This is a genomic window from Paenarthrobacter nitroguajacolicus (genome assembly GCF_051027655.1).
GTDB lineage: Bacteria > Actinomycetota > Actinomycetes > Actinomycetales > Micrococcaceae > Arthrobacter > Arthrobacter nitroguajacolicus.
In genome coordinates this window covers 1,010,049-1,238,578 of record NZ_CP073234.1, presented here as the reverse complement: position 1 = coordinate 1,238,578, position 228,530 = coordinate 1,010,049, and the positions used below count along the sequence as shown (strand labels likewise).

General features: G+C 62.2%; 220 protein-coding genes, 1 tRNA gene, 1 pseudogene and 4 riboswitches (2 of these 226 cut by a window edge). Of the genes and pseudogenes, 107 read left to right on the top strand and 115 right to left on the bottom strand.

Features of this window, described 5'->3' with window-relative positions; all coding sequences use genetic code 11:
• A protein-coding gene (locus tag KCX59_RS06215) for a GNAT family N-acetyltransferase (protein WP_179019380.1) crosses the window boundary here: on the top strand, positions 1-248 show its 3' portion. It extends 253 nt beyond the left edge of the window; 248 of the gene's 501 nt are visible here — the last part of the coding sequence; its start codon lies beyond the left edge, outside the window; the stop codon is at positions 246-248.
• Positions 249-363: 115 nt separating this feature from the next.
• Here the strand turns inward: KCX59_RS06215 and KCX59_RS06210 are convergent, their stop codons facing one another.
• Entirely contained in the window at positions 364-1,053 is a 690-nt protein-coding gene (locus KCX59_RS06210; RefSeq protein WP_091465892.1) for a hypothetical protein, read from the bottom strand.
• 55 nt (positions 1,054-1,108) lie between these two features.
• Entirely contained in the window at positions 1,109-1,600 is a 492-nt protein-coding gene (locus KCX59_RS06205) for a hypothetical protein (RefSeq protein ID WP_256870871.1), read from the bottom strand.
• Positions 1,601-1,743: 143 nt separating this feature from the next.
• Here KCX59_RS06205 and KCX59_RS06200 point away from each other — a divergent pair, with 143 nt between their 5' ends.
• Genes KCX59_RS06200 through KCX59_RS06185 form a run of 4 tightly spaced genes read left to right on the top strand, consistent with a single transcriptional unit; the run spans position 1,744 to position 5,465 of the window.
• A complete protein-coding gene (locus KCX59_RS06200) occupies positions 1,744-2,175 on the top strand; it encodes a VOC family protein (RefSeq protein ID WP_178997683.1) in 432 nt (143 codons plus the stop codon).
• The gene (locus KCX59_RS06195; RefSeq protein ID WP_178997681.1) at positions 2,172-2,666 is read left to right on the top strand and encodes a DinB family protein; all 495 of its coding nucleotides are present in this window, start codon (positions 2,172-2,174) and stop codon (positions 2,664-2,666) included. The genes KCX59_RS06200 and KCX59_RS06195 overlap by 4 nt, the downstream gene beginning before the upstream one ends.
• A 44-nt stretch (positions 2,667-2,710) precedes the next feature.
• Positions 2,711-4,657: a DUF222 domain-containing protein gene (locus KCX59_RS06190; protein WP_434122633.1), complete on the top strand. Its 1,947-nt coding sequence runs from the start codon at positions 2,711-2,713 to the stop codon at positions 4,655-4,657.
• 55 nt (positions 4,658-4,712) lie between these two features.
• Positions 4,713-5,465 carry an ArsR/SmtB family transcription factor gene (locus KCX59_RS06185; protein ID WP_179018181.1) on the top strand — a complete coding sequence of 251 codons (753 nt, stop codon included), beginning with the start codon at positions 4,713-4,715 and terminating at the stop codon, positions 5,463-5,465.
• An 82-nt stretch (positions 5,466-5,547) separates the two neighbouring features.
• Here the strand turns inward: KCX59_RS06185 and KCX59_RS06180 are convergent, their stop codons facing one another.
• Positions 5,548-6,540 (bottom strand): nucleoside hydrolase, encoded by a 993-nt coding sequence (locus tag KCX59_RS06180; RefSeq protein ID WP_179018180.1) that lies wholly within the window; start codon positions 6,538-6,540, stop codon positions 5,548-5,550.
• Between the two features lie 97 nt (positions 6,541-6,637).
• Positions 6,638-8,110 (bottom strand): MFS transporter, encoded by a 1,473-nt coding sequence (locus tag KCX59_RS06175; protein WP_179018179.1) that lies wholly within the window; start codon positions 8,108-8,110, stop codon positions 6,638-6,640.
• 134 nt (positions 8,111-8,244) lie between these two features.
• On the opposite strand from KCX59_RS06175, the gene KCX59_RS06170 reads away from it, so the two are divergent.
• The 4 genes from KCX59_RS06170 to KCX59_RS06155 are packed head-to-tail and all read left to right on the top strand — an operon-like array spanning position 8,245 to position 10,659.
• The gene (locus tag KCX59_RS06170) at positions 8,245-9,018 is read left to right on the top strand and encodes a GntR family transcriptional regulator (protein WP_179018178.1); all 774 of its coding nucleotides are present in this window, start codon (positions 8,245-8,247) and stop codon (positions 9,016-9,018) included.
• Between the two features lie 37 nt (positions 9,019-9,055).
• A complete protein-coding gene (locus KCX59_RS06165; protein WP_179018177.1) occupies positions 9,056-9,949 on the top strand; it encodes a ribokinase in 894 nt (297 codons plus the stop codon).
• A 54-nt stretch (positions 9,950-10,003) separates the two neighbouring features.
• Positions 10,004-10,270, top strand: coding sequence for a type II toxin-antitoxin system Phd/YefM family antitoxin (locus tag KCX59_RS06160; RefSeq protein WP_179018176.1), 267 nt, complete (start codon positions 10,004-10,006; stop codon positions 10,268-10,270).
• A 26-nt stretch (positions 10,271-10,296) separates the two neighbouring features.
• Positions 10,297-10,659, top strand: coding sequence for a VapC toxin family PIN domain ribonuclease (locus KCX59_RS06155; RefSeq protein WP_218649488.1), 363 nt, complete (start codon positions 10,297-10,299; stop codon positions 10,657-10,659).
• 7 nt (positions 10,660-10,666) lie between these two features.
• Here the strand turns inward: KCX59_RS06155 and KCX59_RS06150 are convergent, their stop codons facing one another.
• From KCX59_RS06150 to KCX59_RS06140, 3 genes are all read right to left on the bottom strand, one after another.
• Complete coding sequence (locus KCX59_RS06150) at positions 10,667-10,951, bottom strand: acylphosphatase (RefSeq protein WP_091465875.1); 285 nt, start codon at positions 10,949-10,951, stop codon at positions 10,667-10,669.
• A gap of 94 nt (positions 10,952-11,045) precedes the next feature.
• Positions 11,046-11,972, bottom strand: a complete 927-nt coding sequence (locus KCX59_RS06145) for a pullulanase X25 domain-containing protein (protein WP_179018174.1) — start codon at positions 11,970-11,972, stop codon at positions 11,046-11,048.
• A 145-nt stretch (positions 11,973-12,117) separates the two neighbouring features.
• Entirely contained in the window at positions 12,118-13,149 is a 1,032-nt protein-coding gene (locus KCX59_RS06140; protein ID WP_178994401.1) for an adenosine deaminase, read from the bottom strand.
• Positions 13,150-13,232: 83 nt separating this feature from the next.
• Between KCX59_RS06140 and KCX59_RS06135 the strand changes: the two genes are divergently transcribed.
• The 3 genes from KCX59_RS06135 (at position 13,233) to KCX59_RS06125 (ending at position 15,672) form a co-directional block, all read left to right on the top strand.
• Positions 13,233-14,147, top strand: coding sequence for an MSMEG_6728 family protein (locus KCX59_RS06135; protein ID WP_091465870.1), 915 nt, complete (start codon positions 13,233-13,235; stop codon positions 14,145-14,147).
• A gap of 134 nt (positions 14,148-14,281) precedes the next feature.
• On the top strand, positions 14,282-14,644 hold the full coding sequence (locus KCX59_RS06130; protein WP_178994399.1) for a DUF1622 domain-containing protein: 363 nt from the start codon (positions 14,282-14,284) through the stop codon (positions 14,642-14,644).
• The gene (locus tag KCX59_RS06125) at positions 14,641-15,672 is read left to right on the top strand and encodes an alpha/beta hydrolase (RefSeq protein WP_179018173.1); all 1,032 of its coding nucleotides are present in this window, start codon (positions 14,641-14,643) and stop codon (positions 15,670-15,672) included. Before KCX59_RS06130 ends, KCX59_RS06125 begins: the two co-directional genes overlap by 4 nt.
• A 91-nt stretch (positions 15,673-15,763) precedes the next feature.
• Here KCX59_RS06125 and KCX59_RS06120 read toward each other — a convergent pair whose 3' ends face one another.
• On the bottom strand, positions 15,764-18,253 hold the full coding sequence (locus KCX59_RS06120; RefSeq protein ID WP_179018172.1) for a Tex family protein: 2,490 nt from the start codon (positions 18,251-18,253) through the stop codon (positions 15,764-15,766).
• 88 nt (positions 18,254-18,341) lie between these two features.
• Between KCX59_RS06120 and KCX59_RS06115 the strand changes: the two genes are divergently transcribed.
• Positions 18,342-18,638, top strand: a complete 297-nt coding sequence (locus tag KCX59_RS06115) for a hypothetical protein (protein ID WP_091465863.1) — start codon at positions 18,342-18,344, stop codon at positions 18,636-18,638.
• A 47-nt stretch (positions 18,639-18,685) separates the two neighbouring features.
• On the opposite strand, the gene KCX59_RS06110 is transcribed toward KCX59_RS06115, so the two are convergent.
• Positions 18,686-19,120 (bottom strand): CBS domain-containing protein, encoded by a 435-nt coding sequence (locus tag KCX59_RS06110; RefSeq protein WP_178994393.1) that lies wholly within the window; start codon positions 19,118-19,120, stop codon positions 18,686-18,688.
• A gap of 132 nt (positions 19,121-19,252) precedes the next feature.
• Positions 19,253-19,705: a nucleoside deaminase gene (locus tag KCX59_RS06105; RefSeq protein ID WP_178994391.1), complete on the bottom strand. Its 453-nt coding sequence runs from the start codon at positions 19,703-19,705 to the stop codon at positions 19,253-19,255.
• 98 nt (positions 19,706-19,803) lie between these two features.
• On the opposite strand from KCX59_RS06105, the gene KCX59_RS06100 reads away from it, so the two are divergent.
• On the top strand, positions 19,804-23,388 hold the full coding sequence (locus KCX59_RS06100; RefSeq protein ID WP_179018171.1) for a TM0106 family RecB-like putative nuclease: 3,585 nt from the start codon (positions 19,804-19,806) through the stop codon (positions 23,386-23,388).
• A 73-nt stretch (positions 23,389-23,461) separates the two neighbouring features.
• Here the strand turns inward: KCX59_RS06100 and KCX59_RS06095 are convergent, their stop codons facing one another.
• The 13 genes from KCX59_RS06095 to KCX59_RS06035 all read right to left on the bottom strand — a co-directional run bounded on the left by KCX59_RS06095 (position 23,462) and on the right by KCX59_RS06035 (position 34,876).
• Entirely contained in the window at positions 23,462-24,229 is a 768-nt protein-coding gene (locus KCX59_RS06095; protein ID WP_178994387.1) for a triose-phosphate isomerase family protein, read from the bottom strand.
• Between the two features lie 6 nt (positions 24,230-24,235).
• A complete protein-coding gene (locus tag KCX59_RS06090) occupies positions 24,236-25,585 on the bottom strand; it encodes an MFS transporter (protein ID WP_178994385.1) in 1,350 nt (449 codons plus the stop codon).
• Positions 25,586-25,732: 147 nt separating this feature from the next.
• The gene (locus KCX59_RS06085) at positions 25,733-26,497 is read right to left on the bottom strand and encodes an SDR family NAD(P)-dependent oxidoreductase (RefSeq protein WP_178994383.1); all 765 of its coding nucleotides are present in this window, start codon (positions 26,495-26,497) and stop codon (positions 25,733-25,735) included.
• Positions 26,498-26,517: 20 nt separating this feature from the next.
• On the bottom strand, positions 26,518-27,507 hold the full coding sequence (locus KCX59_RS06080; protein WP_091465854.1) for a 3-hydroxyacyl-CoA dehydrogenase family protein: 990 nt from the start codon (positions 27,505-27,507) through the stop codon (positions 26,518-26,520).
• Positions 27,508-27,509: 2 nt separating this feature from the next.
• Complete coding sequence (locus KCX59_RS06075) at positions 27,510-27,992, bottom strand: ribose-5-phosphate isomerase (protein WP_179018170.1); 483 nt, start codon at positions 27,990-27,992, stop codon at positions 27,510-27,512.
• Positions 27,989-29,743 (bottom strand): dihydroxyacetone kinase subunit DhaL, encoded by a 1,755-nt coding sequence (gene dhaL / locus KCX59_RS06070; RefSeq protein WP_179018169.1) that lies wholly within the window; start codon positions 29,741-29,743, stop codon positions 27,989-27,991. Before dhaL ends, KCX59_RS06075 begins: the two co-directional genes overlap by 4 nt.
• A 3-nt stretch (positions 29,744-29,746) precedes the next feature.
• Positions 29,747-30,748: a sugar phosphate isomerase/epimerase family protein gene (locus tag KCX59_RS06065; protein WP_179018168.1), complete on the bottom strand. Its 1,002-nt coding sequence runs from the start codon at positions 30,746-30,748 to the stop codon at positions 29,747-29,749.
• 159 nt (positions 30,749-30,907) lie between these two features.
• Complete coding sequence (locus KCX59_RS06060; protein WP_178994377.1) at positions 30,908-31,606, bottom strand: GntR family transcriptional regulator; 699 nt, start codon at positions 31,604-31,606, stop codon at positions 30,908-30,910.
• Positions 31,607-31,676: 70 nt separating this feature from the next.
• On the bottom strand, positions 31,677-32,747 hold the full coding sequence (locus tag KCX59_RS06055; protein ID WP_179018167.1) for an alkene reductase: 1,071 nt from the start codon (positions 32,745-32,747) through the stop codon (positions 31,677-31,679).
• A 121-nt stretch (positions 32,748-32,868) separates the two neighbouring features.
• Positions 32,869-33,492: an SIS domain-containing protein gene (locus KCX59_RS06050; protein WP_370629208.1), complete on the bottom strand. Its 624-nt coding sequence runs from the start codon at positions 33,490-33,492 to the stop codon at positions 32,869-32,871.
• 26 nt (positions 33,493-33,518) lie between these two features.
• Positions 33,519-34,049: a hypothetical protein gene (locus KCX59_RS06045; RefSeq protein WP_178994373.1), complete on the bottom strand. Its 531-nt coding sequence runs from the start codon at positions 34,047-34,049 to the stop codon at positions 33,519-33,521.
• A 110-nt stretch (positions 34,050-34,159) separates the two neighbouring features.
• Positions 34,160-34,582, bottom strand: a complete 423-nt coding sequence (locus tag KCX59_RS06040) for a hypothetical protein (protein ID WP_218649503.1) — start codon at positions 34,580-34,582, stop codon at positions 34,160-34,162.
• 90 nt (positions 34,583-34,672) lie between these two features.
• Positions 34,673-34,876: a hypothetical protein gene (locus KCX59_RS06035; protein ID WP_178994369.1), complete on the bottom strand. Its 204-nt coding sequence runs from the start codon at positions 34,874-34,876 to the stop codon at positions 34,673-34,675.
• A 131-nt stretch (positions 34,877-35,007) separates the two neighbouring features.
• Here KCX59_RS06035 and KCX59_RS06030 point away from each other — a divergent pair, with 131 nt between their 5' ends.
• Positions 35,008-36,183: a zinc-dependent alcohol dehydrogenase gene (locus KCX59_RS06030; RefSeq protein ID WP_179018166.1), complete on the top strand. Its 1,176-nt coding sequence runs from the start codon at positions 35,008-35,010 to the stop codon at positions 36,181-36,183.
• Between the two features lie 112 nt (positions 36,184-36,295).
• Positions 36,296-36,481, top strand: coding sequence for a CsbD family protein (locus tag KCX59_RS06025; protein WP_026005342.1), 186 nt, complete (start codon positions 36,296-36,298; stop codon positions 36,479-36,481).
• A gap of 143 nt (positions 36,482-36,624) precedes the next feature.
• Here the strand turns inward: KCX59_RS06025 and KCX59_RS06020 are convergent, their stop codons facing one another.
• Positions 36,625-38,352, bottom strand: coding sequence for a purine-cytosine permease family protein (locus KCX59_RS06020; RefSeq protein WP_179018165.1), 1,728 nt, complete (start codon positions 38,350-38,352; stop codon positions 36,625-36,627).
• Between the two features lie 194 nt (positions 38,353-38,546).
• Between KCX59_RS06020 and bioB the strand changes: the two genes are divergently transcribed.
• From bioB to KCX59_RS05985, 7 genes are read left to right on the top strand one after another with little or no spacing between them, the layout of a single operon-like run.
• Complete coding sequence (gene bioB / locus KCX59_RS06015; RefSeq protein ID WP_179018164.1) at positions 38,547-39,581, top strand: biotin synthase BioB; 1,035 nt, start codon at positions 38,547-38,549, stop codon at positions 39,579-39,581.
• Positions 39,578-39,811, top strand: coding sequence for a hypothetical protein (locus tag KCX59_RS06010; RefSeq protein ID WP_179018163.1), 234 nt, complete (start codon positions 39,578-39,580; stop codon positions 39,809-39,811). The genes bioB and KCX59_RS06010 overlap by 4 nt, the downstream gene beginning before the upstream one ends.
• Positions 39,808-41,133, top strand: coding sequence for an adenosylmethionine--8-amino-7-oxononanoate transaminase (locus tag KCX59_RS06005; protein ID WP_179018162.1), 1,326 nt, complete (start codon positions 39,808-39,810; stop codon positions 41,131-41,133). The genes KCX59_RS06010 and KCX59_RS06005 overlap by 4 nt, the downstream gene beginning before the upstream one ends.
• An 8-nt stretch (positions 41,134-41,141) precedes the next feature.
• Entirely contained in the window at positions 41,142-42,299 is a 1,158-nt protein-coding gene (locus tag KCX59_RS06000) for an 8-amino-7-oxononanoate synthase (protein ID WP_179018187.1), read from the top strand.
• Positions 42,296-42,979: a dethiobiotin synthase gene (bioD, locus tag KCX59_RS05995; protein ID WP_179018161.1), complete on the top strand. Its 684-nt coding sequence runs from the start codon at positions 42,296-42,298 to the stop codon at positions 42,977-42,979. Before KCX59_RS06000 ends, bioD begins: the two co-directional genes overlap by 4 nt.
• Positions 42,976-44,172 carry a cytochrome P450 gene (locus KCX59_RS05990; protein WP_179018160.1) on the top strand — a complete coding sequence of 399 codons (1,197 nt, stop codon included), beginning with the start codon at positions 42,976-42,978 and terminating at the stop codon, positions 44,170-44,172. Before bioD ends, KCX59_RS05990 begins: the two co-directional genes overlap by 4 nt.
• A gap of 9 nt (positions 44,173-44,181) precedes the next feature.
• The gene (locus KCX59_RS05985) at positions 44,182-44,622 is read left to right on the top strand and encodes a very short patch repair endonuclease (RefSeq protein ID WP_179018159.1); all 441 of its coding nucleotides are present in this window, start codon (positions 44,182-44,184) and stop codon (positions 44,620-44,622) included.
• Here KCX59_RS05985 and KCX59_RS05980 read toward each other — a convergent pair.
• On the bottom strand, positions 44,619-44,807 hold the full coding sequence (locus tag KCX59_RS05980) for a hypothetical protein (RefSeq protein ID WP_178994235.1): 189 nt from the start codon (positions 44,805-44,807) through the stop codon (positions 44,619-44,621). The genes KCX59_RS05985 and KCX59_RS05980 overlap by 4 nt on opposite strands.
• Before the next feature lie 191 nt (positions 44,808-44,998).
• Between KCX59_RS05980 and KCX59_RS05975 the strand changes: the two genes are divergently transcribed.
• On the top strand, positions 44,999-45,379 hold the full coding sequence (locus KCX59_RS05975) for an Hpt domain-containing protein (RefSeq protein ID WP_179018158.1): 381 nt from the start codon (positions 44,999-45,001) through the stop codon (positions 45,377-45,379).
• A gap of 111 nt (positions 45,380-45,490) precedes the next feature.
• On the opposite strand, the gene KCX59_RS05970 is transcribed toward KCX59_RS05975, so the two are convergent.
• A complete protein-coding gene (locus KCX59_RS05970; RefSeq protein WP_179018157.1) occupies positions 45,491-46,231 on the bottom strand; it encodes a response regulator transcription factor in 741 nt (246 codons plus the stop codon).
• Between the two features lie 99 nt (positions 46,232-46,330).
• Between KCX59_RS05970 and KCX59_RS05965 the strand changes: the two genes are divergently transcribed.
• Positions 46,331-48,001 carry a sensor histidine kinase gene (locus tag KCX59_RS05965; RefSeq protein WP_178994347.1) on the top strand — a complete coding sequence of 557 codons (1,671 nt, stop codon included), beginning with the start codon at positions 46,331-46,333 and terminating at the stop codon, positions 47,999-48,001.
• 3 nt (positions 48,002-48,004) lie between these two features.
• On the opposite strand, the gene KCX59_RS05960 is transcribed toward KCX59_RS05965, so the two are convergent.
• From KCX59_RS05960 to speB, 14 genes are all read right to left on the bottom strand, one after another.
• On the bottom strand, positions 48,005-48,265 hold the full coding sequence (locus KCX59_RS05960; protein ID WP_178994346.1) for a PLDc N-terminal domain-containing protein: 261 nt from the start codon (positions 48,263-48,265) through the stop codon (positions 48,005-48,007).
• Positions 48,266-48,298: 33 nt separating this feature from the next.
• On the bottom strand, positions 48,299-49,507 hold the full coding sequence (locus KCX59_RS05955; RefSeq protein ID WP_178994344.1) for a 5-methylcytosine restriction system specificity protein McrC: 1,209 nt from the start codon (positions 49,505-49,507) through the stop codon (positions 48,299-48,301).
• 94 nt (positions 49,508-49,601) lie between these two features.
• A complete protein-coding gene (locus KCX59_RS05950) occupies positions 49,602-51,836 on the bottom strand; it encodes an McrB family protein (RefSeq protein WP_178994342.1) in 2,235 nt (744 codons plus the stop codon).
• A 96-nt stretch (positions 51,837-51,932) separates the two neighbouring features.
• Positions 51,933-52,535, bottom strand: coding sequence for a DUF1349 domain-containing protein (locus KCX59_RS05945; RefSeq protein WP_179018156.1), 603 nt, complete (start codon positions 52,533-52,535; stop codon positions 51,933-51,935).
• A 101-nt stretch (positions 52,536-52,636) separates the two neighbouring features.
• Positions 52,637-54,574 (bottom strand): DUF5107 domain-containing protein, encoded by a 1,938-nt coding sequence (locus KCX59_RS05940; RefSeq protein ID WP_370629207.1) that lies wholly within the window; start codon positions 54,572-54,574, stop codon positions 52,637-52,639.
• Position 54,575: 1 nt separating this feature from the next.
• Positions 54,576-57,647, bottom strand: coding sequence for a glycoside hydrolase domain-containing protein (locus KCX59_RS05935; protein ID WP_179018155.1), 3,072 nt, complete (start codon positions 57,645-57,647; stop codon positions 54,576-54,578).
• A 144-nt stretch (positions 57,648-57,791) separates the two neighbouring features.
• Positions 57,792-58,556: a copper homeostasis protein CutC gene (locus KCX59_RS05930; protein ID WP_179018154.1), complete on the bottom strand. Its 765-nt coding sequence runs from the start codon at positions 58,554-58,556 to the stop codon at positions 57,792-57,794.
• Between the two features lie 25 nt (positions 58,557-58,581).
• Positions 58,582-58,998, bottom strand: coding sequence for an acyl-CoA thioesterase (locus KCX59_RS05925; protein ID WP_178994430.1), 417 nt, complete (start codon positions 58,996-58,998; stop codon positions 58,582-58,584).
• Between the two features lie 56 nt (positions 58,999-59,054).
• On the bottom strand, positions 59,055-61,133 hold the full coding sequence (locus KCX59_RS05920) for an ABC transporter ATP-binding protein (protein ID WP_306294691.1): 2,079 nt from the start codon (positions 61,131-61,133) through the stop codon (positions 59,055-59,057).
• A complete protein-coding gene (locus tag KCX59_RS05915; protein WP_179018153.1) occupies positions 61,130-62,863 on the bottom strand; it encodes an ABC transporter ATP-binding protein in 1,734 nt (577 codons plus the stop codon). Before KCX59_RS05915 ends, KCX59_RS05920 begins: the two co-directional genes overlap by 4 nt.
• 307 nt (positions 62,864-63,170) lie before the next feature.
• Positions 63,171-65,240, bottom strand: a complete 2,070-nt coding sequence (locus KCX59_RS05910; RefSeq protein WP_179018152.1) for an MDR family MFS transporter — start codon at positions 65,238-65,240, stop codon at positions 63,171-63,173.
• Between the two features lie 10 nt (positions 65,241-65,250).
• Entirely contained in the window at positions 65,251-65,733 is a 483-nt protein-coding gene (locus tag KCX59_RS05905; protein ID WP_017197676.1) for a MarR family winged helix-turn-helix transcriptional regulator, read from the bottom strand.
• Positions 65,734-65,940: 207 nt separating this feature from the next.
• On the bottom strand, positions 65,941-67,644 hold the full coding sequence (locus KCX59_RS05900) for a thiamine pyrophosphate-binding protein (RefSeq protein WP_179018151.1): 1,704 nt from the start codon (positions 67,642-67,644) through the stop codon (positions 65,941-65,943).
• Entirely contained in the window at positions 67,641-68,711 is a 1,071-nt protein-coding gene (speB, locus tag KCX59_RS05895; protein ID WP_179018150.1) for an agmatinase, read from the bottom strand. The genes KCX59_RS05900 and speB overlap by 4 nt, the downstream gene beginning before the upstream one ends.
• A gap of 218 nt (positions 68,712-68,929) precedes the next feature.
• Here speB and KCX59_RS05890 point away from each other — a divergent pair, with 218 nt between their 5' ends.
• Complete coding sequence (locus tag KCX59_RS05890) at positions 68,930-70,903, top strand: APC family permease (protein ID WP_179018149.1); 1,974 nt, start codon at positions 68,930-68,932, stop codon at positions 70,901-70,903.
• 87 nt (positions 70,904-70,990) lie between these two features.
• On the opposite strand, the gene KCX59_RS05885 is transcribed toward KCX59_RS05890, so the two are convergent.
• Positions 70,991-71,566 carry a helix-turn-helix domain-containing protein gene (locus KCX59_RS05885; RefSeq protein ID WP_024819844.1) on the bottom strand — a complete coding sequence of 192 codons (576 nt, stop codon included), beginning with the start codon at positions 71,564-71,566 and terminating at the stop codon, positions 70,991-70,993.
• A gap of 267 nt (positions 71,567-71,833) precedes the next feature.
• Between KCX59_RS05885 and KCX59_RS05880 the strand changes: the two genes are divergently transcribed.
• Entirely contained in the window at positions 71,834-73,351 is a 1,518-nt protein-coding gene (locus tag KCX59_RS05880; protein WP_178994318.1) for a sodium:solute symporter, read from the top strand.
• Between the two features lie 322 nt (positions 73,352-73,673).
• Positions 73,674-73,793: riboswitch (SAM riboswitch) on the top strand.
• Positions 73,794-73,809: 16 nt separating this feature from the next.
• Positions 73,810-74,109: a hypothetical protein gene (locus KCX59_RS05875; protein WP_178994316.1), complete on the top strand. Its 300-nt coding sequence runs from the start codon at positions 73,810-73,812 to the stop codon at positions 74,107-74,109.
• Positions 74,110-74,133: 24 nt separating this feature from the next.
• Here KCX59_RS05875 and KCX59_RS05870 read toward each other — a convergent pair whose 3' ends face one another.
• Positions 74,134-74,325 carry a hypothetical protein gene (locus KCX59_RS05870; protein ID WP_179018148.1) on the bottom strand — a complete coding sequence of 64 codons (192 nt, stop codon included), beginning with the start codon at positions 74,323-74,325 and terminating at the stop codon, positions 74,134-74,136.
• Between the two features lie 255 nt (positions 74,326-74,580).
• Here KCX59_RS05870 and KCX59_RS05865 point away from each other — a divergent pair, with 255 nt between their 5' ends.
• From KCX59_RS05865 to KCX59_RS05855, 3 genes are all read left to right on the top strand, one after another.
• Positions 74,581-75,747 carry a VIT1/CCC1 transporter family protein gene (locus KCX59_RS05865; RefSeq protein WP_091465762.1) on the top strand — a complete coding sequence of 389 codons (1,167 nt, stop codon included), beginning with the start codon at positions 74,581-74,583 and terminating at the stop codon, positions 75,745-75,747.
• A gap of 142 nt (positions 75,748-75,889) precedes the next feature.
• Entirely contained in the window at positions 75,890-76,726 is an 837-nt protein-coding gene (locus KCX59_RS05860; protein ID WP_179018184.1) for a matrixin family metalloprotease, read from the top strand.
• Between the two features lie 52 nt (positions 76,727-76,778).
• Entirely contained in the window at positions 76,779-77,780 is a 1,002-nt protein-coding gene (locus tag KCX59_RS05855; protein ID WP_179018147.1) for a matrixin family metalloprotease, read from the top strand.
• Positions 77,781-77,784: 4 nt separating this feature from the next.
• Here the strand turns inward: KCX59_RS05855 and KCX59_RS05850 are convergent, their stop codons facing one another.
• Positions 77,785-78,918 (bottom strand): LOG family protein, encoded by a 1,134-nt coding sequence (locus tag KCX59_RS05850; RefSeq protein ID WP_179018146.1) that lies wholly within the window; start codon positions 78,916-78,918, stop codon positions 77,785-77,787.
• A 76-nt stretch (positions 78,919-78,994) separates the two neighbouring features.
• Between KCX59_RS05850 and KCX59_RS05845 the strand changes: the two genes are divergently transcribed.
• Together KCX59_RS05845 and KCX59_RS05840 are read left to right on the top strand one after the other, a co-directional pair.
• Positions 78,995-79,786, top strand: coding sequence for a gamma-glutamyl-gamma-aminobutyrate hydrolase family protein (locus tag KCX59_RS05845; protein ID WP_178994308.1), 792 nt, complete (start codon positions 78,995-78,997; stop codon positions 79,784-79,786).
• A gap of 121 nt (positions 79,787-79,907) precedes the next feature.
• A complete protein-coding gene (locus KCX59_RS05840; protein ID WP_179018145.1) occupies positions 79,908-82,841 on the top strand; it encodes a chitobiase/beta-hexosaminidase C-terminal domain-containing protein in 2,934 nt (977 codons plus the stop codon).
• A gap of 138 nt (positions 82,842-82,979) precedes the next feature.
• Here KCX59_RS05840 and sucD read toward each other — a convergent pair whose 3' ends face one another.
• From sucD to KCX59_RS05815, 5 genes are all read right to left on the bottom strand, one after another.
• The gene (sucD, locus tag KCX59_RS05835) at positions 82,980-83,882 is read right to left on the bottom strand and encodes a succinate--CoA ligase subunit alpha (RefSeq protein WP_091465756.1); all 903 of its coding nucleotides are present in this window, start codon (positions 83,880-83,882) and stop codon (positions 82,980-82,982) included.
• Positions 83,883-83,894: 12 nt separating this feature from the next.
• Positions 83,895-85,064 carry an ADP-forming succinate--CoA ligase subunit beta gene (sucC, locus tag KCX59_RS05830; protein WP_011773779.1) on the bottom strand — a complete coding sequence of 390 codons (1,170 nt, stop codon included), beginning with the start codon at positions 85,062-85,064 and terminating at the stop codon, positions 83,895-83,897.
• Positions 85,065-85,328: 264 nt separating this feature from the next.
• The gene (locus tag KCX59_RS05825) at positions 85,329-86,027 is read right to left on the bottom strand and encodes a hypothetical protein (protein ID WP_178994426.1); all 699 of its coding nucleotides are present in this window, start codon (positions 86,025-86,027) and stop codon (positions 85,329-85,331) included.
• Positions 86,028-86,041: 14 nt separating this feature from the next.
• Positions 86,042-88,588, bottom strand: coding sequence for a DNA helicase PcrA (gene pcrA / locus KCX59_RS05820; protein ID WP_179018144.1), 2,547 nt, complete (start codon positions 88,586-88,588; stop codon positions 86,042-86,044).
• A gap of 64 nt (positions 88,589-88,652) precedes the next feature.
• Complete coding sequence (locus KCX59_RS05815) at positions 88,653-89,498, bottom strand: inositol monophosphatase family protein (protein ID WP_178994301.1); 846 nt, start codon at positions 89,496-89,498, stop codon at positions 88,653-88,655.
• Between the two features lie 33 nt (positions 89,499-89,531).
• On the opposite strand from KCX59_RS05815, the gene KCX59_RS05810 reads away from it, so the two are divergent.
• Together KCX59_RS05810 and KCX59_RS05805 are read left to right on the top strand one after the other, a co-directional pair.
• Positions 89,532-90,155, top strand: a complete 624-nt coding sequence (locus tag KCX59_RS05810) for a hypothetical protein (RefSeq protein ID WP_179018143.1) — start codon at positions 89,532-89,534, stop codon at positions 90,153-90,155.
• Positions 90,156-90,196: 41 nt separating this feature from the next.
• The gene (locus KCX59_RS05805) at positions 90,197-90,577 is read left to right on the top strand and encodes a hypothetical protein (RefSeq protein WP_218649485.1); all 381 of its coding nucleotides are present in this window, start codon (positions 90,197-90,199) and stop codon (positions 90,575-90,577) included.
• Here KCX59_RS05805 and KCX59_RS05800 read toward each other — a convergent pair.
• Entirely contained in the window at positions 90,564-91,349 is a 786-nt protein-coding gene (locus tag KCX59_RS05800; RefSeq protein ID WP_178994295.1) for a DUF998 domain-containing protein, read from the bottom strand. The two genes, KCX59_RS05805 and KCX59_RS05800, sit on opposite strands and share 14 nt — an antisense overlap.
• A gap of 108 nt (positions 91,350-91,457) precedes the next feature.
• Between KCX59_RS05800 and KCX59_RS05795 the strand changes: the two genes are divergently transcribed.
• The 3 genes from KCX59_RS05795 to KCX59_RS05785 all read left to right on the top strand — a co-directional run bounded on the left by KCX59_RS05795 (position 91,458) and on the right by KCX59_RS05785 (position 92,400).
• A tRNA-Arg gene (locus KCX59_RS05795) sits at positions 91,458-91,530 on the top strand.
• A 1-nt stretch (position 91,531) separates the two neighbouring features.
• Positions 91,532-91,990: a DUF6314 family protein gene (locus tag KCX59_RS05790; RefSeq protein ID WP_179018142.1), complete on the top strand. Its 459-nt coding sequence runs from the start codon at positions 91,532-91,534 to the stop codon at positions 91,988-91,990.
• Positions 91,987-92,400, top strand: a complete 414-nt coding sequence (locus KCX59_RS05785; protein ID WP_179018141.1) for an NUDIX hydrolase — start codon at positions 91,987-91,989, stop codon at positions 92,398-92,400. Before KCX59_RS05790 ends, KCX59_RS05785 begins: the two co-directional genes overlap by 4 nt.
• A gap of 57 nt (positions 92,401-92,457) precedes the next feature.
• On the opposite strand, the gene KCX59_RS05780 is transcribed toward KCX59_RS05785, so the two are convergent.
• Together KCX59_RS05780 and KCX59_RS05775 are read right to left on the bottom strand one after the other, a co-directional pair.
• Positions 92,458-94,371: an ABC transporter ATP-binding protein gene (locus tag KCX59_RS05780; protein WP_178994290.1), complete on the bottom strand. Its 1,914-nt coding sequence runs from the start codon at positions 94,369-94,371 to the stop codon at positions 92,458-92,460.
• A 3-nt stretch (positions 94,372-94,374) separates the two neighbouring features.
• Positions 94,375-96,036 carry an ABC-F family ATP-binding cassette domain-containing protein gene (locus KCX59_RS05775; protein WP_179018140.1) on the bottom strand — a complete coding sequence of 554 codons (1,662 nt, stop codon included), beginning with the start codon at positions 96,034-96,036 and terminating at the stop codon, positions 94,375-94,377.
• Between the two features lie 208 nt (positions 96,037-96,244).
• Here KCX59_RS05775 and KCX59_RS05770 point away from each other — a divergent pair, with 208 nt between their 5' ends.
• From KCX59_RS05770 to KCX59_RS05740, 7 genes are all read left to right on the top strand, one after another.
• On the top strand, positions 96,245-96,967 hold the full coding sequence (locus tag KCX59_RS05770; RefSeq protein ID WP_179018139.1) for a hypothetical protein: 723 nt from the start codon (positions 96,245-96,247) through the stop codon (positions 96,965-96,967).
• Entirely contained in the window at positions 96,964-97,671 is a 708-nt protein-coding gene (locus tag KCX59_RS05765) for a hypothetical protein (protein WP_091465741.1), read from the top strand. The genes KCX59_RS05770 and KCX59_RS05765 overlap by 4 nt, the downstream gene beginning before the upstream one ends.
• Positions 97,672-97,901: 230 nt before the next feature.
• Entirely contained in the window at positions 97,902-98,717 is an 816-nt protein-coding gene (locus tag KCX59_RS05760; protein WP_179018138.1) for an amino acid ABC transporter substrate-binding protein, read from the top strand.
• Positions 98,718-99,377, top strand: coding sequence for an amino acid ABC transporter permease (locus KCX59_RS05755; RefSeq protein WP_011773765.1), 660 nt, complete (start codon positions 98,718-98,720; stop codon positions 99,375-99,377).
• A complete protein-coding gene (locus KCX59_RS05750) occupies positions 99,364-100,170 on the top strand; it encodes an amino acid ABC transporter ATP-binding protein (RefSeq protein WP_179018137.1) in 807 nt (268 codons plus the stop codon). Before KCX59_RS05755 ends, KCX59_RS05750 begins: the two co-directional genes overlap by 14 nt.
• A gap of 43 nt (positions 100,171-100,213) precedes the next feature.
• Positions 100,214-101,110, top strand: coding sequence for a hypothetical protein (locus KCX59_RS05745; protein WP_256871511.1), 897 nt, complete (start codon positions 100,214-100,216; stop codon positions 101,108-101,110).
• A 2-nt stretch (positions 101,111-101,112) separates the two neighbouring features.
• Positions 101,113-102,120 (top strand): hypothetical protein, encoded by a 1,008-nt coding sequence (locus KCX59_RS05740; protein WP_179018135.1) that lies wholly within the window; start codon positions 101,113-101,115, stop codon positions 102,118-102,120.
• A 27-nt stretch (positions 102,121-102,147) separates the two neighbouring features.
• On the opposite strand, the gene KCX59_RS05735 is transcribed toward KCX59_RS05740, so the two are convergent.
• From KCX59_RS05735 to KCX59_RS05690, 10 genes are all read right to left on the bottom strand, one after another.
• Positions 102,148-105,177 carry an alpha-mannosidase gene (locus KCX59_RS05735; protein WP_179018134.1) on the bottom strand — a complete coding sequence of 1,010 codons (3,030 nt, stop codon included), beginning with the start codon at positions 105,175-105,177 and terminating at the stop codon, positions 102,148-102,150.
• Positions 105,178-105,304: 127 nt separating this feature from the next.
• Positions 105,305-106,216, bottom strand: coding sequence for a formate dehydrogenase accessory sulfurtransferase FdhD (gene fdhD, locus KCX59_RS05730; RefSeq protein WP_179018133.1), 912 nt, complete (start codon positions 106,214-106,216; stop codon positions 105,305-105,307).
• A gap of 1 nt (position 106,217) precedes the next feature.
• Positions 106,218-108,524 carry an FdhF/YdeP family oxidoreductase gene (locus KCX59_RS05725; protein ID WP_179018132.1) on the bottom strand — a complete coding sequence of 769 codons (2,307 nt, stop codon included), beginning with the start codon at positions 108,522-108,524 and terminating at the stop codon, positions 106,218-106,220.
• Between the two features lie 51 nt (positions 108,525-108,575).
• Positions 108,576-109,934 carry a molybdopterin molybdotransferase MoeA gene (locus KCX59_RS05720; RefSeq protein WP_179018131.1) on the bottom strand — a complete coding sequence of 453 codons (1,359 nt, stop codon included), beginning with the start codon at positions 109,932-109,934 and terminating at the stop codon, positions 108,576-108,578.
• A complete protein-coding gene (locus tag KCX59_RS05715; protein WP_178994276.1) occupies positions 109,931-110,836 on the bottom strand; it encodes an NTP transferase domain-containing protein in 906 nt (301 codons plus the stop codon). The genes KCX59_RS05720 and KCX59_RS05715 overlap by 4 nt, the downstream gene beginning before the upstream one ends.
• 43 nt (positions 110,837-110,879) lie before the next feature.
• The gene (locus KCX59_RS05710) at positions 110,880-111,380 is read right to left on the bottom strand and encodes an HNH endonuclease (RefSeq protein ID WP_091465723.1); all 501 of its coding nucleotides are present in this window, start codon (positions 111,378-111,380) and stop codon (positions 110,880-110,882) included.
• Positions 111,381-111,768: 388 nt separating this feature from the next.
• Positions 111,769-112,566 (bottom strand): NlpC/P60 family protein, encoded by a 798-nt coding sequence (locus tag KCX59_RS05705; protein WP_179018130.1) that lies wholly within the window; start codon positions 112,564-112,566, stop codon positions 111,769-111,771.
• Positions 112,567-112,663: 97 nt separating this feature from the next.
• Positions 112,664-113,404, bottom strand: a complete 741-nt coding sequence (locus KCX59_RS05700) for a C40 family peptidase (RefSeq protein WP_370629206.1) — start codon at positions 113,402-113,404, stop codon at positions 112,664-112,666.
• A gap of 4 nt (positions 113,405-113,408) precedes the next feature.
• Positions 113,409-113,571: riboswitch (cyclic di-AMP (ydaO/yuaA leader) on the bottom strand.
• A gap of 145 nt (positions 113,572-113,716) precedes the next feature.
• Entirely contained in the window at positions 113,717-114,553 is an 837-nt protein-coding gene (locus KCX59_RS05695; RefSeq protein ID WP_178994274.1) for a M23 family metallopeptidase, read from the bottom strand.
• 4 nt (positions 114,554-114,557) lie between these two features.
• Positions 114,558-114,772, bottom strand: a riboswitch (cyclic di-AMP (ydaO/yuaA leader).
• Positions 114,773-114,982: 210 nt separating this feature from the next.
• The gene (locus KCX59_RS05690; protein ID WP_091465717.1) at positions 114,983-115,678 is read right to left on the bottom strand and encodes a metal-dependent transcriptional regulator; all 696 of its coding nucleotides are present in this window, start codon (positions 115,676-115,678) and stop codon (positions 114,983-114,985) included.
• Positions 115,679-115,971: 293 nt separating this feature from the next.
• Between KCX59_RS05690 and serC the strand changes: the two genes are divergently transcribed.
• Complete coding sequence (serC, locus tag KCX59_RS05685) at positions 115,972-117,102, top strand: phosphoserine transaminase (protein WP_178994272.1); 1,131 nt, start codon at positions 115,972-115,974, stop codon at positions 117,100-117,102.
• Between the two features lie 66 nt (positions 117,103-117,168).
• Here the strand turns inward: serC and KCX59_RS05680 are convergent, their stop codons facing one another.
• Genes KCX59_RS05680 through KCX59_RS05670 form a run of 3 tightly spaced genes read right to left on the bottom strand, consistent with a single transcriptional unit; the run spans position 117,169 to position 119,505 of the window.
• Positions 117,169-118,476, bottom strand: a complete 1,308-nt coding sequence (locus KCX59_RS05680; RefSeq protein WP_179018128.1) for an MFS transporter — start codon at positions 118,474-118,476, stop codon at positions 117,169-117,171.
• A 43-nt stretch (positions 118,477-118,519) separates the two neighbouring features.
• Positions 118,520-119,113, bottom strand: coding sequence for a DUF3027 domain-containing protein (locus KCX59_RS05675; RefSeq protein ID WP_179018127.1), 594 nt, complete (start codon positions 119,111-119,113; stop codon positions 118,520-118,522).
• A gap of 8 nt (positions 119,114-119,121) precedes the next feature.
• Complete coding sequence (locus tag KCX59_RS05670) at positions 119,122-119,505, bottom strand: cold-shock protein (protein WP_011773749.1); 384 nt, start codon at positions 119,503-119,505, stop codon at positions 119,122-119,124.
• Between the two features lie 226 nt (positions 119,506-119,731).
• On the opposite strand from KCX59_RS05670, the gene KCX59_RS05665 reads away from it, so the two are divergent.
• The 5 genes from KCX59_RS05665 (at position 119,732) to KCX59_RS05645 (ending at position 126,939) form a co-directional block, all read left to right on the top strand.
• Positions 119,732-119,947, top strand: a complete 216-nt coding sequence (locus tag KCX59_RS05665) for a hypothetical protein (protein WP_091467555.1) — start codon at positions 119,732-119,734, stop codon at positions 119,945-119,947.
• A gap of 53 nt (positions 119,948-120,000) precedes the next feature.
• Complete coding sequence (locus KCX59_RS05660; protein ID WP_179018126.1) at positions 120,001-122,466, top strand: helicase-associated domain-containing protein; 2,466 nt, start codon at positions 120,001-120,003, stop codon at positions 122,464-122,466.
• A 13-nt stretch (positions 122,467-122,479) separates the two neighbouring features.
• Positions 122,480-124,138 (top strand): DNA repair helicase XPB, encoded by a 1,659-nt coding sequence (locus KCX59_RS05655; RefSeq protein ID WP_178994265.1) that lies wholly within the window; start codon positions 122,480-122,482, stop codon positions 124,136-124,138.
• Between the two features lie 209 nt (positions 124,139-124,347).
• On the top strand, positions 124,348-124,821 hold the full coding sequence (locus KCX59_RS05650) for a hypothetical protein (RefSeq protein ID WP_178994263.1): 474 nt from the start codon (positions 124,348-124,350) through the stop codon (positions 124,819-124,821).
• Between the two features lie 12 nt (positions 124,822-124,833).
• A complete protein-coding gene (locus KCX59_RS05645; protein WP_179018125.1) occupies positions 124,834-126,939 on the top strand; it encodes a multicopper oxidase family protein in 2,106 nt (701 codons plus the stop codon).
• A 39-nt stretch (positions 126,940-126,978) separates the two neighbouring features.
• On the opposite strand, the gene KCX59_RS05640 is transcribed toward KCX59_RS05645, so the two are convergent.
• Both KCX59_RS05640 and KCX59_RS05635 read right to left on the bottom strand, forming a co-directional pair.
• Complete coding sequence (locus KCX59_RS05640) at positions 126,979-127,200, bottom strand: hypothetical protein (protein ID WP_091465705.1); 222 nt, start codon at positions 127,198-127,200, stop codon at positions 126,979-126,981.
• 102 nt (positions 127,201-127,302) lie between these two features.
• Positions 127,303-128,244 (bottom strand): LysR family transcriptional regulator ArgP, encoded by a 942-nt coding sequence (locus tag KCX59_RS05635; RefSeq protein ID WP_179018124.1) that lies wholly within the window; start codon positions 128,242-128,244, stop codon positions 127,303-127,305.
• Positions 128,245-128,312: 68 nt separating this feature from the next.
• On the opposite strand from KCX59_RS05635, the gene KCX59_RS05630 reads away from it, so the two are divergent.
• From KCX59_RS05630 to KCX59_RS05615, 4 genes are all read left to right on the top strand, one after another.
• Entirely contained in the window at positions 128,313-128,942 is a 630-nt protein-coding gene (locus tag KCX59_RS05630) for a LysE/ArgO family amino acid transporter (RefSeq protein ID WP_179018123.1), read from the top strand.
• 89 nt (positions 128,943-129,031) lie between these two features.
• Entirely contained in the window at positions 129,032-129,742 is a 711-nt protein-coding gene (locus KCX59_RS05625) for a response regulator transcription factor (RefSeq protein ID WP_024819794.1), read from the top strand.
• Positions 129,743-129,745: 3 nt separating this feature from the next.
• On the top strand, positions 129,746-131,242 hold the full coding sequence (locus KCX59_RS05620; RefSeq protein ID WP_179018122.1) for a sensor histidine kinase: 1,497 nt from the start codon (positions 129,746-129,748) through the stop codon (positions 131,240-131,242).
• A 157-nt stretch (positions 131,243-131,399) separates the two neighbouring features.
• A complete protein-coding gene (locus KCX59_RS05615) occupies positions 131,400-131,690 on the top strand; it encodes a WXG100 family type VII secretion target (protein ID WP_091465698.1) in 291 nt (96 codons plus the stop codon).
• 143 nt (positions 131,691-131,833) lie between these two features.
• Here KCX59_RS05615 and KCX59_RS05610 read toward each other — a convergent pair whose 3' ends face one another.
• The 5 genes from KCX59_RS05610 to KCX59_RS05590 all read right to left on the bottom strand — a co-directional run bounded on the left by KCX59_RS05610 (position 131,834) and on the right by KCX59_RS05590 (position 136,449).
• Positions 131,834-132,880 carry a ribonuclease HI family protein gene (locus KCX59_RS05610; protein ID WP_091465697.1) on the bottom strand — a complete coding sequence of 349 codons (1,047 nt, stop codon included), beginning with the start codon at positions 132,878-132,880 and terminating at the stop codon, positions 131,834-131,836.
• Between the two features lie 237 nt (positions 132,881-133,117).
• Positions 133,118-134,743: a chaperonin GroEL gene (groL, locus tag KCX59_RS05605; protein ID WP_089593895.1), complete on the bottom strand. Its 1,626-nt coding sequence runs from the start codon at positions 134,741-134,743 to the stop codon at positions 133,118-133,120.
• A gap of 324 nt (positions 134,744-135,067) precedes the next feature.
• Positions 135,068-135,271: a cold-shock protein gene (locus tag KCX59_RS05600; protein WP_179018121.1), complete on the bottom strand. Its 204-nt coding sequence runs from the start codon at positions 135,269-135,271 to the stop codon at positions 135,068-135,070.
• A 172-nt stretch (positions 135,272-135,443) separates the two neighbouring features.
• Positions 135,444-136,064 carry a LytR C-terminal domain-containing protein gene (locus KCX59_RS05595; protein WP_179018120.1) on the bottom strand — a complete coding sequence of 207 codons (621 nt, stop codon included), beginning with the start codon at positions 136,062-136,064 and terminating at the stop codon, positions 135,444-135,446.
• Positions 136,065-136,113: 49 nt separating this feature from the next.
• Entirely contained in the window at positions 136,114-136,449 is a 336-nt protein-coding gene (locus tag KCX59_RS05590) for a DUF3263 domain-containing protein (RefSeq protein WP_024819788.1), read from the bottom strand.
• Positions 136,450-136,555: 106 nt separating this feature from the next.
• Between KCX59_RS05590 and KCX59_RS05585 the strand changes: the two genes are divergently transcribed.
• Both KCX59_RS05585 and KCX59_RS05580 read left to right on the top strand, forming a co-directional pair.
• Complete coding sequence (locus tag KCX59_RS05585; RefSeq protein WP_179018183.1) at positions 136,556-137,326, top strand: uracil-DNA glycosylase; 771 nt, start codon at positions 136,556-136,558, stop codon at positions 137,324-137,326.
• Between the two features lie 184 nt (positions 137,327-137,510).
• Positions 137,511-138,350, top strand: a complete 840-nt coding sequence (locus KCX59_RS05580; RefSeq protein WP_179018119.1) for a siderophore-interacting protein — start codon at positions 137,511-137,513, stop codon at positions 138,348-138,350.
• Positions 138,351-138,408: 58 nt separating this feature from the next.
• Here KCX59_RS05580 and KCX59_RS05575 read toward each other — a convergent pair whose 3' ends face one another.
• The 10 genes from KCX59_RS05575 to KCX59_RS05530 form a co-directional block, all read right to left on the bottom strand.
• Positions 138,409-139,896, bottom strand: a complete 1,488-nt coding sequence (locus KCX59_RS05575) for a threonine/serine ThrE exporter family protein (protein ID WP_179018118.1) — start codon at positions 139,894-139,896, stop codon at positions 138,409-138,411.
• Positions 139,897-139,923: 27 nt separating this feature from the next.
• A complete protein-coding gene (locus KCX59_RS05570; protein ID WP_179018117.1) occupies positions 139,924-141,240 on the bottom strand; it encodes a peptidoglycan bridge formation glycyltransferase FemA/FemB family protein in 1,317 nt (438 codons plus the stop codon).
• Between the two features lie 111 nt (positions 141,241-141,351).
• On the bottom strand, positions 141,352-142,440 hold the full coding sequence (locus tag KCX59_RS05565) for a lipid II:glycine glycyltransferase FemX (protein ID WP_179018116.1): 1,089 nt from the start codon (positions 142,438-142,440) through the stop codon (positions 141,352-141,354).
• 109 nt (positions 142,441-142,549) lie between these two features.
• A complete protein-coding gene (locus KCX59_RS05560; RefSeq protein WP_179018115.1) occupies positions 142,550-143,371 on the bottom strand; it encodes a DNA/RNA non-specific endonuclease in 822 nt (273 codons plus the stop codon).
• 15 nt (positions 143,372-143,386) lie between these two features.
• Positions 143,387-143,638 (bottom strand): hypothetical protein, encoded by a 252-nt coding sequence (locus tag KCX59_RS05555; protein ID WP_179018114.1) that lies wholly within the window; start codon positions 143,636-143,638, stop codon positions 143,387-143,389.
• Between the two features lie 41 nt (positions 143,639-143,679).
• Positions 143,680-145,092, bottom strand: coding sequence for an L-serine ammonia-lyase (locus tag KCX59_RS05550; RefSeq protein ID WP_434122632.1), 1,413 nt, complete (start codon positions 145,090-145,092; stop codon positions 143,680-143,682).
• Positions 145,093-145,482: 390 nt separating this feature from the next.
• The gene (gene gcvH / locus KCX59_RS05545) at positions 145,483-145,869 is read right to left on the bottom strand and encodes a glycine cleavage system protein GcvH (protein ID WP_090820475.1); all 387 of its coding nucleotides are present in this window, start codon (positions 145,867-145,869) and stop codon (positions 145,483-145,485) included.
• Positions 145,870-146,143: 274 nt separating this feature from the next.
• Positions 146,144-147,292: a glycine cleavage system aminomethyltransferase GcvT gene (gene gcvT, locus KCX59_RS05540; RefSeq protein ID WP_179019983.1), complete on the bottom strand. Its 1,149-nt coding sequence runs from the start codon at positions 147,290-147,292 to the stop codon at positions 146,144-146,146.
• 9 nt (positions 147,293-147,301) lie between these two features.
• Positions 147,302-150,148 (bottom strand): aminomethyl-transferring glycine dehydrogenase, encoded by a 2,847-nt coding sequence (gcvP, locus tag KCX59_RS05535; protein ID WP_179019981.1) that lies wholly within the window; start codon positions 150,146-150,148, stop codon positions 147,302-147,304.
• Between the two features lie 180 nt (positions 150,149-150,328).
• Positions 150,329-150,426, bottom strand: a riboswitch (glycine riboswitch).
• 94 nt (positions 150,427-150,520) lie between these two features.
• Positions 150,521-151,060, bottom strand: a complete 540-nt coding sequence (locus KCX59_RS05530; RefSeq protein ID WP_026542543.1) for a TetR/AcrR family transcriptional regulator — start codon at positions 151,058-151,060, stop codon at positions 150,521-150,523.
• 72 nt (positions 151,061-151,132) lie between these two features.
• Here KCX59_RS05530 and KCX59_RS05525 point away from each other — a divergent pair, with 72 nt between their 5' ends.
• Entirely contained in the window at positions 151,133-152,683 is a 1,551-nt protein-coding gene (locus tag KCX59_RS05525; RefSeq protein ID WP_179019979.1) for an MFS transporter, read from the top strand.
• A gap of 55 nt (positions 152,684-152,738) precedes the next feature.
• Here the strand turns inward: KCX59_RS05525 and KCX59_RS05520 are convergent, their stop codons facing one another.
• Positions 152,739-153,398, bottom strand: coding sequence for a cyclodeaminase/cyclohydrolase family protein (locus KCX59_RS05520; protein ID WP_179019977.1), 660 nt, complete (start codon positions 153,396-153,398; stop codon positions 152,739-152,741).
• 90 nt (positions 153,399-153,488) lie between these two features.
• Between KCX59_RS05520 and KCX59_RS05515 the strand changes: the two are divergent.
• Positions 153,489-154,712, top strand: a pseudogene (locus KCX59_RS05515) (amidohydrolase).
• 110 nt (positions 154,713-154,822) lie between these two features.
• Here the strand turns inward: KCX59_RS05515 and KCX59_RS05510 are convergent.
• Both KCX59_RS05510 and KCX59_RS05505 read right to left on the bottom strand, forming a co-directional pair.
• Positions 154,823-155,035, bottom strand: a complete 213-nt coding sequence (locus KCX59_RS05510; RefSeq protein ID WP_091465671.1) for a hypothetical protein — start codon at positions 155,033-155,035, stop codon at positions 154,823-154,825.
• A gap of 85 nt (positions 155,036-155,120) precedes the next feature.
• Entirely contained in the window at positions 155,121-156,158 is a 1,038-nt protein-coding gene (locus tag KCX59_RS05505; protein ID WP_179019975.1) for an NAD(P)/FAD-dependent oxidoreductase, read from the bottom strand.
• A gap of 73 nt (positions 156,159-156,231) precedes the next feature.
• Here KCX59_RS05505 and KCX59_RS05500 point away from each other — a divergent pair, with 73 nt between their 5' ends.
• The gene (locus KCX59_RS05500) at positions 156,232-156,813 is read left to right on the top strand and encodes a helix-turn-helix domain-containing protein (RefSeq protein ID WP_178996192.1); all 582 of its coding nucleotides are present in this window, start codon (positions 156,232-156,234) and stop codon (positions 156,811-156,813) included.
• 2 nt (positions 156,814-156,815) lie between these two features.
• Here the strand turns inward: KCX59_RS05500 and KCX59_RS05495 are convergent, their stop codons facing one another.
• Positions 156,816-157,118 carry a helix-turn-helix domain-containing protein gene (locus tag KCX59_RS05495; RefSeq protein ID WP_091465668.1) on the bottom strand — a complete coding sequence of 101 codons (303 nt, stop codon included), beginning with the start codon at positions 157,116-157,118 and terminating at the stop codon, positions 156,816-156,818.
• Between the two features lie 67 nt (positions 157,119-157,185).
• Between KCX59_RS05495 and map the strand changes: the two genes are divergently transcribed.
• On the top strand, positions 157,186-157,965 hold the full coding sequence (gene map, locus KCX59_RS05490) for a type I methionyl aminopeptidase (protein WP_178996190.1): 780 nt from the start codon (positions 157,186-157,188) through the stop codon (positions 157,963-157,965).
• On the opposite strand, the gene KCX59_RS05485 is transcribed toward map, so the two are convergent.
• Positions 157,958-159,436, bottom strand: a complete 1,479-nt coding sequence (locus KCX59_RS05485) for an HNH endonuclease (RefSeq protein ID WP_179019973.1) — start codon at positions 159,434-159,436, stop codon at positions 157,958-157,960. The genes map and KCX59_RS05485 overlap by 8 nt on opposite strands.
• A 308-nt stretch (positions 159,437-159,744) precedes the next feature.
• On the opposite strand from KCX59_RS05485, the gene KCX59_RS05480 reads away from it, so the two are divergent.
• Genes KCX59_RS05480 through KCX59_RS05470 form a run of 3 tightly spaced genes read left to right on the top strand, consistent with a single transcriptional unit; the run spans position 159,745 to position 162,449 of the window.
• Positions 159,745-159,876: a hypothetical protein gene (locus KCX59_RS05480; RefSeq protein WP_256871774.1), complete on the top strand. Its 132-nt coding sequence runs from the start codon at positions 159,745-159,747 to the stop codon at positions 159,874-159,876.
• Complete coding sequence (locus KCX59_RS05475; protein ID WP_370629260.1) at positions 159,873-160,898, top strand: agmatine deiminase family protein; 1,026 nt, start codon at positions 159,873-159,875, stop codon at positions 160,896-160,898. The genes KCX59_RS05480 and KCX59_RS05475 overlap by 4 nt, the downstream gene beginning before the upstream one ends.
• A gap of 12 nt (positions 160,899-160,910) precedes the next feature.
• Entirely contained in the window at positions 160,911-162,449 is a 1,539-nt protein-coding gene (locus KCX59_RS05470) for an APC family permease (RefSeq protein WP_178996186.1), read from the top strand.
• A 112-nt stretch (positions 162,450-162,561) separates the two neighbouring features.
• Here the strand turns inward: KCX59_RS05470 and KCX59_RS05465 are convergent, their stop codons facing one another.
• From KCX59_RS05465 to KCX59_RS05410, 12 genes are all read right to left on the bottom strand, one after another.
• Positions 162,562-163,107 carry an AMIN-like domain-containing (lipo)protein gene (locus KCX59_RS05465; RefSeq protein WP_091465661.1) on the bottom strand — a complete coding sequence of 182 codons (546 nt, stop codon included), beginning with the start codon at positions 163,105-163,107 and terminating at the stop codon, positions 162,562-162,564.
• A 216-nt stretch (positions 163,108-163,323) separates the two neighbouring features.
• Positions 163,324-163,626: a DUF4193 domain-containing protein gene (locus tag KCX59_RS05460; RefSeq protein WP_017199882.1), complete on the bottom strand. Its 303-nt coding sequence runs from the start codon at positions 163,624-163,626 to the stop codon at positions 163,324-163,326.
• 126 nt (positions 163,627-163,752) lie between these two features.
• The gene (locus tag KCX59_RS05455; protein ID WP_178996184.1) at positions 163,753-163,968 is read right to left on the bottom strand and encodes a hypothetical protein; all 216 of its coding nucleotides are present in this window, start codon (positions 163,966-163,968) and stop codon (positions 163,753-163,755) included.
• 77 nt (positions 163,969-164,045) lie between these two features.
• Positions 164,046-165,266, bottom strand: coding sequence for an L-2-hydroxyglutarate oxidase (lhgO, locus tag KCX59_RS05450; protein WP_179019971.1), 1,221 nt, complete (start codon positions 165,264-165,266; stop codon positions 164,046-164,048).
• 129 nt (positions 165,267-165,395) lie between these two features.
• A complete protein-coding gene (locus KCX59_RS05445; protein ID WP_091465656.1) occupies positions 165,396-165,893 on the bottom strand; it encodes a DUF805 domain-containing protein in 498 nt (165 codons plus the stop codon).
• Between the two features lie 169 nt (positions 165,894-166,062).
• Positions 166,063-166,533, bottom strand: a complete 471-nt coding sequence (locus KCX59_RS05440) for a DUF3237 domain-containing protein (protein WP_179019969.1) — start codon at positions 166,531-166,533, stop codon at positions 166,063-166,065.
• Entirely contained in the window at positions 166,530-168,080 is a 1,551-nt protein-coding gene (gene menE / locus KCX59_RS05435; RefSeq protein WP_179019967.1) for an o-succinylbenzoate--CoA ligase, read from the bottom strand. Before menE ends, KCX59_RS05440 begins: the two co-directional genes overlap by 4 nt.
• Positions 168,081-168,092: 12 nt before the next feature.
• Entirely contained in the window at positions 168,093-169,418 is a 1,326-nt protein-coding gene (locus KCX59_RS05430; RefSeq protein WP_091465651.1) for an MFS transporter, read from the bottom strand.
• Positions 169,419-169,473: 55 nt separating this feature from the next.
• Positions 169,474-169,929, bottom strand: a complete 456-nt coding sequence (locus tag KCX59_RS05425) for a MaoC family dehydratase (RefSeq protein ID WP_178996173.1) — start codon at positions 169,927-169,929, stop codon at positions 169,474-169,476.
• Between the two features lie 38 nt (positions 169,930-169,967).
• Entirely contained in the window at positions 169,968-171,191 is a 1,224-nt protein-coding gene (locus tag KCX59_RS05420) for an acyl-CoA dehydrogenase family protein (protein WP_179019965.1), read from the bottom strand.
• A 1-nt stretch (position 171,192) separates the two neighbouring features.
• Complete coding sequence (locus KCX59_RS05415) at positions 171,193-172,083, bottom strand: amidohydrolase family protein (RefSeq protein ID WP_179019963.1); 891 nt, start codon at positions 172,081-172,083, stop codon at positions 171,193-171,195.
• A gap of 2 nt (positions 172,084-172,085) precedes the next feature.
• Entirely contained in the window at positions 172,086-173,054 is a 969-nt protein-coding gene (locus tag KCX59_RS05410) for an SDR family NAD(P)-dependent oxidoreductase (protein WP_179019962.1), read from the bottom strand.
• A 139-nt stretch (positions 173,055-173,193) separates the two neighbouring features.
• On the opposite strand from KCX59_RS05410, the gene KCX59_RS05405 reads away from it, so the two are divergent.
• The 4 genes from KCX59_RS05405 to KCX59_RS05390 all read left to right on the top strand — a co-directional run bounded on the left by KCX59_RS05405 (position 173,194) and on the right by KCX59_RS05390 (position 176,237).
• A complete protein-coding gene (locus tag KCX59_RS05405; protein ID WP_178996166.1) occupies positions 173,194-173,652 on the top strand; it encodes a MarR family winged helix-turn-helix transcriptional regulator in 459 nt (152 codons plus the stop codon).
• 117 nt (positions 173,653-173,769) lie between these two features.
• On the top strand, positions 173,770-173,988 hold the full coding sequence (locus tag KCX59_RS05400; RefSeq protein ID WP_091465642.1) for a hypothetical protein: 219 nt from the start codon (positions 173,770-173,772) through the stop codon (positions 173,986-173,988).
• An 83-nt stretch (positions 173,989-174,071) separates the two neighbouring features.
• Positions 174,072-174,836: a DUF6882 domain-containing protein gene (locus KCX59_RS05395; protein WP_179019961.1), complete on the top strand. Its 765-nt coding sequence runs from the start codon at positions 174,072-174,074 to the stop codon at positions 174,834-174,836.
• Positions 174,837-174,950: 114 nt separating this feature from the next.
• Positions 174,951-176,237 (top strand): MinD/ParA family ATP-binding protein, encoded by a 1,287-nt coding sequence (locus KCX59_RS05390; protein ID WP_256871773.1) that lies wholly within the window; start codon positions 174,951-174,953, stop codon positions 176,235-176,237.
• A gap of 5 nt (positions 176,238-176,242) precedes the next feature.
• Here KCX59_RS05390 and KCX59_RS05385 read toward each other — a convergent pair whose 3' ends face one another.
• The 6 genes from KCX59_RS05385 to KCX59_RS05360 form a co-directional block, all read right to left on the bottom strand.
• Complete coding sequence (locus tag KCX59_RS05385) at positions 176,243-177,067, bottom strand: DUF6177 family protein (protein ID WP_179019960.1); 825 nt, start codon at positions 177,065-177,067, stop codon at positions 176,243-176,245.
• Positions 177,068-177,159: 92 nt separating this feature from the next.
• Positions 177,160-177,540 carry a hypothetical protein gene (locus tag KCX59_RS05380; protein ID WP_179019959.1) on the bottom strand — a complete coding sequence of 127 codons (381 nt, stop codon included), beginning with the start codon at positions 177,538-177,540 and terminating at the stop codon, positions 177,160-177,162.
• Positions 177,530-181,507, bottom strand: coding sequence for a type VII secretion protein EccCa (eccCa, locus tag KCX59_RS05375; protein WP_179019958.1), 3,978 nt, complete (start codon positions 181,505-181,507; stop codon positions 177,530-177,532). The genes KCX59_RS05380 and eccCa overlap by 11 nt, the downstream gene beginning before the upstream one ends.
• A 4-nt stretch (positions 181,508-181,511) precedes the next feature.
• Positions 181,512-182,507 carry a MinD/ParA family ATP-binding protein gene (locus KCX59_RS05370; RefSeq protein ID WP_179019957.1) on the bottom strand — a complete coding sequence of 332 codons (996 nt, stop codon included), beginning with the start codon at positions 182,505-182,507 and terminating at the stop codon, positions 181,512-181,514.
• Positions 182,500-183,852: a type VII secretion integral membrane protein EccD gene (gene eccD, locus KCX59_RS05365; RefSeq protein ID WP_179019956.1), complete on the bottom strand. Its 1,353-nt coding sequence runs from the start codon at positions 183,850-183,852 to the stop codon at positions 182,500-182,502. Before eccD ends, KCX59_RS05370 begins: the two co-directional genes overlap by 8 nt.
• Positions 183,849-184,112: a hypothetical protein gene (locus KCX59_RS05360; protein ID WP_179019955.1), complete on the bottom strand. Its 264-nt coding sequence runs from the start codon at positions 184,110-184,112 to the stop codon at positions 183,849-183,851. Before KCX59_RS05360 ends, eccD begins: the two co-directional genes overlap by 4 nt.
• Before the next feature lie 238 nt (positions 184,113-184,350).
• On the opposite strand from KCX59_RS05360, the gene KCX59_RS05355 reads away from it, so the two are divergent.
• From KCX59_RS05355 to KCX59_RS05335, 5 genes are read left to right on the top strand one after another with little or no spacing between them, the layout of a single operon-like run.
• The gene (locus KCX59_RS05355) at positions 184,351-184,689 is read left to right on the top strand and encodes a hypothetical protein (protein ID WP_091465631.1); all 339 of its coding nucleotides are present in this window, start codon (positions 184,351-184,353) and stop codon (positions 184,687-184,689) included.
• Positions 184,690-184,691: 2 nt separating this feature from the next.
• Entirely contained in the window at positions 184,692-184,997 is a 306-nt protein-coding gene (locus KCX59_RS05350; protein ID WP_054808765.1) for a pore-forming ESAT-6 family protein, read from the top strand.
• An 18-nt stretch (positions 184,998-185,015) separates the two neighbouring features.
• A complete protein-coding gene (locus KCX59_RS05345; protein WP_178996151.1) occupies positions 185,016-185,387 on the top strand; it encodes a DUF6507 family protein in 372 nt (123 codons plus the stop codon).
• A 4-nt stretch (positions 185,388-185,391) separates the two neighbouring features.
• Entirely contained in the window at positions 185,392-187,785 is a 2,394-nt protein-coding gene (locus KCX59_RS05340; protein ID WP_256871769.1) for a DNA/RNA non-specific endonuclease, read from the top strand.
• A gap of 11 nt (positions 187,786-187,796) precedes the next feature.
• A complete protein-coding gene (locus KCX59_RS05335) occupies positions 187,797-188,447 on the top strand; it encodes a hypothetical protein (RefSeq protein WP_256870770.1) in 651 nt (216 codons plus the stop codon).
• 102 nt (positions 188,448-188,549) lie between these two features.
• On the opposite strand, the gene KCX59_RS05330 is transcribed toward KCX59_RS05335, so the two are convergent.
• Positions 188,550-188,708 (bottom strand): hypothetical protein, encoded by a 159-nt coding sequence (locus KCX59_RS05330; RefSeq protein ID WP_178996149.1) that lies wholly within the window; start codon positions 188,706-188,708, stop codon positions 188,550-188,552.
• 153 nt (positions 188,709-188,861) lie between these two features.
• Here KCX59_RS05330 and KCX59_RS05325 point away from each other — a divergent pair, with 153 nt between their 5' ends.
• The 9 genes from KCX59_RS05325 to KCX59_RS05285 all read left to right on the top strand — a co-directional run bounded on the left by KCX59_RS05325 (position 188,862) and on the right by KCX59_RS05285 (position 195,006).
• A complete protein-coding gene (locus KCX59_RS05325) occupies positions 188,862-189,518 on the top strand; it encodes a hypothetical protein (protein WP_256870769.1) in 657 nt (218 codons plus the stop codon).
• 141 nt (positions 189,519-189,659) lie between these two features.
• Positions 189,660-189,926 carry a hypothetical protein gene (locus tag KCX59_RS05320; protein WP_256871767.1) on the top strand — a complete coding sequence of 89 codons (267 nt, stop codon included), beginning with the start codon at positions 189,660-189,662 and terminating at the stop codon, positions 189,924-189,926.
• Between the two features lie 152 nt (positions 189,927-190,078).
• Positions 190,079-190,744, top strand: a complete 666-nt coding sequence (locus tag KCX59_RS05315) for a hypothetical protein (RefSeq protein ID WP_256871764.1) — start codon at positions 190,079-190,081, stop codon at positions 190,742-190,744.
• 135 nt (positions 190,745-190,879) lie between these two features.
• Positions 190,880-191,965 carry a hypothetical protein gene (locus KCX59_RS05310; protein WP_256871762.1) on the top strand — a complete coding sequence of 362 codons (1,086 nt, stop codon included), beginning with the start codon at positions 190,880-190,882 and terminating at the stop codon, positions 191,963-191,965.
• Between the two features lie 238 nt (positions 191,966-192,203).
• The gene (locus KCX59_RS05305; protein WP_179019953.1) at positions 192,204-192,416 is read left to right on the top strand and encodes a hypothetical protein; all 213 of its coding nucleotides are present in this window, start codon (positions 192,204-192,206) and stop codon (positions 192,414-192,416) included.
• A gap of 3 nt (positions 192,417-192,419) precedes the next feature.
• Positions 192,420-193,070: a hypothetical protein gene (locus KCX59_RS05300; RefSeq protein ID WP_256871755.1), complete on the top strand. Its 651-nt coding sequence runs from the start codon at positions 192,420-192,422 to the stop codon at positions 193,068-193,070.
• A 45-nt stretch (positions 193,071-193,115) separates the two neighbouring features.
• Positions 193,116-193,454 carry a hypothetical protein gene (locus tag KCX59_RS05295; RefSeq protein WP_179019889.1) on the top strand — a complete coding sequence of 113 codons (339 nt, stop codon included), beginning with the start codon at positions 193,116-193,118 and terminating at the stop codon, positions 193,452-193,454.
• A gap of 361 nt (positions 193,455-193,815) precedes the next feature.
• Entirely contained in the window at positions 193,816-194,115 is a 300-nt protein-coding gene (locus KCX59_RS05290; protein WP_434122631.1) for a hypothetical protein, read from the top strand.
• A gap of 159 nt (positions 194,116-194,274) precedes the next feature.
• Positions 194,275-195,006 (top strand): DUF72 domain-containing protein, encoded by a 732-nt coding sequence (locus KCX59_RS05285; RefSeq protein WP_179019951.1) that lies wholly within the window; start codon positions 194,275-194,277, stop codon positions 195,004-195,006.
• A 5-nt stretch (positions 195,007-195,011) separates the two neighbouring features.
• Here KCX59_RS05285 and KCX59_RS05280 read toward each other — a convergent pair whose 3' ends face one another.
• Positions 195,012-195,473 (bottom strand): GatB/YqeY domain-containing protein, encoded by a 462-nt coding sequence (locus KCX59_RS05280; RefSeq protein WP_054809390.1) that lies wholly within the window; start codon positions 195,471-195,473, stop codon positions 195,012-195,014.
• 208 nt (positions 195,474-195,681) lie between these two features.
• Between KCX59_RS05280 and KCX59_RS05275 the strand changes: the two genes are divergently transcribed.
• Positions 195,682-195,966 carry a DUF3040 domain-containing protein gene (locus tag KCX59_RS05275; RefSeq protein ID WP_179019949.1) on the top strand — a complete coding sequence of 95 codons (285 nt, stop codon included), beginning with the start codon at positions 195,682-195,684 and terminating at the stop codon, positions 195,964-195,966.
• Here KCX59_RS05275 and KCX59_RS05270 read toward each other — a convergent pair.
• Complete coding sequence (locus tag KCX59_RS05270) at positions 195,952-197,247, bottom strand: NAD(P)/FAD-dependent oxidoreductase (RefSeq protein ID WP_179019947.1); 1,296 nt, start codon at positions 197,245-197,247, stop codon at positions 195,952-195,954. The genes KCX59_RS05275 and KCX59_RS05270 overlap by 15 nt on opposite strands.
• Before the next feature lie 124 nt (positions 197,248-197,371).
• Between KCX59_RS05270 and KCX59_RS05265 the strand changes: the two genes are divergently transcribed.
• The 3 genes from KCX59_RS05265 to KCX59_RS05255 are packed head-to-tail and all read left to right on the top strand — an operon-like array spanning position 197,372 to position 199,583.
• Positions 197,372-198,157 carry a histidine phosphatase family protein gene (locus KCX59_RS05265; protein ID WP_179019945.1) on the top strand — a complete coding sequence of 262 codons (786 nt, stop codon included), beginning with the start codon at positions 197,372-197,374 and terminating at the stop codon, positions 198,155-198,157.
• Positions 198,135-199,058 carry an NAD(P)H-hydrate dehydratase gene (locus KCX59_RS05260; protein ID WP_179019943.1) on the top strand — a complete coding sequence of 308 codons (924 nt, stop codon included), beginning with the start codon at positions 198,135-198,137 and terminating at the stop codon, positions 199,056-199,058. The genes KCX59_RS05265 and KCX59_RS05260 overlap by 23 nt, the downstream gene beginning before the upstream one ends.
• An 18-nt stretch (positions 199,059-199,076) precedes the next feature.
• The gene (locus KCX59_RS05255) at positions 199,077-199,583 is read left to right on the top strand and encodes a hypothetical protein (protein ID WP_256871749.1); all 507 of its coding nucleotides are present in this window, start codon (positions 199,077-199,079) and stop codon (positions 199,581-199,583) included.
• Here the strand turns inward: KCX59_RS05255 and KCX59_RS05250 are convergent.
• Positions 199,580-201,244 (bottom strand): RecQ family ATP-dependent DNA helicase, encoded by a 1,665-nt coding sequence (locus tag KCX59_RS05250; RefSeq protein WP_179019941.1) that lies wholly within the window; start codon positions 201,242-201,244, stop codon positions 199,580-199,582. The genes KCX59_RS05255 and KCX59_RS05250 overlap by 4 nt on opposite strands.
• A gap of 127 nt (positions 201,245-201,371) precedes the next feature.
• Positions 201,372-201,992, bottom strand: coding sequence for a dihydrofolate reductase family protein (locus KCX59_RS05245; protein WP_179019940.1), 621 nt, complete (start codon positions 201,990-201,992; stop codon positions 201,372-201,374).
• Between the two features lie 103 nt (positions 201,993-202,095).
• Here KCX59_RS05245 and KCX59_RS05240 point away from each other — a divergent pair, with 103 nt between their 5' ends.
• Positions 202,096-202,329 (top strand): hypothetical protein, encoded by a 234-nt coding sequence (locus tag KCX59_RS05240; RefSeq protein ID WP_139025136.1) that lies wholly within the window; start codon positions 202,096-202,098, stop codon positions 202,327-202,329.
• A gap of 26 nt (positions 202,330-202,355) precedes the next feature.
• Here the strand turns inward: KCX59_RS05240 and KCX59_RS05235 are convergent, their stop codons facing one another.
• Positions 202,356-203,915 carry a glycoside hydrolase family 32 protein gene (locus tag KCX59_RS05235; RefSeq protein ID WP_179019938.1) on the bottom strand — a complete coding sequence of 520 codons (1,560 nt, stop codon included), beginning with the start codon at positions 203,913-203,915 and terminating at the stop codon, positions 202,356-202,358.
• Between the two features lie 227 nt (positions 203,916-204,142).
• Between KCX59_RS05235 and KCX59_RS05230 the strand changes: the two genes are divergently transcribed.
• From KCX59_RS05230 to KCX59_RS05185, 10 genes are all read left to right on the top strand, one after another.
• Complete coding sequence (locus tag KCX59_RS05230) at positions 204,143-205,579, top strand: family 43 glycosylhydrolase (RefSeq protein ID WP_179019936.1); 1,437 nt, start codon at positions 204,143-204,145, stop codon at positions 205,577-205,579.
• Positions 205,580-205,626: 47 nt separating this feature from the next.
• Positions 205,627-206,964: an ABC transporter substrate-binding protein gene (locus KCX59_RS05225; protein ID WP_179019934.1), complete on the top strand. Its 1,338-nt coding sequence runs from the start codon at positions 205,627-205,629 to the stop codon at positions 206,962-206,964.
• Between the two features lie 46 nt (positions 206,965-207,010).
• Complete coding sequence (locus KCX59_RS05220) at positions 207,011-207,889, top strand: carbohydrate ABC transporter permease (RefSeq protein ID WP_091465608.1); 879 nt, start codon at positions 207,011-207,013, stop codon at positions 207,887-207,889.
• Positions 207,889-208,791, top strand: coding sequence for a carbohydrate ABC transporter permease (locus KCX59_RS05215; RefSeq protein WP_179019932.1), 903 nt, complete (start codon positions 207,889-207,891; stop codon positions 208,789-208,791). Before KCX59_RS05220 ends, KCX59_RS05215 begins: the two co-directional genes overlap by 1 nt.
• A gap of 38 nt (positions 208,792-208,829) precedes the next feature.
• A complete protein-coding gene (locus tag KCX59_RS05210) occupies positions 208,830-209,909 on the top strand; it encodes a LacI family DNA-binding transcriptional regulator (RefSeq protein WP_179019930.1) in 1,080 nt (359 codons plus the stop codon).
• A 64-nt stretch (positions 209,910-209,973) separates the two neighbouring features.
• Positions 209,974-210,714, top strand: coding sequence for a DedA family protein (locus KCX59_RS05205; RefSeq protein WP_179019928.1), 741 nt, complete (start codon positions 209,974-209,976; stop codon positions 210,712-210,714).
• A gap of 53 nt (positions 210,715-210,767) precedes the next feature.
• A complete protein-coding gene (locus KCX59_RS05200) occupies positions 210,768-211,262 on the top strand; it encodes a DUF2306 domain-containing protein (RefSeq protein WP_017199908.1) in 495 nt (164 codons plus the stop codon).
• Between the two features lie 267 nt (positions 211,263-211,529).
• Positions 211,530-212,576, top strand: a complete 1,047-nt coding sequence (locus KCX59_RS05195) for a homoserine dehydrogenase (protein ID WP_179019926.1) — start codon at positions 211,530-211,532, stop codon at positions 212,574-212,576.
• On the top strand, positions 212,569-213,984 hold the full coding sequence (locus KCX59_RS05190; RefSeq protein ID WP_178996115.1) for an aldehyde dehydrogenase family protein: 1,416 nt from the start codon (positions 212,569-212,571) through the stop codon (positions 213,982-213,984). Before KCX59_RS05195 ends, KCX59_RS05190 begins: the two co-directional genes overlap by 8 nt.
• A gap of 8 nt (positions 213,985-213,992) precedes the next feature.
• On the top strand, positions 213,993-215,465 hold the full coding sequence (locus KCX59_RS05185; protein WP_370629259.1) for an aspartate ammonia-lyase: 1,473 nt from the start codon (positions 213,993-213,995) through the stop codon (positions 215,463-215,465).
• Here KCX59_RS05185 and KCX59_RS05180 read toward each other — a convergent pair.
• Positions 215,388-215,843, bottom strand: a complete 456-nt coding sequence (locus KCX59_RS05180; protein WP_179019924.1) for an Lrp/AsnC family transcriptional regulator — start codon at positions 215,841-215,843, stop codon at positions 215,388-215,390. The genes KCX59_RS05185 and KCX59_RS05180 overlap by 78 nt on opposite strands.
• Positions 215,821-216,768, bottom strand: a complete 948-nt coding sequence (locus KCX59_RS05175) for a LysR family transcriptional regulator (RefSeq protein ID WP_179019922.1) — start codon at positions 216,766-216,768, stop codon at positions 215,821-215,823. Before KCX59_RS05175 ends, KCX59_RS05180 begins: the two co-directional genes overlap by 23 nt.
• A gap of 151 nt (positions 216,769-216,919) precedes the next feature.
• Between KCX59_RS05175 and KCX59_RS05170 the strand changes: the two genes are divergently transcribed.
• From KCX59_RS05170 to KCX59_RS05160, 3 genes are read left to right on the top strand one after another with little or no spacing between them, the layout of a single operon-like run.
• A complete protein-coding gene (locus KCX59_RS05170; RefSeq protein WP_091467530.1) occupies positions 216,920-217,522 on the top strand; it encodes a helix-turn-helix domain-containing protein in 603 nt (200 codons plus the stop codon).
• Complete coding sequence (locus tag KCX59_RS05165; protein WP_179019920.1) at positions 217,515-218,258, top strand: B3/B4 domain-containing protein; 744 nt, start codon at positions 217,515-217,517, stop codon at positions 218,256-218,258. Before KCX59_RS05170 ends, KCX59_RS05165 begins: the two co-directional genes overlap by 8 nt.
• Before the next feature lie 33 nt (positions 218,259-218,291).
• Positions 218,292-219,509, top strand: coding sequence for a trans-sulfuration enzyme family protein (locus tag KCX59_RS05160; protein ID WP_179019918.1), 1,218 nt, complete (start codon positions 218,292-218,294; stop codon positions 219,507-219,509).
• Between the two features lie 107 nt (positions 219,510-219,616).
• On the opposite strand, the gene KCX59_RS05155 is transcribed toward KCX59_RS05160, so the two are convergent.
• Positions 219,617-220,840, bottom strand: coding sequence for an MFS transporter (locus tag KCX59_RS05155; RefSeq protein WP_370629258.1), 1,224 nt, complete (start codon positions 220,838-220,840; stop codon positions 219,617-219,619).
• Positions 220,841-221,728: a dihydrodipicolinate synthase family protein gene (locus KCX59_RS05150; RefSeq protein WP_179019916.1), complete on the bottom strand. Its 888-nt coding sequence runs from the start codon at positions 221,726-221,728 to the stop codon at positions 220,841-220,843.
• Between the two features lie 115 nt (positions 221,729-221,843).
• Here KCX59_RS05150 and KCX59_RS05145 point away from each other — a divergent pair, with 115 nt between their 5' ends.
• The 3 genes from KCX59_RS05145 to KCX59_RS05135 all read left to right on the top strand — a co-directional run bounded on the left by KCX59_RS05145 (position 221,844) and on the right by KCX59_RS05135 (position 224,048).
• Complete coding sequence (locus tag KCX59_RS05145; protein WP_179019914.1) at positions 221,844-223,268, top strand: PLP-dependent aminotransferase family protein; 1,425 nt, start codon at positions 221,844-221,846, stop codon at positions 223,266-223,268.
• Positions 223,269-223,383: 115 nt separating this feature from the next.
• Entirely contained in the window at positions 223,384-223,698 is a 315-nt protein-coding gene (locus KCX59_RS05140) for a DMT family transporter (RefSeq protein WP_178996103.1), read from the top strand.
• Entirely contained in the window at positions 223,698-224,048 is a 351-nt protein-coding gene (locus KCX59_RS05135; RefSeq protein WP_178996101.1) for a DMT family transporter, read from the top strand. The genes KCX59_RS05140 and KCX59_RS05135 overlap by 1 nt, the downstream gene beginning before the upstream one ends.
• A gap of 238 nt (positions 224,049-224,286) precedes the next feature.
• Here KCX59_RS05135 and KCX59_RS05130 read toward each other — a convergent pair whose 3' ends face one another.
• Positions 224,287-224,598 (bottom strand): pyrimidine/purine nucleoside phosphorylase, encoded by a 312-nt coding sequence (locus KCX59_RS05130; RefSeq protein WP_091465575.1) that lies wholly within the window; start codon positions 224,596-224,598, stop codon positions 224,287-224,289.
• Between the two features lie 168 nt (positions 224,599-224,766).
• On the opposite strand from KCX59_RS05130, the gene KCX59_RS05125 reads away from it, so the two are divergent.
• The 4 genes from KCX59_RS05125 to KCX59_RS05110 form a co-directional block, all read left to right on the top strand.
• Positions 224,767-226,329 (top strand): helix-turn-helix domain-containing protein, encoded by a 1,563-nt coding sequence (locus KCX59_RS05125; RefSeq protein ID WP_179019912.1) that lies wholly within the window; start codon positions 224,767-224,769, stop codon positions 226,327-226,329.
• A 117-nt stretch (positions 226,330-226,446) separates the two neighbouring features.
• The gene (locus tag KCX59_RS05120; RefSeq protein WP_179019910.1) at positions 226,447-227,814 is read left to right on the top strand and encodes an MFS transporter; all 1,368 of its coding nucleotides are present in this window, start codon (positions 226,447-226,449) and stop codon (positions 227,812-227,814) included.
• Positions 227,815-228,022: 208 nt separating this feature from the next.
• Positions 228,023-228,181 (top strand): hypothetical protein, encoded by a 159-nt coding sequence (locus KCX59_RS05115; RefSeq protein WP_178996095.1) that lies wholly within the window; start codon positions 228,023-228,025, stop codon positions 228,179-228,181.
• A 216-nt stretch (positions 228,182-228,397) separates the two neighbouring features.
• A protein-coding gene (locus KCX59_RS05110) for a Fic family protein (RefSeq protein ID WP_179019908.1) crosses the window boundary here: on the top strand, positions 228,398-228,530 show its start. The gene runs 1,142 nt beyond the window's last position; 133 of the gene's 1,275 nt are visible here — the first part of the coding sequence; it begins with the start codon at positions 228,398-228,400; its stop codon lies off the right edge, out of view.

Here is a 228,530-nt window from a genome sequence, read left to right as displayed (position 1 = left end):
GACGGTCCGAGCTCGAAGTCGGTTACCACGTTCGCCGGGACCTCCAGGGGCACGGTTACGGCACGGAGGCGGCTTTGGCCTGCCTGGAACTTGCTCGGGATGTTCTTAGGGTCGGTCGCCTGGTGGCGATTATCCACCCGGACAACGTAGCCTCGCGTCGGGTGGCTGAGCGGCTGGGAATGCGGCAGCTCGAGGACGATCAGGGCGGGGCGTTGGTGCGGACCGTGATGGGTGTCGAGTTTGGTTAGCTGCTGTGCCGTCCCGATCCACTTTGGATCCCGAGATATTAGAAAGCACCCTATTCCGGTTGAATGGCCCGGGTCGCGAGTTCAAACAGGGTCGGGAAGCCACACCACCGGAGTCTCAAGCGAACCGGACGTCCGTGTCGGGGTCCTTGCGGGTGTCCAGCATGCTAATGATCTTGCTTTCAAGTGCGGCGACCGTTGCCTCAGGCAGGACGATCAGGCCATCGAGTTCTTTGCGGGCACGTTTGTACGCCGTTTGACGTTCGGCTGGGGTGGCTGCGGTGTCTTCAGCAATGCGGAGCAGCTTCCTTGCCGTAGCCAATCGCTGCCGTTCCGGGCCGCTGAAGTTGCCGTCCTTGATGCGCCGGGCTTCCCTTTCGGCAACGTCGAAAGCGAGTTCAAAGCTGTGGACAGCTGTCCGGTACTCAGCCAACCGGGCCGGCGTCGAAATGTCCTCAGGTGCAGCTGGGCGTAAGCCGTCGGCTTCCTTTTTGGCTCGTAGGAACGCGACCGTAAGGGGTTCGCGGACGTCCGTCATAAGCGGGAAATCAATAAGGTTGCCTACGTCGAGCTCGTACTCCAGCCACCGGTGGTTCACTGAATCATGTGCGGCAATCAGCGAAACAACCTCGGCTTGATTGGCTTCCTCGTGGACCGCCAGTTGGTTCCGTAACTTCAGCAACTCAACCTTGCGCCGGTGGCGCTCCTCGCTGGCCTTCGACCACGACCTTGCCCAGCCACCAGCCATCCCGCCGATAGGAAAAATGAGCCACCAGTAACTGCCAAGGAAGTCGAAGAGGGGTTCCACTGCTCCATCCTCCCACCAGCTTTGACCGGGCCTCAACAAGACCCGGCAAGTCGGCCTACTTGGTGATGTTGAGGGGCTTCGTGGGGAGGACGCAGGATGCCCTCTCGAGTGGAAGCTCGCCCTGGCTTACCCGGTTGTTCTTGCCGGTGTCGTCACACCAATCGACGCCATGGGGCATGGCATTCACAGCCATGACGCCTGGGGCGGAGTTCAAAGGGACTTCCGCGGTGAAGTTGAACCCGCCGGCGTCGGCCATGGGTGCTGTCGTGTTGAGCACCTCAACCCCGGCCGCATCAATGAAGACGATACTGATCAGGGCGTCTTCGCCATATCGGGGATCGCACTTGGCATCCGGCGCAGAAACAGTGACTGACTCACCCGGTTTCGCCGAGGAAGGGCTGACGGTATGTTCCGGCGGCAAACAAGGTGGCGCCCCGCCTATCGAGGCACCGCAACCTGCAGAAGCCAAGCTCACCAGCATCACCGCTGATATCGGCAGGGCCGCACGTTGAAGCCGACGCCGGGCCAGGCGTGCAGAAGAACTCATGTCCTCATTGTTGCCGCGGTGGACGGCCGGGGGTTCCTGATTCCCACGAATGACCACCGGATCGTTGCAGAAGCACCTACGCGGGTCTGCCGCCGCAACGATAGTCGGCTACCGCCGTCGTACCTTCCCGCTACGATTCCCGTATGGACCAGCGACTGCATTTCCTCACGTTCGCCACAAAGGACCTCGACGCCGCCCGCGCCTTCTACAAGGACGGGCTCGGCTGGGATCCGGCTATGGATGTTCCCGGCGAGATCCTTTTCTTCCAGGTTGCGCCGGGACTAATGCTCGGCCTGTTTGACGCCGAAAAGTTCGATCAGGACCTCGGCACCACTACTCCTACTTCAGGAGTCAGTGGCGTGACGCTCTCACACAACGTCGGCAGCCCGGCTGAGGTGTCCAGCACCATCGACTCCCTGGCGTCGGCCGGGGCAACTGTGGTGAAACCCGCCCAGTCCGGTGCGTTTGGCGGCATCTTCCACGGTCACGTCAAGGACCCGAATGGGATCGTTTGGGAAATCGCGCACAACCCAGGCTGGAGCATTAACGACGACGGCACGGTGGTTTTCGGATGAGTGCCACACCGCAGACCTTGGCTGATGATGTGTTCAAATCCGATGCCCGGACGCAGTTCGATGCCTTCCTGGACGAGCACCGCCGAGCCCTCAACGAGTGCCTGGATGGACTCACGGAGGAGCAGGCACGCCGATCCTTGGTGTCTTCCCGAACAACACTTCTGGGCCTGGTTAAGCACGTGACGTTCGTGGAGAAAGTCTGGTTCGACGAAGCCATCACCTCTCGGCCGCGGAGCGAGATTGGAATCCCGGCCACGCCTGACGAGTCGTTCATTCTGGACGACCAAGACACCATCGCCAGTATCCAGGCAGCGCATCGAGAGGCGTGCGAAGCCTCCAGACGGGCGGCCGCTCCCCTTGGACTCGATGACCTGGTGCTGGGTAACCGACGCGGCCCGCTGCCACTCAGATGGGTTTACCTGCACATGCTCCGCGAGCTCGCACAGCACTGCGGTCATGCCGACATCCTGCGCGAACAGATCACCCGGTAACCGTTCGCGCTAATAATGTCAGAGCCCCATGACAGGGTTGGTTCATGGGAGCAATCGGGCAGGTGGTGGCACGGCGGGCGGGTTCGCCGGGTGCCGATGCCCTGCTGCGTCAGCGGTCCCTAGGGTCCGCGAGTGTCCCTGTCCGGACGGCCACGTTAAGGGGTTCGACGGCGGCCGACACTCTCGCGGGTAGCCCTCGAGGCGCTGGGCTGCTTCCCGGATTGGAGTCATTGAGCGGCTTACCGGAGTTCAGCACCGGTGACGGCGTGAAATCCTTGGATGCTGTGCCTGGTTTGCCTTTAGTCTTGGCGGCCGACATCAAGCGCAGAGCAAGTCTGATCGAAGGCGGCCGGCCTTCACCAGGTGCTGTGGGCGAGCCGCTTGAGCAGGCGAGCGAAGCCTTGGGGTCGCTTCGTGAATCCGTAGTCGATGAGGCGCGGTTGTTTGGTTTTGTTGAGGCTGCCGACTTTGCGGGCAGGGTCGAGGAGATCTCCCGGTCGTTGGAGTACTTGCAGGTCGTCGCGGCGCAGGCGGTGGAACGGACCCGGAAAGAAGCACAGCAAGCGTCGCCGGGGGCGTCCGCGTTCGGGGCCGGGCCGGGATGGCGGACTGGGTGGACTGAACCAGAGACAGCATCCGACGTCGGGCCAGGATCCGACGTGGGGCCAGGATCCGTTGGTGAACCACGCTCCATTAGCGCAGGAGCTTCCGTGCGCGGGGCCGGTTCCGTGATCGGTCCAGGGCCAGTAACTGAGGCCGCCGGCTCAGTGAGCCCTTTGGATGACGGGTACCGGACTGCCGCGGAGTTCCTTCGGGCCCGGTTGCGGATCAGCATCGGGGAAGCCCGGCGCAGGCTCGCCCTCGCGGCCGATGTCCTGCCCCAGACGGGAATGGCCGGGCAACAGATCCCGGCCCGACGCGAAGTGCTGGCCGACGCCCTCTCCTCAGCCCTGGTACCGTCCCGGTCCGCGACGATCATCAGCACCGCCCTGGACACCGTCCGGCAACTCACCGATGAGGACACCATCACCCGGATGGAACACGCCCTCACCACCACCGCGATGGAATCCGACCCGGACTTCGTCACCAAAATGACCAAACGCTGGACCGACGTCATCGACCAGGACGGTGCCGAACCATCCGAGGAAGTTCTCCGCCAACTCCAAGGCGCGTTCCTCCGCCGCCGACGCCGCCACGGACTCCACCACCTCGAAATCTTCGCCACCGCCGAACAATACGAAACCCTCACCACCGCCATGAACACCGCCACCAACCCACGACTCACCACCGGCAACAATCCCACCGACGACAAGCCCAGCGGACCGGACCTGGACCGCCGCAGCCGGGCCCAGAAACTCCTCAACGGCCTCGTCGGAGCCTGCGCCCTGGCGATGACCACCGGGAAACTGCCCTCCAACGGCGGACTCCGACCCCAACTCACCGTCACCATCGACCACCGCGACCTCTTCGAACAACTCACCCACAACACACGACCTAGCAACCACAGCAACACCGGCACCCACGGCGACCACGGCAACACCGGAGCGGCCCTGAATCCACTCAGCACCGGCACAGCAACCTTCACCGGCCCCATCCACCCGAACACCATCCGCAAAATCGCCTGCGACGCCGACATCATCCCCGTCCTCCTCGGAACCGACTCCCGCGTCCTGGACATCGGCCGCACCACCCGGATCTTCCCACCCCACATCCGCAAAGCCATCACCGCCCGCGATGGCGGCTGCGCCTTCCCCGACTGCACCATCCCCGCACCCTGGTGCGAAGCCCACCACACCACCTACTGGTCCCACGGCGGCACCACATCAACCAACAACGGCACCCTGCTCTGCAGCCACCACCACCACCTCATCCACAAAGAACAATGGCGCATCGACATCACAACCGGGGTCCCCTGGTTCATCCCCCCACCCCACCTCGACCCCCAACAAACACCACGACGCAACCACCACCACACACCCCAGAGAACATAGAGGCCCAACAGAAAATCCATTGACATGTGACCAATTGGTCACCTATTCTGAGCCCATGGACGTAGTGTTCAAGGCCTTGGCAGACTCGACCCGCAGGGAACTGCTGGATGAGCTGTTCCGCGAGGACGGTCAGTCTGCCTCCGCCTTGGGGGCCCGGTTCGAGATGACCCGCTTCGGTATCGCCAAGCACCTCAAGTTGTTGGAGGATGCGGGCTTGGTGGTCACCCGCCGTCGGGGGCGCGAAAAGCTGCACTTCCTGAATCCGGTTCCCATCCGCCTCATCCACGATCGATGGGTGAGCAAATACGCAGAACCATGGGCCGCTGCCCTCAGCGACCTCAAATCCAGATTGGAAAGTCCCATGGAAAAGATCTTCGAAATTTACATCAAGACCACCCCGGAGCGGCTCTGGGAAGCCATAACCAACAGCGAGATCCGCAGCAAATACCAGTTCGGAAACACCTTCACCTCGGACTGGACCCCGGGCAGCCGCTTCGAGATGCACAACGTCAAGGCGGACTCGCCACTCGGCGAGGGCGAAAACATCGAAGTGGATCCCCCACGTCGGCTCGTCCAAACCATGCGTGCGCTCTGGGGCGAGGATGTGAAGGCCGAGGGAACGTCGCGGATCACCTGGGAAATCGAGCCCGTCGGCGACTCATGCCACCTCACTTTGACGCACGATCAGCTCCGCGAAGGCGCGAACGACCAACTGTACGGCGGCTGGCCCATGATCCTCTCGGGCCTCAAAACCTGGCTGGAAACCGGCGAAACCCTTACCACGCCCGGCTCGCTCATGTACGCGTAATCGCCAGAGAACTACAGCTTAAAGAGGGCGACGACGGCGGGCCGCTGCCGCCGTCGTCGCCGATACCTCAGTCTTCCGCCAGTCAGGCGACCGGTGCCACCGCTTGTGCCTCAGTAAGCCAGGCCGCCTGCATGGTACCCAGCAGGTGTGGCGCGAAGTCCTCGCCGATCTCCAGCACCACTCGGCAATGTGCGCCGCGCTGCGCCGGGAATCCCGCGTACTGGCCACGGAGATCGCAGACCGTCTGGCCGCGGCCAGGTCCGTCGGTGGTATCCACCTGGACCCGGACGGTCGGTGCCAGTGCGAGTTCCACACCCCTGACAGCGATGGCCGCAGCAAGGGGATCGTGCATCGCCGAGCAAGCCCGACCGAAGATGTCGACGTAGAAGCCGAAGTAGTAACCAAGCATTTCGCCGAGTGCCTGCGAGACCGGGTGCTCGGTGGCGAGCAATTCCTGGCGGTGGTTTTCCTCCAGGACGTTAGTCATGGTGACATCCAACGGCACCAGCGTCACGTTCCAGTCGGCGGCCAGGACTTCGGCGGCAGCCTCAGGATCGTTGGCGATGTTGGCCTCGGCAACAGGCGTGATGTTTCCCGGGGCCAACGCTGCGCCGCCCATGATGGTGACCTCGGCGATCAGCTCAGGCAGTTTCGGTTCCAGGCGCAGGGCTTCGGCGATGTTGGTCAACGGGCCAATGGCCACAAGGCGAAGCTCCCCCGCATATTTGTGCGCCAATTGAACCAGCAGCTCCGCGGCCGTGGCGTTGACGGGCTCACGGTCCGACGGGACCAGATCTACCCCGCCGATGCCGTTATCACCGTGGACGTGCGGAGCGCCGCCGTGAAAAGTGCCAACCTGAGGATCGTGGGCGCCGATAGCCACGGGAATGTCCGGGTGGCCGGCCAAGTTCAGCAGGTCCAGGGTATTCCGTGCCCCGCCTGCCGCGCTGACGTTGCCGCTCACGGTGCCAATGCCCACGAGGTCCGCCCGAGGGGAGGCGAGGAGGTAGGCCAAGGCGAGGGCGTCGTCGATGCCGGTATCGCAGTCAAGGAAGAAGGGGGCGGGCTGGGTCATTTTGGTCTCTCGTTTCAGGTGAAGCGGACTGCTTGTTGTGCGGAGTGGGCTGAAGCTGCGGTGAGTTGCAAGCGCAGCCGCGTGTCGGCGTCGTACGTTAGATCTTTTCGCCCTTGGGGGCCGCGATGAACAGGCTGACGATGAAGGCAAGCGCCGTGATGGACACCGAAATCCAGAGGGCCGCCGAGTATCCGGCTGCGGTGCCCTGGCCTGCGAACGGTGCAACGACCACGACGCCAAGGCTCGCCCCGATGCCGAAGGAAGCACCGTTGATGCCCGGCAGCGCGGCCGGCGCTTCCTTTGGCGAGAGCAGCACGGACAGGCCGTTGATGGCAGTGAGGAAGAAGCCGTTGTAGAAGATGCCCAGAGCGGCGATGGCGATGAGCACTGCTACCTGGTTGTGGGCGAATAGCGCCGCGACGATTGCGCAGGCGAGGCTGGTTGCCGTGCCGACGCGGACGGTCTTGATCCAGCCGCGGCGGTCGGCGATCCACCCGGCGAGCGGAGCCGCGAACACTCCAATGAGTGCCGCGGGTGTGAGGAACAGCAAGGCAGCGACCGAAGCCGACAATCCGAAGCCGTTTTCCTTGTCCTGGCTCAGCAACACCACAGTGAAGTTGATGATGGCGAAGATGCCCGCGAGCGTCAGCACGGTGGTGGCGATGACGGGCCACACCTGACGTGAACGGAGGTGGTGAACGGCCACAAGAGGGGTTTCGCGCTTCTTCTCGATGAGCCAGAAGGCCGTGAAGGACGCGATGCTGCCGGCAAGCAGGCCAAGGGCTGCCGGTGAGGTCCAACCCGCCGAAGAGCCCGTGGACACGAAATAGGTGATGAACACCAGGAACACGGACAGCGAGCCTGCGCCCCACCAGTCCATCCGGCCGGGAGCAACGGCGGACCTGCCACTCGGGACCACTTTAATGACACACACGACGGCGATTGCGGCCAGTACCAGGACGGCGACGAAGATCGACTGGAAGCCAAGGGTCTCAGCCATGAGTCCGCCGAAGTAGCCATCCACGCCGCCAACCCCACCGTTGATGGCAGCGATGATGCCGATGGATGTTCCGAAGAGTCGGGCAGGCAGGTACTCGTTCAGGACGATGTAGGAGAGCGCAAAGATGGCGCTGGAAACACCCTGCATGAAGCGGCCGGTGACCAGCAACGGCAGGGTGGGTGCGAAGATGCAGAGCACGGTTCCCGCGCCCATGATGGCCAGCACCAGGAGGAGTGCGTTACGGCGTCCGATGAAATCGCTCCAGCGGCCGATCACGGGCCCAGCGATGGCGCCGGCGAGGAAGAACATCGACTGCACTTGGGCCACGGCTTCGGGCGTTTCGCCGAAGAAGGAGCCGATGTGTGGCAGTGCCGGGGTGATCATGCTGGCGTTGAGCTGGAATGCCAGCACCGCCAGGACCAGCGTAGTGATGAGCAGCGCGGCTGCCTTGCCGTGGAAGCGGCCTTCGTCTGCGGCTGCTTCAGTTGATGTCACCTGTGATGGAGACTGCCGGTCAACAGGTTGGGGATCTACAGACCGCGGGTCAACCGCGGTATTGGGGATGTTCACATCAAACTCCTTTGTCCGAGGGCGCGGGCAGCGCCACGAGATGTGAGTTGTTATACAAGCATGTATTACGAGCTTGTGCAACCTATCACATTCATCCGGTACAGTATCCGTAACCCATCTCAAGTGAGGCACCCTTGACCGACAACGCCGTCCAGTTCCTGTCGCGACCCATCGCCGCCCAACCCGGGCAACCTTTGCGCGTCGCGGCCTACTCCCGCATCGCCGAAGCGATCCGGACCAAAATCCTGCCGCCGGGTTCCCTGCTCCCCACGGAGACGGAGCTGGGCAGCATGATGGACGTCAGCCGTACCGTGATCCGGGAAGCGCTGATGCTGCTGGAAGAAGATGGCCTCACCCGGGCACGACGCGGAGTTGGCCGGTTTGTTGCCGATTCGCTCCCCCGCATCGGCATTGAACACATTCGACCGTTCGATCAGCTTCTTGGCGGGCCGGACCAGGACATCCAGGTCAAACGGGTAGCCGCAATCAAGCAACCGGCATCGGAATTCGTGGCGCCAGGCATTGGTGTCCAGCCTGACGAGGACGTGTGGTTCTGGGAAAGTGTGCTCATCCGGAACGGTGAGCCCCTGGCGCATCTCCAGGAGAACGTCGCCCAGGAAATCCCCGAAGCCGAGGCCCTGGCCGAAGCTGCAGAAGCTCCCACGCTTTCCGCGTCAACGCTCTTGGAAGTCCTCAGCGGGCTGCCCGGCACGACCCTTGGCCCCGGCGAATGCCAGATCAGCCTGAGCACCGCCGGCCTTAGCCGCGCGAAGTTGCTGGGCCTCCGCCCCTCCGATCCCGTGCTGGTCCTCACCCAATACGTCCGCCGGAATGGTTCTCCGTTCTATCTCGCCAAATGCCTGGTGGCCGCCAAGGCCGGGCACCTCTCCGTCATCCAGTCCTCCTGAAATCTCCCCTCCGCCAGCATCCCGAAAGGGTTCTCCCATGAGCACGTCCTTGCAGTCCCCTGCGCCCAAATTGGCCCCCACGCTCACGGTGGTGGGCAGCATTAACCTCGACATCACGGCGACAGCCAACCGACTCCCTTCGCCCGGTGAAACCGTTGGCGGAGGCGTTCTCCGCCAACAACCCGGCGGGAAGGGCGCCAACCAGGCTGTTGCTGCGGCCCGACTCACCGGACACTCCCGCATGGTGGGGGCCGTAGGCCAGGACGACGCCGGCGCCAGCCTTCTCAGCGCGATGTCGGCCGCCGGTGTCGACGTTCAGGACGTATCCCGGGCGGATGCTGCCACTGGAACCGCCCTGGTGCTGGTAGACGGTGGGGGCGAGAACCAGATAGTGGTGTGCCCCGGCGCCAACGCTTCGGTGAGCCTGGAGGGTGTTAAGTTCGCTGACGACGAGGCCATCCTGTGCCAACTCGAAGTGGACCAGGAGGTTGTGCTGGAAGCCGCACGCCAGACCAAGGGGTTCTTTGTCCTGAACGCTGCCCCTGCTGCACCGATCATTCCCGAGCTCTTGGAACGTTGCGACCTGGTGATCGTGAACGAGACAGAGTACCAACTGATCCCGGCCCTCCGCGACGCTCCGCTGGTTGCAGTGACCTACGGGGGCGAGGGTTCGGCGATCTTCGTCGACGGCGAACGGGTGGCCGGGGCTCCAGCGGTGAGAGTCACCGACATTGCCAACACCATCGGTGCCGGGGACGCCTTCTGCGCCGCGCTGGTCCTGGCGCTCCAGTCCGGACTTGAGTACACGCATGCCTTGTCAGTAGCCAACGCCGTTGGTGCCGACGCTGTCAGGGACAGCTCCTCGCAGCCTGCGCTGCAGCCGCTGGAGCACTACGTCGAGGCGACGCGGACCGCAGCTCAGCCTGCCTGACCAGCGGAAACGCTGCGGGCGCGCAGGATGCTACGATTGCTACGGAGGCCGATCATGACAACTATTCCGCACCGGGAACTGCGTAATCAGAGCAGTAAGATTCTGGAACGCGTCAAAAATGGGGAAGTCATCGACGTCACCAACAACGGCGAGGTGGCGGCAACCCTCATTCCACCGTCGGCTTCGCCCTTTGAGCGTCTACTCCAAGCAGGTAGCGTCCGGCCGGCAAGCGAGACACCTGTGGACTTCACAATCCTGCCTCGCATCAGCAGCGACATGACTACAGCCGATATCCTGGCCGATCTGCGCGGCGACAGGTGATCGTTTACGTTGACACTTCCGCCGCCATGAAGTTGGTAGTCGGCGAACGGGAGTCAGCCGCCGCTGCTGCCTACTTGGTGGAGATAGCAGCCTCCGGAGCACACCTCGTGGCTTCCATGCTCCTCTACACGGAACTGCACTGCGCAGCTCGTCGGAGGAATTTGCCGTTCGACGTCGTCAACGCCGTTTTGGCCGGAATCAACTTGGTTGACGTGGCCCGCTCAGACCTCATGTACGCAGCGGCACTCCCGAGACAGTTGAGGAGTGCGGACGCTACTCACTTGGCGGCAGCCATTCGACTGCAGACCGACAGGCTGGTCGCTTACGACCACGAGCTGCTCCTCGCCGCTACCGAATCAGGGCTCACCACAGCATCGCCCGGGGCCTAGCAAGGGCTTAGCCCACAATGCGGAAGTCGTCGAACTCCCCGGTTGCTTCGGAAACCTCAAAGTCAACGTTGTCCACGCGCCCAGGTGCCCGGGTGGAGTGGAGCCATGAGGTGAGCTGACTGACCTCGGATGGCTCCCCCTCAGCGACCAACAGCACCGAGCCGTCGTGGTCGTTTCGGACTGTTCCCTTCAACATGAGCTCGTCAGCTTTACGGGCCGTCCAGTAGCGGAACCCGACCCCTTGGACCACTCCGGTGATGCGGGCTGTGAGGCGAAGGGTTTCGTCAGTCATGGAACCACCTTAACGAGACCTGCCCTCATTCGTGCCACTCACCGTACAACGGGACGTGGGACGAACAAGGGCAGGTTTCGAGCCGGAAATAGACCTAGCCGACCACAATGTCCCGCGTCGCGTGGCTGTACGTGATGGTGACCGGACCGCCGTCGTGGTTCAACTCGTGGTTCGCGCCATCACGGGCGCCGAACGCACCGTAGTTCTCGTCCCATGAACGGTTCAGCGCGATCTTGTAGGTGTAAAAGGCGGCAGGCAGCTCAGCCGTCAGCGTCCACACCTGGACCAGCGGGTTGAAATCCATCTGGGCTTCGTCGTACTGCGGCGCCCAATCCTCGGGTGCTCCCAGGATTTTATTGAAGTCCCCGGCGATCGCCACGGCGTCAGGCTGTGGCAGGGTCTCGACGGCGGAGGCGGCTGCTGCTTTCGCCGGCGCCTTGCGCGTGGACTTCTTCGCGGTGGACTTCGTCGCGGACGGTGCAGCCGCGGCGGAGGAAGCCTTGGCTGTTGCAGCTTTGGCCTTCGGCGCGGAGACCTTGGCGGCAGCGACCTTCGGCTCAGCTACATCAGCGGCCGCGACTTTAGGCTCCGTGGCCTTCTTCGCAGCGGCGCGCTTGGTTGCAGCTGTCTTCTTGGCTTGCGGCTTCACAGGCGGGGCCGTCGGAACGGCAACGTCGGCCGGTACCGGAGTGCCGGCGTCGAGCGCTGCTCCAAATGCCTGCGCGTCCGGGAAGGCCACTGTCGCACGCAGGCCGTCCTCCGGAATGGTCCAACCCGAGCGGCCCTTGACCAGCCAGCCAGCCTTGACCAGCTTCGCCGAGGCGGACGTCAGGGTCTTGTGGCCGCGAGGAATGCCGCCACTGAGAAGTTCAGCCTCGTGGTCATTGAAAGGTACTCGGACGATCGCTTCGGCCAGCACCTCGCCGGCGTTCAACGTGGCCCCGGACCATACGCTCTCAGCGAGGATGTCCAGTACGGCCTTCAGACGAAGGTTGGTGTTCTCGGCGGTATTCGCGCCCATGCTTCTCCTTCAACGGTGGATACTCCCTAGAAGTTTGCCAATGAATTGTTAATTCCCGCGACTGCGGAAGGTAAACACCGTGTGTCGTGACTGAGTGTGACATCACAGACGCCGCAAGTGATCCACGGGTCTCGGCTGCCGTGCCTTAAGCGGGTGTCACGGATGCCTTGACCCACTCCGTGACCTCGTCCAACAGCACCGCCTTGCGGGCGTCACTGGCAAAGGAGGACCGGATGGAGTTGGCAGCCAAGGTGGCCTGCTCCGGAACCGAGAACTCCAGGACCTTGACCAGTTGCTCGAAGTTGTCGTCCACGTAACCGCCAAAGTAAGCGGGGTCGTCCGAATTCACGCAAACGTTCAGCCCAATCGCCAACATCTCGGGCAAGGGGTGGTCAGCCAGCTTATCCACGGCGCGGAGCCGGACATTGGAGAGCGGGCAGACGGTCAAAGGAACCTGCTCAGCGACGAGTCGTTGCACTACATCCGTGTCTTCCATGCAGCGGATGCCGTGATCGATCCGTTCCACGTGAAGTACGTCCAAGGCCTCGGTGATGTAGGAGGCAGGTCCTTCCTCGCCCGCGTGCGCGATCCTCCGCAAACCGGCCTCGCTGGCGCGCTGGTACAGGCGCTCGAATTTCGACGGCGGATTGCCCACCTCCGCGGAGTCCAAACCGATCCCGGCGATCGGAGCGTGCATTGCCAGGAGCTGGTCCAGCACCTCAAGAGCCGAGTCCTCCGACATGTCGCGCAGGAACGCAGCGATGAGGAGGGTGGAGACACCAAAATCTTCCACGGAGGTGGCCAGTGCGTTGGCCACACCATTGACGCAGGTTTCCAGGGCCACGCCCCGGGAGGTGTGGGCCTGGGGGTCCATCATGATTTCCGCGTGGCGCACTCCCCCGGCCGCAGCCCGCTTCAGGTAGGCGCGCGTCATGTCAGTGAAGTCCTGCTCGGTCTGCAGGACGGCCATGTTGGCGTAGTAGAGGTCCAGGAAAGACTGCAGGTCAGTGAACTCGTACTTTTCCCGGAGTTCCTCGATGTCTTCGTATGGCAGTTCGATGCCGTTTCGTTCGGCCAGGGCAAAGATCAGCTCTGGCTGGAGAGTCCCTTCGATGTGCAGGTGCAGTTCGGCAACCGGAGGCGCCGTGGTCGTAGTTTTCTCGCCAAAAGTTTCCACCCGACAACTCTAGGCCCCAACACCGGCACGTGTCCCGGAGCACTCAACTTGGTTCTTACGCCCGGCACCCTCAAACTGAAAGGATGCAGACTTTCCTCCCTTTCGCCGATTTCCGTGAGAGTGCCGCGGCGCTCGACACTTCAAGGCTCGGCAAACAGCGCGTCGAAGCCCTTCAGGTTCTCCGCGCGTTGGTGATCCCGGAGTACGGTTGGCAGTCCCACCCCGCCGTGCGCATGTGGATGGGCCACGTCCCCGCGCTCACCATGTACGGCCTGGCCATGGCCGACGAGTGGATTGCGCGCGGCCACCCGGACAACACGCGCACCAACATCACGGAGTTCGCGCCACAGGCGGCCCACCCTGACTACGCCTCCAGGATCGTCATGCCGCCGTGGCTCGGACACGAGGACCTGCACCTCAGCCACCGCTCCAAGCTGATTTCCAAGGATCCCAAGCACTACTCCCTGATCTTCCCCGGCACCGAGGAAAAGCTCGAGTACGTGTGGCCGGAACCCAAGCACGAGTTCCACCCGGAGGACCCGGAAGAGGATCGCCTGCTGATCCTGCGCGCCAACGTGGAGGACCTCCGTCCGGAGCAGCTCACCACCGTCGCCATGCCGCCGCACGGCAAGGCCCGTGCCGCTGCCCCGGCAGACCCCGACGAGTACCAGTTCGTGTACGCGGAGGAAAAGTCCCGCCGTCAGGTTAAGGGCCCGAAGAAGCGGCCCGTCAAGCAGCAAGAGAAGAAGCCCACGCGCAAGCGCCAAGCCCAGGAACAGGCGTTCAACACCCTGCCCGGCAAGACCGAACTTGCTGTTCCCTTCGACGGTGGCCAAACCTTCGCTGTTGGCCTGATCCAGGGCCGACCCATCACTGTTGACGGCCGGTTCGCGCGCAACTTCGAGGTCACCAAGGTTATCAAGCGCACCGACTTCGACTACCCCGCACTGCTTCAGGATCCCCGGGTGTTCTTCCCGGTCCCGGCGCCGGCGCTGTAGCGGCACCTTTCACCAACGCCCGACGGCGGCAGCCAGGTTCTTCTGAACGGAACCCGGCTGCCGCCGTCGTTGTTTGCTGCGTGCGGCGATGGCTCTATGAGACGGTGGAGGCACGCACCTAGGCAGGGAGGGCCATGGATTTCCAGCACGTCATCGAAGAAGTCGGCCGGTACATGGACTTCGCGGGGGTGGCAGTCATGGTGATCGGGGCCTTGGTGTCCGTCCCTTTGGCCCTGCGAGGGTATCAACCAAAACGCGCCCAAGGCCTCGCCCCCTTCTCTCCGTACCGCTCATACCGGCAGCTGCTGGGCAGGTCCATCCTGCTGGGGCTCGAACTCCTGGTGGCCGCCGATATCATCCGGACCGTCGCCGTGACCCCTACCTTTGAGAGCGTCGGCGTCCTGGCCATCATTGTGCTGATCCGTACCTTCCTCAGCTTCTCCCTCGAGCTCGAAATAACGGGCCGCTGGCCGTGGCAGAAGGAAAAAAACTCATGACGCAGCCGTGGACCCCGGACATTCTTGGCGAGGGATTTGAGCAACAAACGCTAAAGCTCGACGGCGGCGCTACCGCCACCTTGGTGCGGTACCTCGGGGTCGCCCCGGAGTGGCTCGCGGTCTCCGGCGAAATTCCCGACGACGCTGGAATCGACGCCGACGTCCTGTACGTCCACGGCTGGTCCGACTACTTCTTTCAAAAGCATGTGGCCGAGTTCTGGCATCGGGCAGGCGCTCGCTTCTACGCCCTGGACCTGCATAATTATGGTCGCAGCCTAAGCCCTGGAATGGTGCCGGGCTTCGTCACCAACCTCGCGGACTACGACGCCGACATCGAAGCAGCGCTTTCAGCCATGGGCCGCTCTGGTGTTTCGGGCGTGGACCGGCCGCTCATCCTGTTGGGACACTCCACCGGTGGGCTCACCCTCAGCCTGTGGGCCGCCCGCCATCCCGGCATCGCGTCGGCTGTGATCCTCAACAGCCCTTGGCTGGAATTCCAGGCGACCGAACTCGGGAGGCGGGCGATCGCACCCCTCGTGGGACTCCACGCCCGTCTTCACCCCTTGACGCCGCTGCCACCAGTAGATCCGGGCATCTACACCCGGGCCGTATCAGCCACTCTTGACGGCGAATGGGACTACAACCTCGAGTGGCGGCCTGACCGCGGATTCCCTATCACTCCGGCCTTCCTCGACGCCGTGTTTCGTGGCCAGGCAACCGTCGCAGCAGGTTTGGGCATCGAAGTTCCGGTACTCGTGTTGCTCTCGGACAAGAGCTATCTCCAACCAAAGTGGTCCGCCGACGCGCTCACCGCTGACGTGGCACTCAACGTCGACGCCGTGGCCCACCGCGCGTTGTCCCTGGCGGACACCGTCACGGTGAGCCGGCTGCCGAACGCGTTCCACGACATTTTCCTGTCGCCGGAACCGGTCAGGCGCCAGGCGTTCGAACGTATCGGGCGCTGGCTACCGATGGCTCTGCAAGCTTCGAACGCAGAGGCGTGGGAGGCCCGGACCGCGGGTTTGTAGGCGTCCGCTCACGAATCCGGCCCGTGTTCGTCCGACTCACCGTAGAACGGGACGGCACTCGAACAAGGGCGGGATTCGTTGGCAGCGGGACTTACTTACCCAGTCCGGCCCTTCGCAATGCTTCAGCCATTGCCGTGTTGGCAGGAGCGGCCGGAGCCTGCTGGGGTTTGCCTTGGCGCGCGCCGCCCTGACGCCGATCACTCTGGCTCTGCCGTTGTGAACCCTGGCCAGGTTGGCCCGAACGCTGCCCGGCTTGGCCGCCGCCGCGCTGGGCACCTTGGCCGCCGCCGCGCTGGGCAGCACCCTGACCGCCGCCGCGCTGACCACCAGCACGTTCGCCGCCTGAGGCACGTCCACCCGAGGTGCGCCCACCAGCAGTGCCGGGTTCGTCGTCGAGCCTCAGGGTGAGGGAGATCCGCTTGCGCTCGGGATCGGCCTCCAACACCTTGACCCGCACCACCTGGCCGGACTTCACGACCTCGCGTGGATCCGAGACGAACTTGTTGGACAGTGCCGAGACGTGGACCAGCCCGTCCTGGTGCACTCCGACGTCCACGAAGGCGCCGAACGCAGCCACGTTGGTGACAGTGCCCTCCAGGATCATGCCGGACTTGAGGTCGGAGATCTTCTCGATGCCTTCAGAGAAGGAGGCCGCCTTGAACGCGGGACGGGGGTCGCGGCCGGGCTTCTCCAGCTCGGACATGATGTCCTTGACGGTCGGGAGGCCGAATGTGCCATCGACGAATGCCTGCGGATCCAACGCCGTGGCGGGACCGCCACCGGCCGCTACGAGGATCTTCCGAGCCACGGAATATGCTTCCGGGTGCACGCTGGAGGCATCCAATGGCTCCGCTCCCCCGGTGATCCGGAGGAAGCCCGCGCATTGCTCGAACGCCTTGGCACCCAGCCGGGGCACCTTCTTGAGGTCGCTGCGCTTGGCGAACGGCCCATTCTCGTTCCGATAGGCCACGATGTTCTCGCTCAGCAGCGGCCCGACGCCGGCCACACGGCTAAGCAGCGCGGGCGATGCTGTGTTCACGTCCACGCCCACGGCGTTCACGCAGTCTTCCACCACGGCATCCAGCGAGCGGTCGAGCTTGGCGGCGGTGACATCGTGCTGGTACTGCCCCACGCCGATGGACTTGGGTTCGATCTTGACCAACTCGGCCAAGGGATCCTGAAGCCGCCGGGCGATGGAAACAGCACCCCGAAGCGAGACGTCCATGCCAGGGAGTTCGGAAGCCGCGAGGGCGGAGGCTGAGTACACCGAAGCCCCGGCCTCGGACACCACCAGCTTCTGGATCCCCTTGGAGCCTGAAGCTTCGAGTGACTTGATGAGTTCCGTGGCCAATTTGTCCGTTTCGCGGGAAGCCGTTCCGTTGCCGATCGCCACCAACTCCACGTTGTACTGCTTCGCGAGCCGTCCGAGCGTGGCCAACGCCTCGTCCCACTTTTTCGCCGGTGCGTGCGGGTAGATGGTGTCCGTGGTGACAACCTTGCCGGTGCCGTCCACGACAGCGACTTTCACGCCGGTCCGGAGTCCGGGATCGAGGCCAAGCGTTGCCCGGTTGCCGGCAGGTGCGGCAAGCAGGACATCGCGCAAGTTGGCGGCGAACACGCGAACAGCTTCATCTTCTGCGTCGGCGAACATGCGTCCGCGAAGGTCCGTGGTCAGCCGGTCCAGGATGCGTCCCCGCCAAGCCAGCTGCGCTGTTTGCGTCAACCAGGCATCCGCGGGCCGCCCGTTATTGGCGACCCCAAGGCACTTGGCCACAGCGTTTTCATAGCGGCCGCGGGCGGCGGCCAGGGCGTCGTCGTCGGCTGGGTCTGCTTCGGCGAGATCCAACTCAAGGACGCCGTCCTTCTCACCGCGCAACAGGGCAAGAACACGGTGCGATGGCATGCCGGAAGGCACTTGCGTGAATTCGAAGTAGTCCTTGAATTTCTGGCCTTCAGCCTCCATGCCTTTCTTGACGCGCGACACCATGCGTCCCTGCTTCCAGAGGCGTTCACGGAGGTCCTCCGCGAGGTCTGCGTCCTGCCCGACGCGCTCCACCAGGATGGCGCGGGCTCCTGCGAGCGCTGTGGCGGCGTCGTCGATGGAGTGCTCGGCGTTCAAGTACTTTGCGGCTTCGGTGGCGGGGTCCAGTTGCGGGTTGGCCAGCAGGACATCGGCCAGCGGCTCCAGCCCGGCTTCGCGCGCGATCTGGGCCTTGGTGCGGCGCTTGGATTTGAACGGGAGGTAAATGTCCTCGAGGCGCGCCTTGGTATCGGCCCCGACGACGGCGGCTTCCAGTTCCGGGGTCAGCTTGCCTTGGGCGGCGATCGCTTCCAGGACGGACTTACGTCGTTCTTCCAGCTCACGCAGATATCTGAGGCGTTCCTCGAGGTCGCGGAGCTGGGTGTCATCGAGCGTCCCGGTGACTTCCTTGCGGTAGCGGGCGATGAAGGGGACGGTGGATCCGGCGTCGAGCAGTTCCACCGCGGCTTTGACTTGCCAGGTCTTGACGCCGAGTTCTTCGGCAATCATGGCGTGGATGGCGGAGTCAGCTGACTGGTGTTGGAGATTTGAAGTCACCATGACAGTTTGCCTCACATGGCCGACAGTTTCCGAAGGCAGGTATCGCTAAGACCTATCCGGGCGGCCGTGTTAGTGCTGTAGTTGGACCATGCAGGAACTGCTCATCATTCTTCAGGACGGGTTTGCTTCCGATGACGTGACAGTGACCGTCAACGGCAAGGAAGCTGTGTCTGAGAGGGATGTGTCCACCAAGACGCTGTTGGGGATGGCCGACGAATTGACAGTGGAGCTGCCGGCGAAGGGTGCCACCGTGGGCGTCGAGGTCAGCAGCCGAAGGCTTAGCGCCACGAAGAAGCTCGCGGGGAAACCCAAGAGCCTGCTCGTCTCGATTGAAGACGGCGAACTCGTGTTGCGTGAGGGAACGGGCCGCGAGGCGTTCCTGTAAAGGGATGCCTCGCGGCGGCTGGGTTGGCTTATCAGTTGGCTTTGGTATCAGTGCGACATGCGCTCCTTGGCTGAAATGTGCTCCACCATCTCGCCGAGGCGCTGTTCTGCATAGTGGTTGCGCGCGATATCGCCCTGGCTGATGATGCCTACCAACTTGTGGTCGCTGATGACGGGCAAGCGGCGCACCTGATGTTCTTCCATCATGGTGACTGCCTCGTCAACATTGGCATCGGCGTCCACCCAGAAGGGCTTGCCGGTGGCGAGTTCGCCTGCGCGTACTTCCCGGGCGTCCTTGCCTTCTGCCAAACACTTGACCACGATGTCGCGGTCGGTGATGAAGCCGGTGAGCTTGCCGTCGTGGCCGCAGATGGGAAGTGAACCGCAGTCCATGTCCCGCATCAGCCTGGCGGCTTCCTGAAGAGTTTTGTCCTCTTCGATGCACTGAGCATTGGTTGTCATGAATTCACGTACGACACTCATGGATCCTCCTTCATCGATTGGGGTCATCGACGCGGGGCCTCTCGGCACCGACGCCGATGATGTCAGCCTACGCTCGGTGGCTAGCCGTGACTAGGCGAATTCTGCACCCTTTGTAGAGTCCACTTTCCACTGCTACTCGGCGATATCCTCAGCCCACAATTCGGGGTGTTCCTCCTGGAATGTGCGCATCATGTCCACACACCGGGGGTCGTCCAGCACCACGACTTCCACGCCGCGTGAACGCAGGAGGTCGAATTCACCAGCGAACGTTTCGGCCTCACCTACCACCACTCGGGGGATTTTGAACTGGATGATGGTTCCCGTGCACATCGCGCATGGTGCCAAGGTGGTGTAGAGGGTGGTGTCGCGGTAGCTCTTCTGACGCCCGGCCGCCCTCAGCGCGGACATCTCGCCGTGCGCGATCGGGTCGCCGTGCTGGACGCGTTCGTTGTGGCCGCTGGCAATGACTTCCCCACCACGGGCCAACGCGGCTCCGATGGGGATGCCGCCCTCGCTGAGGCTCTTTTGTGCGGCTTGGTAGGCGGCTTCGAACGAAGGGTCCGGGGTCGGGGCTGTTTCAGTCATGCGTGCAGTCTAAAGTGGCTGCGCTCTATATTGTCAGGGCCCGCTGATAGCTTGGCTGCAAGGGTTTATTCACGGCATGGAAAGGCAGGTGGGTCGCTTTGTTCTTTCTCGATCCTCAGATCGCGGGCGCCCCGCAGGACTTGGTGTTCTCGGCCAGCGACCTCGTTATCGCCGCCACCTGCGAGTACCAGTTGCTCCGGAAACTCGACGAAAAACTGGGCCGCACGCCTAAGCCGGACTTCGCAACTGACGCCATGTTGGAGCGCACAGCCAAGCTGGGCGACGTCCACGAGCACCGGGTCCTGGATGATTTCGTTGCTGAGTTCGGGCCATGGGATGCGGCCGCAGGAAAAGGCGTTTACGACGTCGCCCCCGCCACAGCGATGGACCGCGCCACCCTTTCGGCCAAGCATGCGGAATCCATCGACGCCCTGCGCTCCGGCGCGGACGTCGTCTTCCAGGCCGCCTTCTTCGATGGCCAATTCCATGGCCGCTCCGACTTCCTGGTGAAGCGCCCCGGCGGGCAGTACGCCGTCTTCGACACCAAGCTCGCACGGCACGCCAAGGTCACAGCCCTCCTGCAGCTGGCAGCCTATGGAGATCAACTCATCCAGGCCGGGATCACACCGCATCCCACTGTCACCCTGGTGCTGGGCAACCGCGTCCACAGCGACCACCCCCTTGCCCAGGTCCTTCCCGTCTTCCGGGAACGGCGGCAACGCTTCCTTGACATGACCGAGGCGCACGTTTCGGAAAACGGGCCTGTGGAATGGGGTGACGACCGCTATTCCGCCTGTGGCCGGTGTGATTACTGCGCTGAGCAAGTACAACTTCATCGGGATCTCCTCATGGTGGCCGGCATGCGGATCAGTCGGCGCAAGAAGCTGATCGAGGCCGGCGTTACCAGCATTGACGGACTGGCAGCCATGCCCGAGGCGGGCGACCCCACGTTGCTGCGGCTCCGTGAGCAGGCGCGGCTGCAGACCGGAACAGGTACCCCTGATGGCACAGTCAAGTACACGGCCAAGTCCGGTGAAGCCAAAGCCATCAGTTACAACGTCCTGCCGGACCACACATTGGGCAGGCTACCCGCACCGGATCCGGGCGACATCTTCTTCGACTTCGAAGGCGATCCCCTGTGGCAGGACCCCGTCACCGAAAAGTGGGGGTTGGAGTACCTGTTCGGGGTCATTGAGAACCCTGTAGAACCCGGTACCGAGCCGGTGTTCAGGCCCTTCTGGGCGCACTCACGGGCTGAAGAAGGCAAGGCCTTTGTGGACTTCCTTGAGTACGTGGCCAAGCGGCGGGCACAATATCCGGGCATGCACATCTACCACTACGCTGCCTACGAAAAGACGGCCCTGCGCAACCTGTCTTTGACGCACGTGGTGGGCGAATCCGCCGTTGACGACCTCCTGCGCCAAGGCGTCCTGGTGGACCTCTACGACACCGTCCGGCACAGCATCCGGATCTCAGAGAACTCTTACAGCATCAAAAAGCTCGAGCCTCTGTACATGGGCCAACACCTGCGCTCGGGTGACGTGACCGACGCCGGCGCCTCAGTTGTTGCCTACGCGGACTACTGCATGGGCAGAGATACCGGAAACCCTGAAGAAGCAGCAGTGATCCTCGAAGGCATCCGGGACTACAACGAATACGACTGCCTTTCGACTCTGGAACTGCGCAACTGGTTGCTTGCCCGTGCTGCGGAGCGTTCCATCGTGCCAGGGGGTGCGGACGAAGCGCCCCCCGCAGATACCGAACCGGCTAAGACCGAACCGGATCAGTATGAGGCGGCTCCGGAAGAGAAAGCACTCTTCGACTACCTCGCCGGGTTGCCCGAGGACGAGAGAGCCACTCCCGATTCCCGAGCTATCGGCATCGTCGCCGCTGGCGTCGGGTATCACCGTCGCGAGGATAAGCAGCACTGGTGGGGACACTTCGACCGTTTGGAAAAACCAACCTCCCAGTGGCCTGACGAGCGCGACCTCTTCGTTGTCGACCACGCCGAACTGCTGCAGGACTGGGCAAAGCCGACACCTCGGAGCAACCCTGCGCGGCTCATGAAACTCTATGGCCGGTCCGGTGACGGCGCCGGGCTGGAACCCGGTAAGAAATATTTCCGCATGTACGGCCCTCCTCTGCCGGACTCGCTCCAAGGGAAGGAATCCGCCGCGCTTGGCCGTGCAGGCTGGAACGGAACTTTGGTCACAGAGGTGGGAGACGACGAGGACTTCGAAACAGTCACCATCGCCGAAGGCCTTCGCAAGGACTCCATGGAGTTCAGCCAACTGCCCATGGCGCTTACCCCGGATCCGCCCATTGCCACCAACGGTCAGCGGGCAGCACTCGCGGCTCTGGCCACAAAACTCAGTGCTGCCCTGCCGCAGTGGCCGCGGGATTGTTCCTTGGATCTTGTGCGGAGGCAGCCTCCTAAGCTTCGTACGCTGCCAACTCTGCCAGCCGTCGCGGCCGGAGCGGACGGCTACGTTGACGCGATCACAACTGCGGTCGAGGACCTGGACAACTCCTATCTGGCCGTACAGGGACCTCCTGGCAGCGGCAAAACGTATGTCGGATCGCACGTCATCGCCCGGCTCGTGGCTGCTGGCTGGAAAGTGGGCGTCGTGGCCCAGTCGCATGCCGTCGTAGAGAACATGCTCTGCGCTGCCGTGGAGAAGGCCGGTTTGGATCCCCAGCGGGTGGCGAAGGAAGTCAAACACGACGACCCCGTGCCGTGGACACAGTGCGCCAAAGGCGACGTGGAAGAACTGTTGTCCAAGCCGGGCGGGGCCTTGATTGGTGGAACAGCCTGGACCATGGTGGGCAGTTCGGTTCCGGCGGGCTCGCTGGATCTCCTGGTCATCGACGAAGCCGGACAGTTCTCATTGGCAAACACCATGGCCGTTAGCCGGGCTGCAAAACGGCTTCTGCTTTTAGGCGACCCTCAGCAGCTTCCGCAGGTCACCCAAGGGAAGCATCCGGAACCTGTTGATGAATCAGCACTCGGCTGGCTGTCAGACGGGTACAACACGTTGCCGCCTGAACTCGGCTACTTTTTGGCGCTGTCATGGCGCATGCATCCAGAGCTTTGCTGCGCAGTTTCCGAGCTTTCCTACGACAACCGACTTGAGGCAGCACCCGCGGCCAAGGAACGGCACCTGGACGGTGTTGCTCCGGGTATTTCCTGCGTCACCGTCCCGCATACCGGTAACTCAACGTCCTCACCTGAGGAAGCGGCGGAGGTGGTTCGGCAGGTCCAGGCCCACCTCCGCCTGACTTGGCTCGACCCTTCGGAATCGCCGGTGCCCCGTCCCCTCGAGGAAACCGACGTCCTGGTGGTCGCCGCGTACAACGCCCAGGTCCAGCTGATCAAGCACCATCTCCGGGTCGCCGGACTTGGCAAGGTGCGGGTGGGTACCGTTGACAAGTTCCAAGGTCAGCAAGCTCCGGTAGTGATCGTTTCCATGGCCGCGTCAGCTGCCGGAGAAGTCCCGCGGGGCATGGAGTTCCTGCTGTCCAGGAACCGGATCAACGTGGCGGTGTCGCGCGGTCAGTGGCGTGCCGTCGTCGTCCGTTCACCCGAACTGACTAACTACCTGCCGACGCATCCCGAGGGACTTGAGAACCTCGGCGGCTTCGTTGCCCTCTGCCAGCGGGCAGTGGCCCCGGCGCGTCCCTGACCACCCGTCTCCCCCACCCAACTGGGTAGCACTTCAGGCCGTTATGAGCCCTCAGAACGGCCTGAAGTGCTACCTAGTTGGTGAGGGCAAGGGCTTCGTCCAGCACCCTGCCGAAGTTGGTGGCGTCGTGGGCAAAACGGCCGAGGAAGAGCCCGGACACCTCGTTCAGCTGCGGAAGGAGACCTGGTTTAGCCGAACCCCCGTAGATGATGGGCAATCGGGCCAGGTCATGCTGGGCCAGTGAATCCCGCAGTGCGTCCACCACTTGGGAAACGTACCCTGCCGAAGCCGGCTCGGCAGCGCCGATCGCCCATACAGGCTCGTAGGCAATGACCAGCCCAGAGGCAACTGACCAGTCGCCGGACACAGCTGCCTTGATCTGCCGGTAAACCGTGTCAGCTGCTGCCGCCGGGGCCAGGGTTTCAGGCTCCCCCACGCACAGCAGTGGCGTCAGTCCGGCGTCGACGGCGGCACTCACCTTAAGCGCAATCATCGACTCATCCTCAGCGAAGTACCGGCGACGCTCTGCATGGCCGATCTCTACGAGACCGACACCGAGTTCCCCCAGCATCGACGGCGAAACCTCGCCCGTCCAAGGACCATCGGACCAGCCACAGTTTTGGGCGCCCAGGACCAATGGCGTGCCTTCAAGCAACCGCGCCGCCTCGGGCAGCACCGGAAACGACGGGATCACAAACGGGACCACCCGCCCGGCCACGAGAGCCGGACGGGCGTCCACTTCAGCTACCAGCTGTCCCAGCCATTCCAGGCTCTGCGCGTAGCCCATGTACATCTTGGTGCTCACACCGATGAACAGTGCTTCAGTAGCAGGCAGCTTCACGGACGACTACTTACCCAGCAGTTCGTCGGCTTTGTTGCTGAAGCGCTTGGTGCCGAACATCAGGACAGCCGCCACGAAGGGCAGCACACCCAGCGCGTAGACACCCATGGTGCCGGTGTCCGAGGCGGTGACCTGGTTGACCGTGGTGCGCAGGATCGGGGCAACGAACCCACCCAGGTTTCCAAGGGAGTTGATCAGCCCGATGCCCGCAGCCGCAGCAGTTCCGGTGAGGAACGCCGTCGGGTATGACCAGCAGATGGGGCCCGTCGACAGGAAGCTGCACACCGCGAGGGTGATGAAGATGATGCCGACGGCCGGCATCTGGTTCGCACCCGCCCATGCGGAGCCGAAGATGCAGAGGCCTGTGGAGATGAACAATGCGGTGCCCCAACGGCGGCGGCGTTCCACAGTGTTGGCAGCTTTGCCGATGAAGTAGCAAGCGAAGATGCCGAAGAACCACGGGATCGCGGCCAGGAGTCCGACGGCGATACCCACCTTCTGACCGGTCAACTGCGCCACCTGCTGTGGCAGGTAGAACGTCACGCCGTAGACCGCAACCTGCAGGCAGAAGTAGATGACGGTGAAGTACCAGACCCGGCCGTTGCGCATGGATGCCAGGACGCCGCGTGGACCCGTTTCTTCTTTCACGGTGTCCTCCAATGCCATGACATCGGACAGGGCCCGTTTCTCTTCCTTGGTAAGGAACTTGGCGTCCTGGGGGCTGTTAATGAGGAAGAAGTAGGCGGCGATACCGGCCACGACGGCGAGCATGCCTTCTACGAAGAACATGACCTGCCAGCCAGCTACGCCCGGAACCTGGTCGCCGATGTTGATGAGCCACCCCGACAGCGGTGCGCCCATCATCTGGGAGAACGGCTGGGCCAGGTAGAAGATGGCGAACATCTTCACGCGGACCTTGTTGGGGAACCACGCGGCCAGGAACATGATGACGCCCGGGAAGAGGCCTGCCTCGGTGACGCCCAACAGGAACCGAAGAATGATGAAGGACGTCTCACCCTGGACGAAAGCGAAGCACGCCGAAACGATGCCCCACGTAATGGCGATGCGGGCGAGCCACACCTTCGCTCCGAACTTGGTGAGCAGCAGGTTGCTGGGGATCTCGAACAGGGCATAGCCGATGAAGAAGATACCGGCGCCCAGCGCGTAAGCACCTGCGGTAATACCCCTATCCACTTCCAGCGCGGCTTCGGCGAAGCCAACGTTGGTGCGGTCCAGGAAGGCCACCACGTACAGGATGACGAGCATTGGCATGAGCCGCCGCGAGGCTTTGGAAATCGCCGACTTCAAGACCGGCGTATCCAGCAACTCCTTAGTGGAATTGGTGGCAACAGACATTGAAACTCCTCTTTGAGTGACAGGAAATGACTAGAGCAGCGCGATCAGCGCGGGAAGAAAATGAGCACCATGCCCACTGCGCAGGCGAGGACGCCCACGGCAAGGTAGATCTTGCGTTCTCGTGTCCAGGTCTTCACGGCACGGGCCCTAGTGCATGTACAGTCCGCCATCCACATTCAGCGTCTGGCCGGAGATGTATCCGGAGTCCTCGCTGATGAGGAAGGCGATGGCGGCGGCGATGTCCCGGGTGGAGCCCACACGGTTCACTACCAAGTCCTTGGTGAGCTCATCCTTGCGTTCCTGGCTCAGGGTTCCGCCCATGATGTCGGTGTCGATGGGGCCTGGAGAGATAGCGTTGACGGTGATGTCGTACTCGCCAAGTTCACGGGCGGTAGCGCGGGTCAAACCGATGACTCCGGCTTTGGCCACAGAGTACGGGGTCTTGGAGAACGTGCCGCCGCCGCGCTGGGCGGAGACCGATGAGATGTTCACGATGCGACCGATCCGGTTCTTGACCATGGATTCGGCCACGCGGCGGGTGGCGTAGTGGACGCCGTTGAGGTTGATGTTCAGGACGCGGTCCCACTCAGCGGCTTCGAGCTCAAGGTAGCCCACTGGCGAGCTGACACCGGCAACGTTGGCCAGTGCGACGATCTGCGGCAGTTCGGCCTCAAGTTCGTCAATGGCCGCACGGACCTCAGCTTCACTTGCCACATTTGCGCCAACGCCGTGGGCCTGCACGCCATACTCAGCGGCGATTTCCTTGGCTGCGATCTTGCAGGCGGCGTCATCAAGATCGATGATGCCGATGTTCCAGCCTTGGGCGGCCAGGTAGTTGACGGTAGCGCGGCCAATACCGCGTTCAGAAACGGCGCCGGTGACGATTGCGGTGCGTTCAGCGGGGAAAGTCATGTTTTTTCTCCTAGGAAGAGTTAGTTGATGGGGGCCGGGCCGAGCTCTTCAATGAGCTTCTGCATGGCGACGTAGGCCTTGTTGCGGTAGGCGATGAGTTCCGGAGTGCGCTCGGCGGGCACGTTGAGGAAGCCTGCGCCGGTCTTGGTGCCGAGCTTGCCCGCTTCCACAAGGTCGGAGAGGATCTTCGGCGTCGCGAAGCGTTCCGGGAAACCGGTCTGCAGTGACTTGTAGCAGAAGTTGTAGACGTCCAAGCCAGCCATGTCCGCGATGGCGAACGGACCAAAGAAGGGCAAGCGGAAGCCGAACGTCGTACGCACCAGGGTGTCGACGTCGTCCGCCGTTGCGATTCCCTGCTCCACCAGCTGGGCTGCCTCGTGGAACAGCGCGTACTGCAGGCGGTTCAGCACGAAGCCCGTGACGTCCTTGACGACGGCGGTCTGCTTACCGGCCGCATGGACCAGCTCGCGCGATGCGGCCACCGTTGCGGCAGAAGTCTCAGCGTGGGGGATGATCTCGACACCGGGAATGAACGGCGACGGGTTGGAGAAGTGCACCCCCAGGAAGCGCTCGGGATGGGTCACGGCTTCAGCGAGGGCAGCGATGGAAATGGTGGACGTGTTGGAACCGATCACGGCATCGGGGCGGGCTGCAGCGCTGATCCGGGCCAAGGACTGGTGCTTGATTTCCAGTACCTCGGGAACGCACTCCTCGATGAAGTCGGCGTCGGCTACAGCTTCCTCGATGTCCTTGGCTGCCCACAGGTTCTGCTTGAGGATCTCTGTGGATCCTGCCGGGAAGAGTCCGTCGGCGATGAACTGGTCCGACTCCACCAGCAGGCGATCGTAGTTCTTCTGCGCGATCTCGGCAGACACATCGGCAAGGGCAACGCGCGCGCCACCGAGCGCCAGCACTTGGGCGATGCCGCCGCCCATGTAGCCGGAGCCGACGACGGCGATCTTCCGGGCTGCGTTGTTGGCGGTGGGTTCGGTTGCTTCAGGAGTGGTCATGTTCAAACTGCCTTCGTGTAATCGGGCTCGTACGAGCAGATGGCGTCCACCTTGGCGGCGGAGGACGAGGTTTGGTCGAAGCGGTGGTCGAGCCACTCCCCTACGAGCTTTTTGGCCAGCTCCAAGCCAATCACCCGCTGTCCGAGCGTCAGGACCTGGGCGTTGTTGCTCAGCACTGACCGTTCAATGGAGTAGCTGTCGTGGGCTGTGACGGCGCGGATGCCGGGGACCTTGTTCGCCGCAATGGCCACTCCAAGTCCGGTGCCGCAGATCAAGAGTGCGCGGTCAGCTTCCCCGTCGGCCACCTTGCGGGCGGCATCGACGGCGACGTGCGGGTAGGCGGTGGAGTCATTGAATCCGACGCCGACATCCGTCACCGAGGCCACGCGCGGGTCTGCTTCCAGCAAGGCAACGAGTGCCTGCTTGTACTCGACACCGGCCTCATCGTTGCCGACGATGATGCGCCAGCCTTGGGTGTTGCTCATGTTTGGGCTCCGTTTCCTGCTGCTGCCGCTGAAGACGCGGTGGCCAGTTGTGAATCGATGAAGTGGGAAATCCTGGCGGCAATCAAGCCAAAGGACACTGCGCCTGGATCAGGGTGGCCGACGCTCTTTTCCGCGAGGGGACGCGCCCGGCCCTTGAGCGGCCGGAGTTCAGCTGTCTTCGCGGCAGCCGACTCAGCTGCCGCAGCGGCAACTGCCAAGGCCCGGTCAACCGGAGTCCCGCCGTCGAGCTCCGTGAGGAAGGTGTCCCGGAAGGGCAGGAGCGCGTCCACCATGGTTTTGTCCCCGGGATCGGCTTTGCCGAGTTCGGTAATGGCGCGGACGAAGTCCCTCACAGCGGCCGCCGCGTCCTCCGAGGTATACGTTTCACGGTTGCCCAGCGACAGCCCGGCAGCGATCACTGCGGAACCCCAGAGCGCCCCGGACGTCCCGCCGGCACGTTCGCTCCAGGCTTCCCCGGCTGCTGTCAGAACGCGCGCAACCGAAGCCCCTTCGGCGCCTTCGCTTGCGGCGGCTGCAGCATCGACGCCGCGCCGCATGCCGATACCGTGGTCACCGTCGCCGGCGATCGCGTCCAGCTTGCCGAGGTCCTCTTCATGCTCGACGACGACGTCACGCACCTGGGCGAGGATGGCCGCTGCCTGCCGCCCGAGTGCAGCGGCTGCCGGGGTGGGCTGCTCGACGTCGGCGGTTTCGGCGTCGTCGATTGCTGCCTCAGTGCGAGGGGCGCGAGGCGACATGCTGCCTTTGCGGAACGCCGGTGTGTCGGCTGGCGCAGCCCAGTACTGCTCAAGTTCATCGTCCAACCACAGCAACGTCAGGGAGAGCCCGGACATGTCCAGGCTGGTCACCAGCTCACCGCACTCGGGCTCCACCACGGTGAGGCCCGCAGCGCTGAGAAGCTTCTCGATCTTGCCGAACAGGAGGAAGAGTTCGTCATACTTCACCGTGCCAAGGCCGTTGACGATAGCCACAACCCGGTCCCCGGCGTCCTCAGGTTTGTCCGCGAGCAGCTTGGTCACCAGCAGCTCCGCCAGCTCGGAGGCAGTGGGCATCGGGTGTTCCGAGATTCCGGGCTCGCCATGGATTCCGAGGCCCAGCGACATCTGCCCGGCAGGAACGTGGAACAGCGGATCCTTGGCGCCGGGGAGCGTGCAACCGTCAAAAGCCACGCCCAGCGACCGCGTCCGGTAGTTGGTCTTGATGGCCAACCGCTCGACGTCGTCAAGGTTCAGTCCCGCTTCTGCGGCGGCGCCGGCAATCTTGAAAACTGTCAGGTCGCCGGCGATTCCGCGGCGCCTCTCCAGTTGCTCGATTGGCGCGCTGGCAATGTCATCTGTAACGGTGACGGTTCGGGTTTCGATGCCCTCGGCGTTGAGCCGGAGCTGTGCCTGGCCGAAGTGCAGGACGTCGCCGGCGTAGTTGCCGTAGCTGAGCAGGACTCCGCCGCCGGCGTTGGCCGCCCTGGCTACCCGGTACACCTGGCCCGCTGCTGGTGAGGCGAACATGTTGCCGCAGGCTGAGCCCGTCGCAAGTCCGGGGCCTACCAGTCCAGCGAAAGCCGGGTAGTGTCCCGAACCGCCGCCGACTACCAGGGCCACCTGGCCGGAGGGAACCTCCGTGGAGCGGACTACACCGCCGTCCACTCGCGCAACGTAGCCGCGGTTGGCGGCTACAAAGCCGTCCAGCGCTTCATCGGCAAAGTCTGCCGGGTTGTCGAAAATCTGTGTCATTTCCTAGACTCCCGCGAGCTGGGTTGCCGGTACCTGGCGTCCTTGGGCTACCTGGCTGGTGCCGAGTTCGTAGCCTTCGGCCTTCGGCAGGACATGGCGGCGGAGGTAGTCCTGGTTGCTGGCCGTGACGCTCAAGCCATCGCCGCCGTAGTGCTCTGTGCAGAGGATGCCTTGGAAGCCGACGGAAAGCGCAAACTTGAAGGCCTCGCGGTAGTTGATGAGCCCGCTTTCCATGGGGGCCGGCATGGTGATGTAGCTGTCGCGGGCCACATCTTCGTCGCGGATGTAGTTCTTCATGTGCCAGTAGTTGGAGTACGGCAGGGTCTTCGCCACCATCTCGTGCCAGTCCTCGATAGGCCGGTGCAGGCGGATCAGGTTGCCGAGGTCCGGGTTCAGGCCAACGTTGTCCAAGCCGATGTCCTGGACCAGTTGCACGGAGGAATCAGCGGTGCCGAGGTAGGTGTCCTCGTACATTTCCAAGGAGATGAGGATGCCGGCTTCCGCTGCGTGCTTTCCGAGTTCACGGATCCGGGAAACTGCGTTGCCCCACGCTTCCTTGTCTCCCACGGGATCCTTGTAACCCTCGACGGTCCAGAACCACAGCTGCTTCTGCTGTTCGGGGGTGATTGCCTGGTGGAGGCCGAAGGAGACTACTTCGCAGCCAAGCTCTGCAGCGGCGTCGATGGTGCGGTGGCTGTAGGCGAGGTTGTCGGCCCAATCCGTGGCGTGGATGACGCTGCGGCGAATGGCGGAGATGACGGGGACGCCGATTCCCACTTCGTCGGCCGTCTGCTTGAACTCCACGAGGCGTTCCTTGCTGAGGTCGCCCGGGCGGACCCAGCTGTCCGTGAGGTCTGCGTTCGCGAACCCAGCCTCTTTCACTTCCTGGAGGACGGACGCCCAGACCGAAGCGTCGGCGTCGTTGACGTGCTGTCCTGCGGCATCGGTGCCGGGGAACTGCAGGAGGGCCGCGGTGATGGGCCAAGTCTCGGCGGTGTACGCCATGATGATCACTCCTTCGTGGAATCCTGTTTCCTATAGGATTTACGAACCGAGTGAAGCTGTCAACCCTTTTGCGAAACTTCCTAGATCCTATATGTCATACATATGCGTGTGAAGGGGGTCACGGATTGCGCTTTGTGGTTGCAGGCGAGGGCGCCGGAATTAGTCCTCCGGAGCGTCCGCCATCGCCCGGCCGCGTACTTTTTCGACGTGATCCACCATCATGGCCGCGGCCTTCTCCGAATCGCCGCTGGTCATGGCATCGAGCACTGCCTGATGCTCGGCAATTGCTTGTTCGGCGTCAGTGATACCCACTCCCCCAAACAATCGGAAGCGCTGAATCTGGCCGCCCAAGGTGTTGTAGGCCGCGAGCAGGAATTGATTGTTGGCCTGCGCGGCGATGAGCTGATGGAAGCGTTCATCTGCCTCGAGGTAACTGCGATACTCAGCGAAGGTACCGCCCCGCGGAGCCGTCTTGAGGTCCTCCACGGCTTGCTTCAATGCGTCGAGGCCATCGGGCGTCATACGCGAACAGGCCAACCGCGCGTTCACCGGCTCAATGGACAAACGCGCTTCCATGAGCTCAGCGAAGTCCTCTCGCGTGAAGACCGGAGCCACCCGATAGCCCTTCAGGGCAACACGCCGCACCATGCCTGTGTGCTCCAAACGGGCCAACGCCTCCCGTACAGGAGTCGGCGAAACGTCGAGTTCCCTCGCCATTCCGTCAATGCTGACTGCTGCTCCTGGCTCCAGCCGACCATCCATGAGCCACTCCAAGAGGGCCTCGTAAACATGGTCGGCCAGCACTTGCCGGCTGACAGGAAAGCCGGCGCGGGCAACAGTCGAGGAAGGATCAGCCATGCCACAAATCCTATAGGAACGCACGACGTCGGCACTCAGGCGAGTGCCGACGTCGGAATTTTGTATAGCTTTAGTTCGCGTAGAACGGGTAGTCGGTGTAACCCTCGGCGCCGTCGGCGTAGAAGGTGGAAGCATCCGGCTCGTTGAGCGGCAGGCTTTCACGCCAGCGGCGGGCGAGATCCGGGTTGGCGATGGCAGGGCGACCAACCACCACGGCGTCGGCGAGGCCGTCTTCGATGATCGCGAATGCTTCATCGCGGGTAGTGATTTCGCTGAAGCCGGTGTTCACCAGGAACGTGCCGTTGAAACGCTCGCGGAGGTCCTGCACCAACTCGCTCTTGGGGTCGTGGTGAAGGATGCTCAGGTAGGCCAGGTTCAGTGGAGCGATGGTTTCCACCAAAACCTCGTAGGTTGCGCGGACGTCGGCGGGATCAATTTCGGCAATGCCCTGGACGTTGTGCTCCGGGGAGATGCGGATGCCCACGCGGTTGGCGCCGAGTGCCTCGACTACTGCGTTAACGGTCTCGATGACGAAGCGCGCACGGTTTTCCGGTGAGCCGCCGTAGCTGTCCGTACGGACGTTGGAATTCGGGGCCAGGAATTCGTGCAGGAGGTAACCGTTGGCGGAGTGGAGCTCTACGCCGTCGAAACCTGCCTCAATCGCGTTCTTGGAGGCGGTGACGATCTCCTGGATGACTGCCGGGAGTTCGTCGGTGCGGAGTTCACGCGGTACCGGGTAGGGCTGCTTACCGTTGGGGGTGCGGACCTCGCCGTCAATCGCGACAGCGCTGGGGCCAACGATCTCGTGTCCGCCGGTGATGTCTGCGTGCGAGACCCGGCCACCGTGCATGATCTGCGCGAAGATGCGGCCGCCCTCAGCGTGAACAGCGTCGGTGGCCTTCTTCCAGCCAGCGATTTGCTCCTCTGTTACGAGGCCCGGCTGTCCCGGGTACGACTGGCCTGCAAGCGTCGGGTACGTTCCTTCGCTGACGATCAGGCCGAGGGAGGCCCGCTGGCGGTAATGTTCGGCGATCAATGAACCTGGCACGCCGTTCTGACCCGCGCGGAGCCGGGTCAAAGGGGCCATCACCAGTCGGTTGGAAAGTTCAAGTTCGCCGAGGGCCAGTGGGGAAAACAGCATGCGCAGTTCCTTTCAGAATGAAACAGGTTCATCCTGCCCAACTGCATGGCGTCTGCAACTATTCCTGATGAGCCGGACATCACACTGGATGCTAATCGCGGGCCTCCTCCAGCGTCCCGTATCACTCCGGCTTGATGTGCTTGAGGGCGTCCTCGAAGCACTCGCAAAGCGCCAGCACCGCCACGAGGTGTGCTTCCTCGGCATGTGGCGGATCGGTGTCGATGCAAATGGCTTCATTCACCGACTGGGCCAGGTCCTTGGACTCCTTGCCAGTCAGCGCCCACACACGCGCACCCCGCGACTTAGCGGCGGCGGCAGCTTCCCGGAGTTCGTCGGTGATACCTTTCGCGGCGAGCAAGACCACGATGTCACCCTGGCGAACCTGTTTGGAAACCTGGTCGCCCATGCTTCCGGAAGAGCCGTTGGAACCGGCCGCGCCCTTGGTGATGGAGATGGCTTTGAACCCAGACCCGCTCACAGGATCGTGGGCGTTCAATTCTGAAGTGAACCTCTGCGCTTCGTGTGAGGATCCGTCGCTTCCTGCCGCGAAAACACTCCCACCACGCAACCTGACACGGGCCAGTTCTTCGCCCCACTCTGCAAGCCTCGAGGATTCGCGGCGCAGGGCTGCCACAGCCGGCCCGATTTCGCCCAAGTGCCCCAATACCACGTCAACTGCATGCCTGTGGGCATTCGTCTCAGTGGCCCGCATCGCCTGACCTGTTCGCCTCACCACGATACTCACTTCCTGCCTCCGCTTCTCCGTTGAAACTATAGGTTCCTGTCACCATCGCGTGTTGAGCCCTCGCGCCCGCTGCGGTCCCGGGTGAGACGCTCTCCCTCGGCGACATGGGAGCGATCGCGGTCCGCGTCCTGCGAGCGGTCTACTTCGCGTGAGCGATCTGCGTCCGCCGGACGATCGCGGTCCATCTCCCCACCCCTGCTCCTGTCGGCAGCATTTGACCGGTCCGGATTCGCATTCGGGTCAAGTTTGTCGGCATGGCGAAGGTGTTCCTCGACGCGTCCGTGGGCTTCGTTGGCCTTCTCGGCGTGGCGTTCCGCGTCCTTACGGAGTCGATTCGCCTCGACTTCTGCCTGCAGCGCGGCCGCCTCCGCCTGTGCTGATTCAGCTTTCGCCTGGTGTGCACCGATGGCTTCTTCAGCCGCCTTCTCACGCAGCTCCTCGGCACGGTGACGGTTGACCTCGGCCTTTTTGCGGCGCCCAACAACAACAGCCACAATCACAGCGGCTATGACGATGACGGCCAGCACAATAATAAGTACCAGTTGTCCTGTATCCATGTGGATTACCTCCCTGGTGAGCGGCTTCTGTGGGCGCCGCTCGTGGCCCACGCTGTGGTTGGTACCTCAGGTGTACCCCGATGGGGCCACCTCGAAACGATTCCGTATTCTCAGGCGGGCAGCTCCATCCTGAAGCCACACCGGCATTGAATAACGCGGGTCTTCAGGTAGACATCCAGCAGGCCATCATCCACGTCCTCGGTTGTCATGGGGGCGTATACGCTCCGCGCCGACGATTGGGCGAAGGCCATGGGCTCGCCGCAGTGAAAGTACATCCCCCCGAATTGGAGCAACCCGGACACGCTTCCGTTGCGATTGAGAACCGTGGCAACGTCACGGAACGCCGCCCTGTGGGCACGTGAAGCCTCGCAGGCCAGGCAAGTGTACGAAACCCAGACCATCAATTCACCCGCGTGCGGCTCGATTGATTCGATGGTTTCCAAGTTCAGGCGATCGCTGGACTGGCACTTGGTGCAACTGAGCGCTTCCGCCTGGAGACGCGACGCATCTCCGGGAACCAGCGGATTCTTCATGATGGACAATGCGATCACTCCTCGGTCAGCTCTGCCCGAAAACTCTCCCTCCAACCATGTTAACACTCATAGTCAGGCTACTTACTAGTTTCAGCTTCCGGTGGCTTCCGGATGCTCCCTGGCGCGCTTCTCTTCCGGCGTCTCAGCACTTTCGTCCGGGATGAAGGTTGGGTCCAGCCCGGTGGTGAAGTCACCCGTGCCCGCGGCATCGTTGTCATTCTCGACGGCGGCAGGCACCTCGGGTTCCGAGGCTTTGGAGGGCGTCTGTTCAGTTTCGCTCAGTTCTTCGCTCATAGCCTCAATCTAAGCCTGCCCCCTGGTGGTGTCGAGGCTGGCAGCCTTGTGCACCTCTACCATCTCTGCTTCGCTGGGAGGGTCTCCAGCAGGGAGGGACCCACCCAGCCGAAACGCAGGGAGAATCAATCGTGAAAGCAGTGACATGGCAAGGCCGGCGCTCCGTCAGCGTCGAAGACGTACCCGATCCCGCCATCCAGGAACCCACGGACGCGATCGTCCGGATCACGTCCACGGCCATTTGCGGCTCAGACCTTCACCTTTACGAAGTGCTGGGCCCGTACATGCACAAGGGCGATGTCATCGGGCACGAGCCCATGGGAATCGTGGAAGAAGTAGGCTCCGGAGTCCACCGGCTCAAAAAGGGCGACCGCGTGGTGGTGCCGTTCAACATCTCCTGCGGTCATTGCTACATGTGCAACCTAGGCCTTCAATCGCAATGCGAAACCACACAAGTGACAGCAAAAGGATCAGGGGCGGCACTTTTCGGCTATTCAGAACTGTACGGCTCCGTTCCGGGCGGACAGGCGCAATACCTGCGCGTTCCCTTCGCGGATTACGGACCCGTCAAAATCGACTCGGACGCACCGGACGAGCGCTACTTGTTTCTCTCAGACATCCTGCCCACAGCATGGCAGGCAGTGGAGTACGCGAATGTGCCGGCCGGTGGCACGCTTGCCGTGCTCGGGCTGGGCCCGGTGGGCCAGTTCGTCGCAAGGATCGGGGCCCACAAGGGTTTCCGGGTGATCGGCGTGGATCCCGTTCCCGAACGTCGAGCAATGGCGGAGACCCATGGCATAGAGACCATGGACTACAGCTCCCACGTGGCCGACGAGATCCGCGAGCAGACACTCGGCCGCGGCCCCGACTCCGTGGTGGACGCTGTGGGCATGGAAGCTCACGGATCCCCCGTGGCATCCTTCCTTCACCGGGCCGTCTCGTTGTTGCCGGACAAACCTGCACAGGTGGCCATGGAAACCATGAGCGTTGACCGGCTTGCGGCGCTCCACACAGCCGTGGACCTGGTGCGACGCGGTGGGACGGTTTCCTTAAGCGGCGTCTACGGCGGCCAAGCCGATCCCATGCCGCTCATGACCATGTTCGACAAGCAAATCCAGCTCCGCATGGGCCAATGCAATGTGCGCAGCTGGACCGACGATCTGCTCCCCTTGGTAGAGGACGACGCCGATCCGCTGGGGGTCATGCATCTGGTCACCCACACGGGAGGACTGGATGACGCCCCCGCGCTCTACGAGAAGTTCCAGAAGAAGCAGGACGGCTGCATCAAAGTAGTGCTCAAGCCCTGACCCCCCGGGATGATGTAGACGGCTCCCTTGCTGGGCGGGCCGTTCAGGAAGTATCCAGAATCGCTCGTTAGCGTAGCAATCGTCAGTGTTGGATTACATCGAAGGAGGGCCCATGGGACTCGGAGACAAGATCAGCAACAAGGCACAGGAAGTCACCGGCAAGGCGAAGGAAGCCTTGGGTGACGCCACCAATAACGAGAAACTGCAGGCCGAAGGTGTCGCTGACCAGGCGGCTGCCAAGACCAAGCAGGCGGGCGAGAACGTGAAGGACACCGCGAAGGACGCCTTCGACAAGTAAGCCCGCAGCAAGAAACACGCGCGGAACGCCCCGGCCTCCCAAAGGAAGCCGGGGCGTTCTGCGTGCACCCAACTAGGTGACAGCACATGTCGGTTTGAGCGCTCAATGGGACGTTTGCTGTTACCTACTTGGGCCAGGCGGGGCTACTTTTGCGCCGGCAGCACCAGCTCGCCCGACTTATCCGTGGACAAGGCGAGGGACGAGATGTATTGGGGTTCGCCGTCGGGCCCGTCCTGGGCTGAGCGGAGCATGTCCGGGCGTTCGAACTCAAGCCCGGTGACATGGCAAAGCAGCTTGGCGTCGCTGGGGTTTCCGTCGGCATCGAACATCGGGAGGTCGATTCCGTCGTCGGTCCTGCGAAGGTAGTAACGGCCCTTGGTCAGCAAAGCCAGCACCGGCGGCAGCACCAAGGCCAGGCCAACCGCGAAGATGGGCGAGAACGGCTGGACAGCTGCGCCGAACGCCCCAAAGAACACTGCGATGGACACCGCCGCGGAGGCAAGCATGGACACGAAACCCACGGGATTCACTGCGTAGAGCATCCCGCGGCGGAACTCCGGAACCTTGGGCGAGATCTTCAGCAGGTACTTGTTGATGGCGATATCGGAGGCCACCGTGACAACCCATGCCATGGCGCAGTTGGCGTAGAAACCCAGGATCGTGTTGAGGAACTCGAACATATTCGACTCCATCAGGATCAGTGCGATGACCAGGTTGACCACTACGAACACCATGCGGCCCGGGTAGGTCTTGGTGATGCGCGTGAAGGAGTTGGTCCACGCCAACGAGCCGGAGTAGGCGTTGGTGACGTTGATCTTGATCTGCGAAATGACCACCAGCACCACGGCCAAGGTCATGGCGAGCCACGCCGGCATCATTTCTTCGTAAACACCAAGGAACTGGTGGACAGGCTCATTCGCGGAAGCGGCTGCCGAGGGATCAAGCTTGGCGATGAGGTAGATCGCGATGAACAATCCAATGATCTGCTTGATGGCGCCGAAGATGACCCAACCCGGTCCGGCAAGGATCACCGCGCGCCACCAAGCGCCCTTGTTTTCGGCCGTCTTGGGCGGCATGAAACGAAGGTAGTCGATTTGCTCAGCGATTTGCGCCATCAGGGACAGGCAGACACCAGCGGCCAGCATCACCGAAGCCAGGTTGGGGCCGCCCTCGCCGGAAGCACCGGTGAACGCGAAGAAGGCATCAATGCTTTCGGGGTGGGACAGGAGCAGGTAGCCCACCGGAACCACCATGAGCAGCAGCCACAGGGGCGTAGTCCACACCTGCAAGGTAGCCAAGGTCTTCATACCGTAAATCACGAGCGGAATGATGATGATGGTGGACACCGCATAACCGATCCACTGCGGGATGCCCAGACCCAACTGCAGGCCTTGGGCCATGATGGATCCTTCAAGGGCGAAGAAGATGAACGTGAAGGTGGCGAAGATGATGTTGGTGACCACCGAGCCGTAATAGCCAAACCCTGAGCCGCGGGTGATCAGGTCCAGATCGATGTTGTACCGTGCGGCATAGTAGGCCAGCGGGAAACCCGTAGCGAAGATGATGACCGCGGCCACGATGATGCCGAAGATCGCGTTCACGGTTCCGTAGGCAATGCCGATATTCGCGCCGATCGAGAAGTCGGCCAAGTACGCAATGCCACCCAGCGCACTCGTTGCCACAACCCCGGCACTCCACTTCCGGTAGGAACGCGGGGCGAACCGGAGCGTGTAGTCCTCCAGGCTCTCCTTCGCGGCACTCATCGCGTCGGCGTTGCCTGCCGTCGGGACACCTGAAGTACCGGTTCCGACGGCGGTTCCTGCCGCCGTCGTCGGCTCCAGTGTTGCGGTACTCGTCTTGTCGTCGCTCATGCGTGGTCGCTTTCGTCGGGGACTTTGCCTCGCCCCCGACGCTAGTCACGCAGCGCGTCAATTCAGTCACGTCCATGTTTCACAGCTGTAACTTCTGCATCAGCCGCCCCGCGCACCCACCACCAAAATCAAGCACCAGGGTTTGTACGCACTCCACAAAATCGCCTTCAACCAGCGCGGATACCGTCAAGGACATGACCACCCAAGCAACAGAAGAAGCCCATGAAACCGGCACCTACGCCATCCTGGACACCGCCCGCGAGCAGGTCCTCGAACGCGGCGAAGGCCTGAACGAGTCTCAACTCAAAGAAATCCTCGAGCTGCCGGACGAGGCCATCCCCGCGGCCCTGCAACTCGCCCATGAGGTTCGCCTCAAGCACTGCGGCGAGGACGTGGAAGTGGAAGGGATCATCTCCATCAAAACCGGCGGCTGCCCCGAGGACTGCCATTTCTGCAGCCAATCCGGCTTGTTCGACTCCCCCGTCCGCGGTGTGTGGCTGGATATCCCGGAGTTGGTCAAGGCCGCGAAGGAAACCGCGGCAACGGGTGCCACCGAGTTTTGCATCGTCGCCGCAGTCCGTGGCCCCGACATCAAGCTCATGAACCAGATCAAGTTCGCGATCGACCGCATCAGGGAGGAAGTGGACATCAACATCGCTTGCTCCCTGGGCATGCTGACGCAACGCCAAGTGGACCAGTTGGCCGAGTGGGGTGTCCACCGCTACAACCACAACCTTGAAACGGCCCGCAGCTTCTTCCCTGAAGTCGTGACCACGCACAGCTACGAGGAACGCCTGGAAACCTGCGCCATGGTGAAGGCTGCCGGGATGGAACTGTGCTGCGGTGCGCTGATCGGAATGGGCGAATCTGTGGCGCAGCGGGCTGAACTTGCAGCCCAACTCGCTGCCCTCGAACCCCACGAAGTCCCCCTTAACTTCCTCAACCCACGCCCCGGCACACCGCTGGAGAACCAAGGCATCATGGACGGCAAAGACGCCCTCCGTGCCATCGCCGCATTCCGGCTCGCCATGCCGCGCACGGTACTGCGTTATGCCGGCGGGCGTGAACTGACCCTCGGCGACCTCGGCACCCGCGAGGGCCTGCTCGGTGGCATCAACGCCGTCATTGTGGGCAACTACCTCACTACTCTGGGCCGGCCGGCAAACGCCGACCTCAACCTCCTGGTGGAGCTCAACATGCCCATCAAGGAATTCCAGAAGTCGCTGTGACCACCGCAGTCTCCCAGCAGTTTTGCGGGCACTGCGGCGGTGACGGCAACGGCGGCGCCGGCAACGGCGGCGGTGACGGCCCGACGTCGGACGCCCACCGCAGCTGCCGGCAGCGCCTGGCGATGGAGCCGCCGCGTTTTTGCCCGCAGTGCCGCCGCCGCATGAAAGTGCAGGTCACGCCTTTGGGGTGGACCGCTGACTGTTCCCGGCACGGAAGGTTGGCGTCATGAGCTCGCTGATCGGGCGGGACCGGGCTACGTTGTGGCACCCGTACGCGCCGGCTTCGTCCACGTTGCCGCTGTGGGAAGTGGAAGCGGCCGACGGCGTGGCGCTGCGGCTGCGCGACGAGCAGGGGCGGACGCATGAGGTGCCGGATGCGATGTCGTCGTGGTGGTCGGTGATCCACGGCTACCGGAACCCGGTCATGGACGCCGCCATCCGACGCCAACTCAGCAGCTTCAGCCACGTGATGTTCGGCGGGCTGACGCATCAACCTGCTGTTGAGCTCGCGGAAAGCCTGCTGGCCATGGCACCGGCTGAACCGGGCCGCCGTTTGGAGCGCGTGTTCCTGGCTGATTCCGGTTCCATCTCCGTGGAGGTCGCCCTCAAGATGGCTGTGCAGTTCCAAACGGCGGGCGGCCGGCCCAAACGGCAGCGTTTCCTCACCATTCGGGGCGGTTACCACGGGGACACGTTCGCGGCCATGGGCGTCTGCGATCCTGTGGACGGCATGCATTCGTCCTTCCCCGGGCTGCTGGCGCGCAACGTGTTTGCACCGCGCCCGCCTGCCGCTGCAACAGTCACCACAGCAGCCATCGCAGAATGGCGGGCAGAAGTGGAAGAGCTGGCCAGACTGCACTCCAACGAGCTCGCGGCGATCATCGTGGAGCCGATGCTGCAAGGCGCCGGCGGCATGTTCATCTACCCGGCCGAGTGCGTGCGGACCCTGCGCGATATTGCGGACCACCACGGATGGTTGCTGATCCTGGACGAGATCGCCACTGGCTTCGGGCGAACCGGTGAACTCTTTGCCGCGCAACACTCCGGCGTTGTCCCCGACATTCTGTGTGTTGGTAAGGCGCTCACCGGCGGCTACCTCACCCTCGCTGCGACGCTATGTACGGGCGAGGTAGCCCGCACGGTTTCCGCCGGCGAAGCGGGGGCACTCCTGCACGGGCCCACCTTCATGGCCAACCCGTTGGCGTGCGCCGCGGCCAACGCAAGCTTGGGCATCCTTGCAACGGGGGCTTGGCGTGCGGACGTAGCACGCGTTGGTGCCGGTCTCACAGCGGGGCTGGCTCCTGCGTTGAAGCTCGACGCCGTTGCTGACGTCCGCACCTTCGGTGCCGTGGGAGTCATTGAGTTAACGGACCCCGTGGACGTCGCCGCAGTGACACGTGCCGCCGTCGACCACGGCGTATGGGTCCGCCCCTTCAGAGACCTCATCTACGCAATGCCGCCGTACGTCAGTTCCGACACCGACGTGTGCGTGATGGCTTCTGCGATGGTGGCTGCAGTGGAAGAAACCTCCAAACAAAGGGTGGCTGCGTGAGTATCGCCATGACCCAGTGGTTGGAGGAGCAGGCCCGGGTCCGCGAGCGCCGGGGCCTGGTGAGGAGTCCGTTGGTGCGCGTGGCGAACGACCGGATGGTTGATCTTGCCAGCAACGACTATCTCGGCTTGGCCACGGATGCCAGGCTCGCCGAGGCTGCACGGGAAGCCATCGCGAAGTGGGGCACGGGCGCCACATCATCCCGGTTGGTGGCGGGTACAACCGAGCTGCACGTGGAGTTGGAGCACGCCCTCGCGCAACTGACGGGAATGGACGCAGCGCTGGTCTTTTCCTCCGGCTACCTCGCGAATCTTGGAGTCACCACGGCCCTCGGCGGTCCGGGAACGTTGATCGTGGCCGACGAGCAATGCCACGCCTCGCTGATCGACGGCTTCAGGTTAAGCCGCTCCGAGGTGCTGAATTTCAGGCACAACAGTGTGCAGGATGCGGCGGACAAGCTGGCCAACCGCACGCAGCCCCGGGCGCTCATCGCCGTGGAGTCCATCTATAGCGTGGGCGGAGATGCGGCACCGCTGTCGGAACTCCTGGCGTTGGCGGAAGGACATGACGCCATGCTGCTGGTTGACGAAGCCCATAGCCTGGGTGTCTCGGGCTCGGGATCCAACGCAGGGCGGGGTGCCATCGCAGGAACCAGGTTGGCCGGCCATCCCAACGTCATCGTCACCGCCACTCTTTCCAAGGCACTCGGCAGCCAAGGCGGGGCGGTGCTTGGCTCACTGTTGCTCAGGGAGCATCTGGTCAACCGGGCCAGGAGCTTCGTCTTCGACACCGCGTTGGCTCCCCCTGCGGCAGCTGCCGCGCTCGCGGCCATTGGCGTCATCACGGCCGAGCCGTGGCGTGCCGCGGCTGTCCATCACAATGCAGCCGCACTGGCTACCGGACTGCAAGCTGCGCAGGGAAGGCCCGGTACCGCCGTCGACCGTTCCCTCGGAGCAGTCCAGTCCATTCCCATGGCGTCCGCCGAGGCTGCCCTTGCAGCAGCCCGAGCAGCACATGAGGCCGGTGTCCGTGTGGGTTGCTTCCGTCCACCGTCCGTCCCGGATGGGGTGTCCCGCCTTCGCCTGACGGCGCGCGCCACCCTCACATCGGCGGACATCGAGCAAGCCTGCGCAGCGTTGCGCAGCATCCTGGAGAGAACATCATGAAACTGCCTCCTGTCATCCTGGTCACCGGTACCGATACCGGCGTCGGCAAGACCATCACGACGGCTGCCATCACCGCCGCACTTCATGCCCGCGGCCGGACGGTTGCCGTTTACAAGCCGTGCCAGAGCGGAAATGCGCTGGGTGATTCAGACTGTGCCGAGATAGCACGGTTGGCCGATCCTGTGACGTCGGAAGCCGGCGTCGTTCTCGAAGAACCTATGGCACCCGTCCCTGCCGCGGCACTGGACGAGGTCACATTGCCGTCGCTCGCCGTTCATGCCAATCGGATTCGTGAGCTGACCGCCCGCCACGACCACGTGCTGGTGGAAGGCGCCGGCGGGTTGCTGGTGGAGTTGGACCACGACGGCGGAACGCTGGCTGATCTCGGCACGCACCTTGGAGGCATGGCTGGATTTGCCGTGGTGGCCAGGCCGGCGTTGGGCACGTTGAACCATACGGCCCTGACCCTGGAGGCGTTGGATTCCCGGACCCTGCCGGTGGTGGGGGTGGTCCTCGGGAGCTGGCCGGCAAGGCCGGGTGCGGTGGAGCTCAGCAACCGGGCGACTCTGCGGAGTTGGCCCGTTCCGTTCCTGGGTGCGGTTCCTGACGGTGCCTCCGGACTGGATCCGACCGATTTCCGCTCTCATGCAGGCGAATGGCTTGAAGGGTTGCCGGTATGAGCGCGGCGATGCCTGCCGAAGCGGGACTTCCCGAAACCCGCCGCTGTCCTTACCGGGTATTGCGGAACCCCGACACTGTGAGGGAAGTGCTGCACAGACCCCAGGACTTCAGTCCGGCCAATGCCCTGCTGGCGGTAACTCCCTTGAGCGGACAGGCGCTGCGCATATTGCAGAAGGCCCGGTTTGCGCTGCCGCCGATCCTTGCGAGCAACGATACCGAGACCCATGCCGGGATTCGAAAAGTGGTGGCGGGATTCTTCACCCCGGCAAGAGTGGCGGCAATGGAGCCACGTATTCGGGGCTTGGCCCGGGAATCGGCAGCCCGGGCCGCGCAGCGTCTGGCCTCTGGGGGAAGCGTGGACCTGGTGCAGGCCGTCGCCGCAAATCCCCCGGCTGTCATCATGCTCGAGATGTTGGGGCTGCCCGTGCGTGACCTCCCGGCGTTGAAGTCCTGGAGCCTGGACTCCCTGGAACTGTTCTGGGGTTGGCCGGATGCTGACCGGCAACTCGAATTGGCACACAGCGCCGCGGATTTCTACCGCTGGTTGAGGGAACTGGTTGTGGAGTTCGTGGCATCGGCGGAATCAGGCGCGTCAGCGCAACCCAACCTCTTCAACGCGCTGGCCCGCCACGGTCTGAGCACACCGGAGATCTGCTCCCTGGGCTACTTCCTCCTGATCGCGGGGCAAGAGACCACTACCCAACTCATCAGCACCACGCTGTTCCGGCTGGCCGAGGGCTCCCGGGGCATCTCGTGGAGTGAGGCAGCAACGGCCCTGAAGGCACGGGACCTGGTCCGGCACGTCCTCGCAACCGAGTCATCCGTTCCCACATGGCGGCGTGTGGCAATCCAGGACACCTATTTGGACGGACGAGCCATCGCGGCCGGTGAGGAGCTGCTGCTGGAATTGACCGGCAACCAAGGATTCCCCTGGGCCGAAATAGCGGCCGCCGAGGCGGCAGACGCTGACCATCCCGGGACCGACCGCCCGGGACCGACACCCTACGGCTTGGCGTTTGGCTCCGGGATCCACCGCTGCCTCGGCGCCAAACTCGCAGAGCTGGAGGCCGCCGTCGTCGTTCATGAAACAGCAGCGGCCATCAAGGGGGTCCGGCTGCAGAATTCAAGCCCGGACTGGATACGGTTGCTGTCCTTCCAAGCCCCCCGAACAGTGGTGGTAGAGCCTGGGTAGGCTTGATGCATGGGCGAGAGCCGGGACCTTTTAACGCGGGAGCAGCGCAGCCGCAACATGTCCAAAATCCGTGGGAAGAACACCAAACCGGAGTTGCTGGTCCGGCGGCTCCTGCACGCGAAAGGCTACCGGTACCGCCTCCACGGAAAGGCCGGAACGGCGCAACTACCGGGCCACCCCGACCTTGTGTTCGCGGGCCGGCGCAAGGTCATTTTCGTCAATGGCTGTTTCTGGCATTTCCATGAGTGCAAGGCAGGGCAGCACGCCCCGGCAGCGAACGCGGAATTCTGGGAAGCCAAGAGAACACGAACCCGCGAAAGGGACGCGCTGCAGCGGGAACAGCTGGAAGCTGCCGGCTGGAAGGTGCTCACGGTCTGGGAGTGCCAGCTGAAGGACAGATCCATGCTCGAGGAGCGGCTCACGGAATTTCTGGAATCAGCGATGGACTAACGCGCAGTTGTGGTGGGCACGGTGGTGGTGGTCGGAGCGGACTCCGCGGATCGATCTGTGACAGCCGTTTGGGAGCTCTGCTGCCACAGTGCGAAGGCAGCCGACCCACCAATGCCCAGCAGGACAGTCATACAGACCACGATGATGAGCATGAGGCCCGGTGACGTGCGAGCACCACTTTCCATGTTGTTTCCCGTTCCCCTGATGCAGCCTGGAAACACCCAGATCTGCTTTTCACTACTTTGTGGGGCCGGGATCAAGAGTGGCTCTGAGTCCGCTCAAGATTGGATCAATCTTTGGCTAATTGGCGCTTCGCAAGTTCCACGCGTCCTACTGTTGAATCGTGAATCTATTGTTTGGAGGCGGGAGGGGTTTGGTGTCTGAGTATGAAGAATGCACCGACGCCCTGGTGGATCCCACCGTCCTCACCGAACTCCAAGCTGAGCTTGGCGGCGACCAAGCCATCATCAGCACCTTCATCCGTAACTACGCAGAGCTGCTGCCGTGGCGTGTGGAGCGGCTTCATCATGCCTTGGAAAAGCTCGACATCGAAGACGCCATGGATGCCGTCCTTAGCCTGAAGACATCCAGCCACATGGTGGGTGCAATCTGCATGAGTCGGTTGGCCACAGGGCTGGAAATCAGCATCAGGCTCCTACCCGGCCCAGCCCACTTGGACGAGCTCCGCGCGCTAGTCAACGAAATCGAGCACTTCGTCCCGGCAACGATCCGGGAGCTGGGAACCCCACTCTCGTAAGATCTTCACGTTATCTGGAGAGCCTCTGCGCGTCGGCTAACCCAAGTAGGTCGCAGTAGTGCTCGTTATGAGCGCTCATAACGCGCTTAACTGCGACCCAGTTGGGCTTGTTCAGCTGTTGCTTGAGGGAGCCAGCCGGTAGCCAACCCCGCGGACGGTCTCAAGCCAACGTGGTGCCTGGATGCTGTCACCAAGTTTCTTGCGCAGGTTTCCCATATGTACCTCAACGGCGCGCTCGTCTGCGTCACTGACGTAACTGCCGACGTCGTATGGTTCGTTGCGTAGGCGACGCGCAAGGTCTGCCTTGGTCCGCACTATCCGTCCGGTCTCCAGCAAAGCGAGCAGGAGGTCGAACTCCGTGCGGGTCAGCTTGAGCTCTTTGCCGTTCAGGACTGCGGTGCGGGAACCGGCAGAAACTGCCAGCCCGTTGTGGCTCATTTCGGGATCCGTTTCTTCCGGCACGCTCTTGGATTCCGACGACGCGCGGGGGCGTCGCATCATCGCTTCAACACGGGCGCGCAATTCCCGGGGACGGAAAGGTTTGGTGAGGTAGTCGTCGCCGCCGGCTTCCAAACCCATGAGGGTGTCCAGCTCTTCGGCGCGTGCCGTCAACATAATGATGTAGGCATCCGAGGATTTCCGGATCTGGCGAGCTACTTCAAAACCATCAATATCGGGCAGGCCCAGATCCAACGTAATAACGTCCGGATTCAGCTCGCGGGCCGATGTCACACCTGCGGATCCCGTGGACGCGACATGTACGTCAAATCCCGCCTGGGATAGAACTACGCGTACCAATTCGCGAATATCCTGGTCATCTTCAATAACCAGCCCCACACGTGCTTCACTCATCGCTGCCCCTCAGCCCCTTCGATAACCTCAGAAGTATATCCATTATGGTTAGGCTGATCTCATGAACCGACTTTCGTCCGCATCCCTGGTGGATGTGCCATGACCCACCCTTCAACTTGGGATATTGGTGACAAGAAGAAATTGTTGGTTTTCAGGCGCTCTTTCCACGAACATACCCTGCGTATGCGCGTTGTCCTCAGCCAACTGCCGTTGTCTGTGTGTGTCTGTATTTCAGCCATCCTGGTTTGGCTGTATTTCCCCGCCACACTTGAGAATCCGCTGTTCCTCATTTTCCTGCTGAGCCAGGCACTCCTGCTAGCGCTGTGCATCATTGTGCCGTGGCACCGGCTACCTTTCCCCAGCTTCCTCACCATCCCCATCCTGGACATGGTTTCCATCGGTTTCGCCCGGGAAGGAGCGGTGGAATCCATCACCGGCCTCAGTGTCCTGGTGGTACTCCCGGTCATCTGGCTGTGCGCTTCAGGGTTGTACCCGAAGCTCGCCATTGTCATGTCCTTCCTGGGACCGTTGGGGATTGTCTGGGTTCCCTTGTTCGTTCGCGGAACCCTCAGCGAACAGGACTTCACCAAGCCGCTCCTGTTCCCTATCCTCATGCTGGGAATTGGAGTTTCCGTCAGCGTCCTGACGCTGAGCATGGTCCGCCAGCAGCGCGCCCTGGAAGAGAAGGACGAGGCACTCAAGGAAGCGCTGAGCGTCAGTACCAAACAGGAACGGCTCCTCAACACCGTCATGGAAGCGCTGCCTCTTGGCGTGGTAGCTGTGGATGGCGATGGCCACGACATCCTCATGAACCGCCGCCAACGCCAAACGCATGCCCTGGCAACTCCCCCGGACAACGACGACCCCAACGAATCCCAGTTGCTGATCTTCGACACGGACAGGACAACGCCGCTGCCTGCGGACCGGCGGCCGGTGCGTCGTGCTGTCCTGGGTGAAAGGTTCACGGACCAGTTGGTGTGGTTGGGCTCCGGAAAGGAACAACGGGCCTTCACAGCGAGTGCACGCCCCATGGTGGATGACGCCGGGAAATTCGCCGGTTCCGTGGTGGTGTTCAGCGACGTCACGGACCTGGTGAACGCGCTGGCCGCCAAGGACGACTTCGTTGCTAATGTCTCCCACGAATTCCGTACCCCGTTGACGTCCATCCTTGGTTACGTCGAGCTCATCCTGGACGAGCCGGACACCCTCGATGCCCGAGCCCGCAAACAACTCGACATCGTCAGGCGCAATGCCGAGCGGCTACTGACGCTCGTCTCGGACCTGCTGGCCGTGCGCTCGGGCCAGATCGTCATACAGCCGCACTCTGTGGACGTGGTGGAGTTGGTGCGTGGCAGCGTCACCTCAGCAGAACCACGCGCGGCCAAGGCCGGAATCCGACTGTCGATGGACCTCCCGGATGCGCTGGAAGCCCACGTTGACTCATCACGGATTGCGCAGGTACTTGACAATCTGGTGTCCAACGCAATCAAGTACTCCCCCGACGGCGGGGATGTGGAAGTAGCTGCCTGGGAGGAGCAGGACTTTGTTTTCTGCCGGGTCACTGACACCGGGATGGGCATGAACGAACAGGAGCAGGCCGAGGCTTTCACCAAGTTCTTCCGCGCCGGCAGGGTACGCAAGAGCGCCATCCCCGGTGTCGGACTGGGGCTGCCCATCAGCAAAGCCATTGTTGAAGCCCACGGAGGGACCATCACACTGGAGAGTGTCCCCGGTCAGGGCACCACTTTTACGGTGAAGATGCCCTCCTGACCGTCAGCTCTTTACTGCCGCTGCGCCTTTCCCTGCATGCTCTGCATCCCGACGGCGGCCAAAAAGGAAGTAGCTGACGGGCCCGAAGAAGTTGATGAAGGAGACCGCCCGCCAGATGGCCTTCCTGCCGCGGATCTGATCGTCCGGGGTCTTGCCGATGCTTCGCTGCGCAGCACCCAAAAGGGCCATATTCACCGCTCCACTAACCACCAGCATGATCCGTTGGCCTTTGGTCATATCGCGCCACGATTTCTTGCGGGCCATGATGCCTCCATCCGTGAAGATTTAGTTATCAGGCTAGTCCGACGCCGACCGGCCCGCCACAGCTTGGCGTACTACTTCGCCCCATGATTGTTCGGCCAGGTCAGCTACGGCGGCCAGGATTTCCGACGGCGGCAGGGACAGGTCCAGTGGGTACTCCACGATGTCGATGTCCGTGTTGAGAATGCGGCGGAGTTTCATTTCCCCCGCCCCCGCGTAGACGAGCCAAGCGGTGGGGACCCTGAGGGCAGTGCAGTACGCCAGCAACTGGTAGTGGTCTGCGCTCAGGGAGGCACCGGCGTCGGAGGCTGCTTGGTATTTGGAGTCATAGACCACCACGGGGCGGCCACCCAGGAAGTGGACGGCGTCGGGACGTACCGTCAGGCGATCGGTGTCCCTGACGGCTTCATTGAGCAGGGCACCGTACTGGAGGCGCATCTCCCCCGGGTGGGCGCTCATGGCGGACCTCAGGGCAGTACCCACGAATTCTTCGAACACCTGGCCCATGTCCACCACGAAGGACGCGGTTTGTTGCTTGCCCTCGCCCGCCTCGGCGGAAGCGTTCCGAAGAATGACCTCGGATAGCCGCAGCACGGCGTGATACCTGAGGTTCATCCTGCTGGCGCGCCACGGCGGGAGCGGCGCTCCGGACTGAAGCCGGGTAACGGCGTCGAGCTTTCCCTTGAGTTGCCTCAAGCGGCTCAAGACATCCGGCCGCACCCCGGGAACCTTTCCCATGCGCTCCAAGGCAGCACGGAGGATGCGGTTCTCCGCGATGTCCTCCGTGAATTCGTCGTAGGAGACCTCCAGAGGAACCATCATCCCCGGGCGTCGGGAGATCTGGTCCGAGATACGGATGCGGCCCTTGACGGTGCGCAGGGACTCTTCCACGGTCAGATAGCCCTGCAGGACGCCACGGCTCAGGGCCTTATCTGCCAGCTGAGCGAGCGATTCGGCCAGCGCGCTCCACAAATCCGGGTGCTCCACGGCCTCCACGGAATGGTCGCGGAAGCCTTGGTCCCCGGCGTAACTCAGCAGGAAAAGAAGCCGGCTGAGGCCAAGCCGATCCTTGGGACGGACTTCCAGCTGCACTGAGGCGGTCCGGACTGAACCCACCTTGCCAATGGGCTCAATCCTGTAAAGGCCCATGCCCATGGGCGACGCCTTGGCCAGGCCGCTGGTGTTGATGAACGCAGCCGAATCGGGATCGAGTTTGTCCACCACCCCACGGGAGAGCTCGTCCATGACGATATGCCGCGGCCCGGAGATGACCCGCCCGGCAGAGGCAGGCGCCCTGCCGGCAGAAGCGGGCGCCCGGCCCGGCCTGGGCGGGATGGCTTTAGCGGGCTGCAAGACGTCCCAGCAACTGGTCCAGGCCGAAGCGTTCCTCCAGCTGCGCGCGGTTCAGCTGCCCGTGGTAGTGCTCCTCCAGCAACGGCATGAGCTCGTACTTCCAGATACGACGGAGTCCCGTGGGGTTCTGCGCCGCGTTCTTCATGAAGTACGACGGCCCGATCATCAGGTCCCGGTCCCAATCGTCGATCGCGTCATTGAGCGCGTCCAGCAGGTCCGCGTTGAGGGTGTCCAGCCCGCGGGCTTCGAGGAAGCGACGCAGGGTGCCGCGGATCGGCTCCTCCTTGGGGTGCAGCTCGATGAACGCGAAACGACGGCGGATGGCGGCATCCATCATGGCGATGGAGCGGTCGGCAGTGTTCATGGTGCCGATGATGTAGAGGTTGTCCGGCAGGCTGAAGGGCTCGTTGGGGCTGTACTGCAGGTAGATACGATCGTCCCGGTACTCCAGGAGGAAGTAGAGCTCACCGAAGACTTTGGCCAGGTTGGCGCGGTTCATTTCATCGATGATCAGGAAGTACGGCTTGTGCGCATTCTCGGCCTTGGCAGCTTCCTCCGCCAGACGCCTCAACGGCCCGGCGACCAGTTTGAAGGACACCTGGCCATCGTCGGTTTTGTCCGGCCGGTAGCCCTCAAAGAAGTCCTCGTAGGCATACGAGGGGTGGAACTGCACCAGCTTCACGCGTTCGTCGGTGTGGTCACCGGCCAGCTCGGCGGCGAGGTGCTTGGCCAAGTAGGTCTTGCCGGTTCCCGGAGGACCGTAAAGGACCAGTTGGCGGTTCTCTTCGAGCAGTTCCGCGATCTCCTTGAGCGGTTCGAGATCCATGTGCAGGGACGCCGCGAACTCTTCCGTCAAGGGCCGGAAACCTTGCTGGACAACCTCGACGACGGTGGTGGGCGGAGCTTCGTCCTCACCATCGGTTTCGGCCTCCACAGGGAGTAGTTCCTGCAGGGCTTGGATCACCCTGGTGACGTCCACGATGATGCCCGGCGTGGACAGTTGCCGCTGGGCATGGCGAGGCAGCTCGGGGATGGCGTAACTGTCCTCGAACCAGCGGACCTTGCGGCGGATACGGCGGTTGTCCTCGTGGTGTTCAGGTTCACCAAGAACCACACCAACGCGCACTCGGCCGGCATGCTGGTACAGCGTGAGGTCGCCCGGCTTCATGACCGTCAGGAAGGCGAAAACAGCCGTCTTGGTGTCTTCGCGTTCCACGTAGCCCAGGTGCTTGTAATCCTCGTCCACGGCATGCTGGACCACGCCAGCCGTAACGCTCGCCGTGAGGGTACGCAGGTGCTCCACGTCCAGAGTGGCCTTTTCCTCGGCAACCCAGCTGTTCAAGAGGTCACCGTTGTCGTGGTGGGTGCGCAGGAGCCAGGAACGACGGCCCGGATCCCCCACCTTGCGCCACTGACTCACCAGTTGGCGGGAATACCAGTCGATGCGCTGCCCGGCTTGCTCGTCCAAGTGGAGGCGAATGCGGTGAATGTCCGCGGTGATGTCCTCGTCCGTGTCACCTTTGGCACCGCCGACGAGTGAAGCGAAGGCGTCCCGGATCTCCCGGCGTTCAACATCGGCCACCACGGGCTCAAAGTAGCTCGGCCACACCAGGTACTCGATGCTGCGGCGAAGGGCGGGCTGATCCTCGGGCGTCGCTGCGGCTAGTTCGTGGAACTTCAACGGGTCCGCAAGCGCTTGGTTGATGGTGGCCGTACTTTGGCTGTCCACGTGGGCCACGAAACGGCACAGCCACTTCAAGTGATCCCAAATGGTCCAGTTGAATTCGGCAGTACGGTCGCGGATAACACCGTGGTCCGTCATCCCCTCGTAGAGTTCTTCCGGCAGCTCGATGGGCGGCTCAACCCATGACGCCGCTTCGGCGACGCGTGCCCTCTTCACTCTGAGGGACTTGACCTCGTGCGCGAGCGGCAGGGATTGCAGGAACAGCAGTTCCACGGCAAGCAGTTTGGCCTCCCGGGACGCGCCTTCCAGGTTCTGCCGCAGGTTGGTCATCATGGGGGCTTTTGAGTCCTCGACCCCGCGTTCGAGCCGTTCGAGAAGCTCTCCGGCCGCATCCGCGGTCCACGTCAACGTCCTGCCGTCCAGCGCGGAAGGTCTCCCGTGAAGCGCCGGACCGAGCACATACCAGGCTGCGTCCTCGATCTCCTTGGAGACTCCGGGGGCACGGTCAATGGCAGTTTTTACGGAGGGAATCACCATGCCAACTTACCTTGTTTGGCTTATCCAAGCATCTGGATATCCACAGGCTTGCCGTTCCACCCGCGTGGCCCGCGATTGGCCTGCGTTGGCGCGCCGCTAGTTTCCGTCGCGGAGGTCCGCCGGAGGTTCTTCCGTCAATTCGATGGTGTCAAAACGCGCCTCGCAGCTCTCCCCCATTGGGGCTTGCGACATGAACCCGACGTGCACAGGTTTCTCCGTATCCAACCTGAACAGCCGGACAAAGGACCACTCCCGGCCATCCGGTGACGAGTGGAAAGCCCACGCTGGACCCACCCGGCTGACCCGCAGGTAAACCCACGGGGCAGTCACCACAGGCCCGTTGGAATCGTCGGAATAGCTGTTGGTCACCACGCTGACCACCATGGCTTCCCCTTGCGGAGAATACTCAAAGCAGAGCTTGGCCCAGTGCTCGCTGTCCGCCCACAGGGTCAACACACCGGCGTCGAAGGTTGTCCGTGGTGAGGCCACCAGAACCCTGGCCGACAACGAGAACGCCGCCGGAGCCCTGAACCCCAGCGCTGTGGCGCCGTGCTGCGGTTCTCCCCCGAGGGAGTCGTTGGTCCAGTCAACCCCGGGCGCAGCCGTGAGAGTCAGCGTCCCCTCCGTCTCGTCATAATTGGCGTGACCAGCGGACGACGTCCACTCCAGGGGCGGGAGTCCAGCTACTTCGGGGATCAATCGGTGCTCCTCTGTATCCTGAAAAAATGGTCAAGAACACGCTTTCAGAGATTGCGGGAGATGTGCGGGAGGCCACACCCGGGCGCCACCAGAAAAGATCTTTACTGCATCCCGAATTGATAGGCCGCAGGGACAGGCTCGCCCGGACATACCTCTTCCCACAATGCGGCTATCGCATCTTCCCCTTCACGGAGGTCCGGAATCTCAACGCCCTCGCGAAGGATGGCAGCCGCCCCACCGGGGTTTCCCGTGCGCGCGAGCGCCAGCGCCCTCAGGAATCTCAAACGTCCGACGGCGGCGGCCTCCTTGGGTGCCATCTCCGCAAGTTCCAGCGCCATGGCCGGGTCACCGTGTCGGTTGCTGAGCGTTACGGCTTCGGTGAGCAAAGCTACGTTTGAAGGGTCAATCTTCACGCCGTTCCGAAGCTCAGCCAGACCCTGCATTTCCTGTCCCTCAGCAAGCAGTGCCAAGCCCAAACCACGGTGCGCGAGCGCCTTGGTACCGAGCGTCACATCGCGGGCCGCCAATACCTCGCGATACAGCGCCTTCGCCCCGCCCAGGTCCTGCCGCGCATGCTTCATGGTGGCCAAATGAAGCTTTGCCTCCGCACTGTCTTGCCCGGCCAGCAAGTCTTCCCAGTCCGCCCCCGCAACGAAACTGGGGGCGCCGTCGAACTCTTTTCCATGCAGCAGCCCAAGCCACGGTTCCTGCTCCGCCGTGGCGCTCTCGTCCACGAAAGGTGTACCGCTTTCATCAATCCAGGCCATGCCTGACCTGTCGCGCCGGGCACGCTCCACAACGCCCCAACCGCTTCCGTGCAGCAGCATTTTCGACGGCGGGATGTCGGCATTGCTGATGGCCGCGGGAAGCATTGCCTCAAGTTCCTCAGGGGGCAGGAGTTGTTCCAACCGTTCGCTGGCGTGGGCCACCGCAGCATCCCAATCGGCACCGTGCGAGGTCTGCGGCTCAAGGTGCCCGTTCCCGTACGCTTCAACCCATGCCCACTCGGCGCCGGCCGGCATCACCAGGTGTTCGAACTGCGTCTGCGCGAGGCCGGCCTGGATCTCGGCGTACGGTCCGGCTCCGGGGCTCAGCCACTCCTGCCAACGCTTTCCTCCCTGTCCTTGGCCCCAGACGAAAAGCTTCTTTCCGCGGAGGAGGCCGGTGGACAGCATCGCCAGCCCGTCGCCGTCGTCGTCCGCTGCCACAACCCAGCGCCGCTCGGACGGATCGATGTCGAAGAAAAAGTCAGCCGCGTGCGGGCTGTTGACCAGCCACGTGCCGTCATACCCTTCATGGTCAGTGGGCCGGACCCGGGTGATGTCGGTGGCGTAGTCACTGCCGAAAGCCTCGTCCGCCGGAGCGATGACCCGAGTACGATCCGTTTCCGGGATGGCTGCGTTGCTCCACCAATACATGGGGACATCGTGATCGTTCGGGTTCCTCAGCCTGACCGCGGCAAAAAGGACGTCCGAGTCCGCAGGCAACCAGATGTCCACCTGGAACACCACTTCCCGCAGCCGCTCGTACTCCCACATGCGCAGGATGTGTTTGCCGTCCGGAGTGTGGACAATCGCGGTGTGCAGCGGATCGCAACTGGTGGGCGAATGACCACGGGTACCGATATTCCATTCCAGCCCACCGGCAAACCACGCCTTGCGCAGCGCAATGTTGGCCAGTTGCGGGGCATCGTGGGTGTGCAGGAGCTGCTTGCCTGTGGCTTTGTCAAATAACTCCCAGATGCGGCCACCCAATGAAGGGACGACGGTCACCTTGAGTTTGCTGTTTTCAAGCACGACGGCGGGCAGTTCCTTGGGTGCTGCTTCGCGGCTGTAGCCGTCCTGCATGAGGTACGGGTAAACGTTGGGCACCACTCCGTAGCGGGCCGAGGTTTGGAGTTCCTCCGGCACGCCCTCGCCCACGGTGTAGGGCTGGTCCAGTTCGGCTGCCACCACCGGCAGGGGGTTCAATGGGCCGAGCTCAGCCATTGTCAGGGAAATAGTGGTGACGGTGAGATTGGAGCTTGCGGTGATGGCCACGTCAGTATCCGATCGTGAGAAGGAGGCCGCGCTGCGGCTCAAGGGTGATGGCTTGGCCGGGCGCGTAGCTCGCGGCGGATTGGAACCCGGGGATGCCCGGGGCTACGACGTCCTGGGCGGCAGCGTCGTCGTCGAAAATCAACGTCACATCCTCAGTTTCACCGGCCCATGACGCCAGCGCTACAACCATTCCGTGCTCTGTCACCCACGTGGTGGCCAGCACGTCCGGGTGGCTGGTCCGTACAGGTGCCTGAGGGTCCCAGAAGCCATGCATCTGCCCGCTTTCCAGCCCGCTTGCGGCCCAGAACTCCCAGAGCGGGCGGTTGTCGACGGCGGGTGCCCGGCCTGTCATGCCGAACACCATGCCACGCCACGGGTTGCCACCGCCTTCCAACATCTCGCCCATGAGTCCGAAGGGAATCCCGGACAGCTCCACCAGCCAATAGTCGGGATCAGTGGTGTGGTAGTCGAAGTACTCCCCCAGCCAGAGCCGGTCCACATAGGGCAGGTGCTCCATGTACAGATTGGCTGAGGACGCGTATCCGTCATGGGCTGTGAACTGGTTGGCGGAATGAAGGTCAATTTCCGGCCCGTCCACACCTCTGGATTGGCAGGCCCTCTCAAGGACCTTGCGGACCCGCAGCATGGCATGCCGGTCATAAGCAATGTCATCAAGGTAAATACCGTCGATCCCGTCCTCGCCCTTGGCCAGTTCATGGAGGCTGCGAACGTAGAAGTTCTCCCATCGCGACTCACCCGTGGTCACCACGGCAATGTCATCCACGTTGGGCGCGAACCACGCTGAGACGTAGCCGCTTCCCGCATGTTCCTGCAGCCAGATATGTCCCTCGCCCGGTCCATCACTGAAGATCTCGTGGTCCAGGTGCAGCAACGGCAACAGCTCCGGACTGTGGAATGTGAGCTCGCGGACCGTGTTGTACACTTTGGCCTTCAGACCCTGCCCATGACACTCGGCAACGTAGTTCCGAAGCGAGTCCCGGGTCAGCAGGGGATCATTGATGAACGGAGCCGGTGCCGTTGCGTGGTGGACATTGACCACGGTGGCTCCCGCGGCCTTGATGTCGGCCGGATTTTCAGGAGCGTGAAAGTAGCGTTTCCCAAGGTGCCTAGTTGGTTCGATCGGCTTGAACGGTGTCAGCAACAGGCGGAAATCAAAGTCCAAGGGCTCGCCGGCAATCAGTGTCCGCGCGCCACTGAAGGCGTTCAGCTTTACAGTGCCGTCCGCCGAGTGCAGGTTAACCCCGCCTCGGACTAAGGCGTCCCCGCTGCTTTGCTGACGATTGGCCCACGACGTCGGCTCCACCAACGGCTTCTCCCGGTAGAAGTTGGTGTTGAGCGGCCGTTCATAGCTGCCATCGCGAAGGGCAAGCTGGATTCCGGCGTTCACACTTCCCAGCCACAGCGCGTCCTGGTTCTTCGCCGATACGTCCCATGCCCAGTCAAGAGATTCCGGTCGCCGCCCACCCGGGACACCCAAGCCCATGGCCAGCGGAACCGCCGCCTCCCAAAACTCAAGCTGCAGCCCAACGTCGATCACGTCCACAGTTTCCGCGGAACTGAGGCGCAGTGAGTACGAAACTGCTCCATCGGCGTCGAGAACGCCGTTCAGCTCCAGTGTCAGCGCTGACTTGCCCTCTTTTCGGCCCGTCCAGCTGCACCGCCACGACGTCCGCCCCGGGCCCTCCTCAGTGAAGATGAGCTGCCCATGCGTCCAATCGATTCCCTCGACGTCCAGTCGCACGGGGGTGCTAAGAAGTTCGACGGCGGGACCATCAGTTGCGGTGACGGCGGCGGTGAAGGTGGACGTCACCTGCGCCGGCAGTCCCGACTCCGTCAACCTCAGGTACCTGCCCAGAATCCCCAACGTCCTGCTCGATTCGTCCAACGTGATGGGCGTGAAGGGCCTAACGAGCTCAGCGTCCTGGGCCACCCGCGAATCCAGCCAAGCCAGGCGCCCCAACAACCGAGGATCGCCGAAGCCGCCGTCGGGTTCTGTGTCCGCGTCTGCACCCACATCAAGCGTGATCTCGACGTCCTGCGCCGCTTGGCCAGTGGCGCTTATACCGGTGGCGGCAATCCTCACCAACGCCTCCACGGTGGTTCCGGCAGCATTGCGCGGGACTGGCAGGATCACGTACAGCGCCTGCACCTGCCCGGCTCTCAAGGCAAGGGTCCTCTGCCATGGCCTGCCCAGACGGTCCACGCCATCAGTGTTGATGCAGTGTCCCCCGGACGGCGCTGTGACTTCGACTGTCACGGCTGCGAGGTCCTGCTGAGCGTGCAACCCAAGTTGGACCACGTAGTCCTCCCCGGGCCGGGCATTGGCTGCGAAGGTCCTCCCCGGCCCGTTGATCACCCAGTGTGCTGGAAGGTCGCCCTGCATGGAGATGGGGTGCAGGCGGTCCTCGGGAAACACCAGGAAGGCCTCGCCCCCGTAAGCCCGGTGGAACTTCTCCAGTTCGTCCATGCGGGCAGTGAAGTTCATCGGCGCGAAGGTATCCCGCTCGCTGGCCGCCTCATATCGCAGGACTGTGGCCTTTGGTAGCTCACGCTTCGCCGGAACCCACTCTGAACGCCCGACGGCGGCAGCCCAGGCAGGGTCTGCGGCAGGACGATGCGGGAGGTACTGCGCCTGGGGATAATGGGGTTTGCCCAGCATGGCGTAGGGCAGGTAATAGACGAAGTAGATCCCCAAGCCATCGATCGCCTCGAAAATAATGCTTCCGGACTCCCGGCTAGCCTCTTCCACGAGCACGTTCCGGACCCTGGTGCCACTCTTTTCCGAGACGATGATGACGTCAACCGACGCCGGGTGGTGGTCCTGCCGTCGCCAGGGGATGACCACCCTGCGAGCACTGGCTGGTAAGTGGGTATCCTGCGCCTCCTCCCCTACTTGGACCACTTCCACCACGAACCGGTGATTTCCGTAGAGCAATTTGTCCCACGCCCCAATGCCACATTCCACCTCCGGGAGGGCTTCGGTCAGCGCACTGTTTCTGCTTATTTTGGGAGGGGAAACGGGGGCCGGTGGAACCGGCGCGGGCAGCGGCATCGCTGGGACTCCTGAAGGTAGCTTCCGGGGCTTTTCATCGAGTTGGTGAATCCTTACATCATCCCGATGTTCCACGGCGGCGTAAAGAGCCATTACGATGCGCGATCACTGCAATTTTCCCGTCCGTTAGCTGGACAGCAGGGGCTACTTGGGCATGGCAAGGTTCAGCGCGTTGACTTTCGCCCTGGCTGCCCTGACAACCTCGCGGTCGGTGACGGTGTAGGCAGTGGGATCGTTGCCGTCCTGGCCGCCCAGGGAGATGGCACCTTCCCCAAGGGTGGAGACGGTCTTCTTCGCGGACAGGTGAACGGCGGACAGGCCCGCCGCGTGCATTGCCGGGATATCCTCCAGCGAAAGGCCGCCGCCGGCCATGATTTCCAGTGCGCTCCCCGCCCGCTCCACCATGGAGGTCAAGGTTTGCAGGCCTGCTCCGGCGCTAGCTTCATGCCCTGACGTCAGAACCCGGGTGAAGCCCAGTTCCATGAGTTGCTCAAGGGCGGCCAAAGGGTCTCTTGAATGGTCGATGGCCCGGTGGAAGGTCAGTTGCGCTTCAGGATTGGCATCCCTGGCCGAGCCCACCAGGCGCTGTACTGCTTGCACGTCCACTTCGCCTGAGGGAGTGAGTGCCCCCATCACCACCCCGTGGGCACCCTGGGCGAGCAGGTGGCGGATCTCGTGGACCATGGTGTCCAGGTCGGACGCCGAGTACCGGAAATCGCCGGGCCTGGAGCGAATCAGCGGATGAATTTCCAGACGGCCGTCGACGTGTTCCATGCTCGATTCCATGAGTCCTTGGCTTGGAGTGATTCCACCAAGTTCCAGGCCGCTGCACAGCTCAACGCGGTTGGCCCCTTCGGCGGCAGCCGTACCTGCACCCGCCGCGCTAACCACGGCTATTTCAAGTTTCATGCTGAAACTCTACGGGCAGCAGGGCCTACGCGCGGTAGCGTTCGAGCTTTTCCTTTTGCTCCGGAGTGAGCCTGAGGACCCGTCCGGTGGCCTCCGCCACGAAAGCCAAGTGAGTGGTGGCTTTGACGCAGTCTTCCCGCGTGACGGGGTCCTTAATGACGTAGTGGAGATCGAAGCTCGCGCCCTTGACCGCACCGACCCAGATCTCAACGACAGCCGGGATGTTGCGGTAGTCCAACGTCCGGACATAGCGGACCTTGTGCTCCACCACCAGGGTCATGATGCCCTCCTCAACATCGTTGAAGAGGGCGGCGGGAGGTTCGACGCCGGGGAGGCCAGCGCCGCGGGGCGGCCCGAAGGCTGCGATGCGGGCTTCCTCGAGCATGCGCACAATCTGGACGTTGTTGATGTGTCCGTAGGCGTCCATGTCACCCCAGCGCATGGGTACAAGGACCTCAATGCGCCGGGGTGCCATGGGCTCCTTCAGTGTTTCCGTGCTCAGCTGTGCACCGCCGTCGAGTCGTCTACGGCAGTCTCTTCCTCACCCGCGAACTGGGACATGTACAAGCGGTAGTACGCGCCTTGGAGAGCGAGCAGCCGGGTGTGGTTTCCCTGCTCCACGATCTTGCCGTTTTCCATCACCAGGATGGTGTCGGCGTCCCGAATCGTGGAGAGTCGGTGCGCGATCACGAAACTCGTACGGTCCGTTCGGAGCGCTGCCATGGCCTTCTGCAGCAGCAGCTCGGTACGGGTGTCCACGGAGCTCGTGGCTTCATCCAGGATCAACAACGAAGGATCGGAGACGAAGGCACGGGCGATGGTGATGAGCTGCTTTTCACCTGCGCTGACGTTGTTGCCTTCTTCGTCGATGATCGTCTGGTAACCGTCAGGGAGGGCCCGCACGAAGCGGTCCACGTAGGTGGCCTTGGCCGCCTCCATGATCTGCTCTTCGGTGGCGTCCAGGTTTCCGTACTTGATGTTGTCGTAGATGGTCCCGCCAAAGAGCCAGGCATCCTGCAACACCATGCCAACCTTGGACCGCAGCTCAGCACGGCTGAGGTCCTTGATGTCAACGTTGTCCAGGGTGATCCGGCCGGCATTGAGCTCGTAGAAACGCATCACGAGGTTCACCAGCGTGGTCTTGCCTGCACCGGTGGGGCCCACAATAGCCACCGTGTGACCAGGTTCCGCAGCGAATGACAGGTCCTCGATCAGCGGCTTGTCCTCCACGTAGCTGAAGGAGACGTGCTCGAATTCCACGTGGCCGTCGGTCTTGGAGGGCAGGTGGCGCGTGGCGTTCTCTTCAACTTCTTCATCGGCGTCCAGGAACTCGAAGACGCGCTCTGCGGAGGCAACGCCGGACTGCAGCATGTTGGCCATGCCGGCAATCTGGCCCAGTGGCTGGGTGAATTCACGGGAGTATTGGATGAACGCTGTGGCGTCGCCGAGGCTCATGGAGCCCGAGGCAACGCGGAGGCCGCCCACCACGGCGATGCCGACGTAGGACAGGTAGGACACGAAGTTCATGGCCGGGAAGATCACGCCGGACACGAACTGCGCACCGAAGGATGCTTTGTAGAGTTCCTCGTTCTTCTCGTCGAAACGCTCCAGCATGTCGGCATCGCGGCCGAACACCTTCACGAGGTCGTGGCCGGAGAACGATTCCTCAATCTGGCCATTGAGTGCGCCGGTGTTCTTCCACTGCGCAGCAAAGAGCTTCTGGCTGCGGGCACCAATGACGCCGGCAACAATGCCGGACAACGGCAGTGCGATCAAGGCAATCAGCGCCAGCTCCCAGGACACGATGAACATCATGACCGTGATACCCAGGACCGTGAGGACGGAGCTGACCAGTTGGGAGAACGCCTGCTGAAGACCCTGCTGGACGTTGTCGACGTCGTTGGTTACGCGGGACAGGATGTCGCCACGCTGGCGGGTGTCGAAGTAGTTCAACGGGAGCCGGTTGAGCTTGGCCTGGACGTCGTTGCGTAGCTTCTTGATGACCCGCATGACGATCCTGTTGAGCAACCAACCTTGGGCCCACAGGAAGATGTTTGCCACAAAGTACATGAGCAGCACGATCGAAATCAGGAACGTCAGCTTGGGGAAGTCGATCCCGTTGGTGAGTTCCATTTTTGAAACCATGTCCGCAAAGTTGCCTTGCCCCTGCTGACGCATGAGCTCCACGAACTGCTCTTGGGAGACTCCCTCGGGGACCTGCCTGCCAATGACGCCGCCGAAAATGACGTCCATGGCAGTACCCAGGACCTTGGGCGCGATCACGTTGAGCACCACCGAGACGATGACGAGGCCGATCACGATGTACACACCAACGCTCTCGGGCTTCAGCAGGCCCATGAGCCGCTTGGCGGACGGCCAGAACTCCTTGGCCTTCTTTGCCGGAACGTCGCCGAACATGCCGCCATCGGCTTCGGAAGGGACGTACTCCTCTTCGACGAAATCCTCGTCATCAAGCAGCTCGGTTGCTACCTCAGCCTCGGCCGTTGCCTTGGCATCTTTGGCGGCCGCTGCCTTGGCAGCCCAGCCACGCTTCTTCTGCTGGTTCTGCTCGCTCATGCCACTTCCTCCACGCTCAGCTGGGATTCAACGATTTCCTGGTACGTGGGTGATGTCTCCAGCAGTTCGTCGTGCGTTCCACGGTCGACGATCCGGCCGTTATCCAGCACAAGGATCTCGTCCGCGTCCGCAATGGTTGACACACGCTGGGCCACGATGATGACCGTGGCGTCCCGGGTCTTGGCTTTCAAGGCCTTCCGCAGCCTGGCATCGGTAGCAACGTCCAAAGCGGAGAACGAATCATCAAACAGGTACACATTCGGTTTGGTAACCAACGCCCTGGCAATGGACAGCCTCTGGCGCTGGCCACCGGAAACGTTGGTACCACCTTGGGCAATGCGCCTGTTCAAACCGGATGACTTTTCCTCAACGAAGCCCTTGGCCTGCGCAGTCTCCAACGCCTCCCACAGTTCTTCGTCGGTGGCATCGGGCTTGCCGAAGCGCAGGTTGTGCTCGATAGTCCCGGAGAACAGGTATGGCTTCTGCGGAACCGCGGAGACCCGGCTGGTGATTTCAGATGCGTCCATCTTGGTGACGGGCACGCCGTCGAGCAGTACGTCGCCCGAGGCGACATCGTAAAGCCGCGGCAGGAGCGAAACCAGGGTGGTCTTGCCTGCGCCCGTTGACCCGATGATGGCCAGGGTCTTACCCGGCTCGGCGGTGAAGGAGATGTTGCTCAGCACCGGCGCCTCCGCACCCGGGTACTTGAACGTGACGTCGCGGAATTCCACGCGACCCTTCTTCTCAGCCGGCACCACCGGTGAGGTGGGGTTGTGAATGGAAGGTTCGACGTCGAGCACCTCGCCGATGCGATCTGCACAGACGGACGCGCGGGGAATCATCATGGCCATGAACGTGCCCATCATGACGGCCATCAGGATCTGCAACAGGTACTGGAGGAAGGCCGTGAGCGCACCCACCTGCATGTCACCAGAGTCCACGCGCTGGCCACCGAACCACAGCACGGCAGCCGTGGACAGGTGCAGGATCATGCCGATGGCCGGGAACATGAGGACGAAGAGGTTGCCGATCTTCACGGACACTGCGGTGAGGTCATCATTGGCATCGCCGAAGCGCTTGGCCTCGTGGGGTTCACGCACAAAGGCACGAACCACGCGGATGCCGATGATTTGCTCGCGCAGCACACCGTTGATCGCGTCGATCTTGGTCTGCATGGAACGGAACAGCGGCATCAACCGGACTACAAGGTAGCCCACTACGGCCACCAGGACCGGAACGGAAACCCACACGAGCCACGAGAGGTTGAGGTCCTCCCGAAGGGCCATGATGATGCCGCCAACACACATGATGGGCGTGGAAACCATGAAGTTCAGGCCCATGAGCACCAGCATCTGTACCTGCTGGACATCGTTGGTGCCGCGGGTGATCAGCGTGGGAGCACCGAATCGGTTGACGTCCTGGGCCGAGAAGCTGCTGACCTGCCGGTAGACGCTTCGGCGCAGGTCGCGGCCGATTGCCATGGCAACGCGGGCGCCGAAGTAAACGGCGATGATAGCGGTAAGCACCTGTCCAAGGGCGACACCGAGCATGAGCACACCGGTTTGCCAGATGAAGTCGGTGTCTCCGCGGGAAACTCCCTCATCAATGATTTTGGCGTTGAGGCTGGGGAGGTAGAGCGTGGCGATGGTGGACGCCAACTGAAAAATCAGCACAGCCACAATCTGCGGCAAATACGGCTTGGAGTAGCGCCGTATAAGGGTGACAAGCATGCCCACGGGTCCTTAGGAAGAGTGCGTGAATGAGATAAGAGAAGTTTGGCAGCAGGGGCTGACAGTATTAGCCTCCCCACTCTACGAAATCCGTTGCCCGGGCGAAACAACTTACGGAAAAGATCATCCCAGCGGAGTATTTCCCGTGTCGGTCGTGCCCGCTCTGGGGTAGCCCCTTGGGTAGACACCGTGCCGGCAACAAAAACGCCGGCTGGTTTCCCAGCCGGCGTTTTCAGTCGCGCCCTCGTTGGCCAAGCTCCACGTAGTACGCGAGGAGTGTCAAACAAGGGCGGGATCCGTAGAGGAGTCAGCCCGCGTGCTTGCCGTGGTCCGCGCGGGCTTCTACGCCTTGGAGGAGCAACAACGCCATCCGTTCCTGCTGCCTGCGTTCGCGCTTGAGCTCCTTACGGATCGCGGCGAGCTCCTCCGCGGTATGGGCCTGCTGCTCCGCGATGGTTTGCTGCTCCCGCAACCGGGCCTGGAGTTCCACGTTGGCTCGGCTGAGCTGCAGCTGCTGTTCGGCCAGGACGTACTGGGTACGGGACAGTTGTTCCTGGACTTCCTTCACATCAGCCGTGCCTTGGGGTCGTTCCTGCGTGAGGATCCGGGCGAACTCCAGGTCAAGGTCGGATCCGGATTCCACGTTCGAAGCCGGTCGCTCCACCACCGGAACATGACGGGAACCCCCTGAAACCGCAGGGTCGGCACCCAAGCGGCGCGCGCCGTCGTCGGACGCTTTCACTGCGTCCATGGACGCGGTGTCCAGCGACATTCCAGCCTCTCCTGAAGCCGTGGCAATGAGTTCCTTTTCCGGCGCAGCATCAACCGTGCGGCGCAGTGGGCGTTCCATGATGAACAGCACAGCCAGGAGGGCCACAACGCTGATGATCGCCGAGATCAGGAAGATCTGCGCGGTCGCGTCACCGTAGGCTGCCCGCATGATCTCGGCGATGGGAGCAGGCATATCGGCCAGGTCCATGCTGGCTCCGGAGGCACCACCCTGGGCCGGAATGCCCGCGGCAGTCATGCCTTCAACGGCAAGTTCCTTCACATGGTTGGACATGATGGCGCCCAGGACGGATACGCCGATCGCACCACCCACGGAGCGGAAGAACGCCACCGAAGCACTGGCGGTTCCAATGTCCTTGGCCTGGACCGTGTTCTGAACAGCAAGCACCAGGTTTTGCATCAGCATGCCAAGGCCGAGGCCGAACACGCCGGTATAGATCGCCACAATCCACAGTTCGGTGGTGTGGTCCATGGTTCCGGCGAACGCGAGGCCGCTGATGAGGAGGACGGACCCTGCAACCAGGAACCTCTTCCACTTGCCGAAGCGGCTGATCAGAATGCCGGATGCGACGGAACCGATCAGGTTGCCGGCGATCATCGGCAGCGTCAGCAGGCCAGCCTCGGTGGGTGTGGCGCCGCGGGCAACCTGGAAGTACTGACCCAGGAAGGTGGACGAACCGAACATGGCGATACCGACCGCAACGGAGGCAACGATGGCCAAGGCAGTGGTGCGCTCGGAGATGATCTTGAGCGGGATGATGGGCTCAGGGACTTTGGTTTCCACCAACACCAGAAGTGCCAGCAGGGCTACGCCGCCGCCCACCATGAGTGCGGACTGCCAGGAGAACCAGTCGTAGTAGTCAGGGTTGCCGGCGAAGGAAACCCAGATGAGGAGCAGGCTCACGCCGGACGTCAGCAGGACGGAACCGAGCCAGTCGATCTTCGCCGGGCGCTTGATGTGCTGGATCTTCAACGTCACCTGGAGCAGGATGAGTGCGACGACGGCCAGCGGCACGCACACGAAGAACGTCCAGCGCCAGCCGAGCGGGCTGTCAACGATGAAGCCGCCCAGCAGCGGGCCGCCGGCAGTACCCACCGCCATGACAGCGCCCATGTAACCGGAGTACTTGCCGCGGTCGCGCGGCGGAATCATGGAGCCGATGATCGCCTGTGCCAAGGCGGTGAGGCCGCCCATGGCCATGCCCTGGATGACACGGGCGGTCAGCAGCAGCGGAATGGTTTCAGAAAGGCCTGCCATGACCGAGCCGGCGACGAAGATGATGATGCTCAGCTGGACCAGGAGCTTCTTGTCGAAGAGGTCCGCGAGCTTGCCCCAGATGGGCGTGGTGGCAGCGTTCGCCAACAGCGCGGCCGTGATGACCCAGGCGAAGTCGGTTTGGGTGCCCTTGAGCTCGGACATGATGGTGGGCAACGCGTTGGCGACGATCGTGCTGCTGAGGATCGCCGTAAAGAAGGCCGCGAGGAGCCCGGTCAGGGCTTCCATAATCTGCCGATGCGTCATGGGCGCGGAGGCCCTGCTAACTGAGGCGTCCACCGCCTGGGAGTTGTGTACTGCTGGTGTAGCCATGCGTGGGCTCCTAAGCTGTCTGGTTTGTTGTTATGGAGCCGGCCGCCGTTGCCCGGATTGAGTCCTTGAGGGACACAGTGAGTTTGTTGATGACCTGGGAGGCCTCGAGGGCGTCCGCCTCGCTCCAATCCGCCAGGTAATCGCGCAGTCTCACGCTGCGTTGTTCTTCGAATTCGCGCAGTTTCGCCGCGCCGCTTTCCGTCAGGGCGAGAAGCTGGGCCCTGCCGTCAGCTGGATCAGGCCGCCTGACTACAAAGCCCAGCTCCTCGAGTTCGGTGATGTGCCGGCTGAGGACCGGGGCGCTGACGCCGAGTCGAGTGGCCAGCTGGGTTGCGCGGGTCTCCCCCTCGCCGATGAAACGCATCACCCCCTGCACAGCCATTCCGACGTCGGGCACGCGGGCCATGTGGGCAGTCACCACACAGCGCAGCGTGCGCTGGAGATCGAAAATCTGATGCACAAGATCGGTTGCTGTGGCAGAACCGACGGACATGCGAAACACCCCTCTTTTTGTTTGCCTAAAGCAACTATAACGCATATTGATTGCTTTGGGAAACTAAAGATGAAGGGAGTGTCTAAGTTGTGGGGCCCGCTCTGCACCCTATTTTTGGGAAATTGGGCGCAAAGCAGGCCTCACAACGCAGCCAGCCCCCACACGGTGTTCCGTGCGGGGGCTGGCTGTTTTGGTTGTTTAGTTGCTCTAGTCGTCCAAATGCGTGGGGCCGAACATCTTCAGCAGTGTTTCAACCACGACGACGTTGGGTCCGTCAGCTTCGAAGGACGCCTTGAGCGCTTCCCCCACTTCCTCCGGGGCAACCCTGCGGGCCGGGACGCCGAAGGACTCGGCAAGCTTCACGAAGTCGGGGCGGGCGAGTTCCGTGGCGGTGGCCTGGCCGAAGGCCCCCACCATGTACTCGCGCAGGATCCCGTAGCCGCCGTCATCCACGATCAGCCACGTGACCGGGACGTTGTGCTGCTTTGCGGTAGCGAGTTCAGAGATGGAGTACATCGAGGAACCGTCACCGGATACGGCGAGCACACGGCTCGGCTTGCCCGTGGTTTCAAGACCCACGGCACCGCCGATTGCCGCCGGGAAGCCGTAGCCGAGGCCACCGGCCCCTTGGGCGGAGTGGAACTGACCCTGCCGGGCGTCCCAGCAGCTCCAGCCCCAGTACGCAGAGATGGTCATGTCCCAGAACGTCTGCATGTCAGCCGGGACAGCCTCGCGGATATCGGCCATGAACTTCAGTTCCTTGGCCAGGTCCTGTGATTCCAGGCGCGCTTTGACCTTGGCCAGGGATTCCTTGACGACATCTTCGGGGCTGGTGCCGTGCCAGGACCGGGTTACTGCGTCCGCAGCGCCGGCTGCTGACAGAGCCTCGTCCAGGGCTGCGAGTGCTTGGCCGGCATCGGCACGGATGCCCAGACCGGGCCGGTTGGATTCGAGGACCCGGGGTTCGGCGTCGATCTGGATGATGCGGCCGCGGGGCTCGAATGTGAAGTAATTGGAAGTCACTTCACCCAGGGACGAGCCAATGACGATCAAAACGTCGGCGTCTTCCAGGACATCGGTCATGTACCGGTCCTCGATCCACGACTGCAACGACAACTCGTGGGTCCACGGGAACGCACCATTGCCGCCGGGAGTACAGATCACCGGCGCGCGCAGCTGCTCGGCAATCGAGAGCAGCGACTTCTCGGCCCGGCCACGACGCGTACCGCCGCCGGCGATGATCGCCGGACGTTCCGCCGTCGAAAGCCACTTCACGGCTTCGCGGATCAGCTCGACGCGCGGCGGGTTATCGAATGCCTCGGCCAGCGCATCCTCCACCGGCGGCACCATGATGGGATCCAGGAGGACGTTCTGCGGGATTTCGATCCAGACCGGGCCCTGTGGCGAGGAAATCGCCTCGGTCCAGGCGTCCTGGATGGCCGACGGGATACCCGAGGCGTGCTGGATCAGGCGCTGGCTCTTGGTGACGTTCGCGGCCGAGGCCTTCTGGTCATCGAGCTGGTGCAGCATGCCTTTGCGGCGTGCACCCAGGCCGTCGAGGGGGATCTGGCTGGCGACAACCACCATGGGAACACCCGTAGCGTAAGCCTCCTGAAGGCCGGCCAGGGAGGTGAGCGCGCCAGGACCGGTGGACAGGAACAGCACACCTACCTCGCCCGTGGCTCGGGAGTAACCGTCGGCCGCGAACGCGGAGTTATTCTCCACACGGGAGGAGACGAAGTGCAGGTTGCCGCGGCCCATGGCGTCAAAGAGACCCAACGCGTGCTGGCCGGGGATACCGAAGACGGTCTTAGCGCCCAGCGCTTCAAGGGTCTCGACGACGAGGTCCCCGCCGTTGCGCTGGTTGGTGCCCTTGGTGGGGGCTGCTGTGCCGGGATCGAAATCAATCATCGCTGGTCCCCGGCAGTTGCGGTTGCCTGTGCGAGTTCGACCATGCGAGCGCCGAGCGCCTGCTGCGCGTAACCGTTCGGGGCACCTTGGCGGTCGCCTTCCACGGCGTTGTCCGCCATGAGGGTCACGAGCTCGTACGCTACGTGGCTGCCTGCAACACCGGTGATCTCGGCGTGGTCGTAGGCAGGAGCAACTTCAACGATGTCCGCTCCAACGAGGTTCATGCCGCGGAAGCCACGGATGATTTCGAGAAGTTCGCGGCTGGTGATGCCGCCGGCTTCGGGGGTGCCGGTGCCGGGTGCGTGTGCGGGGTCCAAAACGTCGATGTCCACGGAGATGTACAGCGGGCGGTTGCCGATGCGGTCACGGATCTTGGCTACGGTTTCCAGGACGCCCTGGTAGTAGACGTCAGCGGAGGTGACGATTCCGAAGCCGAAGCGGTGGTCGTCGTCGAGGTCTTTCTTGCCATACAGGGGGCCGCGGGTACCCACGTGGCTGATGGCTTCGGTGTCCAGGATGCCCTCTTCCACCGCGCGGCGGAACGGGGTGCCGTGAGTGTACTCGGCACCGAAGTACGTGTCCCAGGTGTCCAGGTGGGCGTCGAAGTGGAGCATCGCAATGGGCTCGCCTGCCCGCTCCGCTGCTGCCCTCAAGAGCGGGAGTGCAATGGTGTGGTCGCCACCGAGGGTTACCAGCTTGCTGCCGTTGGCCGTGAGGTCCAGGGCGTTCTGTTGGACAGTCTCGATTGCCTCGTTGATGTTGAATGGGTTCACAGCCATGTCGCCGGCATCGGCAACCTGGATGTTCTCGAAGGGGCTGACGTCCCAGGCAGGGTTGTACGGGCGCAGCAGTCGGCTGGCTTCGCGTACATGGTTGGCGCCGAAGCGCGCCCCGGGGCGGTAGGAGACACCGGAGTCGAAGGGAACGCCCACTACTGTGACGTCAGCCTTGGAGACCTGGTCCAGTCGGGGCAGGCGGGCATAGGTGGCGGCACCGGCGTAACGCGGAATGCGGGATGAATCGATGGGTCCGAGGTTCCCGTTGGCCGTAATGCGAAGCTCTTCCAAAATATGCCTCTCCTTCGAGTTGGATCAGTTGCTGTGACTCCCATCATACACTCGAAGTTGCCTTATATGCATCACATGTTTACAAAGAGATTCGGCTGCGTTCAGCATGAGATGCCGGTCACAGCGGGCGTTAAGATTCCATAAAAACCGGGGTCCCGGCGTCGAATACGGCCATACGCTCCTAGCGGACGCAGCATCCGGCTGCACGAAAGGACACCGTGACCACCCTGACGAGGCCCCCGGCCGACCCGGCCGATAAGCCCAAAAATTCCTTCAAGCTCAAATCCTGGCTGCTGGAAGGAATGCCGGACACCTCAGGGAAACGGCAGGGACCTCACGGCCGGCCTGCGGACTCGCATAAGCCGCAAGCCTGGTGGAAGGTCATGTGCCTCACCGGACTCGACTACTTCTCCACCCTCGGCTACCAGCCGGCCATCGCCGCCCTTGCCGCCGGGTTGCTCTCCCCGCTGGCCACGCTACTTCTGGTCCTGGCAACCCTGGCCGGCGCGCTGCCCGTCTACCGGCGCGTGGCCAAGGAAAGCCCGCGCGGCGAAGGGTCCATCGCCATGCTTGAACGCCTGCTTCCACGATGGGGAGGCAAGCTCTTCGTCCTTGCCCTCCTTGGCTTCGCCGCAACCGACTTCATGATCACCATCACGCTCTCCGCCGCCGACGCCACAGCCCACCTCATCGAGAACCCCTTCGCGCCGCACTTCCTCGAAGGCCAACAAGTGGTCATCACGCTGGCTTTGATCGCCGGCCTGGGCGTCGTCTTCCTGCGCGGATTCAAGGAAGCCATCAACGTGGCAGTAGTGCTGGTGGCGGCGTTCCTTGCACTCAACCTCGTGGTCATCGCCGTATCCATGACCCACCTCTTCACGGAATCACGCGTCATAACCGACTGGTGGACCGCACTGACCACCTCCCACGGCGACCCCATCATGATGATCGCCCTGGCACTGCTGGTGTTCCCGCGCCTGGCACTGGGACTCTCCGGATTCGAAACCGGTGTTGCCGTCATGCCCCAGATCAAGGGCCACGCCACAGACACCGAAGCCAACCCGGCAGGCCGGATCAAGGGCGCCCACAAGCTCCTCACCACCGCCGCCATCATCATGAGCTCGTTCCTCATCACCTCCAGCTTCACCACCGTCATGCTGATCCCCGCCGCAGAATTCCAAGACGGCGGCAAGGCCGAGGGCCGCGCGCTGGCCTACCTCGCTCACAAGTTCCTTGGGGACGGCTTCGGAACTGTCTATGACGTCAGCACCATTGCCATCCTGTGGTTCGCCGGCGCGTCAGCCATGGCCGGGCTCTTGAACCTTGTCCCCCGCTACCTGCCCCGCTACGGCATGGCACCTGCGTGGGCACGGGCTCTCCGTCCACTGGTTCTGGTGTTCACGGTCATCGCCTTCATCGTCACCATCATTTTCCAGGCGGACGTCAACGCCCAGGGTGGCGCGTACGCCACGGGCGTGCTGGTCCTGATTACCTCGGCTTCAATAGCCGTGACCCTGTCCGCGCGGCGAAAGAAGCAGCGGGCGCAGGTCATTGGATTTGGACTGATCTCGCTCGTTTTCGTCTACACCACCGTGGTCAACTCGATCGAGCGCCCCGACGGCCTGAAGATTGCGGCCCTCTTCATACTGGGCATCATGGTTGTCAGTTTTACCTCCCGCATGCGGCGCGCCTTCGAGCTCCGGGCCACGCACATCAAGATGGACGAGAAAGCCCTCGAATTCACGGCCAACGCTTCCGAAGGCCCTGTTCGCATCATTGCCCACGAGCCCAAGCACCTCAGTGCAAGCCGTTATAGGGAGAAGCTTCAGCACGCCCAGCAGGCAAGCCACCTGCCCGTTGACTGCGACGCCGTCTTCATCGAAGTCATCGTGGACGACAGCTCGGACTTCGAGCAGGAACTCCAAGTTGTGGGCAAGCTCCGGCACGGGTTCAAAATCCTGGAAGTGCACAGCAACAACGTGCCTAACACCGTGGCAGCAGTACTCCTCCACATCCGGGACGTCACCGGGTTCATGCCGCACATCTACTTCCGCTGGACCGAGGGCAACCCGATTTCCAACCTCAGCAAGTTCCTGTTCTTTGGCGAAGGAGAGATTGCGCCGGTAACACGCGAAGTGCTGAGGGAAGCCGAGCCGGACATCACCCGCCGGCCGTGGGTGCACGTGGGCTAACCGCCCGGATCCACGCGCCGATACTACAGATAATGCCCATGTTTGCTGCAAACATGGGCATTATCTGTCACCTCGCGAGGGGTGGGCCTAGCGGCTCGCTGCCGGCACCAGCACCCACAACACCTCCACAGTCTCGTCCGTGGGGTTGATCCAGGTGTGGGGTTCGCGGCCCGGGAAGGAGAGCGTGTCCCCCTCTTCGAGGTCGTACTCCTCATTGGTCAGGATGAGCTTGATCCGGCCCTTGACCACATGCAGGACGTCCACGTCGCAGTCCACGGCATAGAGCTCGTTTTCACCGCGGCCACGCGGCTCGATGGTTGCCTGCAGGATCTGGAGCCGACGTTCGGAGCGGGCGGTCAACAAACGCTCCACGATGCCCTGGCCACCCAGGGAGATGCGGGGGCCGTCGTCGCGCTTGGTCAGGTGTGTCTCCGGAGCTGCGAACAGGTCCCCCACGGATACGGACAGCACTTGGCAAAGAGTGACCAGCGAAGCGACCGACGGCGATGTCAGGTCCCGCTCCACACGGCTGAGGAAGCCTTTGGTCAGGCCGGTAGCATCCGCCACTTGCTCGATGGTGAGCCGCTGCGCTTGCCGGGCTGCGCGGATTCTGGAACCGATGGCAACGGGAACATTGCTCGGTTCAACGGGTAGAGCCTTCATTCACGAACCTTTCAGGCCTGTCATGTGGCCCTGTCATTGGAGCAATAGTAGCCGGGAGACAGGACAAGAGCGCCAGAATACGCGAAAGCATGACCTAAGGATCTTGACTGTTACTCCCATCACAACATATCCTCATAGGCAACAAGTGTTGTCTGTGAGGCACACAACACATCCCCCAATCTCCAATCGTCAGCACAGAGACTTCGACGCTTCGCAGGAGTATCGTCGAAAACCCCAACCTCCGTGCATCAGCTCCAAGGACCGTTCATGGAATCTTCGGCTATAAACATCGCAATCGTGGTGGTGTACCTGCTCGCCATGCTGGCATTCGGCTGGTGGGGCAAGTCCCGCACCAAGAACAACAGCGACTTCCTCGTGGCCGGCCGCCGCCTGGGACCCTTCCTTTACACCGGCACCATGGCCGCAGTGGTCCTCGGTGGCGCATCCACCGTGGGCGGCGTCGGCCTCGGTTACAAGTTCGGTATCTCCGGCATGTGGCTGGTTGTGGCCATCGGTTCAGGCGTGCTTCTGCTCAGCCTGCTCTTCGCCGGAACCATCCAAAAGCTCAAGATCTACACGGTCTCGCAGATGCTGACCCTCCGCTATGGCAGCACGGCAACCCAGACCTCGGGCATCGTGATGTTGGCCTACACGCTGATGCTGTGTGCCACGTCCACCGGTGCCTACGCCACCATCTTCGTGGTCCTCTTCGGCTGGGAGCGTTGGCTCGCCATCGCTATCGGCGGCGCAATCGTGCTGGTCTACTCCACCATTGGCGGCATGTGGTCCATCACCTTGGCCGACCAGGTCCAGTTCGTCATCAAGACCGTGGGAATCTTCTTCCTCATGCTCCCCTTCGCCCTGAACGCCGCAGGTGGCCTCGATGGCATCCGAGCCCGCGTCGATGAGAGCTTCTTCGACATCGGCGGCATCGGCCTCCAGACGATCATCACCTACTTCGTCGTGTACACACTGGGCCTCCTGATCGGCCAGGACATCTGGCAGCGCGTGTTCACTGCCAAGAACCCCACAGTTGCCCGCTGGGGCGGCGCTACCGCCGGCGTCTACTGCATCCTCTACGGCTTCGCAGGTGCCCTGATCGGCATGGCTGCCAGCGTTGCCCTCTCCGGCATCGAAATCGCTGCCAAGGACGACGTCTACGCAGAGGTCGCTACCCGGCTCCTGCCCATCGGCATCGGCGGCTTGGTGCTTGCCGCAGCTGTGGCCGCCATGATGTCCACGGCGTCAGGCGCACTGATTGCTGCTGCAACCGTTGCCCGCGCAGACGTAATGCCTTTCGTTGCCAGCTGGTTTGGCAAGAAGGTCGACACCTCCGACTCCGATAACCCTGAGCACGACGTCAAGGCCAACCGTTACTGGGTACTCGGCCTGGGAATCGTTGCAATCATCATCGCCATCTCCACCAAGGATGTGGTGGCCGCACTGACCATTGCCTACGACATCCTGGTTGGCGGCCTCCTCGTGGCCATCATTGGCGGCTTGGTGTGGAAGCGTGGAACGGGCATCGCCGCAGCATGGTCCATGGCGGCCGGTTCAGTGGTAACCCTCGGAACCATGATCATCCTTGAGATCAACGCCGAAGTTCCCCTCGATGGCATCTACGCCAACGAGCCCATCTACTTCGGTTTGATCGCCTCGGCTTTGGTGTACGTAGTGGTCTCGCTTGCCAGCAAGCCCACGGATCCGGCAGTCATGAAGGCCTGGACGGATCGCGTTGCCGGTACCCGCGTGGCCGAGGAAGAGCTCACCACCCCCGCTTCCTAGGCGGGCACAAAGAACCAAGCAAGGTTCAGGAAACAAGTAAAGTTCGACGGCGGCGCCTCCCCTTTTTGGGGCGGCGCCGCCGTTGCGCTATGTCCGGGAAGCATGCGTTGGAAGGCCCGCTCTACACGCCAAAACCACCCCATAGTGCGCAAAGCAGGCCCCACAACACAGGAGGCCCCACAACACGCGCCCACCCGTTGGAAGGCCCGCTCTACACGCCAAAACCACCCCAAAGAGCGCAAAGCAGGCCCCACAACACAGCAGGCCACGCAACACACCCCACGACGGGTGGCCGAACACCAATGCGGTAGGGTGGTCCCAGCTTCAAGAGATGTGGTGCCAAGCTCCGACTGGCCACACACCAACCCCATGTTCACGGGTGGTTCGGATGAGGAAGCGGCCCGTCCCGGACCAGAGACAACCGAGCGGGCAAGAGCACTCCCCCAAGGAGCAGTCCCTTGCCGTACCAAGGCGATACCACCCTGGTAAACACAACAGCACCCAGTACCCCGGCCGGAACGGCCACCCCCACGGTCGCGGTGATTCCCGCCGTCGACCTCTTCCTGGGCACGGTGACCATCACTGCCAAGGCTGGAACAGAGCAGTTCAGACACGCCCAACCGCAACTCATCGCGCAGGCGTTGGCCCAGGCCGTCCGGCCGACGCACTGGTGTGAGTCGTCCAAGACACTAACGGTGACCGTTGCGGCCGTCGGAAAACGGGCGGGCGTCCAACGTCACTTCACACTAGGGCACTAGGGCTCCAGGGCACGGGGACCAGGCCTAAACTTCCTCGTCTTCCTCGCGGAACTCTTCAGTTTCATCTATGGGGACAACGCGTTCGTCGTCCTCGGGGGCGTCCACTTCCTCTACCCAGGGTTCATCCACTTCCTGGTCTTCGGCGTAGTCGTAGGCCGGGTCGGACTCAATGGTTGCCCGTTCCGGGTAATTGGCGTGTGATTCGGTGGTGTTCATGGTGCAACCTCCGTCTCGTGGGCCTGTTCTGGTGGGCGGTTCAGCCCGTTGACCCGAATGCAGGAATCCAGTGGCGGAAGGGCCCCGCCCCTGTCCTTCCATCTGAGCACCGGCACAGTCGAGGGTCAAGGAAATTACGGTGCACCGAACATTCCAGTTAAGGAATACCAGCCAAAAATCCGCGCGGATAAGCGGTAGTGTGGGGCGTGCAATGGGGCCGCAACTACCCCACCAAGCACAGGAGACAAAGTGCAGATGCACCAGGAATCCCACAGTTCGTCGAGCTCCGCTCCGGACCCCACCCCCGAACCGGCAACTGCCGAAAACGCCGGCACGCAACCCGCGCCGCCCTCGCACGCGGACATTCGCCGGTGGCGGCAGTACCTGGCCGATGAGCGTGCCGAGGCCGCCGTCTACCGCGAACTGGCCCAGCGACGTGACGGCGAAGAACGCCAAATCCTGCTCGCCCTGGCCGAAGCCGAAGGCAGGCACGAAGCCCATTGGCTCAAGCTCCTTGGCGAGCATGCAGGTATGCCCAAGGCAGCTTCCACCCGCAGCCAGTTCCTGGGCTTCCTGGCCCGCAACTTCGGTTCAGTGTTCGTCCTCGCTCTGGCACAGCGTGCCGAAGGCCGTTCCCCGTACGGCACCGAACCTGCCGCGACGCCTGCCATGGTGGCCGATGAACAAATCCACGAAGAAGTAGTCCGGGGCTTAGCCACACGCGGACGCAACCGGCTCTCCGGAACCTTCCGCGCGGCCGTTTTCGGCGCCAACGACGGTTTGGTCAGCAACCTTTCCCTGGTCATGGGTATGGCCGCAACCGGCGTGCCCAGCCCCGTGGTGCTCATGAGTGGCGTCGCGGGTCTCCTCGCCGGGGCCCTCTCCATGGGTGCGGGCGAATACGTCTCGGTCCGCTCGCAGCGGGAGCTCCTTAACGCGACCCTGCCCACGCAGGCCACTCTGACCGCGGCACCGTCATTGGACATCGAGCACAACGAGTTGGTCCTGGTGTACTTGGCCCGTGGCATGACGCGTGAAGCGGCGGAGCACCGCGCTGCCGAGCGCATGGGCTTGTTCAGCTGCGACTGCGATCCCAGCCTTTCCTTGCAGCCGGAGAAGCCACCCACTGACGATCATGAATCCGTCGGTTCGGCGTGGGGTGCAGCGATGTCCAGCTTCTGCTTCTTCGCCTCGGGCGCCATTGTGCCCATCCTGCCGTTCATTTTCGGCATGACGGGCATCGCCGCCTTGCTGGTGGCCGGCGTTCTGGTGGGTATCGCGCTCCTGGCTACCGGCGCCGTCGTCGGCTTGTTGTCCGGAACCTCGCCGCTGAGCCGCGGACTCCGGCAGCTTGCCATCGGCCTGGGTGCGGCGGCGGCCACGTATGGTCTGGGCTTGGCGTTCGGAGCAGCGATCGTCTAAGTTTGGACGGCTTGGTCCGGAGACCGTAATGTTGGTTCGTCCTCCGCGCTGCCCCGCGTGACCAGGGCATCAGGAATGGAGAACCGTGGACCCGGAGCGGGAAGCAACGCGCGTGCCGAAGCACCGACGCACTGGAACAGCCTTGCGCGTTCTCCGCGGCGTCCTCATGGCCGTCATTGCGGCCGTCGTCGCCGTTCTGGTCAGTGGATTCCTGCAGGGCGACCCTCGCATCACCGCGCTGTTCCCGGGAGTGAGCGTGCCGGGAACCACAGAGGACCATCCGGGTGGAGCCGAACCGGCGCGCCCCCTCGACGCGCCGCCGCCCGGACTTGAGGAGGCGGACGCCCCACTGGCCTCGCCTTCAGCGCCCGGCACCACCAACGATTCGTACAAGTTCCTGGCCACGAACGACGACGGCACCCCGGTAGGTTACTCGCCTTGCCGTCCGCTCCATTACGTTGTCAACGATGCGTCCGCACCCATTGGCTCAGACGCCCTCCTGACCGCCGCCTTGGCAAATATTTCTGCGGCGTCCGGCATCCAGTTCATCGACGACGGCACCACTGACGAGTTGCCGGTGGACCGGCGTGAGCCCTACCAGCCGTCCAAGTACGGCGACCGGTGGGCTCCCCTGCTGATTTCCTGGACCACACCGGTGGAAGCCCCTGCGCTGGCAGATAACGTCATCGGCACAGGAGGCAGCACCATGTACTCCCTCAACAAGGGACCCAAAAGCTACATCACCGGGAGCCTGGAGCTGGACACGCCACAGGTAACGGAACTGCTCGCGAGTCCCGGCGGGGCCGACTACGTCCTGGCAGTCATGCAACACGAACTGGGCCATGTGATGGGCCTTGACCATGTGGATGACCCGATCCAACTCATGTACCCGGAAATCGGCGCCCCCGACGGCCTCGCGGCGGGCGACCTGAATGGCCTTCATCTTCTCGCCTCGGCACCCTGCCGCAAGGACATCTGACTCTTTCACGCTTCAAGCATTCCCGGCATGGACTCCCTGTGGAGTGGGACTTATGCTGACGAATACGGCCGACGGCGGCGCCCCACTTCCCGTCGCAGCCGCCACGTCAGGGGGTTCCATGGAACCTTATGGGTCGCCCAAGTGGCCGGACCCCGATCCCCCTCGTCCGAATTACCTTCCGCATGCTCCACGCCCGCCGGAGCCTCCACCGGTCAGGCCGCCGATCAAGCACAGCAGCATCGCGGCCATCCTGTTCCTTTTCAGCGTGCTCGGCCTGGTGTGCGCGGGAGCCTACTTCAGCGGCGAACTCCACCAGCTCCTGTACGGATCGTCCGCCACACAGAGCCAGGCGCCGCGCCCCGCGCTGGCACCTTTCGGCCAGCGCCAGGAGCCGGTTCCGGGGCTTGAGGAAGCCGACGCACCGCTTGGAACGCCGGCACCTCTGAACCGCCCCAGTTCCTCGTACAAGTTCCTGGCCGTCAAGGAAGACGGAACTCCGCTGGCGTACTCGCCGTGCCGGCCCATCCACTATGTGATCAACTCGGACCTCGCACCGCCCTCCTGGCAGCCGCTGGTGGAAGAAGCCGTGCGACAGGCCGGCGAAGCCACAGGATTGAAGTTCATCTACGACGGCCCCAGTTCCGAGGTTCCTTCCCCCAACAGGTCCGGGTACCAGCCCGAAAGGTACGGCGACCGCTGGGCTCCCGTCCTCATTGCGTGGAGCACGCCGGAGCAGGTGCCACGCCTGAGCGGGCAGACCGTGGGCCTTGGCGGAAGCTCCTCCATTGGCCTCAGCAATGGCTATAAGGCCTACGTCACGGGCACGGTGTCCCTGGATGCCCCACAATTCGCGGACATCGTGGACGCTCCCAGCGGCGAAGAGATCGGCGTAGCAGTCATCATGCATGAGCTGGGACACCTCCTCGGCCTGGACCACGTGGATGATCCCCGCCAGCTCATGTTCGACCAAGCCTCCTGGGTACGCGGGTACGCTGCGGGCGACCGGACTGGTTTGGCCCAGCTGGGCACGGGCCCCTGCAGCAAAGACTTCTGAGGCCCTACCCGACAACCACTGCGAGCGCGTCCTCCACCGTATCCACCAGGAAGATCCTGTCCTCCATGGGCTTCCCGGCCGCGAGGCTGCGCAACATGGGCCAGGCAGGAAAGGTCTGTTCCCAGTGTTCGCGGCCCACCAACACCATGGGAGTAATGGTCTCCGGGGCTCCGTAGTAGTTCTCGCACGCGTCCTGGAAGATCTCCTGCACCGTCCCTGCCGCGCCCGGGAGGAACACGATCCCTCCATTGCAGAGCTCCAGCAAGATCGCTTCCCGGACGGCGTTGGCGAAGTATTTGGCGATGTGGGTGGCGAACAAATTCGGCGGCTCATGACCGTAGAACCATGTTGGGATTCCGAGCGTCGGGGTGCCGCCGGGGTAACGTTCGACGACGGCGGCTGCTTGCCGCGCCCAAGCCGTCACGGAGGGCCTGAACCCCGGCACAGCGGCGAGCGCCTCAAGCGCGGCCGTGGAGTCGGCGTCGGGCAGTCCACTCAAGTAGGCACCAAGGTTGGCTGCTTCCATGGCGCCGGGGCCTCCGCCCGTGGCTACCGTAAAGCCTGCTTGAGCCAGTAACCGTCCCAGCCGCGCGGCGTCGGCGAATGCATTGGTGCCCCGTTGCGCGGCGTGTCCGCCCATGACGCCAACCATCTTTCTGCCGGAGAGCGCGCCATGGTCCAGCAGCTCGTCCAAGGCGTCGCCGATGGCGTGATCGTGCAGGGCTGCGGCGAGGGTGGCGTCCAGGCTGCCCCGCTGCCCGGGCAGGATGCTCCATTCGTAGACGCGGGCATCGAGGGTGGATTCGTACTCCGTGGAGGCGATGTCCTCGTACAGTTCATTGGCCGTGTAAACGCTGCTTCGGTACGGGTTGAAGGGCACCTTGTGAAGCTGGGGGAAGATCAGGGCTCCCCGCCGGCGGAGGCTTTCTTCCACGCCGTCGTCGAAAGTGCATCCCAGGAAGATCGCACCCTGGGGGTCCAGGGCCCTGAGGTCCTGGGAACGGCCCCGAAGGTCCAGAGACTGCGCGTGCCATCCGTTCATGGACCTGGCCCCTGCGCTAACCAGCTGGTGGAAGTGGACCACGCTTTCGACGTCGAGCGTTCGCGGACTCGGGTTCAAGGCTCCGGAGCGATTCATGGTTTCAGCGTAGTGGTCCGCCGGCTCCACGGCCGGGTGTTTGGGTGTGCGGCAGCAGTCCGGTGCATCATGAAGCATGAAGAGTTCAAGAGTTGCGCGTCCGCGCATCGGCGTTCCGGTCCGTCTCAGTAGTTCGGACACCCCCGACGCCCGCGTGGGTGAAGCCAATGAGCTCTTTACGTACATCGTGGACCTGCTGCGCGAGGCAGGCGCAGTTCCGGTCCTGTTGACCCCTGTTTCCGCTGACAGCGCCGGGCGGCTGGCCACCGAGATGCAAACGCTCGACGGCGTGTTGCTGCCGGGAGGCGGAGACATCAGCCCACGCCTCTACGGGCAGGATCCTGACGAGTCGCTTTACGATGTGAACCCTGAGCAGGACCACCTGGACATGGATGTTGCACGGGCAACCATCGACGCCGGGCTGCCGCTGTTAGGCGTCTGCCGGGGACACCAACTGCTGAACGTCCTCTACGGTGGAACACTAATCCAGGACATGGCACCGTCGGCGGTCAACCACAACGGCCTGGATCCGCACGATCCCGAGAGCAGCGAATGGGCCTGGCATGATGTGGTGCTGACGGCCGGCTCCAAGACCGCAGGCCTGTATGGATCTCCTGATGGAAGGATCATCAAGATCGCCTCCGGACACCATCAGGCCGTGTCCCGGGTAGGCGAAGGCCTGCAAGTCACTGCCGTGGCGGACGACGGAACCGTGGAGGCCTTGGAAGACCCTTCGCGGTGGGTCGTTTCTGTCCAATGGCATCCGGAGGCCTCCCAGCTTCCCGACGCCGAACGGTTGATGCCCTTCAGGAATTTTGTGGATGTTTGCCGGAACCCTACCCATGGCCCATCTGCGGGAGTACAGTAGCGCTCACTGCATCGCTTTCGCACCAGTGGTAATCGGGGCAGTGTATAACTCCATTCGAAATGACGTCCTGGGGGCGTCGTAAGTTTGCCGGCTGGGGGGCCCAACATCTGCTCAAGGAGCAATGGTTGTGGACCGTCCAAAATACGCTCGTCGTCATACCCGCTTATCACTCATCGGCACCCGTTCATTCGTCCGGCGAATCCTTGGATTCTTGCTGGGCCTTGGTGTTGCCCTTTCTTCATTTGTCTTCGGTTTTGCCCCGCCCGCCTCGGCAGCCGTACCCCCTTGTCCCGGGACCGGCGGTGCCCAGCAGATCGTTGCGCATACGGACGATGACCTGATCTTCATCAGCCCCGATTTCATGCGGGATGTCCAAGCAAAGCGTTGCGTCCAGACGATTTACCTCACAGCGGGCGACGCCGGAGAAGGCCAATCGTATTGGGCCGGTCTTGAGGACGGGATCCGGTCAAGCTACGCCTTGATGGCGGGGGTCGCCAATGCATGGACGGCTTCGGACGCCGGTGTACCCGAGCGACCGGTGACTGTCCACACGCTCAACGCGGCGCCGAATATCTCGGTGGTTTTCCTGAGGCTTCCGGACGGCTTCCCCAACGGCAATGGCAGCAGCCGTTTCAATGGCCAGAGCATCCTGAAGTTGTGGGACGGACGCATTTCTTCAATTCGGCCTGTGGACGGATCGGCCACGTATTCAAAATCGCTGCTGCAGACTGTGTTGAACCGGCTGGTGGCCAACTACAAACCCACCACGTTCCGCACCCAGGACTGGACAGGCAATTTCACCACCCCCTATGACCACAGCGACCACTGGGCTGCGGCAAAATTCGGTCAGTTAGCCACTCGCGCCTACACCGGACCGCATACCTCGTCCGCCTACGATGCCTATGTCATCGACGAGTACGCGCAAAACGTCACTGGCGCCGAACTCACCAGCAAGGTCAACACCTTTCGGCACTTTGCCGAATTCGACGAGTTCCTGTGCGGGAACATCTGCCCGGACGTGCCGTACAGCGACTGGCTCAAACGGCAGTACATTACAGCCATCGAGTGGACCGGCAACGCGGCGAAATCGGCGGGAACAACCGTTTCAGCGTCCTCTCAGAGAGCCTCGGGACAAAGTCCCGAGAAAGCGCGGGACGGATATGCCTGGGGAACCCCCATGGACGCCAACCGGGAGTGGGTCACCAATGGCGGCCGGGCAGGCAGTTGGATCCAGTACAACTTCACCCCTGCGCGTACCATCAACGCCGTGACGCTTTTTGATCGTCCGCTAACAAGCGACCAGGTAACCGGCGGCAATCTCACCTTCTCGGATGGCAGCACCGTCCTGGTTTCTGCCCTCCCGAATAACGGTTCCGGGCTGACGGTGAATTTTCCTGCCAGGACCGTCAGTTCAGTGCGCTTCAACATCAGCTCAGTCAGCGGGTCCACCACCAACGTTGGCTTGGCGGAGTTCGAGGCGCACATCACCGCTGACGTCGTTGCCCCCGTGGTGACAGCCACACCCGCGGGTGGCACCTACGACATCGGGCAAAAGGTCACACTGACCGTGAATGAACCTGCCACCATCTACTACACAATCGACGGGTCCACGCCTACCACGGCGACCCCGACTAAGGTCAGCTATCCAAACACGGCAACAATCACTCTCGACGGGCCCAGGACCCTGAAGTACTTCGCCGTAGACACCGCGAACAATCCCTCCACCGTGGTCACCCAGACTTACTCCACGGGCCCGGATGTGACGAAACCGGTGGTAACAGCCAGCCCCGTGGGCGGCGCCTACGCTCCCGGCACCACCATCACCCTCACGGTCAATGAAGCGAACTCGGTGATCAAATACACCACCGATGGTACCGACCCGTCGACTGCCGGGCAGGTGTACTCCACACCGATAGCGTTCCCCGGCACGGCACCCATGACGCTGAAGTACTTCGCCACGGATCCTGCAGGGAACGTCTCCGCCGTGGTCACCCAGACGTACACGGTTCCGCCGGACACCACGGCCCCTGTGGTCACAGCCAACCCCACCGGCCGCGCCTTGGCCAGCGGGGCCACCATCACCCTCTCGGCGAATGAACCCGGAGCTGCCATTTACTACACCACCGATGGCAGCACGCCCACGGCAACGGAATCAGCCACGAATATCAAGTACGCGGCTCCGATTGTCATGGGGAGTTCCAACCTCGTCCTCAAGTACATCGGGGTGGACACGGCCGGCAACACCTCGCCAGTGGGCACCCAGACGTACACCGTGCCCGCAGCCGGACCGCCGTCGGCCCATGACTACAACGGGGACGGTAAAGCCGATGTCCTGGCCTCCGACACCGCCGGTAATTTGTATCTTTACCCTGGGGACGGCGCGGGCGGCCTTTTGCCCCGGCAAGTAGCCCTACCGGCACCCGCCTGGTCCACCGTGACTGACACCATCACCCCCGGTGACTTCAACAAGGATGGCAAACCTGACTTGCTTGCCCGTGCCGGTGACGTCCTGTGGTTCTACCCCGGTAACGGTGCAGGCAGTTTCGGGGCCCGGGTACAGGTCAGTACCGGCTGGAGCACCATGAGCCAACTGTTCTCCCCTGGAGACTTCAGCGGCGACGGCATTCCGGACTTCATTGGCCGGCTCAGCTCAGGGGAGTTGCGGCTCTACGAAGGCAACGGCACCGGTGGCCAGCGGACGCCCACCACCATTGGATCCGGCTGGAATGTGATGAATGCAATCTTCAGCACGGGGGACTTTAATGGAGATGGGAAGGGAGACGTGCTCGCGCGGCGCTCGGACACCGGCGCCCTCTGGCTGTATCCCGGAAACGGAACCCGCGGATGGCTCCAGTGGAAGCAAATCTCCACGGGTTGGGACAACCGAACAGCGATAGCCGGGCCCCGCGACCTCAACGGCGATGGCAGCAACGACGTCATAGGCCGCATCGCAGACACCCTGTGGCTGTATCCGGGCACGGGCAGCGGAGCGTTCAGCAACGTACCGCCCATCAGCCTCGGCACCGGCTGGCAGGCTTTGAAGATCATCGCCTAGCCAGCCCCTAGGACCTGGCGCGGGTCGGAGTTTTCCCCCAGACTCTTCGGCCCGCGTCAGCTAACTTAACGAACGACGACGGCCCGTCACCTTCCGTGCGGAAGGCGGCGGGCCGTCGTCGTGAGCTAGCTGTAAAGGCTAGAGCGTTGCGTAAACTTCGCGCAGCAGTTTGGCGGTCTCGGACGGCGTCTTGCCGACCTTTACACCAGCGGCTTCGAGAGCTTCCTTCTTGGCCTGGGCCGTACCGGCGGAACCGGACACGATGGCGCCAGCGTGACCCATGGTCTTACCCTCGGGAGCGGTGAAGCCGGCAACGTAGCCAACAACCGGCTTGGTGACGTTGGCCTTGATGAAGTCGGCTGCGCGCTCTTCAGCGTCGCCACCGATCTCACCGATCATGACGATTGCCTTGGTTTCCGGGTCAGCTTCGAAAGCTGCCAGGGCGTCGATGTGCGTGGTGCCGATGACGGGGTCGCCACCGATACCGATCGCGGTGGAGAAGCCGAGGTCGCGGAGTTCGTACATCATCTGGTAGGTCAAGGTACCGGACTTGGACACGAGGCCGATGGGGCCCTTGCCCGTGATGTTCGCCGGGGTGATGCCAACCAGGGCCTCGCCGGGGGTGATGATGCCGGGGCAGTTCGGTCCGATGATGCGGGTGATCTGCTTGCCGTCAGCGTCCACCTTGGACTGGGCGAGTGCCCAGAATTCGGCGGAGTCCTGAACCGGCACACCTTCGGTGATGACAACGACGAGGCCGATGCCGGCTTCGATGGCTTCAACCACGGCGTCCTTGGTGAATGCCGGGGGAACGAAGACGATGGAGACGTCAGCGCCGGTTTCAGCGATGGCTTCCTTGACGGTGCCGAAGACGTTGATTTCCTTGTCGCCGTGCAGGACCGTGGTGCCGGCCTTGCGGGCGTTGACGCCACCAACAATGTTGGTGCCGGCCTTGAGCATCAGGGCGGTGTGCTTGGTGCCCTCGCCGCCGGTGATGCCCTGAACGATGACCTTGGAGTCCTTGTTGAGGTAGATAGACATTGTCGCGTCCCTTTACTTAGCTGCGTTGGCGAGCTCGGCGGCCTTGTCGGCGCCCTCGTCCATGGTGGCGGCCAGGGTAACCAGCGGGTGGTTGGCCTCGGTCAGGATGCGGCGGCCTTCCTCAACGTTGTTGCCGTCGAGGCGAACTACCAGCGGCTTGTTCGCGGAGGAACCGAGCTCAGCCAGTGCACCGACGATGCCCTTGGCAACGGCGTCACAAGCAGTGATGCCACCGAAGACGTTCACGAACACGCTCTTGACCTGGGAGTCGCCAAGGATAACGTCCAGACCGTTGGCCATGACCTCGGCGGATGCTCCACCGCCGATGTCCAGGAAGTTGGCGGGCTTGACGTTGCCGTGGTTCTCACCGGCGTAAGCAACGACGTCGAGGGTAGACATCACAAGACCGGCGCCGTTGCCGATGATGCCTACTTCGCCATCCAGCTTGACGTAGTTGAGGTCCTGCGCCTTGGCCTTGGCCTCGAGCGGGTCAGCCGCGTCCTTGTCTTCCAGGTGTGCGTGGTGCACGTGGCGGAAGTCAGCGTTCTCGTCCAGGGAGACCTTGCCATCGAGGGCAACGATTTCGCCTGCGCCGGTACGGACCAGCGGGTTGACCTCAACCAGGGTTGCGTCTTCCTTCTTGAAAACGTCCCAGAGCTTCAGAATGACGTCGGCTACCTTGCCGCGCAGTTCCTCGGCGAAACCTGCAGCTGCGACGATCTCGTCAGCCTTGGCCTGGTCGATGCCCACAGCGGGGTCGATGGCGATCTTGGCCAGGGCCTCGGGACGCTCGACTGCAAGCTGCTCGATTTCCATGCCGCCTTCTACCGAGCACATGGCCAGGTAGTTGCGGTTGGCGCGGTCCAGGAGGACTGAGAAGTAGAATTCCTCGGCGATGTCAGCACCCTGGGCAATCATCACCTTGTTGACGGTGTGGCCCTTGATGTCCATGCCCAGGATGTTGGTGGAGTGCTCAAGCGCCTCTTCGGCGGTCTTGGCAACCTTGACGCCGCCAGCCTTGCCGCGGCCACCAACCTTAACCTGTGCCTTTACGACAGTTACGCCGCCGATCTTCTCGGCAGCTGCCTTCGCTTCTTCAGGAGTGTGCGCCACGATGCCGGCGAGCACGGGTACACCGTGCGCCTCGAACATATCGCGCGCCTGATATTCAAACAGGTCCACGGTTTAGTGTCCTTCTACGTCGAAGTAGTTTTCTGTTCAGCCGGGAACCGCGATGACCGCGATAGCCAGCTGCGGAAAGTACGCGGTAACAACCGGGATTGAAGCCGGTCACATTGCGTAAGGTCCTCTCGGAACTTTAGCCCTTTGAGGAGTCCCGCCAGCTACACACTACCTGTTAAGTGAGTAACCTTACACTTCTATCGGATGTAGAAAAACCGCATAATGACGCGGTTTTTGGGCTGTCGGAGGGCGTTCGGGGACGGTTCAGGACGCTTCTTTCAGGTTCCCGCGGACCGTTTTGCCGCCGTCGGAAATCAGCTGGTATCCCTCGCGGTTCACGAAGAATGCCACGCCACCTGAGACGTTTCCGCAGGCAACGCCGCCGTTATAGGCCGAACACCGGAGACCGTTGCGCTCGATGTTCTGCCCTTCCGGAAGCTCCCGGAGTTTGGAAATGGGACCCCCGCCACTGCCCTTTGGCCCGAACTCGGACTCCATTTGTGTTACGCCGGAACGACATGAGCCATAGACCGCCTTCTCCGGAGTCAACAGCGCCGTCCCCCCGAGGTAGCCAAGGCCTGTTCCTGCGCAGTCCTCCACGATGTCATCCAGGTCCGGTTTGGCATATTTGGCCAGCTCGCAATGCGCCACAGGAACAACTGCGAATTTGTTGTTGGCCGCGTCGGAGTAGGAGTTGGCTTCATAGGGAAGGTTGAGGTGCCCGCCCCGGGAAGATGTCAGGGCGCACACAATGTTCTTGTCAGCAGTGATGAACGCTGTGACATCCTCGCCCGCCGACAGGGTTGTCTGCTCAGTGACAGGAACCTGCTGGAGCTGCTCCAGCGGCGGCAACGGAGCCGGCGGCACATAGTTGGGATCTTCGGTGGCGAAAGAGCACCCAGTGGCCAGCACCATGATCAAGGCGGCCAGGATCCCCCAAACAGTCCGTCGCATGCCCCTCATTATGCCGTGCCGTGTCATGCATCGAGTTTGGTCAGGGGTGCATACCGCAATAGCAGCCGCTTCTCGCCGACGTCGAATTTCACCTTCGCAACCGTTTTGTCCCCCGCGCCTTCGATGCCCAGCACCACGCCGTTGCCGAAGCTCGTGTGGTTGACTTTGTCCCCCACCACCACGGAAATGACTTCCTTTTGCGGCTGGACCCTGTTGCGTACGACGGCGGCAGGTACGTCGGCGTCGAACCCTGCGGTTGGGCTTGCGGCAGCACCGCGGGACGTGCCCGCACCCCAGAATGAACCACCGTAGCGGTTGGACCCGATGGGGGCGCTCCCCCAACCGCCTGCGGCCTGACGGCTCATTCCCTCGCGCTTCCACTCCACCAGCTCGGAAGGGATCTCTTCCAGGAACTGGCTGGCGGGGTTGTACTGGCTCTGGCCCCACATGCTGCGGACCTCCGAGCGAGTGACGTAGAGACGCTTGCGCGCCCTGGTGAGGCCCACATAGGCCAGGCGCCGTTCTTCCGCGAGTTCCTTGGGATCCGTGGCGGAGCGCTGGTGCGGGAAGATGCCGTGCTCCATACCGGTGAGGAACACCACCGGGAACTCCAGGCCCTTGGCGGTGTGCAGCGTCATGAGTGTGACAACGCCCATTCGCTTGGCCTCTGCGACGGCGGCATCGATGTCCGCACCCGGCGCATCCGGGATCTGGTCGGCATCGGCCACCAGTGAGACCTGCTCCAGGAATTCGCCGAGCGAACCGTCCGGGTTGTCGCGCTCGTATTCCCGGACCACAGCCACCAGTTCGGCGAGGTTCTCCACGCGGGACTCATCCTGGGGATCGTTGCTGGCGCGCAGCCCCGCCAAGTAGCCGGTCTGTTCGAGGACGGCTTCCAAGGCAGCGGCAGCACCAGAGCCGGAGGCTACCTCGGCAAGGTCATCGAGCAGCTTCACGAAGCCCAGGACAGCATTGACGGAGCGGGTGGCCATGCCCGGCGCTTGGTCAGCACGGCGCGCAGCGGCCATGAACGAGGTGCGTTCACGTTCGGCCAAGGCAGCCACGGCGCCCTCAGCACGATCACCGATCCCGCGTTTGGGTTCGTTCAGTACCCGGCGAAGGTTGACGTCGTCGTCCGGGTTCACCAGGACGCGAAGGTAGGCCAGGGCATCCTTGATTTCCTTGCGCTCGTAGAAGCGCGTTCCACCAACAACCTTGTACGGCAGTCCCACCCGGACAAGGACGTCTTCAATGGAGCGAGACTGTGCGTTGGTGCGGTAGAAAATGGCGACGTCGCCCGGACGCAAGTCTTCCTCATCCTGCAGCCGGTCGATTTCCTTGGCTATGAACTGGGCTTCGTCGTGTTCGTTCTCACCCACGTAGCCAATGATTTTCTCGCCGTCACCTTCCGCGGTCCACAAACGCTTTTCCTGGCGGTTGGGATTGCGGGAGATGACCGAATTGGCAGCGCTGAGGATGTTCTGCGTGGATCGGTAGTTTTGCTCCAGTTTGATGGTGCGGGCGTTGGGGTAGTCGTGCTCGAACTCCACAATGTTGCGGATGTCCGCGCCACGGAAAGCATAAATGGACTGATCGGAATCGCCCACCACAGTAAGTTCGCTCGGTGCCACGTCCGTGTCTGTTCCCAAGCCGACGATTTCCCTGACCAGCGCGTACTGCGCGTGGTTGGTGTCCTGGTACTCGTCCACCAACACGTGCCGGAAGCGGCGCCGGTAGGATTCCGCGAGCGCAGGGAAGGCCCGGAACATGTACACGGTTTCGGCGATGAGGTCATCGAAGTCCATCGCATTGGCTTGCCGGAGACGCTGCGTGTAGCCCTTGAAAACCTCGGCTACAGCCTGTTCGAAGGGGTCGTTGTGGTTTGCCGAGGAGACGTAGGAGTCGGCATCAATGAGCTCGTTCTTGAGCGCCGAAATCTTGTGCTGGATGGCCTTCGGCGCGAACTTCTTCGGATCCAGGTCCAGGTTCTTTGCCACGAGTGTGATCAGACGCAGGGAATCAGCGGAGTCGTAGATGGAGAAGTTCGAATTCAGCCCGACGTTCGCAGCTTCCCGGCGAAGGATTCGCACGCAGGACGAATGGAACGTGGAAATCCACATGCCCTTTGCCCGGGCGCCAACCAAGGCTTCGATGCGTTCCCGCATTTCGGCTGCTGCCTTGTTGGTGAAGGTGATGGCCAGGATTTCGCCGTGATGCGCGCGCTTAGTGGCTATGAGGTAGGCGATCCGGTTACTCAGGACGCGCGTCTTCCCCGAGCCTGCACCCGCGACGATCAGCAAGGGGCTTCCGGCGTGCTTCACGGCCTCTTCCTGCTGCGGATTCAGTCCTTGGAGGAGCGCCTCAGCGGTCGGCAACCCGTGGGCGCCCTGGTTGCCCCATCCCCCTTGGGCAGGTGCTTGGGGAGCGTTTCCAGCCCCGCCCGTTCCTTCCTGGAGGCGCGGCCCGGAGGCGCCACCGCCGGAATGGGAAAGTTCCGGGGCAGCCTTGACTGCGGCTTTGGTGCCAGCTTTGAAGGGTCCGCCTGCGTAGGGGTCAAACAACATATCCATGGTGCCTACCAGTCTAGGCGGTGCCCCTGACACTATAAGGCGACGCGGTCAGCAGCGGCTGATGCTAGGCAAATTGGGGAACAGAGGTGAGGGCGGCGCTCAACTCGCGCACCGCCGTCGGGCCTCCCGCCACGAACCAATTCAATCCGTTGACCTGCACGACGGCGGTGTCCCCGCCGGCAGCGCGGACGATCGCCTTGCCGGGGAGCCAGTCCCATTCGGGGCAGCTGTGTTGGAACCAGCAGCCGAGCTCCCCGTCAGCCACCCGGCCGAGGTCGCAGGAGCCGGAACCGAACATACGCAGCGACGCCGCGGAGACCGCGGCTGCGTGCCATGGCATGGCCGCGCGGGGGTCTGCGAGCCAGGTGGGGTGAATGTACGTGGCTGCGGAGATTTGGCCAACGGGGAGGTCGCCTGAACCGGTGATCGCCTCGCCGTTCAGGGTGGCCGGACGTTCCGCCCCTCCCAGCCAGAGCTTATCCAGTTCGGGCTGGTAGATGGCGCCCAGCAACACCTCCGGATCGGTGACCGGGTTGCCGCCATGGTCCGAGTCGTCACGCTTGAGGGCGATGGCCGAGCACCAGTATGTGGACCCGTGGAGGAAGTTGTAGGTGCCGTCAACGGGGTCGATCACCCAGGTCCGGCCGCTCGTCCCCGCCACCGAGGCACCCTCCTCGCCGAGGATGCCGTCTTCCGGACGGCAGCGCCGCAACTGTTCCAAAACGTAAGCCTCGGCTGCGTGATCGGCTGCAGTGACGACGTCGGACACTGACGTCTTGCGTTCGCCCTGCAGTCCCCCCATCCGCATGAGCAGCGCCAGCTGGCCCGCCTCACGGACCAGGGCGCTGGCCAGTTGGTAGTCATCCAGTGAAGGATCGAGTTCAGTTGCTGTGTGCCTGCCGGTGGTCATGGATCCAGCTTATGTGGCGGAATAATGGATGACATGGCCAAGACACCAGCCCAGCGCGTCAAGAAGCACGGAACAAAGGCAGTGGTTCCCGATCACTCGCTACCGCCTGTGATCAACACCACCACGCAGCGCACCCCACAAAAGGCGCAGAGCAACTCCAAACTCATTGTGATCGCGGGTGTCGTGGCCAGCCTGTTCCTGTTCTGGTACCTGCACTTGCTCACCCTGAACCAGATGACGCAGCTCTCGGGTGGCCTGGCGATGCCGGATTCGCTGATTGGCGGCTTCTCACAGGACTACATCGTCCAGCTTAGAGAGGCCATGGATGACTCGGCGCGCGGCCAGCTCAACTACGTCCACAAGACCGCCGGCACCCTGTTTCCGCTGATCTTCGGCTTCAGTTGGCTCCTGTTGATCGGCACCAATGTGGCGCGAAAGTCGTGGCGTTGGGCCATGTGGGCCGCTCCCCTGCTGTTCGACGTGGCCCACCTGTGGTCCAATGTCGCCATCGATTCCGTGTTGGCCGCGGAAACGCCCGACGCCGGTTCGGTGGCCTTGGCCTCAGCTGTCACTGTCGCGTCGTGGGTGCTGTTCCTGATCAGTCTCCTGTGCGGCGTGCTGGCAGTGTTCCTGGGCAGGAAGAGCCCCAAGCAGTGAGCTTCCGAAGGTTTTTCAAACCCGCCGTTTCAGCTTTAACCATGGGCCTGCTCATCATGAGCGCGTCCGCCTGCGGACTCGGCGGCCCGTCCAAAGCGGAGCGCCTGGGCAAAGACCTGGAGGCAGCCGCTTTGTCGGTAACCGGGGTTGAATCCGCCAAGCTCAACGTCAACATGAACACGTCCGGAAATTTCATCACCGTCAAGTTGGTCGGAAGCAGCCACGACGCGGACGTCCTCGCTGACGTGCTCGGGAACGCGCTTCCGCCCATGCTCGAAGAAACTGAAGAACTTCAGTCAGGTACGTTCGGGATCAGTATCTTCTCGCCGGACGATGCCGTGTCCGCCAGCGCGCGGGATCTGGGCTACCCGGGCGGTTCCTCCCTCAACAGCTTCCGCGAATACTTCCTCAGCGTGCCCTGAGTACTTTCCGTTCCGTGTGGACACGCTGGGCAATCACCAAGCCGGCCGCTGCCAGTCCGATGGTCACCGGGTAGCCCATGAACCGCTCCAGCAAACCCGGCTGGGGCACCTCCATCCCGGTGATGGCGCCGATGACCAAGGCGCCAATACAGACGAGCCCGCAGGCAGCGAGGAACCAACTGATCGGGGTTTGACGGAACCACAGGATGCCTAACAGGAGCAGTGCAAAACCTCCCCCAATGAAGAACATCAGTGCGCCCGCAAAGTGCCAGGGCGATCCGAGGTCTTCGGGAACCAATCCCACCAGGACCGTTCCCACTCCGGCGACACCGGTGAGGATCCGGATGGCGACAGCCAGGATCCAGGGCACGGTCAGGACCCGCGTCTGAGGCGAGTCGTCCGCAACAGCTCGAAATCGTCGTGCCGTTACTCCGGGCCGCGCGGCCACACTCAGCAACCCTGCCGTCAGAAACAACGCCCCGAGGACCAGCGCCAGGCCTTGAACCACGAACGAGGCATTCATCAGCCAGTGCAAAGGCGAGCAGACGGCTCTGTCCTCGTAGATCCCGCAGGAAATTGCTCCGAGGTCACTGATGAATCCGGTGGCCCTGCTGTAGGGCCCGGGACCTGCCCAGGCCTCGATCACGGCGGCCTCGGCTACGAAGTATTGGACCACGCTCAGCTGCGCCCACCCTCCGATGTTCGCCCTGATGCCACGGGTATCCGGAAGGAACGATCCAGCTGGCGCCGGTGCAGTCGCGTGCCCTTTCATGAACGCCAGCCTAGCGGTGTTCGGGCAGCGTCCCCGCAGCTTGTATGCTTGTAGTCGTGTCCGGGCCCTCGAGCTCCAGCAGTGGGATTAAGAGCCATGGACACACAGGCCCTCGTAGCTCAGTGGATAGAGCACGGCTCTCCTAAAGCCGGTGTCGTTGGTTCGATTCCAATCGAGGGCACTTGAACCACCAGCAGCCCACCCAGGACTTGCAGGCCTACTTGGCCGGCAGCTGGGTTGTGGAGCGCACTCTCCTGGACCGGACGTCCGGCACCAACGGAACCTTTACCGGCGTCGTGCGCTATACCCGGAACCCCGACGGCGGCCTGGACTACCGCGAAGACGGAACCATGCACTGGCCTACCCATTCGGGTCCGGCATTCCGCGAGTACCTCCTGAAACCGGGTTCCGGGCCGGAGTCGATGGACGTGTTTTTCCCCGACGGCAGGCCCTTCCATGTGATGAGTTTCTCCGAACAGGGCAACCAGGATAAGCACTGGTGCGACCCCGACGACTACCGGGTCAGCTACCTCTGGGAGGGTCCTGACTCGTTCAGCTTCACGTGGGATGTCCAAGGGCCCGCCAAGAACCTGCTGCTTGAATCGCACTTGGTCCGGATCGACGCCGGGAGGCAATCATGAGTACATCCGGCACGGACCTGATCGTCGTAAGCGCCGTCTGCGTCTACAACGGCGAAGGCCAGCTCCTGACCGTCCGCAAGCGTGGCACTGAGAAGTTCATGCACCCCGGTGGCAAACCAGAGTCCGGTGAAACCGCCGCGGAGGCCGCTTCCCGTGAACTCCTGGAAGAAGTCGGCATCGACGTGGCACCGAACCGCCTCGAGCCGCTCGGCGTGTGGCTGGCTGTGGCGGCCAACGAGGCAGCAACGAACATCGAAGCCACCGTTTTTACTGCGCCCGGAACGTGGGAGGCGCACCCCTCGGCGGAGATCGCCGAGATCCGCTGGCTGGACCTCGACGCGCCTCTTCCCACGGACTTGGCCCCGTTGCTCACCGACCACGTACTTCCAGCGCTCACCCCGCCCAAGTAGGTCGCAGTTAAGGCCGTTTTGACAGCTCAGAACGGCTTCATCTGCGACCTACATGGGTTACAGCTCCGGGACCGCTTCCTGGGCCACCGCCGTGGCTTCGGCGAACTGGGTTTGATACAGCTCGGCGTATCGTCCATCCGCAGCCAGCAGCTCAGTATGTGTGCCACGCTCCACGATCCTGCCGTCCTCAACCACCAGAATGGCGTCAGCAGCACGGATGGTGGACAGCCGGTGGGCAATCACGACGGCGGTGCGCCCCTCGAGCGCCTCGCCCAAGGCCGCCTGGACGGCGGCCTCGTTGGTGGAGTCCAACGCAGCCGTGGCTTCGTCGAGGATCACGACGCGAGGCTGCTTGATCAGCAAGCGGGCGATGGTGAGCCGTTGGCGTTCACCACCGGAGAGCCGGTAGCCGCGCTCCCCCACCACGGTTTCCAGGCCATCAGGCAAGGACCGGATCATCGGCTCCAAACGTGCGCGCCGGAGCACATCCCACATGTCGGCTTCCGTAGCGTCCGGCCGGGCGAGGCGCAGGTTGGACGCGATGGTTTCGTGGAAGAGATGACCGTCCTGGGTCACCATGCCCATGGTGTCCCGCAACGAATCGAAGCTGAGATCGCGGACGTCCACGCCTGTTCCGGGCTTTTGGCCGCCAAGGCGCACTGTGCCGGAGTCGACGTCGTACAAGCGCGAGAGCAGCTGGGCCACTGTGGACTTGCCGGCACCGGAGGAACCCACCAGGGCAACGGTCTGCCCCGGTTCCACCCGGAAGCTGACTCCGTGCAGAACTTCCTCGCCTCCACGGGTATCCAGGGTGGCGACGTCCTCAAGAGAAGCCAGTGACACCTTCTCGGCGGAAGGGTAGGAGAAGCGTACGTCGTCGAATTCCACAGCCACAGGTCCCGCCGGAACAGTGACGGCGTCCGGCTTCTCGGTGATCAGCGGCTTAAGGTCCAGAATTTCGAAGACCCGCTCAAAGCTGACCAAAGCACTCATGATTTCCACGCGGGCATTGGACAGCGCCGTCAGCGGAGCGTAGAGCCGGGTGAGGAGGAGAGCGAGAACCACCACGTCACCGGGTGCCAGCTGCCCGCCAATTGCCAGCCAACCGCCCAGGCCATAAACCAAGGCCAAAGCCAGTGCCGACACCAAGGTCAAGGCCGTGACAAAAGTGAACTGCAGCATGGCAGTCCGGATCCCAATATCCCGGACCCGGCCGGCCCGCTCAGCGAACTCACGGGATTCCTCGTCCGGGCGGCCGAACAATTTCACCAGCGTGGCGCCCGGCGCGGAGAACCTCTCCGTCATCTGCGTGCCCATGGCAGCGTTGTGCGCGGCAGCTTCGCGGCGGAGGTCCGCCAGTTTGGAGCCCATCCGCCGCGCCGGAATCAGGAAGATCGGCAGCAACACCATGGCCAGCACGGTCACCAGCCAAGAAGTATTGAGCATGACCACAAGTGTCAGGACCAGAGCCACCACATTGCTGACCACTCCGGACAGCGTGCCGGCGAAGGCGGACTGGGCTCCGATGACATCGTTGTTCAGGCGGCTGACCAGGGCACCGGTTCGGGTTCGGGTGAAGAACGCAATGGGCATGCGCTGCACATGATCGAACACACGCGTGCGGAGGTCCACAATGACACCCTCGCCAATGATGGAAGACAGCCAGCGGGTCACCAAGCCCACGCCCGCCTCGCCAACGGCGACTATGGCGATCAGGACGGCCAACCAGATCACCGTACCCACACCGGCGTTGGCGATGATGGCATCCACCACCTGACCGGCCAACACCGGAGTAGCGACGGCCAGGAAAGCACCCGCGATGGAGGCGATCACAAAGGCAACCAGCTTGCCCTTATGCGGCGCGGCAAAAGCCATGACCCGCTTCAGGGTTTCCTTGGAGAACGGCTTCGAGCCGCTCTTGGCGGTAGTGATGTTGTACAGCGAGCTCCAGGCCACGCGGTCCATGCTCATGGGTTACTTCTCCTGGCTTGGGGTGTGGTGGAGTTCTTGCACTTGTCCGTTTTCCAGATGCCAGCGCGAATCGAGCCTGACGTTCTCCAGCAGCCGGCGATCGTGCGTGACCAGCAGGAGCGCGCCTTCATAACTTTCCAGCGCCTCCTCCAGCTGCTCGATGGCCGGCAGATCCAAATGGTTGGTGGGCTCGTCCAGCACCAGCAGGTTCACGCCACGGGCCTGCAGCAACGCAAGCGCAGCGCGGGTCCGCTCCCCCGGAGACAACGAATCCACTGTGCGGGAGGTGTGATCCGCCTTGAGCCCGAACTTTGCCAAGAGAGTACGCACATCCGCACTGTTCCAGTCCACCAGCACAGCTTCAACAGCGTCGCCAAGCTGCCGCCCGCCGTCGAGCAGTCCGCGCGCTTGGTCAATTTCGCCAATGGCCACGGACGCACCCATGGAGGCGTCGCCGTCGTCCGGTTCCTGCGTCCCCAACAACAGGCGCAAAAGCGTTGACTTCCCGGCCCCGTTCGGTCCGGTGATGCCTATGCGCTCGCCGCCGTTGAGCTGGAGGTTCACTGGACCCAGCGTGAAGTCACCTTGGCGGGCGACGACGTTGCGCAAGGTGGCGACGACGGCACTTGAGCGGGGCGCCTGGCCGATGCTGAACTGCAGTTGCCATTCCTTGCGCGGTTCCTCCACCTCGGTGAGCCTCGCGATACGGGACTCCATTTGGCGGACTTTCTGGGCCTGCTTCTCCGACGATTCGCTGCTCGCGGCGCGACGGATCTTGTCATTATCCGGGTTTTTCTTCATGGCGTTCCGGACGCCTTGGGAGCTCCACTCACGCTGGGTGCGTGCACGGGAGACGAGGTCGGCCTTGGTGTTCGCAAACTCCTCGTAACGTTCCCGGGCATGGCGTTTGGCCACGGCGCGCTCTTCGAGGAACGCTTCGTAGCCACCGTCGTATACAGCCACGGAGTTCTGGGCGAGGTCCAGTTCCACGACGGTAGTGACGCAGCGGGCCAGGAATTCGCGGTCGTGCGACACCAGGACCACACCACCCCGGAGGCCCTGGACGAAGGCCTCAAGCCGGGCGAGTCCGTCAAGGTCGAGGTCGTTGGTGGGTTCGTCCAGGAGGACCACGTCAAAGCGGCTGAGCAGCAAGGCGGCCAAAGCCACGCGCGCAGCCTGACCACCGGAAAGGCCCGTCATGAGGGCGTCGGCGCCAAGCTCCAAGCCGAGGTCGGCGAGGACAGCGGGAACCCGGTCCTCCAGGTCCGCGGCGCCCGAGGCCATCCACCGGTCAAAGGCCAAAGAGTAGGCGTCATCTGCGCCGGGAGCCCCCGAGCCGAGAGCTTCGGCGGTGGATTCCATGTCGCTTGTTGCCTGGGCACAGCCAGTACGTCGCGCAATATATGCCGCGATTGTTTCGTCAGCGGTACGCTCGTGTTCCTGCGGCAACCAGCCTACGAAAGCGTCCGAAGGCGCCAGGTTGACGCTCCCTGCCTGGGGCTGGTAAACGCCGGCGAGAATGCGCAGCAGCGTGGACTTACCGGCACCGTTCGCGCCCACCACACCCACTACATCGCCTGGCGCGACGGTTAGGGACAGGTCCGAAAAAAGTGTGCGATGGCCATGACCACCGGCAAGATCCTTGGCCACCAAAGTTGCAGTCATTGTCTATCCTCCAGCAAGGGAACGCAGAAATTCAGGCCGCGATTCCCGCGGGCATGGAAAAACCCGCTGGTCCGGACTTGGGGGGTGTACGGACCAGCGGGTTCAATCATCAAGCATAATTCAATGTGGCTTCGGCGTAAAATCGTTTCGTACTCCCACTTACGGCTTACGCAGCCTTGCCCTCGCGGCCCGTCCAGGAAAGTCCCACATGCCCTTACCGTCCAAGGCGTTCCAGCGCTGGCTTCATGGCATTGCGCCCGATGCCAGCACTGCTGACGTCTGCAGGATCGCCGGCATCAAGCGAACAACACTGGCCCAGCAACTGGTACGCGGCAAGGTTGCCGAGTCCACTTTGGTGAGCATCAGCCGCGGCTTCCACATCAATCCTGTGCAAGCCCTGTCCACTTTCGATCTTTACGCCGAACTCCGGGGTGACCCCGTCCCACCCACGCCCTGCGAACTCGTCAGCCAGGTGGCTACCATCGATCTGCTGCGTGCAGTGGTGGACCGGAACGGGCCCGGTACAGCCCCCGCTCCGCGTCTTTCTGAACCACCGCACCCCACCTCAGTGCGTAACTGGGTAGACGCGATCGACGACGGCGAGTTGCGGCACCGGGTCAGCGACGCCACCGGGATTGCGCCACAGAACTTCTCCGCCCATCTGACCGCCAACAGGCTTCCGCCGGAGTTGGCCATCGCAACATCGCGCGCAGCCGGGGTTGGGCCTGCGGGAGGTTTGGTCGCCGGTGGGCTGATCACTGAGGCTGAAGCAGGGTGGCCGGCCAATGCCCGCCAGGAAGCGCTGGACAAGTTGTCGCAGGGCAGACTGGTGACATTGGCAGGCGAACGGCTTTTGGCGCTCGGCAAGACACTGCGCCGGCAGGAACAAGACCACGAACGAACTGAACGAATTTGGGAGAACCTCGGATGACGGCTGTCCTACCTTGGGTCACGCTGGCAGTGTGCCTGGCGATTACCCTCGCCCGGGTTCCGAGCGCCTTGCGCGGAGAGAACCGTGAGGTTTTCTACATTTTCTCGCTGATCTCGTTGAGCATCCTCATCAGCATCGAGGCACCCTATCTGGTCATTGACGGCTGGCTCGGCGGGATGAACATCGGCAACCTGATCCTGCGGTTCCTGCTGTACGGCACGTTCTTCTTCATGGGCATCAAGATCGCCACCGCTTTCGGCTCAGCCTCAGCCGTGCGCGCCATCCGAGGACCTGTCGGGATCACCGCCGCGGCAATCGTTGGTGCACTGACTATCTACTTCTTCGTCATCACGGACACGCAAGGATCCTCGGCGGGGATGAGCGGACTGAAATGGGGGCCCTCCCTGGATGGATACGCGGCGATGGGCCGCTTGTATCCGGGGTTCGTGGCGGCCTGCCTGGTACCTGCCATCTGGCGCACCGTGGTCAGCACGGCCCCCATACTGTTGCGGGTGGCCTCGGGGTTCCTGCTGTTGGGACTTTCCTTGCTCCTGTCGTCCCAACTCTTCCCCCTCATTCCATTTTCGGAGGCCTGGTTGCGGGTACTCATCAACTATTCGGCTGCCCTGTTCACATGCCTCGGACTCGCTGGAATTTGGTTCTCCAAGTCTTTTGCGCGGCGAAAGCAACGTCTCTCGGCGTAAGACTTTCACAAAACCATTAGATCGTGGCACAATCATGAATGTGTGAACGCGGCTTGCAGCCTGACACCGGAATCAGAGAACGGGTTTCCGGTGGATGTGGCGCCCACGTGATCACAATTGGGGGGATGAGTGGTGGCGGGCTGTTGGGGACCGCCCCCACTCAGCCTTTTTAACGGCCCTTTCGCAAGCCGCCCGCCAAGCCTTGCCCGAGCGGTGACTAAGATGGCTCCATGAACAGCCTTCGCTCCCGCCGCTCTGTCCTCGCAGCCACCCTGGCCTCGGCCGCCCTTGCACTTTCTGCATGCGGTGGAGGATCGGCACCCGCCCAATCCGGTGGCGACACGTCACTTTCAGACGTGAAATCCAAGGGCGAGCTCGTCATCGCCACCGAAGGTACCTACCGCCCCTTCAGCTTCCATGCTGACGGAGCCGGGGAGCTCACTGGGTTCGACGTCGAAATCGCCCAGGCCGTGGCAGGGAAACTTGGCGTGAAGGCTACCTTCCAGGAAACGCAGTTCGACGGCATCTTTGCCGGGCTCGAATCCAAGCGGTTCGACACCATCGCCAACCAGATCTCCATCAATGACGAGCGCAAGGCCAAATACGAGTTCTCCACCCCGTACACCATCTCCACCGGCGTAGTGGTCACCAAAGCGGACAACGGCAGCATCAACAGCTTCGCAGACCTCAAGGGCAAAACCACCGCCCAGTCACTAACCAGCAACTTCTACAAGATGGCAGTTGAAGCCGGCGCCAACGTCCAGGCAGTAGAAGGCTGGGCGCAGTCCGCTACGCTGGTGCAACAAGGACGCGTGGATGCCACGGTTAACGACAAACTCACGTACTTGGACTACGCCAAGAACACTCCCGACTCCGGTCTGAAGGTCGCCGCCGAAGCACCGGAGAAGACCGAGAGCGCCATGGTCTTCCGCAAGGGGTCTACGGAACTCACGGCCGCAGTGGACAAGGCCCTCGCTGATCTCCAAGCCGATGGCACCTTGGCCAAGATTTCGGAAAAGTACTTCGGCGCGGACGTCACCAAATAGATGAACTGGGACCTCATCTGGAGTTCCTTCGGTCCACTCATCACCGGCGCCGTCACGGGGACCATTCCGCTGACCCTCGCGTCCTTCGCCTTCGGCTTGGTGCTCGCGCTGGTGGTTGCCCTGATGCGCCTGAGCCCAAACTGGCTGCTCTCGGGCATCGGCCGCTTCTACGTCTCGGTGATCCGCGGTACTCCGCTGCTGGTGCAGCTCTTTGTCATCTTCTTCGGCTTGCCCAGCATCGGCATCCGGCTTGATCCCTGGCCAAGCGCCATCATTGCCTTCTCCCTGAACGTGGGCGGGTACGCAGCCGAGATCATCCGTGCTGCCATCCTCTCCGTGCCGAAGGGCCAATGGGAAGCCGGCCACACTATCGGAATGTCCCGTCCGCAGGCCCTGGTGCGCATCATCCTGCCGCAGGCAGCAAGGGTGTCCGTTCCTCCCTTGTCCAACACCTTCATTTCCCTGGTGAAAGACACGTCCCTCGCCTCGCTCATCCTGGTTACTGAACTGTTCCGCAACGCACAGCAGATCGCCGCGTTCAGCCAGGAGTTCATGGCCCTTTACCTGCAGGCAGCCCTGGTTTATTGGGTCATTTGCCTGGTTCTTTCCACTGCGCAATCCGCCGTGGAAAAGAGATTGGACCGCTATGTCGCTCACTAACGAACCCGCCCGGCAGCCGCGCGTCACGTCCGTCCTGACGGCCCGGAGCCTTGCCAAAGCCTTCGGAAGCAACGTGGTCCTGCGCGATATCGACATCGATATCCAGCGCGGCCAGGTGGTGGCCCTGATCGGGCCTTCGGGCTCCGGCAAGACTACGGTCCTGCGTTCGCTCAACGGGCTGGAAATTCCCGACGCCGGCACGGTCACCTTTGGAAGCGGCGACTCCTCAGCTGAGCTCGCCATCGACTTCGGCGCCAAAGTAGGGAAGAAGGAAGTGGCTGCGCTCCGCGACCGCAGCGCAATGGTCTTCCAGCACTACAACCTTTTCCCCCACATGACCGTGCTGAAGAACATCATCGAAGGCCCCGTCCAGGTCCAAAAACGGCCTCGCTCCGAGGCAATTGCCGAAGCCGAACGCCTGCTGGAACGTGTTGGTCTTGCAGACAAGCGCGATGCCTACCCTTTTGAGCTCTCAGGCGGTCAGCAGCAGCGCGTGGGAATCGTCCGGGCGTTGGCACTCAAGCCCCAACTGCTACTGTTTGACGAACCCACGTCCGCCCTGGACCCCGAACTTGTGGGGGACGTCCTCGGCGTCATCAAAGAACTCGCCGAAGAGGGCTGGACCATGGTGATCGTGACCCATGAGCTCGCCTTTGCCCAGCATGTGGCGGACGAGGTTATCTTCATGGACGGCGGGGTTGTAGTGGAACGCGGGCCGGCAGCCGAGGTTTTGCGGGCACCGCGCCAGGAACGGACCAAGCTCTTCGTGAAGCGGCTCCAGCACGACGTCTAAGTGGTTCACAAGTAAGTGGTTCACAAATATGGGGGATAAGAAGTTGGAAGAAACAATCAGCGAACCCGGACGCGGTGGTTCCAAACGAGCGGCACTCATAGTGGTTGCCGTAGTGGTGGCGTTGGTGGCCGCGGGGCTTGGCATCTGGTTTGCGGTCTCCCGGCCAACAGAGCCAGGACGTGCCGACGTTGCCCGTTTGGACAAGCAACGCGTCATTGTGGACAACTCGATGAACCTCTACGATCCTTTGGTCCAACAGTTTTCGGGCCGGTACTCGAACGCCATTTCCGAAAAAGCGGGACAGGCGGAAGTGGACAAAGTCCTCAGCCAGGACCGTGAGCGCATCGTGCGTGAGTCACAGGCAAATCGTGACCGCTTGGAACACATGGCGGAATCGCCGGCACTGCAGGGTCAGGGAGTCGCCGAATCCTTCAACCGCTTCAAGGATCAGTACGGTGCGGTGATCGCCTACAACGACCAACTGGTAATCAACACCACCAACATCTACCGCTCCGTGGGCGGGCCGTGTGCGGCCCTGCATTCATCGCTGAACGTTGCAAGTGAGTCCTACGCCCAGGACTACGTCAAGAGCGCTGACGAGTGTCTGGCCGCGCTGGGCACCGCCAAGGACGGTGCCGACGCAGAGACCACCACCCTGCTCACGGAGGTAGAGGCCGTCATCCGCGGGCAGCGGGACAAGCAACAGGAAGTGCTTGACAGCAAGGACACCTTTGAGCGCCTCAGCAAGAGCACCATTGCCGGCCTGGCACTGTTGGATATTAATGATGCGTTCGCCAAGGCACAAACAACATATGAAACTGCCACCAAGGACAAATACTCAAAGATCATCGAAAGCGCCAACAGCTCAAACTCCGAATTCGAGGGCGTTCTCCAGAAGAGCCTGGAACAGTTTGATGCAGCATCAGGTGAGGGGAAGTAGCGATGACCATTGAGCCCGTTCGCAGTAAGCGCCGTCCAGTCCTTATCGCTATTAGTATTGCCGTTGTGGTGGCGGTGGTTGCCTCGGTAGTGGTGATCGCCTTGACCAACTTCGCCGGTCAGCAGCGCAGGGAAAGCCTGGCCCTCATCAAGGACGAGCGCCTGACGGCACTCGTTGAGGCAAGGGGCAAGATCCAGCCCGCGGTCAACGCCTACCTGGCCGCGTATAAAAAGGCGCGCAATGCCCCCGCTTCCCGTGAAGAGGCGGAGAAGAACTCCGTCAAAGAGCGGGATGAGTTCCAACAGGCCGTCAATTCCGCACGGACTACCTTAAACGATGTGCAGACTGGCTACGGCGCTGGTGAAGAAGCGGATGGGATCGGTGTGGCTGTAGCCCAGCTGGGTGATTCCTACCAGGCCTACCTCGACTCCATGGAGGGCCTGGTGGAGTCATACCCCCTGTTCGAAGGCCTGTTCAGGGAAGATGCCGGGTGCAGCGGACTCTTTGTGGGCTCCAAAGCAGCCAACCTCCGGGAACGCCAAACGCTCTTGACACAAGCAGCTGTTCCTTGTCGGGAAGCCGTCAACCAGCTCAAGCAGTCCAAGAACGTCTCCTACGTTGAGTTTGCCCGCACCTTGGACAACGAGATTGCACAGCTCGAATCGCACGCAGAAACAACCGCGAAGTCCGAGGAGAACTACAACGAGTTTGTTCGGCTTAAGGATGAATACGTCAAGAAGGTCGATGACGCCACCGCCCGGAACGCCCCGGAAGCGGAATACCTCAAGATCGCCGACGAACTCAAGGCTCTCAACACCCGGATAAAGAACAACAGGTCAGAATTCGACTTTGCCGCCAAGCGCTACCTCAACGGCGTGAAGGACATGCCCACCTTGGTTGAGGATGTCTTCTCGAAGAACGTCTCAGCCCAAATCAAACACCATGACACTGTGATTCCCGTTCGGGTTCAAGTGTTGAAAGACGCTATCGACGCGGAACTGGCGGAGTAACGCAGGGGCCCAGCCAATCCGCGCCAATCAGCGAATCAGCCGCAGCGTTACCAGCTGGAAAGGCCGGAGCACCAGCTTGACCACGGGCCCCTCCTCCACAGCCACTCCGGGGGCTTCCGAGGGGCGCTCCAGCAAGTCCGTGGCAGATGCATCGGAGCACTCAAAGTTGGCCGTTAGGAAGCCCGTTGAGCGCTCCCCCAACGATTCGTAAAGCCGGACAATAACATCGCCCGAACCGTCTTCGGCCAGCTTGACAGCCTCCACCACGATTGCCGGATTGGACACGGAAAGCAGCGGTTCCACGGGCGTTTCGCCGGAGATGAACCTCGGCTTCAGGTTGGTGCGGTAGCCCTCTTCCACGGCATCGGCGATCGCAGCGCCCGGCCTGATGGACACCTCAAGTGTGTGGCTTCCGCGGTCTGCTTCCGGATCCGGGAACCGGGCGGAGCGAAGCAGCGAGGTACGGACCGTCGTCGTGGTTCCGCCATCGGCACGGACGGCCCTGGTGACGTCGTGCCCGTAGCTTGAGGAGTTGCTTACTGCAACGCCGTAGCCGGGCTCGGCGACGTGGATCCAGCGGTGGGCGCAGATCTCAAACTTGGCCGCTTCCCAGGATGTGTTGGTGTGCGTCGGGCGGAAAACGTGACCGAACTGGGTTTCCGACGCTGAACGATCCGCCCTGACATCCAGCGGGAAGGCGATCTTCAGCATCTTTTCGCGTTCCTGCCAGTCCACCGTGGTGGCGATCCCCAACGACGCCGCACCGGCGTCGAGAGTCAGGCGTTGGGTGATGGTCGAGGCACCCACCTTGCGTTTGACCACGACGACGACGCCGGCCGGCGAACGCTCAACATCGACGCCATCCGCTTGGGTCAGTGGTGTGACGTTTCGGCGATAGAACTCTTCGATGTCCCAGGCGTCCCACTCGTTCGGAGTGTCCCTGAAAAGCTCGAGCAGGTTCCCGGCCTGTCCTGGAGCGATGGCGTCGCGGCCGCTGGCGTAGTCAATCAAGGACGTCAGCAGGCCATCCTGGTTCAGGACCGCGCGGATGATGCCGTTGTCCAAGACGTAGCCGTCCTCCAGCTCGTCCAGCTGAACACTGGAATCCGGCGTCGTTGCCTGGGCCGCACCCAATGCAGGCACGCCGTTGCGCTGATGCGGCGCGGCGTTCAAGAGGAACTGCTGATCCCCCTCGCCTACCAAGGCCTGAGCGGCCTGGTTGATGATGTCCTCGAGATTCCTGGCTATGGCCTCGTAGTTGCGCTCTGCATCCTCGTGGACCCAGGCGATGGAGCTGCCCGGAAGGATGTCGTGGAACTGCTGGAGCAGGACCAGCCGCCAGAGACGTTTGAGTTCGTCCGCGGGATAGGAGTATGCCGGACCGAGCCGGACAGCGGCAGTGGCACACCACAGCTCGGCCTCACGCAGGAGGTGTTCGCTCCGACGGTTGCCACGCTTGGTCTTGGCCTGGCTCGTATACGTTCCACGGTGCATTTCCAGGTACATCTCACCCACCCAGACCGGCAGATTGCTGTACTCGGCCTCGGCTTTCGTGAAGAAATCCTTGGCAGTGCCCATGCGGACCTTCGGGGAGCCTTCCAAATCCGCCGTACGATGCGCTGCGGCAACCATTTCGCGCGTCGGTCCGCCACCGCCGTCGCCGTAGCCGAACGGCACCAAGGACATGGTCCCGCGGCCGTGATCGCGGTAATTACGCTGTGCATGGGCCAATTCACGTCCGTGCAGTTCAGCGTTGTAAGTGTCCACGGGCGGGAAGTGCGTAAACAGCCGCGTGCCGTCGATGCCCTCCCACGCAAAGGTGTGGTGAGGCATCCGGTTGACCTTGTTCCAGGAGATTTTCTGCGTGAGGAACCAACGCGACCCGGCTTCCTTGACGATCTGGGGGATGGCACCTGAATAGCCAAATGAATCCGGCAGCCAAGCTTCCTGGCACTCGATATCGAACTCGTTCAGGAAGAAACTCTTGCCTTCCACGAACTGGCGGGCCATGGCCTCGCCGCCTGGCATATTGGTGTCTGATTCCACCCACATGCCACCCACCGGAACGAACTGGCCTGCCTTCACTTTTTCCCTGATGCGCACAAAGAGCTCAGGGAAGAACTCCTTCATCCACGCCATCTGCTGGGCCGATGAGCAAGAAAAAACGAAGTCCGGGTCTTCATCCATCAAGGCCACCACGTTGGAGAAAGTACGGGCACACTTGCGGATGGTTTCGCGGACGGGCCACAGCCAGGCGGAGTCGATGTGTGCGTGGCCGGTAGCCAGGAGTTCATGGGCGGACGCGTAGGCGGGACGGCTGAGGACCTGCATCAGCTCTGCACGGCCTGCGGCAGCGGTTCCGGCAATGTCGTCCGGATCCATAATGTCCAGCATGCGTTCAAGCGCGCGCAGGATCTCATGGCGCCGGGGCATATCCATGGGAAGTTCGTGCATCAAGCCGCTGAGGGTCCAGATGTCCTGGTTGAGTTCCCACACGGTTTCGTTCAGTTCAGCGATTGCTATGCGGCCCAGGCGGTACCGGGGCTCCTCGCCGGAAGTGGCCTTATCCCCCAACGGCGTGGGGGCGAAGGACCATCCTTGCGCTACATCCGGGTTGGCGGCAGCCTCCACATAGAAGTCAACGGAGTGGCCTCCGCCCAGAAGCTTGAGCGGAACGTGGAAGTTCCTGGGCGAGATCGCCTTGATGATGCTTCCATCGGAGCGCCATGCGGTACCTTCACACTGAAACCCCGGGACATCGCTGTTAAAGCCAAGATCGACGATGATCTCCACAGTGGTGGAATCCGTCATTCCCCAGTCCTGCGGCACCTCTCCTTGGAGGCGCAGCCACTTGGTGCTCCAGGCCTTGCCCCACGCGGCGCCGGGCTCCTGCGGAGTGAAGACCTGGCGCAGCGCTTCCGCGGCAGGCACGGGTTCGCCTGGCGCGTCCCAGCTGCTGAGCTGAAGCGGAATCGCCCTGCCGTAAATGGCCGGAAGAATGCGTTCCCGAACAAATCGATCGAGACGCTGTTCAGTGATCCGGCGGTCGTCGTGCAATTAATTCCCCTTTGGGCGTTCGCTGGGTGACAGGGATTGTTACCGCGCCCCAAAACTGCAGGGCGCGGACGGCGAAACTTGGGTCGCCGCGCTTCCAATCGATGGATAAAATCTACGTTGTTCCAGCTCAATAGCCAAGTGATTGCCGGCTATCCCCCACGGCCTGCGGGTCAGTTTGAGCAGCTTCTGCAACGATTCTCTCCCGCCCGGCATAAACATTGAGGCTGAGCCCGCGGCTGAAACCGGCCAACGTAATCCCCGTTTCCTCCGCCAGTTCCGCCGCAAGGCTGGAGGGTGCGCTCACAGCCGCCAATACGGGTATTCCTGCCATGGCAGCCTTCTGGACAAGCTCAAACGAAGCCCGGCCCGAAACCTGAAGGACAGTCCCCTTGAGGGGCAACATGCCCGCCCGCAAGGCCCAGCCCACCACTTTATCCACGGCGTTGTGCCTGCCCACGTCCTCCCGGAGGCAGAGCAGCTCCGTAGTGCCGTCGTCGTGGATCCTGAAAAGGCCGGCAGCGTGCACGCCACCGGTCTTGTCAAAGACCGCCTGCGCCTCACGGAGGCGGTCCGGCAATGCGGCGAGCGCCCGTACCGGAACAGTGATGCGGTCTTCCTTGGGGCTGTGGTGCGAGGACTTGCGAACGGCATCAATGGAGTCCGTGCCGCAAATTCCGCACGAGCTGGAGGTGTAGACGTTGCGGCCGGTGTCGGGTCGTTCAACATCAGGCCGAAGCTGTGCATCCACCACATTAAAGGTCTGCACCCCGTTCTCGTCCTCACCAGCGCAGAAACGCTCCGAGACCAGCTGACCCGGCTCCCACACGATCCCTTCCGAGACCAGGAATCCCGCAACGAGGTCGAAGTCGTCTCCGGGGGTCCGCATGGTCACGGAGAAAGACATGTCACCCAAGCGGATCTCCAGCGGTTCCTCCACGGCCAGGACGTCTTCCTTGAAGCGGATGGGATGCTCCAAAGCCTGCGGTGAGCCATCCAGGACAAACTTGTGAACCTTGCGGCGCTGGGTTACCCGTCCCATATCAGGATCCGTTCTCCTCATGCGTCACGAAGCGCACGGTCATTGCTTTGTAGCCGGGGGTGTTCGATTCCCGGGCCACCAGTTCCCGGTGCACCAGGGCGTTGGCCTCCGGGAAGTACGCTGCGGCGCATCCTTTGGCCGTGGGGTACCCGATGAGGCGGAACTTGTTGGCACGGCGCTCCGTCCCCGCGAAAGTAGAGATGACATCCACCAGGTCGCGGTCCTCGAAGCCCAATTCCTGCAGGTCACCAGGATTGACCAGGATCACCCGGCGGCCGTCCGAGACACCGCGGTACCGGTCGTCCAGGCCGTAGAACGTGGTGTTGTATTGGTCGTGGCTGCGGACAGTCTGGAGGATCAGATGGCCTGCCGGAGCCTCAAGGTACTCAAGCGGCCGAACGGAGAAACGCCCCTTGCCGATGTCCGTGGCAAAGGTACGGGTATCCCTGGGAGGGTTGGGGAGGACGAAGCCGTTCTTGGTGCGGACCCGGGCGTTGAAGTCCTCAAAGCCGGGAATGACGCGGGAGATATGGTCGCGTATCACGTCGTAGTCCTCGGCCATGGCACGCCAGTCCACACTGTGGCTGTCCCCCAGCGTCGCTTGGGCCATTCGTGCCACAATCACCGGTTCGCTCAGGAGGTGTTCTGAAACAGGCTCCAGCCGTCCCTGCGTTTTGTGGATGACGGACATGGAGTCCTCCACCGAGAGGAATTGCTTGCCTTTGGGGTGCTTGTCATCAGTGTCCGTCCGGCCAAGCGTGGGCAGGATCAGGGACGTCTTGCCGTGGACGATGTGTGCCCGGTTGGGCTTGGTGGAGATGTGGACGGTGAGCCCCGCCTTCTTCAGGCCATCTTCCAAGGCTGCGGTGTCCGATCCCGCCGCCGCGAAGTTTCCACCCATCGAGACGAAAACATCCACTTCACCCTTTTCCAAGGCGTGCTGGGTTTCCACTGAGTCATAGCCGTGATCCCGCGGCATGTGGAAGTCGAACTCCTTGTCCAGCGCGGCCAGGAAGGATTCCTTGGGTTTCTCCCAGATGCCCATGGTCCGGTCGCCCTGCACGTTCGAGTGGCCCCGGACGGGACAGGCGCCGGCTCCCCGCTTGCCGAAGTTGCCCTGGAGCAGGAGGAGGTTGATGATCTCGCGGAGCGTATCCACAGAGTGCGGTTGCTGGGTCAATCCGAGCGCCCAGCAGATGATGGTTCCCTTCGACTCCGCCATCATCCCGGCAGCGTTGGTGATCTCTTCCCGGCTTAGCCCTGTTGCGCGTTCCGTCTCAGCCCAGTCCAGCACCGAACGGGCTTCCTTATAGGCTTCGAAGCCTTCGGTCTGCTTCCCGATGAAGGAATGGTCGACGACGGTCCCTGGTTTGCGTTTCTCTTCCTCCAGGAGCAGGTGGCCCAGTGCCTGGAACAACGCGAGATCGCCGCCGACTTTGATCTGCAGGAACTCATCAGCGATAGTGGTGCCGCCGCCGATAACACCGTTGAGGGACTGGGGGTCCTTGAAGTTCAGGAGACCGGCTTCGGGAAGCGGGTTGACGGCGATGATTTTTCCGCCGTTGTTCTTGCAGTCGCGGAGGGCGGACAGCATGCGCGGGTGATTGGTTCCAGGGTTTTGGCCCACAACCAGGACCAGCTCCGCATGGTGGATGTCCTCCAAGGAAACAGTGCCTTTGCCGATTCCGATGGTCGGGTTGAGGGCGCTGCCGGAGGACTCGTGGCACATGTTGGAGCAATCTGGAAGGTTGTTGGTGCCGAGGCTCCGCGCAAACAACTGGTACATGAAGGCCGTCTCGTTGGCCGTCCGGCCGGAGGTGTAGAACACACACTTATCAGGTGTGGTGGCATTGATGTGTTCGCCGATCAAAGCGAAGGCGTCAGTCCAACTGATCGGAGAATAGTGGGTGTCGCCTGGTTTGATGACAACCGGCTCGGAAAGTCTTCCTTGGCTTCCCAGCCAGTACTCCGTCTTGTCCTCGAGGTCCGCAAGGGAATGCTTCGCCCAGAATTCGGCACCGACTGTCCGGGTGGTGCTCTCCTCGGCGATGGCCTTGGCGCCGTTCTCGCAAAACTCTGCGGGGCTGCGCCTGCCGGTGATCGATTCCGGCCATGCACACCCAGGGCAGTCAAAACCATCATGCTGGTTGACCCTGAGCATGGAACGGACCGTGCGGGTCACTCCGGCTTGGGCGTAACCTCGTTCGAGGGCAACCGCGACAGCTTTAAGGCCTGCCGCGGCTTGTTTGGGCGGGTGGATTTGCAGGTCATCTTCGTTGATGTCCTGTTCTGGAGCATGCCTGTTCATGAGTCCATCATTGCACTTTGTCCTCAGTCCAGAATCCGCTCAAGGCGCCCCTCAAGCGTCCAACGCGCTCCAGTCAACCGGGCCGGAAGGAGCCTTCCTCTGTTGCCGGGGCGCGGCTTTTCGGGCCTTGTCCTCCGGCGCCTTCGGCACGGGCAGCGGTTTGCCCCAAGGCAATGCGAACGCCGGCACCATCTCGCCCAGCTGAACACCGTGGGGCGGCACCACCATCACACCGTGTGCGCCTGCCAAGCCACGCATCATTCCGGGACCTGCATGCTGCGCCGGCGACGCCAGCCCGTACACGAGCTTGAACGGCATCAAGCGGGTCCGGCCGGGGTCGGCGTCGATAGTCGTGCCACAGGGAACCTCGCCCACTTCTTCCAAGCGACCGTGGCCCAAAGCAGCCAGAAGCGGGCCGCCCACGGTAAACAAGGCCATCATCGCGGCGAGCGGATTCCCCGGCAGCCCCAACACGAACCGGCCATCGGGCAGCTCTGCCAACACGGCAGGATGACCCGGCCGCATCGCAATGCCATCGATCAGCAAACTGCCACCCAGCTCAGCCACGGCTTTGCGGAGGTGGTCCGTTCCCGAGCGTCCCGTTCCGCCCGTAGTAACAACGACGTCGGCAGGGGCCTCCGCTTCAACGTACGGTTCGTCCGGTGTCAGTTCATCTGCTGAGGGCTCTGTGTCCCGAAGTGCGGCAATCCACTCCTCGTAGCTGTCGCCCACCTTGAGCTGCTCCCCTGCTATACCGCCCAAGAGCCCGACGACGGCACCCAGCTGCGGGCCGAAGGTATCCCTGACCTGCCCGGGCATGGGAACACCCCGGGCCACGACTTCCGAACCCGTCAGGAGGAACCGGACCAACGGTTTTCCGAGGACTTCCAAGTGGTCCAAACCCGCCAGCGCTGCCAAGGCAATATGCGCCGGATTCAATACTGTGCCGGCTTTCAACAGGACGTCACCCTCAGCGGCCTCTTCTGCAGCTTTACGGATGTGTTGGCCGTTGCGGGGCTCGCCCGGTTTGGCGGTGCCGCCCAGCGCAAGAACCGGCAGGCCGTCGTCGTCCGTGGTGATAACGCCGCTCTCGCTGCGCAGAACAGCCTTGGCACCGGGCGGTATCAGACCGCCGGTGACAATGGGACTCGCTTGGTGCGGTGCCAGCCGCTGCCCGGGCTCGGTCAGGATCCATGGACCGCTGCCGTTGACGGCCCACCCGTCCATGGCCGACGAAGCATAGTGGGGCATGTCCTGCAGGGCCAGGGCATCGGACGCCAGGGTGCGGCCGAGTGCGGAGCTCAGCGGCACGGGCCCCGGCGGGATAGGGGCAGCAACATCGAACGCGCGCTGCCGGGCCTCCTGCCACGTGTGTGCCGCGTGATGGCCCTCGTTGGGGGCCGCCGTCATTCCGGGTCAGTCCCGGACTCCGAGTACTCCTTGGCTACTTTGCGGGCCAGTTCCAGGGCAGCGTTCATGGACGCATCATCGCTGGCCTGGCCGATCCCGCGGGCCATGCCTGCCGCGTATCCGGCAATGAACGTAGTAAGGGGCGCGGCGGGGCGCACCACTGAATGTGCTGCCACCCCAGCGACCGCGAGTACCTCGTTAACGTCCACTTCCACGCCCTCAAGCTCGAAAGCCTGCAGCAGTGTGCGGCACCATTCCTCGAGCGTCTCTTCCTGGCTCTTCACGTCCGCCTCCAACTCGTAGTTAATGCCCAAAGCCGCGGCGTCCTCCCACGTATCCACGTCATCCGTGGACCCCGCGGGGACGTCAACGTCCAGCAGGTTCAGCCTAGCAAGCAGGCGGAACACTGAAGAGTTCGTTAACCCCGAGCCGTCGGAAGCTACGGCCACTTCCCTTTCCAACGCAGCTGTACTGTAGGCGCCCAGAAGCGGCTGTTTCCGTCCATCAGGAGAGACAGCCATGACTCCTTCCACGTTTGGACTGGATGCGAGGGCGGCCCAAAGAAGGTCTACACCGCGGGAAGCGTGCGGCATATCGCATGCCAGCACCAGGGTCCACGGGGTGCTCGGACTGTTCTTCAACGCAGCCAGGCCGGCCGCGATTGCCGCAGCGGGACCGGCGAAGACCGGTTCTTCCCGTGCCCGCAGAACGCCGACCGGTAGTTGCGTGCTTTCCGACCCGCCTGGAACGTCCGGTCCCACCACCACCACAGCCGAAGCACCCCGGGCCGCCTGCAGGGCATGGGAAAGGAGGGTGCCGCCGTCGTACTTCAACGATGGCTTGGGCACGCCCCCGAGGCGGGTGGCCCGGCCACCCGCCAAAATCACGGCATTGAACTCCATCCGCCCAGATTACCCGGGACGGCTGGAGACCAGCAGAAATCGATCAGGCAGCGGATTCCGGCAACAGGAACGGGTCCCAGTCCGGCGCAGGTTTCTCGAGTTCTTTGATCTGCCACATGGTTCCCTGGGGCACGCCGGGCTTGAAACGGAGATTCCAACCCATCTCTGCCAGCGTGTGGTCGCTCTTGGCGTTGTTGCATTTCAAGCACGCCGCAACCAGGTTTTCCCAGGAATCCGCGCCGCCCCTGGATTTGGGGTGGACGTGGTCTATGGTGTGGGCTGTTTTCCCGCAGTAGGCGCAGCGATGGCCGTCGCGGCGAAGTACCCCGCGGCGACTCACGGCGGTAATCCTGTTGTACCGGGGACGGATGTAGCGGTTGAGGAGGATCACGGAAGGTCTTCCGAGTATCTCCTGTGGCCCGACGACAGGCTCGTCGCCTTCGGCCACCACGCTAGCTTTCCCAGTCAGCACAAGGACCAGCGCCCGGCGGAATGTTATTACCGCCAGCGGTTCATATCCAGCATTCAGAACGAGTGTGCGCATGCACGTACCTCTTCACGGCCGCACCCGTCAGGGGCACGAGGGCCGGCTGCCCTCTGCATGTACGGGCTGTGGATCGACAACATAAGGGTAAGCACTTATATGCCGTATCAACGAATTTTTCCGTCGTTTCGCGTGCAGTGTCGGCAAGAGTTCATGCGCGGTTAAGGGATGTGGCGGAAATCAAAGGGTCCCTTTGTGTGCCGCCACCACCTACTTTGAGGGGCAGAACCGCCCCGACACACGTGATTTGCGGCAGGTCGGGTGGCTTTCAGAACCGAAGTGGGTGGTGGCCGCACGCCCACTACTACGGGCATCCCACGAGCCGGCAAGGGTTAAAGCAGAACACCCCGCCGGCCAAAGCCAGCGGGGTGTTCTTACGCGATGTGGATCAGCCGTTGACGCGGATGAAGACCGGGCCGGAGCCCACGTTGGCGCTGAACAGTGCCGTGGTGGATCCGTTCCATCCACCGTGAACTGCTTGGCCGTTGCCGACGTAGACAGCGATGTGGGCCTGTCCGGCCAAACCGCCGTTGGCGTAGTAGGCGAGGTCGCCAGGCTGGGCTTCAGCTGCACTCACGGTGCGGCCAAGGGAGAGGTAGCCAGCGGGCCAGTCGTGGAAGTTGATACCCACGGCGGCCAAGGAGTTGGTCACAAGCATGGTGCAGTCCTGGGTGACGCCGAGCTGGGCGTAAGCTGCAGCAGCGATAGCGGCACCGAGGCCGCTGGATGCGGCGGGAGCTGCCGGAGCGGGGGTCGCGTTGCTGACGGCAACGGTTGCGTTGACTGCCGGAGCTGCGTTGGCGGTAACCGCGGTTGCCTCGTTGTTTTCGACCTTGGCTTCAACCTTGGCCGGAGCTTCCTCGACCACCACGGGAGCCGGGGCTTCCACCGTTGTGACCACGGGGCGCTCGTAGGAGATGGCCACAGTGGAGTCCGCGGCGATGGTGGCCTGGACTACCGACTGCACGTCAAGAGTGGACGTGGACGTCGATTCGCGATCCACGTTGGTATCGGCAGCGTTGGCTGCGATGCCACTGGTCAGGACCAGGCCTGAAGCTGCGGCAATAACTGCTGCCTGGCGGCCAACGCCACCGGCGTTGTTGCTGACGGCCTTGGCGATGACGGCAAGCGAGCTGGTCTTGGGGGCCTCAGCGCGGTGCCGTGCAACCTTGTTTGCACTGGTCATGATTTTCTCTTTTCGTATCCGCATGCAGTTGGGGTGCACGCGGGTAGTGGGTTGGCCAGCATGTGGGGAATGCCGGCCGACCCCGAACCGGATTTTTCTAGCGGAGGGTGTAGAACGAGGAGGTGCCGGTGGACGCTACGGAGTGCAGCAGCGTTCCCTGGCCGGGGTTCAAAGCGCTGATCATCATGCCGTTGCCGACGTAGATGCCTACGTGGGCTCCGCCGTTCTGCATGACGAGGTCGCCGGGAGCAGGAGTGCTGGTGGGCGTCATGGCCGTCCAGGCGTTGACGCGGGGGATGCTGATTCCGGCCTGTGCGTAGACCCACTGGGTGAAGCCGGAGCAATCCCAACCGTTGGGTGTGGTTCCGCCCCAAACGTAGGGAGAGCCGATGCCGGTGTAGGCAATGGCGGCGAGACCGGAGGCAGCTGCACTGGAGGCCGAATCCTTGGCCTCGGAAGACTTTGCTGTAACTGCTTCCGCTGTTTCTTCGCTGGTGGCCGCTGCGCGCTCGGCAACCTGCGCTGCGCGCTGTACCTTGGGGGCTTCCAGGGTGGCCACGGTGGGGCTCTCGAAGGAAACGGTGGCTGTCGGTTCTGCGGTAATCACCGCGGTAGCAACCAGCTGTTGGGTGCTGGAGGCCTCCGACTTGGAAACGTCGGTGTCTGTTGCTTGTGCCGGCAAGCCGACGGTGAGGACGAGGCCTGAGGCTGCTGCAAGGACGGCGGCCTGACGGCCCACGGTTCCTGCGTTGGAGGAAACAGCCTTGGAAAGAGTGTTCAACGGGTTCGTGCGAACCGTTTGGGCGCGATGGCGCGCAGGGGTAGTGCGTGATGACACGTAGGTAGCCTCTCCCAATGCCTGCGAGGTGAGCTGTCGGATTCGGATGGGAGTCATCCGGCCGCGCTGCTTCCAAGGAAGCTTTTGCGACTTAACCCCAAGGCCTTCTTTCGAAGGCCAGAAGTGGTTCCCCCGCCCCTGCCAGACGATTTATGCGAACGGACCTTGAGAGGTGGCAGAGCTAGGCAATCCACTCAAGTGCACCGGCCCCCTAAAAAGCCGATGCGCTCTGTACGCTACAACACTTGAAAGCGAATGTCACATTCAGGTCACGGGGCGTCCCGCTAATGCGAGAGGCAACCATCAACTGGCTTAGAGCCAGCCCATGGGGTCTACAACTTCACCGTTGACCTGGACCTCGAAGTGGAGGTGGCAGCCGGTGGAAGCGCCCGTGGTGCCGCTCAGGGCGACGGTGTCGCCGCGGTTTACGGTCTGGCCTACCTGGACGGTGAAGGACGACAGGTGGTTGTACGTGGTCTCGAGGCCATTGCCGTGGTCAACGACCACGCGGTTGCCTCCGCCGTACTCGTGCCATCCGGCGAACGTAACCTTGCCGGTGGCCGCTGCGTGCACAGCCGTGCCGCACTGGGCAACGAAGTCCTGGCCACGGTGGAAGTCACCTGCGCCACCCGTGAGGGGGCTGATGCGGTAACCAAAAGGGGATGCCGTGGTGAGCGTGTCCAGGGGGCTGGCCATGCTGCCAACGGACGAGGCCCGCTGGATGCTCTCAGTCGACTGGGCGCTGAGCAGCTGCTTCAGCTTCCCATCGGGGTCGGCAGAAGTGGCGACGGCGGCGCGGCTGAAGTCGATCTTGGCTGACGCGGCGGCGGAAACCTCGGGCTGGCTGCCAGTGGGGGCGGCGACGGCGAGGGCAGACTCAGTCTGGCCTGATTCCGAAGTGGCCATGACGGGACTCGTGGCCGGCAGACCGACAGTCAGGGCAAGTCCGGTGGCGGCAAGCGCAACACCGGCCTTCTGCCCGACGCCGCTGGCAGCGGCGAAGTCGGCAACCTGGCGCAGCGGGCTCTTACGGCGGCGCACCTGACGCTCGGTGTCGCGAGGCCGGATCTCCGTTACGACGGTGGCTGGCCGCAGCTCAGCAGCGGGGCCGGACGCGCGGCGGCGACCCCTGACGTTCTGCGATGTCAAACTCTGTTCCTCTCTCAAAAGCCTGCGAAGTTAGCTGTCGGATTCGGGTCAGAGAGTACAAAGACCCGGTCCGCACGAGGCGCTCACGGCACACAGGTATCCCAAGAGGGACTTGCATACGTGGGCACTTCTGCTGCGGACTTCACCCCAAGGCTGCTTCTTTAGACAGCCGCTTGTGGTTCCCCCGCCTCTGCCAGTGGTGGGTGGCACACCTGATCCGCTGGCAGAGCTCGGCTCCGGATCAGGTAACGCTTTGGTATCAGCGCTAGTAGATAACTATAGGGGATTAAGGCTCTTGGTAATAAATTCGTTATCAACAGGAGCGGGGCAAGCGAAGGAGGCCCTTATCATCAATTTCGAAAAACCGCAGGTCACACGCGCGCCGAACGCACAAAAGTGAGGTTTGACACTGTGCTGGCCCGGTGCCGGTCAGCTGAGGGAGACGAAGACGTGCGCAGCAACTTCAGGAGGTAGCTCCAAGGCGCCCTCGATACCCGGGACGCGGACCGAGATGTACTCACCGACGCGCTCCAGCGACACTGTTGCGCCTGGACGGATTCCGCCCTCATCCAACTGGGTGAGAAGTTCCGGCTCGACTTGGATGGGCTCCGCAAGGCGGCTGACCACAACGCGGGAATCAGTGGCGTAGCCGTCCATGGCCTGCAGCAGATTGACATCCAGCCGGGGGAAGGGCTGGCTGGCGAGGCCACCAAGCGCCTCAAGCCCCGGGATGGGGTTGCCATAGGGAGACTCTGTGGGATGCTCCAGGAGCTCGTAAAGCCGGCGCTCCACGCGCTCACTCATGACATGCTCCCAGCGACACGCTTCATCGTGTACATAGGCCCAGTCCAAGCCAATAACGTCGGCCAACAGGCGCTCCGCAAGGCGGTGCTTGCGCATGACCTCTGTGGCGCGTTTCCGGCCCACTTCAGTGAGCTCCAGGTGGCGGTCGTTGGACACAATCACCAGGCCGTCGCGCTCCATGCGTCCGATGGTCTGGGAAACAGTGGGTCCGGAGTGGCGCAATCGCTCGGCAATGCGGGCCCGGAGTGCCACTATGTTTTCTTCTTCAAGCTCCAAAATGGTCCGAAGATACATCTCAGTGGTATCGATCAGATCCGTCATCCAGCTCAGCTCTCCTCGAACGCAGTTCCTTGCGTAATCTCCACCGTACCGCGTCCCCAGCAAGGGCGGACGGTGTGCACCGCCGCCCCATGAACGCCAACCACCAGCCTAGCTTATTTGGAATTACTCTGGATAATTCCGGTCGCATCCGATTCGTTTGCATTCCACGTGGCGGACTATGACGGCTGCAGGTTCCTGCGCCCGGGCCGTGTCAGGCAGAATTGGGGTGTCGAAGGGGCAGTTGATGCCCCATGCCACCTCCCATCTCTAGCCGACACCCATTGGAGCCCTACGTGAGCGACAACAGCATCACCATTCCCGCCGACCTGCTGCCCAAGGATGGACGCTTCGGCGCTGGACCGTCCAAGGTTCGCCCGGAACAGATCGAAGCGTTGTCTGCCGCGTCGACCACCATCCTCGGCACCTCCCACCGTCAGGCTCCGGTCAAGAACCTTGTGGGTTCGGTCCGCGAAGGACTCAGCCAGTTCTTCCGCGCACCTGAAGGCTACGAGGTTGTCCTCGGCGTTGGCGGCTCCACGGCGTTCTGGGACGTGGCTGCGTTTGGCCTGGTCGAGAAGAAGGCCCAGCACCTCTCATTCGGCGAGTTCGGCTCAAAGTTCGCTGCAGCTACCAACAAGGCACCGTTCCTTGACGCTTCGTCCATCATCAAGGCTGAACCCGGCACCCGCCCCGTGGCAGCGGCCGAAGCCGGCGTGGACGTCTACGCTTGGCCCCAGAATGAAACGTCAACCGGCGTGGCCGCTCCCGTAAAGCGCGTGCAGGGTGCCGACGAAGGCTCGCTGGTCCTCGTGGACGCCACCTCAGCGGCCGGCGGACTGGACGTTGACGTCGCCGAGTCGGACGTCTACTACTTCGCCCCGCAAAAGAACTTCGCCTCCGACGGTGGCCTCTGGCTGGGCCTCTTCTCCCCCGCCGCCCTGGAACGTGCGGCACGGGTCAAGGCCAGCGGCCGCTGGATCCCGGACTTCCTGGACCTGCAGACCGCCATTGACAACTCCAAGCTGAACCAGACCTACAACACGCCTTCGCTCTCCACCTTGGTGACCTTGGACGCGCAGGTGCAGTGGCTCAACAGCAACGGTGGCTTGGACTTTGCCAGCAAGCGCACGGCAGACTCCGCCAACCGTATTTATTCCTGGGCGGAGGCCTCGGAGTACGCAACGCCCTTCGTCACCAACGCCGAAGACCGCTCCAATGTCATCGCCACCATTGACTTCGATGACTCCATTGACGCCGCAGCCATTGCCAAGGTCCTGCGCGCAAACGGCGTCGTGGACACCGAGCCGTACCGTAAGCTCGGCCGCAACCAGCTGCGCATTGCCACGTTTGTGGCCATTGAGCCGGACGACATTTCCGCGCTGCTCGCGAGCATCGATTACGTCGTGGGCGAGCTGAAGAAGTAGCACCACGGGCCTCGGTCGGCGTCGTGCGGGTAGCTCCCGGGCGGCGCCGCCGCCGTTTAAGGCGCGTTACGCGCCCTGCCGGCCTGCGCCGTCGTCGTCCGCCTCCGGACGGGAAAGCAGCGACTCCACCCGAAAGTGCTTCAGTCCGCGGGCCCGGCGGTCGAAGCGGAGCCGCAGCTGTTTCGCGCAGATAATCCACAGCAAACCCACGACGGCGGTGCTGACGCCGGCAACCGCTGCAACGCCGACCGCCCATCGAGGGCCACCGACGTTGGCCACCAAGCCCACCAACGGTGCACCGATGGGAGTGCCGCCCATGAAAATGGCCATATAGAGGGACATGACCCGCCCTCGCATGACAGCCTCGGTGGTGGATTGCACGTAGCCGTTGGCGCTGGTGATCAAGGTCAGGGCGAACAGGCCACAGGGAACCAAAGCGAGCCCGAAGAGCACAGCGTTGGGTGCCAGGGCGGCCAAGGCGCTGGCAACGCCGAATCCGCCGGCCGCCCCGAAGATCAACCTGAGACGCGGCCTTCCGCGTCGGGCAGCCAGCAGTGCACCGGTCACCGACCCGATGGCCATGACCGAGTTCAACGCTCCGAACGCGCCGGCGTCCATGCCGAACTGGGTCCCCACCATCGCGGCGATGAACAGGGGGAAGTTGAGTCCGAAAGTGCCCACAATGAAGATGGCCACCAGGACCACTTGGATGTCCGGCCTGTTCCGGACGTAGCGCAAACCCTCCCGGATGCGCCCCTTGCCCGCCGCTGCCCGGGGCTGGATGCGGAGGGATGACGCAGGAATGAGTTTGAGCGCCCACAGCATGGCCACGAAGGACACGGTGTTGATGAGGAACACCCAGCCGGGGCCCACCACCACCGTCAGCACGCCCGAGACAGCTGGGCCGATCATCCGGGCCACGTTGAAGGAGGCGCTGTTGAGGGCCACCGCGTTGGGCAGGTAATCGTCGGTGACGAGTTCGGAGACGAAAGTTTGTCGGACCGGAGCGTCCAGGGCGGTCACGATTCCCAGGAGCAAGGCAAAGAGGTAGACATGCCAAAGTTCGGCGATGCCCAGCAGTACCAGCACGCCCAACCCCGTGCTGAGGAGGGCCATGGCCACCAGGGTGAGGAGAAGGAGCTTCCGCCGGCTGTAGCGGTCGGCCAACAGTCCCGCCCACGGAGCAAGGAAAAGCTGGGGACCGAGTTGGAGCGCCAGAGTAATGCCCATGGCACCGGCGTCGTGAGCGGTCAGGTGGTCAAAGACCAACCAGTCTTGCGCCGTGCGTTGCATCCACGTGCCGATGTTGGAGATCAGCGCACCGAAGAACCAGATGCGGTAGTTGAGGATTCCGAGTGACCTAAAGGTGGACATCAGCGTCCGCCTTCACTGTGGTCACCCCGGGTTTCCGCAACGCCTATTCAGCCCCGGCTTCGTCGTCGTCATCATCCTCATCGGAGTCAGCGTCCTCGGAGTCAGCGTCATCGGAGTCAGCGTCAGCCGGTTCGGTGGCCTCGTCTTCGGCCGCTTGCACGGACTCCTCCGAAACTTCCTCAACTGTCTCTGCGACCAGCGGCGTCTCATCCTCGGGGCGGACGCGCTTGGCCCACGGCACCCATTCGGGAGCCAGGATGGAGTCCTCGGAGGGCAGCAAACCGAGCTCGCTCACGGTCACGATCTTGGAGCGCGAGTTACGGGTCACCACGGCATACCACTGCCAGCCGCCGTACCCGGCGAGCCGGGATTCGAACAGGTGGGTCACCACGCGGTCGCCCTCCGACTTCGCACCAAGGTGCGCCCCGACTTCGCCCGGGTTGGCTATGCCTTCAACTGCCTCACGTGCGGTATCGACGGCGGCAGCCAGGAACGCGTCCGGCTTACCGGTGCGCCACACGGGCAAACCGGCGCGGGACTTGGCCGCGACGGGCTTCCGCGCGGGGGCGTCCCCGTTTCCAGGAGCCTGGGCAGCGCCAGGGCCGACCTTGGTGTCCTGTGCGGATTCCGATGTCATGGCCGGTCCTAGGCTTCCAGCTCGTCGGCAACCTTGCGCAGCGCCATGCTGATTGCCTTGGCCTTGTTGCCGTCGGGGTACTTGCCTGAAGACAAGGAGCCGGAGAGGTTGTCCAGAACGGTGACCAGGTCCTGCACCATAGGTGCAAGGTCCCTGGCGTTCATGCGCTTGGCCTTGGCAATGGACGGTGTCTTCTCCAGGACACGGAGTCCCAGGGCTTGTGCTCCGCGGCGGCCGTCAGCCACACCGAACTCCACGCGGGTTCCGGCTTTGAGCTCCGTTACGCCCGCGGGCAGGGACGTCTTGGGCAGGAATACTTCCTGGCCGTCTTCAGCCGCGAGGAATCCGAACCCTTTTTCCTTGTCATACCACTTGACCTTGCCGGTAGGCACGTAATCAACCTTCTTCGTTCTTGCTTTTGGGAGACACGTCGGGCACTCACCGCATCCACAGGGATCTGCGGGATCGAGGGTGACAGCCCGGTCCGTGTTGGTCTGTTCCTTCAAGGTTATCCTGCCTGACCCCCTATTCCCGCTTTGCCGCGACCACGCAGTACGCGAACAGGACAAGAGCCGCAGCAATGAACCGCCTTCGCGTGCTGCTGCTAGCGTTGTGGGCATGACTTCCCCGGGTTACCGCCGCCCCATCATGATCATCGCTGCCGTCATTGCCGTCATCTCTTTGGCTGCCGTCGGCACGGTCATGGCTGTGGCGTTCAACGGTGGCGTGCCGCCGGTGTGGGTGACGTGGACGGCCCTTTACGGACTGCCCGTGGCCTTCATGCTCGCGGTAGTCCTGGTTGTTGACTCCGTACGCCAACGCCGCCGACAGTAACCTCCTGACCCGGTGACGGGCACGAGCGGCCCGGGGGCGGTAACGTTGGATTGATGTCCCTTATACGCGCGCTCAGCAAGGAACTCGAAGCGCGCAGCGACAATTCGCTGCGGGCCTTGTTTGCCGCGCGACCGGACCTGATCTCCCCCATGGCTCCCGACTTCCCGGCTTTGGCTGCGAGGGCTAGCGCCCGGGTCAGTGTCCAGAGGGCTTTGGAGCGGTTGAACAAGCCTGAAATGCAGGTCCTGGAAACACTTCACCTGTGCACCAATGCCGATACCGGCCACAGTATTTCCGCGGCCGGGTTGAAGAAGGTCATTGCCGGTTCCACCCTTTCGGCGCTGGACCCCATCCTCGCCAAATTGCAGGAATTGGCGCTGGTACACAGGGCAGACCCACCCGCTGGCTCACCGGCAACGTCGTCCCGTCAGCGCTTCTACCTTCCCGTGGGCAGCCTCAAGGACGTCATCGGCATCTACCCGGCAGGGCTCGGACGCAGCTACACCGAACTTGTACGGCTCCAACCAGCCTTTGCCCAGCGGGTAGTGCAGTTGGTGGCCGAGCTACATCAAAGCGGCGCGGGCATCCACCCCGCCAGCACTCCGATGGACGCAGCCTTGGCATTGCAGCGTTGGACTTCCTCTCCTGAGAACCTTCGTGCCATCCTCGCCACGGCGCCGGAGCGGACGGTGGGCTTGTTGGACAAGTTCGGCAGTTGGGCCATGGGCGCGGTACCCCAGGCACAGCGCCGGGCGTCGGTCACCCATGAAAGCCACGACGTCGGGCCTATCGATTGGCTGTTGGCGCGCGGCTTGTTGGTCCCTCTGGACGCCGGCCACGTGGAGCTGCCCCACAGTGTGGGTCTTGCCTTGCGCGGAGGGGCGATCGTGGATGATTTCACGCTGGCGCCACCTGTTCCGGAGCTCGGCCATACGAGTGCCGCCCTGAGACGCAACGCGGCCATGGGGGCCATTGCCGAAATTCTGCGGCTGACTGCCGAGCTGTTGTTCGCCGTCCGGGAGCAACCCTTGGCTACCCTCCGTAGCGGCGGTGTTGGTGTGCGCGAGCTGCGGCGTTTGGCGGAGTCGATCCGGTTGGGCGTCCATGAGACGGCCGTCCTCTTGGAATTGTGCGCCATGGCCGGGCTGCTCCGCTTGGATGTGGACAGCTCCACGTGGATTCAGCCGCCGACGCTTGAATGGCTAAACCTGCCGAGGCAAGAACAGTGGCTGTGGCTGGTCAACGCCTGGCTGGCGAGTGAGCGGGCACCCTCCCTGGTGGGACAGCCGCTCACTGGTCCGTCGGCCTCGGCCTCCCACCAAGGCGCAGCCGGCACCACCATCAACGCCTTGTCCGCGGAAGCGCAGCGGCCCGACGCCCCGGTGGTACGCCGCCGGGTCCTGGAAATCCTCAACGAGCTCACCGTGGAGGCCGCAGCACCGGATGGAAAGGCACCCGTTTTGGATGCCCGAGCCGTCCTGCAGCGTGCAGAATGGGCGCAGCCGCGGATGTCCCGACGGTTCAGTTCCCTGGTCCGCGGCATCCTGGAGGAAGCCACGCTCCTGGGGCTGATGGGATCGGGTGCGTTGACACAGCTGGGTTCGGCCATCGCTGACGGCCAACCGGACAAGGCCATGACCATCCTCGGCGAGCATTTGCCCGCCGCCGTGAACCACATCCTCCTCCAGGCCGATCTCACGGCTGTGGCGCCCGGCTACCTCGCGCGGGAACTCAGTGAAACACTGCTGTTGATGGCCGACGCAGAGGGCCAGGGCCCAGCATCGATCTACCGGTTCTCTGCCAGCACCATTCGCAGGGCGCTCGACGCCGGACAGGATGCGGAATCGCTGCTGGCGTTCCTCCGTGAGCATTCCGCCACGGACGTGCCCCAACCATTGGAGTACCTTGTCCAGGACACGGCCTCCCGGCATGGCCGCCTTCGTGTCGGCACGAGTGCCAGCTTTATCCAGAGCGACGACGAAACAGCCATCACCGATCTCCTCCGCGAGGCCCGGACGTCAGCCTTGAGCCTGGTGCGCATCGCCCCCACTGTCCTCACTTCCTCTGCCAGTCCGCGCGAAACGGCGCGCGTCCTGCGCGAGCTGGGCCTCTCGCCTGCCGTGCAGGAGGCTGAACCCGCCGTCGTGCGCTTCAAACGGACCACGGCAGTGCCAGGCAGCGCCCGCCCGGTTTATACGGCGCCCAGAACAGCACCGCCGGACGACGACGTCGAGGCACAGCTTTCGGTCCTGCGGCAACACCGCGCGGTCCCGGCCGAAGCGACGGGCGAGGCGGCCACCCAGCTCGGCTTGGAGACGCTACAAACGGCAATCCGGCTTAAACAGGCCGTCACCATGAACGTGGTGGACAGCTTGGGGAATGCCAACACCGAAACCGTTGTTCCTGTATCCGTCTCCGGCGGGCGTGTCAGGGTTTTCGATCCCGCCAAGGACACCGAACGAGTGTTGTCCATCCACCGGATCATCGATGTGGAACCCGCAGGAGAACTGCGTTCATGAAGAGGATTAAACAGTGACCGACGGTCCGCTGATCGTACAAAGTGACAAGACCATCCTGCTGGAGGTCGACCATGAGCTGGCTACGGAGGCCCGGCACGCAATCGCCGCCTTTGCCGAGTTGGAGCGCGCTCCGGAACACATGCACAGCTACAGGCTGACGCCGCTGGGTCTCTGGAACGCCCGGGCGGCAGGGCTGGATGCTGAGCAGGTGCTGGATACGCTGCTGAAGTACTCCCGTTTTCCCGTGCCGCATGCGCTGCTGATCGATATCGAAGAGACCATGTCCCGCTACGGCCGGCTCCGGCTTGAAAAGGATGCACAGCACGGACTGGTGATGCGGACGGACGACTACCCCGTCTTGGAGGAAGTCATCCGTGCCAAGAAAATCGCTCCACTGCTGGGGCCTCGGATCGACGGCGAAACCGTGGTGGTGCATTCGTCCCAGCGTGGACAGTTGAAGCAGCTGCTCCTCAAGTTGGGCTGGCCCGCAGAGGATCTTGCCGGCTACGTTGACGGTCAACCGCACCTCATCATGCTGGACGAAAGCAACTGGCAACTGCGCCCGTACCAAAAGCTGGCCACGGAAAACTTCTGGGCCGGCGGCAGCGGCGTCGTCGTGCTTCCCTGCGGTGCGGGAAAAACACTGGTGGGTGCGGCAGCGATGGCCACGTCCTCCACCACCACGCTGATCCTGGTCACCAACACCGTCTCCGCCCGGCAGTGGAAGGATGAACTGCTCAAGCGGACGTCCTTGACCGAAGACGAGATCGGCGAATACTCCGGCGCGGTCAAGGAAGTCCGGCCGGTCACCATCGCCACCTATCAAGTCCTCACCACAAAGCGCGGTGGCCTGTACCCGCACCTGGAACTCGTTGATGGGCACGACTGGGGCCTCATCATCTATGACGAGGTGCACCTGCTCCCTGCCCCGATCTTCCGGATGACCGCGGACCTCCAGGCCCGCCGTCGGCTCGGCCTCACGGCAACGTTGGTTCGGGAGGACGGCCGGGAAGGTGAGGTGTTCAGCCTCATCGGGCCCAAGCGCTACGACGCACCGTGGAAGGACATCGAGGCGCAGGGCTACATCGCGCCCGCCGACTGTGTTGAAGTCCGCGTGGACCTACCCCGCGACGAACGGGTGGCCTACGCCATGGCAGATGACGCCGATAAATACCGGCTCTGCGCTACTTCGGAGACCAAGACAAAACTGGTTGAAGAACTTGTGGCAGTCCATAAGGGCGAGCAGTTGCTGGTGATCGGCCAGTACATCGACCAACTCGATGAGATCGCCGAACGGCTTCACGCTCCCCTGATCAAGGGCGAAACCAGCGTGAAGGCACGGCAGAAGCTCTTCGACGCGTTCCGCAAGGGCGAGATCCACACGTTGGTGGTGTCCAAGGTGGCCAACTTCTCCATCGACCTCCCCGAGGCGTCGGTCGCCATCCAGGTCTCAGGTTCCTTCGGCTCACGGCAGGAAGAGGCCCAGCGGTTGGGGCGCCTCCTTCGTCCCAAGCAGGACGGCCGTGCGGCCAGGTTCTACTCCTTGGTAGCGCGGGACACGCTGGACCAGGATTTCGCCGCTAAGCGCCAAAGGTTCCTGGCCGAGCAGGGCTACGCGTACAGGATCATGGACGCCAAGGACGTGGGCAAGGATGTTGGACAGGAGCAGTAGGCAGCCCCTGCCGGAACAAAAATCCGCAGGCTCTTGCTATTCATCTCCAGCAACTTTACGATTCCAAGTGAAGCTCTCCGCCCTTTATGGTTGCCCTTGGTCCAGGCAACCAGGCGGCCAGCCGTCGGCAGTGGGGGAAGCCCGCAGCCAGGGAGCCGACGGTTTGAAGGCCTAGAAGAATCTGTGAATTGATTACCAGAGGATTCCCCATGCGCAAAGCCCTCCTGGTCCTCTCCGCGATCGTCCTGCTGTCAGCACTCGCACAGCTGTTCTTCGCCGGATACTTCCACTTCCAAAACACCATCGAAGCCCAGCGTGAAGCTGGCGTCTACCATGCCGTCAATGGCCAATATGTGCTGCGATACTCAGCATTGCTGGCAGCGATCGTAGCAGCGATCGCCAAGGTGGGGTCCCGCACCATCTGGTTGGCCGCGGGCATCTTCCTGCTGACCTGGCTTCAACTGTTCATCTTCATCATCGGCGGCATGCTGACCGGTTCCTCACCGGAATTCATCACCCCGGCAGGCTCGTGGGTAGTCTCCATCCACCCGATAGTTGGCGTGTTGATGATCTTCATGTCCTATTGGTTGTTCAAGCGTGCCCGCGCGGCAGCCCTTAACCCTCAACCGCTGCCTCCCAAGGCTGCCTCCTCGGATGCTTCCACATCCTCCAGCACAGCGTGAGCACTTGCAGCTGTGAACACCTCGCAGCTGCTGGCGGTGGACCTGCTACTGTCCGTGCTTGCGGCCAGCGCGTGGATTGCCGCTGCTTGGATGACCGCGTCGTTGAGCGACAAGCCGCGCCGGAGTGACCTTGGGCTGTTGTTAGTGGGTATAGCCGTCGCAGTGACAGTGGGACGGTACGCATTGCTTCCCGCTTTGGTGGCGGGCAGTTGGTGGTTTGCCAGCGAACGCATAACCATCAATGTGCCTCTGACCGCCATCCCCGCGGCTTGGGCCGCGGCGGCCGGTGTTCCGTTCTTGCTGAGGAGGCGGAACACCGGCCCCAAACCTGCTTCACAAAATCCGCGACGATCCCGCGAGTGGGCGGTGCTGGCAATGATCGCAGCTGCCGTGTCAGCTGTGGCATCACTCGCCCTGACATTGCTCCTGGGGCCATTCCCGGCTCCTTGGAGCCTTGTGGTCTTGCTGTTCATGGTGGCGGCGTCCGTGCTGATTGCCAAGCTCGCACTGTTTTCGCCACGACCTTCGTCGAGACGCGGTACGCAGTTAAACACGGCCGTTCGGGGTGGACGTCGAGGCGGCGCTTCTCCCGCCGGCATGCGTCCGACGGCGGCTACCGCGGTTGCAGGACTCATGATCTGTACGGCTTTGGGCTCCGGAGTCTTTGCCTGGCTTGGGAGTCGGTCCGCCGACGGCGCAACCATCGCTGCCGCCGTCGCGCATCACAGTGGCGCCGACGTCGTGGTGACGGATCCGACGTCGGTCAACAGCTTGGTCGGCGAAACCCCCGCCAACGCTGTGGTCCGGCACTACGAACTGACTGCCCGTGTGGAACAAGTAGTGCTGCCATCCGGGCAAACCACGGAGGCGTGGACTTACGGCAGCCTTCCGGGTCCAGCCCTGGAGGCCCAACTCGGCGAAGTGATGGAGGTGCTGCTGACCAACCGTGATGTGACTGCCGGCGTGACCCTTCATTGGCACGGTTACGACGTTCCCAACGCCATGGATGGGGTGGCCGGGGCGACACAGGACGCCGTCATGCCCGGGGAATCCATGACCTATCGCTTCCTTGCCGCCCAGGCAGGCACCTACTGGTACCACACGCATCAAGATTCAGCCGAGGGGGTCCGCAAGGGCCTCTACGGCACGTTCGTTGTGCATCACCCTACTTCTCCCCGTGCCGACACGGACGTTGTGGTGGCTGGGCACGACCTCAGCGGTCTGGGGTTGCTGGGCTCCTCAGACCGTACCACCGGGCATACTGCCACCCCTGGCTCAAGCGTGCGGGTCCGGCTCATCAACACCGATTCCGTGCAGCAGCGATACCTCATCCAAGGCACGACCTTCAAGGCCGTTGCGGTTGATGGAACCGAGGTGAACCAGCCGCAGGAAGTGACCCACAAACTGGTCCGGCTTGGCGCCGGCGGCCGGGTGGACATCGCCTTCACCATGCCTGATTCCACCGTCACCGTTCGTTCTGACGCTGCGGCCAATGCCGTCGTCGTCATCGCCCCGTCTGGCTCCGCCGTCACGGATCAAGCAGCCAAACCCGAGGAGATGGTTGCGGAAAAGGCACCAGCAGGCGTTTTCGTCACCATGCCCGTGCTGGACCTTTTGGAGTATGGCAAGCCCGTGGGCGGGGAACTGGATGGTGCTGGGAAGGCGGCAGAGCTCGTCCGGCCGATCACGCGTGAAGAGGTGATGGTGCTTGACCGGCAGTTCCGGTTTGTTGACGGGATTCCCCGGTACGCGTTCACCGTGAACGGGGCAGCATATCCGCTGGTTCCGTCCATCGAGGTTGCCGAGGGCGACACCGTAAAGGTGACGGTAGTGAACCGCACCTCCGAGCCGCATCCTATGCATCCCCACGGACATCACGTGCAAGTACTAAGCAGGAATGGCGTAGCTCCAAGTGGGTCACCCCTCATCCTGGACACCGTGGATGTGTTGCCGGGCGAAGTGTGGGAGTTGCTGCTTCACGCTGATAACCCAGGCATCTGGATGGACCACTGCCACAACTTGGACCACGCCGCCGAGGGGATGATGATGCTGCTGAAGTACCAGGGTGTGTCATCGCCGTTCGTGCACGGCGGACACTCCAACAACCGGCCGGAGTGAGCTGGTCTGGCCGAGTCAGCTGGATGCGAGGCTTGTGCCTCAGGCGACCATCCGGCTGGTGACCTCAATCTTGACGTGGTCCACCACGGCCCAGCCGTCCTGATCGCGGAGTTGGGCACTGGCGAACCGTTCGGCTGCGGCCAGATCCTCAAAATCCTCTCGCCGGATGCGGCCGGAATCGGTGTCCAGGTACGTCACGTGGAACTCGACGTCACTGTCACGGTGCTGGTGGATGCTTGCGGGAGCTGCTGTGTTTGCCATGTTTTAAGTGTGGAGCGGGGCACTGACATTTTTAGAAGCATCCGTGGGCGTGTTCGGATTTCGACCACCCAACACTTTCGACCACCCAAGACTTCCACCGCTTCAGGGTTTCCGCAGGTACAGCGCTGAAACTTCACGGACGGTTTCGCTGAGCACATCAAGCACACGGGACGCCGTTCGCCAGCGTTGCCAGTAGAGCGGCACATCGATGGGATGGTCGGGGGCGAGCTCGATCAGCCTGCCGTCGGCGATTTCCGGTCCGCATTGAACTTCCGGGATTAGCCCCCAGCCGAGTCCCAAACGGATCGCGTCACCGAAGTCCTGGGAAGCCGGGACGTAATGACGCGGTCCTTTCCGTTCCGGAAGCGGCACACCCTCAGCCTTGAATGCCGACTGCACAAACGCCCACTGGTACGTGTCCTTGCGGTCGAAGTCCACGGTGGTGGCGGCATTGAGCGCGGCCCCGGTCAAGCCGCTTCCCGAGTCCAGTCCCTCCCACAATTCCGGGAACCAACGGTCCACAAAATGCGGTGCCGCAACCGCACGGTACCGCATCACCCCGAGGCTCTCCACCCGGCACCCCTGCACAGGCTCTGGCGTGGCGGTGACGGCAGCCATAACCGTTCCTGAGCGCAGCAACGTAGTGGAGTGTTGTTCGTCGTCCCGGTGAAGGTCGAAGGTGACATTGAGGTCTGCGGGAACCTTGGCCAACGCTTGGAGGAACCATACCGCCAGCGAATCCGCATTGACCACGATCGGCACGGCCAACTGCGCCCCGTCGGCGCCCAAGCCCAGTTCCCGCCCGGCGTCAGCTTCGAGTTGTGCCACCTGCCGCGCAAGACGCAGTACAACCTCGCCTGCTTCAGTGGCTTTGGCAGGGTTGCTGCGTTGCAACAGCACGCTGCCAGTCGACTGCTCGAGCGCCTTCAACCGTTGGGAGACGGCCGACGGCGTGATGTGAAGCAAGCGCGCAGCAGCGTCCAGCGTGCCCTCGGAAAGGACGGTAGCAAAGGTCAGCAACTGCTCGGAGGGAAAGTGTGGCATAAGAGTATCTTATGTTGCGTGAGAATCTTTAGCTGGTCTAAAGAGGGAGATGAACGTAATTTCCAAGGGTGAACCTTACTGATTTCTTCCACTCCGCAGGCCTGGGCATGGCCACCGGACTCGCCCTCATCGTCGCCATCGGAGCCCAGAACGCTTTCGTACTCCGGCAGGGAATCCGCGGCGAGCACATCGTCCCTGTCGTGGCGGTATGCGCGTTAAGCGACGCCGTCCTCATCGCTGCCGGAGTCCTTGGCACCGGCGCCCTCATAACGGCAGCTCCGGACGCCGTCGTCGTTCTTCGCTACGTGGGGGCAGCCTTCCTGGTGACGTACGGCGTCATGGCCGCCCGCCGGGCGTTGCGCCCGCAATCACTGAAAAGTGAAGGGCCGGCCCACGACGGCGCAAAGCGCAGTCTCACTGCCGCCGTTACCACCGTGCTGGCACTGACATGGCTCAACCCGCACGTCTACCTGGACATAGCCCTCCTGGGCTCGATAGCCAGCGCTCAAGGAGCTCAACTGCAATGGTGGTTCGGTGCCGGGGCCATGCTGGGCAGCATCGTATGGTTCGCCTCCCTCGGATTCGGGGCACGCTACCTCCGCGGCTTCTTCGCCCGGCCACTGTCTTGGCGATTCCTGGATGGCGGCATCGCAGTGACCATGGTGGCGCTGGGAACCGGGCTAGCACTGGGGGCCTGAACCCGGACGAGTTAACTGGACGCAGCCACGCAGTCCGCTCACATGCAGCATCCAGTGAACTCCCAGATTCTGGGAGCATCATGGATGTCATGAAAAAGAACGGTCCCGAAGCCAAGCTTCTCGTTGTCGACGACGAGCCCAACATCCGCGAGCTGCTGTCCACGTCGCTGCGTTTTGCAGGCTTCGAGGTCGTCGCGGCCGCCAATGGTCGCGAAGCCCTCGCCGCGGCCGATCTCCACTCTCCGGATCTGGCAGTCCTGGACGTCATGTTGCCGGACATGGATGGCTTCACGGTCACCCGGCGCCTCCGCGCTGCCGGGAAGCACTTCCCCGTCCTGTTCCTCACAGCGAAGGACGACACCGAGGATAAAGTCACGGGCCTCACTGTGGGCGGCGACGACTACGTCACCAAGCCCTTCAGCCTGGACGAAGTGGTGGCCCGCATTCGCGCAGTCCTCCGCCGCACGCAGCCGTTGGAGGACGATGACGCCGTTATCCGGGTGGACGATCTTGAACTCGACGACGACGCCCATGAGGTCCGCCGGGGTGGCACCGTGATCGAGCTGTCCCCCACCGAGTTCAAGCTCCTGCGCTACCTCATGCTGAACCCCAACCGTGTACTTTCCAAGGCCCAGATACTGGACCACGTCTGGGAGTACGACTTCAACGGCGACGCCTCGATCGTGGAGTCCTACATCTCCTACCTGCGACGCAAAGTGGACATCGATCCGGATGCCGCGGCCCTCATTCAGACCAAGCGCGGCGTAGGCTACGTGCTGCGAACGGCAGAGAAGCGCTGACCCTTGCTGCTTCGCTGGAAATCGGCGTCCCTGAGGTCGCAGCTCGTCGCCATCATCATGGGCCTGCTCCTGCTTGCCCTGGCGGCCACGGGCGCGGGAACGCTGACGCTCGTCAAGAGTTACCTGCAGGGCCAGGTGGATGACAAACTCAAGGCCGCCGTTGCTTTGGCACTGGACCAGCAGTCCTTCGACAAGCTGGCCCCACCCAACCCGGCGACTGACGAGCCAGCCCAGCCGAACCCGGAGGCTCCCACCGAATCCTCCGTGCCCACAGACTACTCGCTGACGTTGTACGTGCCAGGCTTCGCACCTTATCCCTACGCGGGCAGCCAAAGTGATCGTCCCGCAATCGCCAACATCACCCCCGCTGAAGCGAAGCTCCGCGGCAACTCCCCCTTCCAGGTCAAGGGCACGGCCGGTACAAACTGGCGGGTGGTGGCCATTGGCGTCAGATCCGATGGTGGCCAGAACGGCGTCATGATCATCGGGCTGCCGCTCACTCCCGTGGACAAAGTGATGGAGCACGCTGTCCTGGTAGTTGTAGGCGTCGGCCTCTTGACGCTCGTGTTGGCGTTCTTTATCGCCACCTGGACTGTTGCCCGCTCCTTCCGTCCCCTCGCCAAGGTGGAAAAGACAGCTGCGGCCATCGCGGCCGGTGACCTGTCCCGCCGCGTGGAAGTGGACAATCCCCACACCGAGGTTGGCCGCCTGGGCGGTTCCCTTAATGCCATGCTTGCCCACATCGAGGCTTCCTTCGCTGCCCGCGCCGCTTCCGAAGGGCGCATGCGCCGCTTCGCAGCGGACGCCTCCCACGAGCTGCGAACGCCCTTGGTGACCATCCGGGGCTTCTCTGAGCTATACCGTCACGGGGCATTGGCAACCAAAGAGGATGTGGCGATGGCGATGGGCCGGATCGAAAGCGAAGCCAAGCGCATGGGCTCCATGGTGGAAGACCTGTTGATGCTGGCCCGCCTTGATGAACAGCGTCCGCTTCAGCTCAAGCCTGTGGACCTGCAGCTCCTTGCACACGATGCCGTGGTTGACACCAAGGCCTCATCCGGAGACCGGAGTATCACGCTCACAGGGCTCGACGGCGCCGCCCCCACTGCCGCGCCGGTCCAAGGTGACGAAGCCAAACTTCGGCAGGTCATCGGGAACCTCGTGGGAAATGCGCTGCGGTACACGCCAGAGGGAAGCCCCATAGAACTGGCCGTCGGTGTTCGTGACACCCCCAGCGGTTCAGTTTCCGTCATCGAAATCCGCGATCACGGGCAGGGCATTCCGGAATCTGAAACCAACAAGATCTTCGAGCGCTTCTACCGTGCTGACACCTCGCGGACCCGCGAGACAGGCGGCAGCGGCCTCGGTCTGGCGATTGTTGCCGCGATCGTCGGTTCCCATGGCGGTACGGTCCAAGTGGCGGACACCGACGGCGGCGGTGCCACGTTGGTGGTCAGCCTTCCGTTCCACGAGGAATCGGCCGAGCTCCTGTCCACCTAACGCGCCTTATCCAACTAACGCCTTTGTCCACATAGCGCCTTTATCCACATAGCGACGAACACCCATTTTGCGGCTGCGGGAGGCTGCCTAGGCTCGATGTTGTAGCCACGCATCCCCGCCGCAAACCGCGGAACCTCTTCGTCGAAAGGCACCACCCATGAGCGTCATCTCCGTCGATACCGAATTGCTCCAGCTCAAATCAGCCAACGTCAAAGGAACTGTTGATCGCATCAGCTCCGATGTGCAGACCATGCGGCGTGGCCTGGAGGAACTTGAGGCGACCTGGCGGGGAACAGCTGCCACGAATTTCCAGGCGCTTGTCCTGGAGTGGTCGCTGACGCAAAGCAAGGTCGAGGCTTCCTTGGCTTCCATCAACATTGCCTTGTCCTCAGCTGCCACGAGCTATCTGGAAGTGGAACAAGGAAACACCCAGCGCTTCACGTACTAGCTGCCCCGCCCCGGTCCTCCCTCGCCCATGAACTCCTGCGGGGCTGGCTGTCTTCCCCCTGTGCAGCCGCCTCGCAGGTCATGAGGGATTTGTCTCCGGGCTTAGGTTCCCGGGCTTAGGTTTCCGGGGTTAGTTCTCGGGGGCTATTTCTCGACAGTCCCTTGGTGGAACCGCAGCCGCCATTGACCGCGGTCAAGCATCCAGACGGAACTGCGGAGCGCCGAGCCCGTGTGCGCGAAACTACGGTAGTTCAGCAGGATGGTGTTGTCGCTGAGCCTGTCTGCGCTGAGCAGTTCAAGTTCCGTCGGTTCACCGGGGTCCTCTTCCAGCGCCATCATCATGGCGTCCCGTGTCCAAAACCTGCCCGAGCTACCGATCTCCGCGAAGTCAGGGTGGAGCAGCACACCGATCCTGCCGATGTCCGCCCTCACGTCCGGCCTCAGCAGTTCCCGTTCCAACGCCAGAACTGTGTCCTCAGCTGACAGTTGCTGCGCCGACGCGTCATCTTCCAATTCGCTGAAGAGATCGGCTTGGCCAAAGATGCCGGACTCACCAAAGAGCGTGGGCTCAAAGTGCGGACGGGAGCTGCGGTCAACCTTGGCGGGTGCGGAACCAGCGCTTGCCGACGAGACGCCGGCGGCAGCGCTTGCAGGGACCGGCTCGGAGGAACGGGTTTGTGCCGCGCGGGCTTCCGTTTGCGGCTGAGATCCAAGCTGTTCCTGCGCACCCGGGAACCCGGGGCCAGCACGGTGCGCTACGCCCTGCTGGTAGGCCGTGGCAACAGCGCGTGCGCGCTCATCGGCGGCTTCGTTGAGGTCGTGACCAGCGTGACCCTTAACCCATTCGAAGGTGTATTTTCGGCCGACGATCGCTTGGTCGATGTCCTTGAGAAGGTCCACGTTCAGCACGGGCTTGCCGTCAGCCTTCCGCCAGCCCTTCCGCTTCCAGCCCGGCATCCACTTGGTGATGCAGTTGATGACGTACTGACTGTCGCAAAGGATCAGCAATTCTTCTTGTGGCACGTGGGCCGTCGACCGAAACAGGTCAAGGACGGCCATCAGTTCGCCCTGGTTGTTGGTACCGTGCGGCCAACCTCCTGCTCGCCAACAGGAGTCGTCAACATACCAGGCCCAACCGGCCGGCCCAGGATTACCGAGGGCGGACCCATCGGCGGCAGCAATAATCGTCATGGGGTTAATCCTGCCAGACCCCACCGACACTAAAACCCTGATAGCACCCAACTGAGTCGCAGTACAGGCCGTTATGAGGGCTCAAAAGGGCATCATCTGCTACCTACTTGGGTCTGCAGCCCTGACGTACAGCTTTGACGAGGGAACAAAACGGCGGCCCCCACCAAAATGGTGAGGGCCGCCGTCGTGACGCTGTTCAGCGTGATGCCGGGCGCTGTATTGCTACAGCCGGGTGGCTTAGAAGCCGCCCATGCCGCCCATGTCGTCGCCACCGGCAGCCGGAGCGTTCTTCTCGGGCTTGTCGGCAACTACGGCCTCGGTGGTCAGGAAGAGACCAGCGATGGAAGCAGCGTTCTGGAGAGCCGAGCGCGTGACCTTTACGGGGTCGTTGACGCCGGCAGCCAGAAGGTCTTCGTAGACACCCGTGGCAGCGTTCAGGCCGTGGCCGGAAGGCAGGCCGCGAACCTTGTCCACCACAACGCCCGGCTCGAGGCCAGCGTTGAAAGCGATCTGCTTCAGCGGTGCGTCGATGGCAACCTTGACGATGTTGGCACCGGTTGCCTCGTCACCCTGCAGGGTGAGGTTGGCGAATGCCTTGGCGCCTGCCTGGATGAGGGCAACGCCACCACCGGCAACGATGCCTTCTTCAACGGCAGCCTTTGCGTTGCGGACTGCGTCCTCAATGCGGTGCTTGCGTTCCTTGAGCTCAACTTCGGTTGCGGCACCGGCCTTGATGACTGCAACGCCGCCGGCCAGCTTGGCCAGGCGTTCCTGCAGCTTCTCACGGTCGTAGTCCGAGTCGGAGTTCTCGATCTCGGCGCGGATCTGCGCCACGCGGCCTGCGATCTGCTCGGCGTCGCCGGCACCTTCAACGATGGTGGTCTCATCCTTGGTGACAACAACCTTGCGGGCGGTGCCGAGGAGTTCCAGGCCAGCGTTTTCGAGCTTGAGGCCAACTTCTTCGGAGATGACCTGGCCACCGGTGAGGATGGCGATGTCGGCCAGCTGGGCCTTGCGACGGTCACCAAAGCCCGGAGCCTTGACGGCAACGGACTTGAAGGTGCCACGGATCTTGTTGACGATCAGGGTGGCCAGGGCCTCGCCCTCGATGTCTTCGGCGATGATCAGCAGCGGCTTGTTGGACTGCATGACCTTCTCCAGAACCGTGACGAGTTCCTTCACGTTGGAGATCTTGGAGTTGACGATCAGGATGTACGGGTCTTCGAGGACCGTTTCCTGGCGCTCTGCGTCAGTGACGAAGTAAGCGGAGATGTAACCCTTGTCGAAGCGCATGCCTTCGGTGAGTTCGAGCTCCAGGCCGAAGGTGTTGGATTCCTCGACCGTGATGACGCCTTCCTTGCCCACCTTGTCCAGGGCTTCGGCGATGAGGCTGCCGATTTCCGGGTCGCCGGCGGAGATGGAAGCCGTAGCTGCGATCTCTTCCTTGGTTTCGATTTCCTTGGCGGAGGCCAGCAGTTCGCTGATGACTGCCTCAACGGCCTTCTCGATACCGCGCTTGAGGGACAGCGGGTCGGCGCCGGCGGCAACGTTGCGCAGGCCTTCCTTCACCAGTGCCTGGGCGAGAACGGTTGCAGTGGTGGTACCGTCGCCAGCGACGTCATCCGTCTTCTTGGCAACTTCCTTGACCAGTTCTGCACCGATCTTCTCGTAAGGATCGTCCAGCTCGATCTCCTTGGCGATGGAAACACCATCGTTGGTGATCGTGGGGGCGCCCCACTTCTTTTCGAGGACGACGTTGCGTCCACGCGGGCCGAGGGTGACCTTGACGGCGTCTGCGAGGATGTTCAGGCCCCGCTCGAGGCCGCGGCGTGCCTCTTCATCAAATGCAATGATCTTGGCCATAACGGCGGTAGTCCTTTCGGGACAGTCGTTAAGAAGGTACCTATCAGATGGGGTGCCCGCGACGGACGGTCTTTCGCTTGGGGCCTCTGTATGCCCCGCGCTCCGGACCTCACCCCACCAAGGTGTTTCTTGATCCTCCGCCGGCCCGATGCCTGTCCGCCGCCGGGGTCAACCGGGCCGGACTTAGCAGTCGAACCATAGGAGTGCTAAATCAATAATTAGCACTCGACCGGGGAGAGTGCAAGCAGAGATGCCAGTTTGCTCTAGAAACAAAGGGCTTTCAGCCATGGGCTGACAGGAATGGGCGCAGACGCCGCGATCGAACTACGCGACGCGGACGCCTTCGGCTTGCGGACCCTTCTGGCCCTCCCCCAGTTCGAACTCAACCCGCTGGCCTTCTTCGAGGGCGCGGAAGCCCTCCATCTGGATGGCGGACCAGTGCACAAAGACGTCGTCGCCGGATTCATCCACAGTGATGAATCCGTAACCTTTTTCGGCGTTGAACCATTTGACGGTTCCCAAAGCCATGATGCCCACACTTTCGCAGTAGCCAAGACCGGTAGCCGGGATCTCCGTACCGGAATGAGTCCACTGTAACCACTGTCACTAGCGCCGCGCTGCCGTGGAGGGGCAGGGCACCACTTTTGTTATTGAGGCTTAACCGAGTTGGGGCATTTCAGCTCAGGAACGGGCTCAATGCCTACTGGTAGCCGGGCCCGGCCACAACCACCAGCGGCTGTTGGACCTCGGGCGTTTCCACGATCGTCTGGATGCCCAGCAAGGTACCCAGCGCTTCCGCGTTGGCCTTCTGCTCCGGAGCGTTGTAGAAGATCACGGACGTCTGCTGCGGCAGTCCGCCCCAGTTTCCTACAGTGCTCAGCGCCCAACCGTCGCCCTGGACGAGGCCTGCCACCCGTCCGGCCAACCCTGCCGTCCCGGCGCCGTTGTAGACAGCCACAGGAGTGGCCTTGTCCACGGGAGCCGAAGACGGAGTGGCGGAAGGAGATTCCGAGGGCGTCGGTTCGCTGCTGGGTTCGCTGGAAGCGGGCGGCGCACTGCTGGATTCGGTGGGAGCAGCGGACGGTGCCGCAGAGGTCTGCAGCGGCGCCGGCGTCGTGGTGTTGGACGAAGCGCTGGGTGCTACCAGCCCAAGGTTGGGGAGGATGAGGAAGGCCACGAGCCCGAGCACCAGGGCCGCCGCCCCAACGGTCAGGACCGGCCACAGGGTGGGGCGTGCAGTCTCTTGGGCGTCGCGGTGAACGCCTTGGCGGGACGTGTTCTGCGGAACCTGGTCGAATTCGTCCTTGGCATATTTGGTCATGGTGAGGCGGTGTCCTTGCTGGTTGCTGCTGACAGATCAGCCTGGCGATTTACGCGTCGGACCCCAAGCGACGTGCAGTCCTCGCACGCTGGCGGGACGTACGTAGTCTACGCAGTCTCTTGACGAGCATGGGATCGTGGGCCAACGCATCCTCGGTGTCTATGAGCGCGTTCAGGATCTGGTAGTAGTGTGTGGCAGAGAGATCGAACAGCTCGCGGATAGCCTGTTCCTTGGCTCCGGCGTACTTCCACCATTGCCGCTCCAGCGCCAGCATCTGCTGGTCACGCTCACTCAGCGGCGAGTCACTGCGGGTCTCGGCCGCGAGGTCCTCAAGGGCAAAGCCTGTTGCCTGCGACGCCATCGGTTCCGGTGCTGGTTCTGCCACGGCACACTCCTTCGACGCTCGTTGGGGGAAAATGTCCTACCCCCATGTTACGGGCGAATAACAACGGTGTCATTCGCAGGCCGTGCGGCGCGCGGGAGACAATGGCCTGGTGACTGGCGAGGATGCACTCTTTGATCTTGAACCTGCTGATACTACTGAACCGGGTTTCGCCGCCCTGCTCAAACAGCCGCTGGATGAGCTGGTGGCTCCCGATTGGGCCGATGTATTGCGCCCGGTTGAAGGCCAGCTCCGTGAAGCCTTGGACTATGTAGCACGCCAATCGGCCAACGGCGCCCAAGTTCTGCCGTCTGCAAAGAACCTGTTACGCGCCTTCAAACAGCCGCTGGCCGACGTCAAAGTCTTGATCCTCGGCCAGGACCCTTACCCAACCCCGGGCCACGCCATCGGGTTGTCGTTCGCCGTTTCCCGCCCTACCCGACCCATTCCCCGGAGCCTCGCCAACATCTACCGCGAACTCCACGACGACCTCGGCCTCCCGCCCCGCGTCCACGGCGACCTCAGCGCTTGGGCGGAGCAGGGCGTCCTGCTCCTGAACCGCGTCCTGAGCGTCGAAGCGGGAAACGCCGGCTCCCACCGCGGCAAAGGTTGGGAAGCAGTCACGACGACGGCGGTCACCGCCGTCGCCAACCGCACTGACGGCGCCGGGCGGCAGAGTCCGCTGGTGGCGATCCTGTGGGGCAAAGATGCCCAGGGCGTGGTGCCCCTGCTGGGCGGGGCACCGTCCATCGTCTCGGTCCACCCAAGTCCACTCTCTGCATCACGAGGATTCTTCGGCTCCAAGCCCTTCAGCCGGACCAATGAGCTGCTCATTGGCTTGGGGGCTGAGCCCATCAATTGGGAATTACCCGTTCTGTAACCTTTTCAAGCCCAACGCTCTCTCACATCCCACACCCTTCAAGCCCAACGCTCGTTCACATCCCACCCCAAACACGCGGGATGTGAACGAGCGTCCGGCCCAAATACGCGGGATGTGAGCGAGGGTGTGTAACCTTCGACTCATACCCAGCCGACGCGCAGGGAATTAGCTTAGGCTTACCTTCATGACTGCTCTCCCCGTCACTTCGTCCGCCTCACGTAAAACCCGTCCGCAGGTGAACCTGACCGTCCTGCGAAATGAACGCCTGACACCGCACATGGTGCGGATTGTGGCGGGCGGACCTGGTTTCACTGACTACGCGAACAACGAATATGTGGACCGCTATATCAAAATCGTGTTTCCGCAGCCGGGCGTCGAGTACGAACTCCCGTTGGACTTGTGGGCCATCCGCGAGACCATGCCCCGTGAGCAGTGGCCTCACACTCGCACGTACACCATCCGCTGGGTAGACCTGGAAGCACAGGAACTGGCCATCGACTTTGTGGTTCACGGTGATGAAGGACTGGCCGGTCCTTGGGCTCTCGCCGCCAAGCCCGGCGATTCGCTCATCTTCACAGGTCCAGGCGGTGGGTACAACCCCGCCCCCGGGGCCGATTGGTACTTGTTCGCCGGCGACGACGCCGCGATACCAGCCATTGCGGACTGCGTGGAGGCCCTTGCTCCCGATGCCCGCGGAACCGTGTTCCTTGAAGTGGATAACGAGGCCGACATTCTTCCGATTTCCGCCCCTGCCGGAGTGGAGTTGCACTGGCTCCTCCGCAAGGGCGTCCAAGCGGGTTCCAGCGAGCTGCTTCTTGACGCCCTTCGCACCACCGAATGGTTGCCCGGACGCGTGGACGTCTTCGCCCACGGCGAGCGGGGCTATATGAAAGGACTCCGCGAGATCTTCTTCGTGCAGCGCGGCTTGGAGCGTTCGCAGGTCTCACTGTCCGGCTATTGGGCGCAGGGTCGCGTAGAGGAAGTTTTCCAAGCAGAGAAGAAGCTCCCAGTGGGACAGATCTAGCCTCAGTCCTCAAAGCCGAACGGCGCCGCCTCCTGGCGGCGCCGTTCGTTTTTTGACGTTAGCGCCTGCGTACCCTGCGCCGCTCGTTGCTGGACAGACCCTTCGTCAGGGGCCTGGCCAGGTTGTCACCGAGCACGATGCCGGCCGCAACGCCCAGCACAATGGCGCCGGCGTTGAGCATGCCACCCGCACCCAGCAGTATGTTGCCGCCTTCAACGGTCAGGGCGTACATGGAACGGAAGATCGTCAGACCGGGAAGCAGGATCAGCGCGGCCGGGACGGCCACTACAAGTTGCGGAGCACCCAGCTTGAGCGCCACGACGCGGCCCAACAAGCCGATAATCACCGCAGCGACGGCTGGCGACAAACGGTCGCCGAGGCCGGCTTCGCCAACACCCCACAACACGAAGAAGCCGACTATGCCCACTGCCGCCGTCGGGAGTAACAGCCGCATTTGCGTCTGCTCGGTGACGCCGATGGCGACCACCGCAATAGCAATAAGGACTGCTTGAATCCACAAGGGATACGCGTCGGGGAATGTCTGGGTTACGTCCAGGACTGCGCTGCCCATCAGCGTTCCAACCACTACTGCGACGCCAATCCCCGCAACGATTGCGCCGAAAGTGAGCAACGTGGAGAGGAAACGACCCGCGGCCGTTACCGGGAAGCCGTTGATGGCGTCCTGTACCGATGAAACGAGACGGCCCGTAGGGAGCAGCAGCAGGATTCCACCCGCCACCACAATGGATGGCGCAATTTCCACACCTGCCCAACGCAGCATCAACGCGATGAAGGTGACCAGGAACGCGCACGCCATGGTGTTGAAGAAGTCAGCCGTCCGCCATCTGGCAAGTTGCCGGGAGAGCAGGCTGATCAGGATGTTGGAACCAAAAGCCACCGCGGACGCACCGATGCCACCACCCAGGACACCCACGAAGACGGCGGCGAAGATGCCGAAGGCCATGGTGACCATCCACCGTGGGAAGGGTTTGGCACTGCGGATGATTTCATTCAACCTGCGCACGGCTTCGTCACGGCCCACTCCCCCGGCCACGATGTCCGTGACCAACTGGTGAACCTGGGCAAGGCCGGCGTAATTGTTGGTCCACGAGCGCACCACACGGAGCAGCGTGATGGGCGTCTGGTCTTTAGGCGCGTAGTTGATGGCCACCGACTGGTTGGTGATGTCCACTTCCACGTTCTTCAGGCCAAGGGCAGCCGTGACCGCAATCATGCTGGTCTCCACCTCAAGGGCGCCCGCACCGTAACGGAACATCACTTCAGCCAGATGAAGGGCGAAGTCGATGGTCTTGCGGGCCGAAGCGTCCACGCCCACCACTTGGATGGTGGGGTTGGCGTAAGGACTTCCGGCCAACCGGTCCACGATGTTCATGGGCGCCGTCGGCGGGCTGTCACCTTGAACCAAGCGCATCAGCATGCGTTTGGCGTTGACGTTCTGCCGGACCTGGGACGGCCGCAACGGCTGGGTCTTGGGCAACCCGTCGGTATGGGGCCTGTTGGCGGACCCGTCGGGGCGTTCAGTCACGCGGTGATCCTCCCTTGGCTTGTGTGATTAGCGGTTCCTCCGAAATTTTCCTACTACCGGCAATTTCTCAAGTGGCAATCGTCCCAGTACTGTCTGGGCGACCCCTGCAAACTTCCTGACCGCACGGTAGCCGTGGAAGACGAGCGGGTTCACCGGCGCGACGAAATCACCCACCAACTGGACCACCTCGCCACCGAAGCCCTTCTTGAATTCGTACCCGCCGTGCCCGGTCTCCTCCTGGCCCTGGATGCCGAACGTGCCGTAGAAGTTGTAGCGCGAATAACCATTGTTCAGTGCGTGCAACATCATGCCCCAGTACAAGGACGTGGCGCCGTTGAAATAGATGTAGTCCTGAACCGTGCCACCAATGACGCACACCAGCTCGTCACCGGAGCACGCAAAATGGATGGCAGCGACCGTAGCGACACCGACGGAATCGGGGAAACGTTCAATGTCCTTGAGGCTGCGCTCGTAGCTGTCCACGAGGTCCTGGACAACTTTGATGCGGTTGGCCTTCTTCTTGCTGCCGGTCTCCTCGACCTCACGCTTAAGGTCTGCCAAGGTCTTGGACTCGGCATCCAGACGCTCCGTGATGGAGGCCCGATATTCGGGAATGTTGATCTTGGCCATCATGAGCTTGGTGAACTCGTCCGAAGTATTCCGGAGGAGTTGCTCGTAGTACTCGCGTTCGCGGTACGTGAAGCCCTTCTCGTCGCCGGCTGTGCTCAGTGCGTTGTAGAACTCATCCAGCGTTTCCAGCGTGGCCTGTTCCAGGTAGACGCCGTTCTTCTCGGCTTTACGGATGGCCTTGCGGGTGCGGTAGTTCATGCCCATGATGAGCTCTTCGGAATCAGCGATTCCGTCGAGTTGCTTGATGAACATCCAGTTGATGTTGGCGAAGTTCATGTCGAAGCCCTGATGCTTGAAGCCCAGGCCTTCGAACTCCTTCAGTAGTGGACGGTTGTCCTCAACTTCAGGGTGTTCGGCGCCCTCTTCATCACGCGCAATGTACCGGATGTTGGGAGAGATACGCAGCTCTGCAGCTTTCTTCGAGGCCGAATGCTTTTTCAACTGCTCAACGACGAAGCGCACCACGGCGGGGTCGCCGTAGTCCATCAGGGGCCCCTTGGCGCAATCTGCGGTTTTGTAGCCCAAGCGGTTGGACGAGTAGACAAGTTTCCCCGCAGCAATGAGGCTGTCGCCGCGCGTCACGCCAAAAAGCTCAACTTCCTGGCCACGGGCACGCTGGAAGCGCGTGAGGTCCATGGACTGGATGAAGCTGCCCTGGGGATGTCCCTTGGCGAATGTCTCGAAATCAGCGTCGCTGAGAATCACGAATTCCATGTCGGTTCCAGCCTCGATCGGAGTCAAAGAAATTACCTCACCTATAAAGTAGATTGCACCCGTTGGTGGCCGGGGCGGGCCTGAAGTTGGTTTGCTGGCTGCGGGTGGCCGTCAGTAGAACTGGCCACCGGTACGCATGGTTTCGAGTCGACGGAAGATGCGTTCCGCACCCTTGAGCCACAGCTTGTGGCGGACAGGTCCCAGGACAAGGTCATAGCAACCCACAAAGTCCGTTACGGTCTTGGTGAAGCTCGTCTTGAACAATCCCATGCCGTACAGGGGGTGGGTCTTGTCCTTGATCCTTGCTGCGGGGGGCGTGCCGCAGAAGTCGTACTCTACGCATCCGAGTTCCTGCATGCGCTGGATCGCCGCCCACTGGGCCAGATGGGAATCACCGTACTGTTTGCGGTTCTGGGTGGAGCCGCCGTCCTTGTACGTAGCTTTGGATCCGTAGTTGATGACGAAAGCACCGACACTTGGTGCACCGTCTTCGTGGATGAAGAAGAAGTGTCCCTGGCCGCGGCTGCAGAACTCTTCCCAGAATTTGGAATAGTACTCGTAGCTCCGCAGCGGCATGGCACCCTTGGCGTTCACGGTGTTCTGCATGAGGGCGTAGAGCTTGCGGTAGCTGTCTTCACCCGGCTCGGCCTGAACCACCTCGCAACCCTCACGTTCAGCCCTGCGAACTGCGTTGCGGGCACGTGAAGAAATGCTGCGCAAGACTTCATTAGCGGGCGCTGCAATGTCCAGCAACGCCGTGGAGTCATTGGACTGGATGTTGGGAGCTTTCACCAAACCAGCAGCTTGAAGTTCTGCCACGGCCTCAGCCGAGTCAACAATGTCAGGCTCGATCTTGACGGTGAAGACGTTCATCTTCTTCTCACGGGCCAGGGCGGCTACTGCTTTCAGGGCGGGCTGGATGTCGCTGACATCCGGGACGTCCGGTCCCTTGATGAGGTACCAAAGCCGACCCATCACAGGGAACTTCTTCTCCAGGAGCAGGTTGTAGCTGCTGTAGTCCTGGGTCTCGATGACGAGCCGGCGGACCAACCAGCCGTTACCGTCCTTGACTGCCGCGTAGGCGTCCGACTGCAGCATGTTGCCGCCGTTCGGATTCGCCGTGACGTGCTTGTCCCAGTTATCGATTTCCTCGGCGGTGGCAAAGCGGGCGGTAAATTCTCGCAAGGTGGCCGTGTCCAATCTCAGGGTTTTGGTGCGGTGTTCAAAAGCGTAGTGCGCATGCGGACATGCAGCCCCAAGTCTATCGGGGTATGTGGATATCCCCCGATTCTGCTGGTTTAGCAGGGGCTTAGAGCCTAATCTGGTCTGCCTTCTCCAGCCTGATGGCCCGGAGTTCCATGCCGGATTCCCGCTGCCCACTGACAAGTCGGTCTGCGCCGATGAGCCTGCTGAGGCTGAGCCCGGTAAGGTCCGCGATCTGCCCAATAGGTACTTGGAACGTCCTGAACGGTCCAAGCGGCGGTGGTTCACCTTCAAGGAGCCGTTGGCTGATGGCCTTCTTTAGCTCCACTTTGCCCAGCATCGGCGACTGATCCAGGACAAAGCCGACGGCGGCCAGCTTGGCATCGTTGGTCCATGCCGCGATCTTCCAGAACTTTCGAGGGATCTGAACTCCCCTGTATACGGGATCGTCATCGAGGAACACCGGCCCCGTGAACACGCTCAGCTTTGCTTCATACGCATCGGCGTGGCCCAAAACGTGGTCTTCGAGCCCTACCCAGAGCTCTTTGCCTTGGTTGAAGTCATCAATCTGTGGTGCCGCGTTGACGTAGCTAAAGGTGTCCTGGTTGGCTTTTTTGGCTGTTGCGGCGTCGCCCCACACCGGATCCAAGCGCCGGACCAAGTGCCCGCGATCAAAGGCGTTGTTCTTGTACAGATCCGGGCCAGCCTGCTGCTCCCGTGGGATCCTGTCATCCAAATGCCATGAACCCTCGCGGGCCAGGGGTATCAGTTCCTTGCCGTTGATGTTCACACCCACAATCGCTGCGAGCTTCCGGGAAGCCCGGAAGCGTACAGAAAAGTGGGTGTAGTCCAAAAGTGTCGTAATAGCCGACGGACTGGGCAGTTCAAGCCGTGTCCGCAAAAAGTCCCTGCTGTATCCCCCGCTCATGGATACAGCATGGCATCAGGGACTGACAGAATTAGGGCGTCGGGCCTTTCGCCGCTCAAGGAGTGCCAACACAATGCCCACCAGCGGCCCAGCGGCAGGGGCTGCGAACGCCAGCACCACTAACGCAATCCGAACTCCGGGTGAGAAGGATTTCGTGCTGAGTACCAGAACCAGGGCAGCCATGACCAAGAGAACTGCCACTGCTCCGACTCCCAATACTGCGGCCTCCCACACCGTTGGAATTAAGGGATTTACTTCATCATTCATGCATTCCCCCCAGACATGATCTGAAATCTCAGCCTACAGACTCAGCATTCGACGACGTTGACGGCGAGGCCGCCCATCGCGGTTTCCTTGTACTTGGAGGACATGTCCTTGCCCGTCTCACGCATGGTCACGATCACCTCATCCAACGACACCCGGTGCGTCCCATCACCCCACAACGCCATCTTCGCCGCGTTGATCGCCTTCGCCGCAGCAATCGCGTTCCGCTCAATACACGGAATCTGCACCAACCCCCCGATCGGATCACACGTCAACCCCAGATTGTGTTCCATCGCGATCTCCGCCGCGTTCTCCACCTGACCAGGCGTACCACCCATCACCTCAGCCAACCCCGCAGCAGCCATCGACGACGCCGAACCCACCTCACCCTGACAACCAACCTCAGCCCCCGAAATGGACGCCTGCTCCTTATACAACACACCCACCGCACCCGCAGTGAGCAGGAACTTCACCACCACATCGTCCTTATCGGCCTGCGTAGCTTTGTCCATGCCCGGCGCGTAATTCAACGCGTAATACAGCACCGCCGGAATGATTCCCGCAGCACCATTGGTCGGCGCCGTCACCACCCTGCCGCCAGAAGCGTTCTCCTCATTGACGGCCAGGGCGATCAGGTTCACCCACTCCTGCCAATACTTCGGATCGTTCCGGTCCTTGTCCTCTTTCAGCAACCGCTCCAACCAATCAGGAGAACGACGACGAACCTTCAAACCCCCGGGCAACACACCCTCACGCTTCAGACTGGTTTCAACACAGGCCTCCATCACGGACCAGATATGCAGCAAACCCTCCCGGATCTCCTCCTCGGACCGGGACGCACGCTCATTGATGAACATGATCTCGCTGATCCCAAGGCCCTCGGAGGAGCACCGGCCCAGCAACTCCGCCGCCGTCCTGAACGGCAACGGCAACTCCTTTTTCGACTCCTCGAGTTCCTCCCGGGCCGCATCTTCCTCACCCTCCCGGACAATGAACCCACCACCGACCGAAAAGAACGTCGCCTCCCGCAGCACATTCCCACCAGCATCAGAGACAGCAAACTTCATCCCATTCGTATGCCGCGGCAACACCGTCAACGGATGCAGGATCATGTCCTCAACCGCGTACGGCAGCTCCACGCCTTCGCCGGAGGCGCCGGCCAGGTTCAGGACACCTGTCTCAGCGATCGTCGCGAGCCGCTCCTCCACCTCTTCGGGCAGGATCAGCTCAGGGTGATACCCCTCCAAGCCCAGCAGCGTGGCCGTCATGGTGCCGTGCCCACGACCGGTGGCAGCCAATGAGCCATAGAGGTCAACCCGCAGCGACGCCACCGAGCCCAAGACGCCGGCGTCCTTGAGTTCGCCAGCGAACACCGCAGCAGCACGCATGGGCCCCACAGTATGAGAACTCGACGGGCCAATACCCACAGAAAACAGATCGAAAACGCCAACAGCCATGGTCGGGATTCCTTAACAAAGCTTGAAAACGGTCCGGCAGATGGTCCTGCCGGAGGGCCGCCCCTGCTTATAGCGGAGGTCGACCGAAGCACGACGCCGGATGGCCCCCAAAGGCGGCAACCCGGCGTCGCAATTTTATTCAGTTCTACAATCCCACGCTACATCCGTGGCCTCCGATACGGGGTTTAGCTGCCGAACATGCCGTGCGCACGGCACATTCCGCAGCTAACCCACGAAACGGACTCCTCTTCCCTCACGGGAGCCCTGCAACTGGCCCCTTGGGACCGGCGTCCGGCAGCCACCGTCCAAGGGAGCTTCGCGTCCGCCCAGCGGGCGCCCAAGCGATCGAGGTCGCAGAGGACGTTGGCCCCGACGGGCCACCCCGGCGGACTAGGAGAGGTCTCCGCCATTCTTGGAGGCGTACTCCTCGGCCGAGAGCAGCGGGCCCTCGGACTCGGCAGCAACCTTGAACAACCAACCGGCGCCGTAGGGGTCGTTGTTGATCAGGGCGGGGTCGGAAACAACGGCGTCGTTGATCTCCGTGACCTCACCGGTAACGGGTGAGTACAGGTCCGAAACCGACTTGGTGGACTCAACCTCACCGCAGGTCTCGCCTGCAGTAACTGTCGAACCGACCTCGGGAAGGTCAACGTACACAATGTCACCCAGTGCGTCAGTGGCAACCTCGGAGATACCAACGGACACCGAGTTCCCGTCTCCGCGGGAAACCCACTCGTGTTCGTCGGAGTACTGAAGTTCGGGCGCTACTTTGGGCATTCTGTTTCCTTACTGTGGTTGATCAAAAACTATGGCTGGTGGGCTGCGCGGACAGGCACTCATGCGGCAGGTTGCCGCTCCCCCAGCACCTTAGCGGTTCGAGGGGCGCCAGAGCGGCCGCGCGCCCTGGTGAGGTGCTCAGCCCCATCGGGCCCGGCCTCCGGCAGCATGCGTCTAAGGGAGCTTCGCGTCCGCTCAGCGGGCGCCTATGCGACCGAGCATGCAGAGGAGGTCGGACCCGACGGCCAAGGCGACCCGGCGGGACGGTCCCCGCTTACCTTTGGCGCTTGTAGAACGGCAGTGCGACGACTTCGAAGGGCTCCGGCTTGCCCCGCAGGTCAATGTCCAAGGCAGTTCCAAGCTCTGAATGCTCGACGTCGACATACGCCAACGCTACCGGGTAGCCAAGCGTCGGGCTGGGCTGGCCGGAGGTGACTTCACCGACCGTTGCGCCGTCCTTGAGGACCGGGTAGTGGCCGCGTCCGGCCCTGCGGCCCAAGCCCTTAAGGCCCACGAGCTTGCGTCCGCTGGTGGAACCGGCACCGTCTGTTTTGAGGGCAGCGAGTGCCTCTTTGCCGACGAAGTCGCTTTCCTTGGACAGTGCCACCACGGGACCGAGTCCTGCTGCGAAGGGGTTGCCTTCGCGGGAGAGCTCGTTGCCGTAGAGGGGCATGCCTGCTTCGAGGCGCAGTGAGTCGCGGCAAGCAAGGCCGGCGGGGGTAAGCTCGCCATCTTCTGCTGCGTCGGCGATTGCCTGCCAGAGAGCTGCTGCGGACTCGTTGGCCACAAAAATTTCGAAGCCATCTTCACCGGTGTAACCGGTGCGGGCCAGCAGCAGGTCCTGTGTGCCGCCGTCGAACGTGAACGGAACTTCAACCGCCGCGTAGTACTTGAGGTCGGTAACCAGCGCGTGCTGTTCGGCCGGGACCAGGCGGAGGAGGATCGCTTCAGCAAGCGGCCCTTGGACAGCGATCAGCGAAGTCTCAGAGGAAGCGTCCTCAACAACCACGTCGAAACCGGCCGCGCGCTCCAGCAGCGCAGCGGCAACAACCTTGGCGTTGCCGGCGTTCGGAACCACAAGGAATTTGTCGGTGCCTTCTTGGGTAGAGGGCCGACGGTAGGTGATGAGGTCGTCGATGATGCCGCCGTCTTCCTGGCAGATCAGCGAGTACTTGGCCTTGCCGACGGCCATAGCGGAGATCTTGCCCACCAGTGCGTAGTCCAGGAAGGCAGCTGCCTCGGGACCGGTGACCCAGACTTCACCCATGTGGGAGAGGTCGAACAGTCCGGCGGACTTGCGGACGGCGTGGTGCTCTGCCAACTCGGACGAGTACTTGAGCGGCATTTGCCAACCACCGAAGTCGGTGAAGGACGCGCCGAGCTTCTTGTGCTCTTCGTAAAGGGCTGTGTAGTTCTCAGTCATGACCAGTCCTTAGTTTTCGAAGTCTTCGATCGGCGGGCAGGAGCACACCAGGTTACGGTCTCCGGCCGCGCCATCAATGCGGCCCACGGGCGGGAAGTACTTGTCCTGCTTGAGGTGGTGGACCGGGAAGGCGGCCTGCTCGCGCGGGTACGCACGGTCCCAGTCAGAACTTACGACGGCGGCAGCCGTGTGGGGTGCCTTGCGCAGCGGCGAGTTCTCCACGGCGAAGTCGCCGTTGGCTACCTGGTCGATTTCCTTGCGAATGGTGATCATGGCTTCGATGAAGCGGTCGATCTCCACAAGGTCTTCGGACTCGGTGGGCTCTACCATCAAAGTTCCGGCAACCGGGAACGCGAGGGTGGGGGCGTGGAAGCCGAAGTCGATGAGGCGCTTGGCCACGTCCTCCGCGGTGACGCCGGTCTTGGCCGTCAGTTCACGGAGGTCCAGGATGCACTCGTGAGCCACGAGTCCGCCCTCGCCGGTGTAGAGGACCGGGAAGTGCTCGTTGAGGCGGGATGCGATGTAGTTCGCGGCCAGCAGAGCAGACTTGGTTGCTTCGGTGAGGCCCTGGCCACCCATGAGCTTCACGTAAGCCCAGGAGATCGGGAGGACACCGGCGGAACCGAAGCGGGACGCCGAGATCGGGACGTCGTTGCCTTCGGTCCATGATGCAGCGTCGCCGGGCATGAACGGTGCGAGGTGCGCCTTTGCAGCAACCGGACCAACGCCGGGTCCACCGCCACCGTGGGGGATGCAGAAGGTCTTGTGCAGGTTCAGGTGGGAGACGTCGCCGCCGAACTTGCCCGGCTGCGCGAGACCGACGAGGGCGTTGAGGTTGGCGCCGTCGATGTACACCTGGCCGCCGGCCTCGTGGATGGCGTCGCATACTTCGCGGACGTCGGCGTCGTACACACCGTGAGTGGACGGGTAGGTGATCATGATGGCCGAGAGCGCGTCGCGGTGGGCCTCGATCTTGTTTTTGAGGTCTACGTGGTCGATGGTGCCATCGGGAGCCGTGGCCACCACAACGACCTTCATGCCCGCCAGCACTGCCGAGGCTGCGTTGGTGCCGTGGGCCGATGCGGGGATCAGGCAGACGTTGCGCTGCTCGTCGCCGCGCGACAGGTGGTAGCCGCGGATCGCCAGCAAGCCTGCGAGCTCGCCCTGGGAACCGGCATTCGGCTGGATGGAGACTTGGTCGTAGCCGGTGATCTCGGTCAGCTGGGATTCGAGGTCGGTGATGAGTTCGCGCCAGCCCTCAGTCTGGGAATCCGGAGCGAACGGGTGGATCGAGGCGAACTCCGGCCAGGAAATCGCCTCCATCTCGGCCGTGGCGTTCAGCTTCATGGTGCAGGAACCCAATGGGATCATGGTGCGGTCCAGCGCGAGGTCGCGGTCCGAGAGCTTACGGATGTAGCGGAGGAGCTGGGTTTCTGAGCGGTGGGTGTTGAACACCGGGTGCTGCATAAAGTCGCTCGTACGTTCCACGGAAGCCTCAAGCGCGAAGCCTTCAGCAGACTCAAGTACAGGAGCGCCAAAGACATCAAGGAGACGACCGACAATCTCGGAAGTAGTGGTTTCATCAACAGAGATGCCAACCGTGTCAGCGTCGATGCCACGGAGGTTGATGCCCTTGGCCTCGGCAGCGGCGACGATTTCAGCAGCCTTGCCGGGAACGCGGACGGTGATGGTGTCGAAGAAGGAACCGTGGAGGACCTCGACGCCGGCAGCCTTCAGGGACGCTGCAAGCGTGCGGGCGTGGCCATGGGCGGTTTCGGCGATGGCCTTGAGGCCCTCAGGGCCGTGGTAAACGGCGTACATCGAGGCCACGATGGCCAGCAGTGCTTGCGCTGTACAGATGTTGGACGTGGCCTTCTCGCGGCGAATGTGCTGCTCGCGGGTCTGCAGCGCCAAGCGGTAGGCGGGGATACCGGCGTCGTCCTTGGAAACGCCCACCAAACGGCCGGGCATGGAACGCTCCAGTCCCTTTTGGACGGCCATGTAGGCGGCGTGCGGGCCACCGAAGAAGAGCGGAACGCCCAATCGCTGTGCCGAACCGACGGCGATGTCGGCGCCCTGCTCGCCTGGAGGGGTGATGAGGGTCAGGGACAGGAGGTCGGCAGCAACGGTAACCAGAGCACCTCGCTCCTTGGCGTCCGCAATCACGGCAGAGTGATCGAACACGCGGCCGGAAACGCCGGGCTGCTGGAGGACGACGCCGTTGATGGCACCTTCCGGGAGGCCCAAGGAAAGGTCAGCGACCTCGACTTCGAAGCCGAGCGCCTCGGCACGGCCCTTGACGATGGCAATGGTCTGCGGGAGGCAGTCTGCGTCGAGGACGGTCTTGCCATCCTGGACAGCCTTGTTCTTGTTGGCTCGGCGCATCATGAGGACGGCTTCGGCCACTGCGGTTGCTTCATCCAGTAGGGACGCGTTGGCGATCGGCAGCCCAACCAGGTCCTGGACCATGGTCTGGAAGTTCAGGAGCGCCTCGAGGCGGCCCTGCGAGATTTCCGGCTGGTAAGGGGTGTAAGCCGTATACCAAGCCGGGGATTCGAGGATATTCCGACGGATCACGGGCGGCGTCACGGTGTCGTAGTAGCCCTGGCCGATCATCTGAACGGCCGTCTTGTTCTTGGACGCGAGCTTGCGCAGCTCGGCCAGGACTTCAACTTCACTCAACGCGTTCTGCAGGGTGAGGGCAACTTCCTGGCGGATGTCGTTCGGGACGGCGGTGTCGACCAGCGAATCAACAGTGTCGTAGCCGACGGACTTGAGCATGGTCTCAATGTCGGCCTGGCGGCGGGCGCCGATATGCCGATCGACGAAGGTGGTGGAGGCAGAACTAACCGTCACGAAGGAACTCCATTACTTGGGCAGCGTTTGGGTACGCCACAGCGGCTGGGTTCCTCCCCGCTCTGTATTGGACCTGAGAGTTTCCGCGCGTTGCCTGAGCAACCATCGCTTGCACCGTCGGTGAGCACAACACTCTTTGACCCGAAGGTGGGCTGAGTGCCTGCTGCTTTCCAGAGTTGCCTAGCCGCGGCGGTGCGTGGGCCTGAGAGATTCCTGGGGAGGGTTTGCTCCTACGGCGCCTGCATCACTTGCTTGCAGGACTCTCCCGCCGCAGATCAAAAGGCATGTTCAGTTGTGTGTGGTCACCGCGTACGGCACGCCACGAGGGTTAATTGTCCTACGTCCCGCGCCCCGCAGCAAATGGAAGACCCGCTACTTCCGCAACCGTTCAAGGACTCCCAACAGAATTTCGACGTCGGCCTCCCGCCCGGCGTTGCCGCCCTCCTGCCCGCCTTCAAAAATCGCGTTGAAGTAGAGGCCGTCGCCCATGTAGCTGACGGCCTTGGCAACCTCCGGCCCGACGTCCTCAGCCAGCACGTCCAGCCACCGTTGCTGGATCGCGGCAAATCTGCGGCGGGTTTCCTCGTGGGCAACTTCGGCCAATCTTGTGGCAGCGACGAAGGCCCGGTCCATGGGCGTATCCGCCCAGAGCGAGGAGCGGATGAAGTAGGCGGCCGAACCATCGGGGGCAGCCTTCATCAGCTCGGTATCTTCATCGGCGAGCAGGTCCAGGCGCTCCAACAGGGCCGTGATCAGCGCTTCCTTATTCGGGAAGTGGTAGAGCAGACCGCCCTTGGACACGCCTGCCCGCTTGGCAACGGCGTCGAGCGTGGCGGCACGCTCCCCTACCTCGATAAGGAGGGCTTCAAAGGCATCCAGGACGGCGTCCCGGGCAACTGGTTTTCGTGGCATGTGTCCATCATTCCCTAAAGGCTTACGGGCTTCTATTTGAAACTGTACCGTCTGGACGGTACAGTGAGTTACATGTTCTCGCCGTCATCAACCCAAGCACCCCGTTCCGCTCAGCCCGTTAAGGGTCAGGCAGCACCGTGGCGCGACTGGACGGCTCTGGCACTCCTGATGTTTCCGGTGCTGCTGGTGGCCGTCGACAACACCGCGCTCACGTTTGCACTGCCCGAGATCGCCCGTTCGTTGGACGTGGGCGGCGTCCAATTGCTGTGGATTGTTGACGCCTACCCGCTGGTCCTCGCCGCCTTGTTGGTGTCCATGGGTAACTTGGGCGACAGGATCGGACGACGGCGGCTGCTCCTGCTCGGCAGCACGGGCTTCGCAGCGGTTTCGGCTGCTACGGCCTTCGCGCCTTCCGCTGAATGGCTCATCGCCGGCCGCGCGGGCCTGGGCGTCTTCGGCGCCATGCTGATGCCATCAACCCTGTCCCTGATCCGGAACATCTTCACCGATCCCAACCGGCGTCGGCTCGCGATCGCCGTCTGGGCCGCCGGTTTCTCCGGTGGTGCCGCCCTTGGCCCGATCTTCGGTGGCTGGTTGGTGGAGCACTTCTGGTGGGGTGCCGTGTTCCTGGTGGCAGCTTTCCTGCTCCTGCCGCTACTTGCTTTCGGCCGGGTCTTGATTCCTGAATCGAAGGACGCCAATCCCGGCCGGGTGGACGTGCCCAGCATTCTCCTGTCCGTGGTCACCATGGCGCCGTTCGTTTACGGCATCAAGGAATTCGCGGTTCACGGCTTCGGGGCGTCCGCGGCTGCCTTCATGGGGTTCGGCGTGGTGATGGGCATTATCTTCGTCCGCCGCCAGCAGCGGATCGAGAGCCCCATGCTGGACGTCTCATTGTTCAAGAACAAGGTGTTCAGTACCGCAATCGTGGCGAACGTCCTGTCCCTCTTCTCCATGACGGGCTTCATCTACTTCTTCGCCCAGCACCTGCAACTTGTTGAGGGCCAGTCCCCAATGGAGGCCGGCATCGCAATGATTCCTGCTCTTCTGGCTACGGTCATCGCCGGCCTGCTGGTGGTGCCGCTGGTCAAGCGCATACAGCCTGGGTTCGTTGTGGCTGCGGGACTCACTCTCAGCGGAGTGGGATACCTGATTGTGGTGGTGGGTGACCATGGCAGCGGACCCGTGTTCCTGTTGTCGGCTCTGACCGTACTCGCAGTAGGTGTCGGTGCTGCGGAGACCATCTCCAACGACCTCATCCTGGCCTCCGTTCCGGCCGACAAATCCGGCGCCGCCTCGGCCATTTCCGAGACCGGCTATGAGTTGGGGTCGCTCTTGGGAACGGCAGTGCTTGGCTCGATCCTCACTGCTTCCTACCAGCACAACCTCGTCATTCCGGACGGTGTATCCACGCAAGCGGCCGGTAAGTCCACTGAAACGCTTGCTGGTGCGGTTGATGCAGCGGCTGCCCTTCCGGCCCCATTGTCAGAGGCGCTGACGGTCGCCGCCCGGACAGCTTTCGAGTCCGGCGTCCACATCACTGCGGCGATTGGGCTGGTACTGATGGCTGGTGCGGCAGTGCTCGCCGCCGTCGTACTCCGGCGTGTGCCGAAGGCGCAGTAGGCAGTAGTAGGCACAGCGCCGAAGGCGCAGTAGTAGGGCACGGCGCCGGCTGAAGCTACATAGCTTCGGTCGGCGCCGCTTTTTTGTCGACGCCGGCGGTCAGTTCGTCGATCCTGTCGAGGGCATCACTGAGCCGGCTGACCGTGTTCCATAGCTCCGGGTGCTGTTCCCGGACTTCCTCGAGTTTGGCGCCTGCGGAGGTCAAGGATGCGAGGTCGAAACTCACGTTGGTTCTGGCTCCGGCTATGGCTGCGCGGAGGGCTCCGAAGCCCACCACGACGTCAGCGATAAGCGCTGAATTGCCGTTTGAAGCGAGCCAGCCGAGGTCTTCAACTGCGTTAATAGCCCGCTCCCCCAGAACTGCTGATGCCTTGGCAGCATCGACGGATGCTTGATGTATTGCGTCGTCGCGCTCCGGACCGGAGTCGAGGCGGAAGGCGGCTCCGAAGGCGTTCGAGGCGGACGCGTCGTCGTCGGCCAACTGAAGGGCAGTTCGTCGGAGTTCATGGGCCCGGGAGTGGATGCCGGCCAGCTGTTCGCGCTCGGCCTCCTCCGCCTCGGTATATCCGGCCACCATGGACGTCAACGAGGCCGCGATGGAGAGCATGACCCCGGTTCCGGCACCCCCGCCTGGCGAGCCGGTGGATTCCGCCAAGGCTTTGGTCCATTCCTCAACCGTGGATTGCTGCGTGGTGACTGATTCAGAATCGTTCATGTCATCCAGTGTGCCGGGGCTTCCCGGTCTTTGCAGATTCGGGCTGGATACACTGGCCAGACATAGGCGTCGAATAAAAAGGGCAGACTCATGACCATTGACCTCGAAGAGCTTTATAAGGACCTGCACGCCCATCCGGAGTTGTCGTTCCAGGAGACCCGAACAGCCGGAATCGCCGCGGGCTATCTCGAAGATCTTGGCTTTACCGTTCATCGCAACATCGGAAAGACCGGGGTTGTGGGCGTTCTGGACAACGGACCCGGACCGGTAGTGATGCTCAGGGCCGACATGGATGCCTTGCCGGTCAAGGAAGCAACGGGTTTGGATTATGCAAGCACCGCTGTGGGTGTTGATCATGAGGGCAAGGACATGCCCGTTATGCATGCTTGCGGCCACGATGTACACGTGAGCTGCCTCGTCGGCGCTGTGGATGTCCTGGCGGCGCAGCGTCATGAGTGGCAGGGCACCCTGATCGCGCTCTTCCAGCCGGCTGAAGAATGGGGCGGTGGGGCCGAAACCATGGTTGCCGATGGGCTGTACGACGCAGTGCCCAAACCGGACGTCGTCCTGGGCCAACATGTGGCACCTTTTCCCGCCGGGTGGTTCGGTATCCGTCCCGGCGTCACCATGGCATCCGCAGACTCCCTCAACATCACCTTGCATGGGCGGGGAGGCCACGGATCACGTCCGGAGACCACTATTGACCCTGTGCTGATGGCTGCTGCAACCACTGTCCGGTTGCAGGGTATTGTGTCGCGTGAGCTCGCCCCCAGTGACTCCGCAGTGGTGACTGTCGGGCAGATTCACTCAGGGACCAAGAACAACATCATTCCCGAGACGGCAACCTTGGGCCTCAGCGTCCGTACATTCAGTGATGCCATCAGGGACAAAATCCTCGCCTCAATTGAACGTATAGCCAAGGGTGAATCCACAGCTTCAGGTGCCCCCAAGGACCCTGAGATTCATTTCGAAGAGCATTTCCCGCTGACCGTCAACGACCGAGCTGCGACCGAGAGGGTGTCTGCAGCTTTCAGGGCAAAGTTTGGCGAAACACAGATCATCGACCCCGGCCCTGTGTCAGGAAGCGAAGACGTTGGAGCCTTGGCAAAAGCTGCCGGAGCTCCCCTGGTCTTCTGGTTCCTGGGTGGTGCCGAGCCTTCCTTGTTCAAAGAGTAGGCAACCACGGGACGCCTTCCCGAGGACATACCGTCGAATCATTCGCCGTACTTTGCGCCCGTCACCCAGCCGACGCTGGCGCGGGGAACGGAAGCGCTAGTGACAGCTGCCCGGGAATACTTGGCCACCAAGTCCTAGGCTGGTTCTCCTACAGATAGCCACAAAGGAAAGGCTCTGCGAGTGCAGCGCCTTTCCTTTGCTTATTTCTGCGAGCGGGTCCAGCTTCCAGGATCGGATCCGGGGTGTGCCTAGACTTTCTCGCGGATGCGGTCGATCCTCGGTTCGGGAACCTCGGATTCCCTGCGACGGCGGGCCAGGAAAGTCCACAGCGTTCCTTCCGTCCGCGGACGGTTCTGTGCGGGTTCCTGGTCCTTGGGTGCCTCAGTCGTGTGCGCTTCAGGCTTGCGCGCGGAGTCCTTCTTCGTGCGCCGCTCAAAGTCGTCATAGTACGCGTAGCACATTGTCCAACCTCCTCAGTGGCTGTCCCTTAATCGTCCTCGGACTGGGCCCTCACGTCGATGGTTTTGTGCGTTCTGATCAGCTGGGTTAATGGGCCAGAGCTGCTTGGCGAGCTTCCTCCACAGCCACCTTGGTCTCCTCCATCATGAGATCGGCATTGATTGAAGCGCCTGCCATGACACCTGCGGCGGCCGAGGCCATCACCTGACCCGTAAGATCCGTGACGTTCCCGGCGGCCCATACTCCGGGCACCGAGGTTGCCCCGCCCGTGGGATTCACTTCAACATGGGTCCCGACGCCCATCGGGTGCTCTACGGCGGGGACGCCGAGGGCTTCCAGCACGTCCGATCTCGCCTCCAATCGTGGGCCGGTAACCACAGCGTCCACAGGAATCACAGTTCCCGCTGCCAGGACAACACCGGTCAGTGCGTCGTCATTTACTTCCAGCGCCTGGACTTTGCCGTCCACCACCGTGATGGAGCGGGCAGCCAATTGCTCCCACTGTTCTTCCGTCGGTTCCACAACGTCATTGAGGAACAAGGTGATGTTGGGGCTCCATTGGCGGAACAGTAACGCCTGGTGCAACGCCATCGGCACTGAACCCAGGATTCCGATCGCTTTGTTCCGTACCTCCCAGCCGTGGCAATACGGGCAGTGCAGGACGTCAAGGCCCCAGCGTTCGCGGATGCCCTCAACGTCGGGCAGGACGTCGACCAGGCCTGTGGTGACAAGCAGACGCCGGGCCCGCACGGTTTGGCCATCTGCCAGGTCCACCTCGAAAGTGAGCCCGGAACCGTTCGTTGGGTCAGCCGTCGAACGTGCCCCAACCGCGACGCCGGCCATGATAGTCGCCCCGTACTGGAGAGCCTCCGCTCGTCCCAGTTCCAGCAGTTCTTTGGGATTGATCCCGTCGCGGGACAGGAAACCGTGCACTCCGGCTGCGGGCGCATTCCGGGGCTCTCCGGCGTCGATAACCAGGACGGACCGCAAGGCCCTGCCCAAGGTAACAGCAGCACTTAACCCAGCTGCGCCACCTCCCACCACCACGACGTCGTACTCCTCCACCACTCGGTTGTTCAGTTTTTCCACGATCACGATGCCTCCACACGTATCCAACGGCCGCATGCCGCTCCTTCCATGGTTGGTCAGCACCCGCAGAATCAGCAAGGAAGTTTGCCAATATGGCAAAATGAAAGGCATGACTACCGATTTCAGCACAATGCTCGACGCCGTCGGCCCTCGGCTGCGCGCCATGCGGACCCAACGCAATGTGACCCTTGCGGAAGCCTCGGAAGGGACGGGCATCTCTGTCAGTACGCTCTCTAGGCTTGAATCAGGCCAGCGCAAGCCAACACTGGAACTCCTCCTTCCCATTGCCAGGTTGCATCAGGTGCCGCTGGAAGAATTGATTGACGCACCGGAAACGGGCGATCCCCGCATTCACCTCAAACCGCACGTTCACGAGTGGGGAACCGCACTTCCCCTGACCCGCCGCCCCGGCGGCATCCAGGCCTTCAAAATGGTGCTGAAGAGCGGAACCGGAAAAGAGGTTCCACAGCCCCAATCCCATGAGGGGTACGACTGGATGTACATCCTCAACGGCAAGCTGCGGTTGGTGCTGGGCGAGAATGACTTTGTCCTGAAACCCGGTGAGGTTGCGGAATTTGATACGCGCACACCGCACTGGTTTGCCAGCGCCACCGCAGAACCAGTGGAGTTGCTAACCCTCTTCGGGCAGCAGGGTGAACGCCTTCACGTGCGGGCACGGCCCAAGCGCTGAGGCTACGAAGCCAACCATTCGCGCGCACTCCGACGCGAGCTGCCTGACTCAACACCGTGCTCGGGCAAGTTAATTTCTGCCCACACCTCATCGAGGGAGAGTCCGAGCACATCGGCAATGGCAGCAACGGTAGGGAAAGCCGGCGTCGCAACCCGGCCCGACTCTATCTTTCGGAGCGTCTCGGGCGAGACGCGGGCGTCGAGTGCCGTCTCCAGCATGGAGCGCTCACCCCGGGCGCGACGCAGAAGAGCACCGAGGCGCTGTCCACGCTCGGCCTCTGCGGGTGTAAGCGGCAACCTGACCATGGCTCCAATTGTAATACCGGGATAATATGGCCGGGATAGTTATTGGTTTTCACACGAGAGGCCCCGCATGATTGAGATACTTAGCCGCACAGAGCTAGGCCGCGCGAAGGAGGCCGGCGCCCTGGTCGCCAACATTTTGCACACGCTAAAGGGCCGCGCAACTGTAGGCACAAACCTCCTGGACATAGACCGGTGGGCAAAGAGCATGATCCTGGAAGCCGGGGCCGTCTCCTGCTACGTCGATTACGCTCCTTCCTTTGGACGCGGGCCATTCGGCCACTACATCTGCACGGGCGTCAACGACGCCGTCCTCCACGGATTGCCCACGGATTACAAACTGGCCGACGGCGACCTCCTGACCCTCGACCTGGCCGTTTTGAAGGACGGAATCGCAGCAGACTCGGCCATCAGCTTCATCGTGGGCGAGTCGAAGCCAGCGGAAAGTGTCGCGATGATCGAAGCGACCGAACGGGCATTGCGCGCAGGCATAGCGGCAGCCCGGCCCGGCGCCCGCATTGGGGACCTGTCCTACGCCATCGGCTCGGTCCTCAGCGAGGCTGGCTACCCCGTCAATACCGAGTTCGGAGGCCACGGCATTGGCTCCACCATGCACCAGGAGCCTCATGTGCCGAACATGGGACGCCCCGGCCGCGGTTACAAGCTGCGCCCCGGCTTGCTGCTCGCCCTGGAACCATGGGTCATGGCCGACACCGCCCAGCTCGTCACGGACGCCGACGGATGGACGCTCCGCAGCGCCACAGGATGCCGGACCGCACACAGTGAGCACACCATCGCCATCACCAACGACGGAGCAGAGATCCTCACTCTGCCGACGCTCGTCAGTTAATTACCGACGGGCTTGAGCGTGCAGCTGGCGACGGGCTTGGTCGTGCAGCAGGTTCGGGCAGCTCCGACGACGGCGCTGAGCCACGGAAGTAGCCTGGCAGGCTCGGCGCCTTGGAGCGATAGGTGTGCCCTGTGGGCGTGCGGAGTTCCAGAGTGTGCACATCTTCGGCAAGCGGCCTACTCTTCCAGCCGGGGTTTTCCTTGGTATGGTTGCACGCTTCGCAGAGCCCGGCGCCGTTATTCATGGTGGTGGTTCCACCTGAACGCCAGGAGACGATGTGATCGATGTGGCGGATGGGCGCGTCGCAGTAAGGGGTTCGGCAGGTGTCGTCGCGGGTTTCGATGAAGCGCCGCATCCGGCCAGGGAAGAGCCTTGCCTTGGAGTCCATGGTCAGGAGTTCTCCCGTGGCCGGCGCTGTGTAGAGTCGGCGAAGCAGTATCTTGAAGTCGTTGCGTTCCGAGGATGTCTCCTCCACACGGTCCTGGCGTTCGAGCTCAGTTTGGCCCCCAGTGAGCAGGCTCCTCGCCCACTCTCCGGGGACGATTCCGTAGCCCTTGAGCCGAGCCGGTTCGCTGTCGCCTTGGAACAGGGTGCGGTCAGTTATGACAAGGTCCAGGTTGATTCCTGAAATCCCGCCAGATGTGCCCGTGACGCGTTCGACCAGGGTGTCGGCCATGACCTGGTTACGGGTTCGGACAACGCCGCCAGACCCGGCAAATCCGCTAGACCCCGCCCCACCACCGGATCCGGCATCACCGCCGAAACGGCCCGAATCAGCAGCACGACAGAGAGCCGCGTAAACAGCCACGCCTTGGGCCACGGGCAGCAGGGCGGTCAGGTAGGTCATCGCGTCCTCCGCCGGGCGCAGGCTCACAGTACGCTCGGCTGCGGCACGGCTGGCACGCCCAGCCACCGACCGGGGATCCCGCCGATACGCCGCAGCTTTCGCCGCCGCAACGATCACATTATCCCCGGCACCATCGAAGATCCCGGTATCAGGGGCGAGCTCTTCATCCACCGCGCACCGGTCCTCAGCAGAGAGGCACGCGGTCTCCTTCACCAGCAGCGTGGCCCGCCACTCATTCAACTGGCCCGACTCCAACGCAGCCAAAGTCCGCGGCATCTCCCTCACGAGGGCTTTAGCCAAACCCAGCAGCCGGGACCCGCGGTTCGGTGACTCCCTCCGGGCCAACGCGACCTGGGCACCCGACCCGTTGCCACGCTCGGACGCAGGAACACCGGCCTCGGCTTGCTCGGCGCGCTGGGCGAGATCAAAAGCCACGGCCGCCCGGGCCTGCACGGCCGCAATTGCCGATTTCAGGTTTTCCAGCCCGCGGATTTGGTCGATCAGCCCGGCGCTATCCGTCCCCAAGCGGACCATGCCCAGGAGTGAGAGGAGATCGGAAACCCGGGGCTCATCCGGAGAGCCTCCAACGTCCGGAATCGCTTCGCCCTCCCGCATTTGCTCCATACGCCCACTCTTCCAGCGAGCAAGAAGCACCATAAGGCGGCAATACTCCTATGTGGAAAACCAGCCAGCCCTGAATTCAGCACACCAGAATCCAGCACCCCCGAACCCATCCTTATCCGTGTGACTCACCGCTGTGCGGGTCGTGCAGCGAACGAACGCGGGACCAGCCAGCCCACCCCCGTGCCGGGGAACGCACGCGGTCACAAAAGAGCGGCCGCCACTCGCGTCTTGCGCTGAAGGGTGACTCCCGTCATACTAAATGAACGCTATTCATTTAGTGACAGTCGTCTCACGGAGTAAAGCCCCCCATGATTGAAATCAGACACTTGGAAGCCCCAACTTCCATCGCCAACCGCCCGGCAACGCATGTCCGCCCGGCCGGGTTGGTCCATCCCAACGTCAAACCCGCCGCAAAACAAACCCAGGCAGCTACGGCGTGAGCGCGTGGCGCATGCCGTCTGAAACGGCTCCGCAGGACCGCGTCTGGATGGCCTTCCCCACGGGCGGATACACCCTGGGTGACAGCGAAGAAGAGGCCCATGCGGCTCGTTCCACTTGGGCAGCGGTGGCTAACGCCATCATTGAATTCGAGCCCGTAACCATGGTGGTATCGCCCGACGACGTCGACACGGCTGCACGCTATCTGGACCCTCGCGTCGAGGTGATAACCGCAGACCTCAACGATGCTTGGATGCGGGACATCGGACCGTCGTTCGTACTGGATTCCAACCAGCAACTGGGCGCGGTGGACTGGATCTTCAACGGCTGGGGAGCTCAGGACTGGGCGGAGTGGGACAAGGACTCGCTCATTGCCGAGGACATCAGCGGCCGCGCCTACGCCCGGCACCTCCCATCGGGGATTGTCAACGAGGGCGGTGGCATTCAAGTTGACGGCGAAGGCACCGTCCTGGTCACTGAGACTGTGCAGCTCGATCAGGGTCGAAATCCCGGCCTGACCAAGGCAGACATCGAGCAGGAACTTGCCCGCACCATCGGCGCCACCCATGTGGTGTGGCTTCCTCGCGGCCTCACCCGTGACTCCGAAAAGTTCGGCACCCGCGGCCATGTGGACATCGTGGCCGCGATTCCGGCCCCGGGTACCCTTCTGGTCCATTCCCAGCAGAACCCCGAGCACCCCGATTACAAGGTCTCCCGCGAGATCATCGACTTCCTGCGCACCACCCATGACGCAGCCGGCCGGGACTGGAACATCATTGAAGTTCCCGCCCCGGAAACCCTTCGCGACGATGAGGGGTTTGTGGACTACAGCTACATCAACCACCTCGTGGTCAACGGCGGTGTTATCGCCTGCACTTTCAACGACCCCATGGACGAGAAAGCACTCCGCATTCTCGCCGACGCCTACCCCGGACGCCGCGTGGTCGGTGTCGACGCGCGCGAACTCTTCGCACGGGGCGGCGGTATCCACTGCATTACCCAGCAGCAGCCTTCGGCCATCTAGAAAGGGCCTCACATGAGCCAGACAATCCGCCGCAGCGGCAATGAAGCTGCAGAGTCGCACGACATTAGCGGCAAGGGACTGAAGACGGGGCAGTTGGGGCTCCTCGCCGTCGTCGTTCTTGGCATTTCAACCATCGCCCCGGCGTACACGCTGACCGGTGCCCTGGGTCCAACCGTCAATGAAGTCGGGCTCCAGTTGCCCGTCATTTTCCTGATCGGGTTCATCCCGATGATCCTTGTGTCGCTGGCTTACCGGGAGCTCAACGCAGACTCCCCGGACAGCGGTACCACCTTCACGTGGGTCACCAAGGCCTTCGGTCCGTGGGTGGGCTGGATGGGTGGTTGGGGTTTGCTCGCAGCCAACATCATTGTCCTGTCCAACCTGGCCGGCGTCGCTGTGGACTTCTTCTACCTGTTCCTGGCACAGGCCACGGGCTCACCCGAGCTCGCCGACCTGGCCTCAAACAAGTTGCTCAACGTTGCCACGTGCTTCGTTTTCGTGGCGCTTGCCGTCTGGGTGAGCTACCGCGGACTGCACACCACCAAGATCGTCCAGTACGGCCTGGTGGGATTCCAGTTGCTGGTACTCGGAATGTTCGTCGCCATGGCGTTCGCCAACTGGTCCACGTCCGAAACCGCTGTTCCGTTCAGCTGGGACTGGTTCGACGTCACCAAGATCGAAACCTTCGGCCAGATCGCGGCCGGCATCTCGTTGTCGATCTTTGTCTATTGGGGCTGGGACGTCTGCCTCACGGTCAACGAGGAAACCGCCAACGGCAAGAAAACCGCCGGTCTCGCCGGAACCCTGACGGCCGTGATCGTCCTGGGCATCTACCTCCTGGTCACTATCGCGACGTTGATGTTCGCAGGAGTCGGAGACACCGGAATCGGCCTGAACAACGAGGAAAACCACGCCAACGTCTTCACTGCACTCGCGTCACCGGTCATGGGTCCGTTCGCGATCCTCATGTCCCTCGCAGTACTCTCCAGCTCTGCGGCATCCCTGCAGTCCACGTTCACCTCGCCTTCGCGCAGCCTTTTGGCGATGGCGCACTACGGCGCCCTGCCGGAGCGCTTCAGCCACATGAGCAAGAAGTTCTCGACGCCGGGCTTCGCCACCATTGCGGCCGGCGTCCTGTCCGCGGGCTTCTACGCGGTGATGCACGTGATCAGCGAGAACGTCCTGAACGACACCATCCTGGCCTTGGGCCTGATGATCTGCTTCTACTACGGACTCACAGCCATCGCCTGCGTCTGGTACTTCCGAAACAGCGTGTTCTCCAGCGCCAGGAACTTCTTCCTGCGGCTCGTATGCCCGCTGATCGGTGGCGTAGGCCTGTTCGTGGTGTTCCTGCAGACCGCCGTGGACAGCTGGGCTCCTGAATTTGGCAGTGGTTCGGAGGTCTTCGGAGTGGGGCTCGTGTTTGTCCTGGGCATCGGGATCCTGGCCTTGGGTGCCGTGGTCATGCTGATCATGTCCCGCGTTCGGCCCGGATTCTTCCGCGGCGAGACCATCCGGAAGGATACGCCGGCCCTGGTAGTTCCGGAATAACCGCGGCCCGAGTTCGCCTTCCACCGAGTTCGTGGGAAAGCGGCGAGTTCGCAGGGAAGTTTCCCGCGAACTCGCCGCTTTCCCGTGTTTTGGGGAGTAGCGGCAGCGCTTCCTACCAGCGGTGGGCGACGTCCACTACCAGGCGAGACCCGCCGTCGGGTCCGTCCAAGGTGAAGACCCGGAACGGAAGCCGGGCCCGGACGCCCAGCCCAATGCTCGTGGTGCCCTCAAAACTGCCCGCAAAAACAACCTGCCGGAACGTCTGGTACCCGGAAACGTTGGACAGTTCGGCCTTGGCTGCCGGTTCGTAGGTCGGCTGGCTGTACTGGTTGTACGACGGCGCCGTCACCATCACTTGAAGATCAGCATCCCCCAGCACCGGGATGGGGTAGCCAGTGGCATCCTGGGTCACCACCGGAACGTACTGAACCACGAAACCGGCCACCTTGCCGGTCATATCAATCACCAGGCGGTCGTAGCAGGGCTGCTGACCAGTGCGAACACCAGTGACATGGGCGGAGCTCCAGTCGAGATCGGCCTTGGCCATGGAACCCCACGAGATACCGCAGTATGTTGCTGCCGAGGCTGGCCCCGGCGCCACCAGACCGAGCCCTGCAGCTGCCAGGACCGCTGCCAAACCCGCTCCAAATTTCCTCATTTTTTGTGCCCCCTTCAGGCGAAGTTGATACTTCAACAGTAGGAGTGCGCAGGGGGCTTTGGATGGGTTGTGGCCGCTTCGGCGCGCAACCGTTAAACGGTGGCCAGTGTGATCACAAGAGGGTCATTGACAGGCAGTTTTGTGGGTGTTTAGTGGGCGCTCGGGGGCTCTTCGGGCACGTGTTCGTAACCCAAGATAACGAGACCCGGGCGTTACTTAGCCTTCACAGTCCTTGCAGTACTTAAGACCGTTCTTTTCCAGCGCAATCTGGGACCTGTGGCGGACCAGGAAGCAGGAACCACACGTGAATTCGTCAGACTGCTCCGGGACCACGATGACGGTCAGCTCTTCGCCGGAAAGATCGGCGCCGGGAAGGTCGATTCCTTCAGCGGTATCGTTTTCCTCGACGTCGATGACCGCAGTCTGTGCAGTGTTCCCACGTGATGCCTGAAGGGCCTCAAGGGATTCAGCGGGAGACTCTTCTTCTGTCTTGCGCGGGGCATCGTAATCAGTAGCCATTGAGGGTTCGCTTTCGTTGCTGCATGGTGCCTATCTCGGCACCTCAGTGAAGCAGTTTAGGGCATGTTACACGCGATAAACGAATGATGTGCCCAACGCGACATTCTGCAGCTTTCCATGCAGCTTCTAGGACCCTGTGCCCGCCCTCCCGGCGTTCGCTTGGATGGCCTGCGCACTCGCCACTGTGACACCGCTGAGGGCCGGGAGCCACACCAAATTACTCATGTAGCCAGGCCCCTCAGCGTCCTCCTCGACCCTGCAATCCAGGACATAGGCTGCCTCGATCCAGGCCGCGATGGTGGTACCGACTGTGGAGGCAAACGAGGCCAGAGATCCGATCATGCGCCAACGGTAGCCACCCGGGGTTTGGGGGCAGTTTCCAGTTGGTCACGAGCTTGTTAACTGTCCGGCAGCACGGTTTATCGGTCCTGCAAAGCCTGCTCCACGATGTACTCCGCTATGGCCATGGACGAAGTAGCCCCCGGGGACGGTGCGTTGCGCACCAAAACTGTGTCCCGTCGTCGTGCAATCACAAAGTCGTCCAGCAACGAACCGTCTCCGTTCATGGCCTGCGCGCGGACGCCGCGGGTTCCGGGAAGAATGGTGGCACCCTCAAGTGAGGGTACAAAGCGCATGGCCTCCCGGATAAACTTTTTCTTGCTCACTACGGTCTGGAATTCACGAACAGCTGAGGGCACATTTTGCCGGGCAAAGTTCCAGAATCCCGGAAAGAGCGTGTAATTCAGGACGTCGCGGACATTAATTTTGCTCCACGTATAGGACTCGCGGCCAAAGGAGATAAACGCATTGGGGCCCAGCATCATTTCACCGTCGATGCGTTTGGTGAGGTGCACTCCCAGGAACGGATGTTTGGGATCGGGTACCGGGTAAATAAGGCCGCGTACTTGATCCCGCGCTTCCTTGCCCAAGACGAAATACTGCCCGAAGAACGGTACGATCCGTGGCGTTGCCGCCTCGCCGGCCGCCTCGGCCAAGCGGTCCGACTGGAGACCTGCGCAGGCCACGACGAGGTCATAATGTTCGCCGCCGTCCTTGGTGGTGACCACCACGCCGCTGCCCTGTTGCTCGAGCGCTATCACTTCCTGCCCCAGGCGGATGGTCCCGCCCGAGCTGCGGACGTCCTCGGCGAGCGCGTTGGTGATGGCCGTGTAGTCAACGATCGCCGTTTCCGGCGAGTGCAAAGCGGAAAGCCCGACGGCGTTCGGCTCCACCTCGCGTATCTGCTCGCCATGCAGCATCCGTGCGCCGGGAACGCCGTTGGCTGTGGCGCGGGCGAAGATGTTGTCCAAGCGATCCGATTCCCCGGGTATTTGGGCGATGACCAGCTTCCCGCATGCTTCGTAGGGCAGGTTCTTCATGGCGCAGAATTCCTGCAGCAGCTCCACTCCCCTGCGGCACAGCTTTGCTTTCAGCCCGCCGGGTTCGTAGTAGAGGCCTGCGTGGACCACTCCCGAGTTGTGCCCGGTTTGGTGTGCGGCGAGCCGGTCTTCCTTTTCGTAGACGGTGACCTGGGCGTCGTCTAGTTTGTTGGCAAGTTCCCTCGCCACCGCAACACCGATGATGCCGCCACCCACCACGGCGCAGCGCTTGATGGTCCTCATCTGTGGAGGGTTGGGCATGGCACTCCTCGTCATTGGGGTCGGTCCGTGTCACTCACAGCATTTCACAGCGCGTGGCGCGGGCCCGGGGATGGCACGCAAAAGGGGCGGCACTGGAAGTGCCACCCCCTTTTTTTGATGCGTGAAGGACTAGGCAGCCGCGGGCTTGTCGAAACGCTGACCGGCCGGGTTGGACGGCAGGAGCGAGAGGACGAATACTGCGAGGACGCCAAGGAACGGCACCAGGACAAGCAGGGCAAGCCAGCCAGTGAAGTTGCCATCATGCAGGCGGCGAACCAGCAGCGCCAGGGACGGGACGAGTGTTGCCAGGCCCCAGATGCCGAGGATGACGTAGAACGCAATGGCTCCGCCGCCGAGAGTGACAACGCCGGAATCGCTGACGGTTGCTCCTGCTGAGCCGACGACTGTTGCGAGGGTGTTGAGGATGGTGGTTACGATGGCGGAAACCAAGGTCCACCACCAGTATTCGCTACGGCTCGCACGGCCGGAGAAGTCGGCGTACTTCTTGAAGAAACGCTTTACAGCGGCGCCAATCGGGGCACCGTAGTAAGGGGCCCACAGCGGCGGCTCGCCGGTCTGTGCGCCGTACTGTTCGGTCTGTTGCGGTTGTTGCGGGTAAGTGCTCATTTTTATATCCCCCGGGTTAGGTGTGAGTTGTGACGAAGCGTCTTACTCAGAGTGAGTCGTGCTTATCGTAATGCCCCAACAGCGAATTAGGCAGTTCGATGGAGGAAATTAACCCGGATTTAGCTTGGTAACGGAATATTTCGTTCGCTGAACAGCATCTTCCATTGCTCTAGCCGACTGTGAAGACGTCGATTTCCACCGCATCCGGGCGGCGGCGCCCCGTTCCCACCGCGATCGTGTGATTCAGCCAGGCCCACTCCGGTGCGGCAGTGGAAAACCGCGGGGTGCACCGGAAGTAGATCAGTCCGGGGTCCACATCTTCTCCCCTATTAAGCCGGGCAATGTCCTCCGCGGCCCCGCGGCGGAGAGCCAGGTTATGCACGTAAACCACGGCTCCACCATCGAGCTCCAGGGCGTACCTGGCATCCAGCTCCGTGAGTTCGGCACTTCTGAGAATTTGGTAGTCAGCCCCCGCCGGCATTACACGCCCTTGTAACTGTGGCCCGGTTACTGTGCCCCCGATAATGGGCACGATCCGCCGGTGTCCCTCCGGAGTAATACCGGCATCAATAGGTTCGCCTACGTCGACTCTCAAGGTGGCAAGGAACGTCAAGGCGGGCGGCTGCGGAATGGTCCTCACCGGGCGTATTGCTGTCGAAGGTCCGTCTTCCGGATTTTCCCGCTGGCGGTTCGCGGCATCTCCTCGACGAACACCACCGACTTGGGAATCTTGTACCGCGCCAGCCGGCCCTCAAGATGCGAGCGCAGTTGCTCCTCGGTCAGGGATTCGCCGTCCCGCAAAGTGACGATCGCCCGGGGCACTTCTCCCCATTTCTCGTCATCAACTCCGATCACGGCTACGCTCCCCACAGCGGGCAGCTCCGCAATGGCAGCCTCCACCTCGGCCGGGTAAATGTTCTCGCCACCGGAAATGATCATGTCTTTCATGCGGTCCGAGACGAACAGGAAACCTTCGTCATCCTGGTAGCCCATGTCGCCGGAGCGGAACCACGATGAATCGGAATAGCTTTCACCCGTGGCTTCTGGCCGGTTCCAGTACTCCTTGATCACGTTGGGTCCGGAGATTTGGATCTCGCCCACCTCACCGAGGCCGGCAACGCCGCCCAGTGGATCGGCTATCCGCACGTCCGTAAAGAAGTGTGGAAGCCCGGCCGACCCAGCCTTCTCCTTGGATGCGGAGACCGGCAACATGGTGGCCCCGGGCGCGGTTTCAGTCATGCCGTAGCAGCTGGTGAATCCGATGCCGCGCTGCTCGTACGCGTCCAGTACCCTCTGCGGAACCGCGGAGCCGCCGCAGGTGAGCTTATCCAGGGACGTGAGGTCCGCCGTCGACCATCCGGGGTGGTCACAGAGCATCTGAAAAGTGGTGGGGACGCCGTTGAGCGTGGTGACCTTGTGCTGCCCCACCAGTTCCAGTACGCGGCCAGCGTCGAACTTGGATTCAAGCACCACCGTTGCGCCCTTGAGCAGCATCGGAAGCAGGCCCATGTCCAGGGACGCTACGTGGAACAGCGGCGAAATCATGAGCGCCACATCGTTGCGGTTCAGGTCCATGTCCACCACCGTGTTGATGCAGTTCCAGGTGATGTTGCCGTGCGTAAGGAGCGCCCCCTTGGGCTTGCCGGTGGTCCCTGAGGTGTAGAGAATCATGGCGGCGTCGTCCAGCGTTACGGCTTCATCCAGCGGCGCCGCAGATGCGGGGTCAAGCACCTCGCCATAGTGCTCGACGCCGGATGGCAGCCTGAGAGCGGACGCCTCAGTAACGTCGTCGGACGCGACCACAAGACGGTGGGTTATCTCTGTGTCGAGGGAGGATGCGGCGGCGGCAACCTCCAAAGATGCTGAACTGACCATGAGCCGCGCGCCTGAGTCCTGCAGTTGAAACTGCAGCTCAGGGGCCGCCAACCGGGTGTTGAGCGGGACGAAGATCGCGCCCAGCAGTCCGCAGGCGAAGAAGGTCTCCACAAAAGATGGGTGATTCTCGCCGAGGTAAGCCACTCTGTCCCCCTTGGCCACTCCCCTGTCCCTAAGGGCGTGGGCCAAACGGGCGGTCCTGTCTGCAAGGTTCGCGTAGCTCAAAGTCTTCCCACCGGAAATGACAGCCGTTTTGGTCCCGGACTTGATCCGGCGCCGGTGCAGCCAGGATCCAACTCCGTTGTTGTCCATGGTGCCGTTCTCCTAACTGACCGTAGAGAGGTCGTTGTTCTTAGACTCCCGCGTCAGCAGGATGAAGACAATCGATACCAGCGACATGACGGACAGGAACACCACCACCGGGACGATGCTCTGGCCGGCGTCCTTGTAGAGTCCGGCAACGATTCCGGGGGTGAAACCAGCACCGATCAGGGTCGCCAACTGGTAACCAACGGCAGCACCGGTATAGCGGTTAGTGGTGCCGAACTGCTCGGAAACGAACGCCGCCAGCGGTCCGTAAAGGGAAGAATGCAGGATCAGCGCCACCGTGAAGGCCAGGAAGACCAAGGCGATGCTGCCGGAGCTGAGCATCCCGAACATCGGGAACAGGTAAAGGATGAACAACGCCAGGCCGGTGACCATGACGGGACGGCGTCCGAAGCGATCAGAGAGCCTGCCACCCAGCAGGACGAACAGGATGGAGATGGCCGAGGCACCTGCAAAGGCATAGAGCACGCCTTGCTGGGGTGCGCCCTTTGATACTGCATAGGTCACTGAGAACGTGGGCAGCACCACCTGCAGGCCGAATCCGGCGGCACCGGCAAACATGATCATGATGAGCGCCTTGGGACGCTTCAGCACTTCCAGCAGCGGGATCTTGCGCTTGGTACCCTGTGCGCTTTCCTTGGCGACGGCTTCGGCGAAGATGGGGCTCTCGGAAACCCGCAGCCTGACGAACATGCCCACGATCAAGAGCACGAAGGACAACAGGAACGGCACACGCCAACCCCAGGCCAAGAACGCGTCCTGGGGAAGGGCCGAGAAGATGCCCATGACCAGGGTGCCGAGAACTGCGCCTGTCGGGGCACCGGCGTTCACGAACGACGCCGCGAAACCGCGCCGCTTGGGATCCGAATGCTCCAAAGCCATGAGTGCGGCCCCACCCCATTCACCGCCGACGGCGATTCCCTGGCAGACGCGCAGGACCACCAGAATCACGGCACCCCAAGGACCGATGACGCTGGCTCCAGGAATCAGGCCAATCAACGTGGAGGCAATACCCATCATCGCCATGGAGATGATGAGCATGCCCTTGCGGCCGATTCTGTCGCCGAAGTGCCCGAAGATGATGCCACCCAAAGGGCGGGCAACATAGCCGGCAGCGAACGTGGCATACGCGGCCACTACACCCACCCACTCATCAGTACCGGCGAAAAACACCTTGGGGAAGGCAACCGCTGCAGCCGTTGCGTACAGCAGGAAGTCGTAGAACTCTATGGTGCTGCCCAGATAGCTGGACATGATGACCGTGCGCGCCTCTTTGCGCTTAGCGGCCGTGCTCGACGGTGCGAGCGCAGTGTGTCCTGACATGGCTGTTCCTTGGGAGAGGAGGGAAGGGATTGATTTTTACTTGTAGAAACGGTTCCTACTTGTAGAAACGGGCGAGGAACTCGGCGACGACGGCCGGCCGTTCCTGGCCTTCAATTTCGATGGTGGCGTTGACCTTGATCTGGGCGCCGCCTTTGACTTCAGTGACTTCGGCGATGGAGCCCTGCATACGGACTTTGGAGCCGACTTTCACAGGAGAGGTGAAGCGGACTTTGTCCAGGCCGTAGTTGACCTTGGTGGTCACGCCTTCGACGTCGAACAGCTCGCCCCAGAACGGGATGATCAGGGACAGGGTGAGGAAGCCATGTGCGATCGGGGCTCCAAAGGGGCCGTCCTTGGCGCGTTCGGGATCGGTATGGATCCACTGCTGGTCATCCGTGGCATCGGCGAACAGGTTGATCTGTTGCTGGGTGATCTCACGGTAATCGGTGGTGCCAAGGTCCTTGCCGGACATGGTGAGCAGGGTGTCGAAATCGACGACGAGATTGGGCATCTTTGCCTCCTGGTAGTTGTTGACTGAAAAGCAGGTGTTTAGCGGGTGAATGCGCTCTCGCCTGTAAGGGCACGGCCGATGATGAGGGCGTTGATCTCGTGGGTGCCTTCGTAGGAATAGACGGCTTCCGCATCGGCATGGAAACGCGCGACGTCGGCGGCCAGGGTGATGCCGTTACCGCCTACCACTTCGCGGGCAAGGGCGACGGTTTCGCGCATCATCAGACTGGTCTGCATCTTGGCCAGGGCCGAATCCTGGTCCCTAAAGATCCCCCAGCCCTGCTGTTCGGTGAGCCGAACCACCAGGGAGAGTGACGCGGTGATGTTTCCCAGCATCCGCGCCAGCTTTTCCTGTAGCAATTGGAAGGAACCCAGCGACCGGCCGAACTGCTGGCGTTCTTTGACGTAAGCCAATGCAGCCTCGAACGCGCCTGCTTGGATGCCGGTGGCGATCCACGCAACGTCCGAGCGCATCGCACGCAGCATCGCGGCGACGTCCTTGAAGGAATCCACGTTGTGCAGGCGCATGGCCTCGGGAACCCGAACTTTGTTCAACGTGATGTGGGCGTTCTGCATCATCCGCAGCGAGGTCTTCCCCTGGATTTTCTCCAGACTGACACCGGCAGCAGTTCGGTCCACGAGGAACGCCTTGACCTGGCCATCGGCGACCTCCCGGGCGAACACACACAACACATCCGCTGTGGAAGCACCCCCGATCCACCGCTTCGCGCCATCCAAAACCCAAGTGCCGCCGTCGGAATCTTTTTCAAAGCGAGCGGTGGTGGACAGTCCGCCGGCGATGTCCGAGCCGTGCTCGGGTTCAGTCAGTGAGAAGACGCCCTTGAGCGAGAAATCGATGACCTTGGGCATCCACTCCTTTTGCTGCTCCTCGGAAGCCCCCACCCGGACCGCGGTCCGGAACAGCCCTGCCTGCGCTGTGTACCACGTGGCCAACGACGCGTCCGTACGGGCGAGTTCGAAGATCCGGAAGCCGTGGTAAATCCCCCGTGCGGGTGCCTCGACAGTGAGATCAGCCGGTTCCATCAGGTCAAGGCCGATCAATGGTTGAGCGAGTTGTTCCGGGAACTCGCCACGCTCCCAGTACTCGGCCAGCAAGGGTTTCGCCTGGGTGTCAAGGAAGTTCCGGAGCCGGCCAAGAACTTGGCGTTCCCCGGTGGTCAGCAGCGCTTCGGCGTCGTACCAGTCCGCTACGGAGTACAGTCGCTGATCCACGCTGGCCGCCGCGCTCGCCGTGGTGGTCACTTCAACCACCCAGCCCGAGCAGCCGGACGGCGTTGTCCTTGAGGATCTTGGGCCGCACTTCGTCCTTCAGTGGCAGGTCAGCGAACGCACCCAGCCACTTCTGCGGCGTGATCAGCGGGAAGTCCGTTCCGAACAGCACTTTGTCCTGCAGCACCGAACTGGATAGACGAACCAGCGACTCCGGGAAGTACTTGGGCGACCATCCGGACAGGTCAATGAAGACGTTGGATTTGTGCGTCGCGATGGAGTTCGCTTCGTCCTGCCACGGTACAGAAGGGTGGGCCATGATGATCTGCAGCCCAGGGAAGTCAGCGGCCACGGCGTCCAGTAACAACGGGTTTGAGTAAGCCAGCTTGATCCCATATCCGCCCGGAAGACCGGCACCCATACCGTTCTGGCCTGTGTGGAAGATACACGGAAGTCCCAGTTCCTGGAGGGTTTCCCACAGTGGATAGAACGTCTCGTTGGAGGGGTCGAAACCCTGCAGCGACGGGTGGAACTTGAACCCACGGGCACCGAGCTCCACGGCCTGGTGCTTCGCCCCGGCGATCGCTTCCTCGCCCGTGCGGGGATCCACACTGCCGAACGGGATCAGCACATCGTTGTTCCGCGCAGCCCCGGCAATCAGTTCCGGAATGCTGTTCGGTTCGTGCTTGAGCTGGGTCCGGGCGTCAACAGTGAAGACGACGGCGGCCATGTTCAGCTCGCGGTACACCTCGGCGATCCGGTCCAGCGACGGCGTCCGATCTTCGGCTTTGAAATACTTTGCCGAAGCCTCGGTCAGGGCCTCAGGTAGTGAGCCATGACCACAGCTGTCCACTTCGAGGTGGACGTGCATATCGATCGCATCGAGCGCGGAAGCATCGATGCCCAGTTCGTATGGGTCGGCCATGATCAGCGTGCCTGGGCTGCTTCCGGCTTAGCCGCTTCAGGCCTAGCCGGTTCGGGCTGCAGGTCCTCGGGAAGCGGCAGGAAGTCCTCACCGAAGCTTTGCAAAGCATCCGCACCGAACAGTGATCCGGCGCTTTCCTTCAATGCCTCGTAGCTCCAGCCGCCCTCACGGTATTCGGTGCTCGCCGCCGTCGGGTGCGTCCAAACCTGCAGCCGGTCACCGCCGGCACCGATCGCCTGGCCGGTGATCCCGCCAGCCGCATCTGAGGCAAGGAACGCGATCAGCCCGGCGACATCGTCGGCCGTTCCAAAACCGAGGTCGTGACGGAAGAAGGACGGCATCGCCTCACCCCGTTCCTCCGCCTCAACAGCCTTCTGGAAGTACGGAACAGTCTTGGTCATGGCCGTAGCGGCCACCGGGATCACGGAGTTGACGGTCACTCCAGCCTTTTTCATCTCCAGCGCCCATGTCCGAACCATGCCCACAATCCCGGCCTTTGCTGCAGCGTAGTTTGTCTGCCCGAAGTTGCCGCGCTGGCCGGTCGGCGAACCGATGGTGATGATCCGGCCGGCGATGTTGTTTTCCTTGAAGTATGCGAATGCCTCACGGACGCACGTGAACGTGCCCTTCAAGTGCACGTTGATGACCAGGTCAAAGTCCTCATCGGTCATCTTCAGCAGGCTCTTGTCCCGCAGGATCCCGGCGTTCGTCACCAGAATGTCCAAGCGGCCAAACGCGGCAACAGCGCCGGCCACCAAAGCCTTCGCAGCATCCGTGCTCCCCACCGGAACCACCACGGCGGTGGCCCGGCCGCCGTCGGCCTCAATCAGTGCAACAGCCTGTGCGGCGGTCCCAGCGTTCACGTCGTTGATCACGACGGCGGCACCCTGGCGGGCGAGCTCCCTCGCGTAAGCGAGTCCAAGACCCTGTCCACTTCCAGTGACGATTGCAACCTTGCCGTTCAAGCTCATGGCGTGCTCCTTCGCATGCAGTAACCGGCTGGAGCCGGTGAGGCCGATCCCACTGCGTCGTGAGATCCTTGTCATGATCAATGAGAATACGGATCATTGAAAAAGTCAACGATTGTTTTTCATTACTATTGGAGTTGTCATGGGCCCGCAAAGCACCGAAGTGGAAACCCCGCGCCTGGCCGGAGCAAAAATCGGCAGCGATGTGGGTCTGTTGCTGGCCAAGCTGCATGCCACAGGCTCACTCCTGAACAACAAGGCCCTGGCTGATTACGGCCTCCGGGAGCGGTCTTTCTCCGTGCTGACACTCGCGTGCAGCGGGTTGGAACCCACCCAACGTGAGCTCGCTGATTTCCTCAGCCTCGATCCCAGCCAAGTGGTCAGCCTTGTCGACGACCTCGAACACCGCGGACTGGTGAAGCGAGCCCAAGGCAAGCAGGACCGCCGAGCCAAGATCATCGTCTCCACAACCGAGGGCCGACGGATCCACAACAAGGCGCGGGCAGCGCTGGAAGTGTGCGAGCAAACCCAACTCGCGGCGCTTAGCGAGGATGAGAACGCGCAGCTAAGGGCGCTGCTGAAGAAAGCGCTGTGGGGCTAGGCTCGGCGCCGCCGGCCCGAACTTGGGGCGATCGATGGACATCTGCACAGGAGCCCCCGGCTACCGTATGCACCTGTCCATATCGGCATCCTGGCTCTTCTGTCAGGATCGGAGACTATGAACTTCCCTCTCTTCCACGATCCCCTGCAGGGCACCGTCACCGTTGACGCACCTGTTCGTGATCCTCAAATCCACCGCCAGACCCGTGCCACCAACCGGCCGGCCCGGCAGGCAACGCACGGATCAAAGCCTGTCCGCACGTCACGTCAGCGCGAGGTAGCCAAAGTCGCCGAAGACCTCCAGGCCTTGATGGCGAGGACCACTGGGCGGCACTAGTCTCTGGAGCCGCCCTCTGGCTTATCAACACCCCCCCGAATTGACTTGCTTCTTTGTCTGGCGCCGTGCCTAGGCTGGGTCTCATGACTGAGCTGACCTTCCAGGACATCGTCGACGACGGCGCCATCCTTTTCCTCGAAACCCACCAGATGCAGGGCGACCGTTTCGAGGAATGGGGATACGAGCGTTGGAACACCGAAGACCAGTTCGCAAGTGTTGAATTCCACTTCCCCGGAAGAAGCTCGAAGCACCTTCACACTGCTTTTGTGGGAACCTCTGCCCCAGGTGCCAAGAGTTTCCTTTGGGCATGGGCGAATCCGAATGTCGCGGCGACGCCTGCCCAACAGGAAGTCTTTGACCAAGTAGTCGCGTTCGGCCGGCATTACGGAATTGAGGAACTGACCAACGGTGAGATTCCCTTCACTGCCATCGTTCCCGCCTACGCGGATGAGGAAGTCAGGCTCAGCGCTGAAAAGGCCGGAGCAACCCTGGTGGCCTTCAAAATCGCCACCGCAGTGAAGATGATCACGGGCAAAGCCAACCACTTCACGTCCGACATCGGCGGGGGCTCCATGGCCGTGGTCGCCTACGACAATGGCCACTTGGAATTGGGTCCGCCCTCCGCCCTTACCTTTCAGATGCGTCTCATGGAGGCTGTGACCGGCGGCATGATCGAGGACCACCGCCGCGCCGTCGAAAGCTACGCCCGTTTCCGCCTGCAGACGCCAGTCACGGAACCGTCTCCAGGCACTGTGGAAGTAACGTTCGACGACGGTCGGGCCACCATTGCGTTCGATGAGAACAACAGGCTTACCACCATGAATGCGTCGTTGACTGGTTCCAACTAGCAAGCCGAATGTATCTGCGCGGGACACGTGACATGACCCGCCCTGCCTACCCCGGCTAGTATCACTGGTTGGAGCGTCACCAAGATGCATAGCGGAATATCGAAGGGTACAGCGATGGAACTGGGGGCCACACGCGTCGAAGTGTTTGCCGACGGCAGGGTAACTGTAGGCGGAGAAGCCATTTCTCCGCCCGAGGGGATTGATCCCTACTCGGCTGCAATTGCGGTACTCGCGGACTATGCCAAGTCGTCCGGAGCGCCGGTTTTGGCGGATGCGATCGACCATGCCAAGGGGCAGGAAGGCCGGTTCCACGTGCATCCGGATGGTCGCGCGGAGGCGGTGGCAGGATTCCCGGGCGCCGTGGACTCCCCCGCTGCAGAATCGACCCAGCCCACCGCGGAATCAGCCGACGTCGGCCCGGCAAGCCCAAGCGCTGTTCCGGCAAACCCAGGCCCCGCCCAGGCAAACGCAAGCTACGGCTCCGCGCACCTCGAAACCCAATTCGTGAGGCCGGACAGGCCACGCCCCACCACAGGCTTCAGGGGCGTGCTGTATTCGGCTACGGGTGGTTTCGTGAACCTCGGCCCCAGCGCCAAGGACCAGGACGAGGCCGAGCTGGAACGCCGGATCGCCCGTCCGCTCTCCGGCAGCTTCAACACAGCGATCCTCAGCCTCAAGGGTGGCATCGGCAAGACATCCACCACGGTGGGCGTGGGCATGATCCTTGCCGAGTACCGTGGTGACCACCCGTGCGCGATCGATGCAAACCCTGACAGCGGTGACCTGGCCGAGCGGGCACTTGGAGAAATGCTCTACCAAAAGGTCAAGCCGCGCACCATTACGGACATCGTCCGGGACATCGACCAGATCACGTCCCTGACCATGCTGACCGATTACATGCACCACGCCAACCGGCTACACCTGGTGGCAGGAGAGCAGGATCCGGCGTTGTCCGATGCCCTGACGGCCGCTGAGTACCTCAAGATCAAGCAGTTGGTTTCCCAGTACTATTCGGTGACACTCACCGATTGCGGCACGGGCGTGTCCCACCCGGCCATGGCCGGCGTTCTCCCCGAAGCAACCAACCTGGTCATCGCGTCCGGCTATGCAGTGAGCGGCGCCAAGCGTGCCCGCAACACGCTTCAATGGCTGGCCGACCACGGGTACGAGGACCTGGCACGGAACGCCATTGTGGTGGTCACGGACAAGGACCAAGTGTCCAGCCGTGTCAACAAGCGTGCCATCGAAGAGCACCTCGCCGGCTTCTGCCGGCAGCTCATTACAGTGCCTCACGACCGCGGCGTGGCAGACGGCGACCGCATTTCGTTGGACAAGATCTCAGGCGGGACCCGCCGGGCCTACAAGGAAATCGCTGCAGCGATCGTGGACGGCTACACCTAGGCCAACTACTGGCCCTGCACCGCGTTGAGGATCCGTTGCTGCGTGTCGCGGGCTATGCCACCGTCCCACGCGGAAACCGCGGGGTACCGAATGGCCAAGTGCTGGAAGGGCGCCTGGCCAAGGACTTCCGCTGCCATCCCTTCAGGCTGCATTATCAGAGTCTCAGGAATGCTTCGGTGCAGCGACGGACCTAGTATCAGCAGCTGCGGCACCTTCAAGGCCTCCCTGCCTGCAGGGACGCTGAGCCCTGAAGCCCCGAAGTGCAGTTCCAGGCCGATTTCCTGTGCGTTCGCCCCCACGGCAGCGGCCTCAAGGGCAGCAGGATCGGGAAGAGCATCAACGTCGGGGGCAGAAATCAACACATCGAAAGCCTCCACCACACCTGCTTCCGTGCGGTAGGCAGTGACTGCCCCGGCGAACCCGTGACCCGACACCAGTTCAATCCCCCAGGGCATGTTCTCCCGAAGCCTGGCAGTCAGCACGGCCGGATCCCAAGGCTCCTGAAGCGGCTCTGCGGGACCCATAAATTCGGGAGTACATCCCGCCGCGGCCAACATCCCGGATGTGAACGTCCCCAGCATCAAGTCAGCCGAGGCGGCGTGCAGCACACTGCCATAAATCACGACGGCGGGACTCACCTGGGGTGCACCCGTCGTCACACCGGCATCTGTCGCCACCAATGCATCTGTCGCCACCAATGCATCGTGCAGCTGGCCGCCGGCTCCTTCCACAACCCAAGGAATTCCTGCGGCTTTGAGAAATGCCACCAGGGGATAACTCGCGGATGCGTCAGGAAGTGTCTGCAGGGCAACTACTCCGTTCCGCACCATCGCAGCCCCGGCCTCCTGCAGATCCCTGCGCAACTTCCTGCTGAGCCACGGACGGGCCGCGGGAGTTGGGACGGGGACCAAAGGTATTGACCTCATGCTCCCCATTCCGCGTTGATGACCTCATTTGACTGCGGATCAATCAGGAGTCCTTTGGTACCGATTACCGTAATCATCAGAAGGGCTCGCACGGCTTCGGCATTGTCCTTGTCATAGGGGCAGTTGACCTCGGACACCCAGGCGTCGCCGCCAAGCTGGTGGGCCACCTCCTCACCGAAGATCCGGCGCACTTCAGGGTTCGGCACCCGGGTGGGAACGCTGACAAGCCCCAGGTCCTCCCCCGCCAGGTTCACCACAAGGTTCTCTGAGCCCTCCACGGCGTTGAGTTGGAACTTGTTCTCGAACTGCTCGCAGGCATAGGCAAAGCGGCCTTCGCGAGGGTCCTGATCGCAAATCAGGTGAAAGTCATAGCTCATGGTGGACAACCTCATGATCGTGGTGGAAGGTCTGAACCGTCACAGGCGGACGGCTGGCGCGAAGGATCCTTGCCCTCCCCGTCGGAAGCGGGACGGGGCGCTCACCGTTCGCGATCACTCCTTCTGAACGGTCTCCCGAGAACATGACAACAGGAGCGCCAGCGGCTCGAAGACTTGCGATGAAGGGATCGTGCATCATCATGCCGCTACCCGTAGTCCGGCTGGTGACCATGGCGAAAAGCCCAATATCGGCCCCTGAAGGCAGGTAGCTTGCGAGCGCACGCAGCGGCTGGTTTCCCGTTGCGGCCAGAATGTCGTAGTCATCCACCAACAGGACAATCCTTGGCGTTTGGACTGGTGCGCTGCCCCCATCGCCCAGCCGGTCCCGCGCCTGGCCGGCAACGAACTCGGCCAACTGGGCCGCTCGTTGCCCATTGGAGGCATACTCCCCCAGATACGCCTCGGGGATGAAGTCCTGCAGCTGTTGGCGTGGGTCGAACACCGCAAAGGCCAGCTCACCTGGTTCGTGCGATGCCATCAACTGGGAGGCCGCCGTCCGCAGCAAGTTGGTACGGCCTGTTTCGGGATCGCCCACCACCACTGCTCCCCTGTCCGCGCCGAACAGATCAAGGTTCTCGGTGCCGGCGTCGTGCTCCCGGATACCCAGCGCAATGCTGCCGCGGACCGGACGGTGGTCCGGCGAAAGCCGCGTTAGTGTAGGCAGGACGCGAACTGGCGGTGCCGTTGAGGCGTTGTACTGGCGCAGGACGGCGCTGAGCTCGGCTAGTTCCTGTCCGGCGTTGTCCCGATCCGGGGTTGTGGACAACGACGGAAGGGAGAAATGCCCAATCGTCTTGTCCATTGTCAGGGCGCGCCCTGGCCGGTTTGCCCCGAGTGTTGTTGCGAGGCGACGATCGAGCGAATCGGCGGGGTCGGCAATGTGCAGCTCGATCCTGGTTCCCAGAAGCGACTGACGGGACATCCGGACCTCCGACCAACCGCGCAGGCTGACCACCACGTGCACGCCCAGGGTGCTGCCGCGTGTCATGACGTCGTGCACCGCTTCTTCCAGTTCAGGGAATTCGGAGGTCAGGCTTCCGAAGCCGTCAATGAAAAGGAAGGCGTCGGTGCATGCCAGTTCACTGAGCCCACCGCGGGACCGGAGCGCACGCATCGCTTGAAGGGAATCCAGCTTGTGCTGATCGAACACGGCTTGCCGGATGTTCAACAGGCCCTGGACTTCTTCAATGGTTCTCCGGAGCAGTTCCCGGTTGCCACGGCCGGCCACACCGCTGCAGTGCGGGAGCCCCGCCAGCCCGGCGAGCGCATTTCCGAGCAGGTCCACCGCGTAGATGTTGACGTCCTCCACCCCGTGGCTCAGAGCCAGCGTTGCGGCGATGGTGCGGAGCGCTGTGGATTTCCCGCTCTGTGGTGCACCGATGATGGCGAGGTTCCCGCCCCGGGCGGATAAATCCAGGTGCCATGGCCCTTGCCATTGCCGGGCAGGGTCGTCCAGGATTCCGACGGCGGGGCTCAGGTACTGCGGTTGGGCGAGCCTGGGGCCTGTGGAGGTGAGGTCGAGTGCTGCGCCGGTCCCCGCCAGTGACACGGCTACGGGCAAGGGCGGAAGCCACACGGGTTGCGTTAATCGCGGCTGCGCAGCGGCAAAACCCACGACGGCGGAGAGGATAGTTGCGCTTTCTGCTTCGTCTGAGGGGCGCTTGCTTTCCAACGCACCGCTCCTCGAGGAGGCGAGATCCGGCGTCAAGGCGAGATCCGGCACTTCCGTGGCCGAATCCGTTGCCAGGCGGAAGGACTGCACGGGGACAGACTCCGCAACTGTACTTACGGCGTCGTCATCCGGTGAAGGCAACGCACCCGAAACGTAGGCCGCACGGAATCGTTTGAACACCGTGGTGTCTACTTTCAGGATGCCGTGACCGGGGGTGCTGGGCAGGTGGTAGGCATCGGGGACATCGATGATGGTTCGGCTTTCGCTCTCCGAATTGGTGTGGAGGGCAATGCGGTAGGCCAGATAGGTATCGAGGCCGCGGAGCATCCCTTGCTCCACTTTCTGCGACGCCAGGAGCAGGTGGATGCCGATGGAACGGCCGATCCTGCCGATGGACAACAGGAGATCTATGAAGTCTGCGCGGGCGGTCAGCAGCTCCCCGAACTCATCAATGCACACGAACAAGTAGGGCAGCGGTTCGGCGAGTGCCGGGTTGTCCGGGTTCCTGTTGCGGGCGCTCCGATAATCGTTGATGTGGGCGAAGTCGCCGCCGTTCTTCAACATCTCCTGGCGACGTTTAACCTCTCCCGCCAGGCTGGAGTAAATCCTGTCCACCAGGCTGGCGTCGCTGACCAGGTTGGTGACCAACCCCGAAACATGCGGCGCGGCTTCGAACGGAGCGAACGTCGCTCCACCTTTGTAGTCGACCAGGACCATGCTGAGGTCCTCAGGCGAATGCGTGGCAATCAACGACAGGACAATGGTTCGCAGGAGCTCGGACTTACCCGACCCCGTTGCGCCCACGCATAGCCCGTGGGGACCCATGCCTTGCTGAGCGGGTTCTTTCAGGTCGAGGTGGACGGGTGTTCCGTCCTCGTCTTCTCCGATGGCAACCCTCAGGAAGTCCGAGCCGCGTTGGCTCTTCCACAACCGGAGCATGGCCTCGGCCGTGTACTCGGTGAGGCCCAGGGCTTCGGCGTAGCTGCGCGAAGACTTGTGCTCCCCGAATTCGTGGGACAACTCTGAAAGACGCAACGGCGCCAAGGCCCGGGCTACGGACTCGGCGACCACCGGAGGGACGTCATCAGCGATGCCCCGCATGGTTTGGCCGGTTGCCGTGGCTTCCAGCGTCAAGGCGTCAGGAGAGACCGTCAGGCGGAGGTCAACCCGTTCCGGCTCCTGTTGCTGCTCAGCCAGAACATGTATCCGGGTCACCGCGAGCCGGGACAATGGAAGGTCAGCGGGCAACCCGGGCAGCGCCACAGCGTTTTGCCCTGGCAGGTCCGTGATAATTATCAGTCGCGGAAGGGCATCTGCGGGGACCTGTTGAAAGTTACGGGCGGCGCTGTTCACTGCGGCGAGCCGGGCACCCATGGAGTTTTCCAGCAGGCCGGCCAGTTCGGTCAGGGAATCAGCCCTCCGCAGTGTTCCGCGCTCCTGCAGGTGCGGCAGCCATTTGGCCCACTCCCAGTCCTCCAGCTCGGCACCGGTAGCAACAATCCCAAGCTCGACGTCCTCGGGGGATTGCGCCGACGTGAGCTGGCAGAGCAGGCTGCGGCACACCATCAGTGCCGTTTCCCGATCCCCCACGATTGAGACGTCAGACACTGCACCCAGCGGCAGAGTCAGCGGCATATCCGGGTTGCTCCCAAAACGTTGGCGGAGCTGCTCAGCTTCAGAGAGCATGAAGGCATCCGGGCGTTCAACGGCGTCGCCGCTGTCCTGGATCGTGATGGGCCTTCGCGGAACGCTGCCGGTTCCCAAACGGGTGACCAGGAAGTCAGGGCTGGTCCGGCGGCGTTCCCAGAGCCGGTGGGGATCGTTGACCACGCTTTGCACCAAGCGATTCACCGGCGGATGGGCCGCATTTGCGCCAGCCCGCGCGTGTTGCTCTTCAGCCTCAAAGTCTGAGCGGCGGCGCCTGAGGTAGTCCATGTACAGACGGCGCTTGGCCGCCCTTTGCCGAGTGGCCTTGCCGCGCTGTGAGAACATCAGCACCACCGAAGCGAGGACGGTGGCAACCATCATGATCGCGCCGATGCCGGCCAAGGATGATCCCCGGAAGAGCATCATGACCGTCACCGACGTGGCAGCTCCCAGCATCGGCACCAGGGCCAGCAGGTTCATCCCGCCTGCTCCCCCGGCCAGCTGCGGCGGGGCGTCCAGCAGTGCAGCTTCGGGTGCCTTTTCAGGAAGTGTGGTCCGGGCAGGACGATGAACGATCCGTGTGGTCATGCGCTCAGGCCCTGTTCGCGGCCATCAAGGCCTTGCCGGTGAGTTCCGTGGCCGCGATCCTGGTTCGGGAGCCCAGACGGCTGAGTTGCAGGCTGCTGCCACTGGCCAGGTGACGGTCGTAGGGCAACATGCCATCGCTCAGCGCTGCCTCATGGTTCTGCCGGGACCTGACCACTACTGATATCTGGTGAACGTCCGGGAATGACTTGCCCAGCGATTCTTGAATCGAAGCGAGTTTGGCTGCCTCCGGGTTTCCCGGAGGAGAAACCAGCACCACGGCATGCGCGGTTCCCAGCAGCGCGGCTGCGTGTCGGGACAAAGGTGAGGCGCCGCCGTCGACGACTGTTACCGCCATGAAGCGCGACAGCGTGGACGAGACGTCCGTCCATTCCTGCAAAGCGACGGGCGCGTCTGCCAGAGCGGGAACGTCCGCTCTCCCGGCGGCGAAGACCTGGCTGCCGCAGGACGCGGCGTGCTTGACGGCGTCGGGCAACGTACGGACTGATTGTGTACGGAATTGCTGCATGAGCTCGGTCAAAAGGGCGGCCTGCGAGGACCCGAGGTAGCGCAGGAGGTTTCCGCTGTGATCGGTGGCATCCACGGCGATGACCGGCTCCTGCCGGATGCTGCCCAGCAACTTAGCCAATAATGCCGCCACGGTGGTGGTGGCCGCGCCGCCTGCCGTCCCCAAAACTATGATCCGCCGCCCGGTGGTGATGGGGGCTTCAACCGCGGAACTCGCCCGGATGAGGCGCTCGGACAACGCCCCTGAGGTCACGGCGTCGGTCACCTCGAAGCGGACGCGTTCCCACCAGGTGTCGCCACTTCTCTTGCGTGATGGGGCTTGCGGCACAGTTGCGGTGACGGGTGCGGTTTGCGGCGCAGGGGCAGGAGGGGTCGACGGCGGTACCTCCGCGGTAGTGCCGCCCATCCCGGGAAACCCGCCCACCGGTGCGGGCGGCTGGCCAATCGGGAATCCTGAACGCGATACTTCAGCCAAAAGTCTGTCCTAGCTGTGTGTAGGCACCGGAAAGTCCGAGCACCAAGGGAATCGTGGCGAGCACGCACAGGAGTTCGAGCCGCGAGGCAATGACGCGAAGCCGGGCAGCAGTCTGCTCCCGGACCCTGACTATGCAGGCCACCAGCACCAGAACTGCCAGCGCTGCCGCGACCACAAGCCAGAGAGGCTGCTTGGATGCCAGGACAAAGACCAAGGTGGCGCCCCAGCAGGCACCAGCCGCTGCCACGTAGACACCGGCACGTTGTGCAAGCAACGGCAACGCCAGCCCCCTGAACGTCAGGGCCCCCAACAAGGCCACCGCGAGCAAGACCGCCCAGACGGGCCGGTTCTTCGCCGTCGCAACAACCACCACTGCCACGCCGGCTATGACCGCTGCAGTGAGCGTCCAGCCCGTCAGGGTTGCGTGCGCTGCGTGAACGGCATCCAGCGTCGTGTTGCGGGTGATCCGTTTGCCTTGGCGTTGATCGTCATCCAAACCGCTAAGGCCTGTCAGTATTGTGGCCAGTCGGGGCGCCACACCCAGGGCAAATATGGCCACGATGCCTGTGATACCGGCCGAGAGTGGCTGGTCCCGCGTGCTGAAGCCCAGCAATGCCCACAAACCGCCCAAAGTGAGGAGCAGTCCAGCGCTTGAAAGAAAAGGTATGTATTTGGCCGTCGCGACGCCCGAGGCAGCTAACGCGAGGACCAAGGCGGCGGACAGGAGCAGAGCTCCAGTCGCGAAAGGCGTCACTATGAAACATGTGGCCGCAGCAGTCGCCAGCCCGGCGGATACGAGCGCGAGTCCTGCCGGGATGGAACGTGCGCGGCCGGCTATGGCGCCGAGCAACATGAGGGCGGCCGCGATCGCGATGCCGATGAGGGCGGCGTCCCTGTTTCCTGTTCCGCGCAGGACCACCACGAACGACGAACTGGCAGCGGCCATCAACAAACCAGCTACGGTCGAGAGTCCTATGGACCTCAGCTTGTCCGCCCACAGTGCCGGGAGGCGCTCTGTGGATTCGGCCGTGAAGGAGGGGACGTCGTAAACGTCCGGCGCTGACGGAACATCGCGTTCGTCGCGGAGGTAGAGCATGGAGCCATCGGAGATACCTGCTTGGCGTAGCGTCAGTGAGCTTTCCAAAGTGACACCAACGCTGGTGGTCAGCACCGACGAGGTAAGGAGCGCGGTAGTGGTGCCAGCGGATGTTCCGGCACTGGCGGGCTCATTCATCAGGTCCAGGATCTGGGGCATTAGCGATGCTATGGGCTCATCGGAAGGGAGCCTCACATCAAGGTGCCGGTGGGCCGCAATAACTGTGACCCGGCTCAAGGCTGTGCTCATGGGGTTCCTTCGATGAGAGTTGCTGATGCTGAAGGCCCTGCTTGTTTGGCAGCCTGTTCGTTGAGCAGATGCTGGACAAAACTGAAACCAACACAAATGGCAGCGATGAGGGCCGCAATCAGAAGTGATTGCATCAACCGCGCTGTCGCCGTCTTATAGTTGCGTTCATACGGGTTCTGCCCGAACAACAGTGAATCGTCGAGTCTATGCTTCCTTACCCGGGCAGACTCAAGCAGCCGGGAATCGTAATCTTCAGCCATGTGCGGCCACCCCCATCAGGCTCCTGTACGGCGTCATAGTGCCATCAACCCTAATCCATGGGTGGGTTTCAGTACGGTCCAGACCTTAGCATCCGGTCTGTGACGGGGCTGTCATAAAAAATTCAGCTCCTTGTTACTGCATCGACTGGACTTATCATGTCGTATTCGCAATGCTGGTTAAGCTTGTTCCTGTCCTTCGGGGCCGGTACTGACCTTTTATCTTCTACTGGGGGAACCAATGGCCATCTTTGATATGGGTGCCGAGACACTCGGTAACCTGACCAAACAAACCGACGCATCCCATCAGGACCTCGGCGCCTTGGTGCGCCGGTTCGTGGACGCCGTCACCCCGCTGGAAGGTAAATTCAGCGGCGCCGGCAAAGCCGCGTTCGACGCGTTCAAGAACCGCTCGGACCTGGTCGCCTCCGAACTGAACACCGCCCTGGCCGGGATCGTCCAAGGCCAGTCCGGAATGAACACCGCCTTCACCCAAGGCGACCTGTCCGCATCGGACAACGCCCGCCGCTCCGAAGGAGCCGCGAACTTCGACGCCGCACGATTCCAAGGCAGGGCATAACCATGACCAGCAACCGCATCGCCTACGACACCAACGTCTCCGCCCAGGTCCAGTCCGACATCCAAGCCCTCGCCGCGCAACTGGAAACCCTCATCGCCGCCCGCCAGTCCGACGTGAACCAGGCCATGGCCGACTTCCGCGCCGACGGCGTCGACGCCGAATACCAGGCTGTCGAAGCGCGATGGACCTCCGCCGCGGACGAAGTCAAGGCCATCATCGCCCTGGTCCGAACCACCCTGGGCACCAACGACGACACCGCTACCACCGCCGCGACCTCTGCCCGCAACGCCGTGCAGAGCATCGGCTAACCGCAGCCTCTTAAAGCTATGGCTGCATGGAATATAGACGTCGCCGCCTCTTCTTCGACCATCAAGGCCACCGCGGCCCAGGTTGAGGGTGTCCAGCCCTCCCTTGAAGGCATGGGCAAGGCCTTGGAACAGGCCGCTGCCGCGCTTCCTGGAGACGCGGGCGTGGTCCTCGCGGCGCTGAACGATGTGGTGGCTCTCAAGCTTGCGCCAGCAGCCACTGAAGTGGTGAGCCGCTCGGAAAACGTCATCACCTCGACCGCCCAGGCGCTGAACTTTTACCAACAAGGTGACCTGACCATGGCTACGGCTGCTCAACGGAGCGCTGGCCAGGTAGATCAACACCCCACTACTGCGCCCCATGGCGGTCCCGCGAAGCTCGTAAGGGACTAAGAAGATGTCAAACAGTTCGGACGTTGGCCCCTCCGGGTTGAACCCCACCGGCGGGTTCGCACTGCCCGACGTTGATTCCCTGGACGCTGCGGCGCAATCGCTAAGGCAGCACGCCGATGATTTCCTCTCCGGCGTAGCTACCTCCACGGCGATCTGGCGCGGACTCTCCGGTTCCTATTCCTCGGACGAGTCACCCACCGTGCTCGCGGCGTTCGGCACCATCATGCCCTCAGCCCAGCGCGTGCAGGGAGCCGGGGCATCCACGTCTACGGCTTTGGCGACCTTCTCCTCGACATGCCGGGACCTGAAGCAACGCCTCGAGGCCTACGGCCGGCAGGTTCATGCACTGGATGCTGACATCGGGGCCTTTCCCACGTCGGTGGAAAAAGTCACCATGGTCAAGGGTGAACGTATAGTTCGGAATGAACAGCAGCACTGGACCGGAGAAGCCGACCTGACCGCCCGGCACGACACGCTCGCCGCTGAGGTCAAAGCCATCCACGATGACTACCTCGCAGCACAAAACACCTGCGCAGGCGCCCTCGCCGCTGCCTCCGGCGGAGAAACATATACCGTCTCCCGCCCCGCCGCTCCAGACCTGAAAACCGGAAACTGGATGGACGAACTCCTCTGGAACGCCGGGACCTTCCTCGGAAAAGAACACCCTCAAGAGGAGCAGCCCTGGGGCAAAGCAACAGTTCCCTATCGCCCCAACGGGGTTGTAGGGCTCTTGCAGGGCTTCGGCGCCGGATTGATCGAGACCGTTGATGGAGTCTGGTCTCTGACAGGAACGTTGAACCCGGGAAAGCGCGACCAAGCCTGGGGCGGAGTGAACGCAATGGTGGGCGCAGCCGGAACACTTGCGCTGGTGCCCCTGACCTCCTTCGATGCCAAACGTCGGGAAGAGGACGCACCAAAGGTCCAAGAAGCCTTGGACCTGTTCGGGTCGATAGGCCCGGCTTTCATTCACCAAGACGAAGCAGACACAAACGCAGGTTGGGCCGCCGGAGCAACCACCTTCAACGTGGCTAGCCTTTTTGTTGGTGCTGGGGCTGGCGCCGGCGTGAAGGCCGGAACCCTGGCAACAAAGACTGGAATGGCGGCGGAAAGACTCAGTGTCGTCGCATCCCAGAGCACGAGGCTGAGCGGGACGTCGGCCATGCTAGGCACTACTGCGAATGCGCTGAAGGTAACTGGCATCTTCCTCGACAAGCCAGGCTCGCTCGCGTTGAAGGTCTCCGACATCCTCATGCCGAACACCACTGCCAAGGTCCAGGACACAATGACCAAGGCGAGCGTAGCCACCTGGGCTGCGATCACAGATGCGAAATCCACGGCCGTGGAAGCCGTCGGCGGTGCCAAGCGGCTGGTGGCCAGCGGGCTCGAAAAGCTCGCCGACGACGTCAGAGCTGTGGAAGCCAGTTTCCCTGGGGCCCTGATTCCGGAACCCAGTGGTGTCATGACCCGCACCGGTATCCACACTGGCCTTCCGGAGTTAATGGACAACAAAGCGGCCACCATCCGAGAGAACAATCCCCCCGCATTCGTGCCACCCAAGGCTGCCAGCACAGACGTGCCCACCCATCCGGCCGAACCAACCGTCGTGCCAGACCACTTCGTCCACCCGACCAAAGTCGAGAACACGATAATTGTCAGGCACGGAGACCTGCACTTCCCCGTCAGCCGGAGAGACAACTTCGCCGCCAAAACCGGGTTGGAGCCAAACACCGAGTACATCGTGGACCACCGCACCAAAATGAAGGACGCCGACGGGGGCCACGACGCCAATACGTTGGAGAAGTTCTATACCGACGAAAACGGCAACGTGACCATCGTCAACACCTACGCCGGCGTCAGAGGTGCCTGGTCCGTGGAACTGAACAAGCCCATGCCCAACGTCACCTACAACGTCGTTGCCCAGGTCGACGGTGGGCTGCAGAACACCTTCACCCTCAAGATGGACAACAACGGACACCTCGCCTCAGCCAAAGGCCACATCGTCTCAACCTTGGTCGGCGACGCCAACCGCAACGGCTATCAACAACGCAAAGCCGGCTGGCTCGGCGGGCGGGGCTACGATGGCGGCCACGCAGCACCATCCGCCCTAGGATTCATCGGTGAGCGCGGCGGGATCTTCCCCCAACACGAATGGCAGAACCGCAAGGCCGGAACACCCAACGAAATCGACGAGGCAAACAACTTCCACGACACCGAGATGGAAGTCATCGCCAAGGTCAAACGTGATCTAACTGAAGGGAAACCGATAGATCTTACTTGGGAGATGACTCTTACGAGAAGTAACCACTCAGCCGTTCCTCCGACCGTAAAATTGGAATACTCATTCGGGTCAATGGACCCAGTCATTGCAAGATTCAATAATCTGAAGATAAGCGAGTAGGTTTAAGAAACGTGACCACCTTTGATCTGAACGAAGACCCGTGGGTTGAAAGCGGACTGACCCGACTCCACGATGAGGCTTTCGGAAGTTCAGGGTTCGCTCACGGCGCCAGTGAACTGGTCGATGTCCTCGTGCACAGAACCAGCGGCACATTCTGGCGCGGGCAAATGTACCAGAGCGGTAGGCGCGTCCCCCGCGGAAGTGATTTTCACTTCTCGGACGATTTCTTGGCAACGTGGCTGGATGAGTGCCACGTCCGAGCTTATAAGCGCGGCATGGGGACATGGACCACGGCCGAGGTTCACATCTACCCCGACCGGCCCGGAAGACTTGATCTTTTCGAAGAGGAGATTCTGGAGAGGATGCCGGACGGGCATTGGTACCCCGGAGCACGTCCGTCTGGAGCAGGAGCCTGGGCGCAGCAGCTCCTCGCGTTTCCTCGGTCGCAAGAATATATCCCCGGTTGGATGTGGGAGATTTTTCGGGCCGAGGAGGTGACTCCTCCCCTTTACAACCCAGAGCTCCAGTCGGTGGATTGGAAGAACCGGCGTCGACCGGTCACAGACAGGGGAACCGACTTCGCAGCCGAACCAATTATCATCGACCCGTCGCTGGAGCCGGGGGTCTTCGCCAAGATCAGCAAGAAACTCTTCGGAGCATAAGACAAACGAGATCAGTCGACCCTGTCCGGTTCACCCAGTCGGACGTCCTGCCACCCGCGAAACCCTCGCCCGCCGTCGTCGACCTCCAATTCCTGTAGAAGGCTAGCCCGCAACGGCTATCAGCAACGTAAGGCCGGCTGGCTCGGCGGCCACGCAGCACCATCCGCCGTAGGATTCATAGGTAAGCGCGGCGGGATCTTCCCCCAGCACGAATGGCAGAACCGCAAGGCCGGCGATCCGAACGACCAGTTCAATTTCCACGACTCAGAGATGCAGGCCATTGATAGGGTCAAGATCTTATGCCACCGGTGCGGTCAGGCCTGCCAGGAAGCTTCCGCTTGACATACTTCTTCGGCATAGAAAGACCATACGATCAAGTATTCAGCAATGTCCCCCTACGAAAATTAGGCTCCAATGGTCACGTTTGACTTGAATTCAGAACCCTTTGTCGAGCTCGGATTGCTGCGCCTATCCGGCGAAGCGTTCGGCCCTCAAGGCTTCGCCCAGGGAATGGACGAGGTTTTTCATATGTTGATCCATCGCAGAACCAGCACATTTGGGTATGGCCATATGGTTTCAGGCGAACGTCTTATCTTCACTGGACGGTCAGATGCCGATAGGTTCTCCTATGACGGCTTGAACGCCTGGCTCGATGAATGTCGATTTCTGGCGTATTCGCCGGGTGTAGGAACGTGGACTACGGCCGTCGTCCATGTCTTTCCAGATCGGCCCGGACGGCTCGACCTCTACGACGAAGAGATTTTGGAGAGAGATGCCCAAGGTAACTGGCCGCCCGGCGGGCAGCCTGCCGGGGCCCAAACGTGGGCCCAGCAGCTCCTCGCTTTCCCGCGACTCCTCAGCAATATCCCGGGGTCGATGTTGGAGATCTTGAGGACTGAAGGCGTTACCCCTCCGATTTACAACCCGGAGTCCGCTTCGGTGGACTGGAAAAACCGGCGCCGGCCGGTCACTGAACGCGGAACTGACTTCACAGTCGAACCGACCGTTATAGACCCTTCTCTGGAGCCTGGTGTTTTCGCCAAAATCAGCAAGAAGCTCTTCGGAGCATAAGACAAGCTAGACCAGTCGACCCTATCTGGTTGAGCTCAGCCAGTCGGACGTCTCTCCGCCCGCGAAACCCTAGCCCGCCGTCGTCGACTTTCCTCAAACCTTCAGGAGACCTGCCGCGGTGGCATCAGGTACGGCACCAGAATGAAGGACGCCGACGGGGGCCACGACGTGTCCACCGTGGTCGGCGACGCCAACCGGAACGGCTATCAACAACGCAAGGCCGGCTGGCTCGGCGGCCCCGGCTACGACGGCGGCCACGCAGCACCGCCCGCCCTAGGGTTCATAGGTGAGCGCGGAGGAACCTTCCCGCAACACGAATGGCAGAACCGCAAGGCCGGAACACCCAACGAAATCGACGAGGCAAACAACTTCCACGACACCGAGATGGAAGTCATCAATGGGACCTGAAGGCGCGGCCGGCAAGCGGTCAACCCATAAGCTTGAAGTGGGGGATGGAGTTGGTCCCGAGCTCAAAACCCGCTCTACCTTCCACGATTCGGCTCCGCTATAACTTCGCAGGAGAAGTGATAGAAGGGTTCGTTTCAATAACCTAAACAGGGATGGAGTTCTTGCCGATGCGCGAGAGTAGGACGTTAGAGAACGAGTTTGTGAGAGAGGGGCTCACACGCCTTCAGGAAGAGGCATTCTCTGAGCGCGGACCCGGTTACGGTGCCGAAGAAGTGGTGAGTACTTCGGTCGTCCAAAAAGCGATTTCGCGCCGGTACGACGACGTCAGGCTTAACGGGAAGTGGGGTCAGGCGGATATCTCATCGGACTTCTCAGACGAGGCCATGGACAGGTGGCTCCTTGAATTGCGAGAACGTTGCTATGTAGTCGGTGAGGGTACGTGGATGACCTACCGGGTGTTCCTTTATCCCGATGAGCCCGGGCGACTTGAAGTCTTCGACGAAGAGATACTAACGAAAGGTCTTCACTCCACGTCAGGCCGGCTCAACGCACCCTCAAGCGCGGCAACACTAGTATCTGAACTCATTGCATTCCCTCGTACAGCGGAGAACATCCCACAGTGGATGTGGGCGACGTTCAGCGCGGAAGGCGTAACACCTCCCTTATATAATCCAGAGTTCCAGTCCGTGGACTGGAAGAACCGTCGCCGACCGGTCACTGACAGAGGAACCGACTTCACAGTCGAACCGACAGTTATAGACCCTTCGCTAGAGCCGGGCGTCTTCGCCAAAATCAGCAAGAAGCTCTTCGGAGCATAAGACAACGAGCCAGTCGCCCCTGTCCGGTTCACCCAGTCGGACGTCTTGCCATCCGCGAAACCCTAGGCCGCCGTCTTCGACCTCTAATTCCTGCAGAAGGCTAGCCGGGGTGCGAGCATCCACTAGCGCTCCAACGTGAAGGACGCCGACGGGGGCCACATCGTCTCCACCCTGGTCGGCGACGCCAACCGCAACGGCTATCAACAACGCAAGGCCGGGGCCCGGCGGCCCCGGCTACGACGGCGGCACGCAGCACCATCCTTCTTCGGATTCATAGGTGAGCGCGGCGGAATCTTCCCCCAACACGAACGGCAGAACCGCAAGGCCGGAACAGAAAACGATGATACTGACTTCCATGAGATCGAGATGGATGTCATCAGAGAAGCCAAAATACTCCTAGAAGAGGGCAGCGCACCGGACTTAACGTGGGAGATGGAACTCGTTCCAGGGAAGAAACCCGGAGTACCCGACTCCATGGAATTGAGTTATGCATTCGGAGATGAAGAGGTCAGCGTCGAGAGATTCAATACCTCCCCCGCAACCCGAGTTAGGCTAGTCGCGATGCGCAACAACTTCCTGAACTCCGAGGCCCTGGTTATTGATGGACTGCAGAGGCTGTCATATGAAGCTTACGGTCCTGAAGGTTTCGCCCGCGGATCGGATGAGGTCATCCACGTTCTAATTCATCGCGGTTCCAGAACGATGGGTTATGGATACCTAATTGCAGGCGCCCAGAAGACCAGCAGGGGTCTAAAGGGAGGGAAAGACGAATTTTCTCGAGAAGCCCTCCATGATTGGCTGGACGAGTGCCGCGACCTCGCGTACTCCCCAGGAATCGGAACTTGGACTACGGCTGAGGTCCACGTCTTCCCGGACAAGCCAGGACGACTGGACTTTTTCGAAGAGGAACGCCTCCGAAAAATGAGCAATGGCCGCTGGTACCCCGGCGCCGAGCCAGCAGACGCTGTTGTGTGGACCAAACAACTACTGAGATATCCAAGAACGGCGTATAGCATCCCTTCTTGGATGTGGGACGTTTTTCGCGCCGAAGGCGTTACCCCTCCGATTTACAACCCTGAGTTCAAGTCGGTTGACTGGGAGAACCGGCGCCGGCCGGTGACTGAACGCGGAACTGACTTCACCGTCGAGCCAACTGTGATTGACCCTTCGCTGGAACCGGGTGTTTTCGCCAAAATCAGCAAGAAGCTCTTCGGAGCATAGGACAAACGGGCCCAGTCGCCCCTGTTCGGTTGAGCTCAGCCAGTCGGACGTCGCTCCGCCCGCGAAACCTTAGCCGCCGTCGACTTTCCTCAAGCCTTCAGGAGATCTATCGCGGTGGCATCGAGTACGGCACCAAAGCGAAGGACGCCGCCGGGGGCCATTACGCCGATATCTTGGAGAAGTTCTCACCGACGCAAACGTCTGCAGTCCACCGTCGACTTGGGCGACGACGTTGTAGGTGACGTTGGACAACTTCCACGACACCGAGATGGAAGTCATCGCCAGAGTAAAGAACGATTTGACCGAGGGTATGCCGGTCGATCTTCAATGGGAGATGGAACTGGTCCCCGGACATCGGGCCGGGGTCCCAAACAATCTGCAATTGAAGTACAGATTTGGACACGAAGAGTGGCAGGATTTCGAGTTCAACAACCCTAATGAGGAAGGCTGAGGTATGACTGAATACAATCTCGGCTCACAGCCGTTAGTTCTTCAAGGACTTGCACGGCTTCACGAAGAAGCGTTCGGTGCATCCGGTTTTGCCTTGGGGATGGATGAGGTGGTTGACATCGTCATTAAGCGACCATCGTCGACATACAGGCGCGGGCACATGAAGTTAGGCGCTGAAATTGTGCCGCGTGAACGTGATGCCAAGTACTCAAGGGAGGCACTTAGCAAGTGGCTGGACGACTGTAGAGCCCTCGCGTATGTTCCTGGTCGAGGAACGTGGACAACAGCCGAAGCACACGTTTTCGCGACGAGCAGTGGTCTGCTGAATCTCTTTGACGATGAACATCTGGATCGGATGCCCAACGGCGATTGGTACCCGGGAGCCAAGCCCTCTGGAGCCGCAACCTGGGCGCAGCAGTTGCTGAGCTTTCCAAGGACTGTAGACAATATCCCTCCGTGGTTGTGGGACATCTTCCGGGCTGAGGACGTGACTCCACCGATTTACAGCCCGGAGTTCAAGTCCGTTGATTGGAAAAACCGTCGCCGACCGGTTACCGAAAGCGGAACGGACTTCAACGTGGAACCAACCGTGATTGACCCATCCCTTGAACCAGGCATTTTTACCAAAATCAGCAAGAGGCTCTTCGGTGGTTAAATCAACGATCGTTCAATAACTAGAACGATTGGAGAGTGTAAGCACTTGACCTCTTACGACGTATCCGGCGAACCATTGATCATCGATGGATTGCGAGACTTAAGGGGGGGAGGCGTTCGGGCATCCGCCCTAGGATTCATCGGTGAGCGCGGAGGAATTTTCCCCCAACACGAATGGCAGAACAGCAAGGCGGGGACACCCAACGAAATCGACGAGGCAAACAATTTCCACGACACCGAGATGGAAGTCAGCAATAAATCGCAGACGCATTTCGGAAGCACGCGAGCCGCTGGATTTGACCTGGAAAATGAGGCTCGAACCCACTGCGGCGAGCAACCCACAATCGCGACATTCAACAACCTCGCTGAGCCCGAAGTAGGCTAAAGACGTGGATTCCCTCAGGCTAAACTCTGACCCTTTTGTTGTTACCGGTCTCCAACGGCTTTCTTCTGAGGCCTTCGGCCCCGCGGGTTTTGCCCTCGGAATGGATGAAGTAGTCCATGTTCTGGTTCACTACGGGACGCGCACTTTCGGCTATGGCCATAAAGTCAGCGGAAACCAAATCATCTACAAGGGCCAAAGCTTCGAGGACGATTTTTCAGCGCAAGCCCTCGATCACTGGCTGGATGAATGTAGGGATCGGTCATATACTCGCGGTGTTGGATCTTGGACAACAGCAGAAATCCACGTTTTTCCTAACAAAGCTGGCCGCTTGGATGTCTTCGATGAGGAACGTCTCGAACGAATGAGCAACGGTCGTTTGCACCCCGGTGGCAAGCCCGCCGGTGCCCAAACTTGGGCTCAACAGCTGCTCAGGTACCCCCGGACCGTGGAAAACATTCCGGCTTGGATGTGGGATATCTTCCGGGCAGAAGACGTGACTCCGCCGATTTATGACCCTGAGTTCAAGTCGGTTGACTGGAAGAACCGCCGCCGACCGGTCACTGACAGAGGAACCGACTTCACAGTCGAACCGACAGTCGTAGACCCTGCGCTGGAGCCGGGTGTTTTCGCCAAAATCAGCAAGAAGCTCTTCGGAACATAGAACAAACGAAGCCAGTCAAGGGTCTTCGGTTAAGTGCAGCCAGTCGGAAGTCTTGTCCAGCGCGAGACCTTGGATTTGCCCCTCGAGTCCAGGCCAGCGCCCGGTGAGCCTCCCAAGCCAGCCACCCTTTCCTGTGAATAACCCGCTACCATCCACTTCATGGGCATCCACATCGGCACCTCGGGCTGGAGCTACGACCATTGGGAGAACGTGCTGTATCCACCGGGCCTCCCTGTTGCCAAGCGTCTGGCCCACTACACAGCGCGTTTCAACACGGTGGAGCTGAATGCGAGTTTTTACCGGTGGCCTCGCGACACGTCCTTCGCAAGTTGGAGGGAGCGGCTCCCGCCCGGCTTTGCCATGTCGGTGAAAGCGCCGCGGGGCCTCACGCACGGCAAGAAACTATATAGTCCAGAAGTCTGGGTGGAACGGATCGTCCACTGCTGGCACGAACTCGGCGATAAGAGGGCTGTGCTGCTGGCGCAGCTCCCGCCAGATTTTGAACGCGACGACGCCCGACTCGACTACTTCCTGGCAACCGTGCCGCAGTGGATTCGCGTCGCCGTCGAGTTTCGCCATGACAGCTGGGACCACCCGGACGTCTACGCCCTGCTGGAACGCCGAGGTGCTGCCTACTGCATCATGAGTGGCGCCCATCTGCCGTGCATCCTTCGGGCCACCGCACCATTCGTGTACGTTCGACTGCACGGCCCGGACCATGAGCACCTCTACGGCGGCTCATACTCCGATGACGATCTCCAATGGTGGGCGGACCGGATTCGCGAGTGGGACGGCGCCGGCAAGGATGTCTACGTCTACTTCAACAACGACGGCGGTGGTAACGCCGTGCGGAATGCTGACACTTTGCGGTGGCTGCTTGGGGACAGTTGAGCTCGCTAGGCCAAGCGTCCGCGCACGATCTCGCTTACAGTCTTGCCGTCAAAACGTCCTGCAACCTTGGCGGTGACGGGCTTCATCACGGCTCCGATGGAACGCATGGAAAGCTCTTGACCGTCAGCCTTCAGTGCCTGGATGGCGTCGTCGACGATCGCCTCTACTTCTTCCCTGGTGAGGGCCTTCGGCAGGTAAGCCTCGATGATTTCAGCCTCAGCAACTTCGGCGGCTGCACGGTCATTTTCGCCGGCCTCCGTGTAGATGCGGGCTGTGTCCCGGCGCTTGGCGGCTTCCTTTTGAAGCAGTGATGTGACCTGGGCGTCGTCCAGCTCCACCGGAGTCTTCCCGGACTTCTCGCGGGTAGTAATCTCGCCCAGCACGTTGCGGACAGTAGTAAGGGCGGTCTTGTTGCCGGCCTTCATGTGGTCGACGACGTCGGCTTTCAAGCGCTCTTTGAGTGTCATGATGTTGCTCCTTGTTCGAGGTTCCTCCTGCTATCTTTCCAGCTTGGGTGCTCAAGCGGGCCTCCCTCCGCACGAACACAGAATTCATGCTTGAAATCTGAATAGTAAGCATGCTTAGCTTATCGAGTCACTGGAAATCAGGTTTACCCGCGAAACCAGCTGATATGCCAACCGCACAAAGGAGCCGTAGCGCTTAGGAGGAACTCCCATGCCACTTTCAGAAAGGGAGCGCAAAGTACTGCAGCAGCTTGAGCGCGAGCTCTTCATCCAAGACCCGGATTTGGCCCGGCAATTGGAATCCGGGGTTCCCGTAGGCGGTCCTGTTCAACCCCGCATCCGCGACGTCATGGCCGCCGCCGTCGGAGTGCTGTTGATCCTGCTGTCCATCCCCCTGCACGTATTTCCGCTTGCCTTGGCCGGGTTGCTCCTTGTTGCCCACGCACTTTTGGCTCACAGGACTTACAAAAACGAGTCCTCGTCAAGACTCCTTTGAAGGCAATGCACCCGGCGGATCCTGTTCCGTTGGTTCCTTCTCAATCGGTCCGCTGACCACTACCTGCGCAGGGCTGTGTAGGAGGTAGCCGTTGAGCCAAGAGAACAAGGCCCGGATCTTTTGTTGGACCCCGGACAACAGTGCGAGGTGCACCAAAAGCCAGGACAAGAAGGCAAGGATGCCTTGCAACTGGAGGCGCTTGCGGCCCAGCTCTGCCACTGCGGCGCCACGCCCCACCATCGCCATATAGCCTTTGTCCACATAGCGGAAGGGCGTCCGGCTGCCACCACTGAGCTCCGCGAGGATGTTCTTAGCGGCCCATTTTCCGGCCTGTTGTGCGACCGAACCCAGTTGCGGCAATTTTGCGCCCGTTGAATCCGTGATGTTGGCTGCATCTCCAATGACGTAGACGCCTTCCGCATCGGGGGCAGTCAAGTCGGTACGGACATCGATACGCCCGCCTCTCCCCTGAGCAAGACCCGAGCCGGCAATGAGGTCGCCCGCTTTCAGGCCCCCGGCCCACACCACGATTTGTCCGGGTACAGAACTCCCGTCCGCCAAGGTCACCCCGTCTTGCCGGACTTCAGTCACGCCCACACCCATGTGCAGTTGGACTCCCACCTTCTTCAAGTGGTCCGTGGCATAGCTCTGGGACTTCTTGGAGAACATGTTCAGGACACTGGGAACCATATCCACCAGATGCACCCGACAACGCGCTGCCAGCTCCGGCGAGAAGTACTTGCTCACAACGTACTTGACGTTTTCGGCCATTGCCCCAGCCGTTTCAACACCAGTGGGCCCGCCTCCCACCACAACGACGTGAACCGACCCGTCGGGGTTTCTGTCAGCCTGGTCCAGCAACCGGGTGAGGCCCGTCCCAAGCCTCGTGGCATCGGTGACCGAATACAGCGGAAAGGCATGCTCTTCCGCGCCGGGGGTATTGAAGAAGTTCGGGACCGCCCCGACCGCGATGACCAGGATATCGGCACGCATGACGCGACCATCAGACGTCCGGACCACTCGATCAGCGGCGCTAACGGATTCCACCTTCGACGTCAGAACCTTGACTGTTTTGTAGCGGCGGAAAACCGAACGAAGCGGCCGGGCGATGGCCGACACTCCGATTTGCGAGGTTGCCACTTGATAAAGAAGCGGCTGGAACTGGTGGTAGTTGTTCGAGTCGATCAGCAAGACGCGAACACCCTTGCGCCCGAGCTCCTTGGCTGCTGCTACGCCCGCGAATCCGGCACCGACAATGATGACTGGGTATGAGTCCTCCATGCGAGCAACTTACTTCACTCCACCTCCGGACAACAGGGGTTCGCGATCGCCGTCGAGCGTTTATCTTCTGGCCCAGTGGGTACGCAGTGGGTAGTGTTCTGCATTCGGCGACGCACGCGAAAGGGTGATCTTTGTGAATGAGGACGGACTGACGGACGCAGTGCAGGAGGCCGGCGCTGTGGAGTTGCTCCTGATCCGGCATGGCGAGAGCGAAGGCAACGTGGCCGCAACGGAGGCTCGTTTGGCTGGAGCCGAAGTGATTGATGTTCCGGCCAGGGATGCTGATGTGAACCTATCGGGCACCGGACGGGACCAAGCCAAAGCACTGGGAACGGCGTTGGCCCGGATCGCCGATGAACTCCGCCCGGATGCGATTGTCTCCTCCCCCTATGCACGGGCCCGGCAGACCGCGGAAATCGCTGTTGAGACCGCCGGCTGGCCCGTGAAGGTGCTCGCCGATGAACGCCTCCGCGACCGGGAACTGGGAATCTTGGACCGGCTGACACGCCTTGGCGTGGAGACCCGATATCCGGACGAAGCCGAGCGGCGACTGTGGCTGGGCAAGCTCTACTACAGGCCGCCGGGCGGTGAATCGTGGGCCGACGTCGCGCTCCGCCTTCGTTCAATCCTGGATGAGCTCAACACCTTGGGAACAGGGCACCGGGTGATGCTGGTCTGCCACGACGCCGTCATCCTGCTGGTCCGTTATGTCCTGGAGGGCATGTCCGAGCAAGAAATTCTTGACCTTGCAGCGACCACGTCAGTGCTGAATGCATCCATCACCCGGTACGTGCGGCCTTCGGGCGCGGGGCCCTGGGAACTTGAGAGCTTCAATGTGGCTGACCACCTCACAGAACAGGGTGTCACCGTCACAGAGCACGCCGGAGATGCCAGTGTCCACCCACAATGATTCCAGCACACCCACACTGGTGACACCGTCGCTTCTGCGTGACTGGCCGCTGCCGGCGCCCGGAGAAGACAAGTACTCACGCGGTGCCGTGTTGGTCATTGGCGGAGCCCGGGCGACCCCCGGCGCGGCTTTGCTCGCCGGAACCGCAGCCCTTCGTGCCGGCGCGGGAAAAATTACCTTGGCCGTGGCCGAATCCGTAGCCGTGCACGTGGGAGTTGCACTGCCGGAGTGCGGCTCAATCGCCCTGCCCGAGAACGTCGGCGGCTCCGTGACCGGTGAGGGATTGGACCGGATCACGTCCTACCTGGAACGGGCCGACGCCGTGCTGATCGGCCCAGGTTTGGACGATCTCGAATTGGCGGAATCGCTGTTGCGAGCGCTGCTGAAGCGGGAGGAGTCCTCGGGGGCCGCGGACGACGCCGGAGCTCCCGCCGTCGTTCTTGATGCCTACGCCTTGGGCGGGTTGGTGAAGATTGAGGATGAGTTGGGACCGTGGCGTGGCAGGCTGGTCCTCACGCCGAACCCGACAGAGGCCGGCATTCTCCTGGGCAGGGACGTGGAGGATCTTGGGGCTGATGTTGCTGAGATCGCCCGGCGGTTTGATGCGGTGGTGAGTTGTCAGGGATACATCGCCGCTCCGGAGCCCACGGAGGACTCGGTACTGTGGAAAATCACCACCGGCTACGGCGGCCTGGGGACGTCTGGCAGCGGCGATGTTTTGGCAGGGGCTATTGCCGGGCTCCGTGCGCGCGGTACCAGCGATGCCCAGGCCGCGTGCTGGGGCACCCATCTCCACGCGGCAGCCGCCGACCGTCTGGCCAGCAAGCTCGGGCCCCTGGGGTTCCTTGCCCGGGAACTCGCGGACGAACTGCCAGCCCTCATGCTGGAGCTCAATACCTGATTCCCCTAGGCTGCCTGCATGGGGATCATGGGAAGCAGCACTCAATCATCGCGGGTGATAGTCAGCATTGTTGGGCTGCTTGGGATAGCGGCGTACGCTCTTTTCGCGGCGTTGCAGATCCTCGTGTGGAATCCTCTCGCCGCCGTTCCGGGTGCCACCCTGGACGAGATACATGAGGGCCTGGCCCGGCACAACGAATCAATTTCGTTGGCCGCGGTGTTGACGTGGTCAAGCATTGGAACGGTTCTTGGTGCCGTTGTGGTTATGCTGACTGCGAGACGCGTTATTTCACGGATGAGAACCGTTGTGATTCTCCAGCTCTTGATCTTGGTGCTCGGCGCTCCTATGTATTTCTTCGCGTCCTTCTCCGCAGGCATGGCCCTGGCAGACGCCTTCTTCATATCCGGCGGCGACTACTCTCCTTGGGGCAAGCTGCTGTATCTCGTGAGCGGGACGGCATTGACCGGACTGCTAATGGTGATGATCTTTCGTGGAAAGTCCGGAGTGCATCCGGCCCGCACCTAAGCAGGCTTCAGCAATTCATGCTCGACGACGGCGGTGCGCGACAGGGTCTTGTAGCCCTCCTGTTCGAACAGAACAGTCATGACATCGTCCTCGTGCCGCATCACCAGGCCCGGACCCCATTCTTTGTGGATCACAGTGGACTGCAACGGAAACAGGTTCTCTGCGTCTGAGGTGGGGTGCCCGGCGGAACCCGGCCCGGCGTCGTCGTGAATTTCAGCGCAGGCATCGCAGTTGCCGCAGGGCTCCGGCAGGTTCTCCCCAAAGTAGCCCAGCAGGAACTGACGACGGCAGGCATCCGTCTCCGCAAAGCCTCGCATCATGGTGAGCCGCGACTGGTCCACGCGTTGCCGCGCCTCAGCCAGTTCGACGGCTCGGTCCACTAATGTGCTCAGCTTGGCTTTGGAGCTGAGGCGGGTGCCGCGCTTACCGGTCCTCACGGCGCCGGCTTCCTCCAACTGGTTCACCAGTGCCGTGACACGGCGGGCAGGGAAACCGGTGAGCTCCACCAAGGCTGTCTTCGGAGCAGGCGCGCCGGCGTTCCTGATGACTTTCAGCACGGTCATGAGCGCCTCCGCGTCCGGGGAGTGGGTGGCGAAGAACTTGCGCAGCCCAAGGTCCTCGGCACGGTAGTGCAGTATCGCGGAAGCCGGTTCACCATCGCGGCCCGCGCGGCCGATTTCCTGGTAGTAAGAGTCCAGGGACTCCGGAATGTCGGCGTGCACCACGAACCGGACATTGGGTTTGTCGATTCCCATGCCAAAGGCTGTTGTGGCAACTACGACGTCCAGTTCATCATCCAGGAATTGCTCATGGATGCTCTCCCGGTCGGAGTCCGTGCGGCCTGCGTGATACGCCTCGGCACGGAGACCGTGCTCTACCAGCTTGGCCGCGTATTTCCCCGTGTCCTTGCGGGTGGCGGCATACAACAGCCCCAGGCCCTCCGCCTTGGCAAGCGCTACGACTTGTTCCACTAGGGCTTGTCGCTTGCCCTTGTCCTCCTGGTGCCGGACAACGTCGAGGCTGATGTTGGGGCGGTCGAACCCTCGAACCAGGACCAGCGGCTCTGTCATGCCGAGTCGCTTCACGATTTCGTCACGCACTGGTGGGGACGCCGTTGCGGTGAGGGCTATGACCGGCGGCTTGCCCAAGCGTTCGCGGACATTGCCCAGTTCGAGGTAGTCCGGCCGGAAGTCGTGGCCCCAGGAGGAGACGCAATGTGCCTCGTCCACCACGAACATGGTGATGTCCAGCTTAGCGATCCGCTCCACGGTCTCCTGCTTGGCCAATTGCTCGGGGGCAAGGAACAGAAAGGTTGCTTTGCCGGTCTCGGCTGCCTGCCAGGCTTCCTCCACCTCTGAATCGCTTCGGGATGAATTGATGGCGACGGCGGCGCCCTCGCCCAAGTTATCCGTCAACCCGTCCAGCTGGTCTTCCTGTAAGGCAATGAGGGGAGAAACGACGACGGCGGGCCGGCCCGTTTGGTTGTAAAGGTGCAGCGCTGCGACTTGATAGGTAGCAGACTTTCCATAGCCGGTGGGCATGACAGCCAGGACATCACGCCCCTCTACCAGGGCGGTCATGCCGGCGAGTTGGCCGTCGCGCAGCTCGGGCAAGGAAAAGGAAGAGGCCGCCAGAGCGGTCAAGGCAAGGTCATCGGACATTAAGGTGTGGCTCCGCGTTGTGGTTCCTGCGGCCACTTGCATCAGCCGAGGTGACCAGCCTAGCGCGGGCGGGCACCCGCCGTCGTACGCTGTTTCTCCGGTTGTGGAAAACCCCGCATTCGTGACGTCAGCGCGAGGCCGCGGAGCGTACCTGATAGACAAGATGGGTGACGCGGGTCCCGGAAACGATCACGGGATCGTCGAGCATGACGTCCGTTGCCAAATCTCCGAACCAACGGATTCCGCTTCCGAGCAGTACCGGCACCAAGTCAACACGGAGTTCGTCCATGACACCACGGCGCCAGCACTGCTGCACCACGTCCGCGCCGGCAACGCCAATCTCCTTACCAGCCGCCAGGTGGGCGGCACGCTCCAGGGCCGTGTCCAGGTCCCCTACGAATTCAAACGGCGCGGGCTTGCCATCCCGCCGGACAGGTGGCCAGTCCGCCGGGGGTTCGCGGTGCGTCAGGACAACGGTTGGTGACTCATTGGGCGGGTGACCGCCCCACCCCTTTGCCACGTCGAAGATCCGCCTGCCGGAGATGAACGCTCCCTCCCGCGGAAGTGACTTCCAGTAGTCGGCGTCGGCTTCACTGAGATGAAACGGCACAGGGTGGCCTGGCATCCAGGTTTCCACGGATCCGGCCTCGTACCAGTCGAATAAGGGGCCGACGCCGTCATCCTCACGGGCAATAAATCCATCAAGGGACATTGAAAACTGGGCTGATACGCGGCTGTTCCTGTACATGGAATCAGTGTCGTGGCACCGCTGGAGTTGTCAAGGACGCTGCCCGGCCGCAAGGGTCGTCAGGGTACTTATAAACGGTGGCAGTTGTGCCTATGCTTAGTCCATGGAGCCCACTTCAGCCATCCTTCTAGTGCTTATCGGCGTGGTTGTCTGGCTCGGAGCCACCATCCTCCCCTTGGCCCTGCTTCCCTCGTCGCGCGCCGAGGAGGAGCACAAGCCCAGAGCACGCCACCCCCGCCAGCCTCGACGTGAGCCGCGCGCCGTCCACCGCTTTCGACCTTCCTCACTGAAGGTCCGCTCGGGTCACCATGCCCATGCGCGGCCCCACGGCGCTTAGCCCAGGGGCCGCACACTACAGCCCGGCTACAGCGGATTGCCAAACTCCCGGATGGTGATTCCGGTGAAGTCCGCCGGGCCACCGTCCGCATACAGTGAAAGCCCTGTGTCGCCGTCTGCGAAGTGAACCTGCTGTGAAATCACGGTGTGTCCCGAGTTCACAAATACCTCAACGCTCTGCGTGTCCACGAAGATGCGCAGATGGACTGACCGCGCATTGGCATCGATGGGCGCTGCGGCCCGAACGTAGGGCATCAGTGTGTACCCACTTTGGTCTGAAGGCGCACGGTCAACGTATAACTCGTCGCCGTACTTGCCGATATTGGTATGGCGGGAACCGTCCGGGGAACGGCCAACAGATACGCCAACGTTCGTTGCCAGATTCCAGGAAATGTGGAGCTCAAGCTCATAAGCACGCCCGCTCCATGGCAGTACCACGCTGCCGTTAACCGTACGGTCGGGCAGGGCCGTGGTGGCAGTGACGTGACCTTGCAGCGCGCCAACCGGAGAGCTGAGCAAGCTGTACCAACCTCCCGATTGGCGTTCCAGGCGCAGTTCCCGCGTGATTGAGTTCTGCCCGTTGTAGCCGTCGGAGGCATCTGTGGGTACGTCACGGGCGGCGTACTTCCAGTTGTTCATCCAAGCGATTGCCAGGCGCTTAGTTTCGGGGGCCTCGACGGAGGGCCACGTGACGGCGGCGTACCAGTCCCATCCCCAATCCAGCCATTGCGGCGTGAGGTCATCAGCAACGAATGCCGTGCCGTTCCAGGCCCCCATCCAATAGGCAAAGGTCATCGGCAGCTCGACGCTGTAGGCATCCATGCTCGCGCCGAACACCCAATGCCGGGTGCCGTCGTCGGCGGTCATCTCAAACAGATCCGGACATTCAATACCGCCCAGGGCGTGGTTCGGGTAGTCGAAGTTGGATTTCCAGTTCCAGTCCCGCAGGTTTGCTGAGGTGTAGAACGCTGCGTACCGCGCCCGTCCGATCACGCACACCCACTCATTGCGCACTCCGTCCCAGTGGATCTTCGGATCACGGAACCACTCTGCGTTCTCAATCTCAGCTTGGGTGGTGGCGGTTCGTCCGTCAGTGTTCACGATTACCGGGTCCGGGAGGGCGGAGAACGTGTAGCCGCCGTCGGTTGACCAGTAGAGGTATTGCTCCTGGAACTTTCGAATGCCGCCAGTCGGCTGAGTGGCCAGTGCGACTACCGCCCCGGCACCGAAACCAGCGGTGTTCGCGGTGTCCACCACCGCCGATCCCGACCACACCGGGAAATCGGGCTGCAGGGGCATCACCACACCGTGGTGTGTGAAGGCCACGCCGTCGCCCGTAGTTGCGTGGTCCCATCCGCCCGGGCCGTTGTTCTGGCCGGAGTGGAGATAGTAGAGCTGGTAGGCGCCATTGGTGTGGACGGGACGTTGCGGGTCACACAGCCAGCCCGAAGGTGGAGTCATGTGGTAGACGGCCCGAAGTGACGCCGGGGCGTCTGCGGCTGCGGGGGCGGCGTTGCTCAAGAACAGGGCGAAGGCGCCAGCGCCTGCGCCCTGCAGGGCAGTGCGACGAGAGATTTCGTACGTCATTGATTCGTTCCTCTCAAGGTTCGGCGCAACAGCGCGCCGAAGGGCCATTCATGCGGTGGGGGAAGCCGAAGCTATGCAGGACCCTAGCTGCACCGCCTGGCGACGGTCAAGCGTTTTAGCAAGAGCAAAAATATTAGGAATGAATTTTGCTAAAACGCTTGAACAGTCTGAAATTACACGCTAGCTTTCAGTGATCAAACGCTTTAGCAGAATGGACATCAGCGCAGATGAAACGCTCAGTCTTTTTCCAGCCCTCCGACGGATGGGTTGGGGACCTCATCCCCTTCGAGAAGGACGGGGAGTTCCGGCTCTTCTACCTTCACGAAGACCGCTCAGACCCGAAACCCGGCACCTCATGGAATCTGGTCACCACAAAAGACCTCACCCAGTTTGAGGACCATGGCGTTTCGTTGCACCACGGCAGCGAAACCGACCTGGACTTCAACGCCTACACGGGCAGCATCATCACGGACGGGTCCGGCGTCCACCACCTGTTCTACACCGGCCAGAACCCCCGCAATCCCGGCCCGGACGGCGTGCCCCTTCAATTGGTCATGCACGCCACGAGCTCTGACGGTATGGAAACCTGGCAAAAGCACCCCGAGCTCACCTTCGGCGCTCCGGACGGCTACGAGTCCGGTGATTGGCGTGATCCCTTTGTGTTTTGGGATGACAGCAAGAGCCAGTGGCGGATGCTTCTCGCGGCAAGGCACTCAACAGGGCCGGAACGGCGCCGCGGCGTCATCGCGCAGTGTGTGTCCACGGACCTGATGACCTGGCAGCACACTGAACCGTTCTGGGATCCGCGCCGGTACATCACGCACGAATGCCCGGACGTCTTCTCTTGGGGAGACTGGTGGTACATGGTGTACTCCGAGTTCTCGGAATCGTTCACCACCCGGTACCGCATGTCCAAAAGCCCCGACGGGCCGTGGACCGTGCCCGCGCTGGACAGCATCGACGGCCGCGCCTTCTATGCGTCAAAAACCGCAGAGCGGGACGGACGTCGCTTTTTCTTCGGATGGATTGCCAGTAAGGAAGGCAACGCAGATCAGGGTCCATGGCAGTGGGCCGGAACAATGTCCGTGCTGGAAGCCCTCCAAAACCCCGACGGGACACTGGGTTTTTTGTTCGCAGATGAACTCGTGGAGAGCTTCTGGGACGACGTCCCCGTGTCCCTTGCGGGTTCCTTGCCGGCTTTGCTCCACGTGCCGGACGGTTACACCGCTATGGTCTCCGACGAGGAAATGCCCCAGCAGTTTTACGCCAAAGCTGTCATTGACATCGCCGCCAACACCACCGAGTGCGGGCTGCTGCTGCGATCAAGCGACGACGGCGACCGGTCCTACGTGCTGCGATTGGAACCCAAACGCGGGCGACTTGTCTTCGACCGCTGGCCGCGCACCATCACCGGGGACGCGCAGTGGCATGTCTCGGGCGACGTCCCCTTCGACATCGAACTCGAGCGGCCCTGCGACCTCACCCCTGGCGAGCACACCCTTGAGGTCATCGTCGACGGCGACATTTGCGTCGCCGTCGTCGACCGTCAGGTTGCGCTCAGCACCAGGATCTACGACCTGACGGCAGGGAGAATCGGCGTCTTCGCCGGTGAAGGAACCGCCACCGTCACCGAACTTGAGATACGTCAGCGCACCGACAACTGAATACCGCCCCATCCCCAACCTCTGTTCAATCAAGGGAGATTGCCGCCATGAAGAAACTATTCCGTGCCGCTGCCGTCGCAGCCGTCGCTGCCCTGGCTTTGACAGCCTGCGGCGGCGGAGGAGCCGCCAGTGACCCCTCCAACGTCAGCCCCACCGGCGAGATCAAGCCCCGCGAAATATCCTGGCTGCTCTCCAGGCCCGCCGACGGAGCTGTCATCAACATCATGAAGAAACTCGCGGACGACTACGCCAAGGAACACCCAGGCTTCGCACTGAACCTCATCACCACCCCGGACCGGCCCTCGTACATTCAAAAGCTTGAAACCCTGGCCGCAGCCAACAAGCTACCGGAATTGTTCGATACCGATGCCACCCCCTTCGCCCAGGAACTGGCCAAGCAAGGCAAAATGGTGGACGCCGATAAGCTCCTGAAGTCACTGGACATTTACGACGATTACCGGCCCGGCGCACTGGACTACCAGCGCTTCGACGACGGCTCCCTGTACATGATTCCGTTCCAGTTCGAACTCGAATTCATCTGGTACAACAAGGCCCTGATGCAGAAGGCCGGCGTTTCCGTGCCGAAGTCCCTCGACGACATTCCCGCCATGTGCACTGCCCTGCGGAATGCCGGGATCACCCCGATCGCCATCGACGGACAGGACCAGTGGCCGCTGGAACGCTACATCGCGTACCAGCCGTTCCGTGAAGCGGGACCCGATTTCGTCCAGAAGCTAAAGAAGGGCGAGGCGTCCTTCTCGGATGCCGCCGGCCAGAAGACCGTGAAGTGGATGGCTGACCTTGGCAAGGCCAAGTGCTTCCAGGAGGGCTTCTCCGCCCAGGGATATTCGGACGCGCAGAACCAGTTCACCTCGGGACAGGCCGCCATGTACAACATCGGCACCTGGGAACTTCCCAGCCTCGCCACGGACAAGCTCAACCCTGATGTGCGGGACGACATCGATTTCTTCACCTTGCCCACCACTGGAAGTTCGGTGACTGCTGCGAACGAGTTCGTATCACCCTCCGGTATTGGCATGGCAGTGAACTCGAAGACCTACGACCCGCTGGTGAGCGACTTCCTGAAGTTCGCCTTGGAGAAGTACCCGGCTGAATACGCTGCCACCGGGGCCCTCTCCCCCACCACCAACGTACAAACGACCATCCCGGCGAACGCGACTCCGTTGTACAAGAAGGCGCTCGAAACGGCCAACACCCTTGGGGACAAGCAAGCAATGCCGTGGGACACCCAGCTGGACCCCACCACCAACGGCCGGCTGCAACAGGAACTCGTCCTCCTGGTCCAGGGCAACATCACGCCCGAACAGTTCACCAAGACCATGGACGACGCCATCAAGCAGAACGCCCCCAAGTTCTTCAAGTAAACCCAAGCGGCGGGGGCTCCCAAGGCCCCCGCCCGAAAGGCCCACCATGCTACCCAACAGGTCAAGGACCTCGGTCCTGGTCTTCCTGCTTCCACCGCTGCTGCTCTACTGCGCAGCCGTACTCTTCCCGATTCTTCAGTCGCTGTTCCTCAGCTTCTTCTCGTGGAACGGCATCAGCGAGATGGAGTTCGTAGGCCTCGCCAACTACGTCCGTATGCTCACCGCAGACGACATTTTCTGGAGGTCCTTCTTCAACGCACTCCTGTACCTGGCCATCTGCCTGGTGCTGCAGCTCGGCGGAGCACTGGTCGTAGCCAGCCTGCTCACGTCACTTCGCCGGGGCCGGGAACTCATCAAAACCCTCTACTTGCTGCCAGCTGTGATCTCCACCGTAGCGATCGCATTCCTCTTCATCCGCATCTACTCCATTGACCCCGTTGGCCTGTTGAACCAACTGCTGCATTGGCTTGGTTTGGGTTCCTTTGAGCGGGCTTGGCTCTCCGATGTAAACACCGTACTGGCAGCCGTATCCGCCCCCGAAGGCTGGCGGTTCACCGGACTTTACATGCTCATCATTTACGCTGCCCTGATTGCCGTGCCCAAGGAACTGGAAGAAGCAGCGGTCCTGGATGGGGCCTCGAAATGGACACTCTTCACCAAGATCCGGTTTCCCTACATACGTCCCGTGTGGATTACCACCACCATCATGGCCACCACCTACGGCCTGCGCGGTTTCGATATCCCGTACCTCATGACCAACGGTGGCCCCGGGCAGTCCTCCGAGCTGCTCACCACCTACATGTACAAGACGGCCTTCACCAGCACCGACTTCGGCTACGCAAGCACAATCTCCGTCTTCATCGTGATCGAGTGCCTCGTCGCCGTCGGCCTCATCTTGTTCATGCTTAAGCGGAAGGCAGACTAATGATCACCCAAACAGCCCCTTCTACCCCGCGCGCGACAGTTCCGCCGTCGCCGGTTATTAAACGACGGCGGCGTAAGCCGAGCCTGTACCGGACACTCTCGCGGGTCCTCATGATGCTCATCGTGATAGTTCAGGTCTACCCGCTCGCCTGGCTGTTCGTTACCAGCCTGCGGACGGAACACGACTTCGCAACCGGCGATCCCTTCGCTCTTCCCAGCTCATTGACGTGGGAAAACTATGCGAGGGCCTTCGAAACCGGCGATCTCGGCCGGAACATCCTGAACAGTTTCATCGTCACCATGGGCGCCAACATCCTCATTGTGTTGTTCGGCATGATGGCTGCCTACGCCATTCAGGTTCTCGGCTTCCGCCTGAGCCGGTTCGTCCGCGGTTTGTTCCTGGTGGGGATCATTGTTCCCGTTCAAATCGCTTTGGTCCCACTGTTCATCGATTACTCCGCAGTGAACCTGTTGGACACCTACCAGTCGATGATCATCCCCCTGGCTGGCTTTGCCTTGCCCATGTCCATTTACCTGTTCTCATCCTTCTTCGAGTACATCCCGCGGGAAACCTACGAGGCCGCGTCCCTGGATGGTGCCGGCCCGTACAGGATTTTCGGTTTGATCACCCTGCCTCTTTCACTGAACACCGTGGTCACTGTTGTCTTGGTGAACAGTATCTTCATTTGGAATGACTTCATCTTCGCCAACACTTTTGTTCTTTCCGAGGATTTGAAGACGATTCCGCTGGGCCTGCAGAACTACATCGGGGCCATGGGCAAAGTGGATTGGACTGCGACCTTTGCGGCGGTCTGCGTGACCATCACTCCCCTGCTCTTGGTCTTCCTGGTCCTCAACAAGGCAATGATTCAAGGCTTGGAAAGCGGGGCGAATAAGGGATGAGCGCCACGGCAGACGGATATACTCCAGTCGGAGGACAGATGATTTCGCAGGAGAAAAATTCAGGCATCGCGGCCGCCCCCATCGATCATGCCAGAGCGGGCCGCGCCCATCCGGTGACCCTCCGCGAAGTCGCTGAACTAGCGGGCGTGTCCACTGCCACTGTTTCCCTGGTCATCAACAAAAAGAAGAACGCGCGCATTGCGGATGAGACGCGTCAACGGGTCACTGAGGCGATCGCCCAACTGGGCTACCGGCCGAATGCCATGGCCCAAACACTGGTCAGTGGAACCTCGAAGTTCATCGGGTTGGTGGCCGACGGCGTAGCCACCACGCCCTTCGCGGGCCAAATCATCCATGGCGCCCAGGATGAAGCCTGGAAACATGGCTACGCACTGCTGATCGCCAACACCGAAGGCAACAAGGACCTCGAAAGAGATGCCATTGCCATGATGCTGGAATACAAAGTCCGCGGCATCCTCTACTCAACGTGGTTCCACCGCCCCACCGACATCCCGGAAACCCTTCGCGAGGCGGATTTCGTCTTGGTCAACTGTTTTTCCCCCGACGCCGGGACCGCGCGGGCCGTAGTACCGGATGAGGCGCAAGGTGGACAGTCGGCCACTGAGATCCTGCTCCGCGGCGGCCACCGGCGAATCGCGTTTATCAACACCACTACCCCTGCACCCGCCAAAGATGGCCGACTCCAGGGCTACAAGGACGCACTTGAAGCTGCCGGAATTTCTTTTGATCCCGATCTGGTGCTCGAAGCGTACCCGGATCAGGAAGGCGGCTACGGTGCCACTGAGGATTTGCTCAAGCTTGGAGTCAGTGCGGTGTACTGCTACAACGACCGTATGGCCATGGGACTTTACGATGGCCTGCGGGAAAACGGCCTCTCCATTCCGGAGGACATTGCCGTGGTGGGTTTCGACAACCAGGAAGTCATCGCCGCCCACCTCCGGCCGCCACTTTCAACGGTGTCACTGCCCCACTATGAACTAGGCGCTGCGGGCGTTCGGATGCTGTTGGGCATTGATGCCGCGCCTCTCGAGTCCGCCGTGAAGATCGCTTGTCCGGCAGTTGAGCGCGACTCCGTGGCCGTTCACTCACCGGCCTGAAAACCTCTTGACATTGCGTGTTGCCCGGGGCCGTAGATAGGAATAGCGTTGAGGTGGAAGCCCAGTGGTCCCCCATCACTGGGCTTCTCTTTGGAACCGGCAGGATGCGCCGCAGGCCTCCTATAGGAGAGTCGCAAGAGAGGAGATCGACCTGATCAATTTTCTTAAAGCGACTGCTGCAGCCGATGAACTGGGCGGGATTGTCGGTATAGCCGCGCAGGTAATCGAAGCCCTCGGTGAATGGGGTGTGGGCTTGCTGACGCTCCTGGAGACTGTCTTCCCGCCCATACCCAGCGAGGTGATCCTCCCACTGGCTGGATTCCTTACCCAACAGGGAAGCATGAACCTGATACTGGTGTTCGTCACCAGCACCCTCGGGGCATATGCCGGCGCAATGCTCCTCTATTGGCTGGGGTACAAGGTGGGGTTGGAACGGTCCATCAAGCTACTTTCGAAACTGCCTTTGGTTGATCGGGAAGACTTCGAGAAGGCCGCTGATTGGTTCGAACGCCACGGTAAATCAGCAATATTCTTTGGCAGGCTGCTCCCCGGCGTGCGCAGCCTTATCTCCCTCCCGGCTGGTGCCGAACGCATGAACCTGATGACGTTCAGCCTCTTTACCGTGGCAGGGACCGGCGTATGGAACGCCCTGCTCATTGGGGCGGGATCACTGCTCGGTAAGCAATATCACCTTGTGGACCAGTACTCACGGTTTCTCAATTACGCCGTGTACGCAGGACTTGCCGCCTTCATAGTGTGGCTCATCATCCGAAGGGTCAAAAAGCGCAAGGAAAGCACTACGTAGCTGAAGGAAGTATCAGTTACGGAGCCACAGTTGACGGCCACTAGGCTGGCCAAATGCCCTCGCCGTGGACCTTCCTCATCTCCCTGCACGCCATCGCAGCCGGCTACGCCTTAATCTTCGGCGCCGTGAACCTGCTCCGCCGCAACAAAGGCAGCGCAGCGCACAAGATCCTGGGCCGCATCTGGGCAGTGGCCATGTACGTCGTAGTCCTCACCTCCTTCGGGATCAGAACCATCGACGGCGGCTTCAACTGGCTCCACGCCCTCTCTGTGCTGACGTTCTGTACGCTGACCATGGGCCTATGGTCCGTCCGCCGCGGCAATATCCGTGCACACCAGCGGTTTATGACAGGCAGCTACTTCGGACTCATCGGTGCGTTCATCGGCGTCGTAGCCGTACCGGACAGAAGGCTCCCACAGATGGCCATCCATGACCTCGCCGGCCTCACCCTATGGGTGGCGGCCCTCGCACTTACCGCCGGGCTGACCGTCGCGGGGCTGATGCAACTGCGCCGGAAGGCCGCACCTGGGATCAGCACCCGAAGGTAGAGCCTATTCAACCCCTTTTTTCGTCTTTACTTTTTGAGGATCCTCCTCATAAACCAGACGCATACAAAGCGGCCTTTCACTCGTCCGTGGAAGGTCGCTTTTGTCTTTCCGTGAGATGCCGAAGCATCGGACCGATGGCCGATGCGGCCAAACTACCCGCATTTTTGGGCGTTTCGGCATCCCGGACAGGCGATTCGTACCTAGGTAACTGACACACCCGGGAACGAGGCTTGAAGGACAGCATCACCGCCCTACCAAGGAGATCCCGTGACTACTTACAACCTGGCCTTGATTGGTTTCGGAGGCGTTAACCGCGCCTTGGCCGAACTGATCCGCGACGAACCACAGCGCTTCGCTTCCCTCGGATTCGAGCTCCGCGTCGTAGCCATCACCGACCTGGCCTTCGGATCACTCGTCCAGGGCGACGGCATCGACCTTGCAGCCGTCCTGGCCATGCCCCGCGGGACCTCCTTCGACGGGCTCCCCGGCGGCAGCTCCGACCCCCGAAATGAAGACGTCATCAAGAACAGCCCCGCCGATATCGTCGTCGAAGCAACCTTCACCAGCCCAATCGACGGCGAACCGGCCGTCTCGCACGTTAGGTGGGCCATCGAGTCGGGCAAACACGTAGTGACTACCAACAAGGGTCCCGTCGCTCTCCGGGGCCCTGAACTGAGCAAACTCGCCGCAACCAACGGCGTCCGCTTCGAATACGAAGGCGCCGTCATGAGCGGCACGCCAGTGATCCGCCTGGCACACAAGATGCTCGGAGGTCTCGAGCTGACGGCAGTCCAAGGCATCCTGAATGGAACCAGCAATTATGTGCTGGGCCGCATGGAAGCCGGTTTGCGTTTGGACGAGGCTATCGCCGAAGCCCAGGATCTCGGCTACGCGGAGGCTGACCCGACCGCGGACATCGGCGGCTCCGACGTCCGGCTCAAGGTCGCCATTCTGGCCAACGAACTGCTCGGGGCAAGCATGAACCCCAGCGATGTAGAAACCACTGGCATTCAGGACATCAAGAGTGATGACGTGGCCAAGGCGTTGGCAAGCGGACATCGCTGGAAGCTGATCGGCGAAGCCCGCCGTGAAGCAGACGGCCGGGTCGTTGCCACCGTCAAGCCGATCGCCCTGCAGCCCGATCACCCGCTCGCCGGCATTTCCGGTGCCACCAACGCCGTGTCTTTCACCACCGATCTGCTCGGGGCAGTCACTGTATCCGGCCCGGGCGCTGGCCGTGTGGAGACCGCCTACGCTCTCATCTCGGACATCATGGCCGTCAACGAATTCGTCAAAGGAGCCGTCCGTGCCTGAAACAGCGATTGCCGAAGCCAACTCCCCAGTGACTACTAACGATCTGGTGGTGCACAACAAGTTTGACGGTTCCGTATTGGCAACCTTGCGCCAGTGCAGCGAGGCAGATGTTCAGGTGGACCTGATCCGTGCCGCTTCCGCCACGCCGGCAGCGGCCGCCATGCCCCGTCACGAGCGCGGCCGGATCCTGGACACCGCCGCGGACCTCCTTCAGGAGCGCTCCCAAAAAGTCGCTGAACTGATCGTTGCCGAAGCCGGCAAAACCATCAAACAGGCACGCAAGGAAGTCGCGCGGGCCGTCAACACCCTCAAGCTCTCGGCAGCGGAGACGCGCCGAAACGTCGGCGAAGTAGTCCCGTTCGACTCCTTCGCAGGCTCCGAGAACAGGCAGGGTTGGTTCACCCGTGAACCACTGGGACTCATTGCGGCCATTACCCCGTACAACGACGCCTTGAACTTGGTGGCCCACAAGCTCGGCCCCGCGATTGCCGGCGGCAATACCGTGATCCTGAAGCCGTCGCAGCTGACTCCGTTGACAGCCATCCTCCTGGTGGACCTGCTGCGTGAGGCCGGGCTGCCGGCGGAGTTCGTTACCGTGGTCTTGGGTGATCGCACGATCGCGCAGACCATCATCTCCTCCAAGCTGGTCCGCATGGTTTCCTTCACCGGAGGTTTTACCACCGGGCGTGCGATCGCGGCGAACGCCGGTATCAAGCGCTTGTCCATGGAACTCGGCGGCAACGCGCCTGTCATCGTGTTCGACGACGCCGACCTTGCCACCGCCGTCGAAGCCTGTGTCTCCGGCTCCTTCTGGGCTGCCGGACAGAACTGCATAGGGGCCCAGCGAATCCTTGTCCAAAGGACTGTCTTCAATGCCTTCCTTAAGGACTTCGTCGCCCAAACGGCGGCTTTGAAAACCGGCGACCCGCGCAACGAGCAAACCGACGTCGGACCCATGATCAGCAACGGCTCCGCTGTCGAAGCGAAGCGGAAGATCGATGACGCCGTCGTAGCCGGGGCACAGCTACTCACTGGCGGAACCCTGAACGGGCCGGTCCTAACGCCCGCTGTGCTCACGGGCGTCCCCCGCAACTGTGAGGCATGGAGCGAGGAACTGTTTGCCCCCGTAGTCCTGGTGGAGCCGTTTGACTCCCCCGAGGAAGCCATCGAGCTGGCCAACGACAGCGAATACGCCCTGCAGGCCGGGGTATTCACTAAGGACCTGGGCCGAGCCTTGGCAACCGCCAAGGCAATCGACGCAGGCGGCGTCATGATCAACGACTCCTCGGACTACCGGCACGACGCAATGCCGTTCGGCGGTTCAAAATACGGCAGCATGGGCCGCGAAGGTGTCCACTTCGCCTACGAGGAAATGACCCAGCCCAAAGTCATCGCGATCGCCTCATGACCGCGGGCGTGAGAATTGAACAGGACAGCCTGGGGACCTTGGCGGTCCCCCGGTCCGCCTTGTGGGGAATCCATACTGAACGTGCCATCCTCAATTTCCCCATCAGCGGCATCCAACTGGGAACCCACCGGCATCTGGTCCGGGCACTGGCGTATGTCAAGAAGGCTGCGGCGCTGACCAACACCGAGTTGTGCCTGATCCCGGCAGACATTGGCCACGCCATCGTTGCAGCCTGTGACACTGTGGCCTCAGGCGACGTCGACCACGCTTTTCCGGTGGACGTCATCCAAGGCGGCGCCGGGACTTCCACCAATATGAACGCCAACGAGGTCATCGCCAACCTCGCCTTGGAAGCGTTAGGCCATCCCCGAGGCTCCTACGATGCGGTCGACCCCATCGGGCACGTCAACAAATGCCAGTCCACCAACGACGTCTACCCGACGGCAGTGCGCCTTGCCCTCGTGTTCGCCTTGGAAGATCTACTGGAGCGTCTGGCCCTGCTTTCGGCTGCGTTCGCCGAACGGGGGCGGGCGTTCTCATCCATCCCGAAGGTTGGCCGCACGCAGTTGCAGGATGCGGTGCCCATGACCCTTGGTCAGGAGTTCGCCGCGTTCTCCGTGACGTTGGAGGAAGACCGGCGCCGGCTGCGCGAGGCAGCTGCGCTGTTGCTTGAATGCAGTCTGGGTGCCACCGCCATCGGCACCGGCATCACCGCCGATCCACTGTATGTTGAGCGTGTCATCGACAAGCTTTCAGCCGTGAGCGGCGTAGCGCTGGTCCGTGCCCACGACTTCGTCGAAGCAACGTGGGACACCGGCGCCTTCATGACGTTCTCCGGAGCGCTCAAGCGCACCGCCATCAAGCTCTCCAAGATCTGCAGTGACTTGCGGCTGCTCTCCAGTGGCCCGCAAACAGGACTGGCCGAGATTCGATTGCCTCCGCGCCAGGCGGGCTCCTCGATCATGCCCGGCAAGGTCAACCCCGTGGTTCCCGAGGTCATCAACCAGATCGCCTTCTTCGTCGCCGGAGCTGACGTAACTGTAACCATGGCGGCAGAAAACGGACAGCTTCAGCTGAACGCGTTCGAACCAGCCATAGCTCACGCCCTGCTCCAATCAGTGAGCTGGCTGACCAACGGTGCCGACGTTCTGCGGGACCTTTGCGTGGAAGGCATTGAAGCGAACGAGGCTTTGCTGCGCTCCCGGGCTAGGGCGTCCACAGCGCAGGCCACTGCGCTGCTCCCGTTGCTGGGCTATGCAGTGGCGGCAGACCTCGCACACCGCGCCCTTGCTTCCGGGCACAGTGTCATGGACCTCGCCGTCACCGAAGGACTGCTCCTGCCCGAGCAGGCTGAGGCCTTAATGGCGTCTGATTCGGGCCACAAGCTCGGTATCAGCGCCCCCTCAGCGTGGAGTCTGCCTGTCTATCACAGTCGAGAGGGACAAGGCAGTGGTTGTGTCGCGGACTCCGGGAAACTCTGAAACCTGCCGCCAGATTTCCTGGATCCTGGCTGCATCAGGTGCCTCCACCCTGGCGATCAGATCAAGCTCCCCACTCACGACGTCGCAGGTGGTAATTTCCGGAATCGCCCGCAACCCGGCGATGACGTCACCACCCCTCATCCTGTCCTGACGCTGAATCAGGAGCACGGCGTTGACTGTGGGCGCCCCGTTCCCAGTGGATTCCTTGATGGTGTAACCGTTGATGAAGCCATCCCGTTCCAACCGTTCGATTCGCTGCCGCACAGCGTTACGGGAAAGCAGCACCTTCCCGCCAAGTTGAGCCAAGCTGATGCGGGCGTTTCGACGAAGCTCGGCAAGAATCTGCGCGTCTATCTCATCGCGTGGATTCTTGGGCATGGGCGCTCCTGACTGAGGGGGTTTGAACATGTGATTGGGCGATCCCGCGCAAAGCATCGATAACAACAGCCACTGCCCGGTGAACTACCCGTTCGGGGCGGACCAGCATGTCCACGTGGCGAACTGTTTGCACGCCTTCGATCGGACGCAGGACGACGTCCTGGGATGCAGGAATCCGAACGGTATGCCGGGGCAGCAATGCAAGGTGTCCACATTCTGACACCATGGCCGCGGCAGTGCTGAAGTCATTGATCCTGTGCACAACGCGCATCGGATACCCGGCCGCAGCGGCTACTGCGTCGAGCATGTCGGCCGGTGAGAAACCAGCATGGGTGGAAATCCACGTCGTTCCCACCAAGTCAGAAGGTTTCAGCGTCCTCTTCATCGCCAGATCATGGGACGAGTGCATTGCCACGTCCATAGGTTCCCGCAACAACGACAACACGGCAAGCCTGTCCCTGGGCCACGGGGGTGTGTGACTCATTCTGTGGCCGATCACAATGTCGTAGCTGGCCGTCAGAGCGGGGAACGAAACACGGTCGACGTCTTCATCGACGCATTCAACCACTGGGAATCCTTCCGTGTGTTCCAAGGCGGCCAACTCGGGGAAGAACGTCATCGCTGCGCTGTGGAAAGCACTGACGCGCACGGTCCGATCGATGCCTCCGACAAACTCATCCACCGTTGCTTCAGCGCGGGTGATCGCCTCGGAAACAGCGATTGCAGCTACCGCCAGCGCCTGACCGGCATCAGTGAGTTCAACGGATCGCCCCCGTTTCTGAGTGAGGGGTGCCTTGAACTTACGTTGAAGCGCAGCGAGTGACTGGGAGACCGCCGAGGGGCTCACGCCAAGAGCGCGTGCCGTAGCGGCCACACTGCCGTGATCGCCGAGCTCGCGCAAGACGCTGAGTTGATAGGGATCCATTAGCCTTACCTTAATTGTTGAGAACAACATATCTCATGGGCGCTATCTTTTTCCCAGTCCCGGCTGCGCCAGGAACAGGCAAAGGAATCTGTCAACGCTTCCGGGATCGATACCCATTGAAAGTGCACTCTAAGTGCAGTATGCTGCATTCATGGATGAAAACATCGCAACTTTGGCTTCGGCCATCGGCACGCGGGTGAAGCAGGAGCGCCTGGCCCGCCGTATGACTCTGGATCAACTGGCCGAAGCGGCGGGCGTTAGCCGCCGCATGCTGGTCAACGTTGAGCAAGCAACCATGAATCCAAGCGTCGGCACTCTGCTAAGGATCAGCGATGCCTTGGGCGTCGGGCTGCCGGACCTGGTCCAGTCGCCCGAGCCCAAGGCCGTCACAGTGACCCGCAAGGGTGAAGGTGCCGTGCTGTGGAGCAGCGATTCGGGCGGACGCGGCGTGCTGGTCGGCGGAACAGCTCCACCGGAAGTAGTGGAGTTGTGGGACTGGATCCTCGGACCAGGCGACCAGCACTCAAGCGAAGCACATACTCCCGGCACCAAGGAACTCCTGCAGGTTCAACAAGGCACCGTCATGGTGGGCATTGCGGACCAAACGATCATCCTCGAAGTCGGGGACTCGGTCACTTTCCCCGGGGACGTAGCCCACTCTTACAGCAACAGCACCTCCGAACCGGCACGGTTCTCCCTCGCTGTCTTTGAACGCGGTGTCGGTTCAGGCCATCGGGAGGCAGGCAATGCCTAGTACCCAAGCCCTTCAGGAAACCCTGGACGCCGCCCAGGTTGAACCCGCTGTTTTCGAACTTCGACCCGACTACCGGGCCCTGCTGATTGCGGTCGATGGCCTCGTCCCCGGGGCCAGCGATGAAGCAAGCAACGCCTTGCTGGAGCAGGCTGAGGAAGGTGCCCGGACAGCCCTGAGCGAGCAGAAGGCCGAACACCTTCCGCACATTGCCGCATGGCGGGAGGCGTACCAAGCCTTCGGCGCCAAGCCCAACCGCACACGTAACAGCCTTGAAGCATTGGTTCGGCGGGCGGATGCGGGCCTCCCGAGGGTCAACAGGCTCACGGACCTTTACAACGCAATCTCGGTCATGCACCAGATCCCGCTCGGCGGCGAAGACCTCGCCCGATACAGCGGGGCACCACGACTGGTTCGTGCGACGGGCCAGGAACCTTTCGACACCATAGCCAGCGGAGAACCGGTCGTCGAATACCCCGACGCCGGTGAAGTTCTCTGGTGCAACGACGACGGCGTCACCTGCCGTCGATGGAATTGGCGTCAAGGCCGCCGCACGCAATTGCGTGACGAGACCACCTCAGCTTTGTTCATTTTGGACGCACTTGCACCGATGAGCACCGAATCGTTGCTTGCTGCAGGAGCTGACCTTACCAAGCACCTGTCCACGCTGGGTTCAGAGGTCGTCAGCGTCCAGCGCCTGATCAGCCACCGCCCAGCGCCGCATTCCACTGCCCGCTGATGAGGGCGTACCCTCCGAAAGGAAACCTGAACAATGAACCGCGCACCTGACAAGCACAACCGGGCCTCCGTCCATGACGCCACCTGGGCCGTCCATGGCGGAAACAGCATCGACAAAGGCACCGGCGCCCTCCGCACTCCCCTCATCATGGCCAACTCCTACCTTCTCCCGGACGACCCCTCGGACATGGATTGGTCGAGCGTTGACGACGGACTGGTCTACACCCGAAATGCCGGAGCCAACCAGGTCGCCCTGGAAACAAAGCTTTCCGCTATGGAAGGCGCCGAGGCGGCAGCCGCTTTCGCCACGGGCGTCGCCGCCTTGCATGGAGTGTTCTTCGCCCTCCTGAAGTCCGGCGATCACGTGGTGGTTTCCAACGTCACCTACGAAGCGGTCTACCGTCTCTTCGGGGAACTTCTTCCGGAAAAGTACGGCATTGACGCCACCTTCGTTGATGCGGACGACCTGGAAGCAGTCCGGGCAGCCGTTCGTCCGAACACGAAGCTGATTCACGCTGAAACCATCGCCAATCCCACCACCAAGGTGGCCAACGTCGCCGCCCTGGCCAGTATCGCCAAGGACGCCGGCGTCCTGCTGACCATTGATGCCACGTTCACTCCGGCACCTTTCTACCGAGCCCTCGACGACGGCGCAGACTTGGTCATCCACTCGCTGACCAAGTACATCAACGGTCACGGCGACGCAATGGGCGGTGTGGTCATTGGACGACGCGAACTCGTCCAGCACATCCGGCACGATGCCATCGTTGATGCCGGCGGAGTGATTTCGCCTTTCAACGCCTGGATGATCATGCGCGGTTCCGTGACCCTGCCGCTGCGCCTCAAGCAGCAGTTCTCCAGCGCGGGGAAGGTAGCGGCAGTCCTCGAATCCGACCCGCGGATCGCCTACGTCCTCTACCCTGGCCTGGTCTCCCACCCGCAGCACGAACTGGCCGGCAAACAGTTCGGAGGCCGCGGCTTCGGAGGCGTTCTCGCATTCGCTGTGGAAGGTGACTCAAATACCCAGAACACCTTCGTGAAAAACCTGCAGGTCATCACGTCGGCGGTCTCGCTCGGCCACGATGAAACGCTGATCGTCCACGTCGGCCCGGATGCCCGCGGCGGATCGGAAAACTACCCGGCATCATTCCATAAGTACGGCCACTTGCGCCTGTCCATCGGGCTTGAAGACCCCGAGGACATTATTGATGACACCCTCAGCGCCCTGGACAAGACCTTCGGGGACAAGTAGACACCATAGGACAAAGCCTGGGACGGACGCTGGAGCAGCGCCCGTCCCAGGCTTTGCCTTCTTTCCAATCTGTCCGGTCCGGCACACGAACTCGTCGCCAGGAAGGATCAGCTTCGGGACCGATCGAGATGGCGGTCAACAAAGGAGACCACCACAGCCGAGACGACGAGCCCGGCTGCCAGGTATAGGGGAAGCCTGGTTGCAGGCGCGACGAGTGCCCCCGCAAGCGCTGTCCCGGCCGAACCGGCAGTGATTTTCAGGGCGCCGATCCAGACGAATACCTGACCTCGCGCCGCTGGCGGCGCGTATTCGCTACGGGCAGCCAAGGTGGAGGCGAAGAAGTAGGAGTTCAGCACGCCGGCGCAAGCAAAGGCTCCAACCGCCGTCGGGAATATCCCCGCTATGGCCGCACCGCCCAAGGCAATCCCTACCGCAGCGGCCAGCCAGGTCATTAATGGGTCTGCGTCTGTTTGCAGGGGCCGGATCATGACGCCCGCTGATCCCAGGAGTCCGCCCAGTCCATAGGCTGCTGTCAATATGCCGGCTGCTGCCGGCGCTACCCCCAGTTCGCCCGTGGATGCCACAGCGGTGATCGGTAGTGCGGCCACTGACAGCGCCACGACAACGGTCATGTAGAGGGTTCGTCGCAGCGGGCCGTTGGAGATCATCATCAGCAGTGTCCGGCCAGGCCGGGGAACTTCGGCGGCAACCGAAGCCGGAGGCGTGTAGGGCAATAGCCTGATGACAGCAGCGGCCACAAACGTTGATCCTGCAAGGATCAGTGCGGCAGTGGCGGGGTTGGCCCAGGCCGAGACGGCCGCCACCAAGGACGGTCCGATCGTCCCGCTGATGCCGTACGTGGCCACGTCCCAGCCCTGAGCGCGCCTTTGGCTGGTGCGCTCAGGGCCGGCGATTGCTGCCAATCTGCTGCTGATGCCGCCCGTGAGCAGAGGACCGACCAGGCCGGAGGCGATGAGCAGGAGACCGGGAACAATGGGCGGGCTTACGGGGAAAAGAAGAACCGCAGCCGCGAGGGTTGCGCCATGGACAACACATGCCCACGCAATTACTGTCCTGCCATCCTTGGCTGTATCCAGGCTGCGCGCTATGAGGGGCCCGAAGAGATGCGGCGCCGTGATGCAAGCACCCAAAATTCCGGCCAACCAGCCGGGTGCTCCGCTCGTGCTTGCGAGCAGGACTATCGCAACAACTGCGCCGCCATCGGCACTACGTGCCAGGGTGGCAGCCAGGACATAGCGTGCAAGGCCACCCGGAAAGCCCGGCTGGTTCGTCTTACGGTTCTGGTTCTTTCTTGCCAGGCTAAGTGACACCTAAGCCTCCAAACCACATTGCCGAATGGCCTCAGCCACTCTTTCCCGCCCCTCGGAGTCCAAGCCGTGGAGGGGCAGCGGCAAAGCCGAGGACGGCACGACGCCTAGGTCCTCAGCCAGGGCTGCGGTGACGCGAAGGCTTCCATAGGTACGGAACAGGGACCAGATCGGTTCCAGATCCGAGGAGGCGGCCGATGCCAGATCGTTTCGACCAGCGACAGCATGATCAACAAGGGTCCTTGCCTGTTGAGGCAACACCCCGGCAATCACCGAGTACCAGACGTTGCATCCAGCCAGCAGTGCCTCGGCGGCCGCCCAGTCTCCACTGATGCCCAGTGATGTCTCCTCCGGCAAACCTGCCTTGAGCTTGGCAACCCTGGCGGCTACTTCACCTGAGGCGGGCGGCGGAATCTTTATGGAAGCAATTCCCGGAATCCTGGCAATCCTGGCGTGCAGGTCATCGCTGAAGGTGAAGCCGGTGGTGCCTGGGTTGTCATAGACAACAATTGGAAGATCGGACTCTGCCGCGACGGTATCGAAGAGCCCGAAGACCTCGGCCTCCGATAGCTTTTGGTAGGACACCGGTGCCAGCAGCAGAGCTGAAGCACCGGCGTTTTGGGCATCAGCGGCAAATACCAGGACGTCCCGCGTGCGAACAGCTCCTATTCCGGCGAGAACAGGCACCCCGCTTGCTGCTTCCACAGCAATTTCGAGGACTGCCCTCCGTTTCTCGCGTGAGAGATAGGCGTAGTTTCCGGTCGAACCGAGAACACCCAGCGAATCTGCTCCGGCCCTCGCAACGCGGTTCACCACCCGGCCAAGTGCCTTCAGGTCGACACTTTCACCGGCCATGGGGGTGAGGGGGAATGCACTGAGGCCGTTGAACACTGGTTCCTACTTTCGTCATGCTGCAGAATCGCAGCGCTTCGTGGTGACGTGGTCCATGCTTCCAAAGGCCTTGGTCCTACACTAGGTCCAAGAACGTATAAGCCTGGAGGTCCAAGTGAGTGAAGCGGAAATACCGATTGAACTGGACAGGAACAGCCCGATGTCGCTCGCGGCACAAGTGGCCAGCAAGCTGCGCACCGCAATCCTCAATGGCATTCTCCAGCCAGAGCACACGCTGCCTGCGACCCGAAGGCTCGCAACAGAACTGGGCATTTCACGGGGTGTGGTGGTGCGCGCATTCGAACAACTGGCAGGCGAAGGGTTCCTCGAGAGCAACGGCTCGGGCGGGACCAAGGTGGCCGTTCGTCCCGATATGCAACCCCGCCCCTCCAACGGGAAACAACCCAGCAGGCCCCCTCTCCCGGCTGACGTGATAGACCTGACGCCTGGCCGCCCATCCGGATCACCGTTTCAGGACAGGCAATGGCGCAGCGCCTGGAAGTCGGCCATAGGGGAACAGGGGAACATCCAACTCCCTCCAGCCCTGGGGACCATGGCACTCCGGGAAGCAGTGGCTGATCACCTTGCCGTATCACGAGGGCTCGCCGTCGATGCAGAAGACGTCATCATCACCGGTGGCACCAGTGACGCGCTGCATCTCGTCGTCGCCATGCTCCGCAACCGCTCGCCACAGCCGCGCATCCTGGTAGAGGACCCTGGCTACCCCACAGCACGCCGGGTCATGACGGCGGCCGGCGCACAGCTGGCGACAGTGCCGGTGGATCAAAACGGCCTGGACAGCTCACAGCTGGCCTTGCTGGAGGAAATGCCGGATGCAGTCCTGGTGACCCCGAGCCACCAATACCCCTTGGGCGGCAGGATGGCCGTCCAGGAAAGACTGGGGCTGCTTAAATGGGCAGACCAACATGGTGTTCTTGTGCTGGAGGATGACTATGACAGCGAATTCCGCCACAGCAGAATGCCCCTTCCGGCCATGGCATCCCTCCCAAGCGCGGCCGACGTCGTCCTGCTGGGTACGTTCTCCAAGAACCTCAGCCCGTGGCTGCGATGCGGATACTTAGTGGTTCGGGGCAACTCCGGCGAAATGCTGAAAGCCACGAGGGAAGCCTTGGACACGCCCGTGGCCGGGGTGCTGCAATCAGCTATCGCACACTACATTAAAGGCGGCGGGCTTTCCCGGCATATCACGCGTGCCAGGCGCGAATATGCGCATCGACGATCCCTCCTCATCGACCGCCTGAACCCGCGGGATGACTTGGAACTCACCGCACTCGACGGCGGGCTGCATGCGGTCATTCGCTTCAAAAGCCCCGACGCTACAAGCGTGGCCACAAAGGCCTTGGAGTTAGGAGTGCGGGTGGTCCCCTTGGCTGGATACTACGCCGATCGCCCAGCCGAAAACGGTTTGGTCGTTGGCTATGGGGCCGTCTCCGACCTGCAACTTGCCAAGGCCCTGGCTGTTCTCTCGGGCTTGATAGGAGGCGGCGCCCAGGGCTTGAGGTCAGACCCCTCCGATTAGCAACCATAAGTGCATTTCATTGCCCTAATAGTGCATTATAAGAGTTATCCGCAGCGTTCACTAATCCATCCGCACCTAAGTGCAGATCAGGGTTTCTCTTCAGCAAGGAAAGCTCATGGCGTGGCTCGTACTCATCATTTCCGGCGTGCTCGAAGCCGTCTGGGCAACAGCCCTGGGAGCCTCAGACGGTTTCAAGCGCAAGCTTCCAACATTTATCTTCATCGCCTCCATGGCCGTCAGCATGGCCGGCCTGGCCTACGCGATGAAAGAACTGCCCACCGGCACGTCCTATGCCGTATGGGTGGGCATCGGCGCGGTACTCACCGCGGTGCTTGCCGTCCTACGCAAGCAGGAGAAACTTTCCCTTTCACGCGCCGTACTGCTGACCGCCCTGATTGGGTGCGTCGTCGGGCTGAAGGTGGTCAGCTAATGCACTGGATAGTGCTTCTTGCCAGCGCCGTCCTCGAAGCCGTATGGGCCACGGCCCTCGGGCAAAGCGAGGGATTCACCAACACCATTGCAACAAGCGTGTTCGCTGTAGGTCTGGTGCTCAGCATGCTCGGTTTGGGATTTGCAGCAAAACGGATTCCAATGAGCACCGCCTACGCTGTATGGACCGGCACCGGAGCCGCGCTGACTGTTACCTGGGCAATGGTCGAAGGCAACGAGACACCCACTCCACTCCGAATAATCTTCCTTGTGGGCATCATCGCCTGTGTCATCGGTCTGAAACTCATACCCGCAAAAACCATCAAGTCAGCCGACACATTCATTCCGTGACGATCAGAAACGCCCAACCCGTGGCGCACGCCCCGACGCGGGCTTTCTATCTCAAGAATTACGACGGCGATCCCGCCTCAGCGCCGCGCTTCCGGACGCTTGAAAACCATCCCGTACATGGCGCTGCTGAGTCTGGGCCTGATCCGCGTCTCACCCGAATCAGGCCCAGCTACTCACGGTCCCTTCGGCCGGTCCACTTCTGAAACCTCACAACGAGTGGTGTCTCACTCTTTGAGGACTACATGTCCAGGTGGCCGAGGAACTCTCCGGTATATGGGCAAAGGTAGGCGACGGTGTCATTCACACGGACCGTGAAGTCGGTACCCCCAGGGACCTCGAACCGTTCGCCTTCCTTGTAGGTGGTCCACTCCCCCTGACCGGCAGGCTGCTGGACATCCCAGGTACCGCGCACGAGATGCATCCACTCCTTGACGGGGGCTTCGAACTTCCACTCGCCAGGCTCCATCACTCCGACGGTGAAGTTGCCCTGCTCGTTCTTGAATTCGAGGCTGCGTACCTGTCCCTCGAAGTATTCGTTCTGGCCGATCATGACATGCTCCCATTCGCAGTTGCGGTCTTCGGCTCGCTGATTGCGGCCTGCTGAGAATCACACTATTGAAGCCATGCTTCCCGTACCATCGCCGGAGCGTACTCTTTGCTAGTTAAGTAGTGGCCGGCATGTACAGAAATACGGCCCGATCGTTGTTAACATAGGGCCATGGCACTTGAATCCAAGTCCTTCACGGTGGCCAGGCTTGCCTCCATTCCAAACATCGGGCTGACCATGGCGCACGGAGGCAGCGGAGTTGAACGAGCCGCCGGTATCCCGATCTCCGTCGAGCGGAAGGGGCGGTTCCCTGAGCTCCACGGCGGTGAGATAGTGCTTACCAGCGGGCGGCACATCGGTGAGGATTGGACAGCCTGGAAGAGTTTCCTGCTGGCAGCTACGGGCGCCGGCGCCTCCGGGCTCATCATTGGCCTCGGCACAGAGGCAGCCTTCGAAAGCCTCCCGGAACAGGTGCAGACCCTGGCAAGCGAACATGACCTGCCACTGCTGACCGGCGACATTGCCGACTTCGGGCGGATTGCGCACACTATCACCGTTCTCCACTCGGAGGGACAACGGGAATCGTTCAGGCGACCGCTCGACCTTCAGATGGAGATCACCGCGATCGTGGCCCGCGGCGGTTCGTTCGGAGACCTGCTCGCTGGCTGGCAGCAACGGACCGAGGAGCCGGTAGCCGCGTATGATCGCCTCGGGCAGGTCATGGCCAGAAGCTCGTCCTTCCCAGCGAACCTGCTCGCTCCGCTGGGCAAACGCCTCGCCGGTCAAGAAGCTCCACGACTCGGAGAACAACTTCGCCTGAACGCAACCGAGCTGGCTGCCGATCCCGATGGCACGTCTGCAAGCCCCGAAGGAACGGTCGAAATCTCCCCCTTCGCGGGCAACGACACCGTACGCGGGTTCTGTGTCCGCATTACTACAGGCCATGAGACGGCCGAACTTGCTGCACCGGCGCTGCGTTCCCTCCTTGCCCTCGAATTTGAACGTGTGTGGTTCCTGGACGAGTCAGCGCGCCGCAAACGCGCTGAACGGTTTGCCCGTCTCCTGACGCTTACGGAGCCGGGCAGTGCTCGGACATTCCTCCGCAGTATCGGCATCGATTCGGGTCCGCTGTGGGGCGTAAGCATCGAAGCGCGCAATGAAACACATGCTGAAGTTCTCATCGACGACCTCGCCGTGGTGCTCGCCGCCCCCTTCGTCCGGCATCGCCACCGGATCGTGGAGTGCCTGGCAACTGTCGATCCCCGACAGGCATTGGCTGACTACGGCCTTGGCGTCCCCACGGGCATCGGCACGCGGGGGGCTCCCGAGCACTCAGCCCGCAGCATCAGGCAGGCTACCCTGGCATTGGAGACCAGCCGTCGGGCCGGCACCCCCATCGAATACGTCGACGGGGCCTCGCACGAGTTCCTGATCAACGCCGCCCCATCGGACTACCTGGAATCTTTCTCCAGCGCCGTCCTCGCCCCCATCGAGAACTCGCGAGGAGGCGAAGCCCTCCTGAACACACTGCACACGTGGCTTCTTGAACGCCGATCCGTCGAGGCGACGGCGGAACGGATGGGGGTCCACCGACACACTGTGCGGAACCGGATGCAACGGATCGTCCAGATCACCGGTCACGACCTGGACGGCATCGATGCACAAACCGAGCTGTGGCTCGCGCTGAAAGTCCGAGGCTTCCGCGACAAAAGGGACTCACCCGTCGGGCCATAACCAACAGTCGAGGTTCGCCGCTACGGCCATATTCTGTCGTGACCTTCGGTGCCATGATGGTCGTCACATCCTGCGGACCCACCGCGAAGATCCGGTACTCAAATGAGGAACGACATCATGCCCACCACCGTAGCCACCACAGATTCAGTCCCCCGATCCATACTCCGCCGAGTCGTGATTGCCAGCGGGCTTGGCACCTTACTGGAGTACTTCGACTACGCCAGCTACAGCTACCTCGCGACCACCATCGCCGTGGTCTTCTTTCCCCCGGAGGACCGGGTAGTTGCGCTCATGAGCACCTTTGCGGTGTTTGCACTTTCGTTCCTTGTTCGCCCACTCGGGGCCTTCGTTTGGGGCAGCCTTGGCGACAAAATCGGACGCAAGAGCATCCTCGCCACGACAATCATCCTCATGTCCGGGGCAACGTTCCTCATTGGCTTCATTCCAAGCTATGCCACCATCGGCGTCGCCGCACCGATCCTTCTTCTCCTGCTCCGAGTGACGCAGAGCTTCTCCGCCTCAGGCGAATACGCCGGCGCTGGCACTTTTGTTGCCGAGTACGCCCCTGCAGCCAAACGGGGCCTGCTCACCAGCGTGGTACCCATCGCCGCTGCCGCAGGGTTCCTGGTAGCTTCCCTCATGGCCACGGTCCTCTACGCCAGCACCTCACCGGAATTCATGCAGGAGTGGGGCTGGAGGATCCCGTTCCTGATCGCCGGCCCCCTCGGTATCGTTGGCCTCTGGCTGCGCATGCGACTCGAAGACACCCCGCAATTCCGCAGGGCGCTGGAACTCGAGAAGAAGCAGCTCAAGACAGCGGCCGACCAACTTCCGGCCACAAACCGCTGGTCAGAAACCCGCAAGAGCCTTCCGTCGATGTTCAAAGCACTGCTCGTTATGTCACTCAATGCCGGCGCCTACTACCTGCTGCTCAGTTACACGCCATCATTCCTGATAGAAGAAGCCGGGATGAGCGAAGCCACAGCGACGCTGGTGGTCACGATCGGACTCGTCGCGCACATCATTTTCATCCCCCTGGCGGCCCGCCTCTCCGACCGGATCGGCCGCAAACGGACCTTGATGATCTCGAGCATCGCCTTCATCGTGTTGAGCTACCCGATCATGACGCTGCTCTCCTTCGGAGGAGTGGTCCTCGCCTCCGCGGTCCTCATCGTGTCACTGATGTTCTTCGCCATGAACGATGCCGTCTTCCCTTCCTTCTTCACCGAGCTGTTCGGCACCCGCTCCCGCTACCTCGGGTTCGCACTGCCCTTCAACGTCGGAGCCATGCTCTTCGGCGGCGTCGCACCACTCATCGGCACCTGGCTGATCGCCACCACCGGCAACCCCAGCTCACCGGCATTCTTCCTGATGGGTATCGGAGTCCTCTCACTGGTTGGAATCCTCATGAGCGCAGAAACCGCACGCAAAGCACTCGCCGACGAGCAAGCTGAAGTAAGCAAGGCGCCGGTCGCCACGGTGTAGCGCCCCAACACCAAACGACTCGCCTTCAGAACCAAGCTCAGGGTCGGACAGCATTTCCGGAAATTGCTGTCCGACCCTCAGTGCAGATGCGAGCAGTAGTTACTCGCCCAGGCGAGCCTCCGCATCTAACGAGGCACGACTTCCCGGGTACAGCGGAATCGCTGGTCGTCTGCATAGCATTGGGCTCAACGACTATTGGGGGGTAGCAGTGAATTTAAGTCCGGCTTTCGGAATCATCGGGATCCTATACGCGGTCTTCGTTATCGCGGTGGCCGTCTTGGCCGTGTATGCCTTGGTCTTGTCCATCATCTTCTTGCGGCTGAGGATCGCAGAGTTGAAGAGGGCTGCAGGGACCGAGGACAGCTGACTCCCCTGCGAAACGGCAAGAACGCAGCGGCGCCTGGTTAGGATCTGGTAGCGGTCGACCAAGTCGCACAGCACGGCAGAGGTTAGGGAACGGGATGCGCTGGCCTGACCGAACCTGCTCACGCTTCCGAATTCGGGACCTTAGTCGTCCGGCATTGATATTCTCATTTCGCTACCCTTATGAGAAAATCAGTGTTCAGTCTTCTCAAAGGAAACCATGGCCTCCCAGACCCGACAGCCCCGCGGCATCCCTGCCGGCGGAGAATTCGCCGCCAGCGCGAACGCCGAACCGGGCATCTCCCTGACCACCGGTACTGGAGCGTGGCCGGCCGTCGGGTACGAGGAGCATC

Coding starts and splice junctions, on each gene's coding strand:
- KCX59_RS05175 (WP_179019922.1), bottom strand. CDS start 216,768: ATGGATCCCTATCAACTCAGCGTCTTGCGCGAGCTCGGCGATCACGGC.
- KCX59_RS05640 (WP_091465705.1), bottom strand. CDS start 127,200: ATGGCAAACACAGCAGCTCCCGCAAGCATCCACCAGCACCGTGACAGT.
- KCX59_RS05455 (WP_178996184.1), bottom strand. CDS start 163,968: ATGATCGGATCTCTGGCCTCGTTTGCCTCCACAGTCGGTACCACCATC.
- KCX59_RS05675 (WP_179018127.1), bottom strand. CDS start 119,113: ATGACATCGGAATCCGCACAGGACACCAAGGTCGGCCCTGGCGCTGCC.
- KCX59_RS05250 (WP_179019941.1), bottom strand. CDS start 201,244: ATGTCCGATGACCTTGCCTTGACCGCTCTGGCGGCCTCTTCCTTTTCC.
- KCX59_RS06105 (WP_178994391.1), bottom strand. CDS start 19,705: ATGACTGAAACAGCCCCGACCCCGGACCCTTCGTTCGAAGCCGCCTAC.
- KCX59_RS06195 (WP_178997681.1), top strand. CDS start 2,172: ATGAGTGCCACACCGCAGACCTTGGCTGATGATGTGTTCAAATCCGAT.
- bioD (WP_179018161.1), top strand. CDS start 42,296: ATGAAACTGCCTCCTGTCATCCTGGTCACCGGTACCGATACCGGCGTC.
- KCX59_RS05210 (WP_179019930.1), top strand. CDS start 208,830: ATGATTTCGCAGGAGAAAAATTCAGGCATCGCGGCCGCCCCCATCGAT.
- KCX59_RS05140 (WP_178996103.1), top strand. CDS start 223,384: ATGGCGTGGCTCGTACTCATCATTTCCGGCGTGCTCGAAGCCGTCTGG.
- KCX59_RS05385 (WP_179019960.1), bottom strand. CDS start 177,067: ATGGTGCGGAACGGAGTAGTTGCCCTGCAGACACTTCCTGACGCATCC.
- KCX59_RS05580 (WP_179018119.1), top strand. CDS start 137,511: ATGACTGCTCTCCCCGTCACTTCGTCCGCCTCACGTAAAACCCGTCCG.
- KCX59_RS05970 (WP_179018157.1), bottom strand. CDS start 46,231: ATGAGTGAAGCACGTGTGGGGCTGGTTATTGAAGATGACCAGGATATT.
- KCX59_RS06055 (WP_179018167.1), bottom strand. CDS start 32,747: ATGCTGTTTTCCCCACTGGCCCTCGGCGAACTTGAACTTTCCAACCGA.
- KCX59_RS05235 (WP_179019938.1), bottom strand. CDS start 203,915: ATGACGTACGAAATCTCTCGTCGCACTGCCCTGCAGGGCGCAGGCGCT.
- KCX59_RS05570 (WP_179018117.1), bottom strand. CDS start 141,240: ATGGAATTCGTGATTCTCAGCGACGCTGATTTCGAGACATTCGCCAAG.
- KCX59_RS05870 (WP_179018148.1), bottom strand. CDS start 74,325: ATGAACACCACCGAATCACACGCCAATTACCCGGAACGGGCAACCATT.
- KCX59_RS05610 (WP_091465697.1), bottom strand. CDS start 132,880: ATGACGATTATTGCTGCCGCCGATGGGTCCGCCCTCGGTAATCCTGGG.
- KCX59_RS05340 (WP_256871769.1), top strand. CDS start 185,392: ATGTCAAACAGTTCGGACGTTGGCCCCTCCGGGTTGAACCCCACCGGC.
- KCX59_RS05395 (WP_179019961.1), top strand. CDS start 174,072: ATGACTGAGCTGACCTTCCAGGACATCGTCGACGACGGCGCCATCCTT.
- KCX59_RS05955 (WP_178994344.1), bottom strand. CDS start 49,507: ATGGACGAGCTCTCCCGTGGGGTGGTGGACAAACTCGATCCCGATTCG.
- map (WP_178996190.1), top strand. CDS start 157,186: ATGATTGAGATACTTAGCCGCACAGAGCTAGGCCGCGCGAAGGAGGCC.
- KCX59_RS05705 (WP_179018130.1), bottom strand. CDS start 112,566: ATGACCAGTGCAAACAAGGTTGCACGGCACCGCGCTGAGGCCCCCAAG.
- KCX59_RS06160 (WP_179018176.1), top strand. CDS start 10,004: ATGACAACTATTCCGCACCGGGAACTGCGTAATCAGAGCAGTAAGATT.
- lhgO (WP_179019971.1), bottom strand. CDS start 165,266: ATGCCCAACCCTCCACAGATGAGGACCATCAAGCGCTGCGCCGTGGTG.
- KCX59_RS05865 (WP_091465762.1), top strand. CDS start 74,581: ATGCACCAGGAATCCCACAGTTCGTCGAGCTCCGCTCCGGACCCCACC.
- KCX59_RS05275 (WP_179019949.1), top strand. CDS start 195,682: ATGCCACTTTCAGAAAGGGAGCGCAAAGTACTGCAGCAGCTTGAGCGC.
- KCX59_RS05550 (WP_434122632.1), bottom strand. CDS start 145,092: ATGGCTGTTGGCGTTTTCGATCTGTTTTCTGTGGGTATTGGCCCGTCG.
- KCX59_RS05825 (WP_178994426.1), bottom strand. CDS start 86,027: ATGAGGGGCATGCGACGGACTGTTTGGGGGATCCTGGCCGCCTTGATC.
- KCX59_RS06135 (WP_091465870.1), top strand. CDS start 13,233: ATGCAGACTTTCCTCCCTTTCGCCGATTTCCGTGAGAGTGCCGCGGCG.
- KCX59_RS05855 (WP_179018147.1), top strand. CDS start 76,779: ATGCTGACGAATACGGCCGACGGCGGCGCCCCACTTCCCGTCGCAGCC.
- KCX59_RS06035 (WP_178994369.1), bottom strand. CDS start 34,876: ATGAGCGAAGAACTGAGCGAAACTGAACAGACGCCCTCCAAAGCCTCG.
- KCX59_RS06025 (WP_026005342.1), top strand. CDS start 36,296: ATGGGACTCGGAGACAAGATCAGCAACAAGGCACAGGAAGTCACCGGC.
- KCX59_RS05965 (WP_178994347.1), top strand. CDS start 46,331: ATGACCCACCCTTCAACTTGGGATATTGGTGACAAGAAGAAATTGTTG.
- KCX59_RS05460 (WP_017199882.1), bottom strand. CDS start 163,626: ATGGCTACTGATTACGATGCCCCGCGCAAGACAGAAGAAGAGTCTCCC.
- KCX59_RS05300 (WP_256871755.1), top strand. CDS start 192,420: ATGACTGAATACAATCTCGGCTCACAGCCGTTAGTTCTTCAAGGACTT.
- KCX59_RS05345 (WP_178996151.1), top strand. CDS start 185,016: ATGGCTGCATGGAATATAGACGTCGCCGCCTCTTCTTCGACCATCAAG.
- KCX59_RS06090 (WP_178994385.1), bottom strand. CDS start 25,585: ATGTCTGTTGCCACCAATTCCACTAAGGAGTTGCTGGATACGCCGGTC.
- KCX59_RS05445 (WP_091465656.1), bottom strand. CDS start 165,893: ATGAGCACTTACCCGCAACAACCGCAACAGACCGAACAGTACGGCGCA.
- KCX59_RS06185 (WP_179018181.1), top strand. CDS start 4,713: ATGGACGTAGTGTTCAAGGCCTTGGCAGACTCGACCCGCAGGGAACTG.
- KCX59_RS05595 (WP_179018120.1), bottom strand. CDS start 136,064: ATGACCAAATATGCCAAGGACGAATTCGACCAGGTTCCGCAGAACACG.
- KCX59_RS05625 (WP_024819794.1), top strand. CDS start 129,032: ATGAAAAAGAACGGTCCCGAAGCCAAGCTTCTCGTTGTCGACGACGAG.
- KCX59_RS05905 (WP_017197676.1), bottom strand. CDS start 65,733: ATGTCCGTCGGTTCTGCCACAGCAACCGATCTTGTGCATCAGATTTTC.
- KCX59_RS05400 (WP_091465642.1), top strand. CDS start 173,770: ATGAACTTCCCTCTCTTCCACGATCCCCTGCAGGGCACCGTCACCGTT.
- KCX59_RS06125 (WP_179018173.1), top strand. CDS start 14,641: ATGACGCAGCCGTGGACCCCGGACATTCTTGGCGAGGGATTTGAGCAA.
- KCX59_RS06145 (WP_179018174.1), bottom strand. CDS start 11,972: ATGGGCGCGAATACCGCCGAGAACACCAACCTTCGTCTGAAGGCCGTA.
- KCX59_RS05390 (WP_256871773.1), top strand. CDS start 174,951: ATGGAACTGGGGGCCACACGCGTCGAAGTGTTTGCCGACGGCAGGGTA.
- fdhD (WP_179018133.1), bottom strand. CDS start 106,216: ATGGGACGGGTAACCCAGCGCCGCAAGGTTCACAAGTTTGTCCTGGAT.
- KCX59_RS05505 (WP_179019975.1), bottom strand. CDS start 156,158: ATGCGGCCGTTGGATACGTGTGGAGGCATCGTGATCGTGGAAAAACTG.
- KCX59_RS05165 (WP_179019920.1), top strand. CDS start 217,515: ATGCCTAGTACCCAAGCCCTTCAGGAAACCCTGGACGCCGCCCAGGTT.
- KCX59_RS06130 (WP_178994399.1), top strand. CDS start 14,282: ATGGATTTCCAGCACGTCATCGAAGAAGTCGGCCGGTACATGGACTTC.
- KCX59_RS05770 (WP_179018139.1), top strand. CDS start 96,245: ATGCCCTTACCGTCCAAGGCGTTCCAGCGCTGGCTTCATGGCATTGCG.
- KCX59_RS05690 (WP_091465717.1), bottom strand. CDS start 115,678: ATGACGGATCTGATCGATACCACTGAGATGTATCTTCGGACCATTTTG.
- KCX59_RS05510 (WP_091465671.1), bottom strand. CDS start 155,035: ATGTGCTACGCGTACTATGACGACTTTGAGCGGCGCACGAAGAAGGAC.
- KCX59_RS05130 (WP_091465575.1), bottom strand. CDS start 224,598: ATGATCGGCCAGAACGAATACTTCGAGGGACAGGTACGCAGCCTCGAA.
- groL (WP_089593895.1), bottom strand. CDS start 134,743: ATGGCCAAGATCATTGCATTTGATGAAGAGGCACGCCGCGGCCTCGAG.
- menE (WP_179019967.1), bottom strand. CDS start 168,080: ATGGACAACAACGGAGTTGGATCCTGGCTGCACCGGCGCCGGATCAAG.
- KCX59_RS05720 (WP_179018131.1), bottom strand. CDS start 109,934: ATGACGGCGGCCCCCAACGAGGGCCATCACGCGGCACACACGTGGCAG.
- KCX59_RS05255 (WP_256871749.1), top strand. CDS start 199,077: ATGGGGATCATGGGAAGCAGCACTCAATCATCGCGGGTGATAGTCAGC.
- KCX59_RS06190 (WP_434122633.1), top strand. CDS start 2,711: ATGGGAGCAATCGGGCAGGTGGTGGCACGGCGGGCGGGTTCGCCGGGT.
- KCX59_RS06000 (WP_179018187.1), top strand. CDS start 41,142: ATGACCCAGTGGTTGGAGGAGCAGGCCCGGGTCCGCGAGCGCCGGGGC.
- gcvH (WP_090820475.1), bottom strand. CDS start 145,869: ATGCCCAAAGTAGCGCCCGAACTTCAGTACTCCGACGAACACGAGTGG.
- KCX59_RS05380 (WP_179019959.1), bottom strand. CDS start 177,540: ATGAGCTATGACTTTCACCTGATTTGCGATCAGGACCCTCGCGAAGGC.
- KCX59_RS05815 (WP_178994301.1), bottom strand. CDS start 89,498: ATGACCACCGGCAGGCACACAGCAACTGAACTCGATCCTTCACTGGAT.
- KCX59_RS06045 (WP_178994373.1), bottom strand. CDS start 34,049: ATGGATACAGGACAACTGGTACTTATTATTGTGCTGGCCGTCATCGTC.
- KCX59_RS05800 (WP_178994295.1), bottom strand. CDS start 91,349: ATGAAAGGGCACGCGACTGCACCGGCGCCAGCTGGATCGTTCCTTCCG.
- KCX59_RS05810 (WP_179018143.1), top strand. CDS start 89,532: ATGGCCAAGACACCAGCCCAGCGCGTCAAGAAGCACGGAACAAAGGCA.
- KCX59_RS05885 (WP_024819844.1), bottom strand. CDS start 71,566: ATGAAGGCTCTACCCGTTGAACCGAGCAATGTTCCCGTTGCCATCGGT.
- KCX59_RS05470 (WP_178996186.1), top strand. CDS start 160,911: ATGAGCCAGACAATCCGCCGCAGCGGCAATGAAGCTGCAGAGTCGCAC.
- eccD (WP_179019956.1), bottom strand. CDS start 183,852: ATGAGCACAGCCTTGAGCCGGGTCACAGTTATTGCGGCCCACCGGCAC.
- KCX59_RS05415 (WP_179019963.1), bottom strand. CDS start 172,083: ATGGCCGACCCATACGAACTGGGCATCGATGCTTCCGCGCTCGATGCG.
- KCX59_RS06165 (WP_179018177.1), top strand. CDS start 9,056: ATGAGCACGTCCTTGCAGTCCCCTGCGCCCAAATTGGCCCCCACGCTC.
- KCX59_RS05615 (WP_091465698.1), top strand. CDS start 131,400: ATGAGCGTCATCTCCGTCGATACCGAATTGCTCCAGCTCAAATCAGCC.
- KCX59_RS05170 (WP_091467530.1), top strand. CDS start 216,920: ATGGATGAAAACATCGCAACTTTGGCTTCGGCCATCGGCACGCGGGTG.
- KCX59_RS05480 (WP_256871774.1), top strand. CDS start 159,745: ATGATTGAAATCAGACACTTGGAAGCCCCAACTTCCATCGCCAACCGC.
- KCX59_RS05600 (WP_179018121.1), bottom strand. CDS start 135,271: ATGGCTTTGGGAACCGTCAAATGGTTCAACGCCGAAAAAGGTTACGGA.
- KCX59_RS05650 (WP_178994263.1), top strand. CDS start 124,348: ATGCGCAAAGCCCTCCTGGTCCTCTCCGCGATCGTCCTGCTGTCAGCA.
- KCX59_RS06150 (WP_091465875.1), bottom strand. CDS start 10,951: ATGACTGACGAAACCCTTCGCCTCACAGCCCGCATCACCGGAGTGGTC.
- KCX59_RS06020 (WP_179018165.1), bottom strand. CDS start 38,352: ATGAGCGACGACAAGACGAGTACCGCAACACTGGAGCCGACGACGGCG.
- KCX59_RS05845 (WP_178994308.1), top strand. CDS start 78,995: ATGAAGAGTTCAAGAGTTGCGCGTCCGCGCATCGGCGTTCCGGTCCGT.
- KCX59_RS05225 (WP_179019934.1), top strand. CDS start 205,627: ATGAAGAAACTATTCCGTGCCGCTGCCGTCGCAGCCGTCGCTGCCCTG.
- KCX59_RS05285 (WP_179019951.1), top strand. CDS start 194,275: ATGGGCATCCACATCGGCACCTCGGGCTGGAGCTACGACCATTGGGAG.
- KCX59_RS05260 (WP_179019943.1), top strand. CDS start 198,135: ATGCCAGTGTCCACCCACAATGATTCCAGCACACCCACACTGGTGACA.
- KCX59_RS05355 (WP_091465631.1), top strand. CDS start 184,351: ATGGCCATCTTTGATATGGGTGCCGAGACACTCGGTAACCTGACCAAA.
- KCX59_RS05200 (WP_017199908.1), top strand. CDS start 210,768: ATGCCCTCGCCGTGGACCTTCCTCATCTCCCTGCACGCCATCGCAGCC.
- KCX59_RS05405 (WP_178996166.1), top strand. CDS start 173,194: ATGGGCCCGCAAAGCACCGAAGTGGAAACCCCGCGCCTGGCCGGAGCA.
- KCX59_RS05960 (WP_178994346.1), bottom strand. CDS start 48,265: ATGGCCCGCAAGAAATCGTGGCGCGATATGACCAAAGGCCAACGGATC.
- KCX59_RS05765 (WP_091465741.1), top strand. CDS start 96,964: ATGACGGCTGTCCTACCTTGGGTCACGCTGGCAGTGTGCCTGGCGATT.
- KCX59_RS05900 (WP_179018151.1), bottom strand. CDS start 67,644: ATGATTGATTTCGATCCCGGCACAGCAGCCCCCACCAAGGGCACCAAC.
- KCX59_RS05850 (WP_179018146.1), bottom strand. CDS start 78,918: ATGAATCGCTCCGGAGCCTTGAACCCGAGTCCGCGAACGCTCGACGTC.
- KCX59_RS05315 (WP_256871764.1), top strand. CDS start 190,079: ATGGAGTTCTTGCCGATGCGCGAGAGTAGGACGTTAGAGAACGAGTTT.
- KCX59_RS05665 (WP_091467555.1), top strand. CDS start 119,732: ATGACTTCCCCGGGTTACCGCCGCCCCATCATGATCATCGCTGCCGTC.
- sucD (WP_091465756.1), bottom strand. CDS start 83,882: ATGTCTATCTACCTCAACAAGGACTCCAAGGTCATCGTTCAGGGCATC.
- KCX59_RS05245 (WP_179019940.1), bottom strand. CDS start 201,992: ATGTACAGGAACAGCCGCGTATCAGCCCAGTTTTCAATGTCCCTTGAT.
- KCX59_RS05910 (WP_179018152.1), bottom strand. CDS start 65,240: ATGGCTACACCAGCAGTACACAACTCCCAGGCGGTGGACGCCTCAGTT.
- KCX59_RS05430 (WP_091465651.1), bottom strand. CDS start 169,418: ATGTCAGGACACACTGCGCTCGCACCGTCGAGCACGGCCGCTAAGCGC.
- KCX59_RS05775 (WP_179018140.1), bottom strand. CDS start 96,036: ATGACTGCAACTTTGGTGGCCAAGGATCTTGCCGGTGGTCATGGCCAT.
- KCX59_RS06085 (WP_178994383.1), bottom strand. CDS start 26,497: ATGACTTTCCCCGCTGAACGCACCGCAATCGTCACCGGCGCCGTTTCT.
- KCX59_RS06200 (WP_178997683.1), top strand. CDS start 1,744: ATGGACCAGCGACTGCATTTCCTCACGTTCGCCACAAAGGACCTCGAC.
- KCX59_RS05920 (WP_306294691.1), bottom strand. CDS start 61,133: ATGAGCGAGCAGAACCAGCAGAAGAAGCGTGGCTGGGCTGCCAAGGCA.
- KCX59_RS05215 (WP_179019932.1), top strand. CDS start 207,889: ATGATCACCCAAACAGCCCCTTCTACCCCGCGCGCGACAGTTCCGCCG.
- KCX59_RS05560 (WP_179018115.1), bottom strand. CDS start 143,371: ATGAGCGGGGGATACAGCAGGGACTTTTTGCGGACACGGCTTGAACTG.
- KCX59_RS05425 (WP_178996173.1), bottom strand. CDS start 169,929: ATGCCCAATCTCGTCGTCGATTTCGACACCCTGCTCACCATGTCCGGC.
- KCX59_RS05980 (WP_178994235.1), bottom strand. CDS start 44,807: ATGGAAAGTGGTGCTCGCACGTCACCGGGCCTCATGCTCATCATCGTG.
- KCX59_RS05680 (WP_179018128.1), bottom strand. CDS start 118,476: ATGTCCACCTTTAGGTCACTCGGAATCCTCAACTACCGCATCTGGTTC.
- KCX59_RS05925 (WP_178994430.1), bottom strand. CDS start 58,998: ATGCGCTGGGGTGACATGGACGCCTACGGACACATCAACAACGTCCAG.
- KCX59_RS05290 (WP_434122631.1), top strand. CDS start 193,816: ATGAGCAACGGTCGTTTGCACCCCGGTGGCAAGCCCGCCGGTGCCCAA.
- KCX59_RS06115 (WP_091465863.1), top strand. CDS start 18,342: ATGCAGGAACTGCTCATCATTCTTCAGGACGGGTTTGCTTCCGATGAC.
- KCX59_RS06040 (WP_218649503.1), bottom strand. CDS start 34,582: ATGAAGAATCCGCTGGTTCCCGGAGATGCGTCGCGTCTCCAGGCGGAA.
- KCX59_RS05270 (WP_179019947.1), bottom strand. CDS start 197,247: ATGGAGGACTCATACCCAGTCATCATTGTCGGTGCCGGATTCGCGGGC.
- KCX59_RS05880 (WP_178994318.1), top strand. CDS start 71,834: ATGGAATCTTCGGCTATAAACATCGCAATCGTGGTGGTGTACCTGCTC.
- KCX59_RS05325 (WP_256870769.1), top strand. CDS start 188,862: ATGGTCACGTTTGACTTGAATTCAGAACCCTTTGTCGAGCTCGGATTG.
- KCX59_RS05220 (WP_091465608.1), top strand. CDS start 207,011: ATGCTACCCAACAGGTCAAGGACCTCGGTCCTGGTCTTCCTGCTTCCA.
- KCX59_RS05125 (WP_179019912.1), top strand. CDS start 224,767: ATGGCACTTGAATCCAAGTCCTTCACGGTGGCCAGGCTTGCCTCCATT.
- KCX59_RS05525 (WP_179019979.1), top strand. CDS start 151,133: ATGTTCTCGCCGTCATCAACCCAAGCACCCCGTTCCGCTCAGCCCGTT.
- KCX59_RS06005 (WP_179018162.1), top strand. CDS start 39,808: ATGAGCTCGCTGATCGGGCGGGACCGGGCTACGTTGTGGCACCCGTAC.
- KCX59_RS05950 (WP_178994342.1), bottom strand. CDS start 51,836: ATGGTGATTCCCTCCGTAAAAACTGCCATTGACCGTGCCCCCGGAGTC.
- KCX59_RS05750 (WP_179018137.1), top strand. CDS start 99,364: ATGTCGCTCACTAACGAACCCGCCCGGCAGCCGCGCGTCACGTCCGTC.
- KCX59_RS06120 (WP_179018172.1), bottom strand. CDS start 18,253: ATGGTGACTTCAAATCTCCAACACCAGTCAGCTGACTCCGCCATCCAC.
- KCX59_RS05740 (WP_179018135.1), top strand. CDS start 101,113: ATGACCATTGAGCCCGTTCGCAGTAAGCGCCGTCCAGTCCTTATCGCT.
- KCX59_RS06065 (WP_179018168.1), bottom strand. CDS start 30,748: ATGGCGTACACCGCCGAGACTTGGCCCATCACCGCGGCCCTCCTGCAG.
- KCX59_RS05360 (WP_179019955.1), bottom strand. CDS start 184,112: ATGGCTGAAGATTACGATTCCCGGCTGCTTGAGTCTGCCCGGGTAAGG.
- KCX59_RS05135 (WP_178996101.1), top strand. CDS start 223,698: ATGCACTGGATAGTGCTTCTTGCCAGCGCCGTCCTCGAAGCCGTATGG.
- KCX59_RS05840 (WP_179018145.1), top strand. CDS start 79,908: ATGGTTGTGGACCGTCCAAAATACGCTCGTCGTCATACCCGCTTATCA.
- KCX59_RS05635 (WP_179018124.1), bottom strand. CDS start 128,244: ATGCCACACTTTCCCTCCGAGCAGTTGCTGACCTTTGCTACCGTCCTT.
- KCX59_RS05990 (WP_179018160.1), top strand. CDS start 42,976: ATGAGCGCGGCGATGCCTGCCGAAGCGGGACTTCCCGAAACCCGCCGC.
- KCX59_RS05320 (WP_256871767.1), top strand. CDS start 189,660: ATGAAGGACGCCGACGGGGGCCACGACGTGTCCACCGTGGTCGGCGAC.
- KCX59_RS05985 (WP_179018159.1), top strand. CDS start 44,182: ATGGGCGAGAGCCGGGACCTTTTAACGCGGGAGCAGCGCAGCCGCAAC.
- KCX59_RS05530 (WP_026542543.1), bottom strand. CDS start 151,060: ATGCCACGAAAACCAGTTGCCCGGGACGCCGTCCTGGATGCCTTTGAA.
- KCX59_RS06060 (WP_178994377.1), bottom strand. CDS start 31,606: ATGGCTGATCCTTCCTCGACTGTTGCCCGCGCCGGCTTTCCTGTCAGC.
- pcrA (WP_179018144.1), bottom strand. CDS start 88,588: ATGGATATGTTGTTTGACCCCTACGCAGGCGGACCCTTCAAAGCTGGC.
- KCX59_RS05935 (WP_179018155.1), bottom strand. CDS start 57,647: ATGCCGCTGCCCGCGCCGGTTCCACCGGCCCCCGTTTCCCCTCCCAAA.
- KCX59_RS05915 (WP_179018153.1), bottom strand. CDS start 62,863: ATGCTTGTCACCCTTATACGGCGCTACTCCAAGCCGTATTTGCCGCAG.
- KCX59_RS05495 (WP_091465668.1), bottom strand. CDS start 157,118: ATGGTCAGGTTGCCGCTTACACCCGCAGAGGCCGAGCGTGGACAGCGC.
- KCX59_RS06110 (WP_178994393.1), bottom strand. CDS start 19,120: ATGAGTGTCGTACGTGAATTCATGACAACCAATGCTCAGTGCATCGAA.
- KCX59_RS05805 (WP_218649485.1), top strand. CDS start 90,197: ATGGGCCTGCTCATCATGAGCGCGTCCGCCTGCGGACTCGGCGGCCCG.
- eccCa (WP_179019958.1), bottom strand. CDS start 181,507: ATGACCACACGGATCGTTCATCGTCCTGCCCGGACCACACTTCCTGAA.
- KCX59_RS05520 (WP_179019977.1), bottom strand. CDS start 153,398: ATGAACGATTCTGAATCAGTCACCACGCAGCAATCCACGGTTGAGGAA.
- KCX59_RS06205 (WP_256870871.1), bottom strand. CDS start 1,600: ATGAGTTCTTCTGCACGCCTGGCCCGGCGTCGGCTTCAACGTGCGGCC.
- KCX59_RS06075 (WP_179018170.1), bottom strand. CDS start 27,992: ATGAGCAACACCCAAGGCTGGCGCATCATCGTCGGCAACGATGAGGCC.
- KCX59_RS06180 (WP_179018180.1), bottom strand. CDS start 6,540: ATGACCCAGCCCGCCCCCTTCTTCCTTGACTGCGATACCGGCATCGAC.
- KCX59_RS05500 (WP_178996192.1), top strand. CDS start 156,232: ATGACTACCGATTTCAGCACAATGCTCGACGCCGTCGGCCCTCGGCTG.
- KCX59_RS05660 (WP_179018126.1), top strand. CDS start 120,001: ATGTCCCTTATACGCGCGCTCAGCAAGGAACTCGAAGCGCGCAGCGAC.
- KCX59_RS05160 (WP_179019918.1), top strand. CDS start 218,292: ATGAACCGCGCACCTGACAAGCACAACCGGGCCTCCGTCCATGACGCC.
- KCX59_RS06155 (WP_218649488.1), top strand. CDS start 10,297: ATGAAGTTGGTAGTCGGCGAACGGGAGTCAGCCGCCGCTGCTGCCTAC.
- KCX59_RS05715 (WP_178994276.1), bottom strand. CDS start 110,836: ATGGAGTTCAATGCCGTGATTTTGGCGGGTGGCCGGGCCACCCGCCTC.
- KCX59_RS05180 (WP_179019924.1), bottom strand. CDS start 215,843: ATGCCCAAGAATCCACGCGATGAGATAGACGCGCAGATTCTTGCCGAG.
- KCX59_RS05485 (WP_179019973.1), bottom strand. CDS start 159,436: ATGGAGCAAATGCGGGAGGGCGAAGCGATTCCGGACGTTGGAGGCTCT.
- KCX59_RS05755 (WP_011773765.1), top strand. CDS start 98,718: ATGAACTGGGACCTCATCTGGAGTTCCTTCGGTCCACTCATCACCGGC.
- KCX59_RS05725 (WP_179018132.1), bottom strand. CDS start 108,524: ATGAACAGGCATGCTCCAGAACAGGACATCAACGAAGATGACCTGCAA.
- KCX59_RS05410 (WP_179019962.1), bottom strand. CDS start 173,054: ATGAGCTTGAACGGCAAGGTTGCAATCGTCACTGGAAGTGGACAGGGT.
- KCX59_RS06080 (WP_091465854.1), bottom strand. CDS start 27,507: ATGACCACTCCTGAAGCAACCGAACCCACCGCCAACAACGCAGCCCGG.
- KCX59_RS05785 (WP_179018141.1), top strand. CDS start 91,987: ATGAGTACATCCGGCACGGACCTGATCGTCGTAAGCGCCGTCTGCGTC.
- KCX59_RS05240 (WP_139025136.1), top strand. CDS start 202,096: ATGGAGCCCACTTCAGCCATCCTTCTAGTGCTTATCGGCGTGGTTGTC.
- KCX59_RS05230 (WP_179019936.1), top strand. CDS start 204,143: ATGAAACGCTCAGTCTTTTTCCAGCCCTCCGACGGATGGGTTGGGGAC.
- KCX59_RS05350 (WP_054808765.1), top strand. CDS start 184,692: ATGACCAGCAACCGCATCGCCTACGACACCAACGTCTCCGCCCAGGTC.
- KCX59_RS05465 (WP_091465661.1), bottom strand. CDS start 163,107: ATGAGGAAATTTGGAGCGGGTTTGGCAGCGGTCCTGGCAGCTGCAGGG.
- gcvT (WP_179019983.1), bottom strand. CDS start 147,292: ATGACTGAGAACTACACAGCCCTTTACGAAGAGCACAAGAAGCTCGGC.
- KCX59_RS05280 (WP_054809390.1), bottom strand. CDS start 195,473: ATGACACTCAAAGAGCGCTTGAAAGCCGACGTCGTCGACCACATGAAG.
- KCX59_RS05555 (WP_179018114.1), bottom strand. CDS start 143,638: ATGAATGATGAAGTAAATCCCTTAATTCCAACGGTGTGGGAGGCCGCA.
- dhaL (WP_179018169.1), bottom strand. CDS start 29,743: ATGACACAGATTTTCGACAACCCGGCAGACTTTGCCGATGAAGCGCTG.
- KCX59_RS05120 (WP_179019910.1), top strand. CDS start 226,447: ATGCCCACCACCGTAGCCACCACAGATTCAGTCCCCCGATCCATACTC.
- KCX59_RS05760 (WP_179018138.1), top strand. CDS start 97,902: ATGAACAGCCTTCGCTCCCGCCGCTCTGTCCTCGCAGCCACCCTGGCC.
- KCX59_RS05780 (WP_178994290.1), bottom strand. CDS start 94,371: ATGAGCATGGACCGCGTGGCCTGGAGCTCGCTGTACAACATCACTACC.
- KCX59_RS05930 (WP_179018154.1), bottom strand. CDS start 58,556: ATGAAACTTGAAATAGCCGTGGTTAGCGCGGCGGGTGCAGGTACGGCT.
- KCX59_RS05710 (WP_091465723.1), bottom strand. CDS start 111,380: ATGCGCACACTCGTTCTGAATGCTGGATATGAACCGCTGGCGGTAATA.
- bioB (WP_179018164.1), top strand. CDS start 38,547: ATGACCACCCAAGCAACAGAAGAAGCCCATGAAACCGGCACCTACGCC.